We start from the raw sequence: 224,985 nt of genomic DNA, 5'->3' as shown, positions 1-224,985 counted from the left end.
CGGGCACCACCCGGGGCAGCGCCTCGGGGGTTTCCGTCAGAGGCGCCGCCGCGGGTTGCGGTTGCGGCGGCGGGTTGGGGAGCTGGGCGTCCTGGGCGCAGTACGGGTGGCTGGAGCAGCCGTTGTTGCGGTGCGGCGGATCGCCGTCGACCGAGCACCAGGTCCAGTGCCGGTGGCTCTCCGCGCGGATCCGGTCGCCGAGGGTCTGCGGCGTCGTGGCCGGACCGGTGGCGGCGGAGCCGTGGAGCTGGGCCGGGGCGCCGGCCTCGACGTCGGCCGGGACTTCGGCCACGCCGGACGGGGGACCCACCGGGGGGTCGGCCGGGACGGTCACCGGGAGGCCCGGCCGTTCGGCCGTGACCGCCTTGGCGTGCGCCGTGCAGGGCAGTGCCATCAGCAGCCCGACCAGCAGCAGGATCCACAGCGTGCCCACCGGGCGGACCACGAGTGCGGCCCTCCCCGGTCGGGGGTTGCTGGGGGCCGACACGGTCATGCGCACATTTAATCAGCCGAATGAGTGAAGCGAGCCCTTTCCCCGGCCCTCATTTTCGAGGGCCGAGGCTTCCTAATGCCCCGGAAACGCCCTGGTCGGGGCGGTTCGGTCGACTGCGGGAGAAACAGAAACGAAACGGGCAGCGAAACCGGTGATCGATATCAGCCGATGTGGGTTCGGTTGTCGTCGAAACCCGGACAGCGCCCCGGCCCTTCGGGACAATGACGTCGAGCCAGCGACCAGGAGCCGCCAGATGACCAAGCAGGGTGCACCCGCGCAGCAGCAGCACCGGCCGGACGACGGCTGGTGGGACACGGTCTACGCGGGCCCGGCCGGCACCCTGCCCGACACCCCGGACGCCGAGTCGGGGGAGGGCAGCGTCGACGACTGGTTCGAGACGGCGGCCGGCCTCATCGGGCAGCAGCGGAGCGCGCCCGCCGAGGAGACGGCGCCGGCCGAGGCGGCGCCGGAGGCCGGGGGAACGCCGGGAGCCGGGCCGGTGGCCCCGGCCGGCGAGGAGGTGCTGGAGCGGGACAGCATCGACGACTGGTTCGACACCGCCGCCGGTGTGATCGCCCCGCAGCCGCCGGCCGCCGAGGTGCCGGTGGCCGAGGTGCCGGCCGCCGACGTGCCGCTGGCCGAGGTGCCGGTGACCGCTGCTCCGGCGGCCGACGAGACGCGCCGCTTCCCCGCCCCGTTCTGGGCGGCGGACGCCCGGGTGCCCGAACCGCGCCCGAAGCCCGAGGCCGCGTCGGCTCCGGCGCCCGACCCCGTCCCTGCCTCGGAACCGGAGCCGGAACCGGAACCGGCCCCGGAGGCGCACGTGGAACCGGCCCCGGAGCCGGAGCCGGCCGTCGAACCGGAGCCGGCCGTCGCCGAGGACGTCGAGCCCGAGCCGCCCGCCGCCGAGCCGCCCGCGCCGCGCCCGGCCGCCCGGCCCGGGCGGGCCGAGGCCGCGCCCACCGTGCCGCACGTGGGCGAGCGCCCGCCCACCTACGGTCCCGAGCCGACCGCCGTCCCCGAGGCCGACCCCGGCGCCCTGGGCGGCGTCGTCGCCGACACCGTGCTGGAAGGCGCCCAGTACGGCGCCACCACCCTGCGGGCGGCCTCCGTCCGGGGTGACTCCGTCCGCCACCGGGGCGAGACCCGGCGGGACTCGCTGCTGGTGACCCGGTTCGGCGAGGGAGCGGACGGCCTGCTGCTCGCCGTGATCGGCGGCTTCGACGACGCGGGACCCACGGCCGAGGCGGTCGCCACCGCGGCCGCCGAGGCCTGCCGCCAGCTCGCCGGCGCGGTCGGCCGCAGCCGCGAGAGCCTGGCCGCCGACCTGCGCGACGGTGCCCGTGACCGGCTGCGCTACGGCCTCCAGCGGCTCGCGCTGAGCTCCGTCGCCCCGCTGCGGGCCCTGGCGCCGGAGAGCGCCGCGGACGCCGCGGACGCCGTGGAAGCCGTGGACACCCCGGACACCGCGGACGGCGAATCGTCCCCGGCCTCGCTGCACTGCCTGCTGGTCTCGCTCGATCCGACGGCCGGCTACCGGGCGGCGTTCGGGGTCGGCCCGGGCGGCCTGTACCTGCTGCGGTCCGGTCACTGGATCGACGCCTACGCGGCCCGGCTGCTGCACCAGCCCGACGGCCAGCCGCCGGCGTCGGAGACCCCGGCACCGGGCTCGCGCCCGTTCCGCTTCCGGATGGTCCCGGCGACCCCGGGCGACATCCTGCTGCTCTGCACCCCCGGCCTGGCCCGCCCGATCGCCGACGAACCGGCGGTCGCGCACTTCCTGGCCTCCCACTGGGCCCACCCGCACCCCCCGGGCACCGTCGACTTCCTCCGCCAGGTCCAGGTCCGCGCCAAGGGCTACGCCGACGACCGCACCGCCGCCGCGATCTGGACCGAGTAGCCCGTCGGTTGCCTACTCTTGTGGCCATGACCGCCCAGCCTCCGGAGACCTCTCCGCACACCGTTCCGCCAGGAGAAATCCGCGCCTCCCACGACGACCGCGAAGCAGTGGTGGAGCAGCTGCGCGATGCGGCAGCCGAGGGGCGTATCGACCTCGACGAGCTGGACGCGCGCCTGGAGGCGGCGCTGAAGTCGAAGACCCGCGGCGAGTTGGCGGTCCTGACCGCCGATCTGCCCAGCCCGGAGCCCCCGGAGAGCGAACCGCCGCTGGTGGTCAAGGGCGGCATGTCCGGAGCGTCCCGCGGCCCCGGGCGCTGGGAGGTTCCCGGGCACGTGATCGCCCACGGAGGGCTCGGGGGCGTGAAGCTCGACTTCACCCGGGTCGAGTGCCGCCGCACGGAGATCGTCGTGGAGGCGTACGGGGAGATGGCCGGCGTCACGATCGTCATCCCCGACGCGTGGGCCGCGGACACCGGCGGCGTGGATCCCGGCCTCGGCGGCCTGACGGACAAGACCACTCCCGGTCGGCTCCCGGGAACCCCGCTGATCCGGCTCACCGGGGCCGGCGGCATGGCGGGACTGGTCGTCCGCCATCCCAACCGCCGGGAACGGCGCAAGCTGCTCAGCGATCCGGGGCGGCCGTAGCCCCCCGGTCCTCGCCCGGGTCAGGCGGCCGGTACGGCGCCGAGCAGGGTGCCGCAGGCGGTGGTGGCGAGGTGGTGGGCGCGGGAACGGGCGGCGCCGGGCAGGCCGAGGGCGAGCGGGACGGCGAGGCCGTCGAGCAGGGCGCGGATCTGGATGGCGCGCTCGGTGGCGTCGCCCGGGGCGAACCGGGCGGCGGCGGTGCCCTCCTCGATCAGCGCGACCAGGTCGGCCTGCCAGGGCGCCTCGATCTCCAGCTGCCCCTGCCGCAGTTCCTCGCTGGCGGGGGAGCGCCCCCACACCTCGACCCAGAGGATCCAGCGCGGGTCCCCCGGGCCTTCCGGCAGGTACAGCCCGGTGTACTCCGCCAGCCGCTGCCGCACGTCGCGACCGCCGTCGGCGAGCATCGCCCGGCGGCGGGCGCCGAGCTGCTCCTCGCTCCACCGCAGGGTCTCCAGCAGCAGCTGGTCCTTGCTGCCGAAGTAGTAGAGCAGGTGCCCGGCGCTCATCTGGAGCTGCCGGCCGAGGCCGGCCATGGTGAGCTTGGCGAGCCCGTGCTCGGCGATGGCGGCGCGCGCGGTGGCGAAGACCTCCTCGCGGGGGCGGGCCGGTCGGCGCGGGCGGGCGTCGGCCATCGGTGCTGCTCCTCCGGGCTCAAGGGGGCCTTCACGATACCGGCCGTGGCCGGGCGGCCACGGAGTGGGACGTCGGCCGTTTCGACGCCCCACTCCTGCGGGTACGTACCGATCGGGGTACCGACCGGGGGATTTCCGACCCGAGGGGGTGGCCGATGGCCACGATGATCGCCCTGTTCGCCGGTGTCGCCGTCCTGGTGACCGGCCTGACGGTGTACCTGCACCGGCGCCGCAACGGCCCGACCGAGAACGTCGAAGGCCTGCTGACCGAGCAGGAGCGGCTGGCCCAGCTACGGGCCCTCCGCTCCTCCTACAGCTCGATCGCGATGCACAGCTCCCACGGACTCACCACCGACGACCTGGGGAGGTACCACCACTAGGGCGTGTCTGACAATTCGCGTCGGATCAGCGGGCGGCGTCAGGGTGCGTGCATCGCAAGGCGGAGGAGGGAGTCCATGCGGAGTATCGGCGACCGACGACAACGCGGCGAGGTGCGTGCCCTGGCGTCGCCCGCCCGGCGGGAATTGTCAGACACGCCCTGGGAACCGGGCCGGGATCAGGCCTTCGGCTGCTGCTGGGTGATGCAGTGGATGCCGCCGCCGTTGGCGAAGATCTCGCGGGCGTCGACCAGCTCGACCGTGCGGCCGGGGTAGGCCTCGGCCAGGACGGCGGCGGCCTCCTGGTCGCGCGGGTCGTCGAAGGCGCACAGCACCACGGCGCCGTTGGCGACGTAGTGGTTGATGTACGAGTAGTCGACCGGCTCGCCCTCCTCGTCCAGCAGGACGGTGGGGGCGGGCAGCTCGACGACCTCCAGCGGGCGGCCCTGGGCGTCGGTGGAGGCCCGCAGGATCGCCACCAGCTCCCGGCACACCTCGTGGTCGGGGTGCGCCGGGTCCGGCTGGACGTGGGCGACGACGACGCCGGGGCGGACGAAGGAGGCGACGATGTCGATGTGGCCGCGGGTGCCGAACTCGTCGTAGTCGCGGGTGAGCCCGCGCGGCAGCCAGATCGCCTTGGTGGTGCCGAGGAAGGCGTGCAGCTCGGCCTCGACCTGCTCCTTGGTCCAGTCGGCGTTGCGGCCCTCGCCGAGCTGGACGGTCTCGGTGACGAGCACCGTGCCCTCGCCGTCGACGTGGATGCCGCCGCCCTCGTTGATGAGCCTGGAGGCGAAGCGCTGGACCCCGGTCAGCTCGCCGATGTGCTCGGCGACGTGCTGGTCCTTGTCCCAGCGGGCCCAGGACTGCGCGCCCCAGCCGTTGAAGATCCAGTCGGTGGCGGCCACCCCGCCCTTGCCGTCGATCAGGAAGGTCGGGCCGATGTCGCGCATCCAGGCGTCGTTCAGCGGCCGCTCGACGATCTCGACCGCGTCGGCGACGTACTTGCGGGCCTCCGCCGTCTCACCGGTGTTCACGACCAGGGTGACCGGTTCGTACCGCACGATCGTGTTGGCGACGTTCGCCCAGGCCTCGCGCGCCGCGTGCAGGTGCTCGGGCGTGTCGAAGGTCGGGTTGTCGGTCGGGAAGGCCATCCAGGTGCGGTCGTGCGGGTGCCACTCGGCGGGCATCCGGTAGCCGAGCGAGGCGGGGGCGGGGGTGGTCATCGCGGCGTCCTTCGGTGGGGCGGGGGAGGGTCAGAGGAAGTAGAGGCGGCTGAGCGAGACGCTGTCGGCGGGCTCGGAGCGCAGCGGGGCGCCGTCGAGCGAGACCAGGCCGGTCTCGGTGACCTCGACGCGGCCGACCCGGGCGTTGCGCACCATGTCGCGCGGTCCGATGCCGCGGGTTCCCCGGACGCCGACGCGCCGGCGCCGGGTGGGCAGACCGTCGGCGGGGCGGTCGAGGTAGGCGCCGTCGGCGGCGGCCTGGGCGACGAAGGCGACCGAGATGTCGGCGGCGGTGGCGCCGTGCGCGCCGAACTGCGGGCCGAGCACGAGGGGCTCGCAGCGGTCGGTGGAGGCGTTGGGGTCGCCGACCACGCCGTAGGCGGGGAAGCCCGCCTTGAGGACCAGCTGCGGCTTGGCGCCGAAGTGGTCCGGGCGCCACAGCACGATGTCGGCGAGCTTGCCGATCTCGATCGAGCCGACCTCGTGGGCCAGGCCGTGGGCGATGGCGGGGTTGATGGTCAGCTTGGCGACGTAGCGCAGGACGCGCTCGTTGTCGTCACCGCTCTCGACGGTCCCGAAGCCGCCGTCGAGCGGGCCGAGCTCGGCCTTCATCTTGCCGGCCATGGCGAAGGTGCGGCGCACGGTCTCGCCGGCCCGGCCCATGCCCTGGGCGTCGGAGGAGGTGATGCCGATGACGCCCAGGTCGTGCAGCACGTCCTCGGCGCCCATCGTGCCGGCCCGGATCCGGTCGCGGGCCATCGCGGCGTCGCCGGGCAGGTCGGTCTTGAGGTCGTGCGCGGAGACGATCATGTCGAAGTGCTCGCCCAGCGCGTCCCTGCCGAACGGCAGGGTGGGGTTGGTGGAGGAGCCGATGACGTTCGGCACGCCCGCCATCTTGAGCACGTTGGGGACGTGGCCGCCGCCGCAGCCCTCGATGTGGAAGGCGTGGATGGTCCGGCCCTCCAGCACCTTGAGGGTGTCCTCGACGGACAGGCACTCGTTGAGGCCGTCGGTGTGCAGGGCGACCTGGACGTCGTACTCCTCGGCGACCCGCAGCGCGGTGTCCAGGGCGCGGGTGTGGGCGCCCATGTCCTCGTGCACCTTGAAGCCGGAGGCGCCGCCCTCGGCGAGGGCCTCGATCAGCGGGGCCTCGTCGGAGGAGGAGCCGCGGCCGAGGAAGCCGATGTTGACCGGCCAGGCGTCGAAGGCGTTGAAGGCGTGCCGCAGGGCCCACGGCGAGTTGACGCCGACGCCCCAGACCGGGCCGAACTCCTGGCCGATGATCGTGGTGACGCCGGAGGCGAGCGAGGCCTCCATGATCCGCGGCGACAGCAGGTGGACGTGGGTGTCGATGGCGCCGGCGGTGGCGATCATGCCCTCGCCGGAGACGATCGTCGTCCCGGTGCCGACGACCACGTCGACGCCGTCCATGGTGTCCGGGTTGCCGGCCCGGCCGATGGAGGCGATCCGGCCGGCGATCAGGCCGATCGAGGTCTTGCGGATGCCCTGGACGGCGTCGATCACCAGGACGTTGCTGATCACCACGTCGCAGGTGTCGCGGACGGCGGCGGGCTTGAGGTGCAGGCCGTCGCGGGCGGTCTTGCCGAAGCCGGCCAGGAACTCGTCGCCCGGGGTCTGCGAGTCGGACTCGACGCGGACGATCAGCCCGGAGTCGCCGAGCCGGATCCGGTCGCCGGCCCGGGGGCCGTGCACGGAGATGTAGTCGAGCGGGGTGATGGACGTCACGACTCGACCTCCGCGTCGTCGAAGTGGGTGAGGTAACCGGTGGCGCGGGCCTTGGCCAGCGCGGCCTCCTTGGCGCCGGGGGCGTCCAGCGGGCCGTCGACCAGGCCGGCGAAGCCGATCGCGACCCGCGCGCCGCCGATCGGCACCAGGCCGACCTCGACGGTGGCGCCCGGGTCGAAGCGCACCGAGGATCCGGCCGGGATCGCCAGGTGGGTGCCGTAGGCGGCGGCGCGGTCGAAGGCCAGGCGCGGGTTGGCCTCGAAGAAGTGGAAGTGCGAGGTGACCGAGATCGGCACCCCGGAGGTGTTGTGGACCGGCAGGACCACGGTCTCCTCGACCGGGTCGTAGCCGGCGCCGTCGCCGAGCAGCGCGCCGCCGGGGGCCTCGTCGCCGAGCGAGCCGGCGCCCCGGAACGGGTCGTTGACCACGGCGAGGCGGGTGCCGTCGTCGAAGACCGCCTCCACCTGGACCACGGTGACCACGTCGGGCACGCCGGGCAGCACGTCGTCGGCGGTGAGCACGGAGCGGCCGGCCTCGATGGCCTCGGCGAGGCGCCGGCCGTCCCGGGCGGCCTCGCAGACGGTGTCGGCGATCAGCGCGGTCGCCTCGGGGATGTTGAGGCGGACGCCTCGGGCGCGGCGGGCGCGGGCCAGCTCGGCTGCTGTGAAGATCAGCAGCCGGTCCCGCTCGGTGGGGGTCAGTCGCACGGTTCCTCGCTCGCGGTGGCCGGGTGAGGGGGGAGGACGTTAGAACGGCGTTCAAACATCTCCGGCCATTGAACCCGGAGCGGTCCGCCCTGTCCAGCCTTGCCGCTCCCGCGGCGATCGGCTCGGCGGAACGCCCGGGGCGGCGGCGCCGGAGACCGAAAACCGCCCGTACGCTTCGCAAACCTGTCCGGCGCGGGCAGTTGGATCACGTGAACCGCCCCGTGCCCCTTTCACCCCAGGTGATCGCCTGGGTGCCGTTCCAAATGCCGAAAGCTGGGCATGAGGATGATTGGTCAGTACCAAGTGGGCCGACCGGCCGGCGGGGGATACCGGACCGGTGACCCGGAACGAGGGCGGGGGCAGGGGTGATGGACGGTCAGTCGCGATTCCCGCGGCAGCGAACGAGTTCGGGGGGAGCCTTCCGGGTGACCGGAACCGGCCAGGGCGCCCCGGCGGGCACCACCGGCCCCGTGAACGCGCTGGGCGTGCCCGGCGTCACCCGGCCGGGCGCACCCGCACCCGGGTGTGCGCTCAACCGCCGGCTCCACCTGGCGCTGGAGGCCGCCGACCTGGTCGGCGTCGGCGCGGTCCGCCACCGGCTGCGCGCCGCGCTCGGTGTGTGGGGCGTGCCCGAGCTGGCCGACACCGCCGAGCTGCTCACCTCCGAACTGGTCACCAACGCGCTGCAGCACACCGGCCAGGGCGCGGTCTTCGATGCGGTGCTCACCGGTGACCAGAGGCTGCGCATCGAGGTCCAGGACGGCACGGCCCGACTGCCCGGCCGCCGCCGTGACCCGGACGCGGAGTACGCCACCTCCGGCCGCGGGCTGCTGCTGGTCGAGGCGCTCGCCGACTCCTGGGGCGTCCAGCTGCGCGGTGACGGCAAGGTCACCTGGTTCGAACTGGGCATCGTCGGCGCCTGAGCCGCCGTCCGCGGTTCGCCGTCCGCGGTTCACCGTTCGGCCTCCCTCGCCGCCGTTTGCCGTACGAGCACCGTTCGCTGTCGAACGATGCGCGGAAGTGAAGGCGTACGACAAGGTTTCCGGCCCGTTGCCATTGCCGCTCGGCCGAACATTGGCCAGGATGGTGGGAATGTGTGCCCACGTGCGAGAAGCGGCGGGGAAAGACCACCTCGACCGATGACCGCCCATGGGCGCGCGACCGTCGAGCACCACCCATCACCCGCCACGCGGCCCGTCCGGACGGTCGGCGCGGTCCGCCACGGCAGCGGCAGGAGCAGCATGCCCACAGAGCCCGAGTCACCGGGGCCGGCCCTTCCCGCCGGTCCGACCACGACCGGCTCCGGGCGGGCCAGACCCCCCGCGCAGGCGGCCCGGCGGCACCCGCTGCGCACCGCCCCCGGCCTGGCGGCCGGCCGGCTGGCGCCGATGCTCTCCGGTGGTCTGCCGCTCTCCCCGGGTGACTCCACGCCGGACTGGCTCGAACCCGCGATGGCGGCCAACGGCATCGGCTCGTTCGACTGGGACATCCGCCGCGACGTCCTGGAGGGCGACCAGCGCGCCTGCGCCATCGTCGGCCTCGACGTCGTCGAGAAGGGCCGCTTCGACCGCACCTCCGCCTCCTTCCTGGCCCTGCTCCACCCCGAGGACGCCCCCGTGGTGCGCCGCCGGGTCGAACGCGCCGTCGCCGAACTCGGCCAGTGCGGCGCCTACTACCGGACGGTCGGCCGGGGCGGTGCCACCCGGGCCGTCCGGTTCCGCGGCCGGGTCCTCGCCGACGCCTTCGGCCGCGCCTCCCGGATGGTCGGCTTCGTCTGGGACGCCACCGTCGAGCTGCACAAACGCGACCGCGCCGACCGGCTCGCCCTGCTGCGCGAGGAGCGTTCCCGCTTCATCAAGGAGGCCGCCCGCGCGCTCTCCGAGGCGGTCACGGTGCGGGACGTCGCCCGGGTCTTCACCGAGCTTCCGCTGCCCGGCCTGCCGCCGGACGGCCTGGTGCTCGCCTCCTTCGAGGCCGGCCGGGTGCAGATGCTCGGCGCCTCCGGCTACCCCACCGAGGAGCTGGCCGGCTACGACCGCTCGGTGCTGCCGCCGAGCCACCCCGCCGCCGAGGCGCTGCGGGGCCGCGCCCCGGTGTTCTGCGCCAGCCGCGAGGAGTACCGCGAGCGCTACCCGGACGTCTGGGAGCAGGTCCGCCGCACCACCCGCAGCTCCTGGGCCTTCCTGCCGCTGGTCGCCAGCGGCCGGGCGATCGGCCTCTGCGTGGTCAGCTTCGACGACGACCGCCGGCTGGACGCCGACGAGCGCACCCTGCTCTCCACCCTCGGCGGCCTGGTCGCGCAGTCCCTGGCCCGGGCCCGGCTGCACGACGCCGAGCACGAACTGGCGGCCGGCCTCCAGCGCGTCATGCTGCCGCGCACCGTGCCGTCCGTGCCGGGCGTCACCACCGCCGTCCGCTACCTGGCGGCCGGTTCCGGCCTGCAGATCGGCGGCGACTGGTACGACGTGGTGCCGCTGCCCGGCGGCCACGTCGGCCTGGTGATCGGCGACGTCCAGGGCCACGACGTGCACGCGGCCGGCATCATGGGCCAGCTGCGGATCGCCCTGCGCGCCTACGCCGCCGAGGGCCACCCGCCCGCCGCGGTGATGGCCCGGGCCTCGCGCTTCCTCGCCGACCTCGACACCGACCACTTCGCCACCTGCACCTACGCCGAGGTCAACGTCGACTACGGCGTGGTCTACGCCGTCCGGGCCGGCCACCTCGACCCGGTGGTGCGGCGCGGCGACGGCACCGCCACCACCGTCCCGGTGGCCGGCGGGCTGCCGCTCGGCATCGCCCCGGACGAGGAGTACCGGGTCACCCGGTTCAGCCTCGACCCGGGCGAGACCGTGCTGCTCTGCACCGACGGCCTGGTCGAGGCGCGCGGCATGGACCTCGACGAGGGCATCGCCCGGCTCACCGCGGTGCTCGCCGAGCCGCTCGCGAGCCCCGTCGCGAGCGGCCGCGACCCGCTGGACGAGCTCGCCGACCGGATCGCCTCGCAGGCCGCCGACTCCAGCGAGCGCGAGGACGACATAGCGCTGCTCCTGCTGCGCTGGGACGGCCCCGAGGGCGGCCTGGCCGCGCAGCAGCTGCGCCGCCGGATCGGTCAGGCCGACCTCGCCCGGATCTCCGAGGTCCGCGCCGAGCTGCGGGACGCGCTGCGCCGCTGGGGGGTGGCCGAGCTGATCGACACCGCCGAACTGCTCTCCTCCGAGCTGGTCACCAACGCCATCCGGCACACCGACCGGGACGCCATGTTCACCGCCCGCCTCTACCGGGAGCCGGTCGCGGACGGCGGCCGGGCGCGGCTGCGGGTCGAGGTGGAGGACGAGTCGGACCTCTGGCCGACCCGTCGCACCCCGGGGGAGCAGGCGTCGTCCGGGCGCGGGCTGATGCTGGTCGAGGCGCTGGCCGACGGCTGGGGCGTGGAGCCCCGGGGAACGGGCAAGCGGATGTGGTTCGAGCTCAGCGTGACGCCCGCGGACTGAGGTTCGGCGGACCGGCGTTCGGGGGACGGGCGTTCAGGAGCGCCGGGGCGTCAGCCGAACTGCTGCTCCAGGTCGTTCAGCTTCTGCTCCAGGAAGTCCAGCCGGGGCAGGGCCGCGGTGTTCTCCTCGGTCGTGAGGTCGACGGTGCGCCGCTCGGGCCTGGCCGGCAGGCCGGGCTGGGCGGCCGTGCCCTCGGCGCCGGGCCCGTCGGCGCCGGCCGTCCTGGCGGACTCCGAGCCGGACTCCAGTTGCCGGGGCGCCGCCGGGGGAGCCACACCGCCGCGCTGGCGCCAGACGCTGTTGGTGCGGTTGATCGCCCGGATCTCGGCCCGCTCGCGGCGCCCCGCCAGCCGGCGGCGCTCCTTCTCCCGGATCCGCTCGCGCTTGTCGTTGCGGACGTCCTCGACCGCCTCGTCCAGGCTGCGGACGTTCTCCAGCAGCATCAGCGACCAGGCGGCGTAGGTCTCGCGCGGGGCGCGCAGCCAGCGGACGATCCGGATCTGCGGCAGCGGGCGGGGGACCAGCCCCTGCTCGCGCAGCGCGGCGCGGCGGGTCTGCTTGAGCGCCCGGTCGAACAGCACGGCGGCCGAGAGTGACATCCCCGCGAAGAACTGCGGCGCGCCGGCGTGGCCGAAGCCGCGCGGGGCGTGCACCCAGTTGAACCAGGCCGAGGCGCCGGCGAACAGCCAGACCAGCAGCCGGGAGCCGAGCGCCGCGTCGCCGTGGCTGGCCTCGCGCACCGCGAGCACGGAGCAGAACATCGCGGCCCCGTCCAGGCCGAACGGCACCAGGTACTCCCAGCCGCCGGACAGGTTGAGGTTCTGCACCCCGAAGCCGACCAGGCCGTGGAAGGAGAGCGCGGCGGCCACGGCCGCGCAGCAGAACAGCAGGGTGTAGGAGGCCCCGCCGTACAGGGACTCCTTGCGGCGGCGGCGCTCCTCGGCCCGCTCCCAGGAGTCCGCGCCGCTCCCGCCGCCCGTGCCGCCCCGGTTCCGGGCCAGGGCCACCAGGAGCGCGGTGAGCAGCAGCACCGCGACGCCGGTGACGGCCCAACCCAGCGGTATGTCGGACAATTTCATCGCCTGGACCAGCCTCGCTTTCCTGCGCCGCAATTCCTGCGTCGTGATGGCGGGGACCATCATGGCGGATGCGTGGTCGAAGAGCGGCCGATTTCCTGTCAATGCACCGGTGTGAGGGATTTCTGGCGGGGGATAAGTCGTTTCGTCATATTTATATGGAAAAAGGGGAGTCGGGAATTCCGGACCCGTCAAAGGTCTCGGTCCGGCCCGCGTCGGCCTGCGTAAGACTCCGTCAAACCCGCACGGCCCGGGGGCAGCCCGCGCACATCGCCTCGATCCGCGCCGTGTAGACGAGGCAGCAACTGGCCCGGCACCGCTCGGACTGTTCGACGCGTGCCGGGGAGCCGGGCGCCGGAGCGGTGAATCCGGCGCCCGGCGTGAAGGGCGCGCACTCCGGCGCGCCGGGGCCGTCCGCGCCGAACAGTGCGCTGAGCTCCGTCCGTACACGCTCCTCCTCGCCGAGCCGCCGGCCGACGTACCAGAGGCCCTCCACCACCGCGTCCGTGGCCATCGCCCAGAGCGTGCGCGGCCCGCGCCGCACCTCCGGACGGAAGGCCGTCAGCACCGGGGTCAGGAAGTCCGCCAGCGCCGCCCGGAGTTCGGCGGCCAGTGCGGTCTCGTCGGCCACCGTCCGCGCCGCCAGGACCACCGCCGGATCGTGCGGCAGACAGACGAAGGCGTCCTGGCCCGCCGTCAGCTCGCCGCTGCGGCGGCGGATCGAGACGTCGCCGGGCGCGAGCAGCGGCACCCGGCGCTCCAGGAACCACGGCAGGGTGAACAGCAGCGAGACCTGCCAGACGAACCGGTGCAGCCCGATGCCGGCCGCCACGTCCGGCCGCAGCGCCCGGCCGTAGCGGGCCAGGCCCTGCCGGGCGTCGTACGCGACCAACTCCCGCAGCGCGTCCGGGTCCGCCACCAGCTGCGCCCCCGCGATCCACCCCCGCCCGGAACGCGGCGGCGCACAGCGCACCCGAAGCTCGGGAACCACCTCACCGAGCCGCCGGTAGGCGCCCACCGCGGGCGGCAGGGGGGCCTCGGCGCCGGCCGGGTCGGGCCGGTGGGCAGGTGCGGAGGCTGCGGGCGCGACGGGGGCGGGGGCGGTGCCCGCCGGTTCCGGGGCGGTGCGCGGGGGCGCGGTGGTGAGGGAGGGGGCGGGGCCGTGGCGGCGGGCGGTGGGGTCGGCCCGTTCGGCGGTGGGCCGGGCGCTGCTCGCGGTCATGGTCGTGCCCCTCGGGTCGACCGGGCCGACCGGACCGTCCGGTCCGTGCCCGGCCGGGGCGTGCCGTGACACCGCTGCGCCGTACGTCCGGGCCCGGCCGGTCGGGGCCCGACGGAGCCCGGGAACGGCAAGGCTGACCCGGCCGGGTCACTGCTCGACCCGGCCAGGTTAGCCTCACCTTAGCTGATCGGCCCCTGGCTCTGCCTCTCGACGCGTCCGTCCGAGGGGGCGCCCGGCGCGCGCCCCGTACCGAGCTGGCGCGCGAGCCAGACCGGTACGCCTCCGAGGGCCTGCACCAGCCGGGCCGCCTCCGCCCGCAGCCGCGCGGCCTCGGCCGGCCCGGACACCTCGGCCAGCGCGGCCAGCGCCGGGGCCACCCCCACCGTGAAGCCCAGTTGCTCGCGCAGCCGCAGCGAGGCGTCGAACCCCTCCCGCGCCCGCTCGCGGTCCCCCGCCGCGAGCGCCAGCGCGGCCAGGTGCCGCCAGGTCGACGAGCGCAGCAGCTCGTCGCCCCGCTCGCCCGCGCCGTCGTGCGCCCGCCGGTAGGCGATCCAGGCCGCGGTCGGGTCGCGCAGCAGGTTCTCCGCGACCAGCCCCCGGCGGAAGTCCAGCAGTGGCCGGCCCGGTGCGTCCGGCGGCAGCAGGGCCGAGGTGCGGCCGAGCGCCGCCTGTGCCTCGTCCAGCCGGTCGCGGGCGCCGAGCACGCTGGCCACGTACGCCAGAAAACCCCGGGCGCAGGCCGCCGCCGCGCGCTGCTCGGTGGTCGCCGCGACGGCCTCGGCCAGTCGCAGCGCCTGCTCGGCCTGACCCCAGTGGGCGGCGGTGAACAGGCACTGCTCGATCAGCAGTTCGGCCCTGACGAGTGCTGCCGACGGGTCGCGCTCGGCGGTCGGCCGCAACAGCTCGGCGGCCTCCCGCCAGCACGCCCGGGACCGTAACCGCCATACGGTGTCCCCCGGCTCCGGAGGCGCCGCCGGCCCCCGTGCGTCCCGGCCACTAGGGCCCCATCCGTGCTCCGACAACGCCACCTCCTTGTGTGCGCCATCCAGCAGGAAGCGGGCCCCTCCCCACTCGTGGCATGACGCGCCACAGGCCCGCGCTGTGGCGGCAATTCAACACGGGGGCGAGCTTGTGCACCAGATCACGAGCGGAGGTTGTTGCGCTCGGCCGGGTTTTCGTCTAAACGATCAGCGGGCGGGCGGCCGGGGCCGAACGGGCCTCAGGACGTCCAGCCGGTCTCCATCAGAGCCTCCGCGGCGCCGTTCGCGGGCTGCGGCACACCCGCCAGGTCCAGGCTGAACAGGGCGACCAGCAGCTGCTCCCCGCGCACCGTGGCCTGGTGCGAATAGCCCGCAAGGGTGAACATCGCGGCGGCCATCTCCTCCGCGTGCAGGGTCTGCAGCCAGAGGCACTCGACCGACTTCACGTCCGCCGGCTCGGTCCAGGTGTCCACCTGGGCGACCATCCGGCTGCCCAGCAGGGTGACCCCGTCCCGCTCCTGGGCCTCCGTCAGCTCCAGGTCGTCGAAGCCCAGCCACTCCAGGTAGCGGGCCGCGGTGAACACCGCGTCCTGCGAGGTCCGCACCGGGTGCGGGCGGAACGGCGCGCGCCGCCGCCACGGCGCCGCCGGGGTGCCCGCGCCCGCGGCGGGCGGTGCCGCGGCGGGGGCGTCCGGCGAGTGCGCGGGCCGCGTCGGGTGCGGGTGGGAGGCCCGCGGGCCGGCGGCGGCGCCCAGCGGACCGGCGGTGGAGCCGCCCAGCCGGGTCGTCCGGTCCACCGGGAGGCGCACGGTGGCCCCGCAGTTGCAGGTGAACTCGGGCTGCGGCCACTGGTCGGAGCGCCCGCAGTGCGGACAGCGCATGCTCAGCCAGGAGTCCTCCCAGGACCGGAAGCGCACCTGCACCGGCACCCCGCCGCGCAGCAGCGGCACCTTGAGCGAGGCACCGCACGGGCAGGGCAGTGACGGCGGTTCGTAGAGGTGCTCCCGCCGGCAGGCGGGGCAGCGGATCGCCCGGGCGCCACCCGCCGCCCCCGGGCCGCGGCCGGCCGGGTCGTGTCCGGTGAAGTCGTCGGGCAGTCCGGGCATGGCGGGCACCGTCCGTTCGAGTCGGGGGTGGGTGACGTGTCCCATGCTCCCCGAAACCCGCCGGACACGGCGCGGAATGCGGCAATCCTCAGGGACGAATCAGGGGTGTGCGCTCGATCGGTCGGCGGCGAGGAGGAGAGGACTCCCCCTCGCGTGGGAGCCGGGGCCGTTCCCGGGGCGCACCGGGGTGAACGCGTGCGGCCCGGTCCGCCCCGTGAGTCACCCCGCGCCCCAGCGGGCGAGGTCGGCCGGGGTGTCCAGGTCGTCCGGGGCGGCGACGTCGGCGCACTCGACGAGGACGAGGTCGTCCGGATGCGCCGCCAGCAGGGCGCGCGCCCCCGCGTCGCCGTGTGCGGCGGCGAGCGCCGCGGCGAAGTGCCGGGCGCCGATCAGCACCGGATGCCCGCGCCGCCCGTGGTACGCCGCGGCGGCCAGCTCCGCCCCGGCCCGGTGCGCGGCCAGCAGCCGGGCCACCGCGGCCGGGCTCACCCCCGGGGTGTCCACCAGCATCACCAGCGCCGCCGAGGAGCGGGCCGGCAGCGCGGCCAGGCCGGTGCGCAGCGAGGAGCCCATGCCGCTCTCCCAGTCCGGATTGGCCACCAGACGGCAGCCCGGCAGGTGCGCCGTCGACCGCACCCGTGCCCGGTCCGCGCCCAGCACCACCGTCACCTCCCGGCAGCCGCCCGCCCGGGCCACCGCCGCCGCGTGTTCCACCAGCGGCCGGCCCCGGTAGCGGAGCAGCGCCTTCGGCCGCCCGCCCAGCCGCCGTCCACCTCCGGCGGCCAGCACCACGGCGGCCACCGCATCGCCCTGTTCCATGCGCTCAGCGTGCCCGCCCGGGGCCGCCGCCGAACAGCCCGGCGGTCGGCGGTCGGCCGCTCGCTCAGCCGCGCGCGCGGGCCGTCGGCCGGGCGAAGTGCGCGCGGTAGGCGCGCGGGGTCATGCCGACCCGCTGGAGGAGGTGGCGGCGCAGCGAGTCGGGGGTGACGAAGCCGGTGCGGGCGGCGACCCGCTCGACCGGCAGCTCGGTGGACTCCAGCAGTTCCCGGGCCTGTTCGAGGCGCTGGGTGAGCAGCCACTGCAGCGGGGTGGTCCCGGTCTCGGCCTGGAAGCGGCGGTTGAGGGTGCGCACGCTCACCCCGGCGTGCGCGGCCAGTCCGGCCAGGGTGAGCGGCTCGGCGAGCCGGGCGAGGGCCCAGGCGCGGGTGGCGGCGAGCGAGCTGCCGTCCGGGGCGGCCACCGGCGTCGGCAGGACCTGGCCCTGGCCGCCGTCGCGGACCGCCGAGACCGCCGCCAGCCGGGCCACCGCGTTGGCGACCGCCGCGCCGTGGTCGGTGCGCACCATGTGCAGGCACAGGTCGATGCCGGCGGTGAGCCCGGCCGAGGTGAGTACCGGGCCGTCGTCGACGAACAGCGCCTGTGGCAGTACCCGGACGTTGGGGAAGCGGTGCTCCAGCGCGCCCGCCTGCACCCAGTAGGTGGTGGCGCTGTGCCCGTCGAGCAGTCCGGCCTGGGCGAGCACGAAGGCGCCGGTGCAGATCGAGGCCATCCGCGCGCCCCGGCCGGCCGCGGTGCGCAGGGCCGCGAGGATCCGCTCGTCGGCGTCGGCCCGGGACGCCGACCCGGTGACGAGGACGGTGTCGGCGGTGGTGATCGTGTCCAGGCCGTGCGGGACGACGACCTGGAGGCTGCCGGTGCTCGCCACCGGGCCCGGCTCGACGGTGCAGATCCGCACCTGGTAGGCCGGGCGGCCGTCCACCTCGGCGGAGCCGAAGACGATGTCGGGGATGGTGAGGTCGAAGGCGGTGACCGGCGGCACGGCGACGACCGCGATCCGGTGGACGCCCGAGGGGGCGGGCGTGGGCGCGGACGAGGGCATGGCCAGAACCTCCGGAACCTTGGCAGCCGGAGCCCTGCCGTGCGGCGGGGCCCTGGCCGAGAGTTGATCACGGCGCCGCGCAGTCCGGCGCCACCACCCCTCAGGCAACCAAGGAGCCTCCCATGTCCTTCCACGTCGTCACCGGCGCCGGCCCGACCGGTACCGCCACCGCCCTGCGCCTGGCCGGGGAGGGCGAGCGGGTCCGCCTGGTCACCCGGCGCGGCAACGGTCCCGAGCACCCGGGCATCGAGCGGGTCGCCGCCGACGCCACCGACGCCGACGCCCTCACCGCGCTCGTCGAGGGCGCGCACGCGCTGATCAACTGCGCGGCCCCGCAGTACCACCGCTGGCTGACCGAGTTCCCGCCGCTCGCCGCCGCCCTGCTGACCACCGCCGTGCGGACCGGCGCGGGCTACGTCATGCTCGGCAACGTCTACGGCTACGGCCCGGTGGCCGGCCCGCTCACCGAGGACCTGCCGGCCGCCCCGACCAGCCGCAAGGGCACGCTGCGGGCGGCCCTGTGGGCGGACGCGCTGGCCGCCCACGAGGCGGGCCGCGCGCGCGTCACCGAGGTGCGGGCCAGCGACTTCGTCGGACGCGGCGCCACGTCGCTGTTCGCCATCACCGTGGTGCCCGCCGTGGTGGCGGGCGAGCCGGTGGGCTACCCCGCCGACCTGGACGCGGCGCACAGCTGGAGCTACGTCGGCGACGTGGCCGCCACGCTGGTCGCCGCAGCGCGCAACGAGACGTCCTGGGGCCGGGCCTGGCACGTGCCCAGCACCAGCGAGGCGTCCCCCCGCGAGCTGGCCGGGCGGCTGGCGGAGGCGGCCGGGGCGCCGGAGCCGGCGCTCACCGAGGTCTCCCGGGCGGCGCCGGCCCGCTCCGGCAACGAGATCCTCGCCGAGGTGGAGGAGATGGGCTACCTGTACGACCGGCCGCTGCTGCTCGACTCGACGGCGACGCGGGAGACGCTGGGGGTGGCGGCGACCCCGCTGGAGACGGTGGTGGAGGAGAGCGTCCGCGCGCTGCGGCCCTGAGCGCGGATGCGGCGGGGCGGCCGGGCGGTGGGGCGGCGGGCTTCCCGGTGTGAGCTTCGCCATGATCGAAATGCTCCCTGTTGTGGTGGCTTGACCGCCCGCTGGGCGGCTGGTCTGCTGGTACGCCGTCAGCAGCCCGCCCACTTGGGGAGTCCCCGTGCCCGCCCGTCGCACCACCCTGTCCGCCGCCGCCACCGTCCTCCTGATATCCGCCGTGGTGCTGAGCAGCTGCTCGGACGACAAGAAGCCGGGCGGCGGCGCGTCCACCGGGGCGGCGGGTGCCGCGAGCCGGGGCACCAGCCCGCTGGAGAACCCCGACGGCACCAAGCCCGGTCTGGCGCCGCTGACTTCGGCCGAGGACCAGAAGGCGGGCCGCGAGCTGATAGCCAAGGTCGCCACCGCCGCCGCCGGCCCCAAGGACGGCTACGACCGCAATGAGTTCGGACCGGCCTGGACCGACAACGTGGACGGCATACCGGGCGGTCACAACAACTGCGACACCCGCAACGACCTGCTGGCCCGGGACGGTTCGGCGGTCGAGCGCAAGGACGGCTCGAAGTGCACGGTCACCTCGATGACCATCTACGACCCGTACACCGGCAAGACGGTCGACTGGAACAAGCAGCAGGCCTCGAAGATCCAGATCGACCATGTGATGCCGCTGTCCTACGACTGGCAGATGGGCGCCAGCAAGTGGGAGAAGCTGAAGCGGGTGCAGATCGCCAACGACCCGCTCAACCTCATCCCGGCCGACGGCTCGCAGAACGCCTCCAAGGGCGACTCCGGCCCGGCCGCCTGGCTGCCCGCCAACCCGGAGATCCGTTGCTCGTACGCGGTGCGCTTCGCGCAGGTGTCGCTGAAGTACCAGCTGCCGGTGACGGAGGCCGACAAGAAGGCGATGCTGCAGCAGTGCGGCGGCTGACGAGCGGCTGACGAGCGGCAGGGAAACAGCCGAGGAAACGTTTCCTCGGACGGTTCGTCGCTCTTTGTCCCGAAGCGCGCGGGACGGGCGGGGCGCCGGCGGGTGGGGCACCGTCAACCATGTGATCGTCAGGTGGTATTCGTGTGCGGTGCATTCGATGATCACACGGTTCTCGCGACGCGCCCTGCCCGCCGTCGCCGCGGCCGCCCTGCTGGCCGCCTGTACCAGCTCGGGCGGTTCCACCGACGCGGCCTCCGGCACGCCGTCCGCCGCCGCGACCACCACGCCGTCGCCCACGGACCCGGCGACCGCCACCCCGACGCCCACCCCCACCGCCACGCCCACGCCGACCGTCAAGCCCACCGGCCAGGCGGACCCGGCCCTCCAGGCCTTCTACGGTCAGCAGCTCACCTGGGCGGCCTGCAAGGACGACCCGAAGACCACGAAGATCGACGAGTCGGCGGTGCAGTGCGCCACCCTCAAGGTCCCGCTGGACTACGCCGACCCGGCCGGCGGGGGCCTCGACGTCGGCGTCGCCCGGATCGGCAGCGCCAAGCCCGGCGAGCGGACCGGCTCCCTGCTGGTCAACCCGGGCGGGCCCGGCGTGAGCGGCGTCACCATGGTCCAGCGCGGCCAGAAGGACTACGACGGCCCGCTGCGCGACCACTACGACATCGTCGGCTTCGACCCGCGAGGGGTCGGCCTCAGCTCGCCGGTCAACTGCCTGGACGACAAGGCCCGTGACACCTGGCTCACCACCGACGACCTCGGCCCCGAGCACGGCAAGGTGCTCGCGGACGCCTGCCAGGCCAAGTACGGCAAGCTGCTGGAGCACATCGGCACCCGCGACACCGTCCGCGACATGGACGTGCTGCGGGCCGCGCTCGGCGACCAGAAGCTCAGCTACTTCGGGCTGTCCTACGGCACCTACATCGGCAGCGTCTACGCCGAGGAGTTCCCGGACCGCGTCGGTCGGCTCGTCCTGGACGGCGCGGTCGACCCGGCCAAGTCGCTGGTCGAGAACAACATCGAGCAGTACGGGGGCTTCGAGCGCTCGCTGCGCGCCTTCGCCGCCGACTGCGCCAAGCAGAAGCAGTGTCCGCTCGGCAAGGACCCGGACAAGGCGCCCGAGAAGCTCGCCGACTTCCTCGACGGGCTCAAGCAGAAGCCGCTCACCACCAAGGACGGGCGCGTCCTCACCTCCGCCGCGGCGTGGACCGGCGTGATCGAGGGCCTCTACGGCGACGAGCGCGGCTGGGAGGAGCTGCGGAACGTGCTGGCGCAGGCCATGGTCAACGGCAAGGGCGACTACCTGTTCATGTACGCGGACAGCTACAACAAGCGCGACAAGGACGGCCACTACCCCGCTTCGGGCGACGCCTACACCGCCGTCTACTGCGCCGACGGCGCGACCGGCGTCCCGACCGGTGACGCGCTGCAGGCCGCGTACGCCGAGATGGCGTCCAAGGCCCCGCTGATCAGCCGACGCGAGCCGGGAGCCGCGCTGTTCGACCCCGACTGCCGCAGCTGGCCGTTCCGCTCGCCCGAGAAGGCGCACCCGATCACCTCGAAGGCCGCGACGCCGATCCTGGTGGTCGGCTCGACCGGTGACGCGGCCACCCCGTACGCCAACGCCGAGAAGCTCGCCGCCGAGCTCGGCAACGCCGTGCTGCTCACCCGCGAGGGCGAGGGGCACACCGGCTACGGGCACAGCGAGTGCATCCGCACGGCCGTGAACGCCTTCCTCGTCGACGGCACGGTGCCGGCGGCCGGGACGCGCTGCGCGACCGACACCGCGAAGTGATTCCTCGGCACAGCACAACGGCGGGGCACGGCACGGTCGTTCACCGTGCCGCGCCCCGCCGTCAGGGTCAGGACACGGGGGACCGGGTCAGGTCGTAGAAGGTCGAGCCGCCGACGGTGCGGGCGGTGTAGTGGCTCGCCACCCACTCCTCGATCTGCGAGGTCTGCGACCTGGCCGACTCGCGGTCCCGGCCGCCGCCGGCGGCACCGTTCGTGCCGGGGGCCTCGGTGAGGGCGCCGCGCGGGTCGCCGCCGGCGACGAACCAGTGCACCTTGCCCTCCTGCACGTACTTCTGGAAGGCCTCCAGGCTCAGCGAGGGGTCGCTGCTGTTGAAGCCGCCGAGGGCCATCACCGGGACACCGGAGGCGAGTTGGTAGCTGGCGGCGTTCTGCGAGCCGCTGGTGGCGGCGGCCCAGCGGTAGCCGTCGGCGCCCTCCTTGAGCAGGTCGGCCGCCTCCGTGCTCACCTTGGTGCCGTTCAGCAGCCCGCCCATGCCGCCCATGCCGCCCGGGACGCCGCCGCGGGTGCGGTTGCCGTCCTGGCCGCCGTTCTGCTGCGGGAAGCCCGGGATGCCGCCCTGGCCGCCGCCGGGGACACCACCCTGCTGCTGCGGGGCGCCGGGGAAGCCGGGGAAGCCGCCCGTGCCGCCCGTGCCGCCCGCGACGCGTCGGCCGCCGCCCGGTCCGAAGCCGCCCTCCACGGCCGGCCCGGCCAGCACGATCGAGCCCTGGTGCGGGGTGTTGACCGTCTCCACCGCGTACGCCGCCGGTCCGCCCAGCGCCGCCGCCGCGCCCAGCAGGCCCGCCACCGCGGTCAGCCGCCCGGCGAGCCGCGAGGACCCGGCCGCGGCCCCATCCGCCCGGCGCGCGAGCCGCGACGCCAGCGGCCCGGCGACCAGCAGCGCCACGGCCGCGAGCAGCCCGCCGGCCAGGACCGTCGGCCGCAGCCACGGCACGAAGTCCTTGCTGCGCCCGAGCAGCACGTACGCCCACACCGCCGTCACCGCGAGCGTGCCGGCCAGCACCGCCGCGTACGGCAGTCGGTGCCGGGCCCGCCACAGCCCGTCGACGCCGATGCCGACCAGCGCCGCGACCGCCGGGGCCAGCGCCACCGTGTAGTACTGGTGGAAGATCCCGGACATGAAGCTGAAGGTCAGCGCGGTGCAGAGGAGCCAGCCGCCCCACACCAGGAACGCGGTGCGCGCGGTGTCCGTCCGGGCGCGGCGGCGGGTCGCCCACAGACCGAACACCAGCAGGATCAGCGCGGCGGGCAGCAGCCAGGCGATCTGCCCGCCGATGTCGCCGTCGAACAGCCGGGTGATGCCGGTCGTGCCCCAGCCGCCCCCGCCGCGCATCCCGCCGGGCGGACCCCCGGCCGTCGCGCCGCCGGGCCCGGCGCCGAAGGCCGCCTCGAACCCGCCCGCCATCCGGTTGCGGCCGCCGCCGACGCTGCCGGTCTCGTTGCCGTTGAGCCGGCCGAAGCCGTTGTAGCCGAAGGTGAGCGAGAGGAAGCTGTTGTCCTGCGAGCCGCCGATGTAAGGCCGCGCCGAGGCCGGGACCAGCTCGACCACCGCGACCCACCAGCCGCCGGCGAGCACCATCGCCAGCCCGCCGGCCAGCAGCTGGCGCACCCGGCGCCACAGCCCGGTCGGCGCCACCACCAGGTAGACCAGCGCGAACGCGGGCAGGACCAGGAACGCCTGCAGGGTCTTGGTGAGGAAGGCGAGCCCGAGCATCACCCCGGTGAACACCAGCCACCGGGTGCCGGCCGCCTCGACGGCCCGCAGCAGCCCGTACGCGGCCAGCGTGAGCAGCAGCACCAGCAGCGCGTCCGGGTTGTTGAAGCGGAACATCAGCGCCGCCACCGGCGTCAGCGCGAACGCCACGCCGGTCAGCAGCCCGGCGAGCGGCGAGAAGCGCCGGCGCACCGCCGCGTACAGCACGGCCACCGTGGCCACCGCCATCAGCGCCTGCGGGGCCAGCACCGACCAGGACGAGAGCCCGAAGACCCGGGCCGCGAGCGCCATCGGCCAGAGCGCGAGCGGCGGCTTGTCGACGGTGATGAAGTTCCCGGCGTCCGAGGAGCCGTAGAAGAAGGCCTTCCAGCTCTGGCTGCCCGCCTGGGCGGCGGCCGAGTAGAAGGAGTTGGCCCAGCCGGAGGCGGACAGGCCCCAGAGGTAGAGGACGGCGGTGGCCGCCAGCAGCGCCAGCAGCGCGGGCCGCACCCAGCGCGGGTCGTCGGCCCGCCCTCGCCAGGTCCGGCCCGGCAGGGTCCGCAGCCGCTCCGCCCAGGAGGCCGGCCCCTTGGGACCGGTGGGCGGCGGCGGGAGCTCCGGGAACAGCGGCGGCCCGGCGGGCCGCCCGGGCGCCGACCCCTCCGGCGCGGGGGCGGGCGGCAGCACCGGGGGCGGGTGGTCCCCGGCCTCCGGCCAGGGCTCGCCGGCCGGTGGGGTGAGGCTGGTCGTGGTCATGGGCGCTACGTTCGGGCGCCCGGCTGAGAGAACCGTGAGACACGGGTATGAGCGGCCTGTGATCCTCGCGGCGGCGTGCGTTGTTCACACGGCCGGCGCAACCGTCATGCCGCCTGCGGCATCGTCAGGTGCTTGCCGAGCCACTCCAGGGCGGGCGGGATCTCCCGGGTCCAGGTGTGGAAGTTGTGGCCGCCGGTGTCGAGGGTGATGGTGGAGAGCTTGGTCGGCGCCTTGAAGGAGTTGACCATGGCCTGGGTGCCCTCGTAGTTGTTCTCGTCGTAGCTGGTGGCGAGCAGCAGCGAGACCGGCTCGGCGGGCTTGTTCTTCAGCCGCCAGACCAGGTCGTTCTCCTGCTTCAGCTGGGCGTTGCCCGCGAACAGATCGCCGGTGGTCTCGTCGATCGGCGCGGTGTAGTAGCCGGAGAGCGAGATCGCGGAGCGGTAGGCGTCCGGCTTGCGCAGCGCGAACTTGAGGGCGCAGTAGCCGCCGGTCGAGTTGCCGATCACCGCGCGGTTGGCCGGGTCGGTGCCGATCCGGTAGTTGGCGGACAGCGCCGTCGGCAGGTCGCTGGTGAAGAAGGTCTCCACCTGGGGCCCGCCGGGGATGTCCATGCACTCGGTGTCGCGGTTGCCGGACAGCGTCGGACGCATCAGCACCAGGACGGTCGGCGGCAGCTTGTTCTGCTCGATCGCGGTCAGCGTGGACGCCGGGTACTGCATCAGCGTGATCAGCTTCTCCGCCGAGCCCGGGTAGCCGGCCAGCACCAGCGCCATCGGGAACTTGCGCTGCGCGTACTCCGGCTGGAAGTACTGCGGCGGAAGATAGACGAAGGCGTCGCTGTTCAGCCCGCTCGCCCTGCCCCGGACCGACACCTCCTGGATCAGCCCGGAGCGGTCGCGGGCCGAGCCCTGCGCCGAGTACATGTTCTTCTCGCCGGTGACGGCCAGCGCGGCGGCCGCGTTCGGCTGGTGGTCGACCACCTCGCCGGGCTTGCCGTTGGTGCCGAGCAGGTCGCTCCAGGAGCTGTAGAAGCCGAAGTAGCCGTTGGCGATCAGCCCCATGGCGACGAGCACCGCGAGCTGGGTGGCGAGGAACGCGCCGAGCCGGCCGCTCCAGGCCTTCCAGCCGCCGCCGCCGAATCTCGGCCAGAGCCACATCGTGGCGGCGAACACGCCGATCGCGATGACGGAGGCGATGATCTGGAGGGGGAGACCCGTGAGGCTGAGCACGGACCGATCGTAGTTGACGTCGGAGACCGCTCCGTGCGCTCCGTCGTACGCCCCCGCTACGCTTCGGTGCGCTGTAAATGCGCCCTGTTGACCGCGTCTTGTCGGATCGCAATCATGTCCGCGGGGACAGCAGACAGCACGGAGTGTGCATGGATCAGTACCGAGATTTCAATCGGGGGAGCGGCATGAAGTCCTTCACCAAGGCCGGCGTCGCGGTGGGCACCGCCCTGCTGCTGGCGGCCTGTTCGAGCGGTGGCTCGGGCGGCGGATCCGCCAGCGGTTCGGGCAGCGAACCGGCGTCGTCCGGCCCGTCCGACGGCTTCAACACCGCCCTGCCGGCCCCGACCCGCACCGCGACACCCACCCCGACTCCGACCCCGACGCCGTACGGGCCCGTCCTGGCCGGCTACATCGACCCGGTCGGCGTCGCGCTCGGCAAGATCAACCCGTCGGCCAACCTGAACAACTTCATGATCGGCCTGCAGGAGGCGGCCGGCGCGGCCAACTCCGCGAGCAGCGGACTCGGCCTGAGCGACACCCCGGCCACCGTCGGCACCACCAAGCGCCAGCTGGTGAACGCGCTGTCGCAGCTCGCCACCGACCTGACCAAGATCCGTACCGGCGTCAAGTCCAAGACCTACTGCACCACCGGCTCCGCCTACGCCCAGGTCGGCCTCTCCGAGGGGCTGAAGGCGATACCGGCCGCCCTCGCCGAGATGACGGCCGCCGGGTACACCACCAACTTCACCGTTCCGCAGACGCCGCAGCCGCAGACCCGCTCGCTGGACAACGGCACCTTCGTCACCAAGGGCCGGCTGCGGGGCGGCGGCGAGTTCCACGTCGACAACACCGCCGGCACCGTCGACTCCGTGGTGTCGCTCTACAAGGGCGGCAAGACGGTCCACTCGCTGTACGTCGGCAAGGGCAAGGAAGCGGCGATCGAGGGCGTCGAGGACGGCGACTACGACGTCTTCTTCTCCGAGGGCGTCGACTGGGACTCCTCGCTGAAGATGTTCACCCAGAGCTGCAGCTACACGAAGTTCGACGACTCGCTGTCCTACACCAGCGGCCGGAACTACGTCTCCTGGACGATCACGCTGACCGCCAAGGTCGGCGGCAACGCCAAGACCAGCGACGTGGACGAGGAGAGCTTCCCGCAGCAGTAGGCGCCACCGCGTTCAGTGGACGGGGGCACCGCCGGCCGGACGGTCCGGCGGTGCCCCCGAATCCGTTGGACGGCGCCCCGCCCCACCCGCGAAGCTGACCGGGTGACCAGCGCGCCCTTCGTCCCCGGCCTCGAACTCTCCCGCCTCCTCCACGAGGAGGCCGTCCGCCCGATCCTCGCCGCCGCCCACCCCGGCCTGCGGTACGCCGCCGCCCGGCTCGGCGCAGGCTCGGAAGTCCTCGGCCTCGACACCCCGCGCTCCACCGACCACGACTGGGGCCCGCGCCTCGACCTCTTCCTCCCCACCGAGGACGCCGCCCGCCTGCGCCCCGACCTCACCCGCCTGTTCGCCGAGCGGCTCCCCAGAACGCTGCGCGGCCGGCCCACCCGCTACCGCACGGGTGACGACCCGAACGGCCCCGTCGACCACCGCGTCGTCGTCCACGACCTCACCGCCTGGCTCACCGACCGCCTCGGCCCGCCGGGCGACCTCGGCGTCGCGGACTGGCTCGCCTTCCCGCAGCAGCGGCTCGCCGAGGTCACCGGCGGTGCCGTCTTCCACGACGGCACCGGCGAACTCAGCGCCGTACGAAGCGCCCTGGCCTGGTACCCGGACCAGGTCTGGCGCTACCTGCTCGCCTGCCAGTGGCAGCGGATCGCCCAGGAGGAGGCGTTCACCGGCCGCTGCGCCGAGGTCGGCGACGAGCTCGGCTCCGCCGTGACCGCCGGCCGACTGGTCCGCGACCTGATGCGGCTCTGCCTGCTCCTGGAACGCCGCTACGCCCCCTACGGCAAGTGGCTGGGCTCGGCGTTCGCCCGCCTCGCGGTCGCGCCCCGGCTGACCCCGTCGCTGCGCGGCGCCCTGGCCGCCGACACGTACCCCGAACGCGAGCGCCACCTCTGCGCCGCCTACGAGACGGCCGCCGCCCTGCACAACGCCACCGGCCTCACCCCGCCCGTCGACCCGGCGACCCGGCCGTACCACTCCCGCCCCTACCGCGTCCTGCGCGCCGACCGCTTCGTCCGCGCCCTCACCGCCACCCTGACGGACCCGGCCCTGCAAGCCCGGCCGCTCATCGGCGGGGCCGACCAGTGGGTCGACAACACGGACGCGCTGACCCGCCCGTCGATGCTGCGGCGGGCGGTGGAGGCCGTCGGTTAGGCTCTCCGATCGGCCAAATCGCCTCCGGGGGACGGACTTCGGCGACGGACCGGACTGTCGGGCGCCTCTTGCGGGGCAACTGTCGGTGCCGCGTGCCAGACTCCCGGCATGGCTCCTGAACCGCTCGCCACCCTCACCTTCGCCGCCTGGCGCCGCCTCGACCGCACCGCCGCCAGTCGTCTCGCCACCCAGATCGCGGGCAGCGTCGGCGGCCGGCTCGACCGGGTCGAGGAGGTCGAGCACCTGGGCGCGCCGCTGCACCGGGTGCTGGTCGAGCGCGGTGGGCGGATGTTCGCGCTGATACCGGGTGGGCGGGTCACCGTGGGCTTCGACACGGCGAGTTGGCGGCCGTCCCCCGAACTCCTGGCCTGCTACCGGGAGGAGAGCGTCAGCCAGGGCTTCGGTGACGGGGACCTGCACGCCCACCTCGCCCGGGTCCTCAGTCCGCGCCGGACCGTCACCGTGCCGACGCTGCTGATGGCCGTGGAGGGCGAACCGCTGGAGGAGGAGCCCGCCGACCTGCCGGCCGTCCTCGCCCACGAGGGCCTGCGCCTGCCCACCCCCGACGAGTGGGAGCACGGCTGCGGGGCCGGAGCGCACACCCTGTTCCGCTGGGGCGACGAGTGCCCGCTCGACCGCATCCCGTACGGCCCCGAGCCCGGCCCGCACACCGGCCCCAACGCCTTCGGCCTGCGCATCGCCCACGACACCTACCACTCGGAGATCACCAGCGACCCCGGCACCATCTACGGCGGCGACGGCGGCGAGTCCGTCTGCGGCGGCTACGGCACCGTCCTCGCCTGGCTGCCGCTCGCCACCGCCAACCGGCACCCGGACCTCGCCGCCATGGTCTTCGACGAGGACGGCGACTACTGCACCGAAGACCTCTCCGCCCGCCCCGTCCTCGCCCTTCGCTGACGCCTCGGCCGTTGCTCCTCCTGGCCGTTACTCCTCCTCGGCCCACTCCGGGATGCTCCACCGCAGCACCGTCCCGCCGTCCGCACCACGGTCCAGGGTGACGGGGTACACCCGCCCCCGGTCCCGCTCACCGTGGTGCCGGACGGCGTGGTCGCCCTGGCACCACCCGAAGCCGAGCACCGGGCAGCCGCCGACCTCGATCTCGCCGACGGCCGGCGCACTCGAAGCGGTGGTACGCCTCCTCCTGGTCCCGCCCCCAGTAGCTGACATCGGCGAGCCCGTCGGCCGGCTCCTCCTCCAACCCGAGCGGCTCCGGCAGCCGTACCGGTGATCCGGCGCCTCCGGGCGGATTTCTCCGCCTGACTTCTGCTCACACCGTTGACCAATTGATGTGGTCATGGCACTTTCGTGCGGCGCGGGCGTCCGCAACCGGTCGTACGCCCCGCATCCCCCACAAGGAGAGCCATGTTCAAGAGACTTGCCGCCGCGTCCGCCGCGAGCGTCGTCATCGCGGGGGTCCTGACCTCCGTGGCGGTCGCGCCCGCGCAGGCGGTGCAGGCCGGTGACCTGACGTCCACCATCGCGCTGAGCAACTGCTCGGCCTCGCTGGTGCGTTACCCCTCCTCGGTCGACGCCGACCGGGCCCTCATGCTCACCAACGGGCACTGCCTGCCGACCATGCCGTCCGCCGGCCAGGTCATCCAGAACCAGTCCGCCAGCCGCAGCGGCACCCTGCTCAACGCTTCCGGCGGTTCCCTCGGCACCGTGACGGCCGACAAGATCCTCTACGCCACGATGACCGGCACGGACGTCGCGCTGTACCAACTCACCGACACCTTCGGGTCGATCACCTCCAAGTTCGGTGCGACGGCGCTGACCATCAGCGACACCCACCCGGTCGACGGCTCGGCGATGTTCATACCCTCCTCGTACTGGAAGCAGACCTGGAACTGCTCCGTCAACGGCTTCGTCGGCACACTGCGCGAGGACGCCTGGACCTGGCACGACTCCCTCCGTTACAGCTCCGGCTGCAACACCACGCACGGCACCTCGGGTTCGCCGATCGTCGACGCCGCGACGAAGAAGGTCGTCGGCATCAACAACACCGGCAACGACGACGGCCAGATGTGCACGCTCAACAACCCCTGCGAGGTGGCGGCCGACGGAACCACCGCGGCCTACCAGGGGCAGAGCTACGGCCAGGAGACCTACTGGTTCACCACCTGCCTGGGCAACGGCCGCGTCATCGACCTCAACGTCAGCGGCTGCCTGCTGACGAAGCCCGCGGGCAGCGGCTCCGTCTCGGTCGTGAACCCGGGCAACCAGTCGACGGCGGTGGGCGGTTCGGCGAACCTCCAGATCCAGGCGAGCGGCGGTTCGACGCCGTACACCTACACCGCCACCGGGCTGCCGGTCGGCCTGTCGATCAACGCCTCCACCGGCGTGATCAGCGGCACCGCGACCACGGCCGGCACCTACAACGTCACCGTGACGGCGAAGGACTCGGCCGCCAGGACGGGCAGCGCGAGCTTCACCTGGACCGTCACCGGCGGTGGCGGCGGCACCTGCACCCCGGCGCAGCTGCTCGGCAACGCGGGCTTCGAGACGGGCACGGCCGCGCCGTGGACGACCTCCAGCGGCGTGGTCGACAACTCGTCCTCGCAGGCGCCGCACGGCGGTTCGTGGAAGGCGTGGCTGAACGGCTACGGCTCGACGCACACCGACACGCTGTCCCAGACGGTGACCATCCCGGCGGGCTGCTCGGCGACGCTGAGCTTCTACCTGCACATCGACACCGGTGAGTCCGGCACGACGGCGTACGACAAGCTGGCCGTCCAGGTGAACGGCACCACGCTGAAGACCTACTCGAACGCCGACGCCGCCAGCGGCTACCAGCTGCGGACCTTCGACCTGTCGGCCTACGCGGGCCAGACGGTGACCCTCAAGTTCACCGGCACCGAGGACGTCTCGCTGCAGACCAGCTTCGTGATCGACGACACCTCGATCACCACAAGCTGACCTGTCGGTTGACCCCTCCCGCCTGCCGCCCGGCCCCGCGCCGGGTGGCAGGCGTGTCGTGTGGGCGCTTGCCCGGCGTAGGAAGTCGGACAGGCCGACTTCCTACGCCGCGCAAGCTGCCCGACGCCTCCGGCGGAACCTGGGTAGGCTGCTCTCACGCCGGCCAGGAAGCGTCCCGAAAGCCCGACATGCCCGTTTCCCGACAAGTTGCAGAATCCCGCCCCATCCCCGCATAGACCCGCAGCTTACGAACTCCGCTCCCCGCGCACGCGGGGATGGTCCCAAGGAGCGGAGGGTGCCCCTTTCTGAGGGGCTCCGCTCCCCGCGCACGCGGGGATGGTCCCTGGCGCAGCTGCTGGTAGGTAGTCGGCCGTGGTTGGCGGTCGATCGGGATGGGTGCCGGTGTGACGTGGCGGTTCCTGCTGTGAGCGCGTTCCGCTGTGCCTGGGTTGCCTGAAGCCAGGATGGTCGGCTTTGGAGGACTGGGGAACCAGGGATGGCCGGATCCCGCTGATCTGCGGCGTCCGGCCACCGCAGGCGCCATCCGTTGCGGCGGGCCGCCGGACTACTGCGGAGGGGGAAGTTCGCCGAGGAGGATGCGCCCGTCCACCGTTCCGAGCACGAGTTGCCCGGGCGCGGTCGCGGCGAGGGAGAGGGCCACCGTCGGGACACCGCCCACCGAGAGCTGGGCGCGCCGGCGGACGGTGCCGTCGGCCGCGTCGAGGGCGACGATCTCGCCCGAGAGGAGGGCGGCGAACACGGTGTCGCCGTCGGAGTCGAGCGCCGTGACCGGGTGGTCCACGGGGAACACCCACCGCGGCGCGCCGTCCGGGAAGCGGCGGCAGGCGACGAAGGCGGGGTCGGCCTTCGGCCCGCGGTCGACGTGGATCTCGCCGGCGTGGACCAGGGCGCCGCCCGTTCCGTCGCTCCCCGCGAGGCGGACGGCCGGGCCGCCGGTGAGACGACGGGAGCGCTTGCCGTCCCAGTCGAGCGGGAACAGCCGGCGGGTCTCGGGCCTGCGGCCCTCGCGCTTCGCGGGGTCGACGGCGACGACCCACTGGTCCTTCCAGTACTCCTTCTTCCCGCCCTGGAGGAACAGCAGTTCGGGGCTGCGCCGTACCCCGAAGTACATGTTGAGGGAGTCGTAGCAGCCGAGCGCCGGCCCGGCGGACCGCGTGCCGTCGGGGGCGAGCAGGGTCATCCGGGTGTTCTGCCGTTCGAGGCGGGTGTCACGGAGGGCGAGCCGGCCGTCGAGACCGGCGGCGAGGGCGGCGGGGAAACCGGCGTCGACGGTGTCGAGGGTGCTGCCGTCGGCGAGCGAAACCCGTTCGACGAGGCCGGGGACCTCCTCCCACCCGACGCCGTGTGCCCAGCGGCTCGGGCGGGCCACATTGACCCAGGCGGACGTCCGGTCGGGGGAGATGTGCAGTTCACGCGCGCCGTCCGGGTCCGGCACCGACCACTGCGACTCACCGGACGGCGACCAGCTCTCCAGCTTCGTCCCCTCCAGCGCGGCCAGCACTCGCCCGTCGTCCAGCGCCTCCACTGCCCACACCTGGCGCCGCGGCGACCACGTCGCGCCGTGCGCGTCGGCGAGCGCGGCGAGCGTCTCGCGGGCGGCCTGCTTGGCACCCTCGGGGCGACGCGACGCCCTGACGCGTGGGCCGGTGAGGTCCTTGTAGGAGATGCTGCGGGGGGCGACCCGGCGCCAGTCGTCGCGTTCGAGGACGGGGGCGAAGCCGTGGGTCTCGGGGGCGTCGTCCGCGTCGTCGTCGGGCGGGGCCACGACCAGCTCCAGCGCGCGGCCGTCCTCGCGCCAGCGCACTCGGCGGACTTCCCAGTGGCCTTCCAGCACGGAGGTGGTGGTGCCGTCCTCCAGGTCGACGATCAGGAGTTCGCCCTCGTACAGGTAGCCGCCGTCGTACGCGCCGGTGCCGACGGCGAGCAGGGGGAGGTGGGGGTGGAGGGCGAGGTCGAGCACGGGCCACCGGGTTCGGACGAGCTGCCGGCAGCGGAGGTCGTCGAGCCCGTAGACACCGACGCGGTAGCCGTACCAGGAGTTGAGCGCACGGCCGCCCCACTGCAGGTCGCCGACGCTTCCGCCGACGGCGATCAGCCCGCGCGCGTCGTCGCGGGCGAGGGCACTGGGCTTCCCGGCCTCGGCGAACGGCCCACCGCCGAGGATCCGGTGGATGTGCAGGGGCTCGTGCATGGGGGCGCTCCTCCGGGCAGATCGTCGGAAGATCCTCGCACGTCATCGGCTGGGAGCAGTCGCAGTATGCCGAACGGGGGCACCATGGCCGGTGCCCGCGTAGGTGATCCAGGCCATCCGGTCCAGACTGCCGACCAGATACCGGATCCGCCCGCCGCCTCGACCGGCGGCGGCGCCGCGCGGTCGCCGCGCTTCGGGCTCACTCGGGTACTCCGGGCCGGGGTGCGGGCCCGAGGTCGCCGTCGGGCTCGCGGGTCAGGAGGGCGTACAGGGCCGGGTCCGCGTGCACTTCGGCCGTGTGCCGCCACTGAGTGAGGAGCAGGGCGATCGGGGCGAGGTTGTCGAGGGCGACCGGGCCACGGGCGACGTCCACCAGTTCGCCGATGAGCTCGGCCACGTCCTCGTCGGGCAGGAACGTCACCCACGGCAGCGCTTCGGGCAGTGCGGCACGGAGAGCGGCGACGTTCCCGGTCGTACCAGTCCGCCGAGCAGACGGGACGTGAAGTCGATGACGGTGGTGTCCTGTTCCAACTGGTCGACACGCATCAGCGCGAGATCGCCGGCGCCACGGCGGCGGAGTCTCAGCGCACGCACGGCGTCGAGTCGGCCGGTGGTGGCAGCGGGCCGGTGGAGCAGCTCGCTGAAGGGGATCTCCTCGTAGGCCGCAGTCATGACATCCACAGCAGCTTGGATGTCGGTTCGCTGCGGGCGATCAGGCCGCCTCAGCGGGGGATGCGGTGGTGCCACTCCTTGGTGAAGACGACGTTGCCGGCCTCCTCGGCGCGGAGCTGGGTGCGGGCGAGGAGGTGGGTGGGGTCGCAGCGGAGTTCGGTGCGGGTGTGGACGGTGACGTCCCAGCCGAGGGCGGGGCGTTCCAGGCGCACGGTGCGGTCGGTGCGGGCCAGGGCGCTGAGCGGGGTGGCGGTGAGGACGCGGTAGGCGGTGACGGTCTGTTCGGCGCGGACCAGGCCGTCGGGGTGGGTGCGGGTGCCGTCGGTGGCCGGGGAGAGTTCGGTGCGCCATTCGCGGCGGCCGATGTCGTGGACGGTGACGCGCTCGGGGCGGGCCGTGAGCGGTTCGGTGAGGTGGAGCGGGGGCGGCAGGGGGAGGGTGGGGGAGCGGAAGGTGAGGTCGTCGGCGTGCCGGGCGGGGTGGTGGACGGGGACGGTGAGGGTGGAGCGGGAGGGGTCGAGCGCGAAGCCGGCCGGTTCGGGGCCGGGCCAGATCCACGGCCAGTAGGTGGAGGAGAGGGCGAGCCGCAGCCGGTGTCCGGTCGGAACGGTGGCGCCGGTCGGGGCGAGCTCCACGACGGCGGCGTCGGCGGCCACGGAGTCGTCGTGGCCGTCGGCCGGGCCGGCGAGGGCGCGGACGCCGCGGGTGAGCAGGGTCGAGGTGCCGTCGGGGGCGACGGCGCACAGACGGGCGGCGATCAGCGCGGGGCCGGCGGCCGGACGGAGGTGCAGGGCCAGCGACGGGGCGCCGAGCAGGTCCAGTGGCTCGGGCAGCGGGCGGGAGTCGAAGCAGACCGAGCGGCCGTCCTCCTCGCGCTGGTCGGGCGGCTGGTCGGCGGGGCGGCCGAGCGGGACGTGGGCGCCGGCGTCGAGGCCGGTGTGCTGCGGCGAGTGGACGTGCACCCAGCGGTCCTCGGAGGCGGTGCCGGCGGTGCGCAGCGGGCCGTCCAGGCCGTAGTGGACCTCGCGGAGCCCGGGCGGGGGCCAGGGGTCGTCGCCGGACCAGTGGCCGGCGCGCCAGCTGCGCAGGGTGGGGGCGGCGAGGGCGCCGGCGTCGATGTCGCGCAGCCAGTGGTCGTACCAGCGCAGTGCCTCGGGGAGGAGTTCGTCGGGCAGGCCGTGCGGCCAGGGGCCGAGGACGGCGCGCACCGCGGGGCCGGCGCCGGCCCCGCCGCCGGCAGCGGCGAGGGCGAGGACGGTGGCGGCGGACGGGTCGGACCAGCCGGCGACGGCCAGGGTGGGGACGGCGGCGGCCGGTACGTCGGGGGACGGGGCGGCGAGCCAGTCGGCCAGCGGTGGTTCGAGGGCGTCGAGCCGGGCCAGCCACATCGCCCGCCAGTCGTCGCCGACGTACTGCGGGTCCGGTGGGCGGGCCGCGTCGGCGAGCCGGTCGGTGGCGCGGGCGTGGCCGTCGGCGGCGAGGACGGCGCCGCCGAGGCGGTGCGCGCCGTCGGGGCAGACGACGACCGCGGCGTGCACGGCGCCGGGGGCGAGCGCGGCCAGACGCAGGGCGGTGTCCCCGGCGGCGCCGGTGCCGAGCAGGCCGACCCGGCCGCTGCACCAGGGCCGGGCGGCGAGCCAGCGGACGACCTCGGCGCCGTCGGCGGCCGAACCGTCCGCGGCGGCCCGGCCGTCCGTGGTGGCCGGATCGTCGGCGACCGGGGCGACGCCGCCGGAGTTGCCGTGGCCCCGGGCGTCGACCCGGACGGCGGCGTGGCCGTGGCCGGCGATCCAGGGGAGGCGGCGGGCGTCGTCGGTGGCGGTCCAGTCGGTGAGACGGCCGGTGGAGTACTCCAGTACGACGGGGACGGGCTCGTCGGTCACCGGGCGCCAGAGGCGGGCGAACAGTTCGGTGCCGTCGGGGAGGGGGACTCGCAGGTCCTCGCGGGTGGTGCGGTAGGGGTACGAGGGCATGGCCGCTCCATCGGGTCCCGGTCGGTGCGCACGGCCGTGGCTCACGGCAGGCCGGTGCGGATCATTCCGACAGTAGGGGAGGAAGCGGGCGCGCGCCCGGCGAGCGGACGGCCGGGCGCGCGGGAGGCGGCAGGGGCCGTCAGGCCTTGCTCAGCCAGGCGGTGGCGTTGAGGGCGAGGGCGGCGTTGGTGCCGGCCGGGTCGTTCCAGCCGTTGAACAGGTTGTTGCCCGGCTGGCCGGTGCCGTCGTCGGCGGGCGAGCTGTCGCCCCAGGCGGCGACCCGGCCGGAACCGTAGCCGCTGGTGAGGAAGAAGGCGCCGGTGTTCGCGGAGTAGCCGGTGCGGTAGACGATGCCCTTGACCTTGGGGTTGTCGGCCGGCTTGAGGGTGAAGGTGGTGCCGGAGCGCAGGATCGAGCCGGTGACGGTGCCGAACGGGCCGTGCAGCACCGGGTCGGCGGCGTCGTTGACGGCGCGCGGGTTGTCGGTGGAGATGTTGGCGATGTCCACCGAGAAGCCGAACGGGTCGTTGTTGTTCACGCCGTTGTTCGTCAGCAGGTCGTTGATGATCGCCGGGGAGTCCCAGCCGTCGTTGTTGCGGTCGCTCTGGTTGTGGTCGGAGATCAGGAAGAGCCCGCCGCCGTTCTGCACGAAGCGGATGATCGCGGACTTCTCCGGGGCCGACAGCCGGATGTTCGGCTCGGGCAGCACGAAGGTGTCGAAGTTGGCGAGGTCGAGCGCGGCGCCGGTGCCGTAGCTGATGGTGGAGCCGGCCGGGAGGGTCTTGAGGCTGTACTGGCCGGTCTTCTGCAGGGCGACGCCCCAGGCGGAGAGCGCGCCGGTCCAGCTCTTCTCGGTGGTGGGGTTGGCGTTCTGGACGAGCGGGTCGGGCTGGGCGGTGGAGATGATCCAGTCGGCGTTGCCGGCGGTCTCGCCCTTGCTGTTGTCGAACAGGACGCGGTGGGGGAGCGCGGTGGTCGCGGCGGAGGCCGGGGCGGGGGCGCCGAGGGTGGCCAGGCCGGTGGCGAGCAGGGCGGACGCGGCCAGCGCGGCGGCGGGTCGAAGGTTCATCATGTGCCGTCCCTCCAGAGGGGGTTGGGGTTCGGGGCAGTTGAGTATCCGCGCGTAGAACGGCGCTCGCGGGGCACTCCGGGTTACCGCCACTTGTACGGTGCATGACGATCTCGGCGCGGCGGTCCCGCTCCCTGGCCGGCGGTCCCGCTCCCGGGCCGGCGGTGCCGCGAGCCCGTTCGACCGCTATCCGGTGACCAGGTTGTAATTGCGAATGACTTGCAACTATTTGCGACAAGAAGGAAAGATGGCCCAGCTCCGAGGGCCGGACAGGACCCCGGAGCTCCGACGGCCTCATGAAAGGACCCCCGATGACCGGCCCCCGCTGGCGCGATCGGCTCACCCGTGAGGAGTGGATCCGCCTCGCAGGAATGGGCGGCTTCATCCTCGCCCTGCACGTGATCGGCTGGTTCACCCTGCTCGCGCTCGTCGCGCCCGAGCACTACGACGTCGGCGGCCAGGTCTTCGGCGCCGGCATGGGCCTCACCGCGTACACCCTCGGCATGCGGCACGCCTTCGACGCCGACCACATCGCCGCCATCGACAACACCACCCGCAAGCTGATGGGCCAGGGCAAGCGGCCGCTGTCGGTCGGCTTCTGGTTCTCGCTCGGCCACTCGTCGATCGTCTTCGGCCTCTGCGCGCTGCTGGCCTTCGGCATCCGCTCGCTCGCCGGGCAGATCGAGACGGACGACTCCACCCTGCACGAGACCACCGGCCTGATCGGCGTCGCCGTCTCCGGCACCTTCCTGCTCGCCCTCGGTCTGATCAACCTGGGCGCGTTCAACGGCATCCTCAAGGTCTTCCGGCGGATGCGCGAGGGCGAGTTCGACGAGGCCGAACTGGAGGCGCAGCTGGAGAAGCGCGGCTTCATGAACCGCATCCTCGGCCGGGTGACCAAGGCCGTGACCAAGCCCTGGCACATGTACCCGGTCGGTCTGCTGTTCGGCCTGGGCTTCGACACCGCCACCGAGGTGTCGCTGCTGGTGCTGGCCGGCGGCGCGGCGGCGTTCCAGCTGCCGTGGTACGCGCTGCTGGTGCTGCCGATCCTGTTCGCCGCCGGCATGAGCCTGCTGGACACCATCGACGGCTCGTTCATGAACTTCGCCTACGAGTGGGCGTTCTCCAAGCCGGTCCGCAAGATCTACTACAACCTGACCGTCACCGGCCTGTCCGTCCTGGTCGCCCTGGTCATCGGCTCGATCGAGCTGATCGGGCTGCTCGGCGAGAAGCTCGACATCACCAGCGGGCCGGTCGCCTGGATCGGCGAGCTGAACCTCGACCTCGTCGGTTACGCCATCGTCGGCCTCTTCGTGCTCACCTGGGCGGCGGCGATCGCCTACTGGAAGTTCGGCAACGTCGAGGAGAAGTGGTCGGCCGGGCTCACCGCCGCGGCCGCCGAGAAGGGCGAGTAGCACCACCCGGCGACCTCGGAGCCGAACGCGGGAGGCCCGCCCGACCTGGTGGTCGGGCGGGCCTCCTAGCTCAGCCGGGTGTCCGGGTCAGCAGCTGGTCGTCCAGGACCGCACGCCCGGGAAGGGCAGCGAGTTCCAGCCGGCCGCGCCGATCGCGATCGCCAGGCACCGGTGGTTGTAGTACGCCTTCGAGGCCATGTGCTGCACGTAGCCGGAGTAGGCGCCCGCCGCGAGGGCGAAGCCCGTGCCGACCGGTCCGAGCAGGCCCACGCCGACCCAGATCGGGCCGTAGACGTAGTGGGCGTTGCGGCCGATCTTCCCGGTGTACGCGCGGTTGAAGTAGAAGGTGAGCTGCGCCAGGTACTTCAGGCCGCGCCAGCCGATGTGCGCCTCCAGGTGCGCCCAGAGGCGGCCCCAGGAGTAGTAGCGGGTCTTCGACCAGCTCCAGCGCCCGTCCAGGTCGAAGGAGTTCACCGGGTCGGTCGGGTAGGTGTAGGCGTTGGCGTTGCCGCCCGGGACCGGGTCGGCCTGCAGGAACCGGCCGAGGCTCGGGTCGTACAGCCGGGAGCCCATCAGGACGACGCCGCTGGCGGTGGAGGAGTCGCGCTGCTCGCCGCCGACCCAGCCGTAGCCGGTCACCGGGTCGCCGAGGCTGACGCCGTACTCGTCGAAGGCCCGCACGCTCAGCGCCTGGGCCGGGTCCAGCGGCAGCTGGACGGACACGTCGCCGTGCAGGTTGGTGAGCTGCAGGACGGTGCCGTCGGTGGCACCGGTGATGGCGCCGAGCGTGCCGCCGAGGTCGGTCACGCTGCGGGCGACCGCGCCGTTGCCGGCCTTGGACCAGCTGGGGCTGTCGCAGGCGCAGCCGTAGTGGTTCACGCTGGTGGCCGTGGTGCTCCAGGTGCCGTCGCCGGCCTGGGTCTCGGTGCTGCGGGAGGCCAGCCGGCCGGCCGCGTCCAGCGCCCAGGTGTTGCGCTGGGTGCCCGAGGTCTCGGTGCGGACCAGGTCGTTGGCGTAGTAGCCGAACTGGGCGCCCCCGGGGTGCGTGGTGGTGCGGCCGAAGGCGTCGTACCCGGCGCCCTTCAGCCGGTCGGCCGCGTCGTACTGCGAGCCCACCGTGCTGCTGGTGGAGTCGACGGTGGCCGGGTCGCAGTCCTCCTTGGTGGTGGTCAGCGCGGTCCGGTTGCTGTTCCTGTCGAAGGTGTAGGCGCGGGTGGTGCAGCCGTCCAGGGACTTGTCGGCGGCCTTGGTGAGGCGGCCGGAGGCGTCGTAGCCGAAGACCGACTCGGTGCTGGCGCCGGCGGTCAGCGCGTGCCCGGCCTGCTGGCCGTGGACGGTGAAGTCGGCGTAGTCGGCCAGGACGACGGTGCCGTCGGCGGCGGTGTAGACCTTGCCGGTGAGGGTGCCCTGGGTGTCGTAGCTGTTGGTGAGGACGTAGCCGCCGGGCAGGGTCTGCCGGGTGAGCTTGCCCTCGGAGTCGTACTCGGCGGTCATGGTGCCCGCCACCGAGTCGGTGAGCGACTGCGGCCGGCCGTAGCCGTCGTAGCCCGTGGTGGTGGTGGACGGGGCCGAGTCGGCGCGCTTGACCGGGCGGTCGGCGACGTCGTACTCGGTGGTGGTGACGCTGCCGGCGCCGTCGTCGTAGCCGATGACGCGGCCGAGCCGGTCGAACGTCGTCCGCACGGTGGCGGTGCCGTTGGCGATGCCGACGACCCGGCCGGTGGCGGCGTCGTAGGCGGTGGTGGTGTCCGGCACCGCGGTGCCGGTGCCGCCGGTCACCGCGACCTTGGTGGTGCGGCCGGCCGCGTCGGTGGTCGTGGTGGTGGTGCGGGTGACGCCGTTGGCGGTCTCCCGGACCACGGCCGGGCGGCCGTAGCGGTCGTACTCGGTGGTGCTGGTCGGGATCTCCGCCGGGTTGGCGCCGGCGTCGCCCGCCGCGGCGGCCGGGCCGGTGGAGCAGGGCAGGTCGGCCCACTCCGGGCGGCCGGCGCAGGCACCGGTGCCGGTGGCGGACCAGTAGGTGGTGACGGTGGTGCCGACGTCGGTGCCGTTCGACTTGGGCAGCGAGGTCTTGACGGCCCGGCCCTGGGCGTCGTACGCGACGGTCTTGGTGAGCTTCAGGCCCGCCGGGTCCTCGGTGGTCTGGGTGGCCAGGCCCTTGGCCCAGTCGTAGGCGGTGGCGGTGGTCCGGACGTCGGCGTCGGCGGCGTAGCCGTCGACGCGCGCGCCGATGGTGGCGGTGGTGGGCTCGTTGCTGACCGCGGCGTCGGCCGGACGGCCCTCGTCGTAGGCGGTCGCGGTGTGGGTGCGGGCCGGGACCTCGTCGCCGGCCGGGCGGGCCGGGCTGGCGCCGGAGGCGGCCAGGTCGTGCTCCAGGGTGACCAGGTGCAGCGGGCCGAACTCGTCGGTCTGCCGCTCGCCGTCCGCCGAGTAGACGGTCAGGGTGGACAGCGCCTGGGCGCGGTCGGCGGTGGTGGCCTTGTCGAGGCCGAGCGCGCGCAGCTTCGCCAGGCCCTCGGCGGAGGTGGACAGGGCGAGCGCCCGGTTCTCCGCGGTCAGCTTGCGCACCGCGTTGCCGTAGGCGTCGTACTCGGTGGTGGTGACGCCGCCCGCGGAGGCGGTGTTGACCTCGCGGCCGGAGGCGTTGGTGTACGTGATGCCCGCCTTGGCGAAGTCGCCCGAGCCGAGCAGCCGCCCGTTGTGGCTGGCCGGCGGCGCGTCGGCGGGGAAGATCGCGGTGGCGTCGGTGGGCGCATTGGTCTGGCCCCAGGCGGCGACGTCCGCGGTGCCCAGCTTGTACGGGGCGTTGGCGCCGCTCAGCGGCACGTCGTAGACCAGGTTGGTGGCGGCGGTGCCGTTCACCACGTCGGCGCTGCCCTGCTGGAGGGACGGCCGGGAGGCCGCCAGCAGCATGCCCTCACCGGCGGTGGCGGCGTTGCCGGCCTTGCCGTAGGTGAAGGTCCAGGCGAACTCGCCGGGCGGCGTCAGGGTGATCACCCGGCCGGCCGCGTCGTAGCTGTACGCGGTCTTCAGCGCGGGGCTGATCCGCGGGTCCCACTCCTCGCGCAGGCGGGTCATGTCGTCGTAGCGGTACTCGGCGACGGCGACCGGGGTGGCCGCGGTGGCACCGGGCAGGTTGGACCAGAGCCGGACCTGCTTCACCTGGCCGGCCACGTCGCCGAGCGCGGCGGTGGTGGCGGTGGTGGCGTCGGCGTAGACGTACTCCAGGACCCGGCAGCCGTTGGCGGCGGGGTTGGCGGCGCAGGTGGAGTTGGCGACGGCCGTGGTCGGCGCGACGACGAACTTCGGGCGGGCCAGGGTCTTCCCGCCGGTCACGACCTTCTCCGAGACCACGGTGGTGGTGGAGTTGTCGGTGGCCGTCGAGGAGGTGGTGACCTGCCAGGTGGTGGCGGCCGGGTCGACCTTGGCGAAGGTCGTGGTGGCGCCGTTGGTGCTCTTCAGGGTGAAGGTGCCGGTGAGCGCGCCGGTCAGGGTGAGGGTCTCCGCACCGGGCTCGGGCTTCCAGCCGCCGCCCGTGGTGGCGGTGAAGCCGGTCTCGTGGCCGGTGGCGTCGACGATGGACACCGAGGTGGGCGAGGTCTGCCGGACGTACGCCCAGTCCGAGGAGGTGAGCTCGGCCATGGTGCCGGCGCTCCACTGCGGGCCGAAGATGGCCGCCTGGCCCTCCTGCGCGGCGCCGTTCTCGGGGTGCCGGGAGGAGAAGGTGCGGCCGGTGCTCAGGCCGAAGGCGGAGGCGTCGGTCGCGCTGAGGGTGTAGTCACCGGTGAGGGTGTTGACCCGGCCCGGGCCGACCTCGGCGTCCGGCGCGTTGCCGCCGTTGCGGTCGACGGTGATGGTGTTGGGCTCCGAGGCGTCGGTGCCGGTGCCGACGGTGAAGACCGCGCGGACGTCGACCGGGCCGTCGGTGGCCAGCGTGTCGGTGATGTTCCAGGTCAGCGGCGCGGGCTTGCCGCCGGTGACCGCGAACGGCCAGGCGGCGACGGCGCCGCCGGCGGCGGTGGTGACGTTGGCGACCGGGATGTCGGTCCAGGCGGCCGTCTCACCGCGGCGGTACTGGTAGCGCACGCCGGTCGAGGTGGTCTGGCCCTCGGCGGCCAGCGTGGTGCGGCGGGCCGGGCGCTCGCCGGCGCCGGGCGAGGTGAGGGCCGCGCCCTTGCCCGCGTTGAACACGTAGGAGGTGTCCGCGGAGACGTTGCCGGCCGCGTCGCGGGTGTGCGCGGTGACGGTGTGCCGGCCGCCCTTGAAGCTGAGCGCCGCGGTCACCGGCGTGCCGGTGGTCGCGACGGTCACCCAGGTGCCGCCGTCCAGCCGGTACTGGATGTCCTTCACGTCGCTGCTCGGCGGGGTGAAGGTGAAGGTGCCGGTGAAGTTGCCGGAGGCGTCCGGGGTACCGGCCCACTGGCCGGCCGGGAAGTCGCCGGAGGAGACGGCGGTGGCCGCCGGGGCGGTGGTGTCGACCGTGAAGGTGCGGAAGCCGGACCAGGGGCTGTAGGCGGTGCCGTCCCAGGAGCGGGAGCGCCACTTGTAGGCGCCGGCCGGCAGCGCGGTGCCCGGGGTCCAGGTGAAGGTGGAGCCGGAGGCCGCCATGGCGGTGCGGCCGGACTGCAGCGCGGCGGTGCCGGCGGACGTCCAGACCTCGAAGTCCAGGGCGATGTTGCCGCCGTCGGGGTCGGTCGCCTTGGCCGACAGGGTCGGCGTGGAGTCGCCGGTCACCGCGGCGTTCGCCGGGGAGACCAGGGTGGAGACGGCCGGCGCGGTGTTGTAGGTCACCGACAGGTAGGGCGTGTTGGAGGCCGCGTTGCCGGAGTTGAACTTCTTCCAGCCGTACGGGTCGGTCTCGTCGGTGGCCCGGATGCCCAGTGTGTTGTTGGCGTTGCCGTTGCCGGCCCAGGCCTGCACCAGCGAGGTGATGTCGGTGTTGGTCCAGCCGGCGGCGCAGGAGCTGGAGTAGCCCTTGGTCGCCGTGGTGGTGGCCCACTTGCGGTTCCAGCCGGGCTGGGCCGTCCAGCGGGTGGCGGTGGTCGCCGTGCCGGTGTCCCAGACCTCCCAGCTCTTGGCGGTGCAGGACCAGGAGTGGAACTCCCACAGGTTGAGCTTGGCGGCGGTGACCTGCTTGCCGCTGATGGCGGCCATCGGGAACTGCAGGAAGGAGCGCGCCACCTGGCTGGAGCCGTTGTTGCCCAGCTTCAGCTCGGTCTGGGAGGAGACGTCGGTGCCGTAGCCCTCCTGGACGAACGTGTCGAAGCCGACGCCGATGTTGACCGCCGGGTCGACGGTGACCGGGTAGCGGGTCTCCGGGTCGTTGAGGAAGGCCGCGTCCGGGGTGAGCGTGAGGTCGACGGCGTTGCCGTTCTGGGTGACCTTCAGGGTGACCGGGGCGGTGCGGGTGTGGTCGCCGCTGCGCTCGTCGACCTGTGCGTCCCACATCACCGGGGCGGGCAGGTGGCCCTTCTCCTCGCCGGTCTTCGGGTCGAGGAAGGAGACCGAGTTGTCCGCGTTGTGGCGGGCCTGCAGGCCGGCCGCGTCCAGGGTCATCGTGACGGTGCCGTTGGCGCCGACCGCCGTGCGGTCCTTGAGTTCCAGGAACTGCTCGAAGCCGGTCCGGGTGGACTCGATGACGAGGTCGGTGGCGGTGAGCGCGTTCTCGTAGCGGGCCCTGGTGCCGTCCACCTTGGGGGCGGGCAGGGTACCGCGCCAGGACAGCGACATGGCGGTGCCGTTGCCGTTGTCCAAGGAGACCAGCGGGACGGCCGGAGCCTGCCGGTCGCCGGCGGGGGCACCGGCGGCCTTGAACTTGGAGGCGGCGGCGGCCGGGGTGGCGCCGGCCAGCTTGAGGCCGAGCGGGTGGCCCTTGGCCTTGACGGAGCCGTCGGGCTGCTGGGCCAGGTCCACGTCGATCGGCTGGAGCCTGCCGGAGCCGTCCTTGTACCTGACCGGGCCGGTGGCCATGTCGAGGGTGGTGGTGCCGTCCGGGTTGATCCAGGTGGTGGTGGACTCGGTGCGCTCGCCGACCACCTCGATCCGGCGGTTCTCCAGCCGGGCCTTGAGGTGGGCGGAGGCGATGTCCGCGGCCTCGGCGGCGCCGAGCGCCCGGGCGGTGTCGGGCGCGGCGGGCCTGTCCGCGCCGAGGGCGAAGGACTGGCCGCTCGTCAGGGCGACGACGGCGGCCTCGGCGGCCAGGACCACGGCGAGTGCGACCGCGGTGTTGCGCAGGACGCCGTTGCGGCGGCGTGACGCGGGGGCGGCTGGCACGCCGTCCCCGGCGCGGGGCCGGGGTGGGGTGCCGGTCGGGTGTGACATGGGGCTCCTCGACGGTCTTGGTTGAGCGGGGGTTCGTTCTCGACGGCGACATGCGCCCGTCCACGCGGGCAGGGCGTGGCAGGGCGAGGCAGGGCAGGGCGGACCCGGAGACCGGGCCGCACGGAGACCTGTGATTGGGCATGCGCATGTCAGTAACGGCCTGGTCAAGCCGTAGGCATGAATCGGCCAAATTTGCGGGTGAAGGGAACCGTTCGAAAACCGGACGGAAGGTTAGGAAGCGGCCGGCGGAAGGCCCCGCGGCCTACGGCGGAGCCGCCACCGCGTAGCGGCGCGCGGGGCCGTCCGCCAGCGCCCGGCCGAGCAGGGCGTGCGCCCGCACCTCGGCCGCCTCCCGGTGGGGCGCGCGGACGTACAGCACCAGGCCGACGCCTCCCGGGACGGCGCGGGCGCGCACGTGCTCCAGGCCGTCACCCGGAACCGCGCGTGCCCACAGGGCGGCCTGGACGTCGTCGGCTCCGGCCCCGCCCGTCGGCGCGGCGGAGACGTCCAGGAGGGTCAGATGGACGGCGAACACGGAACGGTCAGTCCCAGCCGATGCCCGGGCCGCTGACCGGGCTGTCCCAGCCGATGGTCCCGGCGCCCGCGGTGTCCCAGCCGATTCCCGGCCCGTCCCAGCCGATGCCGGGGCCGTCCCAGCCGATCCCCGGCCCGTCGGCGGGGGTCGTGGCGGCGAGGGTGACGGCGGACGGAGCGGTCCGCGGGGCGGAGAAGGCGGGGGCGGCGGCGGTGGCGAGGGACAGCGCGAGAACGGTGACGGCGAGCAGTCGGACGGTCTTCGGCACGGCGGTTCCTGTCTGTGCACGGTGGTTCAGGGCGTGTTCGAGAAGGGCGGTGCGTTGCGCGCAGACCGCATCCTCCCGCTGCCCGCCCCCCGTGGGGAGGGAGTGCGGCGGGCAGCATCCGGCCAGGCAGCATGCTGCAACCCCGGGCCGGCCGCCGGGGGTGGCGTCGCCCGCCCGGTTCCCTCCGCAGAACAGACCGGATGGTCCGATTCGGCTCGGCTGACCGGATCGGGCCTTGTGGGGGTGGGACGGCCGACGGAAGGATCGGGGTTCGGCAGACCGGACGGGTATTCATTCGCTTGAGGCGATGCTGTGACGATCAGGGGTCGTTGACGTGCTGGAACTGCTGGGCCTGGACGCCACCGCGGAAGCCGTGTACCGCGAGATGCTCGCGGATCCGGAGGGCGGAGTGGCCGAACTCTGCGAACGCCTCGAACTCCCCGAACCCGAGGTCCGGGCGACCCTCGACCGCCTCGCCGACCTCACCCTGCTGCGGGCCTCCCGGGAGCGCCCGGGCGCCCTGTGGCCGGTCAGCCCGGAGCGCGGGCTGGAGCTACTGCTGCGCCGTCAGGAAGAGGAACTGGCACGCCGACAGCAGGAGTTGGCGGTCTCCAAGGCGGCCGTGGCGCGCGCCGTCGCGGAGTACGCCGCGCTCCGCTCGGCCACCCTGGTGGACGGCGGCGAGCGGCTGGTCGGCCTCGACGCGATCCAGGCCAAGCTGGAGGTGCTGACCGCCCGGCTGACCACCGAGTGCCTGGGCGTGATGCCCGGTGGTGCGCAGTCCGCGGCCAGCCTGGCCGCCTCCCGCCCGCTCGACGAGGACGCCCTGCGGCGCGGCGTCAGCCTGCGCACCATCTACCAGGACAGCGTCCGCAACGACCCGGAGACCTTCGCCTACACGCAGTGGATGACGGGCCTGGGCGGCCGGGTGCGCACCGCCCCGGTGCTGCCGCCGCGGATGCTGGTCTTCGACGGGACCACCGCCGTGGTGCCGATCGACCCGGAGAACACCCGGGCCGGCGCGCTGTGCACCGAGGAGCCGGGCATCGTCGCCTCGCTGGTCGCGCTGTTCGAGCAGACCTGGGAGACGGCCGTCCCGCTCGGCGGGGACCCCCGCCCCGAGGACGCCGCCACCGGTCTGAGCCCCGGCGAGCGCGAACTGCTGCGGCTGCTGTCCACCGGCCTGACCGACGACGCGGCGGCCAAGCGGCTCGGCGTCTCGGTGCGCACGGTACGCCGGCAGATGGCGGCGCTGATGGAGCGTCTGGAGGCGGCGAGCCGCTTCGAGGCGGGCCTGAAGGCGGCTCAGCGGGGCTGGCTGTAGCCGGTCGCGGCGGTGGTCGCGGTGATGGTCGCGGCGGTGGCGACGATCGTCGGACGTAACGGAGAAGTTCACTTCCGGGCTCTTGTCCGGCCATTTTCTACGCGCGTATCTTTGGGCGCTGCGGGGGTGGATCCCGGCCCTCGCACGGCTTTCTACGCGGGTAGCGGGGCGGGGTGCGCGGTGCGCCCGGCCCGACCGACCCTCACCCACAGCTAGGAGTCCCGTTCCGGTGACCACCCCCACTGCTCCCCGTCCGCGTTCCCGCCGCGCCCTGCTGCGCGCGGCGATCCTCCCGGCCGGTCTCGCCGCCTCCCTGGTGCTGGCCCCGCTGCCGGCCGCCGTGGCCGCGCCCTCCGCCGACGTGCTGATCGCCGAGGTCTACGGCGGTGGCGGCAACTCGGGCGCCACCCTGAAGAACGACTTCGTCGAGCTGGCCAACAAGGGCGGCGCCGCCTTCGGCCTGGACGGCTGGAGCATCCAGTACATATCCGCGACGCCGGGTGCCGGCTCCCAGTGGGGCGTCACCCCGCTGACCGGGTCGATCGCCCCCGGCGGGCGCTACCTGGTCGCCGAGTCGGCCGGCGCGGCGGGCACCGTCGAGCTGCCCACCCCGGACGCGGCCGGCTCGCTGGCGCTCTCCGCCACCAGCGGCACCGTCGCGCTGGTCCGCGGCACCGACCCGCTGACCTGCAAGACCGCCGCCGACTGCGCCGCCGACCCGCGGGTGCGCGACCTCGTCGGCTTCGGCACCGCCGTGGTCCACGAGGGCTCGGCCTCGGTGCCCGGCGCCTCCAACACCGCCTCGGTGGCCCGCAAGGCCGGGCTGCCCGACACCGACGACAACGCGGCCGACCTCGCGGCCGGCGCCCCGACGCCGACCAACAGCCGGGGCGAGGTCGCCGAGGGCTCCACCCCGACCGGCCCGACCGAGCCGGGTACCGTGCGGATCCACGACATCCAGGGGAAGACCCGGGTGTCCGAGCGCACCGGCAGGACGGTCGCGGGCGTGCCCGGCGTCGTCACCGGCGTGCGCGCGTACGGCTCCAAGGGCTTCTGGATCCAGGACCCGAACCCGGACGCCGACCCGGCCACCAGCGAGGGCGTCTTCGTCTACACCGGCTCCGCCGACCCGACCGTCAAGGTCGGCGACTCGGTGCTGGTCACCGGCAAGGTGACGGAGTACTACCCGAACTTCAACGGCGGCTCGCAGTCGCTCACCCAGCTGAGCAACCCGGCCGTCACCGTGCTCTCCTCCGGCAACCCGCTGCCGGCCCCGGTGGTCGTCGACACCCGCAACATCCCGGGCACCTATAGCCCGCCGGCCGGCGCCGACGGCACCGTCAACGGCGTCGCCCTGGACCCGGAGAAGTACGCCCTCGACTTCTACGAGTCGCTGGAGGGCATGCTCGTCGAGGTCCGCGACGTGCGGGTGGTCCAGGCCACCGACAAGTACAACGAGCTGTGGGTCGCCGCCGACAAGCAGGACCAGAAGAGCAAGCGCGGCGGCCTGCTCTACGAGTCCTACGCCGAGCCGAACGTCGGCCGCCTGATGGTCCAGCAGCAGGCCCCGGTCTCCCGGCAGCCCTTCCCGGTCGCCAACGTGGGCGACGTGCTGACCGGTACCACCAGCGGCCCGCTGGACTACAACCAGTTCGGCGGCTACACCCTGGTCGCCGGCACCCTCGGCGCGCTCCAGGACAACCACCTGCAGCGCGAGGTCACCGCCCAGGCCGGCGAGCGCGAACTCACCGTCGCCACCTACAACGTGGAGAACCTGGCCGCCACCAACCCGGACGCCAAGTTCGCCGAGCTGGCCGCAGGCATCGTCACCCACCTGCGCTCGCCCGACATCGTCGCCCTGGAGGAGATCCAGGACAACAACGGCGCCAAGAACGACGGCACGGTGGACGCGAGCCAGACCGTGGCCAAGTTCATCGCCGCGATCAAGGCGGCCGGCGGCCCGGCGTACGACTGGCGCTCGGTCGACCCGCAGGACGGCAAGGACGGCGGCGAGCCCGGCGGCAACATCCGCCAGGTCTTCCTGTTCAACCCGCAGCGGGTGTCCTTCACCGACATCCCCGGCGGCACCGCGACCACCGCCGTGGACGTCGCCGGCACCGGCGCCGCCGCCTCGCTGACCGCCTCGCCCGGCCGGATCGCCCCCGCCGACGAGGCGTGGACCAGCAGTCGCAAGCCGCTGGTCGGGCAGTTCTCCTTCCGCGGCAAGAAGGTCTTCGTCATCGCCAACCACTTCAACAGCAAGGGTGGCGACCAGGGCATCGACAGCCGCTTCCAGGCCCCGACCCGCTCCTCCGAGGTCCAGCGGATCAAGCAGGCCACCGTGGAGCAGGCCTTCGTGGCCAAGCTGCTGGCCGCCGACAAGGAGGCCAAGGTGGTCTCGGTCGGCGACTTCAACGACTACCAGTTCTCGCCCGCGCTGGCCGCGCTCACCAAGGACGGCGTGCTGCGCGACCTGGTGAACGAACTGCCGGAGAAGGAGCAGTACTCGTACGTCTACCAGGGCAACTCGCAGGTGCTGGACCACATCCTGGTCAGCCCGGAGGTCGGGTACGCCAAGTACGACGTGGTGCACATCAACGCCGAGTTCGCCCAGCAGGCGAGCGACCACGACCCGCAGGTGGTCCGCATCAAGCCGTGAGGCGGCCGAGCGCACGACCGAGGGGGCGGTGACCGGGTCCGGTCACCGCCCCCTCGGGCGGTTCCCGCTCAGCGCAGGGCGGCCAGGACGGCGTCCGCCATGACCCGCTCGCCGGTCGCGTTCGGGTGGAAGGGGACGGCCGGGGAACCGGGCAGCGCGCCCTCGATCCAGGGGGCGTCCGAGCAGACGTCGTGCCCGCGGGTCGGGGCGGCGGTGTCCACGTAGCCGGCGCCGACCGCCGCGGCGGTGGACCGCAGCATCCCGTTGAGCCGGTCGAGCACGCCGTGCAGGTACGGGACGTCGCCCGGGGCGAGCGGCTGGCGCAGCACGCAGGAGGCACCGTCGGCGGGCAGCACCGAGGGGTAGCCGACCAGCAGGATCCGGGCGTCGGGGGCCTTGGCGCGCAGTTTGCGCACGGTGTCCGCGAGCCGGGGCCCGGTGGCGTCGATCCGGTCGGCGAGGTCGTCGTTGCCGTACTGCCAGGACCAGCTGGACCAGTCCCAGTAGCCGTGGTGGTAGACGTCGGTGCACGGGGTGCCGAGCGGGTTGACCACCGCGCCGGCGATGCAGGTGGCGATCACGTCGCCGATCCCGATGTCGCTGTCGCCGAGGTCGTTGCCGCCGATCCCGAGGGTGATCAGGTCGGTGTCCGCGGTCACCGCGTCGATCTGCGGGTCGTTGACCCGCAGGAAGGCGTCGTACTGGGCCTGGGTGATCGACTTGACCTTGGCGGCGGCGCAGGTGACGTCGCGGTAGGCGGTGGCGTTCAGGGCGGCGGCGACCAGGTGGCCGTAGTTGCGGTCGGAGCGCAGGCAGAGGCCGGCCGACTGGTTCGGGACGCCGGCGCCGGACGCGTAGGAGTCGCCGAGCGCCACATAGCGGTGCGGGGCGGGGGTGGCGGCCTGGGCGCCGGTGGCGGTCATCGCCAGGGCGGCGCCGAGTGCGGTGGACGCGAGCAGCAGGGAATTCCGGGCACGGCGGAGCACGGTTCCTCCTGGGGGAGAGAAACGGGTGGGGGACGTACCAGCCGGGCCACAGCTACTACCGACAGGTAAGTTACTGGCAGGTTTCGTCGCCGTCCATGCCGCGCGCAGACATTTCCGGAAACCCGCCGAAGGTTTCGCCGCTCGGTTTCGGAGGGCGCCCCGGCGGGAATTTCGAATTTCGCTCCACGGTGTGTCGAAGTCATTTCCGAAACGGGGCGGAGCGGAATGCGCGCGACCGCCCGCCGCCGATCTGGAGGAGCCGCCGGATGGCCATGGACGCCGACGTCGTCGTCATCGGAGCCGGACTCGCGGGCCTCGCCGCGACCGCCGAGCTCGTCGACGCCGGGCGGCGGGTGATCCTGCTCGACCAGGAACCCGCGGCCTCGCTCGGCGGCCAGGCGTACTGGTCCCCCGGCGCGCTGTTCCTGGTCGGCTCGCCCGAGCAGCGCCGACTGCGGATCCGCGACTCGCGTGACCTCGCCCGGCAGGACTGGCTCGGCTCCGCCGGCTTCGACCGGCCCGAGGACCGCTGGCCGCGCCGCTGGGCCGAGGCCTACGTCGACTTCGCCACGGGGGAGAAGCGGGCCTGGCTGCGCGCGCTGGGCGTGCGGTTCCTCCCGGTCGTCGGCTGGGCCGAGCGCGGCGGACCGCTCGCCGACGGCCCCGGCAACTCGGTGCCGCGCCTCCACACCGTCCGGGGCGCCGGCCCGGCACTGCTGGAGCCCTTCGTCCGCAAGGTCCGCGCCGCCGCCGCCCGCGGGCTGGTCGACCTGCGCTTCCGGCACCGGGTCACCGGCCTGGCCGCGAGCGCGGGCGCCCTCGACACGGTGACCGGCGAAGTGCTGGTCCCGGGCGCGGCGGCACGTGGCGAGGCCGGGTCCCGCGAGGTGGCCGGCCGCTTCGAGCTGCGCGCGCAGGCCGTGATCGTCGCCTCCGGAGGCATCGGCGGCAACCACGACCTGGTCCGCCGGGCCTGGCCGGCCCGGCTCGGCCCCCCGCCCGGGCGAATGCTGCGCGGGGTGCCCGCGCACGTCGACGGGCTGATGCTGGGCGTCGCCGCCGGTGCCGGGGCCGCGCTGGTCAACGGCGACCGGATGTGGCACTGCGCCGAGGGCATCGCCGACCGGGACCCGGTCCGGGCCGGCCACGGCATCCGCATCCTGCCCGGCCCGTCCTCCCTCCGGCTCGACGCCCTGGGCCGCCGGCTGCCCGCCCCGCTGTTCCCCGGCTTCGACACCCTCGGCACCCTGGAGCACCTCGGGGCCACCGGGTACGAGCACAGCTGGTTCGTCCTCAACCGGAGGATCATCGGGAAGGAGTTCACCCTCTCCGGCTCGGGACGGAACCCCGATCCCACCGGCGGCTCACTGCCCGCCGTGCTCCGGCGGGCCCTGCCCGGAGTCCCCGGCCCGGTGCGCACCCAGCTCGCCCACGGGCCCGACTTCGTCGTCGCGGGCAACCTGCGCGACCTCGCCCGCGCGATGAACGCCAGGGTGCGGGCCCCGCTGATCGACACCGCCGAACTGCGCCACGTCGTCGAGGCCCGGGACCGTCAGCCGGCCGACCCCTTCGCCGAGGACCTCCAGGTGGCCGCCCTGCGCGGCGCCCGCCGCTACCTCGGCGACCGGCTGCTGCACACCGCCGCCCCGCACCGCATCCTCGACACGGACGCCGCCCCGCTGATCGCCGTCCGGCTCTCGGTGCTCACCGGCACGTCGCTCGGCGGCCTGCACACCGACCTCTCGGCCCGCGTCCTGCGCCCCGACGGCTCCGTCCTCGACGGCCTCTACGCCGCCGGCGAGGCCTCCGGTTTCGGCGGCGGCGGCCTCCACGGCTACCGCTCCCTGGAGGGCACCTTCCTCGGCGGCTGCCTCTTCTCCGGCCGCATCGCGGGCCGCGCGGCGGCGAGGGCCACGGCGTGACCGCCGGGGCGGCGGGCCGGCGTCGGTGGAGGGTGAAAGCCGGCCAGAAGAAGACGGTCGCGGCTTGCGTCCCGGCGAGGTACGAACCGCCGCCCAGGACCGTGCCGATCGTGAGCGCGACGAGGTCCACGGCCCGCAGCCCGGCCGCCGGGGCGCTCCCGCGGTCACCGTCGCGTCGCTCAACTGCCGTTCTTCGGCGCGGAGTTCGCCATTCCGTTGTCGACGATGCCGAGGCGCAGGTGGTCGACGTGGTAGACCGCCTGGTCGAGGAGGGCGGCGACGTGGTCGTCGTGCAGCGAGTAGACGACCGAGCGGCCGCGGCGCTCGCCGACCACCAGGCCGAGGTTGCGCAGCAGGCGCAGCTGGTGGGAGCAGGCGGACTGCTCCATGCCGACGGCGTCGGCGAGTTCGGTGGCGGCCCGCGGCCCTTCGCGGAGCTCGGCCAGGATCAGCAGGCGGGAGGGGGTGGCGAGGGCCTGGAGGGCGCTCGCGACCTTCGCGGCGTTGGAGGCGTCCAGGCGCATCCGCGGCACGGTGTTCTCGGCGGCTGCGTGTCCCATGGGTGAATCCTACGGGGCGCGGATGCGGGGGGAGGCGGGCCCGGGGGGTCAGAACCCGGCGATCGCGGGGGCGGCCATCGCCCTGCCGGGCACCCGGGACCTGGCGGGTACGCTGCCCCTGCCGCTCGGCGCCGCCGGGCACGAGGGCTCCACCGTGATCGTCGGCCACCACGGCCTGCGGCTGCCGCGCGAACGGGCGTCGCGGCGGGCCCTGCGGAACGAGGAGGACCGAGGACGATGAGCCGACGCGAGCGTGAGCGCGAACGGGCCGGGGGGAAGGCCGCGGGGAAGGCGGGCGGCCGAGGCCCGGCGTCCCCGGTGACCGTCACCGTCTGCCGGGGCTGCTGCTGCGGCACCCAGGAGAAGCACCCCGGCGTCGACCACGCCGGCCAGTACGAGCGGCTGCGCACCGCGGTCGGCGACGCGGGCCGGGTCCGGGCCGTCAAGTGCCTGGACACCTGTGCGCACTCCAACGTCGTCGTGGTCGGCCCCTCCAGCGAGGGCCGCGCGGCGGGCGGCCGGCCGGTCTGGCTCGGCTGGGTGCTCGCCGACGACATGATCGAGGAGATCGCCGCGTGGGTGCAGGCCGGCGGCCCCGGCCTCGCCGACCCGCCGGGGATGCTCGACCTCCAGCAGATCGCCGTCTCCCGCCGCGTGAGCGCGGGCCTGCCGGGCTGAGCAGGGCCCGCCCGGGAAGCGGCGGTCAGCGCCTACCATGACCTGGGCCCCCTCCGTCGGGCCCAGGTTCCGACCCGGGAGGAAGACGATGACCACGGTCTGCCGCATCTGCGCGGGCACCGGCCGCACCGCCGGCCTCAGCTGTCGCACCTGCCAGGGCACCGGCACCACCGAGGTCGGCGGCGGAGGGGGCAACTGCTTCCTCTGCGACGGCACCGGCGTCTACGTCCGCTACCGGGTCGACGCCACCGGTGCCAAGCACGCCTACCGCGACGAGATCTGCCGCACCTGCGACGGCACCGGCAACCGGGCGGCGTCCCCCTGGGACGAGGCGTCCTGAGCACGTCCCGCTGACGCCCCGTCGAGCGGTCGGCCCCGCGGCCCGTCCGCGGTCCCGGCCGACGGGAGGCGGCAGGTGACGGTTGCTCTGTGCGGGTGCGCGCGTTTCATCATTCAGCGTACGTGGACGCGTCAACGGCGACCCCGCGCACAGGGCCTGTCGGACGCTACGACCATGGCTTCCCTCAACCGACTGTTAGCGCGCGTCCGCCGGAAGGCCGTCGCCCTGGCACTGCCGTGCACCATCGCCTCGGCCCTCGTCCCCGTCCTCGCGCTCGGCCCCGGAGCCGTGTCCGCCGAGGCCGCGACGCTGCCCGGTGGCCTGGGGCCCTGCGTACCCGGCAGTTGCCCCGAGCCCTTCCCCCCGATCAACAACGGCCCGTTCGCCGGGCGGGACAACGGGATCAACATCTTCGTCGGCTCCGACTTCCTGGTCCGAGGCCGCGCCGCCGAGGCCGAGGGCCGTGTCGTCGTCCTCAACGACTTCGACCAGGCCAAGGACCCCGGGGCCAGCTCCATCTACAACATCGGCATCGTCGGTGTGGGGTCCCGGGTCCCCCCGCCGGACGGCGCCGACTTCCTCACCACCGGTGACGACATCACCATCGCCGCCGGCCAGAGCCTGGTGGCCGAGGGCGGCGTGGTCCGGCACGCGGGCACGGTCACCGGCACCGTGGTCGGCACCCTCGTCCAGGACCCCGACGCCATCCAGCCCTACGCCGGCCTGCGCGACCAGCTCACCGCCGCCTCCGACTGCTACGCCCGGGTCAACGGTGTGCCCCGCACCGCGACCGGCACCGCGGTGAACGCGGGATTCGAGACGCTGTTCACCGGTGACGGCGTGTCGGCGCTCCAGGTCTTCAACGTCGACTTCGACCTCACCGGCCGGGGCGGCGCCCAGCAGGGCATCACCTTCGCCAACATTCCGGCGGGCGCCACCATCCTCGTCAACCTCACCGGTGCCGCCCGGACCATCAACACGTTCAGCGGCGGCATCACCGACGACGACCCGCTGAACGCCTACCGCGAGCGCCTGCTGTGGAACTTCCCCGACGCCACCACGGTCACCCTGGCCGGCACCGGCCAGTTCCAGGGCAGCGTCCTGGTCGGCGAGCAGGCTTCGCAGACCACGGTCACCCTGCCCGGGGTCAACGGCCGCTTCTACACCACCGGCGGGCTCATCCACACCAGCTCGCCCACCGGAGGCGGCGGCCAGGAGTTCCACGCCTACCCCTTCAACGGCGACCTGCCCGACTGCGCCGCCGCGGTGACGGGCGAGGTGCGGGTGCTGAAGACGGACTCGGTGACGGGCGCGCCGCTCGCGGGTGGTGTGTTCGAGCTCTGGGCGGAGACCAACGGGATTCCCGGTCTCCAGACCACCGGTGCGAACCCGGACACGCAGGTGGGTAGGCCGTGCACCACCGGTGCGGACGGTCTGTGCAGCCGGACGGTGCCGGTCGGTTCGTACTACTGGCGGGAGACCGCGGCTCCGCCGGGCTATGTGCTTCCGGCCGATCCGGTGTTCGGCCCGCTGGAGCTGACGGCGGCGAATGCCGCTCAGGGTGTGCAGGTGACGGCTCCCGACGCGCCGCAGGCGCCGGTGACCGGTGAGGTCCGTGTCCTGAAGACGGACTCGGTGACGGGTCTGCCGTTGGCGGGTGGTGTGTTCGAGCTGTGGGAGGAGACGAACGGGATTCCGGGTCTCCAGACCACTGGCGTGAACCCGGACACGCAGGTGGGTACGTCCTGCACCACCGGTGCGGACGGTCTGTGCCGTCGGACGGTTCCGGTCGGTACGTACTACTGGCAGGAGATCGCCGCGCCTCCCGGGTATGTGCTTCCGGCGGATCCGGTGTTCGGTCCGCTGGTGCTGACGGACGCGAATGCTGCTCAGGGCGTCCAGGTGACGGCCCCGGATGTGGCGCAGGCGCCGGTGACCGGTGAGGTCCGTGTCCTGAAGACGGACTCGGTGACGGGCGCGCCGTTGGCGGGTGGTGTGTTCGAGCTGTGGGAGGAGACGAACGGGATTCCCGGTCTCCAGACCAGTGGCGTGAACCCGGACACGCAGGTGGGTACGTCCTGCACCACCGGTGCGGACGGTCTGTGCAGCCGGACGGTGCCGCTCGGTTCCTACTACTGGCGTGAGATCGCCGCGCCGCCGGGTTACGAGTTGCCGGCGGATCCGGTGTTCGGTCCGTTGGAGCTGACGGAGGCGAATGCTCCGGCCGGTGTGCAGGTGACGGCTCCGGACGCGCCGCAGGCTCCGGTGACGGGCGAGGTACGGGTGCTGAAGACGGACTCGGTGACGGGTCTGCCGTTGGCGGGTGGTGTGTTCGAGCTGTGGGAGGAGACCAACGGGATTCCCGGTCTCCAGACCACTGGCGCGAACCCCGACACGCAGGTGGGTACCACCTGCACCACCGGTGCGGACGGTCTGTGCCGCCGCTCGGTGCCGCTCGGCACCTACTACTGGCAGGAGATCGCCGCACCTCCCGGCTACGTGCTCCCGGCGGATCCGGTGTTCGGTCCGCTGGTGCTGACGGACGCGAACGCTGCTCAGGGCGTCCAGGTGACGGCCCCGGATGTGGCGCAGGCGCCGGTGACCGGTGAGGTCCGTGTCCTGAAGACGGATTCCGTGACGGGTGCGCCGCTCGCGGGTGGTGTGTTCGAGCTGTGGGAGGAGACGAACGGGATTCCCGGTCTCCAGACCACTGGCGTGAACCCGGACACGCAGGTGGGTACGTCCTGCACCACCGGTGCGGACGGTCTGTGCCGTCAGACGGTGCCGCTCGGGTCCTACTACTGGCGGGAGATCGCGGCCCCGCCCGGCTACGACCTGCCGGCCGACCCGGTCTTCGGCCCGCTGGAGCTGACGGCGGCGAATGCCGCTGCGGGCGTTCAGATCACCGCCCCCGACGCGCCGCAGGCGCCGGTGACCGGTGAGGTCCGTGTCCTGAAGACCGACTCCGTGACCGGTGCGCCGCTCGCGGGTGGTGTGTTCGAGTTGTGGGAGGAGACGAACGGGATTCCCGGTCTCCAGACCACCGGCGCGAACCCGGACACCCAGGTGGGTACCACCTGCACCACCGGTGCGGACGGTCTCTGCCGCCGCACGGTGCCGCTCGGCACCTACTACTGGCAGGAGACGGCCGCACCGCCCGGGTACGTGCTCCCGGCCAACCCGGTGTTCGGTCCGCTGGTGCTGACGGCGGCGAATGCCGCTGCGGGTGTGCAGGTGACGGCTCCCGATGTGGCGCAAGCGCCGGTGACCGGTGAGGTCCGGGTTCTGAAGACGGACTCGGTGACGGGTGCGCCGCTCGCGGGTGGTGTGTTCGAGCTGTGGGAGGAGACGAACGGGATTCCCGGTCTCCAGACCACCGGCGCGAACCCCGACACGCTGGCGGGCACCCCCTGTACCACTGGCACGGACGGTCTGTGCCGCCGGACGGTGGATCTCGGTACCTACTACTGGCTGGAGATCGCCGCGCCGCCCGGGTATGTGCTTCCGGCTCAGCCGGTGTTCGGTCCGCTGGTGCTGACGGCGGCGAATGCCGCTGCGGGTGTGCAGGTGACGGCTCCCGATGTGGCGCAGGCGCCGGTGACCGGTGAGGTCCGTGTCCTGAAGACCGACTCCGTGACCGGAAACCCGCTCGCCGGTGGTGTCTTCGAGCTGTGGGAGGAGACGAACGGGATTCCCGGTCTCCAGACCACCGGCGCGAACGCGGACACCCAGGTGGGTAGCACCTGCACCACCGGTGCGGACGGGATCTGCCGTCGCACGGTGCCGCTCGGCACGTACTACTGGCGGGAGATCGCCGCACCCCCTGGGTACGTGCTGCCGGCTCAGCCGGTGTTCGGCCCGCTGGTGCTGACCTCGGCGAACGCCGCGTCCGGCGTTCAGGTCACCGCGCCCGACGTTCCGCAGTCGGTGGTCACGGGTGAGGTGCGGGTGCTGAAGAAGGACGCCGAGACCGGTGCGCCGCTCGCCGGCGGTGTGTTCGAGCTGTGGGAGGAGACCAACGGCGTTCCCGGTCTCCAGACCACTGGCCCGAACCCGGACACCCAGGTGGGTAGCACCTGCACCACCGGTGCGGACGGTCTCTGCCGCCGCACGGTGGACCTCGGCCTCTACTACTGGCGGGAGATCGCCGCACCTCCCGGGTACGACCTGCCGGCCGACCCGGTGTTCGGCCCGCTGATGCTGACCGCGGCCAACGCCATGGCGGGCGTCCAGGTCACGGCCGCCGACTGCCCGTCGCCGAAGCCGCCGGGCAAGGGCTCGATCCACCTGACCAAGAAGGACAAGTGGTCGGGCGAGCCGCTGGCCGGCGCGGTGTTCGAGCTGTGGCGGGAGAGCAACGGCGTCCCCGGGCTGCAGACCGGGGGTGCCAACCCGGACACCCAGGTGAGCGGCTGCACCACCGACGCCGACGGAACCTGCGAGTTCGACCACCTGCCGGTCGGGCAGTACTACCTGCGGGAGACCGAGGCGCCCGACGGCTACCAGCTGCCGCGCGACCCGGTCACCGGCCCGATCGAGGTGAACTGCGACGACTGCGTACCCATCTGCCTGACCAACGAGAAGGAGAAGGACGAGGACTGCTGGTGACCGGCTGATCCGACGGACCGCCCGGAGCAGGCTCCCTGCTCCGGGCGGTCCTGTGCTGTCGTGACGACGGCCCGGGGCCCGCTCAGCCGAGCACGTGTCGCAGGCCGCCCAGCAGGTGCCCGCGGAAGGCCCGGTCCGCGTAGGCCTCGGGCGCGTGGCCGAGCGCGGTGTAGAAGGTCGGCACCCCGTCGTGCTCCCCGGACCAGGCGAGCGGGTGACGGTCGGCCAGGCCCATCGCCGCGCCCGTGTAGTCGGCCTCGTCCACGGTGAGCAGGACGCGGACGCCGCGATCGCGCGGGTCGGAGCGGAAGTCGTACCACTCGTCGGTCCACTCCCAGCGGGCGGGCAGGTGGGCGGTGGCCGGGTGGTCGGCGTCGGCGACCCGGACCGGCGCGGTCTGGATCGCCGGGTGGCGGTCGAACCGGGCGCCGACCAGTCCCTCGAACCACGGCCACTCGTACGCGGTGCTGGACGCCGCGTGCACGCCCAGCCAGCCGTGACCGGCGGTCAGGTGGGCGCGCAGGGCGTCCTGCCCGGCCTCGTCGAGCACCGGGCCGCCGGTGGAGAGGAAGACCACGGCGGCGTAGCGGCGCAGCGCGGCGGGCCGGAAGACGGCCGGGTCCTCGGTGGCGTCGACGGTGAAGCCGTGCCGCTCGCCCAGCTCGCCCAGCGCGCGGGTGCCGTCGACGACCGAGGCGTGCGGGAAGCGGAGGTTTCGACGGTAGATCAGGATCCGGGCCATGGTGGACGATCCTGCCAGCCCCGTCCGGAGTGCCCGTGTCCGGGCCCGGGAGACGCGTTTCGCCTGCGTACGGCTTTGCCGAGGCATGGTCGAACATTGGTGTTCGACTGACCGGCGCGCCCGGGCGCGTTCACCGCGTGTCCGTGTCGGGTCAACGCGTGCCTGGAAGAGTCCGGTCCATGGAAACTCCGAACATGGGCGTGCCGGTCAAGCTCGCCGAACGCATGAGCATGGCCGAGCAGCACGAGTACCTGCGGGCCCGCTTCTCCCGCCGCCGGATGCTGCGCGTCGGCGCCGTCTCGGTGGGCGCGCTGGCGGTGGGCGGTGCGCTGGGCAGCGGCACCGCCTCGGCCGCCCCGACGACGCCTCAGCTGCTGGCCGGCGGCGCCACCGCGACCGTCGACGGTTCGCTGGTCGCCCCGATCGGACGTCACCTCGCCTTCGGTCCCGAGCCGGACACCCAGTTCCGGGTCTCCTGGCAGGTGCCGGCCCCGGTGAAGCGGCCGTTCCTGCGCTACGGCAAGAACCCGTGGGACCTCAGCCACAAGATCGAGGCGGAGGTGCGCACCCTGCACACCCCGGCGCTCACCCCCACCGGCCAGCCGGTGGACCAGTACTACCTGCACGTGGCGCTGGAGGACCTGCACCCCGACACCACCTACTACTACGGTGTCGGCCACCAGGGCTTCGACCCGGCCTCGCAGCAGGCCGTCTCCACGCTCGGCACCTTCCGCACCGCGCCCTCGCGCGAGCACCGCTGGGGCAAGGTGTACGAGCCGTTCACCTTCACCGCCTTCGGCGACCAGGGCGTCAGCGACCACGCCAAGGGCAACGACCACATCATCCTGGCCCAGGACCCGGCGTTCCACCTGCACGCCGGCGACATCTGCTACGCCGACCCGGCGGGCTCCGGCCAGGACTCCGACAAGTCGGTGTTCAACGCCACCACCTGGGACGCCTTCCTGGTGCAGACCGAGACGGTCGCCTCGAAGGTGCCGTGGATGGTCGCCTACGGCAACCACGACATGGAGGCCTGGTACTCGCCGAACGGCTACGGCGGCGAGAACGCCCGCTTCTACCTGCCGGACAACGGCCCGGACAAGCGCAGCGTCCCCGGCGTCTACTCCTTCCGCTACAAGAACGTCGGCGTCATCTCGCTGGACGCCAACGACGTCTCCTACGAGATCCCGGCCAACCTGGGCGTCTCGGCGGGCAAGCAGACCCGCTGGCTGGAGCGCACCCTGAAGGACCTGCGCAACGACGAGACGATCGACTTCGTCGTGGTCTTCTTCCACCACTGCGCCTTCTCCACCACCCACCAGCACGCCTCCGAGGGCGGGGTGCGCGAGGCCTGGGTGCCGCTGTTCGAGAAGTACCGGGTGGACCTGGTGATCAACGGTCACAACCACGTGTACGAGCGCACCGACGCGATCCTCGGCAACAAGGTCTCCAGGGCGGTGCCGAGCGGCGCCTCCGTCGAGCCGGCCAAGGACGGCGTGGTGTACGTGACGGCGGGCGCGGCCGGCCGCAGCCTCTACCGGTTCGACGCCCCGGACACCTACGAGGGCCACGAGAACCGCCTCGACTCGGTGGACACCTACTACTTCGCCAAGGGCGGCGGCAAGGTCACCGAGAAGGTCGAGTGGTCGCGGGTCCGCTACACCGGCTACTCCTTCATCAAGGTCGACGTGAAGCCCGCCCACCTGGGCCAGAAGTCCGAGATGACCGTCACCGCCCTGGCGGAGGACGGCACCCGGGTGGACCACTACACCATCCTCCGCGAGGTCGGCGAGGGCTGGGACGGCAACCGCGACGACGACGGCCAGGGCGGCGGCTGGGGCTGGTAACCGCCTCCCGCACGCCATCGGCCCCCGCAGGTACCGCCTGCGGGGGCCGATCGCTGGATCCGGATCACGGTTCGCGGATGTCCTGTTCCCTGAGCTCGGTGATCACCCGGGCGGCGGTGGCGAAGTCGCTGTCCACGTGCAGCACCGGGTCGCCGTGGTGCACGGCGACGGAGCAGAGCAGCAGGTCCTCCCCGCCGGCCTTCCGGGCCCGGTGGATTCGCTCGGTCGGGTCGAACTCGCCGCGGGCGGCGCGGGCGGAGAGCCTCTCCAGTGCCTCCAGCCGCTTGAGCCGCTTGACGTGGTCGGCGAGGGCTCCGTTGACGGTGTCCTTCTTCGTGCTGGTCCCCATCAAGCGCATGGCCTCGGCAAGGACCGCATCGTCGACATCGACGTTGGTCATGCTCGTCTCTGTCCCTTCGTCGGTGGTGTGGCAAACCGATCCACATCATCCGCATGACCCCCGCAGAGCAGGATCTGCGGGGGCCTGCGAGGGGGCGGGTCAGACCTGGCGGTAGGTGGTGAGGAAGCGGCCGATGCGGTTGATGGCGGTCTCCAGGTCGTCGGCGCGGGGGAGGGTGACGAAGCGGAAGTGGTCGGGGCGGGGCCAGTTGAAGCCGGTGCCCTGGACCACGTGGATCTTCTCGCGGAGCAGGAGGTCCAGGACGAAGCGCTCGTCGTCGACGATGCGGTGGACGGCCGGGTCGAGCTTGGCGAAGGCGTAGAGGGCGCCGCGGGGCTTGACGCAGCTGACGCCGGGGATCTCGTTGAGGGCGCGGAAGGCGACGTCGCGCTGTTCGGCGAGGCGGCCGCCGGGCAGGACCAGGTCGTTGATCGACTGGTGGCCGCCGAGCGCGGCCTGGACGGCGTACTGGGAGGGCACGTTGGGGCACAGCCGCATGCCGGAGAGCATGGTGAGGCCCTCCAGGTAGTCGCTCGCGTGCTGCTTGGGGCCGGAGACGACCAGCCAGCCGCTGCGGAAGCCGGCCACCCGGTAGGACTTGGAGAGGCCGTTGAAGGTGAGCGTGAGCACGTCGTCGGCGAGGGCGGCCAGGCAGTGGTGCTCGACGTCGTCGTAGAGGATCTTGTCGTAGATCTCGTCGGCCAGCACCATCAGCTGGTGGCGGCGGGCGAGGTCGAGGATGCCCTCCAGCAGTTCCTTCGGGTAGACGGCGCCGGTGGGGTTGTTGGGGTTGATGACCACGATCGCCTTGGTGCGGGCGGTGATCTTCGAGGCGATGTCGTCGAGGTCGGGGAACCAGTCCGCCCCCTCGTCGCAGAGGTAGTGCACCGCCTTGCCGCCGGCCAGCCGGACCACCGCCGTCCACAGCGGGTAGTCGGGCATCGGGACGAGCACCTCGTCGCCGTCGTCCACCAGCGCGGTGACGGCCATCTGGATCAGCTCGGAGACGCCGTTGCCGAGGTAGACGTCGTTGACGGTCACGCCGTCGACGCCGCGCTGCTGGTAGTACTGCACGACCGCGCGGCGGGCCGGCAGGATGCCGCGCGAGTCGCTGTAGCCGTGCGCCCGGGGGAGGTTGCGGATGATGTCCTGAAGGATCTCCTCGGGCGCCTCGAAGCCGAACGTGGCCGGGTTGCCGGTGTTCAGCCGGAGCACGCTGTGCCCGGCCTCCTCCAGCGCGTTGGCCTGGTCGACCACCGGGCCGCGGATCTCGTAGCACACGTCATTCAGCTTGCTGGACTGCCGAAACTCCATCTGTGGCCTCCCGACCGTCACCCCGCGTCGATCCTGGTTGCTTTGTTCTACCAAGTAGGCACTTGGAAAGTCCAACCTCTTGGCTATGCTGATCCACATGTCACGCCGAAGCTACGACCAGTACTGCGCCGTCGCCCGCGCCCTGGACGCGGTGGGGGAGCGCTGGAGCCTCCTGATCGTCCGTGAACTCCTGGCCGGTCCGCGCCGCTACACCGACCTGCACGCCGACCTGCCCGGCGTCTCCACCGACATCCTCGCCGCGCGGCTCAAGCAGCTGGAGGGCGAGGGCGTCATCGAGCGGCGACGCCTCGAACGGCCGGCCAACGCCACCGTCTACGAGCTGACGGAACGCGGCGCCGCGCTGCGGCCGGTCGTGGCGGCGCTCGGCGTCTGGGGGCTCGACGCGCTGGGGGAGCAGCGGCCGACCGATGCCGTGCGAACGCACTGGATCACCGGCGGGGTGGAGCAGCCGGCGGAGGAGCCGGCAGGGGAGCCGGCGGGGGTCTGACCGGCGCCGACGAAGGATCCCGCCGGATCCCGCCCGATCCCGGCGTGGGCCGCGCGCGTACGATCGTCGGGCCATGGAGAACACCCAGAACACGCCCACCGCCTTCCGCAGTTACGTCGCCGTCGGGGACTCCTTCACCGAGGGCATGTGCGACGACCTGCTGCCCGACGGCCACTTCCGGGGCTGGGCCGACCGCGTCGCCGCCCGGCTCGCCGCCGACCACCCGGCCGGCGGCTTCCGGTACGCCAACCTCGCCGTCCGCGGCAAGCTCATCGGCCAGATCCACGACGAGCAGCTCGACCGGGCCGCCGCCATGGGCGCCGAGCTGGTCACCCTGGCCGGCGGGCTCAACGACGTGCTGCGCCCGCGCTGCGACGTCGCCCGGGTCGAAGAACTCCTCGGAGCCTCCGCCGCCCGGCTGCGCGCCACCGGCGCCACCGTGGTCATGTTCACCAGCACCGACCCGACCCGGCGGATGGCCGGCTCCGCCCGGCTGCTCCCGGCGATCCTGCGGATGAAGGCCTTCGTGCAGGAGCTCGCCCAGGATCCGGGCATCGCCGTGGTCGACCTGTTCTCCGCACCCTGCTTCGACGACCGCCGGCTCTGGGCGGAGGACCGGCTGCACCTCTCGTCCGAGGGCCACCGCCGGGTCGCCGAGGCCGTCCTGGAAGCGCTCGGGCGCCCCGCCGGCTTCGACTGGCGCGCCCCGCTGCCGGTCGCCGCCCCGCCGACCCGCGGCGAGAAGCTGGCCGCCGACGCCCGCTGGGCCCGCACCCACCTCGGGCCGTGGATCGGCCGCCGTCTGACCGGCCGCTCCTCCGGCGACGGCCGCCCGCCCAAGCGCGCGGAGCTGCTGCCCTACGAGGGCTGAGCGGCGTACGGGCCGCCGGGCGGCGGCGGGCGTTGCGGCGACCGCCGTCAGCCGCGGAAGAGGTTGTGGCCCACGTCCGACGGCACCGCGTCCTGGTACGGGGTGGCGTCCGGGCCGGGCACCTGCTCGCCCGGGACGGGCTCGGTGCCCTCCCGGTGCAGCAGGTACACGCCGTCCTCCGACCAGACCGTCCGGTACCCGTGCGCCAGCAGCAGCTCGATCCTGGCCGCCTGCTCGTGGTCGGTCCGGAACGGGAAGGACCGCTTGTCCGCCCGGATCAGCACGTACTCGCGTCCGCGCGGCTTCTCGTCGACCAGCACCACGTCCGCGCGGGCGGTCAGCCGCGGCGCCGCCTGGTTGTCGGCCTCGACGGAGGCGCCATCCGGGACCAGCGCCGCGCCGCGCAGCAGCGCCGCCTCGCTCGCCTTCGGCTGCCAGTAGGCCGGCACGAACAGGTTCGCCACCCCGAGCGGCAGCGCGGCCGCGACGGTCAGCGCGGCGGCGGCCACGCCGAGCCGTCGGGTCAGCGCCCGGTCGTGGCAGCGGCCCAGCACCTCCACCGCGGCGACCAGCAGGATCGGCCAGAGGAACGCGTCGTAGTGCCGGGCGATCGACCAGTGGTTGGGATTGCTGGAGAGCACCCGCTCGGCGAGCAGCGGGACGGCCAGGAGCACGGTCGCGGAGCGCAGCGGGAGGAGGAACAGCGTGCCGAAGATCCACAGCAGCAGCAGCGGCTTCAGCGGGGCGTCGAAGAGCGCCGAGACGAGGCGGGTCGGGTCGGCCAGCACATGGGCGACCGCCGAGCCGCCGTCCTCCCCGAGCGCCTGGTAGTTCCAGTAGTAGCCGGGCACCCCGCCCATCGCCGGGATCAGCTCGGCGATCGCCACCGCCGAGGCGAGCGGGCCGCCGAGCAGCAGGCCCAGCCCCCAGCGGACGGCCGGCCGGCGCCGCTCGGCGTCCGGTTCCCGGCGCGCCCGCAGCAGCAGTACCAGGCCGTAGGCGCCGACGGCCAGGCCCATGTCCTCCTTGGTGCAGCAGAGCAGCAGGCCGGCCAGTGCGGACGCCCAGTACTGCCGGGCCATCCCGCGCTCCAGCATCAGCAGCGTCAGCGGCACGGCGAACGCCACCTCGTGGAACCCGCCGCGCGAGGCCACCAGCAGGGGCCAGCCCAGTCCGTGGGCGAGGGCGGCCAGGTCGGCGGCGCGGCGGGCGGTGCGGGGGTCGGCGTCGGCGAAGCAGCGGTCGGTGATCCGGCGGATCAGCGGCACGCCGGCGGCGAAGCAGAGTGCCTGGCCGAGGAGCAGCGAGCGCGGATCGTCCCAGAGCCAGTAGAGCGGCGCCATCAGCGCGATCACCGGCGAGAAGTGGTCGCCGAGGAGCGAGAAGCCGGGCGGGAACTCGTGGTGGAAGCTCTTCAGCGTGGACACCGGCAGACCGAAGTGCGCGTAGCCGCGCACGCCCTGGTCGAAGATCCCGAGGTCGAAGCCGCCGAGCTGGAGGGTGGTCCACTGCTGGAGGCCGATCGCCAGGCAGACCGCGAAGCAGAGCAGGGTGAACGCGACGGTGCGGGCGCGGGGCGGGAGGCGGAGGGCGGGGGGCTCGGCGCCCGGGGTGTCCTCGCTGTCCTCGGTGTCCGGGTACGGCGCCACGTCGTGCCGGGACATGCCTTGGTTCCTCCGTCGGTGCTGTGGTGCCGCGGTGCTGCTCGTGCTCGGCCGACCACACTAACCGACGGCCGTACGGGGACTGTCGGTACGCTCTACAGCTGCACCACCGCACCGCACCGTCGTCCCGGAGGAACAACAGCACCGTGAGCGTCCCGAGCCTCAACCTCGTCTCCGACTGCGGGAGCTGCTTCGGACTGTGCTGCGTCGCGCTGCCGTTCGCCGCCGGCACCGACTTCGCCGTGAACAAGGCCGCCGGCACCGCCTGCCGCAATCTGCGGACCGACTTCACCTGCGGCATCCACGAGCGGCTGCGGGACAGCGGCTTCGCCGGCTGCACGGTGTACGACTGCTTCGGGGCCGGCCAGCAGGTCTCCCAGGTCGTCTTCGGCGGGCGCAGCTGGCGCGAGGCGCCGGAGAGCGCGGGGACCATGTTCGAGGTGTTCCCGGTGGTGCGGCAGTTGCACGAGCTGCTCCGGTACCTCACCGAGGCGCTCACCTTCGAACCGGCCCGGCCGGTGCACGACGAGCTGCGCCGGGCGCTGGAGCAGACCGAGCGGCTGGTCGGCGGCACGCCGGAGGAGATCCTCGCGGTCGACGTGCCCGCGCACCGGCAGGCGGTGGCCGAGCTGCTGCTCAGGGCCAGCGAGCTGGTCCGGGCCGGCGTCCCGCGCCGGCGCGAGCACCGGGGCGCGGACCTGTTCGGCGCCCGGCTGCGCGGCGCGGACCTGCGCGGGGCCAATCTGCGGGGCGCGCTGCTGGTCGCGGCGGACCTGGCGGGGGCGGACCTGCGGCTCGCGGACCTGGTCGGCGCGGACCTGCGGGACGCCGACCTGGCGGGCGCCGATCTCACCGAGGCGCTGTTCCTCACCCAGGCGCAGCTCAACGCCGCCCGCGGCGACGCCGCCACCCGTCTCCCGGCCACGCTGAAGCGCCCCGCCCACTGGCCCGACACGGCCGACGCCCCGGCGGCCACCGACGGCGGCAACCCGCGCGCGGCCCGGCCGCCCCGCGGGCCCCGCGGCTCCCAGGGCGGCGCCCGCTCGGGCCGGCCCCGGCGCCGCTGAGCCGCCCGCCCGGCCGGGGAGGGCACTCAGCCGGCCAGGAGGTGCGGCGTGCTGGGCGGGCGCCGGCGGAGCAGGGCGACGGCCGCACCGGCGAGCAGCAGCAGGGCGACGGCGGCGAGCGCGGGCGCGGAGCCGGCCGGGTGCAGCGGCCAGGCCCAGGGCCGGGGCCGGCCGTCCGGGTACCAGCCCGCCGCCGAGCAGAGCAGCGGGGCGGCGGCCAGCGCGGCGGCGGCCGGACGGTGGCCGACCAGGGGGTGGAAGAGCAGCGCGAGGCCGAGGTAGCCGGCGATGTTGCGGGCCAGGACCAGGGCGAGCGCCCCCTGCCCGGTCGCGTACGCGAGGCCGCCGCAGGCCGTCCCGGTGGCCGCGAGGGCGAGCGCGAGCCCGACGTCCAGCCCGCGCAGGAACCGCGCGGCGACCGTCTCGGTCCGCAGGTCGCCCCGGCCCAGCCCGTACAGCAGGAACACCGCCGGGAGCAGGGTGACGACGTGCGCGAGCAGGAAGTGCCCGGCCTGCCCGCGCAGGGCGGGTACCGGCAGCTCGCCGTCCCCGAACGGCAGGCCGACGGCGAAGGTCGCGGCGAGCACGGCCGCGAGCACCGGGACGGCGCGCGCCTTGCACCACCAGATCACCGCCCACCCCCGCCCGCGGAGGCCGTCCCGGTGGACGGGATCGGCGGGGGCGGGGCGTCGCAGCCGGCCAGCGCCGCCGAGGTGGCGCGGTACCAGGCGAGCTGGGCCCCGTCGGGCAGTCGGAGCAACTGGGCGGCGCGGGCGGCGTCGGCCTCGGTGAACCGGCCGCCGACGCCGGCCGCCGGCGGGGTGCCGCCGTCCGGGCCCGCCCGGGCGGTGAGCCAGGCGGTGGCCGTGCCGACGGCGACCGCGGCCGGGTAGGGCTCGCCGCGGCGGGCGCAGTCCGGGGCACGCGGGAGCAGAGAGCCGACCACGGCGGGGAGGACGTCCTGCGCCCGGGCGTCGGTCGGGACGCCTAGTCCCGCCTCGCCCGGCCCGGGCCGGGCGGTCATGGTGAAGGACTCCGGGACGGTGACGCCCCGCCCGGCCAGGGTGTCGGCGACCCGCCGGACCTCGGCGCGGACCACGGCCGAGCGGGCACCGCCGAGCTCCGGCCAGAGGCAGACGCGGGGCCGGCCGCCGTCGCAGACCAGGGCGCCGGCGGGCCGGGCGCGTACCGGTTCGGGGCCGAGGTCGCGGACGGTCCAGCCGCCGACCGCGATGCCGCCCGCCGTGACCACCAGTGCGACGGCCACGGCGAGCGGGGTGCCGCGTCGGCGGATCAGCAGGACGGCGGCCGCGCAGACCGCGCCGGAGAAGGCCAGCGAGCCGGCCACCGCCCGGCCGTCCAGCACCTGGTCCACGGCGCAGCAGTCGGAGAGCCCGCCGCCGACCAGGTGCCGCAGCCAGTAGCTGTCGAACGCGGCGGGATAGGAGGTCAGCACGAAGCTGCTGACCAGCGCCAGCGGCACGGCGACCACCGGCGCCAGCACCCGGCCGACGAGCGAGCCGACCAGGGTGGCGGCGAGCAGCAGTCCGGCCCAGACGGCGAACAGACCGGGCTGCGGGAGGCCGTGCACGGTGCCGCCGGCCAGCGCGGCGGTGCCGAGGGCGGCGGCCATGCCGAGCGCGCCCATCACCGCGACCGGTAGCAGCAGCGGGGTGGTGACGGCCGTCGCGGAGCGGACCGGCGAGCGGCCGAACGCACCGCCCCGCTGCAGCCGTCCGCCCTCCCACGCGCCGCCGGCCGCGCACGCCGCGCAGGCGAACGGCAGCGCGAGGCCGGCGTGTCCGGCGGCGGCGAGCCCGTAGGCCGGGGTGACCCAGGCGGTCAGCTCGTCGCCGAGCGCGACCAGGACGAAGCCGAGCAGGAACGGCAGCATCCGGGTGGCGGCCGAGATCCGCAGAACGGTGCGCAGCAGCATCGGTCATGTCTCCCGTTCGATCAGCCGCGCGTACGCGGCCTCGGCGCTCGGTGTGCCGGACCCGCCGGCGGCCCCCTCGGGCCCGCCGGGGACCGCGCTGCCGACCGCCGCCAGGGCGTGGAACTCCTCGGTGGCGCCCTGGAACCGGACCCGCCCGCGGTCCAGCACCACCACGTGCCGGTAGGTGCCGGCGAGGTCCTCGGTCCGGTGGGTGGAGACGAGGATGCCGACCTCGCCCGTCAACTCCTCGACCAGGGAGCGGAACACCGCGCGCTGGGTGGGGTCGAGCCCGGCGGTGGGCTCGTCCATCAGGATCAGCTCGCTGTGGTGGGCGAGGCAGCCGGCGATGCCCATCCGGCGCAGCTGGCCGCCGGAGAGCTGGTGGCCGGGCCGGTCGGCGAGCCCGGAGAGGCCGACCCGGGCGAGCGCACCGGCCGAGGCCCGCCAGGCGGCGGTGCGCGACATGCCCTTCAACCAGCCGCAGTAGGCGACCTGTTCGCGCACGCTGAGCCCGGGGACGGGGGTGATCTGCTGCGGCAGCCACGCCACGGCGCGCCGGTAGGCCGCCCGGTCGCCCGCGCCGGCCGCGGGGTTGACGCCGCGCCAGGTGACCAGCCCCCGGTGCGGGCTCAACTGCGAGGCGGCGAGCGCCATGAGGGTGGACTTGCCGGCGCCGTTGGGGCCGAGCAGGACGGTGGCCGGGGTGTCGATCCGCAGATCGAGACCGGTGAACAGGAGCGCCTTGCGGCTGTACTGGAAGTCGATGCGGTGGAATTCAAGGGCCATGGCGGGGTCGACGCATTTCGCTCGGAACGGGTGCGGGGGCGCCGGCGGACGGGCGTGTCCGCCGGAACCACGGCCGGGGCGAGGGTCAAGGGGGGCGGGTCGGAGGACGAGGGGGCGGGATCAGTACCGGGTGGTGACGGTGTCCACCCAGAGCTTGCCGCCGTTGCGCACGCCTTCGAGCACGAAGTAGTAGTTGCCGGCGCTCTGGTCGCCCCAGCTGGAGGTGTCGCAGTGGTTGGTGCGGTGGCCGTAGGCCTTGTCGGGGCCGAAGACGTCCTTGTAGAGCTGGAGGCCGGAGTCCTTGAAGTCGTCGGTGGCGGTCGCGCAGCCCTGGAAGGTGACGGAGGTGACGACGTCGTCCCGGTCGGCGTCCTCCCAGCGGCGGGACTCCGAGCCGGGCCCCCAGTTGCTGATGTAGGACGTCCAGGAGCCTTCGGCGAGCGCGGGGGCGGCGCCCGAGAACCCGAGCAGTGCGGTGGCGACCAGGACGCCTCGGACGAGCGCGCGGTCGGTGCGGCGGGGCCGGCCGGCGGGGCGGGGCCGGTCGGCGCGGTTCTTTGCGTGCATATTCCGTCCGATCATTTCGGTGACTCCGCCGGGCGGGCGGGGTCATGCAGGCAAAAGGAAACGAGCGGAGGTCCGACCCGAACGGTCGCGGTCACCCGATCGGCCGAGCCGCCGCGGAAATGACCTTAGCGTGCACGAACAGGCGCCCAGCACTATTTTTTTCGGCCATTCGGCCTGGTGAGGCCGGGGATCCAGGGCTTGGCAAGAGGCTGATCGACATTCACCGAAAGTTCTATCCTCTTGATTCTTTCAGTCGAATATCGATCAGCCATGCCCGTTTCTGATTCACCGGTCGATCGATTTCTTTTTCATGCGATTGTCGTTCCGGTCGGGTGCTGGCCGGTTCCCGTCGCCGCCGTGCTACGCGGTGAGCAGCCGGTCCCGCAGCCGGCCGATCAGCTCCTCGTCGACGCCCAGTCGGCCGGTGGCATAGGCGTGGACCGATCCGTGCGCGGCGGTCAGGTCCGCGAGCGCGAGCCGGATCACCTCCTCCGGCGCGCGCCCGAAGGCGGGCCAGCGCAGGGTGCGCCCCGGGTTGGCGGCGCGCCAGTCCTCCACCAGCCGGGCGGTGACGAGCTCGGTGAGCGCGAAGTCGGCGGCCACGTCGTCCTCGCCGACGCCGAGCAGGCTGAGCACCAGGGCGGCGATCAGTCCGGTGCGGTCCTTTCCGGCGGCGCAGTGGAAGACCACCGGCCGCTCGGCCCCGGCGATCAGCTCCAGGGCGCCGCGGATCTCCGTGACGCCGTCCTCGGCCACCTCGGCGAACCGGTCCGCCAGGTACCGCCACGGGTCGAGCCCCGGGTCGATCTCGGCCTGGTCGTACGGCCGGTGCTCGATCGACAGATTGTGGTACGCGACGCCCTCCAGCTCCGGTATCCGCCCTCGGCGGGCGATCTCCCAGGGGTAGCGCAGATCGATCACGGTGCCGATGTCCAGTGCCCGGAACCGCTCCTGGTCGGCGGCGGAGGTGAGTCTGGCGAGCGAGGATGAGCGGTAGAGCAGTCCCCGGCGGACCGTCCGTCCGTCGGCGGCCGGGTAGCCGCCCAGGTCGCGGAAGTTGTACGGGCCCTCGAAGTCCAGATGGCGTGTCATGTCCGCACCCTACTGGGCCCGCCGGGTGTGGTGTCGGCCGGGCTCAGCGGTGCTCGGGCGCCGCGATCAGCGCGTCGAGCAGGCCCGGGAAGGACTCCTCGAACTCCTCGCGCCGCAGCGCGTTCAGCCGCGAAGTGCCCACGTAGTACTGGCGGATCAGCCCGGCCTCGCGCAGCACGTGGAAGTGGTGGGTCGCCGTCGACTTGCTGACCGACAGCTCGATCACCCCGCAGGCCAGGTCCTCGTCGGCCGCGTCCAGCGCGCGGACGATCCTGCGCCGCACCGGGTCGACCAGCGCCTCCAGCACCTGCTGCAGCGGGACGGTCCGCGGGTCGGGGTGAGGGGCAACGCGCCTTCCCTGCTGTGCCGTTCGTGTCATGGGGATCCGGCCTCCTGTTTCTGTCGCCCACCCATCGTACGACGGTCATCGAAGTTTGACAGCGTTCGTACTTTGGGCTTGGGTGAGAGCGCCGCGACGCGGAGATCATCGACAGGGCAAGGGAGTTGAACCATGGTCAGGACCGTGCTGTTCCGCGAGCCGGGTGGGCCCGAGGTGTTGCGGGTGGAGGAGGTGCCGGTCGCCGAGCCGGGCCCCGGGGAGCTGCTGATCCGGGTCGAGGCGATCGGCCTCAACCGGGCCGAGGTGCTGTACCGCAGTGGCCACTACATCGAGGACGTCCGGGAGTTCCCCGGCCGCCTGGGCACCGAGGCCGCGGGCGTCGTCGAGGCCGTCGGTCCGGGTGTGACCGGCTTCGTGCCCGGCGACGCGATCAGCGTGGTGCCGGCCTTCTCGATGAACGACTACGCCGTCTACGCGGAACGGGCCGTCGTCCCCGCGAACGCCGTGCTGCACCGACCCGAGGGGCTGGACGCGATCGGCGGGGCGGCGGTCTGGATGCCGTACGTCACCGCCTACGGCGCCCTGGTGGAGGTCGGCGGCATGCGGGCCGGCGACGCCGTGGTGATCACCGCCGCCTCCAGCAGCGTGGGTCTGGCGGCCGTCCAGATCGCCCGTCGGATCGGCGCCGTCCCGATCGCCACCACCCGCACCCGGGCCAAGCGGGAGGCCCTGCTGAAGGCGGGCGCCGCCGAGGTCGTCGTCACCGAGGAGGAGGACCTCGCGTCGCGCGTCCGGGAACTCACCGCCGGCCGGGGTGCCGACTTCGCCTTCGACGCCGTCGCCGGCCCCGGCGTCGTCGACCTCGCCCGCGCCCTCGCCCCCGGTGGCACCATCGTCGTCTACGGCGCACTCAGTGGTGAGGACACCCCCTTCCCGCCCATGCCCGTGATGCGCGGCAAGGCCATGCGCAGCTACACCCTGTACGAGATCACCACCGACCCCGGAGCCCTGCGCCGGGCCGAGGCCTTCGTCTCCTCCGGCCTGGCGACCGGCGCCTTCCAGCCCGTGATCGACCGGGTCTTCCCCTTCGAGGAGATCGTCGACGCCCACCGCTACCTGGAGGCGGGCAGCCAGATCGGCAAGATCGTGGTGGCGGTCGGGCACTGATCGCCACGTCCGCTCCGGGGGCCTCGGCCCCCGGAGCGGACGCCGCCGCCGGGCCGCACCGGGCGGGCAGTGCAAAGAGCGCAAATCACCGGCAAGGAGGCCGTCAAGATCCCGGCCCCCGTGATGTGGGACGCGGCGCTCGACGAGGCCTCGGGCGAGCACCTCAACCGGGCCCCGGTGACGATGCAGGTGCGCGGTGAGGGGGCGGACACCGAGCTGGTGTTCACCCCGGACGCGGCCTTCCTGGCCGACGCCGGGACCCAGTACCCGGTGACCATCGACCCGGTCGTGGACATCGGCAGCACCTTCGACACCTATGTCCAGAACAACGAGAACTTCGACGCCTCCGGCTCGGACGAGCTCAAGCTGGGCAGCTACAACGGCAGCGTCAAGGCGCGCTCGTACGTGACGATCCCGGGCGGCCAGTTCAACGGCAAGCAGATCCTGGACGCCAAGCTGCACCTGTACAACTTCCACTCCTCCTCCTGCACCCCGAAGCAGTGGGAGGTCTGGAACGCGGGCGGCGCGGCCTGGTGGACCCGGTGGGGCAACGAGCCCCAGTGGGGCCAGATGTGGACCCGGACGTACGAGACCTACGACCTCGACGGCGGCGACACCCACCAGTGCGCGGCCCCGGACGGGTCCGGCTGGACCAACACCGACGTCACGGAGATGATCCGGTACTTCGCGCAGTACGGCTCCAACGACTACGGCTTCATGCTGAAGGCGACGGACGAGAACAGCAGCCTCTCCTGGAAGAAGTTCGGTTCCGCCCAGAGCTCGGCCCCGCCGTACATCTCGATCACCTACAACTCGGTCCCGCGGACCCCCGCGTCGGTCGAGATCCAGCCGTCCCAGCCGGGCACCCCGAAGTACGTCGCGGACGCCAACCCGCGCTTCCTGGCGCAGGCGGCGGACGACGACGGTGACAACGTCAAGGTCTACTTCGACCTGTGGCGCGGCGGCACCTTCATCGGCAGCATCCCCAAGGAAACGCCGAGCGGTTCCTGGGCCTCCGTCAGGGCGTCCGACTTCGGGATCGCCAAGCTCGACGAGGGCGTGCAGTACTCGATCTCCTCGATGCTGGACGACGGCAAGTCCCGCTCGAACTGGGTGACCACCCCGTTCGTGGTGGACACCGTGGCGCCCGGCACGCCGTTCGTCACCTCCGCCGACTACCCGGCGGACTCGCTGTGGCACGGTGCGGCCAACCAGGCCGGTTCGTTCACCTTCACCCCGGCCGCCGGTACCGACGACCTCACCGCCTACGTCTACACCCTGGACGGCGGCACCGCGGTCACCGTCGACGCCACCGCGGCGCTGACCACGTCGATCACCCCGACCACCGAGGGCCGGCGCGTGCTCAGCGTGCAGGCCAAGGACCGCGCGGGCAACCTCTCCCCGCCCGCCGAGTACGTGTTCCACGTCGGCCAGGCCGGCATCAGCTCGCCGGTGAACGGCACCCAGGCGGCCAAGCGCGTCAAGCTGGCCGTCGACGCGCAGGCGCAGTTCAAGCGGGTGGTCTACGAGTACCGCCGCGGCCCGGGCGCCACCGAGTACACGGTTCCGCGCGTCAACCTGACCAAGGCGGACAACACCCCGGTCACCGAGGACAAGCCGCTGCTGTCGGACCTCGGCCCGCACGCCAACTGGAACGTCCTGGACACCCTCGGCAACGTCGGCGGTGTCCTGCAGGTGCGCGCCAAGCTGTTCCCGCAGGACGGCTCCGGCAACGGCTACACCACCGTCTGGAACACCCTGACCGTGGACCGCAACGCGGACGGCGCCGCGAGCGCCGACGCGGGCCCGGGCTCGGTCAACCTGCTCACCGGTGACTACACCACCAGCACCACCGACGCCGACGCCTTCGGCATGTCGGTGTCCCGCACCTCCTCCTCGCGGGGCACGGACCGCGGCTGGCAGCCGCAGGGCGAGCGCCTGACCACCAACCAGCGCCAGATCGGCACCGACACCAACGGGTTCTCGGCCGGCCTGGCCACGCTGTCGCGTTCCACCGCGCGCGGCCACGACAGCTCGACCGACTCGCTGCTGATCACGCCGACCGGCCAGATCGACTCCTACGCGGGTGTCGGTCCGGACAACACCATGGCGCTCGGCATGAAGCCGGGCCGGACCTACCGCCTCACCGGCTGGATCTACGTGCCGGGCTCGACCGGTCTGAACCCGGACTTCGGCGACCGCGGCCTGCGGCTCGTGGGCTTCGTGAAGACCGGGGCCGGCTACGCCAAGACCACCTCGGCCAAGGCGGGCTTCACCGACGGCTGGCAGCAGCTCAGCGTGGACCTGGCCGTTCCGGCGGACGCCACCGAGGCGTTCTTCCGGCTCTACGACGGCTTCACGGCCGCCGACAAGCAGGTCTTCTTCGACGACCTGTCGATGAAGGAGATCGTGGCGCCGTTCGGTCCGCAGTGGGCCGGCGGCCCGGCGGCGGGCGGTGGCTCGGACTTCCGCTCGCTATCGTTCCCGCAGTCCGACCTGGTCGAGATCAAGGGCAACGACGACTCCTCGCTCACCTTCGCCAAGGGCTCCGACGGCACCCTGTTCCCGGAGCCGGGCGCCGAGTCGCTGACCCTGAAGGCCGTGCCGGCCACCTCCGGTGCGATCGTGCTCAGCACCAACGGCCTCTGCCTGGAGGTGCCGAACGGCGACGCCGGCAACGGAGCGGTGCTGCAGACCGCGCCGTGCACCGGTGCCACCAACCAGCAGTGGACCCGTGACGACCAGCAGCGCATCCAGATCCTGGGCCGGTGCCTGGACAACCCCTGGGGCGCGGTCGACGACAACACCCGGCTGGTGCTCTGGGACTGCAACGGCGGCGCCAACCAGAAGTGGGACGTGCGCACCGACGGCCAGCTGCTGAACCAGCAGTCCGGCAAGTGCCTGGACGCCTACAACGGCGCCACCATCTGGGTCTGCTGGGCCGGTGCGAACCAGGTCTGGGACGTCCGGACCAACGCCACCACGTACGAGCTGACCGAGCAGGACGGGACCAGGACGGTCTTCGCCCAGCAGGCCGGTTCGAACAGCTACCAGGTGGTCAGCGAGATCGGTCCGGGCGCCGCCTCGGCGACCCGCTACCTGTACGACACCACCGACGGCCGTTCGCTGGTCAAGCGCGTGATCCCGCCGGTCGAGGCCGGGGTGGACGACACCAACAGGTGCTCGGTGGACCCACTGCCGCGCGGCTGCGAGGTCATGGAGTACGAGTACGCCAAGGTCACCACGGCGACCGCGACTTCTCCCGGTGACTACCTGGACCGCGTCAAGGCCGTCAAGGTCTGGTCGTGGAACCCGGCGACCTCCAAGCAGGAGGCCGTCGAGGTCGCGCACTACGCGTACGACGACAAGGGCCGCCTGGCCGAGACCTGGGACCCGCGCCTGACCCAGACGTTGAAGACCACCTACGGCTACGACGACGCGGGCCGGGTCACCCGGACCACGGCGGCCGGGCACCTGCCGTGGTCCTTCGACTTCGGCAAGGCCGCGGCCGACCAGGACCCGGGGCGCCTGCTGAAGGTCCGCCGTCCGGCCCTGGCGCAGGGCAGCAAGGACCAGGTGAGCGGCGAGACCGCGATCACCGTGGTCTACGACGTGCCGCTGACCCGCGGCGCGGGCGGTCCGTACGACCTGGCCGGCGCGGACGTGGCCAAGTGGGCGCAGCTCGACGCCCCCACCGACGCCACCGCCGTGTACGACCCGGAGGACGACCCGGGCACCAACACCGCCACGGCGGTCAAGCCGGGACCCGACGGCTACAAGCCGGCCGCCGTGCACTACCTGAACGCCAACGGCCAGGAGGTCAACACCGCCTCCCCGTCGGTGACTCCGGGCGGTGACATCGACACCAAGGAGTACGACCGCTACGGCCACGTCGTACGTGCCCTGGAGGCGACCAACCGCGCGATCGCGCTCGGGACCCACCCGGACGCGGCCCGGTACGCGACCGAGCTGAACCTGCCCACCGACTCCGCCGCCCGGGCCCGGCTGCTGGACTCGCGCACCGTCTACACCGCCGACGGCCAGGACGTCGTCGAGACGCTCGGCCCGGTCTACCGCGCCTCGCTGAGCGAGCAGGTCAACGGCCAGACCACGCCGGCCACCGTCACGGCGGAGGCCGAGAAGCTGCCGCAGCTCGGCGCCAACGTGCCGGTCAAGGTCGACACCGACTGCTGCGGCCTCACCTGGTCGGGCGGTGCGCACCTGAGCGTGCGGGCCACCGCGGCCGGCGGCTTCGACGTGGTGCGGGTCAGCGTGCCGGAGGAGGGCGAGTACCTGCTCTCCGGTCAGCTGACCAAGTACAGCGACCACGGCATCGTGCAGTTCGCGATCGATGGGCAGAACCTCGGCCAGCCGATCGACACCTACTCCGCGAACCCGGCGGTGGTGCCGTACGCGACCGGCCAGCCGATCCGGCTGGCGCGTGGTGACCACGAGCTGAAGATCACCATCACCGGCACCAACCCGGCCAGCACCGGCGAGCGCCACCACGCCGGCCTGGACACCGTCACGCTGACCAAGACCACCCTGAACCCGACCCTCCCGGTCGGGACCTCGGTGGTGGCCCGTGACCACAACACCAACACCTACGACGAGGGCAAGCCCGACGGCCGGGCCTACCACCTGGCCACCACCGTGACCGACGGCGCCCGGATCGACGGTTACGCCGACGACGTCGAGCTGCGGGTGACCAAGAACGGTTACGGCACCCCGATCGGCGGCACCTCGGGCTGGACGGTGAAGAAGCCGACCACGGTGACCACCGACGCCCTGGGCGCCAAGCTCACCACCAGCACCCGCTTCGATCCCCAGGGCCACCCCGAGGAGATCCGGGTCCCCGGTTCCGAGGCGGCCGACGCCACCACCACCAGGTACACCTACTACACGGCGGGCGCCAACGCGGCGAACCCGGTCTGCGCCAACCGTCCGGAGTGGGCGGGCCAGCTGTGCGTCACCGCGCCGGGGGCGGACGTCACCGGTGCGGACACGGCGCGGATGACGACCACCCTGCCGGTCAAGCAGACCACCCGGTACTCGCGCACCGGCAAGCCCGAGGAGATCGTCGAGACCAACGCCGGCAAGACCCGCAGGACCACCACCGTCTACGACGCCGTCGACCGCACCGTCTCCACCGAGATCACCGGTGACGAGGGCCAGGCCGTGCCGAAGGCCGTCACCGCCTACGACCCGGCCACCGGCGACGTGCTGTCGACCACGGCGGGCGGCAAGTCCGTCACCATGGTCCAGGACGTCCTCGGCCGGACGATCTCGTACACCGACGCCGACGGCGCGACCACCACGACCGAGTACGACAGGTTCAGCAAGCCGGTCAAGGTCACCGACCCCACCGGCGTCACCACGTTCACCTACGACCGGACCAAGGAACCGCGCGGTCTGCTCACCTCGGTGAACGACAGCAAGGCCGGTGAGTTCACGGCGAAGTACAGCCCGGACGGCCAGCTCGTCGAGCAGACCTACCCCGGCGGCATCGTCCGCAAGGACACCCTGAACGCCTCCGGCAAGGCCGTCGCCCGCAGCTACACCCGCGCCTCCGACGGCAAGGTCGTCTGGTCCCAGAGCAACGACCTGTCCACCCAGGCCCAGGTGGCGAGGACCACCAGCACCAGCGGTACCAAGACCTACGGGTACGACCGCCTCGGCCGTCTGGGCAAGGCCGAGCAGTCCACGGCCGCCGCCGGCTGCACCACCCGCACCTACACCTACGACGTCCACTACAACCGCACCGCCAAGACCACCTCCGGCCCGGCCGGTGACGGCACCTGCACCACCGCCGGCGCCACCACGGTGAACTCGGCGTACGACAGCGCGGACCGGATCACCACCGCGGGATACACCTACGACGCGTTCGGCCGCACGCTCACCACGCCGAGCGGCACGGCCCTCGGCTACCGGGTCAACGACATGGTCGCCTCCCAGGAGACCGCGACCACGAAGCAGACCTGGACCCTCGACCCCGCCGGCCGCCTCAACGGCAGCACCACCGCCGCCAAGCAGGCCGACGGCAGCTGGTCCACCACCGCCACCCGCGTCCAGCACTTCGGCACCGGCGCCGACAGCCCCCGCTGGATCACTGAGAACGCGGCCGGCGCCTGGACCCGCAACGTCCCCGGCACCGACGGCGACCTGTCAGCGACCGTCACCGACCAGGGCACCGTCAAGCTCCAGCTGACCAACCTGTTCGGCTCGGTGGTGCTGGTCACCGACACCGCCCTGACGAGCCCGGTGCTGCTCGACTCCGACGAGTACGGCAACCCGACCGCGGGAACCGCGGCCGCCCGCTACGGCTGGCTCGGCGGCAAGCAGCGCTCCGCCGAGGCCCAGGACGGCATCGTCCTCATGGGCGTGCGCCTCTACAACCCCGCCACCGGCCGCTTCCTCTCCGTGGACCCCGTCCCCGGCGGCAGCGCCAACGCCTACGAGTACTGCATGGCCGACCCGATCGGCTGCACGGACCTCGACGGGCGCAAGGGCATCAAGGACTGGTGGAAGAAGAAGGGGTCGATGTACGTCGGCAAGGCCCTGGGCGCCGTCTCGGCCACCACCGGCGTCATGGGCATCTGGGTGCCGCAGATGAAGGCGGTCTCTGCGGTGACCGGTGGCCTGGCCACCGTCTCGTACGCCTCCGGCGGCCACTGGACGGAGGCCAAGCGGCAGGCGCGGAACACCGTGCTCAACGCGGCCGTCGGCGGCTTCGGGCGCTTCAACACGGCGACGAAGTTCGCCGGCATGGCAGGCCGGTACAACAACCTGACCAAGGGCTGGACCGCGGGCATCTCCGGTCTGGCGAAGGCGAGCGGGGCCAGTTACGCGGCCAGCAGCTTCGCGGGGAGGTTCCACAAGTACGTGCCGTGGGCTTTCATCGGAGGGAACCAGCTGGCGACCAAGTACGAGTACATCTACTACAACAAGGTGCAGGAGACGATCAACAGCGTCACCGAGCGGTTCCGGAAGTTCCGGGACCTCTTCGCGTGATGCCGGCTTCCCCGGGAAGCCACTGAAGCAGGCGCTGCCCGGCAACCGGTCACGGCCGGCTGCCGGGCAGCGCCCTATCGGCAGAGAGGAGCACGGCATGGCAGCGATGTACGGTCCGCTCCGGTACGAACCGGGCGGCGCGCACCTGGGACGCGGCGAGCGTGCCGCCGGGGTGCCGGTCTTCGACCAGGAGGGGCTGCGTCCCGAGGGCATGGAAGGCTTCCGCTGGGACGAGATCGAGCAGATCGACGTGGAGATCCGGGACATCGGCCTCAAGTCCCTGGTGCAGAACGTCGCGATGTTCCTCCTCACCGTCGGCTCGGTGACGCAGCGGGCACCGGGCACCGAGGACTCGTACGTCTGGCTGAAGCCGGTCGGCGGACCGCCGACCACCTGGCCGTTCGACGTGCCGATGCGCTCCGAGGCCCGCTGGAGCCCGGGGGCCGTGCGGCGGTTCGTCCGCCGTCTCGACAAGACCGGCAGGCGGTCCCATCTGGGCTCGCCGGAACTGGCGGCCAGTCTGGAAGCGCTCCACCGGGTGCCACAGTTCCCGCCCTGGACGCGGGACCGGGCGGTCAACCGCCTCGTCGACGCGCTGCCCGCCCCCGATCGGACCCGGGATCGGCCATGATGGAAGCGTTGTGACGGGGCGTGGGGACGGTTCGTCCCGGTCCGCCCCGTGCACGCCGACCGCACGGAGGCCTCCATGGAGCACCGCCCCGAACGCCCTTCGTTCCGCGCTCTCGACCGCAACCTCGCCACCTCCGCCGACCGGGCGGACTATCTGGTCGAACTCTCCAACGTCGTGCGGCGGACCGACCTCGGCGGCTCCGCGGCGCGGTCGCTGCACCGGCTGGGGTTGGTGGTCGACGCGCTGGTGCGGCTGACCGGGGACCGGGACGTCGCCGTCTACTGCGTGGCCGACCGCAGTCTGCTGGGCGGGCGGCGGGAGTTCGAGGACGCGGCGGACGGCCGGACCCTGGCGCGCTGGGTCGCCGAGGGGCTGGTGGAGGAGGTGCCGGACGCCGACGAACGGGTACTGGAGATCGCCGGCATGACCGGGATCCAGGTGGTCACCGCCGACCACTACGACGACCACCGGATCGAGCACCCGTGGATCCAGGGCAACACCTGGCAGTTCCTGCGGCCGGAGGCGGCGGGCCGGGGCGCGGTGCGGCTGGTGCCGCTGGACATGGGGTACCGGACGGGCGCGGAGATCTCCAAGAAGATGGAGCTGTCCGCGCTGAAGAAGCAGGGGCTGCTGACGCCCGCCCGCAAGCCGCTGGTCGAGGTGGTCGGGCGGGCGTGGCGTTGCCCGGAGGCCCGCTGCACCCTGTACAGCCTGCACCGCGGAGGGCGGGTGATGCTGCCCAGGATGCGCCGGGGCGTGCCCACCTGCGAGCTGCACGGGACGCCGCTGCTCGACGACGGGGCCCGGCCCGGTGCCGCCCAGGTCAAGGTGGTGCTGGACGGGGAGTGCGTGGCCCGGTACACGCTGGACGAGGGGTCGCGGACTGTGGTCGGCCGGGCGCCGGTGGCGGCGGAGGACGGCATCGCGCTGCTCGGCCTGCTGCCGGCCGAGCGGGCGGCCCTGGTCAGCCGGCGGCACCTGGTGGTCTCGGTGCGCGGCGGCGCGGTGACCGTACGGGACGCCAGCACGAACGGCAGCCGGCTGCGCGCGGCCGGGCGGCGCGGCCACCTGGGCCCGTGGGAGCGGCTCCCGCCGGGCGCCGACCGGTCGTTCCGCCCGGGCGACGAGGTCGAGTTGACGCCCGGGCTGGTGCTGACCCGCAGTGGCCGCCGCTTCCCGGCCGAGCTGGCCGGGACCTGGCAGTCGGAGTCGGCCCGCACCCCGCTGCCGCCGGGGGCCGCCGAGCCGACGCGCTTCATCTGACCGGGACCGGGGCCGGAACCGGGGCCGGGGACGGGGGCGCACGCCGGGGTCACACGCTGCGGTCCGCCAGGATCTCCCGGACGATGTGCCGGGCGTTGGCGGCCAGCGGCGGGTTGGTGGTGCGGTAGTAGGGCAGTTGGACGAGCGCCAGGGACAGCGCCCAGGCGCGGCCGCGCTCCCAGGTGGCGTCGTCGACGGCCAGGGAGCTGCGGAAGGCCGGGCGGGCGGTGGGCGGCAGCAGGCTCCAGGCGGGCAGCAGGTCGACGGTCGGGTCGCCGACGCCCAGCAGGCCGAAGTCCAGGACGGCGCTCAGCCGTTGGCCGGTGACCAGCAGGTTGCCGGGGGTGAGGTCGCCGTGCACCCAGACCGCCGGACCGGTGTGCCCGGGCAGCCGCAGCGCCTTGTCCCACAGGGCGGTCGCCGTCTCGGTGTCGATCACCCCGCGCAGCCGTCCGATGGCGGCCCGGGTGGCGGCGTCACGGCCGGCCAGCGGTCCGCCGCGCAGCGCGGCCGGGGCACCCGGGTCCGGCTCGACGGCGCGCAGCGCGCGGAGGAAGTCGGCGAGGTCGTAGGCGAGTTGGACGGGGTTGGGGATGGAACCCGGGACCGGGGTGGCGCCGTCCAGCCAGCGCAGCACCGACCAGTTCCAGGGGTAGCCGACGGTCGGCCGGCCCTGGCCGACCGGGGCCGGGACGGGCGTCGGCAGGTGCCGGGCGAGGCGGGGGAGCCAGTGCTGCTCGCGCCCGAGGTTCCCCGCGGCCCAGGCCGCCCGGGGGAGGCGGACGGCGAGTTCGGGGCCGAGCCGGAACATCGCGTTGTCCGTGGCCGTGAAGCCCGCCGGCGCCAGCGGCAGGCCCTTCCAGTGCGGGAACTGGGCGGCGAGCAGCCGCCTCACCAGGCCGGTGTCGATGGCGGGTTCGTCGTCGTGGAGACGGTCGTGCAGAGGATCGTGCAGAGGGTCGTACGGGTGGTCGTCGTCGTGCAGGTGGTCGGGCGTCCGAGCGGCTGCGCACATGCCCGGCACTGTACGCCGGGAGGGGCCCCGCGCTCAGGCGGATTTCGAACACCAGGGTGAGAACATGAGGATTTCGCGGGGGCGTTGGGTTTCACGGGGGGCGCTCGGGCTCGCGGCCGCGCTGGCCGGAGCCGCCGCCCGAGGTCGCCTGGGACGGCCCGGGCCGGATCAGGCTGGTGAAGGAGAAGGAGACCGTGCTGATCGGGCTCGGTCCGGACGGTTCGCCGGAGCGCACCGTCGACGACGGCTGCCGACCGCGGCCGGAGCCCCCGGCGCGCCACGCCCGGGGTGCCGGGGGCGGGGCGGGGTGTCGGGGGTTGCTGCGAGAATGCCCGGGTACGGACAGCAACTCTGAAGAAGGTGACCGGCTTCGTGACCACGCCAGTCGAACAGGCGGCCCAGCAGGCCCAGCAGGCGATCGAGCGGAAGATCGCCGAGGAACTGGGCGTCCGCGAGGGGCAGGTGAAGTCGGCGGTCGAGCTGCTGGACGGCGGCGCGACGGTGCCGTTCGTGGCCCGCTACCGCAAGGAGGTCACCGGCTCGCTGGACGACGCGCAGCTGCGCACCCTGGAGGAGCGGCTGCGCTACCTGCGCGAGCTGGAGGAGCGGCGCAGCGCCGTACTGGAGTCGATCGAGGCGCAGGGCAAGCTGGACGACGCGCTGCGCGCGCAGGTCCTGGCCGCCGACTCCAAGGCGCGGCTGGAGGACATCTACCTGCCGTTCAAGCCGAAGCGGCGCACCAAGGCGCAGATCGCCCGCGAGGCCGGTCTCGAACCGCTGGCCGACACCCTGCTCGCCGACCCGTCGCAGGACCCGGGGGCGCTGGCGGCCGGCTACCTGAACGCGTCGGTGGCCGACGCGCCGGCCGCGCTGGAGGGCGCCCGGGCGATCCTGGTCGAGCGGTTCGGCGAGGACGCCGACCTGGTCGGCTCGCTGCGCGAGCGGATGTGGACCCGCGGCCGGATGGTCGCCACCGTCCGCGAGGGCAAGGAGCAGGAGGGCGCGAAGTTCGCCGACTACTTCGACTTCGCCGAGCCGTACACCAAGCTCCCCTCACACCGGATCCTGGCGATGCTGCGCGGCGAGAAGGAGGAGGTGCTGGACCTCGACCTGTCCCCGTACGACGGGGAGGAGGCCGGCGACCTGCCCGGCGCGAGCGACTACGAGCAGCGGATCGCCGCCCGCTTCGGCATCGCCGACCACGGCCGCCCGGCCGACAAGTGGCTCGGTGACACCGTCCGCTGGGCCTGGCGCACCCGGATCCTGGTCCGGCTCGGCATCGACCTGCGCGGCCGGCTGCGGGCGGAGGCCGAGGACGAGGCGGTCCGGGTCTTCGCCGCCAACCTGCGGGACCTGCTGCTCGCCGCCCCGGCCGGCACCCGCGCCACGATGGGCCTGGACCCGGGCTTCCGCACCGGCGTGAAGGTCGCCGTGGTGGACGCCACCGGCAAGGTGGTCGCGTACGAGACGATCTACCCGCACCAGCCGGCCAACAAGTGGGACGCCGCGCTGGCGGCGCTGGCCGCGCTGGCGAAGAAGCACGACGTCGACCTGGTGGCGATCGGCAACGGCACCGCCTCCCGGGAGACCGACAAGCTCGCCGAGGACCTCATCAAGCGCCACCCGGAGCTGAAGCTCACCAAGGCGATGGTCAGCGAGGCCGGGGCCTCGGTCTACTCGGCGTCCGCCTTCGCCTCGCAGGAGCTGCCGGACCTCGACGTGTCGATCCGCGGCGCGGTCTCGATCGCCCGCCGGCTCCAGGACCCGCTGGCCGAGCTGGTCAAGATCGACCCCAAGTCGATCGGCGTCGGCCAGTACCAGCACGACCTGAGCGAGGTGAAGCTCTCCCGCTCGCTGGACGCGGTGGTCGAGGACTGCGTCAACGCGGTCGGCGTGGACGTCAACACCGCCTCCGCCCCGCTGCTGACCCGGGTCTCCGGCATCACCGGCACCCTCGCGGACAACATCGTCGCCCACCGTGACGCCAACGGCCCGTTCCGCACCCGCAAGGCGCTCAAGGACGTGTCCCGGCTCGGTCCGAAGGCCTTTGAGCAGTGCGCCGGCTTCCTGCGGATCCCGGGCGGCGACGACCCGCTGGACGCCTCCAGCGTGCACCCGGAGGCGTACCCGGTGGTGCGCCGCATCCTCGCCGCGACCGGCGGGGAGCTGCGGGAGCTGATCGGCAACAGCGGGCAGCTGCGCGCCCTGCGGCCGGGCGACTTCGCCGACGACACCTTCGGCGTACCGACCGTCACCGACATCCTCGGCGAGCTGGACAAGCCGGGCCGTGACCCGCGCCCGGCGTTCCGCACCGCGACCTTCAAGGAGGGCGTCGACAAGATCGGCGACCTGGAGGTCGGCATGGTGCTCGAGGGCGTGGTCACGAACGTGGCCGCGTTCGGCGCCTTCGTCGACGTGGGCGTCCACCAGGACGGTCTGGTGCACGTGTCGGCGCTGTCGAAGAACTTCGTCAAGGACCCGCGCGAGGTGGTGAAGCCGGGCGACATCGTGACCGTCCGGGTGACCTCGGTGGACGTGCCGCGCAAGCGGATCGGGCTCACCCTGCGGCTGGACGACGAGGTGGGGCGCGGCGGCGAGGGCGGCGGGCGCGGTGGCGACCGGCAGGCCCGTCCGCCGCGCCAGGAGCGGCGCGGCGGCCAGGGCGGCCAGAGCGGCGGCCAGAGCGGCCAGGGCGGCCAGGGCGGCGGGCGCGGGCAGGACCGCCGCGACCGCGGTGACCGCGGCGGCTCCGGCGGCTCGGCGCCGCTGGGCAACAGCGCCATGGCGGACGCGCTGCGCCGGGCCGGGCTGGCCAGCGGTGGCGCGGCGGACGACCGCCGCGGCGACCGTCGCTCCGGGCGGCGCTGAGCATCGGGTGGTGGCCGGTGGCCGGTGGACACCCGTCCACCGGCCACCACCGCTCCTGCTCCACCGCTGCCGCCGCGCCGGCCGGCGTCAGACCAGCAGCTTGTCCTTGGCCTTCTGGTACTCCTCCTCGGAGATCGCCCCGCTGGCCTTGAGGTCGGCCAGTCTGGCCAGGTCGTCGACGTGGCTCCGGGCGGGCGCCCCCTCCGCGGGCTCCGTCCCCGGCGCCGGGCCCGCCGCGTCGCGGATGTACGCCTTGAACGCGGCGTCCGCTCTCTGTGCCTGTTCGAGGTCGCGTTGGCCCATGCTCTTGCCGCGCACGATGACGTAGACCAGCACGCCGATCAGCGGGAGCAGGATCACCAGGAGCATCCAGCCGGCCTTGGCCCAGCCGCCCATGTCGTGGCTGCGGAAGATGTCCGTGATGATCTTGAACAGCAGGAAGAACCAGAGGATCCAGAGGAACAGCTCCAGCATCGTCCAGAAGATGTTGAGCAGCGGGTAGTTGTCCATGACGGCTCCCGTCGGTGCGGGCCCGAGAGGGACCCGAGTCCCTTCGAGTCATATCACCGGACATCGGACATCGCGGCCCGCTGCTGCGCCATTCCGGTGGTCTTCCGGCGGTCCCCCGGTGTTCTCCCGAGGTGGCGGGAACAATCGCGGATCAGCGCGGACGCGACCGCAGCTCGACCGCCAGCTCGATCAGCTCGCCCCACCACGCCTCGCGGCCGCTCAGCAGCAGCCGCTGCGCCTCGGCCGGGTCCGTCGCGCGGACCTCGACGACCTGCTCGCCGTCGTCCGGGTTGGTCGGGACGGAGTCCACCGCGACCTCGGCCCAGCCCCAGAGCCAGGCCTTCTCGGGGTGCGGCTGCCACGGCCGGTAGGGCACCGGGTCGTCGGTCACGCAGCGGTGCGCGCCCAGCCAGACCGGCTCGCCCAGCAGCCGGGCGCCGGCCTCCTCGCGCAGCTCGCGGACCAGGCAGGAGGCCACCGACTCGCCGCTCTCGCGGGTACCGCCGGGCAGGAACCAGTGGTTGCGCTCGTCGCGGCAGAGCACCACCCGGCCACCGTCGGTGAACCCCACCAGGTGGATGTTGGTGACCAGCTCGTCCGGCGGCAGGACGGTGGAGAACTGGGCGTCGTAGCGGCCCCAGTCCCAGTACTGCGGGGCGTGCAGGGTGGGGAAGAGCGCGGCCAGCTCCGCGGCCCGGCCGGCCTCGGCCCGGTGGACGGCGGCCTGCTCGGCGTCGTTCCGGCCGGCCTCGTTCCGCTCGGCCTCGGCGGGGCCGGCCGGTCTTGGGATCGACGGGGCTCCGGCGCCGTTCGGTGACCCGGTGGCCCCCTCGGCGGTGGTGCTGTCGGTGGTGCCGGTGGTACCCGTGGCATCCGTGGTATCGGTCATTCGGTGATCGTAGTCCCGGCCGGACGCGGCAGGGGGGCGGTCTGGTGAGCGATCGTCAACTCCGAAGTGTCGATCGCGCGCGGAATGCGCGCGGCCACCGTCTCCAGTGGCCTTCCGACCCAACTGCCCAGCGAGATCTCGGCGGTGATGCCCGGGCCGAAGCCCGCGATGAGTCCCTGGGTGCCGTCCTCGACCCCGCCCTCGTCGAACATCCGGGCCAGCGCGTCGAAGACCACGGCGCTGGCGATGTTGCCGCGCTCGGTGAGCGTGGCCCGGGAGAAGCGGAACGCGGCCGGCTCCAGGTTGAGGAAGCGGCAGAGGTCGTCCAGGATCCGCGGGCCGCCCGCGTGCACGATGTAGAAGCCGAGGCCGGAGACGTTCCAGGCGTGCTCGACGGCCAGCGCGCGCAGGGCGGGGGCGAGCATCTCCATGGTGCCGGGGACGCGCTTGTCGAGCTGGAAGTGGAATCCGGTGTCCTTGACCCCGTAGGAGATCCAGTTCTCGGTGTCCGGCACCAGGTGCGAGCCGTTGCGCTCCAGGTGGACGCCGGTGCCGCCGCGGCCGCGCAGCACGACGGCGGCGATCGCGTCGCCGAACAGGCCGTTGGAGAGCAGCGAGCCGACCCCGATGTCGGTGGGCTGGTAGCAGAGCGAGCAGAACTCGCAGGCCACGATGAGCACGTTGGCGCCGGGGTAGGCGCGGCAGAAGTCGTGCGCCCGGTTGACGGCGGCGCCGCCGGCCGCGCAGCCGAGCTGGGCGATCGGCAGCTGCCGGGTGTCGGAGCGGAACCCCATGGCGTTGATCAGCCACGCGGTCAGCGAGGGCATCATGAAGCCGGTGCAGGACACGTAGAGGATGAGGTCGACGTCGCGGGCGGTGAGTTCGGCGTGGTCGAGGGCGCGCTGGACCACCTCGGGCACGCGGCGCTTGGCCTCCCGCTCGTAGATGGCGTTGCGGGCGGTGAAGCCCGGGTGCTGCAGGGTCTCCTCGATGGGCTGGACCAGGTGCCTGGTCCGTACCCCGGTGTTCTCGATCAGCCGCAGTGCGAGGCCGAGTTGCGGGTGGTCGGCGTGCAGGGTGCGGGCCAGGTCGAGGGTCTGGTCGAGCGTGATGACGTGCTCGGGCACGGCGATGGCGGGTCGGCAGAGTGTGGCCATGGGGGAGGTCTCCGAACGGGCAAGTGGCCGATGGACGCGGCCGGGTACGGCGGGGAGGTCACCGCGGCGCGGTCACCGGCGGTGGTCACCAGGCGATCGGCAGGGTCCGCGGGTAGCGCCAGATCGAGCCGGTCTGCCAGTCCAGCTCGGCGGGCGGTACGGCGAGCCGCAGCCCGGGGAACCGGTTCAGCAGGGTGCCGATGGCCACCTGGAGCTCCATCCGGGCCAGGTGGGAGCCGAGGCAGTGGTGGGTGCCGTAGCCGAAGGTCATATGGGTGGGCGCGCCGCGGTCGAGGTCCAGCTCGTCGGGCCGCTCGTACATCGCGGGGTCGCGGTTGGCGGCCAGGTAGGAGACGTGCACCGGCTCGCCGGCCTTGATCAGCACGCCGCCGAGCTCGACGTCCTCGGTGGCGACCCGGGCGATGCCCACGCCCTGGCGGAACGGGATGAAGCGCAGCAGCTCCTCCAGGGCGCGCGGCAGCAGGTCGGGCTGCGCGCGCAGCTTGGCCAGCTGCTCGGGGTGCGTGAGCAGGGTGTAGGTGATGTTGGAGAGCTCGTAGGTGCTGGTGTCGTGGCCGGTGACCAGCAGGACCATGGCCATGACGGCGAGTTCGTCGTCGTCCAGCAGCTCGTCGCCGTCGCGGGCGGTGGCGAGCGCGCTGATGAGGTCCTCGCCGGGCGAGCGGCGTCGGGCGGCGGTGAGCTCGGAGAAGTAGGCGCGCAGGGCGGTCTTGGCGTTGACCTGGCCGGCACCGCTGCCGGGGCCCATGGACATCATCGCGACGGCGTGGCCGCGGAGTTCGGCGCGGTCCTCGGCGGGGATGTCGAGCAGCTCGCAGATGGTGGTGAGCGGCAGCCGGGCGGAGAGGTGGTGGACGAGGTCGGCGGGGGCGCCGTGCTCCTCCATCTCGTCGAAGTAGCCGTCGACGACGCGCTGGATGTGCGGGCGCATCCGCTCCACCTGGCGGTTGGTGAAGCCCTGGGCGACCAGGCGGCGGAGCCGGTTGTGGGCCGGCGGGTCCATCAGGTTGATCGACTCGACCTGCGCGATCGGCGCGGGCGTCATCCGGGGCAGGTCGCGGCCGATGCCCGCGGCGCGGCTGAACCGGCGGTCGGTGGTGACCACCCGGACGTCCTCGTAGCGGGTGGCGAGCCAGGCCTCGCCCTCGCCGTGCGGCAGACGGATCCTGGCGATCGGCTCCTCGGTCAGCAGGCGCTTGAGCAGGGGGTCGAACTCCAGGCCGTCGGTGTGGTTGAAGGGGCAGTCCCACACGGGGGCGGAGGTAGTCACGGGCTGGTCCCAGGGGCCGGGTTCTGCCGCCCGGACGGAGGTCGTTCGGGCGCGGACGTGCTGATGTTGCCCCATCAGGCCGCAAAAGTGGGGACAGGGGCGATAGTTCCCTCGATCGAGTGAGATGGATGATTGTCAGGTGAAATGGGGGAGTTGGGGCGATGGCGCCCGGTCGGCCCCGGCCCGGCGGGGCGGACCGGCGGGCGCGCGGGGCGGGCGCGCCGCCGGGCGGCTCAGCGTGCGGGGCGCGGGCCCACGCCGTGCAGCAGGGTGTCCACGATCCGGGCCGCCAGCGCGTCGGGATCGGCGTCGGCCGGCGCCGCGCCCGGGTCGCCGTGCAGGGCCTCGCCGATGAGTGCGTAGAAGACCCGGCGCACCCACTCCAGGTCGGCGTCCGCGGCGATGGCCCCCTGTTCCCGGATCCGGCCGAGCAGTTCGCGGCAGCGGCGGGCGATCTCGTCGTGCGTCCGCACGGCCTGCTCGCTGTGGGTGACCGCCGGGCCGAGGGCGAAGCCCCAGGCGGCCTTCACCCGCAGCACGTTGGCCGTCGCCCGGTGCAGCGCGACCAGCGGCGGGGCGGTCTCCGGGCGGCCGTCCTCGATGGCCTCGGCGAGCTTGGCGGCGGCCTCGGCGGTGAGCGCGTCGACCAGCGCCTGCCGGTTGGCGAACCGGCGGTGGACGGTGGTCCGGGTGACGCCGGCGGCCTCCGCGATCTGCTCCATGGAGGCGCCCGGGGTCTCGGCGAGGACGCGTTCCGCCGCCGCGAGGATCGCGCGGATGCTGCGCTCGGCGTCGGCGCGCAGTGGGCGCCCGGGCGTGTTGCTCATCGTGTGCCTCCAGCTCTGACGTACCCGGGGAACGGTACAGCGGGGGAACGGGTCGCCCTTTATCTGAAACAGCAGTGTCGCATCTCTACGGTTATCCGATACTCTCGTGTCACACATCATGAGACAAGGAGCACTACCGTGCGTACGGCCACCACTGCTCTGATCACCGGCGCCTCCTCCGGCCTCGGCGCCGAGTTCGCCGCCCAGCTCGCCGCGCGCGGCCACGACCTCGTCCTGGTCGCCCGCTCCGCCGACCGCCTGCACGACCTCGCCGAGCGCCTCGGCAAGGCCCACGGCGTCACCGCCCACGTCCTCGTCCAGGACCTCTCCGAGCCCGGCGCCGCCCACCGGATCGGCGCCGAACTCGCCGAGCGCGGCCTGACGGTGGACCTGCTGGTCAACAACGCCGGCTTCGGCACCTGCGGTTCGTTCGACACGATCGACCCGCGGCACGACCACGACCAGCTGATGGTCAACGTCGTCGCGCTCGTCGGCCTCACCCATGAACTGCTGCCCGGCATGCTCGCGCGCGGCCGCGGCACGGTGCTCAACGTGGCGTCCACGGCGGGCTTCCAGCCGACCCCGTACTTCGCCGTCTACGGCTCGTCGAAGAGCTTCGTGCTCAACTTCAGCCTCGCGCTGCGCCAGGAGTACCGACGGCGCGGCATCCGCGTCCTGGCCCTGTGCCCCGGTCCGGTGGAGACCGGGTTCTTCGACGTCATCGGCACCCGGAAGGCCGCCGTGACGGGGACGTTCACCACGGCGGAGCCGGTCGTCCGGGCCGCGCTGAGGGCGCTGGACGCCGACCGCTCCTACGTCGTCCCCGGCCTCGCCAACCGGATCGGCGCCCACCTCGCCCCGCGCCGCCCGCGCGCCTTCGTCGCCGTGGTGGCCGAGCGCCTCTCGCGCGGGGTGCGGGACGCCATGGCGGGTGGGCGGACCGGCGAGCGGGTCGCCTGACGGTCCCGGGCGCGGGTCAGCTCCAGTCGGCGACGCGGATCGCGCCCATCACCTCGCCGGCGGCGTTGTAGAGGACGAGCATCCGGCCCGGCTCGTTCGGCCCGACCCACGTCAGATAGGCGCGGATGATGGTGCGGGTCCGGGCGTCGACGTTGTCGGGGAAGTCGGTGGCGAGGTAGGTGTTGACGTGGTCGTCCTGCTTCACGGCCCGGTCGAGCCGGGTGACGTGGCCCAGGACGGCCGCCCGCTGCTCCTCGGTGCCGTGCTGTTCGACCCACCGGGTGAAGGCGGCGGAGCTGTCCTCCGCCCCGGGCGCGGAGGGCATGGCGGAAGGCGCGTAGGCATCGCGCGGCCCGCCGGGCTCGGGCGGCTTCGGCAGGCTCCCCGTCGGCCGGAACGCAACGGCGACCAGCATGGTGGCGGCGACGCCCACCACAACCGCGATCGGACGGAACTTCACCGGGTGACCCCCTCGGTCGGAACTCCAACCGACTCTAACAGGGCGTCAGTTCGAGGATCGATCGAAGGCGAACACCGCCCCGGGAAGAACCGCGCGGGCGTCGGCGGCGTCCGTGCGGGCGTGATCAAAACCGTGTTGAACGGGCTGCCGATGTTCTGGCCCGGGCTGCTCGCCTCCCTGGTGCCGGCGGCGTTGCTGAACCGTCCGGTCGGGCGGCTGCTGCGCACGCACTGGGCGGTGGGGTTCCTCCTGCTGCTCGCCCTCGGCGGGGTGGCCACGCTGACCCTGTTCCCCGAGCACCCGGGCCCGTTCTGGCAGGACCTCTCGTGGTCGGGCGTCGTCCGCCACTGCTCGTTCGACGGCCTCCACCTGCGGCCGCCGGGGGAGTGGTTCACCTCCCGGCGGGCCGACCTCGACCTCCTGATGTTCGCCCCGATCGGCCTGGCCGCCGCCCTGGCCGGCTCCCGCCGCCGGGCCGCCGCCGTGCTCCTCGGCGGCGCTGTCCTCCCCTTCGCCCTGGAGGGCGCCCAGTTCGCCGTGCCCGCCCTCGGCCGCGCCTGCGATGCCCAGAACGTTCTCGACTCCCTGCTCGGCCTCGCCCTCGGCACCCTCCTCGGCCTCCTCGCCCGCCCGGCCCTCCGCCACGCGTGAGGAGGCCCGGGACGGCGGCGAAAATCGCTTGACCTGGACGTCCGGGGGAGTTGCACTGTGGCGGGCGCCACGTGCGGTGGTGCCGTGACCAGGGGAGGCCGCTGTACCCATGGAGATCCGTTCCACCACTGAGCAGGACCGTGACGTCTTCGTCGAAACCCTTCTCGTCCCGTTCGGGCTGGCCCCGGACACACCGGCCGAGGACGGCGGCGGGGTCTGGTGGGCGGCTCTGGAGTTGGACCGGGGCGTGCTGGCGGTGGCGGACGACGGGAAGCCGGTCGGCACGGCCGGCGCGTACTCCCTCGAACTCACCCTGCCCGGTGAGGCCGTCGTCCCGGTCGCCGGGGTGACCGCCGTCGGCGTGCTGCCCACCCATCGGCGCCAGGGCGTGCTCACCGGGATGATGCGGTACCAGCTCGCGGAGCTTCGGGAGCGGGGGGAGTTCCTGTCCGTACTGCTGGCCTCCGAAGCCGTGATCTACCGCCGGTTCGGTTACGGCCCCGCGACGTACACCCGGCGGCTGACGGTGCCGCGCCACCGCTCGGACCTCGCCGCCCCGCGGGCGGGCGGTGCGGACACCGGCACGGTCGAGGTGCTGCGGCGGGCCGAGTGCGTCGACCTCATGGAGGAGGTCTACGACCGGTACCGGCGCACGCAGCCCGGCGCGGTGTCGCGGCCGCACCGCTGGTGGGCCCGGCGGGCGGGGCAGCCGCCCATCGCCCCGGCGCCGCGCTACGTCGCCGTCCACCGCGACGCCGACGGCGTGCCGGACGGGTACGCGAGCTACTCGCGGGGCGACTACGACCATGTGACCAAGACGCTCACCCTGACCGTGGACGAGACCATAGCCGTCGACGACGCCGCCTTCACGGCCCTGGCCCGGTACGTGCTCCAGCATGACCTGATGACCAGGATCGTGTTCAAGCACCTCCCGACCGAGCACCCGTTGCGCTGGCAGCTCGCCGACTTCCGCGCGGGCGAGGCGGCCGACGAGACGGACTGGCTCTGGGTGCGCCTGCTGGACGTCCCGCGCGCCCTGGCCGCACGCGGCTGGTTCGCCGACGGCGAGCTCGTGCTCGACGTGACGGACGCGTTCCTCGGCGAGCACAACCGCTACCTGCTGACCGTCCGCGACGGCAAGGCGGAGTGCGTCCCGACCGACCGCGAGCCGGACCTCTCGCTCGACGTGAGCGACCTCGGATCCATCTACCTCGGCGGCACCACCCCCAGCACCCTGGTCCGCGCCGGCCACATCCGCGCCCACCACCCGCAAGCCGCCACCCGCGCCGACACCCTCTTCCGCTCCGACCGCGCCCCGCACTGCCTGCACTGGTTCTGACGGCCGAACGCCGACGGCCCGCCGCCCCGCACCCGGAGCGGCGGGCCGTTCGGTGCTGCAGGGCTCATGCGTGGGCGGCTTCGCCACCTGATGAGCGTGACTCGGCGTGCAGACATCAGCCTCGGCGCACTCCCGCACCGGAACGGGCGGTTGTGTGCGCCGGCTGAGGACTTCCACATGGCTCGGGGGCGTCGGTGGCCGGTCGTGGGCCGGCCGGGCCCGACTTGCGGCGTGTTGTACGAAATCGTACAGTTCGAAATCGTGAAATCCGAATCCGTGCCATCCGACTGGTCCGCCCTGCTGGCGCTCCAGCGGGCCACCCATGCCACCCTCCAGGTGCTCGCCGCAGAACTGGTCGACCTGGACCTGACCGCCTCCGAGATCAATGCGCTGGCCAACCTTGCCGACGGCCAAGGACGAACCGTCTCCGAACTGGGCGCGGCCGTCGGCACCCGCCCCACCACGCTGACCAGCGTGCTGGACCGGCTGGAGCGGCGCGGTCACATCACCCGAGGCACCCGCCCGGGAGACCGCCGGGCGGTGCTCATCGCACTCACCTCCTCCGGGCGGGTGGCCGCCACCACGATCCGGCAGGCCATCGCCGACTTGGAACGCCGCGCGCTCGGCGACCTGCCCGACGACGCTGTTGTCGCCCTGCGCACCGCCCTGCAAGCCCTGACGGAGGTGTCCTCATGACCCTGCGCGAGCCCCGATCGCAGGTCGCCGATGCGCCCGCCTTCGAAGCGTTGATGGCGGAGGTGATGGCGACCGCCGGTCGGTTCGGCCACCGCGAGCACGTCCACCTGACGTGGCTGGCCGTGCGGGAGTACGGCGTGCCCGCCGCGGTCGGTGTGGTCAGCGACGGGATCCGGCGCACCGCCCGCAACGCGGGTGCGCCCCAGAAGTACCACGCGACCATCAGTCGTGCCTGGGTGGAACTGGTCGGGCACCATGCGACGGGATCCGGCGAAGGTGACTTCACCGCGTTCGCCGACCGCCATCCCGCGCTGCTCGACAAGCGACTGCTGACCCGCTTCTACCGCCCGGCGACGCTGGCCGGCGCGCAGGCGAAGAGCGGCTGGGTCGAGCCCGACCTCGCCCCGTTCCCCTGGCAGGACGGCGCCGACCGGCGGGACTCTCCGGAGGAATAGGCGCCGAACCGCAGGAGTCGCCGAAACCCGGCTCGGGAACGGGTGCTCATCGCTTCGCGGTCTCCGCCCGCACCCACTCCAGGTAGGCCGCGCTGCCTGTGACCACCGGGACGGCGACGACCTCGGGGGTGGCGTAGTCGTGCCGCTCGTTGATGAACCCGGTCAGGGGGTCGGCGAGTTCGGCGCGGGTCTTGAAGTCGATCCGCCACTCGGCCGCGTCCTGGACCTCGCCCTCCCACCAGTAGACGGACCGGATCCGGTACACCTGCGCGCAGGCCGCGAGCCGGGCCCGCACCACGTCGGCGGCCAGGGTGCGGGCCTTCGCCTCGTCCTCGTGGGTCGTGGTCATCACAAGAAGGTCGCTGTTGTTCGTCGTCATGCCGAAAGCCTAGGCGCGGCGGTAACCTACTCACTTACCCAGCGGGGGACACATCCAAGCCGTCCTGAAGTCGCCGTTTCTGACACGCACCTGACGACCTGTCGGTCGGGTGCGTTCGAGGGAGTACCTATGTCCCGGAGCCGCAAGCTCCACCGCCTCAGCAGCCCCGACACCGCCGAGCGCCGTGCGCAGCGCATGCTGTTCCGGCACCTGCGTGACGACACCAACGCCAACCGCGGCCGGATGGCGCGGCGGGTGCGCGAACTCCAGCTCCTGCTGGAGATGGACCCGATCGAGTTCGAGGGGCTGATAGCCCGGCTGATGGAGTCCATGGGCATGAAGGTCGAGCTCACGGCCCGGTCGAAGGACGGCGGGGTGGACGTCCGGGGCATCGACACCGATCCGTTCCGGGGCGGGAACGTGATCGTGCAGGTCAAGCGGTACCGGGACACGGTGACGCCGTCGGCCGTCCGGGACCTCTACGGCACGCTGCAGCACGACGGGGCCGCGACGAAGGCCGTGCTGGTGACGACCAGCAAGTTCGGGCCCAGCTCGCACCAGTTCGTGTCCGGCAAGCCGATCACGCTGATCAACGGCGCCGAGCTGGTCGGTCTGCTGAAGCACCACGGGTTCCACGAGATCTTCGCACCGGCCTACGAGGAGGCCGCGGGTGCCGGGGGCGAGCAGCAGCCGGCGATCGAGGTGGCCGCCGAGCCGTCCCGGCTGCTGCTGCACTGGACCGGGGAGGAGGAGTACGACATCGCCGCCCTGGTCTGCCAGGGCAACCGGGCGCTCTCCGACGACCACCTGGTCTTCTACAACAACGCCTCCACGCCGGACGGTTCCGTCCGTCTGGTCACCGGCTACGACGACGCCAACGCCTGCCTGATGGTCGACTTCGAAGCGCTCCCCGCAGAGGCCGACCGGCTGGTCATCATCGCCGCCGCCGACACCGAGAACCACCCCGACGCCACCATGGCCGGGTTCGGCGGGCCGGCGCTGATCCTCGAAGCGGGCGCCGACCAGGACGCGGCGATCGTGCACCTGGCGGACGGGGCGGAGTCCAACATCGCGATGCGGCTGGGCCGCTTCGACCGCGACGACGCCGGGGACTGGGACTTCACGCCCGCCCTGGCCGGGTATCCGGGTGGCCTTCGGCAGGCGGTCGTCGCCTACGGCCTGGAGGTCGCGGACGAGGAGCCGGTGGCGTAGTTCGGCGGCCCGCACAGGAAGTCGGCGGGTCCGACTTCCTGTGCGGCGGGCGGCCGGAACGATCGCGTGCGGCACGCTCGTTGGGGCGGGCATGGTGGTGGTGACGGTGGCCCTGGTGGTGGCGGCGCTGGTGACCGCGCTGTTCGCGGTGGCGGCGGTCCGGAGCGGACGCCGGAGGAGGTCGCGCTCCGGGCGGGTGGCGGGCGGCCTCGGTATGACGGCGGTCGAGGAACTGCACGCGTTCTTCAACGCCAACAAGCGCGTTCAGATCGAGCAGCGCCAGGCTCAGCTGGTCCTGCGTGACGACGAGCACGCCGGCGCCCCGCCCGGGGCGGGGGTCGACCTGGCCGCGGGCGTCGCGGTGGTCCGCGGCCGAGGGGAAACGGTTCGACCACGGACCAGATGATGTGTCAGGATGCGCCCCGTCTCTTTGTTCGACCGGGGGGTTCTCCTGACCATGCGTCGTTCCACTGTCCTCGCTGTCGCCGCCGCGGCGGTCTCCCTCGTCGCCCTGGTGGGTTGCAACGACGACGCGGCGCCGACCGCGTCCGCGTCGTCGTCCGCCCCGCCGTCCGCGTCGGTGACCGGCGCGCCCGAGGCCGCGCCGACCGCTCCGCCGACCCCCGCCGCCGTCGAGACGCCGACGTCGGTGCCCACCGTCCCCGCAGCGCCCACCGCCACCGCCGTCGCCACGACGGCGGGCGGGGTGATCGACCCGGAGAAGGCGCTCGCGCTGGCGGAGAGGACGCCGTACGCGGCCACCCAGAACTTCACGACCGAGGGCGGCCCGCTCAGCGCCGTCACCAAGGGCCGGGTCAACCTCAACGGGCCCGTCCGCTCCGGCCGGCTCAGCGAATCCATGAGCGCGAGCGGCAGCGACCTCGTCAGCGGCGCCGCCGACAGCGGCCCGACCACCGTCGTGACCGACGACGGCACCACCTACATCAAGAGCGGCAGCAGCTGGCGGAAGTCCCCGCTCGGCGACCGGATCGCCGACTACCACGGCTACGCCAAGGCGCTGCTGGACCTCGGCCGGTCCGCTCGCCAGGGGATGGAGGACTGCGAGGGCACCCCGTGCTTCCACCTCTCCGGCACCGTCGACCTGGAGCGGATGAAGGCGGTGGAGCCCGAGAGCTACAAGATCCTCAAGGGCAAGGGCGTCACGAGCTTCCACCTCGACCAGTGGATCGACGCCCAGGGCCGCACCGTCCGCTTCGACCGGAAGACCGAGCTGAAGGGCATCCCGATGCGCATCCACGGGACCTTCCGCGACTTCGGCCCGGTGGAGCGGATCACCGCCCCGGCGTAGCGCCTGGACGGCGGCGGGGTCACCAGGCGGCCTCGCGGTAGTCCTTGAGGAAGACGCCGGAGACGGGGGAACCGGCCTCGCCGCGGACGATCGGGTCGTAGACGCGCGCGGCGCCGTCGACGACGTCGAGCGGGGGACGGAAGCCGGCGGCGGCGAGGCGGGCCTTCTTGGGGGCCGGGTTCTCGTCGGTGATCCAGCCGGTGTCGACGGCGCACATGTGCACGCCCCGGGTGGCGAGTTCCTCGGCGCTGGTGCGGGTGAGCATGTTCAGCGCGGCCTTGGCCATGTTGGTGTGAGGGTGGCCGGCGGTCTTGTTGCGGACGGCGAACCGGCCCTCGACCGCCGTGACGTTGACGATGTAGCGGCGCGGGTGCGGGGAGGCGAGCAGCAGCGGAAGCAGCCGGTCGCAGAGCAGGGCCGGGGCGAGCGCGTTGACCAGCTGGACCTCCAGCACCTCCGCCGGGTCGAGCGAACCGAGCCGCGTGGACCAGGAGTTGGCGACCGCGAGGTCGGGCAGCAGGCCCGCCTCGTCGGCCCCGCCGGGGGCCGGCGCAGGGGCCGGGACGGTGTCGACAGCGGCGAGCTCGGTGGTCGGCCAGGCGGGGGCGAGGGCCGGCATCGGCCGGAAGCCGGGAGCGTGCGCGACGGTGGCGGCGTCGACGGCGGGCAGCGCGGACCGCTCGCCGGCGGCCAGCAGCGCGTAGGACTCGGGAGGGCGGCGCAGGGTCTGCGCGGCGTTGTTGACCAGGATGTCCAACGGGCGCCCGTCGGCGAACAGTTGCTCGGCGAGGCCGAGGACCTGGCGCGGGTCGCGCAGGTCGATGCCGACCACGGTGAGCCGCTCCCACCAGTCGGCACTGCCTTCGGCGGCCCGGAACCGGCGCACGGTGTCGTGCGGGAACCGGCTGGTGACGACGAGGTCGGCGCCGTCGCGCAGCATCATCAGGGCCAGCTGGAAGCCGATCTTCACCCGGCCGCCGGTCAGCAGTACGCGGCGCCCGCGCAGGTCGGTGGAGAGGGCGCGGCGGGCGGCGCTGTTCGCGGCGCAGGGGCGGCAGAGCATGTGGTAGAAGGCGTCCACCTCGCGGTACGGCTGCTTGCAGACGTAGCAACGGCGGCGGCCGCGGAGTTCGCCGACCGGGACGGTCCGGGCGGTCGGGGCGGCGAGCGGGGCGTCCTCGCGGCGGTCTAGGGCGCCGGTGGCGGTGGCGGCGAGCAGTTCGGCGTCGGCGACGCGGATCTCGGCGCGTCGGCCCTGGCGGCGGCGCTTGCGGCTCTCGCGGACGAAGGACTCCAGCTGCCGTTCGGCGTGCAGCCGGGTGCGGTGGCCCTCGGGCAGGGCGCGCAGCCGGCCCAGGGTGCGGCTGAACGCGGCCAGTTCCTCGGCGGTGGGCTCCTCGATCACCGTGTCCGTCATGTCCGCCCCCTTGCGTGCCGTGCCGCGCAGTGCCGTGCCGCGCAGTGCCGTTCGGTACGGCCGGCCCCGACCGGATTCGAACCGGCGTACTCCACCATGCGGTAGTGGCGCGCCTGCCTCTGCGCTACGGGACCGGCCCTGTCCGGGGGGACGGATTCGAACCGACGTGTCCGCCTTGGCAAGGCGGTGCGCCTGCCTCTGCGCCACCCCTGGGCATTGACCGGGACTGTAGTCGCCCGGCGGGGAACGCGCGCGCGAATTACGGCGGCGCCGGCGACCCCCGGGAAGGGGGCCGCCGGCGCCGTCCGGTGCCCGGGCTCAGCGAGCGTCAGGGCTTGTCGGGGCTCGGCGAGTGCCGGGGCTCAGCCGGTGTACTGGGCGAAGATCTTCGCGAACTCGTACGGCTGCTGCGGGATGTTGGTGCACTTGAAGAGGCCGCCGCCGGTGCAGGCGTTGGCGTCCCGGGTGGCGTCCCAGAAGGCCAGCACGCCGAGGTGGTGCTGCCGGGCGAAGGCGACCAGCTGCTGGGCGTCGGCCTGGTTGTAGATCTGGTGGTCGTCGTTCTCGCCGAGCATCGGGGTGACCCCGACCATGGCCCACAGCTGGGCGTCGCCCTTGGCCGGGTACAGCGCCTTGAGCTGGCCGTACAGGGACTGCGCGGCCTGGACGGCGGCGTCGCCGTAGTCGGTGCCGGTGCGGTAGTAGTCCATCGCCATGACGTTGACGACGTCGACGTCCAGGCCCGCGTCCCGGGCGGAGCGGACGATGGCGACGCCCTCGCTGGTCAGGCCCTCGGGCAGGACCGGCAGGGTGAAGGAGACCTTGAGGCCGGGGTGGGCCTTCTGCAGCTTGGCGAGGGCGGCGGAGCGGCGGTCGTTGGCGACGGTGTCGGCGATCGCGGCGCCCTCGATGTCGAAGTCGACGTAGCGCAGGTTGTAGGCGTTCACCACGGCGTCGTACTCGGCGAACAGGGAGTCGACGCTGGTGCAGGCGGCGGCGAGCTCGGTGCCGCTGGCGCCGCCGAAGGAGAGCTTGACGTCGCCGCCGGCCGCGCGCAGCGCGTCGATCTGGTCCTTGGCCCAGCCGGTGCGCGGGTCGTAGGCGTTGAACCAGCTGGCCTTGCAGCCCACGGCGGTGACGAAGCCCATGGTGAAGCCCTTGAGGTTGCCGGACTTGGCCATCGCGGGCATCGACGGGGTGGGCCAGGCGCCCATGTCGATGTACGGGGCGACCGGGAGGGCGACGTTCGGCGCGGGGGTGGTCGGCCCGCCGGTCGGCGGCGTGGTGGTGGGCGGTGTGGTGCTCGGGGGCGTGGTGGTGGGCGGCGGGGTGCTCGGGGTGCCGCCGGGGCCGGTGAGCGTGACGTCGTCGGCGAGGTAGGCGCCCTGCCCGTACCAGCCGTGCAGGTAGACGTTGACGCTGGTGGTGGCCGCGCCGGTGGTGAAGGTGGCGGTCAGCTGCTGCCAGCCGGAGCCGCCGGGCGTCCAGACGGCCGGGTCGGTGACGCCGCTGCCGGTCGCGCCGAGGTACACGTACTGGCCCTGGACCCAGGCGCTCAGCGTGTACGTGGTGTTGGGCTGCACCGTGACGCTCTGGCCGCACTGCGCGGTGTCCGCACCGGAGACCTCGCCGCGCAGTGCGTACGAGCCGCTGTGCGCGCCGGAGCCGACCACGCCGCCGGTCGCGGCGGTACAGCTCCAGGCGCCCAGCGAGCCGCTCTCGAACCCGGGGTTGCCGAGCAGGTTGCCGTCGGCGGCGCCGGCGTTCCCGGCCATCGTGGCGAGGCCGCCGCCGGCCAGGACGACGGCGGTGGCGAGGCCGAGAACCTTGGTGCGGAGGACCGGGCGGCGGTGCCGGGCAGCGGTGTCGCGGGGCGCGCGTGGCATGGGGGTGCCTCTCGGTGGACGGGGGCCGCCGCCCGGCCCGCGCGGGGGGAGGAGACGCGGGGCGGGCGGCGGTGGAGGGGTGGTCCGGTGGGGGAGTTGCGCGGTGCTGAGCATCAACCTGGACTAGACCACCTGGGCACGTCAAGAACCTCCGGTGCAGCAAAGGCACCTCGTAGCAAGCCTTACGCGGACCTTAAGGTTCCACCATGACCAAGGACTTGGACGGCAGGGACGTGCGGATCGTCTTCTTCGGCGACTCGTTCGTCCAGGGGGTCGGGGACCCGGAGTACCGCGGTTGGGCGGGCCGGGCGGTGGCGGACTGCCTGGCCGGGCTCGGGGTGGGACCGGAGGCGGTGACGGCGTTCAACCTGGGCGTGCGGCGCAGCACTTCGGCGGACGTTCTGGCCCGCTGCTGGGGTGAGACGGCGGTCCGGGCGCTGCCCGGCGCGGACAACCGGCTGGTGCTGTCGGTGGGCAGCAACGACGCGGTGGAGGAGGACGGGCGGCCCAGGGTCGCGCCGGAGGCGTGCCTGGCCAACGTGGCGGCGCTGCTGGACGGGGCGCGCGAGCGCGGCCTCGCGCCGCTGGTGGTGGGCCCGCCGCCGGTGGTCGGCGCGGGCGCGCCGCACCTGGAGCGGGTGTCGGTGCTGGCCGACGGGATCGCCGGGATCTGCGCCGGGCGCGGGGTGCCGTTCGTCGGCGTGACCCGGGAGCTGGCGGCGGACCGGGTCTGGACGGCGGAGGCGCTGGCCGGGGACGGCGCGCACCCGGGGGCGGGCGGGTACCGGCGGCTCGCGGACCTGGTGCTGCGGGGAGGGTTCCGGGACTGGCTGGCGCAGCGTCACCCGGTGGCGGGAACGGGCTTGACCTAGAGCGCACTCGAAGGGAGAGGCTGTTCCCCGTTGAGTTGATCCGACCGCGGTCGGCGCCACGCCGGGCCGGCATCAGTGAGGAGTACCGTCATGCGCAACGCCACGCTCGGCAGCGAGGGTCCCGAGGTCGGGGTCGTCGGCCTCGGCTGCATGGGGATGACCTGGGCCTACGACGTGCACAACCGCGACGACGACAAGTCGGTGCAGGTGATCCGGCAGGCGCTGGACCTCGGCGTCACGCTGATCGACACCTCCGACATCTACGGGCCCTACACCAACGAGGAGGTGGTCGGCGCCGCGCTGGCCGGGCCGTACCGGGAGCGCGCGGTGCTGGCCACCAAGGTGGGCCTGGTGCCGGGCAACGCCGAGGAGCGGGTGCTGCGCAACGGGCGGCCCGAGCACATCCGCCGGGCGATCGACGACAGCCTGCGCCGGCTCGGCACCGACCACGTCGACCTGTACCAGCTGCACCGGATCGACCCGGAGGTGCCGGTCGAGGAGTCCTGGGGCGCGCTCGCCGAGGCGGTGGCGGCCGGCAAGGCGCGGCGGATCGGCCTCTCCGAGGTGGACGTCGAGGAGATCAGGCGCGCGCAGGCCGTGCACCCGGTGGCCTCGGTGCAGAACGAGCTGTCGCTCTGGACCCGGGACTCGCTCGCCGAGGTGCTGCCGTACACCGAGGAGCAGGGGATCGCGTTCCTGCCGTTCTCCCCGCTCGGCCGGGGCTTCCTGACCGGCGGCATCGCCTCCTTCGACGAGCTGCCGGCGGACGACTTCCGCCGGCAGCTGCCGCGCTTCCAGCAGGAGGCGCTGAAGGCCAACCTGGCGCTGGTGGAGCGGGTGCGGGCGGTCGCGGCGCGGCACGGTGCGACGCCCGCGCAGGTGGCGCTCGCCTGGCTGCTGGCGCAGGGGCGGTACGTGCTGCCGATCCCGGGGACCAAGACGCCGAAGTACCTGGAGGAGAACGCGGCGGCGGCCGATCTGGTGCTCTCGCCGGCCGACCTCGCCGAGCTGGACGCGCTGCCGGCGGCGGCCGGCGAGCGGTACTGACCGTCCGGGCCCCGCGGACGGTCCGGATCCTGCGGGCCCGCGGACCCCGCGGACCCCGAGGACCGTCACCAGACGGTGCACGGGCCGGGCGGGCGGCGCTCCCGGATCCAGACCTGCTTGCGTCCGGTCTCGCCCGGCGCCCGGACCGGCGCGTCGACCACCCGGTCGAGCCGGAAGCCGAGCCGGCGGGCCACCGCGCCGCTGGCGGTGTTGGCCGGATCGCAGTGGAGCTCGACCCGGCGGATCCCGGGCAGGGCGAGTGCCGCCGCGGTGACCGACCGGGCGGCGGCGGTGGCGATGCCGCGGCGGCCGTGCTCCGCGCTCACCCAGTAGCCGATCTCCAGCGCGTCCGGGCCGATCCTGCGGTGCAGGCCGAACGAGCCGATCACCCGGCCCGGTTCGGCGTCCAGGGCGGCCAGGTAGATGAAGTCGGTGCCGGCGTCCCAGGCGGCGACGCCGGCCACGGTGAGTGCGACGGTCCGGGCGGGGGTGGGAGCCTCGGCGGCCCACTCCATCCAGGGGCGCAGGTGCTCCAGGTTGGCCCGGACGGCGGCGTTGAGCGCGGTGGCCTGGGCCGGGGAGCGCCGCCGCAGGGTGATCCCCTCGGCCGGCCGCAGCAGTTCGGGCGGCCGGCCGGGGGCGGGTGTGCCGGGGGTGCGCCGGCCGGCCGACGGCGCACCGGGCGCGGAGGCGTCCCCGCGCGGCGGCGGCATGACGTGGTCCATGGCGGCGATTATGTCGACGCCCTGGACCCGTCACCACCGGCCGCCGCCGCGCGCCGGCCCCGCCGGGGGCGCGTCAGAGCCGGATCAGCACCTCGTCGAGCTCCTTGCGCCGCAGGTCCGGCACGCGCGCCCCCTCGGCGGGGTAGCCCACCGGAATGACGTACGCGGCCCGCTCCTCCTGCGGCCGTTCGCACACCTCGTTGAGGAACTTCATCGGGCTCGGCGTGTGGGTGAGCGTCGCCAGCCCCGCCTGGTGCAGTGAGGCGAGCAGCAGGCCGACCGCGATCCCCACCGACTCCTTGGTGTAGTACGGACGCGGCGAGTTGGGGCCCTTGTGCACCTCGAAGACGACGATCACGGCCGGCGCGTCCTCCAGGAACGGCTTGTGCCAGTCGGTGCCGATCGGCGCCAGCGCGGCCAGCCACTCCTCGGAGGCCCGGTGCGCGTAGAACTCGCGCTCCTCGGCCTCGGCGGCCTCCCGCAGCAGGCGCTTGCGCTCCGGATCGGTGATCACCACGAACCGCCAGGGCTGCACGTGCGCGCCGCTCGGCGCGGTGTTGGCGGTGCGGACGGCCCACTCGACGACGCCCTCCGGGATCGGGCGGGTCGAATAGTCGCGGACGGTCCGGCGCTGGTCCATCACGTCGTGGAACGCCTTGCTGCGGGCCTCGGCCTCGTGGGCGGGCACGGTCATGGGGGTGAGCGGGACGGTCGGGTAGGACGCGTCGGCCACCGCGCTGTCGAGCGCTGTGCTGTCAACCATGGGCGACAGCACAGCACATGACGGCGGGTCGGGGAAGAGGTCTGGACCTCCCCTCCCGGCCCGCCGCCGTCTCCTCGACTACAGTTCGCGGACCCGGCCGCCGCCGACCTCGATCCGCCGGTTCACCGCGACGGTGTCCAGCATCCGCCGGTCGTGGGTGACCAGCAGCAGCGTGCCGGTGTACGAGCCGAGCGCCGACTCCAGCTGCTCGATCGCGGGCAGGTCCAGGTGGTTGGTGGGCTCGTCCAGCACCAGCAGGTTCACCCCGCGCGCCTGGAGCAGCGCCAGCGCCGCCCTGGTGCGCTCGCCGGGGGAGAGGGTGTCCGCCGGGCGCAGCACGTGCACCGCCTTCAGGCCGAACTTGGCCAGCAGGGTGCGCACCTCCTCCGGCGCGAGCTCCGGGACGGCGGCGGCGAACGCCTCCAGCAGCGGCTCCCCGCCGAGGAACAGCCCGCGGGCCTGGTCCACCTCGCCGACCACCACGCCGGAGCCCAGCGCGGCGCTGCCCCCGTCGAGTTCGAGCCGGCCCAGCAGGGCGGCCAGCAGGGTGGACTTGCCCGCGCCGTTGGCGCCGGTGATGGCCACCCGGTCCGCCCAGTCGATCTGCAGGTCGACCGGGCCGAGCGTGAAGTCGCCGCGCCGGGCGGTGGCCCCGCGCAGGGTGGCGACCACCGAGCCGGAGCGCGGCGCGGTGGCGATCTCCATCCGCAGCTCCCACTCCTTGCGCGGCTCGTCGACCACGTCGAGGCGCTCGATCATCCGCTGCGTCTGGCGGGCCTTGGCGGCCTGCTTCTCGGTGGACTCGGTGCGCATCGCGCGCCCGATCTTGTCGTTGTCGCTGGACTTGCGGCGCGCGTTGCGCACGCCGTTCTCCATCCAGCCGCGCTGCATCCGGGCCCGGGCCTCCAGGCCCGCCTTGGTGTCGGCGTACTCCTCGTACTCCTCGCGGGCGTGCCGGCGGGCGGTGGCGCGCTCCTCCAGGTACGCCTCGTAGCCGCCGCCGTAGAGGTTGACCTGCCCCTGGTGCAGGTCCAGCTCCAGCACCTTGGTGACGGTGCGGGCCAGGAACTCGCGGTCGTGGCTGATCACCACGGTGCCCGCGCGCAGGCCCTTGACGAAGGCCTCCAGCCGCTCCAGGCCGTCCAGGTCGAGGTCGTTGGTGGGCTCGTCGAGCAGGAAGACGTCGTAGCGGGAGAGCAGCAGCGAGGCCAGGCCGGCCCGGGCCGCCTGGCCGCCGGACAGGGCCGTCATCGGCAGGTCCAGGGAGACCTTGAGGCCGAGCGAGTCGGCGACCTCCTCGGCCCGTTCCTCCAGGTCGGCGCCGCCGAGGTCCAGCCAGCGGTCCAGGTTCACCGCGTAGGCGTCGTCGGCGCCGGGCACGCCGTCCACCAGGCCCTGGGTGGCCTCGTCCAGCGCGGCCTGCGCGGCGGCCACCCCGGTGCGGCGGGCCAGGAAGTCGCGGACCGACTCCTCCGGGCGGCGCTCCGGCTCCTGCGGGAGGTGGCCGACGTTGGCGGTGGCCGGGCTGAGCCGCACCGAACCGCCCTCCGGGGCGTCCAGGCCGGCCAGCAGCCGCAGCAGGGTGGACTTGCCGGCTCCGTTGACACCGACCAGGCCGATCACGTCACCGGGGGCGACGACCAGGTCCAGGCCGGAGAAGAGGGTGCGCTCGCCGTGGCCGGCGGCGAGGTCCTTGACGACGAGTGTGGCGCTCATGATGCCCCGATTCTAGGCGGGCGGGCACGGACGCCGCCGGGGGCGCCGGCACACGGGGGTGCCGCCGCCCCCGGCGGGGAGGTCGGAGCGGGTCAGGCCGTGACCGGGGTCACTTGCTCTTCTTGGAGAAGTAGTCCAGCGCGTGCTGGGCGACGTCGTCCAGGTACGGGCCGGCCTCCCAGGTGTTGTCGAAGCCGCCGATGGAGGTGTCCGACACCAGGACCTGCTTGCCGTCCTTGGTGGTGAACCAGCCGCCGCCGCTGTCGCCGCCGGTGCCGTTGCAGCCGGTCATCAGCATGGTCGGGCGGGCCGGGTCCATCGAGCGGCGGGCCGGCTTGCCGGCCTCGCAGTGCTCCAGCTCCATGCCGTCGAAGGGCTTGCCGGCCGGGTAGCCGTAGGTGCTCACCGTGGCGATCTGCTCGCGCGGGGCATTGAACCAGACCGGCACCGAGCCGCCGACGACCTCCTCCAGCGACTTGGCGCTGCCGTCCGGGTTGGCCACCCTGAGGATGCCGAAGTCGTACTGGCTCCACGGGCCGCCGTTCTCCGGGTCGGCCTCGGCCGTCCACTGCGGGGCGACCATGCCCGCGACGGCGCCCCACTCGCCGTACGGCTCGGCCTCGGCGAGCGAGCCCTGCTTGCCGCCGCTGACCGCGCCGGTGCTGTTGAAGGCCGGGGCGAAGGTGATGTTGGTGTGGTACTTGCCGCCCTTGCCGCCGTGCAGGCAGTGGCTGGCCGTCCAGACCAGGTTGCTCTTCCCCGGGTTGGCCGGGTCGGAGACGACGGTGCCGGAGCAGACGTAGTCCTGGTTGCCGTCCTGGAAGAACAGCTTGCCGTTGACGTGGGCCGGCTTGGCGTACGGGTGGGCGACGGGCTTCATCTCGACCGGCTTGGGCTGCGGGTCGTTCTGGCCGCCGCCGGTGCCGCCCGGCTGGGTGGGTGCGGCGCTGGTCGGCTGGGCCGTCGGGGCGGCCGACGTCGGCTGCGCGGTCGGCTGGGCGGTGGGCTGGTTGCCCGGGCCGGGCTTGGCCGGCTTGGCCTTGAGGATCTTCTGGAGGTCCCAGAAGCCCTTGACCGCCGGGGTGATGACGTTCTGTTGGGCCCACTTGTCCCAGTCGTCGAAGCTCCACTTCTTGAGCTCGTCGGCGGTCGGCAGCTTGATCGGCGGCAGGCCGCCCGGCTTGCCGGTGGAGCCCGCGGTGGCCGCGGTGGTCGCGGCGGCGGTCTGCGCGCCGGACGGGTCGGCGACCGGGTCGCTGTTGTCCGGGCCGCACGCGGTCGCGACGACCATGGTCAGCGCGACGACGGAAGCGCCCAGCGCGGCACGCGTCGCCCGGGATATCGGTGACATCTGTTCTGTTCCCCCTGTGAATGCACGCCACGGCCGCGAGTGTCGAGCGGGTGGCAGGGGAGGAGTCTGCCATGCGCTGCGGACGGCCTCCGTCCCCGGACCGTTCCGGGGCGCGGCCGTCACCGGATCGGCACGTGATCGGCACCGAAAAAACCGGTTGCACGCCTCGGGGGCCCTCCGTAGCGTGATGCCTGCCAGTCGCCAGAACAGGAGAAGGCCATTGATCTACTGAGGTCCCGAGACACCGCCCCCGCCGCATCGCAGCCGTGTCGCTGCACGCGGTCCGTGAGTGTGCGTGTGCCCGACCTCAGTGGTGAGCCGGCCCGGCGTCCCCCGTCCTTCTGACGATCCCCGGCCCTCCCTCCCGGTCCCCACCCGCACCCGCGGTGTCTCCCCGTGTTGCTCCACGACCACGTCGGCGACCTCCGGGAGGCTTTCCATGGCACAACCCACCACCTCACTGCTCTGCACCGACCTCACCTTCGAGTGGCCGGACGGCAGGCCCGTCCTCGACCGCTTCCACCTCGCCGTCGGCCCCGGCCGCACCGGGCTGATCGGGCTCAACGGCGCCGGCAAGTCCACCCTGCTGCGCCTGTTGGCGGGCGAACTCACCCCCACCTCGGGCGCGGTCAGGGCGGCCGGCGAGATCGGCTACCTGCCGCAGGGCCTCACCCTGGACACCGGCCTGCGGGTCGACGAGGCGCTCGGCGTCCGGGCCGCCCGCGAGGCCCTGCACGCCATCGAGACCGGCTCCACCGACCAGCGCCACTTCGACGCGGTCGGCGACGACTGGGACGTCGAGGAGCGCGCCCGCGCCCTGCTCGACCGGCTCGGCCTGCACCGGCTCGACCTCGACCGCACCACCGGCGAACTCTCCGGCGGCGAGGCCGTCCTGCTGCGGCTGGCCACCCTGCTGCTGCGCCGCCCCGACGTGCTGCTGCTCGACGAGCCGACCAACAACCTGGACCGCTCCGCCCGGCAGCGGCTCCACGAGACGGTGGCCGGCTGGGGCGGCGTGATGGTGATCGTCAGCCACGACCGCGAACTGCTCCAGCACGTCGACCAGATCGCCGAACTGAGGGACGGTCAGGTCACCTGGTACGGCGGCAACTTCGCCGAGTACGAGCGCACCGTCGTCGCCCAGCAGGAGACCGCCGAGCGGCTGCTGCGCAACGCCGAGGCCGACGTCCACCGCCAGAAGCGGGACCTCGCCGAGGCCCGGATGCGACTGGAACGCAGCGCCGGCTACGGCAGGAAGCGCTCGGTCACCCGCAACGATCCGCACATCTTCGCCGGCAAGCTCAAACGCCAGGGCCAGGAGACCGCCGGCCGGATCCAGGGCATGCACACCGAGCGCCTGGAGGAGGCCAAGCGCAAGCTGACCGTCGCCGAGGAGGCCGTCCGGGACGACGCGGAGATCCGGATCGACCTGCCCCGCACCGCGGTGCCGGCCGGGCGCACCGTGCTCACCCTGGACAAGGTCCGGCTGCCGCACGGCATCACCGCCGACCTCGACCTGCGCGGGCCCGAGCGGATCGCGCTGGTCGGCCGCAACGGCGCGGGCAAGTCCACCCTGCTGCGCACCATCGCCGGTGAACTCGCCCCGCTGGAGGGCGAGGTCGTCACCCCGGTGCCGGTGCGCCACCTCCCGCAGCGGCTCGACCTGCTCGACGACGGGCTGACCGTCGTGGGCAACGTCAAGCTGTTCGCGCCGGGCGCGGGGGACAACGCGGTCCGGGCCCGGCTGGCCCGGTTCCTGTTCCGCGGCGGGCGGGCCGACCAGCCGGCCGGCACGCTCTCCGGAGGCGAGCGGTTCCGGGCCACCCTGGCCGCGCTGCTGCTGGCCGACCCGCCGCCGCAGCTGCTGCTGCTCGACGAGCCGACCAACAACCTCGACCTGGCCAGCGTCCGCCAGCTCACCCAGGCGCTCGCCGCCTATCAGGGGGCGCTGATCGTGGCCAGCCACGACGTGCCGTTCCTGCGCGGCCTGGGTGTCACCCGCTGGCTGGAGCTGGACGGCGCGCTGCGGGCGGTGGAGCCCATGTAGCGCCGGCCGATGCGGCACCGCCGAGCAGCACCGGCGCTCCTGCGCCGGCCGGTCGGCCCGGGCCGGTCAGCCCGGGCCGGACCCGGCGGTGAGCAGCCGCCGCGCCTCGGTCAGGGCGGAGTCCTTCAGCCCGGCCAGTTCGGCCGGGGTGAAGACCGGGGTGCGGACGTCCGGCGGGATGCCCGGCCCGTCGAAGGTGGTGCCGGCGGGAGTGAGGAACTCCTCGTTCGGAAGGAGGAGCAGGAGGTCCGAGGAGAGCCGGCGGGGCAGCTGGTCCGAGAAGACGCCCTGGGTGTTCTCGCCGATCCGGGTGACGTGCGGGCTGCGGCCCATCATCGCCTGGGTGAAGGTCTCGCCCGCGCTCACGGTCGAGCCCGAGGTGAGCAGCGCCACCGGCCCGGTGAAGCGGCTCGCCCCGGCGGCGGGGCGGACGGTCACCGGTTGGGGCCGGGTGAAGGCGGTCGGGTCGGCCGGGTCGTTGCGGGCCACCTTGCGGTAGGCCTGGTACGGCCGGTCGGTGAACCGGGAGGCGAGCCGCACGGCCAGCGCGTCCGAACCACCGCCGTTCACCCGGATGTCGATCACCACCCCGCGCAGCGGCCTGGCGCGCGGCCGGTCGAGCAGGGCGTCGACGGCCCGGTCGAGCTCGGCCTCCTGCTCCCGCTGGCCGCCCTGGTCGACGTAGTCGCCGAACGCGCTCACCCGCAGGTAGCCGATGCCGTCCGGGAGTTCGCCGACCCCGAGGATGCCGCCCCCGAACGGCTGCTCGGGGGCGGCCAGTTGGGCGCCGATCGGCGGCAGCACGGTGCCCAGAAGCTCCGGGGTCGGTGCCACGGTGCCGTCCCGCATCGCCCGGAAGAAGGTGGTGTACCTGCCGTCGGGGCTCGCCCGGAGCAGCGCGACGTGCGAGTCCCGGAGCGGCGCGACCATGGTGATGATCGTGTCCACCAGGTTCTCCGCGGTGACCGTCGGCCGGTACGTCGCCCGCGCGGCGTGCCAGTCGACACCCTTGGCGGCGAAGAAGGGGTAGTTCTCCTCGAAGCCGTCCCAGAACCTGTCGAACACCGCGAGGGGATCGTCGGAGACCGGCCGCGTGCACTGCGCCGGCAGCCCGTCGGGCAGCCGTTCCAGCGCGCGGGTGCCGGTGGCCCCGTCCCTCGTGTACACGGCCCGGTGGCGTCCGTGCGGGGTGATGGTCAGCTGGCCGAAGGGTGACCCGGGGGTGCCGTAGCGGACGGCGCCGCCGGGCAGCGGCGCGCCGAACCGGTCGGCGGAGGTCACCCCGGGCGTGCAACTGTTCCTGGTGACGTCGTAGGAGGTGAGTCGCGTGCCGGAGACGGTGAGCAGGGTGCCGTACCCGTCCATCCGCCAGACCCCGTCGAGCCGGGGGCCGGCGCCGCCCCCGGAGGCCAGGGCGGGCACGGCCGTGCCCGCCGTCACCACGAGGGCGACGGCGAGCACGGCCGCGGCACGGGCCGGCCGGTCAGCGCTGCGCACCGAGGATCCCGCGGGCCGCGGTCAGGGCGGAGTCCCGGCCCTGGCTCAGCTCCTCCGGGGTGAAGACCGGGGTGCGGACGTCCGGCGGGATGCCCGGGCCGTCGAAGGTGCTGCCGTCGCGGGTGAGGAACTTCTCGTTCGGCAGGCCGATGAGCAGGTCGTCGGAGATCAGTTTGATCATGACGTCGGAGAAGACGCCCTGGGTGTTCTCGCCGATCCGCACCGGCGCCGGGCGCCGTTCGGCCATCGCCTGGGTGAAGGTCTCGCCCGCGCTCACCGTCGAGCCGGCCGTGAGCAGGGCGATCGGCCCGGTGTAGCGGGTGGCCCCGGCGATGGGCCGGACGGTGAGCGGGTCCGGCCGGGTGTAGGCGGTCGGGTCGGCCGGGTCGTTGCGCGCCACCTTGCGGTAGGCGAGGAACGGCCGGTCGGTGAGCCGGGAGGCGATCCGCAGCCCCAGCGCGTCCGAACCGCCGCCGTTCAGCCGCAGGTCGATCACCAGGCCGTTCAGCCGGTCGGGGTGGGCCAGCAGGGCGTCCAGTGCCCGGTCCAGCTCGGCCTCCTTGGTCTGGTAGGGGGCGTCGGCGACGTACCCGTCGAAGGCGCTCACCCGCAGGTAGCCGATGCCCCCCGGGAGTTCGCCGACACCCAGCCGGCCGCGGCCGAAGGTCTGCTCGGGGGCGACGAGCTGAGCGGCGACCGCCCGCCCCGCCTGCTCCCGGGTCTCGTCGTCGGGATCCTGAGTGCCCGGGCGCTGCCCGCCGAAGACCAGGCCGAACCCGCCGTCGGTGCGCTTGCGTCCCAGCGCGGTGTGCGCGTCGCCGAGCGGTTCCAGGAGGCCGGTGAGGATCCCCTGGAGCGTGTCGGTGTCGGTCTGCGGGGTGATCCCCGCCCGTGCCTGCGCGCCCCGGGCCTGCCAGTCGATGCCCTTGGCGGCGAAGAAGGGGTAGTTCTCCTCGAAGTCCGCCCAGAACCGGTCGAAGACCGCGAGCGCGTCCTGCGGCGCCGGCCGCGTGCACCGAGCCGGCAGTCCGCCGGGCAGCCGGGACAGGTTCCTGGTCCCGACGGAGGAGTCCTCCCGGTACACCGCCCGGTTGCGCCCCTGGGGAGTGAGCGTCAGCTCCGCGTACGTCTTGCCCGCCCGGCCGTAGCGGACGGCGCCGTCGTGCCCGGGCGCGCCCACCTGCGTGCCGCCCAGGAAGCCCGGGGTGCAGCTGATCCGGGTCACGTCGTAGGTGGTGAAGGTAGCCCCGTGGATCTCGACGATCGTGCCGTACCCGTCCGTCTGCCAGACGCCCTCCAGCCGGTTGACGCCCGGCCGTCCCGCCGCGCCGTCCCCGTCCGGCGCGCCGCCGACCGCCCCGGCCGCGCCCGCCGTCCCCGCCGTGAGTGCGAGCGCGACCGCCGCGACGCCCGCCGCCCGGGCGATCGATGTCCTGTGTCCGATACCCATGCCGTGTCCTGTGCCTCCAGCTCCGGGCCTCCCCCGCGGAACCCCTCCGCCGCCCATGAGTTGACGGTACGGAGCGGTCCGGCCACCGGACGTCAGCCTGTGGAGCGGTCCGTACCCCGACCAGGGAGGTACACCGGCGGCGCCCGGATCCGACCGGCGGCGTACGCCCGCCCGGGGTGGTCTCGGGCATGCCGTCTCGGTGTCCAACTCCCTTGTGCTCCAGTACCATCGGCGCCATGCCAGCACTCAACATCGAGTACACGGAGCACGAACTCGCCGCCATTCGCGAGGCGGCCGCCGCCGACGGCAAGAGCGTCAAGGCCTATGTGCACGACCTGAGTGTGCGGGAGCAGCAGCGCCGGGTGTTCGTCTCCCACGCGGTGGCGTTCTGGAACGCGCACCGCGAGGAGTTCGACCGGGAGTTCCCGGAGGACGCGCCGGCCGCCTGAACGGGGCGGACGCGGGGGCGGGGGCGATGAGGGTGCCGCGATGATGCTGCTGCGGGTCGATCTGCGCTGGCTGCTCGACGTCCAGGAGCTGGCCTCGCCGGAGGACCTCAGCGTGCGGGACTACTCGGCGCTGCAGGCGGCCGTCGCCCGGCACCGGGTGAACACCGCGCAGCTGGGCCACGACGCCGATCCGGCCTGGTGCGCGGCTACTCTGATGCACACGATCGTGCTGCTGCGGCCGCTCCCGGTGCGCAACAACCTGTACGCCTGCATGACGACGGCGGCGTACATGCACGCGGCCGGGGAGGGCATCGACCCGCCGTACGGGGCGCTGGTGGAGCTGGCCCGGGACATCGCCGAGGGGCGGGCGGACGTGTTCGCGGCGGCCGACCGGATCCGCGTCTGGCGGATCTGAGCACCGGGCGCCGGGAAGCCCCTGAGCGCGGGGGTGCCGGAGGCCCGGGGGCGGTGCTCAGCCCGGCAGTACGAAGCCCGACTCGTACGCCGCGATCACCGCCTGGGTGCGGTCCCGCGCGCCCAGCTTGGCCAGCACGCCGCCCACGTGGGTCTTGACCGTCTCCTGGCTGACCACGAGTTCCGCGGCGATCTCCCCGTTGTTGAGCCCGACCGCCATCAGCCGCAGCACCTCCGCCTCCCGCCCGGTCAGCCGTCCGATCGGGCCCCGGTCGGACGCCTGGCGGCCGGCCCGGGCGGCGCCCGGCCCGCCACCCGGGGCCGCGTACCGCAGGGCCAGTTCGCGTACGGCCGCCGGGAACAGCAGCGAGTCGCCGCGCGCGATCAGCCGCACCGCCTGCACCATCTCCTCGGCCCGCGCCCGCTTCAGCAGGAACCCGGCGGCCCCCGCCCGCAGCGCGTCGTACACGTGGTCGTCGTGCTCGAAGGTGGTGACCACCAGGATCCGGGGCGGGTCGGCCATCCCGCCGACCAGCTGCTCGGTGGCCCGGATGCCGTCGATCCCCGGCATCCGGACGTCCATCAGCACCACGTCCGGCCGCAGTTCGCGCACCAGCGGCACCACCTCGGCGCCGTCGGCCGCCTCTCCGACGACGGTGAGGTCCGGTTCGGCGTCGATCACCACCCGCAGACCCGTGCGCACCAGCCGCTCGTCGTCGGCGATCACCACCCGGACCGGACGGCCGGCCATGGCCCCCGAGGCCTCCGCCACGTTCCCGTTGTCGTTCACCGCGCCCCCGTCGTTCACCGCGCTCCTGTCGTTCACCGTGCCCCCGTCGTTCACCGCGTTCCTCCCACCGGCAGCCAGACGGCCAGCCGCCACGTCGTCCCGTCGTCCGCCGGCCCGGCCTCGCAGCCCCCGCGCAGCGCCGCCGCGCGTTCGCCGATCCCGCGCAGCCCGCGCCCGCCGCCGGGCCGGCTGGGCCGCGACCGGCCGAGCGGGTTGGTCAGTTCGATCTCCAGCCGCCCGCCGGCCGGCGCGACCCGCAGCCGCGCGGGCGCGGAGCCGTCCGGGCCGGCGTGCCGCAGGACGTTGGTCAGGCCCTCCTGGACGATCCGGTAGGCCTCGCGGGAGAACGCGGCCGGCAGCCGGTCCAGCCCGGGGGCCAGCTCGGCGTCCACCGCCAGCCCGGTGCGGGCCAGCTGCCGCAGCAGGTCGTCCAACCCGGCGAGGGTCGGCCCGGCGGGCCCGGCCGCGTCGCCGTCCTCCTCGCGCAGCAGCCCCAGCACCGCGTCCAGTTCGGCGACGGCGCCGCGCGCGGTCTCCTCGATGGCGGCCAGCGCCTCCGCCGCGAACTCCGGGTCGGAGCGCAGCACCCGGGCGGCGGCCGAGGCCTGGATGCCCACGGCGCTCAGCGCGTGGCCGACCGAGTCGTGCAGCTCACGGGCCAGCCGGTTGCGCTGGGCGAGTACGGCGGCCCGCCGTTCGGCGGTGGCCAGCCGCTCGTCCGGGGTCGGGCCGAGCAGTACCGGCGCCCACCGTGCCAGCAGCCCGCCCAGGCCGGCGCTGGTGCCGACGATCAGCGCCAGCAGCGCGGCGCCGAGCAGCGGACCGGGCAGCCAGCCGGGCACACCCCGGTCCTCCCAGAACCGCACCGCCTCCTCGAAGCCGGTCGGCCGCAGGATCAGCACCACCGCGAACGGCGTACCGGCCAGCGTCATCCCGCTGACCACGCCGCCGAACAGCAGGTGCAGGACGAACCACGCGGCCGTCCGCCGCCGGGCCGCCCAGGACCGGGCCGGGCCGGTGACCACCTCCGCCGCCCGCCGGGGCGTGCACAGCGCCAGGGCCGCCGCGCCCTCCAGCGCCCGGACGGTCGGGACCAGGGCGGTGACGGCGGCCATCGGGAGCGAGACGGCGAGCGCGGCGAAGTAGAGCAGCACCTGCAGCAGCGAGCCCTTGCGCGGGTCCAGCGCGCCCAGCGCGACCGTCGCCAGCATCCAGTACGGCATCAGCAGCGCGCCGCCGAGCACCAGGTGCACCCAGCGCAGCCGGGCCCGCCGCCCGAACAGCGCACCCGCGGCCCGCCGCAGCGCGCCACCGCTCCCGTCCGGCTCCCGACCCGCCCCCGTGATCATTTCCCAGACTCTACGTCAGCGCCGCCGGGGGCCTCGGGGGTTCCGGCGGCCGGGCCGGTCGCCGCGGCCCAGGCGGTGTCCCGGACGGCGCCCGCCGCGGCCCGCTCGACCAGCGCGACCGCGCCCACGGCCAGCACCAGCAGCCCGGTCACCACCTGCACCGACTCCACCAGCGGCAGCAGCCCCGGCACCGCCGCGCGCGGGTCGGCGGGGGCCGTGACGGACGTCCCGAACGCCACCAACTGCCAGGAGCCCCAGGCGAACACCGAGCCGGCCGCGGTCCACAGCACCGCCAGCGGGCCGCGCAGCCGCCACTCCGGCCGGCGCCGGAACACCAGCACCAGCAGCGCCGCCACCGCGGTCACCGCCATCACGGCCGTCACGGCGTCCATGATCGCCACGCTCCGGCCGCGCTGCTCCTGCCAGGTCACCGGCAGCCCGGCGGCCCCGCCGAACGCCCAGTACAGCCGGGCCGCCGCGACCCCGGCGGCGAGCAGCGCGGCGACGCAGGCGAAGGCCCGCTGGGTGGTCAGCGTGGGGGAGTGCGGCAGGTCGCCGATCCGGTCGCGGCGCAGCAGCCCGGCCCAGCGCTCCCGGGCGTACAGCAGGAACCCGGTGATCAGCGCCAGCCCCTGGACGGCGAAGCCGCCGTACACCACGGTGAACACCCAGCCGCTCGGCCCTTCGTCGCTTCCGGGCCGCGCGGCCTCCGGTCCGAGCACCAGCGAGGACAGCAGGAAGAGCGGCAGGGCGACCAGGATGGTGCCGAGCAGTCCGGTCGCGACCCACATCGGGAAGGCCAGCAGCCCGGCCGGCGCGCGCCGCCCCCACGGCCGGACGAACGCGAACGCCAGGACGACGGCGATGGCGTCCATGCCGAAGGTGAGCAGGTTGAGGAGCCACAGGTCGTCCATGGCCTCGGCGTCCCCGGCCCCGACCGGGTGGCCGGTCAACCAGAGCAGCTTGAGGGTGAGGTAGGGGACGGTCGCCGCGACAGCCGTCCAGGCCGCGACGGTCCGCACCCGGCCGACAGGTGCGGGTACCGGTGGGACGGCGGTCGGGGCGGCCGGGGCCGTGGGCAGGAGCGGAAGCGTCGAGGTCATGCGCCCACACTCCCGCGCACCCGCCCGCCCGCACGTCCTCCGCCAACCGGATCCGCCTCCCCCGCCGGGGGGAACCGGAGGGGGAGGCGGCGGTCCTCGGGGAGGAGGGGCGGCTAGGGGATGATCGGCTCGCAGCCGATCGCCGTGCCGGCGGCGGAGAGGAACCGCGTCCAGACGGCCTCGGTGTCGGGAAGCAGGCGTTGGCTCCTGAGGGCCGGGGCGGGGCGCTCCTCGTAGTGGAAGTACGTCCTCCGGCCCTGGCAGAGGGCCACCACGTCCTCGTTCGAGCTGCCGGCCCACGTGCTCCGGCCGAACGCCGTGGAGTGCTCCCCCTCCGGCGGGAGGTCCACCGCCCGGGGATCGGTGACGACGGCAAACGATGCCACGGGCCTCCCGGTCGGCTTGTCGGTCACGTCGCAGGACCAGACGGGGGAGAAGGCCGTGGTGGCCTGCTGGCGGTACCAGTCCTCGTGGTCCGCGTCGGGTGCCCTGGTGACCGCCATGCCGGGCAGGCCGCAGAGGTTGTTCCAGTCGACCGGCTGCTCCGCGCCCGCCGGGGACAGCGTGCTCGGCGCGGGCGGGGTGCTGCCGCAGTTGCGGTCCTTCGCGGCGAGGCCGGCGAGCTCGACGGCGAGGCGGGCGACACCTTCCGCGTGGTCGCCGTCCTTCCCGTCGTGGCCGGTGCCGACCGAGGCCCGCAAGCCGGTGGGGCAGCCCTCCGGAAGCAGCGCCCACGCGCCACCCGGAGTCACCGCACCCACCGCACCGTGCTCGGCGAAGAGCCGCGCCCCGGGGCGGGATTCGGCACCGACGCTCCGGACCACGGAGATCCCGAAGCTGACGCTCTGCTCGGTGTCCCCGAACAGGCCGAAGCTCACTTTGGCGCTGCAGTACTGGTTCCGGTCCACCGCGGTGGGCGAGTAGTCAGCGGACTTCTCCTCGCTGATCCGCCCCGGCCCCAGTGCGGCGTGCACGGCGTCGGCGCTTGCCGCGCCCCCGCACACGCTGTCCGGCCCGAGGACGTTGGTGTACCTGAACAGCAGCACCCCGGACACCCCGGCCGTGATCGCCAGCAGCACCCCGGCCGCCCGCAGCCGCAGCGCCCGGGTGGTGAACCCGCGCCTGCTCAGTGCCGCGTCGACCCGGTCGCTCACGGGCTGGTGTTCCTTCGTCGGTTCGTTCATCAGTCCCGTCCGAGTGCCTGGCGGTAGGCGTTGTCGACGCCGGTCTGGTAGCTCTTGTCGACCTCGTTCAGCAGTGCCGTGGTGACGCCGCCGGTGGCGTTGAGCTCGTGCAGCGGGATTCCCGCGGCCTGGGCGCGCCCCCGGACCATCGCCTTGAGCTGCTCGTCGCCGGCTCGGAAGGTGTCGGAGATCTGTGCGGCGGCCTCCCGACCCGTATCGGCGACGATCTGGTTGGCGTGGACGGAGGTACCGACGTCGACCAGTCGTTGAACCAGATCGCCCACGACGGGGATGGGCGTCAGCGGTGCGCCGATCACGTGGTACTGCATCTTGGCGGTCCAGTTGGTGCGGAAGTTCTGGTCGTCCCGATGGTCGGCGATGACGTCGGTGCGCACGCCGCTGAGCGCGCCCATGACCTCGCCCGCCTCGTGGGCGAAGCCCTCGATCCGGTGGTTCGGATGGCCCGTTCGGTCCGGTTGGAACGCCTCGTCCGGGTACTCCTTCAGCCGACGGGCGATCTCCTCGGTCTCGGCGAGGGTGATGGGCTGGAACGCGGCGGGGTCCTCGGCGACGCCGCGGATGACCCGCAGCATCTGGTCCCGCCTGACGGTGAGCCCGCTGGTCTCCGAGGTCCCGCCGGTCTCCTTGCCCAGGATCTCGTAGGTGTCGGCGGCGTAGTCGGCGATCATCGCGCCGAACGGCCGGCGCAGTGCGACGGGCAGATCGTTCTCGGCGCCGGCGTGGTCGCCGCCGAAGTGGGTGATGGTGTCGGACATGATCCGGGCCATCGCCTCGTCGTGCGGGCGGACCGGCGGCTGGTCGCCGTGCGGGTCGCGGCCGGTGGTGGCGGCCTGGAGGGCGTCGCCGAAGGCGCCGCGCGAGGTGTCCCGGGCGAGGGCGTCGTCCTGATTGTGCTCGTAGCCCTGGTTGGGCCACGCCCGGTCCTTGAGCAGGTAATCGAGGTTCTTACCGGTGCCCGGGTCGAGGAACTCCTTGGCCGCTTCCGGGTGGTGGCTCATCGCCTTCATCAGCCCGCGCATCGGGTCGCCCTGCCGGCCGGTGACGGCGGAGTAGTCGGGACCCCAGAGCTCCTCGCCCTTGAGCCTGCTGCCGCGCTCGTAGTCGACCAGGTCGTTGCCGACCTTCGTCAGGAACGGCTTGTCGAAGTCGCCCTCGGCGCCCATCAGCTCGGTGAGCGCCCGGTAGTTCTCGTTGTACCCGGCCGCCGAGCCGCCGGGCCTGCGGGCGGCCTTGAGCAGCTCGTCCTCCCAGGCCCTGCCCATGCCGCCGTCCCTGGTGGCGGTGGCGAGCACCTGGCCGAGACGGCCGTAGAGGTCCTGGTACTGCGGAGCGTTGTGGTCGCTCCGGGCGAGGTCGCCGTAGACCTTGGCGTAGTCGAGCAGCGCCTCGGGGCCGCCGTGGCCGCCGGCGTTGAGGCTGTTGAGCAGGCTGGTGGAGAACTCCCGGGAGCCGGCGCCGGTGGCCATCAGGTCCTGCAGCCGCTTCAGTTCGTCGTCGGAGAGGCTGCCGCCCTTGGCCAGCAGGTCGGCGGCGCGCCTGCCGTCGGCCGCGTCGCCGCCGCCGTAGGGCTTGGCGTTGAAGGCGGTGGTGCTGGTGCCGACGTCGGTCTGCAGGGCGACGGCGGCACGCTGGTCGGCGGTGGTGGCCTGCTGGACGGCCTTGGTGAGCCGGGCGGACATCGCCTCGGCCTTGGCCTTCATCTCGGCGTCGTACTTCTTGATCGCCGCTCCGGCGTCCGGGTCGTTGTGCGAGCCGGGCATCGGCGGCCAGCGGACCTCCCCGTCGGCGCTGACGGTCATGGTCTGCGTCTCGGCGTCGTGGATCACGGCGTCGAGGGCCTTGCGGGCGGCGGTGAAGTCGGCGGCGGCGTCGCGGATGATCGCGGCGAGCGCCTTGGCCACCGCGGCGGCCTGGGTGACGTCGGTGTCGACGCCCTTGAGGGTGGCGCCCGCCTGGACGGCGGCGGGCCCCTCCCAGCCGGCCCGCTGCGGGGTGCCGGTGAGGTCGCGGGCAACGCGTGAGTCGAGGCCGTCCAGGGCCGTCGCCATCGCGGTCCAGGCGTCGGCGGCCTCGGTCACGCCGGCGAAGTCGGCCTCGTGGAGTTCCTTGAAGGACACCATGGGGGTTGCTCCTCTCCGCTCAGCGGCCGGGCCGGCCGAACCGGCCGGCGGTGGAGGTCTCGTTGGACTGGTAGGCGCGTTGGGTGGCATCGAGCCTGTCGGCGGTGCCGGTCAGCTTGTCGTGCAGGGTCTTGCACTGCTGGAGCCAGCGTTCGGTGGAGCCGGTGAGCGTGCCGCCGAAGGCGAAGCCGCGGATCCGACCGGCGGCGGTGGAGGCGTGCTCGGCGAGGTTGTTGCCGCCCTTGCCGTTGGCCTTGTCGAGGTCGGCGGCGATCTGGCGGGCGATGCCGGCCGAGGCGTTGAGCTCGTAGGGGCGGTCGAGCCGGGTGGTGGTGCCGCCCGGGTTCACGCCGGGGGAGGGGGACGGTACCGGGCCCGGCGCGGCGGCGGGGGTGCCCGCGGCGGGGGCCGGGGTCGGTCCCGGGGAGGGGGTCGCCCGGGGTGCGGGACTGGCGAACGGCGACGTACTGGGCGCGACCGGCCCGGTGGTGAACCCTGGGTAGACCATGTGCGGCTGCTCTTCCTTCCTCCGGATACGACGGAAGGTCAGCAGCCCCCCGCCGGGCACGACGGTACCCGGAGGGTCTGTCGGTGTACCGACGCACCCTCCGTGGTCGAGCCGGCGCGGACGCGTCACCAGGGGTGCGTCGGGGACGAGGGTCTTGTTACTGAACGGTCGCTTCCCTATCATCGCGAGTGTGACAGCTTTACTGTCAGACTTCGTGGACCCCCGGAGGGGAAGTGGCGTCCGAACGTGACAGCGTCGGGGCCGGGCGCGGCGGCCCGCTGGCCGGGGTCCGGGTGGTCGAACTCGCCGGGATCGGCCCCGGGCCGTTCGCCGCGATGCTGCTGGGCGACCTCGGAGCCGACGTCGTCCGGGTCGACCGGCCCGAACCCTCGCCGCTCGGCATCGAGCCGGCGTACGACGTCGCGGGCCGCAACAAGCGCTCGGTGGTGGTCGACCTCAAGGCCCCCGGCGGCCCCGGCCTGGTGCTCGACCTGGCCGCCCGCGCCGACCTGCTGATCGAGGGCTACCGGCCCGGCGTCGCGGAGCGCCTCGGCGTCGGGCCCGAGGCCTGCCTCGCCCGCAACCCCGCGCTGGTGTACGGCCGGATGACCGGCTGGGGCCAGGACGGACCGCTGGCCGCCCGGGCCGGGCACGACATCGGGTACACGGCGGTGTCGGGCGCGCTCGGCCTGGTCGCGCCCGCCGCGCCCGCCACCGCCCCCGAGGAGCCGCCCGCCCTCCCCGCCAACCTGCTCGGCGACTACGCCGGCGGCTCGCTCTACCTGGTCGTCGGCCTGCTCGCCGCCCTGCACCACGCCCGCGCCACCGGCGCCGGCCAGGTCGTCGACGCCGCCGTCGTCGACGGCGCCGCCCACCTCACCGCCGTCCTCCAGGGCCTGCTGGCCGGCGGGCGCTGGCAGGAGCGGCGCGGCGTCAACCTGCTCGACGGCGGCGCGCCGTTCTACGCCGTCTACCCGGCCGCCGACGGCGGCCACCTCGCGGTCGGCGCCCTGGAGCCGCAGTTCTACGCCGAGTTCGCCCGGCTGCTGGAGCTGGGCCCGGACGCGCCCGGCCAGTGGGACACCGCCCGCTGGCCCGAACTGCGCGCCCGGATCGCCGCACGCTTCGCCACCCGGCCGCGCGCCGCGTGGGAGGCCGTCTTCGCCGGGTCCGACGCCTGTGTGGAACCGGTGCTGACGATGCGTCAGGCGCACGCCCACCCGCACCTGGCGGCCCGGGGGACGTACGTCGAGGTGGACGGCGTGACCCAACCCGCCCCCGCCCCGCGGTTCTCCGCCACCCCCGGCACGCTGCGCCGCCCGCCCGGCCGGCCGGGCGCCGACACCGCCGAGGTCGCCGCCGACTGGGGCGTGCCCGGCCTCGCCTCGCCGCCGACCGCCTGACCCCCCTCACCCCGCCAAGGAGATTGCCGTGCAACGCGACCTCTTCACCGACGAGCACGAGGACTTCCGGGCCACCGTCCGGGCCTACCTCGCCAAGGAGGTGCTGCCGCACTACGACCGCTGGGAGAAGGCCGGCATCGTCGACCGCGAGGCCTGGCGGGCCGCCGGCCGGCAGGGCCTGCTCGGCCTCGCCGTCCCCGAGGAGTACGGCGGCGGTGGCACCGCCGACTTCCGCTACGCCGCCGTGCTGGCCGAGGAGTTCACCCGGGCCGGCGCCTCCGGTCTGGCGCTCGGCCTGCACAACGACATCATCGGCCCCTACCTCACCTCGCTCGCCACCGAGGAGCAGAAGCGCCGCTGGCTGCCCGGCTTCTGCGCCGGCGAGCTGATCACTGCCATCGCGATGACCGAGCCCGGCGCCGGCTCCGACCTCCAGGGCATCCGCACCCGGGCGGTCGACCGGGGTGACCACTTCCTGCTCAACGGCGCCAAGACCTTCATCTCCAACGGCATCCTCGCCGACCTGGTGATCGTGGTCGCCCGCACCACCCCCGAGGGCGGCGCGCACGGCCTCGGCCTGCTGGTCGTCGAGCGCGGCATGCCCGGCTTCGAGCGCGGTCGCAACCTCGACAAGATCGGCCAGAAGGCCCAGGACACCGCCGAGTTGTTCTTCCAGGACGTCCGCGTCCCCAAGCGGAACCTGCTCGGCGATCCGGACCAGGGCTTCCTGTACCTGATGCGCAACCTCGCCCAGGAGCGGCTCACCATCGCCGCCGCCGCGATCGCCGGTGCCGAGCACCTGGTCGAGATCACCACCGCCTACGTCAAGCAGCGCGAGGCGTTCGGCCGGCCGCTGGCCAAGCTGCAGCACGTGCGCTTCGAGATCGCCGAACTGGCCACCGAGTGCGCCGTCACCCGCGCCTTCGTCGACCGCTGCATCACCGAGCACAACCGCTGCGCGCTCACCCCGGCGGACGCCTCGATGGCCAAGTGGTGGGCCACCGAGCTGCAGAAGCGCACCGCCGACCGCTGCCTCCAACTCCACGGTGGTTACGGTTACATGGCCGAGTACCCGGTGGCCCGGGCGTTCACCGACGGCCGCATCCAGACCATCTACGGCGGCACCACCGAGATCATGAAGGAGATCGTGGGCCGCTCCCTGCTCGACTGATCCCCGCTGGTCTCCCGCTGCTCTCCGGCGTCAAACCCCCTGCCCCGAAAGGCTCCCCACCGTGACCACCGAAGCGTACGTCTACGACGCGATCCGCACCCCGCGCGGCCGGGGCAAGGCCACCGGCTCCCTGCACGGCACCAAGCCGATCGACCTGGTCGTCGGCCTGATCCACGAGATCCGCCGCCGCTTCCCCGGCCTGGACCCGGCGGCGATCGACGACATCGTGCTCGGCGTGGTCAGCCCGGTCGGCGACCAGGGCTCCGACATCGCCCGGATCGCCGCCATCGCCGCCGGCCTGCCCGACACGGTCGCCGGCGTCCAGGAGAACCGCTTCTGCGCCTCCGGCCTGGAGGCCGTCAACCTGGCCGCCGCCAAGGTCCGCTCCGGCTGGGAGGACCTCGTCCTGGCCGGCGGCGTCGAGTCGATGTCCCGGGTGAAGATGGCCTCCGACGGCGGCGCCTGGTTCGCCGACCCGATGACGGCCTACGAGACCAACTTCGTGCCCCAGGGCATCGGCGCCGACCTCATCGCCACCATCGAGGGCTTCTCGCGCACCGACGTCGACGCCTTCGCCGCCGAGTCCCAGGCCCGCGCCGCCAAGGCCCAGGCCGACGGCCTGTTCGACCGCTCGGTCGTCCCGGTCCGCGACCGCAGCGGCCTGGTCGTACTGGACCGCGACGAGTTCATCCGCCCCGGCACCACCGTCGAGACGCTGGCCGGGCTCAAGCCCTCCTTCGCCGCGATCGGCGAGGCCGGCGGCTTCGACGCCGTCGCCCTGCAGAAGTACCACTGGGTGGAGGCCATCGACCACGTCCACCACGCCGGGAACTCCTCCGGCATCGTCGACGGCGCCGCGCTGGTCGCCATCGGCAACCGGGAGACCGGCGAGCGCTACGGGCTGCGGCCGCGCGCCCGGATCGTCTCCGCCGCCGTCTCCGGCTCCGAGCCGACCATCATGCTCACCGGCCCCGCGCCCGCCACCCGCAAGGCGCTCGCCAAGGCCGGGCTGACCGCCGCCGACATCGACCTGGTCGAGATCAACGAGGCCTTCGCCGCCGTCGCCCTGCGCTTCATCCGCGAGATGGGCTTCTCCCCGGAGCAGGTGAACGTCAACGGCGGCGCGATCGCCCTCGGCCACCCGCTGGGCGCCACCGGCGCGATGCTGATCGGCACCCTCGTCGACGAGCTGGAGCGGCGCGAGCTGCGCTACGGCCTGGCCACCCTCTGCGTGGGCGGCGGCATGGGCATCGCCACCGTCGTCGAGCGCGTCTGACCCCGTCCTCCGCCCTCCTCCTCACCCTCCTCCGGAGATCCGAACCCATGAGCGACACCACCACCATCCGCTGGGAGCAGGACCAGGACGGCGTGGTCACCCTCGTCCTCGACGACCCCACCCAGTCCGTCAACACCATGAACGAGGCGTTCACCGCCGACTTCGAGGCCGTCGTCGCCCGGCTGGCCGGCCTCGCCGCCGACGGCGGGCTGCGCGGCGTGGTCGTCACCTCGGCCAAGAAGACCTTCTTCGCCGGCGGCGACCTGCGGATGCTCTCCGCCGCCGGCCCCGAGGACGCCGCCGCCGTCTTCGAGAAGTCGATGCGGATCAAGCGGGCCCTGCGCACCCTGGAGACGCTCGGCAGGCCGGTCGTCGCCGCCGTCAACGGCAGCGCGCTCGGCGGCGGCCTGGAGCTCGCCCTCGCCTGCCACCACCGGATCGCCCTGAACACCCCCGCGAGCCGGATCGGCCTGCCCGAGGTCACCCTGGGCCTGCTCCCCGGCGGCGGCGGGATCGTCCGCACCGTGCGGCTGTTCGGCATCACCGACGCCCTGCTGAAGTTCCTGCTGCAGGGCCGCCAGTACCGCCCGGCGCAGGCCCTCGAACACGGTCTGGTGCACGAACTCGTCGACACCCCCGAGGAGTTGACCGCCCGGGCGCGGGCCTGGATCGAGGCGAACCCGGCCCCCGTCCAGCCCTGGGACGTCAAGGGTCACAGGATCCCCGGCGGCACCCCCAGCACTCCGGCCTTCGCCGCCAACCTGCCCGCCTTCCCCGCCAACCTGCGCAAGCAGCTGGCCGGCGCCCCCTACCCGGCGCCGCGCAACGTGCTCGCCGCCGCCGTCGAGAGCGCCCAGGTGGACGTCGACACCGCGATGGTGGTCGAGGCCCGCTACTTCACCGAGCTGGCCTGCGGGCAGACCAGCAAGAACATGATCCAGGCGCTCTTCTTCGACCTCCAGGCGGTCAACTCCGGTGCCGGACGGCCCGCTTCGGTGGAGAAGCGGACGGTCCGCAAGGTCGCGGTGCTCGGCGCCGGCATGATGGGCGCCGGCATCGCCCACGTCTGCGCCGAGGCCGGCATCGAGGTGCTGCTCAAGGACGTCACCGTCGAGGCCGCCGCGCGCGGAAAGGCCTACTCCGAGGGCCTGTTGGCGAAGGCCGTGGCGCGCGGGCGCCGGACCGGGGCGCAGCGCGACGAACTGCTCGCCCGGATCACTCCCACCGCCGAGGCCGCCGACCTGGCCGGCTGCGACGCGGTGATCGAGGCGGTCTTCGAGAACCCCGAGCTGAAGCACAAGGTGTTCCAGGAGATCGAGGGTGTCGTCGCGCCGGACGCGCTGCTCTGCTCCAACACCTCCACCCTGCCGATCGGTCTGCTCGCCGAGGGGGTGGAGCGCACCGCCGACTTCATCGGCCTGCACTTCTTCTCACCGGTCGACAAGATGCGGCTGGTGGAGATCATCCGCGGCCCGCAGACCGGGGACGAGGCGCTGGCCCGTGCCTTCGACCTGGTCCGCCAGATCGGCCGGACCCCGATCGTGGTCAACGACTCGCGCGGCTTCTACACCTCGCGGGTGATCGGCCGGTTCATCAACGAGGGCGTCGCCATGATCGGCGAGGGCGTCGATCCCTCCAGCGTCGAGCAGGCCGCCGCGCAGGCCGGCTACCCGGCCAAGGTGCTCTCGCTGCTCGACGAGCTGACCCTGACCCTGCCGCGCAGGATCCGTGACGAGCACCGGCGCGCCGTCGAGGCCGCCGGCGGCGAGTGGACCGCCCACCCGGCGGACGCGGTGGTGGACCGGATGGTCGACGAGTTCGGCCGCCCCGGCCGCAGCGGCGGCGCCGGCTTCTACGAGTACGACGAGAACGGGGTGCGCGGCCGTCTGTGGCCGGGCCTGCGCGAGCACTTCACGCGCGCGGACGCCGCCGTGCCGTTCGAGGACCTCAAGGAGCGGATGCTGTTCAGCGAGGCCCTGGACTCGGTGCGCTGCCTGGAGGAGGGGGTGCTCACCTCGGTCGCGGACGCCAACGTCGGCTCCATCCTCGGCATCGGCTTCCCGGCCTGGACCGGCGGTGTCCTCCAGTACATCAACGGCTACCCGGGCGGTCCGGCCGGTTTCGCGGCCCGTGCCCGCGAACTCGCCGCCGCGTACGGCGAGCGGTTCGCGCCGCCCGCCCTGCTGGAGCGGATCGCCGCCGAGGGCGGCACCCTCACGGACTGATCACCGCTCGGGCGGGGCGGTCCGCCGCTCCTCGGCGGACGCCTCGCCCAGCTCCTCGCCCAATTCCTCCCGCAAGGAGCGCTGGAACGCCGCGACCAGCGCCTGCGCCACCATCGGCTGGATGTGGTCGGTCAGCGCCTTCATCCGCTCCACGTCGTCCGGCGCCGGCTCGCTCTCCCGGTACGGCTTCCACACCGTCTCCCGGAACAGCCGCTGCAGCTCCCGCGCCGTCGCCCGGCTGTGCTCCACCACCACCGCGCGTGCCGCCACCAGCGTCTCCAGCGGGATCGGCACGTCCAGGATCCGCACGCCCAGCGGCAGCAGCCCCGGGTCCACCCGGAACACCTCCGGGTCCGCCGTCCGCTCCAGCACCCCCATCGCGGCCAGTCGGTCCACCTGCTCCTCCGACAGCCGCCGCCCGGCCCGCCGCTCCACCTCCTCGCGGCCCGCCTCCTCCGGCGCCTCCGGCGTCCACGACGCCACCAGCGCCCGGTGGATCGCCAGGTCCAGCGGCGTGGTCTCGCGCGGCAGCCGCGCCAGGTACCGCCCGATGGCGGCCAGCGTCAGCCCCTGCCGCTGCAACTCCTCGATCAGCCCCAGCCGGTCCAGGTGCTCCGCCCCGTACCATCCCACCCGCCGGGCCCCCAGCACCGGCGGCGGCAGCAGCCCCTTCGTCCCGTAGAACCGCACCGTCCGCACCGTCACCCCCGCCCGCGCCGCCAACTCGTCCACCGTCAGCCGCACCTCCACCCCCGCCTCCCACCTCGTAACACCAGCACTGTGACACCAGGAGTGTGACACCGCTGTCCCACCGGGGTCCACGCGCGGAACGCGGGCGGGCCCGCGCTCCGGCGGGGAGCGCGGGCCCGTGGGCGGTGGGGTGCGTCAGGCGGCGAGGTCGGGGTGGTGGCGGCGGGTGACCTCGGGGTGGGCGCGGGTGTAGCCCTTCCACTCGTTGAAGCCGAAGTCGGCGTAGAGCGGGTTGGCCGGGTCCTGGGTGGCGCCGGGGGCGTGGTGGGCGAGCGGGAAGTCCAGCGGTTCGACGTGGGCGTCGAGGCGGGGGTTGTAGAAGAACGGGACGGAGAAGCGCTCGCGGGCGCCGGGCGGGCTGACCACGCGGTGGCTGGTGGCCTTGAGGTAGCCGTCGGTGGCGACCTCCAGCAGTTCGCCGAGGTTGACGACGAAGGCGCCCTCCAGCGGCGGGACGTCCAGGAAGGAGCCGTCCGGGCGCTGCACCTGGAGGCCGCCGACGGTGTCCTGGAGGAGCAGGGTGATGAAGCCGTAGTCCTTGTGCGCGCCGACGCCCTGGGCGGCGCCGTCGGGTGCGGTGCCCGGGTAGCGGACCAGCTTGAGCCGCAGGTGCGGGTGCCCGGCGAAGGCGGGGTCGTAGAAGTCGGGACGGGCGCCGATCGCGGAGAGGAGTTCGTGCAGCAGCGTGCGGGCGACCGCGCCGAGCCGGTCGATCCAGGCCAGCGCCGCGGTGCGCAGCTCGGGGAGCGCGGCGGGCCACTGGTTGGGTCCCTCCAGCCACCAGTACGGGGGCTCGCCGGCGGCGGGCATGTGCGGGGGCAGTTCGGCGCCGATGTCGAGCTGGTCGCGCCAGTCCCGGCTGCCGCCGGTGCGCTCGTCGCCGGTGCGGGTGTAGCCGCGGTAGTGCGGGGAGTGGAGGTTGGCGACGGCGAGGCGCTCGGCCTCGGGGAGGGCGAAGAAGGCCCGCATGGCGTCGGTGAGGGCGGCCGTCTCGGCCGGGGTGATCCCGTGGCCGACGAGCTGGAAGAAGCCGACGCCGGTGGCCGCGGTCCGCAGCTCGTCGTGCAGACGGGTGCGGTCCGCCGGGCCGCCGTCGGCGAGCGAGAGGTCGATCACCGGAAGCGCGTCGACGGGGGCTTCGAGGGTGGGCTGGTGCTGCTGGGTCATGGGTGACATCCGCTGGGTCTCGTCCCGGCCGACTCCGGTGGTGACCGGGAACGCCGGGGACGCGCCTGGTGCGGCGGCTGTGCCCGGGGCCGGGAGGGGGACGCGGCCGCTGCGGGCCGCGCTGAGGGGAGGGGTACGAGGTTCAGCCGGAGCGTCGACAGGACATGCTGGTCACGCGGAGCAGGTCCACGTGGCGGCGGCGAACGAGAAGAGGCACCCCACCAGCCTAGATCACCCGGCCATCCGCGCCATGTCCGCGATCGGCCAGGCAGCCATCCGGTGCCCCTCGCGTCTCCCACCGGGGCCGGTTCCGCCGGCCCTGGTCACGACGTTGGAGGCTGCCGCTGCGGCAGCTTCAAGTCCGGACCGCCGCAGGCCTTGACCTGAAGCGGACTTGAGATTCGATCATGGTCGGCATGAACACCGATGCGAACACCACGATCACCGCGGGCACGGCCCGCACCGGGAACGCCCTCCTGGACGCCGGCTCCGCCGAAGCCGAGATCGCCGCCATCCAGCAGGTGGTCGCCACCGTCCAGCACGCGCAGGCCAATGAGCTGGTCGAGGAGTTCGTCGGCCTCTTCCGTGCCGACGCGATCTGGACCACCGGCCACGGCAAGCTGCTGCGCGGCCGGGAGGAGATCGCCGAGTTCACCCGCACGGTGCTGCCCGGGGCCGTCGTGGGCAGCGGCAGCACGGCCGTGTACGAGGTGGTCCACGTGTTCTTCCTCCGCCCCGACGTCGCCGCCGTCAAGGTGCGCCAGCGCTACCTCGACGGCGGCGGCGGGCAGGTCGGGGAGGAGGGCAGCCCGCTCTACGTCATGGCGAAGGAGGACGGCCGATGGCTCCTCACGGCCTGCCAGAACACCGTTGTCCGGGGATCCTGACCGCTCTTCAACGGCCCTTCAGGTAGGCGGCGGCGGTCGCGCGGAGGTGGTCGTGCAGGCCGTCGTAGGCGCGGGTGCGGCCGAGGAGGGACTTGGGGAGCTTGGCGGCCATCGTGTAGTTGGTGTCGCACACGTTGGCGGCCGGGGCCAGGCCGGCCTGGCTGACCAGCTGGTAGGCGTCCAGCAGGTCCAGGCCGAGCAGCTCGGCGCTCCAGGTGACGAGGTCGTGCTGGCTGATCCGGAAGGCGTCCTCCAGGGGCCGGGCCGAGCCGGTGGAGATCAGGTGGTGGTCGCTCTCCAGGCGGGGCCAGGCCGGGCCGCCGCCCTTGATCAGGTCGACCACCACCGTGGTGCGCATCGCCGCCTCGACGGCCGTTCCGCAGACCTCGCCCTCGCCCTGGCGGGCGTGGCCGTCGCCGATGGCGAGCAGTCCGCCGGGCACGTTGACGCCGAAGTAGGCGGTGGTGCCGGCCCGCATCTCGGGGGTGTCGAGGTTGCCGCCGTGCGCGCCCGGGGTGATCGACATCAGGGTCTCCCCGCCGGCGGGGGCGACGCCGACGGTGCCGTGCATCGGGTCCAGCGGGAGGTCGGCGGTGAAGTCGCTGTTGCGGGCCCGGAACCGGCAGACGCCGGCCGCGGTGTCCAGCTCGTACACCCAGACCCGCTCCTCCAGCGGCGCGTGCAGCATCGCGGTGGTGTGGGTGGTGGTGAGCGCGCCGAAGTGCGGGAAGGTGCTGGAGACGCCCCAGTCGCGGGCCGGGGTGATCTCCACGAAGTGCACGGCCAGGGTGTCGCCGGGCTCGGCCCCGGCCACCGCGATCGGTCCGGTCACCGGGTTGAGGTAGGGGAACTCGCAGACCGCGCTCGGCAGGTCGGCGAAGCCGCGGACCCGGCCGCCGAAGCAGTCCTCGGTGGTCAGCTCGACCACCGTGCCGGGCTGGACGGTCACCAGCGGGGTGCGTCCGCCGAAGGTGTAGGCGTAGTCCTCGGGCTTGGGCGAGAGGGTGACGACGTCGGGCAGGTTCACGGGGTCTCCTTGCCGGGGGAGGAATCGGGGGTGGCGTCGGAGGCCACCGCGGCGAGGTTCGGGCGGCGGCCGGACAGCAGCAGCCCGGTCAGGACGAGTCCGCCGATCGCCAGCCAGACGAAGCCGAGGCGCTGGGCGGCGATGTCCGCGTTCACGACCACGTACGCCAGGATCGCGAAGCCGAGGGCGGGGGCGATGAGGTGGCGCCACCAGTCGCGGCTGCGGCGGCGGAACACGTAGTGCACCACCACGGACACGTGCAGGACGAGGAAGGTGGTCAGCGCGCCGAAGTTGACCAGCGTGGAGAGCAGCGTGATGCCGTCCTCGCGCGAGGCGGTGTAGAGGCCGAGGACGAGCGAGACGCCCGCGGTCAGCAGGGTCGCGTTCACCGGGACGCGGTGGCGCGGGTGGACCTTGGCGAGGAAGGCGGGCAGCTGGCGGTCGCGGGCCATCGCGAACAGCAGTCGGGAGGTGGCCGCCTGGGCGACCAGGGAGTTGGCGAAGCCCCAGGCCACGGCGGTCGCGGCGGCGGTGACGGTGGCGAGCCAGCCGCCCGCGGCGACGCGTGCCGCGTCGTAGAAGGCGGTGCCGTCCGGGTCGCCGTCGGCGATCAGCGCGGCCGGGTCCGGGACGAGCAGCGAGGCGATCCAGGTCTGCACGATGAACAGCGAGCCGGCCAGCAGCAGTGCGGCGATCATCGACCTGCCGACGGCCTTGGCGGAGTCCCGGTTCTCCTCGGAGAGGGTGGAGATGCCGTCGAAGCCGAGGAAGCTCAGCACCGCCACCGACACCGCGCCGAAGACCAGGCTCCAGGAGAACGTCTGGGAGTTGTAGACCGGGGTGAAATCGAAGCCGCGGCCCTTGCCGGAGGCCAGCGCGGCCAGGCCGAAGCCGATGAACACCACCAGTACGATCAGCTCACCGATCAGCATCGCCTTGTTGACCTTCGACGTCATCTCGACGCCCAGGTAGTTGACGGCGGTGTTCAGCAGCACGAAGCCGACCAGCCACAGCCAGACCGGCACCGCCGGCACCAGCGAGTTCATCGCCACGCCGGCGATCAGGTAGAGCAGGCCGGGGACGAGCACGTAGTCCAGCAGGATCATCCAGCCGGACAGGAAGCCGACCGGAGCCGCGATGCCGCGCCCGGCGTAGGTGTACACCGAGCCGGCCATCGGGAACGCCCGGGACATCTGGGCGTAGGACAGGGCGGTGAACATCATCGCCACCATGCCGAGCACGTAGGCGAGGGCGACCATGCCGCCGGAGCCTTGGAAGACGCTGCCGAAGATGCCGAAGGGGGCGATCGGGACCATGAAGACCAGGCCGTAGACCAGCAGGTCGGTGAAGCGCAGGGAGCGGCGCAGCTCCTGTTTGTAGCCGTAGCTCTCGATGCCGGTGCTGGTGCCGGTCCCGGTGCCGGTGGGTGAGGCGGGTGCTTCGGACATGTGGGGGCTCTCTTCCGTGACGACCCGTGGCGGGGCGACCCGAGGTGGTGGGGAGACACTAGAGCCAGTTATTTCCAAATGGAAGGGATTTGCGCATCCAGTCCACATGGCGGGCAGCGCACCCGGCGGGCATCGCACCTGGTGGGAGGCGCTACGGCAGGACCGTGAACCCGAGTCCGTCGGCCCGCGCCAGGTGCACCCCGTCGCGGGCCGGGCCCAGCGGCGCCCGCGCCCACGCCCGCCGCACCGCCGCGCCGTCCCCCCGCAGCAGCCGCGCCGCCGACCGCCCCAGCCCGCCGTCCGCGACCAGCTCCCCGCGCGCGGCCAGCGCCGCCAGCAGGTGCAGCCCGTCGTACAACCCGACCGCGTAGGCGTCCAGCACCGGCGCGTACGGCCCGAACACCGCCCGGTGCTGCTCCGCCAGCCGCATCCGCCGCTCCTCCGTGAGCGAGACGAACGACGGCATCGCGGCGTACAGCGTGCCGGTGCCGTCCCCGCCGTACGCGAGCAGGCTGTTCTCCTCCAGCGCGACGGACAGCCGCACCAGCCGGCGGTCCAGCCCGGTGCGGCGCAGCGCCCGGTTGAACCGGACCAGGTCGGCGCCGATCAGGCTCAGCAGCAGCGCGTCCGCCCGCTCCGCGCGCAGCGCGTCCAGCAGCGGCTCCAGCGTCCGGTCCGCCGTCCCGAACGGCAGGTGCCGCTCCAGCACCACCCGCGCCCCGGCCCGGGCCACCGCCTCCCCGGCCGCCCGGTGCATGGCGTACGGCCAGATGTAGTCGTTGCCGACCAGCGCCCAGCGGCGCAGCCGGTGCCGCTCGGTGAGCCGCTCCACCACCCCGTCCAGCTGGCGCGCCGGGTCCGCCCCGGTGCAGAACACGCCCGGCAGCCGGGCCCCGCCCTCGTGCGGCGGCGTGTACACGTACGCGGTCCGCCCGGTGGTGACCGCCTCCAGGGCCCGGTGCACATCGCTGGAGTGGCAGCCGGCCACCGCGTCCACCGCCCCGGCGTCCAGCAGCAGTTCCACCTCCCGGGACACCGCCGCCGGCGTGCCGCCGCCGTCCACCAGCACCAGCTCCAGCGGCAGCCCGCGCACCCCGCCGCCGGCGTTCACCTCGTGCGCGGCGAGCAGCGCCCCGTCCAGGGCCGAGGGCCCGGTCAGGCCGAGCGTGCCGGACTGCGGCACGACCAGGCCCACCCGCAGCGCCGGCGCCTCCCGGGGGAGGTACCGCGCGTCGAGCGGCTCCAGCAGCTTCACGTCGGCGGTCATCGCTTGCGAGTATCGTCATGCCAGCCGATCCGGCCAAACGGGACCGAACGAGGACCGAACGGCCGGAACCGGCGACCGGGACCAGCGACGGGGAAAAGAGACACGGCCATGACACCACCAGCCACCACCCCCGAGGCCGTCTCCGTCGACCAGCCGCTGCTGATCGAGCTGCTCACCGTCGCCCAGCGCCGCCTCGCCCGCGACCTCGCCGCCCGCCTGGAGGCCGAGGGCTGCACCCTCGACCAGTGGCGCGTCATGCGCGCCCTCGCCGAGGGCACCGGCCGCTCGATGGGCGAACTCGCCCAGGCCCTGCTCATCCCGCAGGCCAGCCTCAGCCGCATCGTCGACGCCCTCACCGAGGCCGGCTGGGTCTACCGCCGCCAGGACGAGCGGGACCGCCGCCGCGTCACCGCCCACCTGTCCCGCGTCGGCCACGCCCGCCTCACCCGGCTCGACGCCCTCGCCGCCGCCCATGACGCCGCCGTCCGCACGGCCTGCGGCAGTCACGACCCGGGCCCGCTGCTGCGCCACCTCACCGGGGCCTAGGCACGCCCCCGGGCCGGGACGTGGGCCGGACCGCGTTCCCCCGTCAGGGTTCAGCCGTCGGCCTCGTCGCCCGTCGCCGCCGCGGCGTGCGGGAACGGGCAGCCGCCGGAGGCGGACCCGGTGTCGGCCTTCTCCTCGAAGGTCCCCAGGTCGCCGATCCGGTAGCCGTACGGATATCCGGGGTAGCCGCGCACCTGCCGGCCGTCCCGCGCCAGGTGCGGCCTGCGGCGCGGCGGCAGCAGCCGTACGAAGCGCCCGCGCAGCCGCATCCCCGCCCGGACGGCGCGCCGCAGCGCGGCCGGCGGGGCCGGGTAGCCGAACGCCTCGCGCAGCGGGTCGTCGAGCAGGCAGACCGAGGAGATCCGCATCGACGGCCGCAGCGGCGCCGGGTACCAGGAGGCCATCAGGCCGAGCGTGGCGTCGGAGACCGCCCGGCTGCCCGGGTCGAAGGCGAAGTGCTCGCGCTCGTAGTCGTCGAGCAGCCGCTCGAACTCCTCGTACGTCTCCGGTATGCCGCTCAGACCCATGTGCCGGCCCAGTTCGCGGTAGTAGTTGACCGAGGCCCGGATCTCGTGCGGGGACAGACGGCGCCAGCCGTAGTCGTCCATCCAGCGCTTGGGCGTCACCACGAAGGTGGCGAGCACGTACCGGAAGTCGTCGTTCGTGATGTCGTACCGGCGGTGCATCCGGTTCATCCGGCGGATCGCCTCGCGCCCCTGGGAGGAGTCGAAGCCGTGCTCGATCACCGCCTCCAGGATCAGCACGGTGTCGTCGTAGCGCTTCTGGGTGCGGCCGGTGAACTCGCCGGTCCGGGCGAGCAGCCCGCCGATGCTGGGGACGGCGTAGGTGCGGTAGAGCGCGAAGCTGAGCGACTGGGTGTAGTCCCAGGGGAACTCGTACCAGCTGCTGATCCGGTAGATCTCGGTGAACTCGGTCTCCGGGTCCATGCGCTGAATCTTCTTCAGCCAGTCGTATCGCTGCACGGATCCCGACCCTAGGGGCCGCCCGGGACCCGGTCAACGGCGGCGCCTCCCGGGGCCCGGCGGAGGAGCCGCTAACGTTCCTCCCGGAATTTCCGCCGGGGACGTCGAGATCGCGTGGCCTGCTCCGACCTCCCCGCGAGAGCCCGCGGACGACGAAGGAGCGCGACGATGAAGTACATGCTGCTGATGCAGTTCGGCGAGAAGGACGTCGACTTCCCGAAGGTCGAGGAGTGGCGGCCCGAGGACGTCCGGATCCATGTGCGGTACATGCGGGACCTGAACGCCGAGCTCGCCGACACCGGCGAACTCGTCGACGCCCAGGGCCTGGCGGCGCCGGAGACCGCCCGGATCGTCCGCGGGCACGGCGACGGCGCGCCGGTGGTCAGCGACGGCCCGTTCCCGGAGACCAAGGAGTGGGTGGCCGGCTGGTGGATCGTGGACTGCGCCGGCGAGCCGCGCGCCGTCGAGATCGCGGCCAAGGTCTCCGCCGCCCCCGGCCCGGAGGGCAGGCCGCTCGCCATGCCGGTCGAGGTGCGCCGGATCATGTCCGAGCCGCCGGTCGAGGTCTGACGCCCACCGGGGTCCGGGCGTCGGACCTGCCCGGATCCCGGCGGCCCGCCGCGGGCCGTCCGCCGACAGCGATCAGCGGACTGCGCCCGTCCGGCGCGGGGCAGGTTCTCGGCCATGACCGCAACCTCCCCGTCCGCCGCCCGCCCGGACTTCTCCGGCGAGGTGGCCGCCCACTACGCCGAGTACCGCCGAGGCTATCCGCCGGCCGTCCTCGACGTCCTCGACCGCACCTTCGGCCTGGACGCCCACCCCGGCATCGGCGACCTCGCCCTCGACCTCGGCTGCGGCACCGGACAGCTCGCCCTCCCGCTCGCCGCCCACGTGCGGACCGTCATCGGCCTGGACCCGGAGCCGGACATGCTCTTCCGGGCCCGGGCCGCCGCCGAACGGTCGGGCGTGCGCAACGCCCTGTGGCTGCTCGGCACCGACGCGGACGTCCCCGGGCTCGCGGCCCTGGCGCCCGGCGAGCGCCCGCTCGGCCTCACCGTGATCGGCAACGCCCTGCACTGGATGAACCCCGGCGAGCTGTTCCGCGCGCTGCGCCCGCTCACCCGTCCGGGCGGCGGCGTCGCCGTGATCGCCAACGGCGCGCCGCTCTGGGCCCAGGACACCGACTGGTCGCGCGCCCTGCGGGCCGGACTGGAGGAGCACTTCGGCCGTCCGGTCAACGCCTCCTGCGGCACCGACGCCGCCGAGCGCGAGCAGTACGCCGCCGCGCTGGCGGACGCCGGTTTCACCGACGTGCGGGAGACGGTGGTCGAGTACGAGGACGTCCTGACCCCCGACCAGCTCCTGGGCACCCTCTACTCCGCGATCCCCGCCCCGGAGCTCCCCTCCGCCGCCGAGCGGCCGGCCTTCGCCGCCCGCCTGCTCGCCGCCCTCCCCGCCCCGCGCACCGCCGCCGGCTACCCGGAGCACATCCGGGTCTCCCTGCTCACCGGCCTGGCGTAGGACTGCCGGCCGGGCGTGTACCCCCGTCCCACGCCCGGCCGGGCTCAGCCGAGTTCGTAGGAGAAGGTGTACGGGACGGGGGACTCGCCGGGGTGGTAGAGGTAGCCGCCGGTGCCGCGCAGACCGGTGAGCTCGCCGGTGGCACTGCCGGGGACCACCTCGAAGGTGCAGCGGACGGTGCCGTCCTCCTCGAAGGTGCCGCGCTCCTCCACGGTGAAGCCGCCGGTGCGGCCGTCCAGCCGGCCGGTGAGCTGCTGCAGGCCGGTGAAGGTGCCGGTCTTCTCGGTGGCGTAGAGGAAGACGTACTCGCAGACGGTCGCCGCCGCCTCGATGCCGCCGGTGAAGGCGTTGACGACGGAGGCCCGGGCCAGCCGGGGCAGGGTCTCCGCCGGGCCGATCGCGGTCTCCGTCCAGTCGGCGTAGCCGAAGCTGCCGGTGACGGTGGTGGACGGGGTGGTTGTGCTCATGGTCGTCCTCAGGGTGGTGCCCGGGCCGGCGTACGGCGGGTGTGCCGTGCGCTCGGTGATCACTCTGGCGCCCGTACCTGACACCTTCTGTCAGGTACGGGCGCCAGAATGGCTCCATGCGCGCCGACCGGCTCCTCGCCCTGCTGCTCCTGCTCCAGAACCGCGGCCGGATGACCGCCGGCGAACTCGCCGCCGAGCTGGAGGTGTCGGTCCGCACCGTCTACCGGGACGTCGAGGCGCTGGCCGCGTCCGGCGTCCCGGTGACCGCGGACCGGGGGCCCGACGGCGGCTACCGGCTGATGGACGGCTACCGCACCCGGCTCACCGGCCTCACCGACGCGGAGGCCGACGCGCTGTTCCTCACCGGCGCCCCCGGACCGGCCCGCGACCTCGGCCTCGGCGCCGTGCTGACCACCGCCCAGCTCAAGCTCCAGGCGGCGCTGCCCGCCGAACTCGCCGACCGCACCCGCCGCGTCCAGGACCGCTTCCACCTCGACGCGCCGGCCTGGTTCCGCGACGCCGACCCGGTCGACCACCTGGCCCCGGTCGCGCGGGCGGTCTGGGAGCAGCGGGTGCTGCGCGTCCACTACCGGCGCTGGCGCGGCGAGGTGCACCGGGAGCTGCACCCGCTGGGCCTCGTCCTCAAGGGCGGCATCTGGTACCTGGTCGCGGCTGCGGTCGGTGCCGCGACAGCGGCCGCAGCCGGTTCGGCCGGTGTCGGTTCGGCCGGAGCCGCTTCCCCCGAGTCGGCCGCCCGCACCTACCGGGTCTCCCGGCTCCTCGCGGTCGAGGTCGCCGACGAGACCTTCGAGCGCCCCGCCGGCTTCGACCTGGCCGCCCACTGGACGGAGACCGCCCGCCGGCTGACCGCCGCCCTCCACCAGCAGACCGCCCGGCTGCGGCTCTCCCCGGAGGCCCGCAGGCTGCTCCCGATGCAGTTCGGCGCCGCCGGCGCCCGGGCCCTGGCCACCGCCGGGCCGCCCGACACCGACGGCTGGGCGGAGGTCGACCTCGCCGTCGAGAGCACGGCGGTGGCCGTCGGCGACCTCCTGCGGCTGGGCCCCGGAGCCGTGGTGCTCGGCCCGCCCGATCTGCGCGAGGCCGTCGCGGCCGCCGCCACCGCCCTGGCCCGTCGCTACGCCTGAGCGTTCTGCCGTGCCGGGGCCGCCTCCTGGGCGGCGCGTTCGACCCGGGCCCGGTGCCCGGCCCACCAGGCCTCGTCACCGGGGGCGGTGTTCGCCCCGTCCCGCCGCTGGCCGGTCGCGCCGTCGACGAGTTCGCGGACGATGTCGGCGTGCCCGGCGTGCCGCTGGGTCTCGGCGGTCATGTGGACGAGGCCGTGGTGCAGCGTCACCTGGGCGCGATTGCCCCACGGCACCCGGCCGACCGCGTCCAGCGGCAGCGCGGCGATCGTCGCGTCGGCGTGCGCGCAGGCCGCGCGGTACCCGTCGACGATCTGCTCCCGGCTCTCCTCCGGGGTCGCCCAGAAGTCGGAGTTCGGCTCGGCGTCCCCCGTGATCCACGGCCGGGGCGCGTCGAACGGCCGCCCGAAGGCCTCGCCGAAGTACATCGCCTCCGCCGCGGTGGTGTGCTTGACCAGCCCCAGCAGATTGGTGCCGGTCGGCGTCAGTGGCCGCCGGATGTCGTACTCGGAGAGCCCTTCGAGCTTCCACAGCAGGGCGTCCCGGGCGCCCTGCAGATAGATGAGCAGGTCCTTCTTGAACGCTTCGAGCGTCTTCGGCGTCTCTTCGGTCATGCCGGTCAGTCTGGCGTCGGCGCTCCCGTCCTTCACCACCTTTTCCGGCCAGGGCCAGGGCCAGGGCCGGGTCGGGGCCGGGTCGGTGCCGAGGCCGGGGCCGGGGCTCGGACCGGGGCTCAGGCCGCGGAGTCCGTCGGCAGCAGACCGCGCTCGCCGAAGACCTTCTTGGCGACGAAGGTGGCGTTCAGGGCCTTGGGGAAGCCGCAGTACCCGGCGGAGTGCAGCAGGGCCTCGGTGATCTCGGTGGGTGTGAGGCCGACGTTGAGGGCGGCGTTGAGGTGGACCTCCAGCTGCGGCTCGCAGCCGCCGAGCGCGGTGAGCATGCCCAGGGTCACCAACTGCCGGTCGCGCGGCGGCAGTCCGGGCCGGCTGTAGATCTCGCCGAAGCCCCAGGCCACGACCTGGTGGGCGAGTTCGGGGTGGATGTCGGCGAGCGAGTCGATCACCCGCTGCCCGGCCTCGCCGTCGACGGAGGTGAGGACGGCCAGACCCCGCTCGAACCGCTCCTGTCGCGTGGTGGCGGCGTCGTCGTTCCTGCTGGTGCTCATGGGAGGTTCTCCGATCGCTGGTCGTGCGTCGTCCCGTCGAGGCTATGAGTTGGAGTTCACTCGAAGTCAAACCCTCCCACCCCGGTCGCGACGATGCCGCTCCACCGGAGCTGAGCAGCGGGAATGCCGGTGGTTATCATGCGGACGGGGGAGTTGTACGGACATGGGGGAGTCGATCGATGGACCGGGAGGCGCGGCCGGGAGGGCTGCGGTTCGAGGTACTGGGGCCCGTGCGGGGCCTGCGGGACGGGGTGGAGCTGGCGCTCGGTTCGCCGCAGCAGCAGGGACTGCTGCTCGCCCTGCTGTTCCGGGCGGGCCGGCAGGTGTCCGGCGCCCAGCTGATCGACGACCTGTGGGGCGAGGATCCGCCGGCCAGCGCCCACGGCGTCATCCGCACCTATGTGCACCGGCTGCGCCGGGTCCTCGGGCCCGACGCGCTGACCTCGCTCGGCGGCGGGTACCTGCTGGTCGCCGACCCCGAGGGCCTGGACACCGAGCGGTGCGAGGCGCGGCTGGCCCGGGCGCGGACGCTGCGCGCCGAGGGGCGGCACGCCGAGGCGGCGGCCGTCCTGCGGGCGGCGCTGGAGCTGTGGCGGGGCGAGCCGATGTCCGGGGTGCCCGGCCCCTACGTGCGGCGCCAGCGCCGGGAGTGGGAGGAGCGCCGGCTCGCGGTCCTGGAGTCGTGTCTGGAGGCGGAGGGCGAGGGCGGCCGGTCGGCGGAGTCGGTCGCCGAGCTGACGGCCCTGTCCGAGGAGCACCCGCTGCGCGAGCGCCTCGTCGAGCTGCTGATGCTCGCGCTGTACCGCTCCGGACGGCAGGCGGACGCGCTGGAGGTGTACCGGGCGGCGGACCGTCGGCTGCGCACCGAACTGGGCGTCGCCCCCGGCCCGGGGCTGCGGGAGCTGCACGGGCGGATCCTCGCGGCGGACGGGACCCTGGCGGCGCCCGCGGCTCCGGCCGCTCCCGCGTCCTCGGTGTCCTCCGTGTCCTCGGCGACTTCGGCGTCCGCGGCGCCCCCGGTGGCGGCGGGACCACCGGCCGCCTTTCTCAGGCCCGACCAACTCCCGGCAGCCGTGGCCGACTTCACCGGCCGGACAGCGGAGGTCGAGGCGGTGCGGGCCGCCCTGCGGGAGCCGGGCCGGGTGCCCGTGGCGGCGGTCGCGGGCATGGGCGGGGTCGGCAAGACCGCGCTCGCCCTGCACGTCGCGCACGGCCTCGCCGACGAGTTCCCGGACGGCCGGCTCTACCTCGACCTGCACGGCGCGGACGGTCGTCCGACCCGCCCCGAGGAGGCGCTGGCGGTCTTCCTGCGCTCCTTCGGCGTTCCCGGTGAGTCGATCCCGGCGGACCCGGCCGAACGGGCGGCCCGCTACCGGTCGTTGCTCGCCGGGCGGCGGGTCCTCGTCCTGCTCGACAACGCGCGCGACGCCGAGCAGGTCCGGCCGCTGATCCCGGGCGGCGCGGGCTGCGCCGTCCTGGTCACCAGCCGGACCCGGATCGGAGCGCTGCCCAACGCCCGCTTCACCGAACTGCCGGTGCTGCCCGCGGAGGAGGCGGTCACCCTGCTGACCCGGGTGGTCGGCGCCGGGCGGGTGGCGGCCGAGGCGCCGGCTGCCCGTGAACTCATCAGGCTCTGCGGGCAGTTGCCGCTCGCGGTGCGGATCCTCGCGGCGCGGCTGGCCTGCCGGCCCGGCTGGAGCGTCGCCCGACTGGTGGAGCAACTGGGCGGCGAGCGCTACCGGTTGGACGCGCTGCGCAGCGGCGACCTCGCCGTCGATTCCTCGTTCCGCTTCGGCTTCGACCTGCTGGACGCCGAACAGGCACGCGCCTTCCGGCTGTTGGCCATCCCCGAGGTGCCGGACCTGTCGGCGGCGGAGGTGGCGGCGGTCCTGGACCGGCCGGAGCCGGCCGCCGAGGCGCTGGCCGAGTCCCTGGTGGACTGCTCGATGCTGGAGGTCGCGGCGAGTCCCGACCGCTACCGCTACCACGATCTGCTGCGGGCCTTCGCCCAGCGGGTCGACCGGTTCTGCCCGGGCGGCCCGCGCGATCAGACGGAGGTCGACGGCGAGCGGGCGGCCGCGCTGGCCCGGCTGGTGGGCCACCACCACGCGGGGGTGGCGGCGGCACCCGGCTCCCCGGCGGCGCGGTCCGCGCCCCGGACCGTCGGGGACTACGTGGCCGTCGGGGCGCTGGTGCGCCAGTGCGCGGAGCTCCCGGACCGTTCCCCGGGGGTGGCGCCCGGCCTCGACCGGCTCGCCGAACTCCTGTTGGGCGTCTGTCTGTCGGCGGACTCCGGGCGCGCCACCCGGCCGCTCGGGCACGCCGCCAACGCCCTGCTGCGGGCCGCCCTGGAAGAGGGCGACCGAACCGCCGAGGCGCGGGCGCGCCTGGTGCTCGGCCGGCTGCTGGCCGAGGTCGGCTCCGCGTCGTCGGCCCTCGCCGAGCTGCTCCGGGCCCGTGACCTGTGCACCGCGCACGCACTGCCGCAACCGCTGCTCGCGCTCACGCACGGTTCGCTCGCCGCCTGCTTCGTCCAACTCGGCCGCCCGGACGAGGCGGTGGCCGGATTCTCGGCCGCCGTCGCGGTCTGGCAGCGGATCGGCGACCGGCGCGCCCTGGCCGCCGAACTGCTGGAACTGGCGGGCGCCTTCGCCCGGCAGGGCCGCTTCGGCGCGGCGGGCCGGGTGGTCGACCAGTCGCTGCTCATCGGCCACGACCTGGCCGACCACGAGCTGGAGGCCCGCGCCCGCGACTCGCTGGGCTCGATCGCCCACGACCTCGGCCGCCACGACCAGGCGGTCGCCCACCGGCGGGCCGCCCTCGCCCTGACCGACCCTGACGACCACCGGCGCACCGGCCGCATCCTGTTGCGGCTCGCCGAGTCGCTGCGCGCGGCCGGGCGGGGCCCGGAGGCGGCCGAGGCGGCGGAACGCGCGGTCGACGCGCTGACCCTGGACGGCGACCACCGGGGCCGCGGCCTGGCCCTGGCCGCACTCGGCGACGCCCTGGCGGACCACCCCCCGGGCGACCCGGAACGCGCCCGCGCCTGCTGGGCCGAGGCACACGGCATCCTGGCCCCGATCGGCTCACCGGAGGCCGAGCGCCTGGCCCCCCTGCTCGGCGCCGGCCACCCGGCGGGGCCGGCTCGTCAGCGCTGGCCGTCCTGGCTCCCGGCCTGAGCCTGCGGGTGGAGCGGCCGGGCACTGGGGTCCCGGGTCGGTTCGGCGGAGGCGGAGCGTCCGCCGCCTCTGCTCGACGCCGGCCGTCCCGGCCCCGGCCTGTGCGGACGGCCGGAGCCGGCCGTCCGCACAGGGGCCGGTCAGGCGGCGGAGACCGTCCACACCTGGTCGGCCGTGCCCGCGCAGGTGCGGACCGTGGCGGGCGCGCCCGGGCCGACGGCGGACAGGCAGCGCCGCGGGTCCCGGGCGACGGTCACCACGTAGCCCCCCGGTACCGGGAAGAACGACCAGACCTGGGTCGGGGCGGTGGCGGGGGGCACCGGCCGGTACGCCAGCTGCGTCTGGGCGCGGGCCTCCTCCAGGTTCAGGACCTTGGAGTACTCGGTGGCGCCGTTGGAGAGGGCGTACCCGCCCTCCGTGTACGGGGTCAGCTGCCAGACGCCGCCGGGGCCGCCGTCGTCCGAGGACAGGACCACCGGGTTGCCCGGCCGGTTGAGCGAGGCCTGGTCGTACAGCACGGCCCCGCCGTTGGACAGCCGGGCGAGCGGCGGCATCGGTGGGCCCGGCTGGGTCGGGGGCTTGATGGGCGGATCCGTCGGGATGGTGCCGGGCGGCGGCGGCGGGGGCGGCGAGGCGGTGTACGGCGGAGGGGAGGCGGTGTAGGTCGGCTTGGGCGCGTAGGTGTAGTCCGGGGCCGGGGGCACCGTTCGGGAGGGGGCGGCGGTGTAGGCCGGGACGCCCGGCGGCGGGGCGGCCGTGTAGACGGGGTCGCCCGGCGTCGACGGCTGCCCGGGTGCCGGTGAGGGTCCGGGCGGGACGGCCGGGCCGCCCGGGGCCGGGGAACCGGCGGGGGTGTCCGCGCCCCCGGGGGCGGGCGCCGCGGCGGGAGGGTTCGCGGGGAAGCCCGATGCCGCGCCGTCCCGGCCGGTCGGACCGCCCGGGGCACCTCCGCCGCCCACCGTCCCGCCGCCCGGTATCTCCCCGCCGCCGACGGTCCCGCCGCCGGGGAGTGGCGCGCCCGGGACCACCGGCCCGGTCGGCGAGGGGGCCCCGGACGGGGTCGGCGCGTCGGGGGAGGGGGACGGTGCGCCCGCCTCGGGGAGCAGACCGACGGGGGCCGTCAGCGGTACGCCCGCCACCGCCACGTCGGCCGTCCGGGACCGGACCGGCTCACCGGGCCGGTGCAGCACGAGGGCCGCGGTGGCGGTGGCGACGCAGCAGAGCGCGGTCGCGCCCGCCACGAGCAGGGTCCGGCGCCGGCTGCCGAACAGCGCCGCCCGCCACCTGCCCGCGCGCCGCGGCGACGGAGCGGCGGCCCCGCCCCCGCCCCCTGTCACGACCACCGGCCGTGCCGCCGATCCGGTGGACCGGAGCGCCGCCAGCGCACCGGTCGAGCGGACCACCGCCGCCCAGGACGGCCCGCCCGCCGGGCCTTCGGCCGACTCGCCGGCGAGGGCCGCCACGACGGCCGCGCCCATGGCGGCGGCGTCCGGCCAGCGCAGGGCCGGGTCCTTCGCCAGGGCCCGTTCGACCAGGGCCCGGACCGGGGCGGGGACGTCGTCCGGCAGCGGCGGCACGGGGTCGGTCAGGTGCTTGAGGATCAGCTCCAGGGCGGTCTCGCCCTCGAACGGCAGCCGTCCGGACAGGCATTCGTAGAGCACGACCCCGAGCGCGTACAGGTCCGCCGAGGCGGTGACCGTGCCGGTGGAGGCCTGTTCGGGCGCCTGGTAGGCGGCGGTGCCGAGCACCATCCCGGGCACGGTGAGCCGGGGGTCGCAGCCGGGGCGGGCGATGCCGAAGTCGGTGACGACGACCTGGCCGTCGCCGCGGATCATCAGGTTGGCCGGCTTGACGTCCCGGTGGACGATCCCGGCCTCGTGGGCGGCCTGGAGGGCGGCCAGCACCTCCATGGCCAGGCCGAGGGACTCCGGGACGGTCAGCGGGCCCCGCCGTTCCAGGACGGCGCTCAGCGGATCGCCCTCGATCAGTTCCATGACCAGGTAGGCGACCGGGTGGGCGGCGGGGGTCTGCGGCGCGCCCCAGGAGGGGACGTCGTCGGTGGTGCGGCCGGGCCCGAAGTCGTACACGCCGACGATGCCGGGGTGCTGCACCCTGGCCATCACCCGGGCCTCGTCGTGGAACCGCTCGGCGAAGCCGGGCTCGTCCAGCAGCGCGGGTTTCAGGACCTTGACGGCGACGCGGCGGTCGAGCACCTGGTCCCGGGCGAGCCAGACATCGCCCATCGAGCCGCCGCCGAGCCACTCGTCCAGACGGTAGCGGTCACCGAGCGTGGTGCCACGCATGATTCTCCTCGACCTCGTTTCCTCGTCGCGACCGCCGCCGGGGCCGGACGGGCCCTCGGTCGCACCGGCAGACCCTGCCAGCCGGCAATAAACGACGGCTTGGCGTGGGCACTGAAACCCCCGCCCTTGGCGCCAACACTCCGTTCAACGGACTATCGACACCCTGTGTCGCAGCGGGACGGTGACGCGACATCAGGTCGTGGCGGTCTCCGCCCGGACGGGGGTGGGCCGCCGGTGTCGCCGCGGTCCGGCGCGCATGCGGACGCGCCTCTCCGGTCGAACACGGAGAGTGACAGCACGGAAGCGGACGATTCGGACTTGAATCTTTACGAACGGATGTTCGATCCTGGGGGTGTGCCCGTTTTCGAATCTGTTTTCGAATCTACCGTCGAGCGGAAGCCCGCGCTCCGACCGGTGGCGTCGACCGCTGCCCCCGCGCGGGGGCTGCTGCCGGTGGTGCCCGCGCTGAGCGGGCTGCTGCCGGAGGGCGGGCTGCGGCGGGGCGCGGCGGTGTCGGTGGCGGGCGGGGACGCCGGGCTGCTGCTGGCGCTGGCCGCCGGGGTGCGGGAGACCGAGGGCGGCTGGGCCGCGGCGGTCGGGCTGCCGGACCTCGGGCTGGCCGCGGCCGCCGGGTACGGGCTCGACCTGCGGCGGCTGCTGGTGGCCGACGACCCCGGACCGCACTGGGCCGAGGTGGTCTCCGTCCTGGCCGGCGCCGTCGAACTGATCATGCTGCGCCCGGACGGCCCGGTCCCGCCGAACCTGGCCGCCCGGCTGGCCGCCGTGCTGCGGCGCAGCGGCTGCGTGCTGCTGGTGGCCGGGCCGTGGCCGGGGGCCGGGCTGCGGCTGGGCGTGCGCTCCGGGCGCTGGTTCGGGCTGGGGGACGGGCACGGGCAGCTCACCGGACGGCAGGTGGAGGTGGTGGCCGAGGGGCGCGGATCGGCGGGGCGCGGGCGGACGGCCCGGCTCTGGCTGCCGGACGCGCACGGCGCGGTGCGGACCGTGGAGGAGACGGTCGGCACCGGGACGGTGGACGTGGACGCGGTGGGGGAGGACGCGGTGTCGGGGGCCGGGGCGGGCCTCGACCGCATGGCGGTGGTGTGAGATGACCGGCGGCGAGGTTACCGGGTTCACCGGGGCGGGTGGCGCGGTCACCCCCCGGGTGCTGGTGGTGTGGTGTCCGGACTGGCCGGTGGTGGCCGTCGAACGCCCGGCGGAGGGGCGGGAGGGCGAGGAGCGGGACGTCCCGGTGGCGGTGGTCGAGGGCGGCCGGGTGCTGGCCTGCTCGACGGCGGCCCGGGCGGCCGGGGTGCGGCAGGGGCAGCGGCTCAAGCTGGCCCAGCGGCTCTGCCCGGCGCTGGAGCTGCGCGACCGCGACCCGGAGGCGGAGGTCCGGCGGTTCGAACCGGTGGTCGCGGCGGTGGAGGCGTTCACCCCCCGGGTGGAGGTGCTGCGTCCGGGGCTGTGCGCGATCCCGGTGAAGGGGCCGGCCCGCTACTTCGGCGGGGAGGAGGCCCTGGCGGCGAAGGTCCAGGGGGCGGTCACGGCCGCCCTGGCGGTGTCGGCCGAGGCCGAGGCCGCTCAGGCGCACCCGGCGGACGCGGCGGACGCGGAGCGGCCCCGGAGCCATGGCGGCGACGGGAACGCCGAGAGTGGCACCGGGAGCACCGGAACCGGGACCGGGAGCGGCGCGGGCCTGGCCGAGGTCGTCCCGCTGCACCCCGCCGATGCCGAACGGCCCGCCGCCCGGCGCCGCACCGCCGGGGTGGACGAGCTGTTCGCCGCCGCGCCCGCCGCCCGGGACGGCGCCCGGGGCGGCTTCGCCCGCCCGCCCGCCTACCCGCCGGCCCCCGGCCCCGGGGCCGCGTCCCCGGCCGCCGCGCCGCCGCCGCTGGGCCAGGTCGGCGTGGCCGACGGCCTGTTCGCCGCCGTGCTCGCCGCCCGCGCCGGGGTGCTGGTCCCCGCCGGGCGGACGGCGGAGTTCCTCGCGCCCTACCCGGTGGCCGCGCTCGGCGACGCCGAGCTGGCCGAACTGCTGGACCGGCTGGGCCTGCCCACGGTCGGGGCGTTCGCCGCGCTGCCCGCCGAGTCGGTGGCCGACCGCTTCGGCCCGGCCGGCGCGGTGGCGCACCGGCTGGCCCGGGGTCTCCAGCCGCGCCCGCTGGTGCCGCGCACCGAGGGGCCGGACCTCTCCGTCGAGCAGCGCTTCGACCCGCCCGAGCCGCTCGCCGAGCCGCTGGTGTTCGTCGCCCGCACCCTGGCCGAGTGGCTGCACCAGCGGCTCGCCGGGGCGGGGCTGACCTGTCAGCGGGTCGCCGTGGAGGTGGAGTGCGCCGACGGCCGGACGGTCGCGCGGCTCTGGCGGCACGAGGGCCGGCTCTCGGCGACGGCGCTCGCCGAACGCGTCCGCTGGCAGCTCCAGGCCTGGCAGGGCACCGGCACCTTCGACCGGAGCGGCGGAGCCGGGGGACCGCACGACCCCGAGCCGGGCGGGTTCACCGCGCTGCGCCTGGTCCCCGACGACCTCACCCCCGACCAGGGCCGTCAACTCGCCCTCTGGGGGCAGGCGGTGGCGGACGACCGGGTGGAGCGCGCGGTGGCCCGGGTGCAGGCGGTGCTCGGGCACGCCGGGCTGCGCCGGATCGAGCCGGCCGGCGGCCGGGGGCCGGAGGACCAGGTGGTCCGGGTGCCGTGGGGCGAGCCGTACGACCCGGCGGCGCCCGCCGACGCGCCCTGGCCGGGGCGGGTCGGCGGGTTGCGGGACGTCTGGCCGGCCGTGGTGCACCGCGTCCCGGTGCCTGCGGCGGTGCTGGACGCGGACGGGCGGCCGGTGACGGTGGACGGCCGGGCGGGGGTGTCGGCCCGGCCGTCCACCGTGGCGGTGCGCGGGCGGGAACTGGCGGTGGACGGCTGGACCGGTCCCTGGCCGGCGGTCGAGTACTGGTGGGACCAGGCGCGCGCCCGCCGCCGGGCCCGGTTCCAGGTGACGGTGGCGGACGGGCGGGCGCTGCTGCTCACGGTGGAGGGGGGTGCCTGGTTCGTGGAGGCCGGATACGACTGACGGCCGGCAGGACCGAGGGGGGTAGGAGACCAGCGAGAGACCGAAGGCACCACCCCGATGGGATTCACCAGTCATCCCTCCCTCCCCTGGAGCGAACTGCACCGGCGCCTGTCCAGCAGCGGCAGTGGCGACGTCGTCCCGCTGCGCCCGGGCCCCGGCGACGGACCGGACGGACCGGACGGACCGGACGGGCCCGCCGGGCGCCCCGCAGGGCAGCGGCCCGCCGGACCGCCCTGGGCGGAGCTGCACGTCCACTCCGCCTTCAGCTTCCTCGACGGCGCCAGCGACCCCGAGGCGCTGGTCGCCGAGGCGGCCCGGCTGGGCGTCGAGGCCCTGGCGCTCACCGACCACGACGGCCTCTACGGCGCGGTCCGGTTCGCCGAGGCGGCCCGCGGCACGGGCGTGTCCACCGTCTTCGGAGCCGAACTGACACTCCGTCATGAGCGGGGAGGCGTCGAGCACCTGCTGGTACTGGCCCGCGACCCGGAGGGCTACCGCCGCCTCTCCGCCGTCATCGGCGCGGCCCAGCTCGCGGGCGGCGCCAAGGGGAATCCGGTCTACGACTTCGAGGCCCTCGCCGGCGCGCACGACGGCCACTGGGCGGTGCTCACCGGCTGCCGCCTCGGCCGGGTGCCCGCCGCCCTGGCCGCCGCCGCGGGTGTCCCCGGCACCGGCCCAGCCGCCGACCCCGAGCACCAACTCCGCACCCTCAGCGAGGCGTTCGGCCGCGAGAACGTCCACGTGGAGCTGATCGACCAGTGGCTCCCCGGCGACGACCTGCGCAACGACGCCCTCGCCGCGCTCGCCGCCCGGCTGCGTCTGACCACCGTCGCCTCCACCAACACCCACCACGCGAGCCCCGCCGAGGGCCGCCTCGCCCAGAGCCTGGCCGCCCTGCACGACCGCCGCACCCTCGCCGAGGCGGTGGGCTGGACCCACGCCGCCGGCACCGCCCACCTGCGCTCCGGCCGCGAGATGGCGGCCCGGCTGGCCCGCTTCCCGGGCGTCCGCGAGGCCACCGTGGACCTCGCCCGGGCCTGCGCCTTCGACTTCGCCGCCCTGGACCCGGAGCTGCCGGGCTACCCCGTCCCGCCCGGCCACACCGAGATCAGCCATCTGCGCGAACTGGTCGCCGAGGGCGGCCCGGCCCGGTTCGGGCCCGGCAACGGCCCGGCCCGCCGCCAGCTCGCCCGCGAGCTGGACGTCATCGAGGAACTCGACCTGGCCGGCTACTTCCTGATCGTCCACGACATCGTCGACTTCTGCCGCCGGGAGTCCATCTGGTGCCAGGGCCGCGGCTCGGCGGCCAACTCCGCGGTCTGCTTCGCGCTCGGGATCACCGCCGTCGACCCGGTGCACTACAAGCTGCTCTTCGAGCGCTTCCTCTCCACCGCCCGCGACGGGCCGCCGGACATCGACCTGGACATCGAGAACCGCCGCCGCGAGGAGGTCATCCAGTACGTCTACCGCCGGTACGGGCGCGAGCACGCCGCCCAGGTCGCCAATGTGATCACCTACCGGCCCCGGCTGGCCCTGCGCGACGCCGCCCGGGTGCTCGGCTATCCGCAGGGACAGGTGGACGCGTTCAGCCGGCAGGCCGACTTCCGCTCGCCGCCCGGCGCGGACGCCGTCGTCCCCGCCGACGTGCTCGCGCTCGCCGGACAGCTCCACGGCCTGCCGCGCCACCTGGGCATCCACTCGGGCGGCATGGTGCTCACCCGGGAGCCGATCGCCGGGATCTGCCCGACCGAGTGGGCCCGGATGCCGGGGCGCTCCGTGCTGCAGTGGGACAAGGAGTCGGTGGCCGGCGCCGGGCTGGTCAAGATCGACCTGCTCGGCCTCGGCATGCTCGCCGCGCTGCACGACACCTGCGACCTGGTCGCCCGGCACCACGGCGAGCGCTACGACCTGGCGACCATCCCGGACGACGACGCGGGCGTGTACGCGATGCTGCGGCGGGCCGACACCGTCGGCGTCTTCCAGGTCGAGTCGCGCGCCCAGATGGCCACCCTGCCACGGCTCAAGCCGGACCACTTCTACGACCTGGTCGTCGAGGTCGCGCTGATCCGGCCCGGCCCGATCCAGGGCGGCTCCGTCCACCCGTACCTGCGGCGCCGCGCCGGGGTGGAGCCGGCCGGCTGCCCGCACCCGCTGATGGAGAACGCCCTCGGCAAGACCCTCGGGGTGCCGCTGTTCCAGGAGCAGATGATGCAACTCGCCATCGACTGCGCGGGGTTCACCCCGGCCGAGGCGGACCGGCTGCGCCAGGCGATGGGCGCCAAGCGCTCGCACGAGCGGGTCGCCCGGCTGCGCGAGCGGCTGCTCGGCGGCATGGCCGAGCGCGGCATCCCGGAGGAGGTGGCGCAGGACGTCTACACCAAGATCGAGGCCTTCTCCAACTACGGCTTCCCGGAGAGCCACGCGATCAGCTTCGCCTACCTGGTGTACGCCAGCGCCTGGCTCAAGTACCACTACCCGGCGGCCTTCACCTGCGCCCTGCTGGCCAACCAGCCGATGGGCTTCTACTCGCCGCTCAGCCTGATCTCGGACGCCCGGCGGCACGGTGTGCGGGTGCGCGGGGTGGACGTCAACGCCAGCGGCGCCGGGCCCACCCTGGAGCCGTACCGGGGGCCGACGCCCAGGCCGCCGCTGACCGCGGGGAAGCCGCAGCCCGCGATCCGGCTCGGCCTGGACACCGTGCGCGGCATCGGCGCCGCGCAGGCCGAGGCCGTCGCGGCCGGGCAGCCGTACGCGGACCTGGAGGACTTCGCCCGCCGCACCGAACTGCCCGCGGCCGGTCTGGAGGCGCTGGCCGCGGCGGGCGCGTTCGGCTGCTTCGGGCTCGGCCGGCGGCAGGCGCTCTGGGCGGCGGGCGCGTTCGCGGGCGTCTCGGCGGACCTCATCCCGGGCACCACGCCCGGTACCGAGGCGCCGGAGCTGCCCGCGATGACCCCGGTCGAGGAGACCATCGCCGACCTCTGGGCCACCGGGACGTCCGCGACCAGCCACCCGCTCCAGCACCTGCGCGCCCACCTGGAGCGCGGCGGCGCGCTCTCGGCCGCCGAACTCCCGGACGTGCCGCCGGGGACGGCGGTGGTGGTCGGCGGCCTGGTCACCCACCGGCAGCGGCCGCCGACGGCGGGCGGGGTGCTCTTCCTCAGCCTGGAGGACGAGACCGGGCTGATCAACGTGATCTGCGGCCGGCCGGTCTGGGAGTCCCAGCGCCGCACCGCCCTGGACCGGGCCGGGCTGCTGGTGCACGGGCACGTCGAACGGGACCGGGGTGCCACCAATCTGGTCGCCACCCGGCTCACCCCGCTGCGGATCGGGCTGTGACGGGACGGCGGGCGCCCTGGCGCGGGATCGCGGGCTGCTGCTCCTGCGCGACGGCGGGAAGTGGCCGGCGCGGCGCAGTCGTGGGGGGTGCCTGCGCCGCGCCGGAGTCCGTGCCGGGCCGGTCGTTCAGCTCGACGATCCGCAGATCGCCCGGATCGCGTGGTTCATCCGCGTCATGTCCGAAGTCCATCATGCGCCGACGAATCCTGTATATCGCTGAAACGTGTGGTTTGCCGGACAACCTGGACTATTTGACGAATAGTCGGCTGAATCGGTCGAGTCACCGGATCGTCCTGGGCGCCTGTCGCGCCCGCCGTATGGATTCGCGCCATCGAGGGGTCAATTCCGGTGCGCCTGAAGGGATTTCGGTCCGGTCGGGAATACCGGCCGGAGTGCGTGGAAGCATCTGCCATGTGAAGCGTGACATGGCACAACCTTCCAGCACCTCCTGTCCTCGAAGGAGAGAACTCCGATGAAGCGTTTCGTTGCGATCCTCGCGGTCGGTGCCGCGCTGTCCGGGCTCGGCGTCGCGGGCGCCACCCAGGCCACCGCCCTTCCCTCGGGCACGACCACGATCTCGTCGACGACCACCTGCGGCTACGGCATCGGGACCCAGGTCTGCCTGACGCTCAACGGCCGCGTCGCGTCCGCCACCGGCTGGGTGGGATCGGCCGGCGGCCCCCCGCAGATGGCCTCGTTCGTACTGGATCTCGGCACCACCGCCGGCCACAGCCTGGACCGCGAGAGCCTCGGCGCCGTCGTGGGGTCCAAGGGGATCACGGTCGGTCCGATCGTGAGCACCGTCCCGTGCGGCGAGGGCATCATCGCGAGCTTCATCACCACCAGGATGGGTCAGCCGGTGGCGAGCGCCACGGTCACGGTGCCGGCCGTCTGCTGAGCCGCCCGGTCGGTCCGCCCGGCCGGGTCGACGCTCATGCCGCCACCGTGCGGACGAAGCCGCGCCCCGGCCTCCGGCCGCGGTCCGGCTCGCGGCCGACCCGGTGACCGGCGTACCGGCCGCGGAGGTTGGCGACAGGGAGCCATCCTCCGCGGCCGGTACGCCTCGCGCGACGGCCCCGCCGGGCTAGCGGGACGACCTCGCCTCCCGGCCCGCCCCCGGCGGGCCCGCGAAGGCCTGGGCGATCGGCAGCCACGCCGTCGCCACCTCGCCGACGGCGGTCAGTCCGAGGTCGTCCCGGTGCCGGCGCCGGGTGACGAGCAGGCAGAAGTCCAGGGCCGGGCCGGTCACCCGGTCCGCCGCGTCGGCCGGCCCCCACGTCCACGACCCGCCGTCCGGGGCGGTCAGCTCCACCCGTACCGGGGCCTGCGGAGCGGGCTGCCCGTGCACCGTGAACGCGAACCCCAGGGTCCGCACCCCCAGGTGCGCGACGTGCCGCAGCCGCGCCGTCGGCTCCCGGACGGCGCCGAGCGCGTCCGCCACGTCCTGCCCGTGCGCCCAGGTCTCCATCAGCCGCGCGGTGGCCATCGACGCGGCCTTCATCGGCGGGCCCAGCCAGGGCAGCCGGGCGCCGGGCGGCACCGCCGCCAGCGCGTCCGCGAGCCGCTCCCGGCCGGCCCGCCAGCGGGCCAGCAGCGCGCCCGGCTCCTCGGCCGCGCCGCGCGCCGCGCCGTCCTCCACCGGGTCGGTGCCGGCCGCCACCAGGCCGCCGAACACCCGGCGGGACTCCGTGACGAAGGCCTCCGGATCGCGGGCGGCCAGCTCCGACCAGTCGTCCGTCCAGGCCAGGTGGGCGATCTGGTGCGCCACCGTCCACCCCGGCGCGGGCGTGTCCAGGGCCCAGCCGTCCGGCTCCAGCCCGGCGACGAGCCCGTCCAGCGCCTCGCTCTCGGCCCGCAGGTCGGCCGGCAGCCCGGCCGGCACGGACGAGCCCCCGGGAACCTTGGGATCCACCATGGATCTCCCCTTCGTCATGCTCGGAAACCTGGGAAACATCGGAAACCCCGGCGGTCCGCAGTGGTCCGCGTGGTGACCCGCCGGTAACCTCGCGCCCGCACCCTACGCCGCCGCGTGCGCCTCCACCCGGAACTCCGCACAACTCCCCGGGACACGCACACCGAACCCGCTCGCGACCCCTCCCCAGCGCCGCGACCTCGTGTGACAATCGCGCGATGACGACCGCCCCGACCGCGCCGAAGCGCGGTGCCGAGGCCCCGGACGACCTCGCCGACCGGGCCGCCGAGCTGGTCAGGGACGCCGTGCTCGGCGACCTCGCCCGCCGGGTGGTCGCCGACTGCGGCGCCGACGTCGGCCTGGTCGGCGTGCCCGAGCCGGGCGTGGCGGCGGCCGGGGGCGAGGGCATGGTGCTGCGGCACTGGGCCGGCACCCGGGCCGAGCTGCTGCACGACCTCCCGGTGCCGGCCGGCACCGGTCTCGGCGGCCGGGCGCTGGCCGAACGGGCGCCGAGCTGGGCGCCCGACTACCGCGCCGACACCACCATCTCGCACCACTACGACGCCGCGGTCATCGCCGAGGACCTCTACGCGATGCTCACCGTGCCGCTGCTGCACGGCGGCGCGGTGCACGGCGTGGTGTACGCCTCGCTGCGCGCGGTGGTCCCGTTCGGGGACGTCCGGATCGCCGCCGTGGCCAGGCTCGCCGAGGCCGCCACCCGGGCCCTGGCCGGGGCCGACGCCTGGCGCGGGACGGGGGAGCCCGCGGTGGGCCCCACCGGTGCGCGAAGACCTCCGTGCACCCCGCCCGCCCCGCTCACCCGGCGCGAGCACGAAGTGCTCCGCTGGGCGGCGACCGGCCGGACCAACCCGGAGATCGCCGCCCAGCTCGGCCTCACCTGCAACACGGTGACCGGCTACCTGAAGAGCGCGATGCACAAGCTCGGCGTCCGCAACCGCACCGAACTCGCCGTCACGGCCCGGGAGTCCGGCCTGCTCGACTGAACCCCCGTACCAGGCGTTTCAGTTGACCTTCCGCTCCCGCCCCGACCAGTAGGGCTCGCGGAGCCGGAACTTCTGCAGCTTCCCGGTGGTGGTGCGCGGCAGTGCGTCCCGGAACTCCACCGAGGTGGGCGACTTGTAGCCGGCCAGCCGCTGCTTGCAGTGCGCGATGAGGTCCGCCTCGGTGAGCTCCGCACCCGGCTTCAGCACCACCAGCGCCTTGACCGTCTCGCCCCACTTGGCGTCCGGCACGCCGATCACCGCGACCTCGGCCACCGCCGGGTGGTCGTACAGGCAGTCCTCCACCTCGATCGAGGAGACGTTCTCCCCGCCGCTGATGATGACGTCCTTCTTGCGGTCCGAGATGGTCAGGTAGCCGTCCTCCAGGACGCCGCCGTCGCCGGTGTGGAACCAGCCGTCCCGCAGCGCCTCCGCGGTGGCCTCCGGCTGCTGCCAGTAGCCGTCCAGCACGACGTTGGAGCGGATCAGCACCTCGCCCTGCTCGTCCACCCGCACCTGGTTGCCGATCGCCGGGGCGCCCGCCTGCACCAGCTTCTCCGCCCGCCGCTCGGCGGGCAGTTCGTCCCACTCGGCGCGGGTGCGGTTGACCGTCACCACCGGCGAGGTCTCGGTCAGGCCGTAGATCTGCATGAACTCCCAGCCGAGCTCGGACTCCATGCGCTGCACCACCGAGGTCGGCGGCGGCGCGCCGGCCACCACCATCCGCACCCGGTCCCGGCCGGGCACCGGGCCGTCCCACTCGGCCGCCGCGTCCAGCACCATCTGCACCACCGCGGGCGCGCCGCACAGGAAGGTCACCCCGTGCCGCTCGACCCGGCGCAGGATCTCGGCGCCGTCCACCTTCCGCAGCACCACGTGCTGCGCGCCCAGCCCGGTGAGCGAGAACGGCAGGCCCCAGCCGTTGGCGTGGAACATCGGCAGGGTGTGCAGGTAGACGTCCCGGTCGCTCGCCCCGAAGTGCAGGGCCATCAGCGTCGCGTTCAGCCAGACGTTGCGGTGGGTGAGCTGAACGCCCTTGGGGCGGGCGGTGGTTCCGCTGGTGTAGTTGATGGTCGCGGTGGCGTTCTCGTCGATCGCGTAACGGCGCGGCGCGTTCCCGAAGTCGTACAGCAGCGCGTCGCTGTCCGTGCCGATCACGAACTTGTGCTCGGCGACCACCCCGGCCAGCGGCTTGGCCAGCTCCGGGTCGACCAGCAGCACCGAGGCGCCGCTCTGCTCGACGATGTACGACACCTCCTCCGCCTTGAGGCGGAAGTTCACCGGCACCAGCACCCGGCCGTGCCCGCTCACGCCGAACAGCGAGGTCAGCAGTCGCGCCGAGTTGTGCGACACGATCGCCACCCGCTTGCCGGGGCCGACGCCGAGCCGGTCGAGACCGGCCGCCTGCGCCCGCGCCAGTCGGGCGATCCGACGGTACGTCAGATCCGTCCAGGGTTCGGCGGGTTGCACCGGCTCGTCGACGATGCCGACCCGGTCGCCGTAGACCAGCTCGGCCCGGTCGAGGAAGTCCATCACGGAGAGTGGAATCTGCATGGGGCCCACTGTCCTCCGCCCGCCTCGCCCTGCACACCCCCGATCGGGGGTGTCACCCGTCCGGGTCCCGCAGCCGGGTCTCACGCCCGGGACGCGGTGGCCTCCGCGGCGGTGATCGCCGCCGCCAGCCGGTCCCGGGCCTCGGTCTGGGCGGCGATCCGGCGCTCCAGCACCGCCAGCCGCTCCCGGGCGATCCGTAGCGCGCCGGCCGACGGCGGCCCCAGCGTGTCGCGGTCCAGGCACCCCAGGAACGGCCGGACGTCCTCCAGGGTGAACCCGGCCTCCAGCAGCGCGCGGATGTTGCGCACCCGCACCACCGCCGCCTCGTCGTACACCCGGTACCCGTTGGGCGCGCGCCCGGAGCCGATCAGCCCGGCCTGCTCGTAGTGCCGCAGCGCCCGGGCGGTCGTCCCCGTCGCCCGCGCCAGCTCGCCGATCCGCACCCGCGCCGCCCCCCGATCCGTCCCGGCCGGCCGCCTGCTGTGCTCAGCTCACCACGGCGCCCCCGTCCACCGGCAAGACTACTCCGGTCACGAAGGAGGCCTGCGGCGAAGCCAGTTGGGCGACGGCCCAGGCCACCTCGGCCGCCTCGCCGATCCGGCCGAGCGGGGTGTGCGCCAGCTGCCACGCCCGCAGCGCCGCCCGCCGTTCGGGGCCGATCCCGGCATGCGCGGCGATCGGCGTCCCGATCGCGCCCGGGGCCACCGCCACCACCCGGATGCCGAGCGGTGCCAGCTCCACCGCCCAGCTGCGGGTCAGCGAGTCCACCGCGGCCTTGCTCGCCGCGTAGGCCGAGTTCGTCGGCCAGCCGCGCTGTCCGACGGCGGTGCTGACGTTGACGATCACGCCCCGGCTCGCGGTGAGCGCGGGCAGCGCGGCCTGGGCGAGCAGGACGGGAGCCGTCAGATTGGTCGCCAGCAGCGCGCCGACGCCCTCCCGGGTGTAGCCGCCGAGCGTCGCGTGCGGGGCGATCCCCGCGTTGTTGACCAGGACGTCCAGCCGCCCGAACCGCTCCAGCGCCTCCCGGACGATCAGCTCCGGCCCGTCCGGCGCGGTGACGTCCGCGACCACCGGCACGATCCGCTCCGGCGCCCGCTCCGCCGTCCCCGCCAGCGGCTCCGCCCGGCGTCCGACGGCCAGCACCCGCACCCCCGCCCCCTGGTCGGCGAAGGCCTGCGCCGTGGCCCGCCCGATCCCGGTCCCCGCCCCGGTGACCACCACCACCCGGAGCCCCTGCCCCACCGACTCGTTCATCCGCTTCGTGTCGCTCATGCCCGCCACCCTCCGACCCTGCCGCCAGCGTCAAGGTCAAGCGCCGCCCCGGATCGGAGGAGCCGCCTCCGGTTGGCCCGTCGGCGTTCCGCTGCTAGGAAGGGTGGGAGAAGAACCGTCCACGGGGGAGAGACGCACCGATGACCGACCACCGCTCCGACAGCCTGTACGACGCGATCGGGGGCCTGGACGCCCTGCGGAGGCTGAGCAGCACCTTCTACGAGGGCGTGCTCGCCGATCCGCTGCTCGCGCCGGTCTTCGCCCGGTTCACACCCACCCACATCGAGCACGTCGCCGTCTGGCTGGCCGAGGTGTTCGGCGGCCCGGACCGCTTCACCACCGACCTCGGCGGCCACCGGGAACTGCTCCGCGCCCACCTCGGCCTCGCCATCACCGAGGAGCAGCGGCTGCGCTGGATGGAGCTGATGGCCGAGGCGGTGAACGCGGAGCTGCCCGAGGACGAGCTGCTGCGCCGCCGCGTCCTGGAGTACTTCGACTGGGGCACCAGGATCGCCGAGGACGTCTCCGCCTCCCCGGCCGGCACCGACCTCGGCGAACCGGGACCCACCCCGCGCTGGGGCTGGGAGGGCCTGCGGTGACGAACGCGCTCGCCGCCGCCGCGCCGCGCGCCGAGGGACTGCTGCTGCGCCCCTTCCTGCCGGAGGACGCGCCCGCCCTGCTCGACATCCACCGCGACCCGACGCTGCGCCGCTACATCCGCAACCAGGTGACCGACCTCGACGAGGCCGCCGGCTGGCTGGAGACCCAGGACCGCGGCCGCGCCGAGGGCAGCCGCTACTCCTTCGCCGTCCTGGAGCGGGGCGTGCTGATCGGCAACGTCGTGCTCAAGCGCGGCGCGCCGGGCAGCGCCGGATCCGAGGTGGGCTACTGGACGGCCGCCGCCGCGCGCGGCCGGGGCGTGGCCCCGCGCGCGCTGGCGGCGCTCACGGGCTGGGCGTGGGAGACCTTCGCCGCCGACGGGCTGGTCCGGCTGGACCTCTTCCACGAGGGGGACAACGCCGCGTCCTGCCGGGTCGCCGAGAAGGCCGGCTACCCGTTCGAGGCCCTCGTACCGGCCGCCCCGCCGCAGTACCCGCTCGACGGCCACTGGCACAGCAGGCCCGCCGGATAAGGACTGGACCGCCGTCGTGATCCGAGCCAGAGTGGCCCCCATGGCTTCTTTGGTGAGACATGTGACGATCGATTGCGCCGACCCCTACGCCCTGGCCCGGTTCTGGGCGGAGGTCCTGGACGGCACCCTGGGTGCGGACGACAACCCCGGTGACCCGGAGGCCGTGGTCGAGTCGGCGGGCGCCTCGTTGCTCTTCATCCGGGTGCCCGACGGCAAGTCCGTCAAGAACCGCGTCCACCTGGACGTCCAGCCGCAGGACCGCACCCGGGACGAGGAGGTGGAGCGCCTCCTCGCCCTGGGTGCGACGCTGTTCGAGGACCACCGCACCCCGGACGGCAAGGGCTGGGCGACCCTCACCGACCTCGAGGGAAACGAGTTCTGCGTCGAGCGCAGTGCCGCCGAGCGGATCGCCACCGAGGCCGCGACCGGCTGACCCCGCGTTCTACTCGACGGCCGCCCGCCAGCTCCACGAGGTCCGGCGCGGGCGGCCGTCGAGCTCCCCGCGGCCGGTGCACCAAAGCAGCACGTCCACCGGATCCCCGGCGGGCGCGTCGGGGAAGAGCCGGGCCAGTACGGCCGTGGCGAGCCGCTGCGGGGGCCGCCACTCCAGGCCGAGCCCGAGGGCGATGTCATGGGTGTGCAGCAGGGTCTCGGTGACGCCCATCGCGGCGAAGCCGGCCGGGTCGCACGGCCCGTGGTGGTACGCCCGCAGGGTGGGCGGGGCCGCGTCCAGGGCGGTGGCCAGCAGCTGCGCGCAGGCCGTGACCACGGTGAGCACCTCGGCCGGCCCGGCCTCCGGGCGCACCGTCAGGTCCATCGGCAGATAGCGGTCGGCGGGCCGGGCGGCGAGCTGGCCGGCGTAGGCGAGCAGGTCGTGCGCGATGTGGGCGGCGGTCTCCCAGCAGCTCCACTCCAGCAGTCCGGCGGGCGCCTCCCAGTGGGCGCCGCCGGCCTCGGCGGCGGGCCCCAGGACGGCCGTCAGCTCGCCGAGCGCCGCCCGGACGTCATCACCGTTCAACGGACGATCAGTCATCGGCCCACCGTCTCACCCGTTCCCGCGTGTCCGCCAGGGGCCCGCCCGCCCCGGGTGCTACTGCTGGCTCCGGATCCCCACCCGGCCGCCTTCCCGCCGCCCCCCGGAGAACAGGTAGGTACCCCCATGGCCAGCATCGCCGTGTTCGGCGCCAACGGCACCATCGGCAGCGCCGTCGTCGCGGAGGCCGCCGCGCGCGGCCACCGGGTGACGGCGGTCGTCCGCACCCCGTCCCGCTTCGACACCGCGCGCTACCCGGCGGAGGTGTCCGTCGAGCGCGGCGACGTGCTGGACCCGGCGGACGTGACCCGGGTCGCGGCCGGACGGGACGCCCTGGTGAGCGCGGTCGGCGGCGGCGACGGCCCGGGCCACCGGGCGTTGATCGAACCGGCCGCCCGGGCGCTGGTCGAGGGGCTGCGCCGGCTCGGCGGCGAGGCGCCCAGGCTGATCTCGGTCGGCGGCGCGGGCAGCCTGGAGACCGCGCCCGGCACCCGGGTCTGGGACGCCCCGGGCCTGCCGGAGGCGGTGCTGGAGATCATGCACGCGCACGGCGACGCGCTGGAGTACTTCCGGACGGTTTCGGACGTGCGCTGGACGGTGCTCAGTCCGGCCGCCCGGATCGGCCCGGGGGAGCGCACCGGCCGCTACCGCACCGCGCTGGAGCAACTGCTCACCGACGCGGCGGGGGAGAGCCGGATCTCGGTGCCGGACTACGCGGTGGCGCTGGTCGACGAGATCGAGCAGCCCGAGCACATCGGCGAGCGCTTCACCTGCGGCGCGCTCTGACCGGCGCGCTCCGGCCGGCATTCGCCGGCCGGCGCGGTCGACCGTCGGGCAGGCCGTCGGGCGGGCCGGGCCGTCAGCCGAGCTGGATCGAGCGCTTCGCCAGGCCCATCCAGAACCCGTCGATCACCGTGCGCTGGCCCGCCAGTTCGTCCTCCGCCGCGCCGAGCGTGACGAACAGCGGGGCGAAGTGCTCGGTGCGCGGGTGGGCGAGCCGCCCGGCCGGGGCCTTCTGCTCGAAGTCGAGCAGCGCGTCGAGGTCCTGGGCCTCCAGCGCGCGCCGGCCCCAGTCGTCGAACTCGGCCATCACCGAGGTGACCCGGCCGTCGCGGCTGAGCGCCCGCAGGTTGTGGGTGAAGAAGCCGCTGCCGACGATCAGCACGCCCTCGTCGCGCAGCGGGGCGAGCCGGCGGCCGATCTCCAGCAGCCGCTGCGGGTCCAGGGTCGGCATGGAGACCTGGAGGACCGGGATGTCCGCCTCCGGGAACATCTCCACCAGCGGGACGTACGCGCCGTGGTCGAGGCCCCGGTCCGGGATGTCCTGGACGGGTGTCCCGGGGGCGCGCAGCAGCTTGCGCACGCGCTCGGCGAGCTCCGGTGCGCCGGGGGCGGCGTACTGGACGCGGTAGTAGTGCTCGGGGAAGCCCCAGAAGTCGTAGACCAGCGGCACGGTGGTGACGGCGCCGAGCGCGAGCGGGGCCTCCTCCCAGTGCGCGGAGACCATCAGGATCGCCTTGGGCCGGGGCAGGCCGGCGGACCAGGCGGCCAGCTCACCGGGCCAGACCGGGTCGTCGGCGAGCGGCGGCGCGCCGTGCGACAGGTAGAGGGCGGGCATGCGCTCGGGGGCGGCGGTGCTCATGGCGACTGTTCTCCTCTGACGCTCGGGGTGTGGTGCTCAGCGACTGGATACGGGTCGGTAGTTCAAATTTGAACCTGACAAGGTAGACCGTACACCTTCGTTCGAATTTGAACAATAGGAGTACGATCACCCCATGCCCTCCACCTCGTCCGCACCTTCGGCGCCCCCCTCCGCCGCCTCCCCGTACGAGCCCCGGTGGCTCGACGAGGAGGAGATGGCCGCCTGGCGGAGCTTCGTCACCGCGAGCAACCTGCTCAACCGTCGCCTGGAACGCCAGCTCAAGGAGGAATCGGGCCTCTCCCACACCCAGTACGAGATCCTCGTCCACCTCTCCGCCGCCCCGGCCGGCTCGTTGCGCATGACCGAGCTGGCGGACATCCTGGTCACCTCCAAGAGCGGGCTGACCTACCAGGTCACCCAGCTGGAGAAGATGGGTCTGGTCGGCCGCCGCTCCTGTCCCAGCGACGTGCGCGGCGTCTTCGCCGAGCTCACCGAGCAGGGGAGCGAGATGCTGCGCGAGGCCGCCCCCGGCCATGTCGCCCTGGTCCGCGAACTGCTCATCGACGTGCTCACCCGGGAGCAGCTGGCCGTGCTCGCCGACGGCCTCGGCCAGGTCAGCGCCCGGCTGCGGCTCGACGACGCCCTCTGACCCCCGAACCCCCGGAAACCCTCAGCCCTCGAACCCTCCACCCTCGTCCGCTCGGGCTGCTGCCGCCTCGGCCGCCTCCGCCGCCTTGGCGAGCAGCAGCTCCCGCTCCCGGACGTTGCGGGTGAGCCCCGCCGCCCGCTCGAACTCCGCCCGCGCCTCGGCGCCCCGCCCCAGCCGCGCCAACAGGTCGCCCCGGACGCTGGGCAGCAGGTGGTACGCGTGCAGCGCCGGCTCGGCCGCCAGCGCGTCCACCACCTCCAGCGCCACCGCCGGTCCCTCGGCCATCGACAGCGCCACCGCCCGGTTCAGCTCCACCACCGGGGACGGCGTCAGCGCCATCAGCCGGCCGTAGAGCGCGGCGATGGTCGCCCAGTCGGTGTCCTCGTAGCGCGCGGCCCGGGCGTGGCAGGCGGCGATCGCGGCCTGCACGGAGTACGGCCCGCCGCCCGCCCGCCCCAGGGCGGTGAGCCCGCGCCGGATCAGCAGCCGGTCCCAGCGGGCGCGGTTCTGGTCGGCGAGCAGCACGGGCTCACCGCCCGGCCCGGTGCGGGTGGCCGTGCGGGAGGCCTGGAACTCCAGCAGCGCCGCCAGCCCGTGCGCCTCCGGCTCCGCGGGCATCAGCGCGGCCAGCAGCCGGGCCAGCCGCAGCGCGTCCTCGCAGAGCGCGGGCCGCAGCAGGTCGTCCCCGGCGGTCGCCGAGTAGCCCTCGTTGAAGACCAGGTAGACGACCTCCAGCACGGAGGAGAGCCGGGCCGCCCGCTCGTCCCCGTACGGGACCTCGAACGGTATCCCGGCCCGCGCCAGCGTCCGCTTGGCGCGCACGATCCGCTGGGCCACGGTCGGCTCGGTGGTGAGGAAGGCCCGGGCGATCTCCGCCGTGGTCAGCCCGCCGAGCAGCCGCAGGGTGAGCGCGATCCGGGCCGGCGCCGACAGCACCGGGTGGCAGACGGTGAAGATCAGCCGCAGCAGGTCGTCGTCGATGTCGTCCGGCCCGGACGGCTCGGGCGGCGGGACGTCCTCCAGCGCCCGCCCGACCTCGGCGAGCTTGCGCGCGTAGGTCTCCCGGCGGCGGACCAGGTCGATCGCGCGGTGCTTGGCGGTGGCCATGAGCCAGGCGCCCGGACGGTCCGGGACGCCCGACTCGGGCCACTGCTCCAGGGCGGCGACCAGCGCGTCCTGCGCCAGCTCCTCGGCGATGCCGACGTCGCGCACGATCCGGGTGACCCCCGCGATGATCCGCGCGGACTCGATCCTGAAGACGGTCTCGACCGTCCTGGCCGTCTCCACCGCCCCCGCCGTCCGCGCCGGCTCAGCCGTTCCCGCGTTGCGCTCCGTCACGATCACCCATCAGAGCAGCCGCCGCCCACCGCGGCAAACCACCGCCCCGTCGGTCACGCCTCCGGGGACGCGGTGCCCTCGTCGATCTGGCGCAGCTCGGCGCCGACGTGCCAGTGCGCCGGGTGCGTCTCCAGGAAGCGCCGGGTCCACTCGACGGCCTCGGCCTTGTCCTTGCACTGGAGCAGCGCGTAGCCGCCCACGACCTCCTTGGTCTCGGTGAACGGGCCGTCGGTGCAGCTCACCTTCCCGCCGTCCCAGAGCAGCCGGGTGCCCTCCTTGGTGGGCAGCAGCCCGGCGGTGTCCAGCATCACCCCGGCCTTGGTGATCTCCTCGAACAGGGCGCCCATCCGCTGCTCGAAGCCGGGGTCGGAGCGGAATTCGGAGGCCTGCTGCTCGTCGATGCGGATCAGTGACAGGAAACGCGGCATGGTGGCTCACTCCTCGTCGGTGTGCGGGCGGGGCCTCTCCCCGCCTCTCACCCCTGCGTCGAACGGGCTCGGGGCCTTTCGACAGCCGGCCGGAAAATTCTCGCGGGGGATCTCCGGGCCGGCCACCGCGGCCCGTTGCTCCGTGGCCGTCCGCGCTCCGCCGCGCTCCGAGTCGCCCCGCTCCGAGCCGACGATCGCTCCGCCGAATCCCGCCCCGCGTCCGCGCCGTGACGGGGAGGATGGGGGCATGACCATCGATCATGCTTTCGCGCAGCGGTTCGCCGAGGAGTGGGTGGCGGTGTGGAACGCCCGCGACCTGGAGGGCGTCCTCGCGCACTACGCCGACGACGTCGTCTTCGTCTCGCCCCGGGTCGTCAGCTTCCTCGGGGACCCGTCGGGGGAGGTGCGCGGCAAGGACGCGCTGCGGGCGTACTGGAGCAAGGCCCTGGCGCTGCTGCCCGACCTGCACTTCACCCTGGACTCGGTGCGGGTCTCGGTCGACACGATCGTGCTCGACTACCGCAACGAGCGCGGCGTGGCCGTCGCGGAGGCGCTGACCTTCCGCGACGGCCTGGTCTGCCGCGGCTTCGGCGCCTACGGGCCGGAGAGCTGACCCCGGGCGGTCCCAGGTCGACCGGGCTGCCCGGGCCGTCCGGGCCGCCCGCCCGGAACGGGGAGGGGCGCGTGGGAAGCGCCCCTCCCCGCGGCCGCTACAGCCCCTGCCCCGCCCCGGAGTTCTTCGCCGGCCGCAGCTCGGCCGCCAGCGGCTCCGCCTTGGCCCGCTTCACCGCCAGCGCGCGGGCCAGGTCGAAGGCCGCCACCGGATCCTCCTGCTCGCTCCACGGCCGCGCGCCGCACCACGGCCCGACCGCCCGGAACTGCTCCAGCGCGACCCCGTAGACGTCCGCCTCGCCGGCGAAGTGCGCCAGCAGGTGCCGTAGCTGCGGCAGCCGCTCGTCGTCCGGCCGGACCTGCCGGAACTGGGCGGCGAGGTTCTCGATCCGCCACTTGGTCTTGTCCGCCGTGATCGTGCCGGCGATGCTGCGCCGCTCCTCCAGCTCCGCGAGGGCGTGCAGGTAGATCCCGCCCAGCGGGCTCCCCGGCGGGGCCGCGTCCATGGCGCGCTCCGCGAAGGCCAGCATCTGCTTGTCGGAGCCGAACCACTTCTCGCACCAGTACTGCATGGCCTGCCAGTGGCCGTCGTAGTGGTACCAGGCGCGCTTCATCAGCTCGTCCCAGGCCTCCTGGAACTGCTCCGGGGTGAACTGCGCCCCGCGCGCCGCCGTCACGACCACCACCCACGGACCCGGGTTCGCCGGGTCCAGCAGGGCCGCCCGGCGGGCCGCCTCGATCGCGGCCGGCAGCAGCTCGCGGAAGGCGTTGATCGCGTCGTCGCCGACCTCGCCGCGGTAGCCGGAGCCGCGCACCTCCCAGGCGCGGTGCACCATCAGCTTCGCCTCCAGGGTGGCGGCGTCGCAGTTGCCGGGCTCGGCGGAGCGCCAGGCGCCCAGCCAGCCGTCCCCGTCGCCGGCGATCGCGGCCAGCAGCCCCAGCCGCTCCCACCGCTCGTCCCAGTTGTCGCCCGCCTCGGCGACGTAGCCGGCCGCCGGGCGCCAGTCCCCGGCCCAGGCCGCGTCGGCGATCGCCTGCGAGCGCTTCCGCCGCTCCAGCGGGGCGGGCGGTCCGGACCGGGTCGGGTCCAGCCGCTCGCGCGGGGCCATGCCGTACGCCGCCGGGTCGAAGCCGTCCCGGGCCCACTTCAGATGGCGCTTGCGGCGGACGATCCGGTAGACGACGTAGCCCACCAGGAAGATGACGAGGATCAGCACACGTATCACGACGGCGAATCATCCCCGGTGGGAGGTGGTGCGTGCAAAGTCGAAAACGGTTCGCCGAATGCGGCGTTTCATGGAAGCATCCGCGCGTATGGGGACGATTCTGCACGGCACGCACGTCACGCTCCGCCCGGCGGTCGCCGGGGACATCCCGGCCCTGGTCGCGATCCGCCGCACCCCCGAGGTCTACGCCCGCTGGCGCGGCGGTGAGGACCTCACCGACGCCGTCACCACCGATCTCGCCGAGTCCGGCACCGAGACCTTCGCCATCGAGGCCGAGGGCCGGCTCGTCGGCGCCGTCCAGTGGTACGCCAACGACGACGACGAGTACCGCCACGCCGGTCTGGACATCTACCTCGACCCGGCCTGCCACGGCCGCGGCTACGGAACCGACGCCGTGCGCACCCTGGCCCGCCACCTGGTCGGCCACCACCGCTTCCACCGGCTGGTCATCGACCCGGCGGTCGACAACCTGCCGGCGATCCGCTGCTACGAGAAGGTCGGCTTCCGCCCGGTGGGCGTGATGCGCCGGTACGAGCGTGACGCCGACGGCGGCTGGCACGACAACCTCCTGATGGACCTGCTCGCCGAGGAACTCGTCTGAGCGGCGGCGGCCGGCGCGCTCGGCAGGGGTCGCTCGGCGGGGCGCGCTCGGCCGCCGCCGGTCAGTGGTCCGCGCGCAGCGGCTCGCCGGTGCGATGGAGGTGGGCGAAGATCTCGCGGTAGGAGCGGAGCAGCCCGGTCTCGTGGTACGGGATGCCCTTCTCCGCGCAGAACCGGCGGGTGATCCGGGCGGCACGCGGGAGCGCCGGGGTCGGCATGCTGGGGAAGAGGTGGTGCTCCACCTGGTAGTTGAGGCCGCCCATCAGCGTGTCGAGGACGGGGTTGCCGCGGACGTTGCGCGAGGTCAGCACCTGGCGGCGGAGGAAGTCCAGCCGCATCTGCGGCGTCACCATCAGCATGCCCTTGTGGTTCGGCGCGAAGACGCAGCCCAGGTAGACGCCGAGCAGGGCCTGGTGGACGGCGAGGAAGGCGACCGCCTTGCCGGCCGGCAGGGCGGTGAAGACGGCCCCGAAGTAGGCCGCGAAGTGCAGGACGAGCAGGGCGCCCTCCAGCCCGGGGCGCTTCAGGTACGGGCTGCGCAGCGCCCGGAAGCTGTTGCAGCTGAGGTTGAGGCCCTCCAGCAGGAGCAGCGGGACGAACAGGAAGGCCAGCCGCCTGCCGATGAACCGGGCGACCCCGCGTGCCTGCCGGGCCTGGTCCTGCGACCACACCACGATGTCGGGCGCGACGTCCGGGTCCCGGCCCTCGTGGTTGGGGTTGGCGTGGTGGCGGGTGTGCTTGTTCATCCACCAGCCGTAGCTCATGCCCATCAGCAGGTTGGCGACGATCCGCCCGCCGAACTCGCTTCCGCGACGTCCGCCCATGACCTGACGGTGCGCGAGGTCATGGGCCAGCAGGCCGAGTTGGCCGAAGACGACGGCCATCGCGGCGGCCACGGCGAGCTGCTGCCAGGTGTCGCCCAGTGCGAACAGGGCGTACCAGCCGCCCGTGAACGCGGCCAGCGTGACGCCGAAGCGGACCGCGTAGTAGCCGGGGCGGCGGTCGAGCAGCCCCTCCTCGGCTATCCGGCGGGTGAGCTGGGCGAAATCGCTGCCGTCCGGGGCGCGGCGCGGGGGTGCGGCCGGCACCGGGGGCAGAAGGGTCGTGGGCTCTGGGCTCATGGCAGGAAGTCTGGTGGCCGGGTCGCCGTTCCGGAACCGGAGAAACCCCCTTCCCGAGGGGGGAGTTAACCCCCCTGTCCGGGGTGGGCCACCCCCCTGGCGCGGCCCGCCCGGGGTTGACGTCCGCGCCGGGGTTCCACCACCCTTCCACTAATCAAATAGTGAAAGGGTGGTTTGTTCATGTGGGTGCTCCGCAGGGTGCTCCGCCGCCTCCGGCGGCCCTGGGTCCTGTCCTGGGGGCTGGCCGCGCTGTTCGCGGCGCTCTACTCCTGCGTCGCCGTCAACCGGCACCGGCGCGTCCTGACCCAGGCCTACGACCTGGGGATCTTCGAACAGGCGGTGCGCGCCTACGCGGACGGCCGGGCGCCGATCGTGCTGCTCAAGGGCCCCGGCTACCACCTGCTCGGGGACCACTTCCACCCGGTGCTGGTCACCCTCGCCCCGCTCTACCGGGTGTTCCCCGGCGCCGTGACGCTGCTGCTCGCCCAGGCGGTGCTGATGGCACTGGCCGTGGTGCCGCTGAGCCGGTGGGCCCACGAGGTCGGCGGCCCGCGCCTCGCGGGCACCGTCGGCTGCCTGATCGGGCTGTCCTGGGGGATCGTCGAGGCAGTCGCCGACGACTTCCACGAGATCGCGTTCGCCGTGCCGCTGCTGGCCTGCGCGGCCACCGCGCTCGGGCGGGGACGGTCGGCCGCGGCGGTGCTCTGGGCACTGCCGCTGGTGCTGGTGAAGGAGGACCTCGGGCTGACGGTGGCCGCCGTCGGGGTGCTGGTCTTCCGGCGGGCCGCGCGGGGCAGCGGGATCCGGGCGCTGGGCTTCGGGACGGCGCTCTTCGGGCTGGCGGCGACGGCGCTGACCATGCTGGTGGTGCTGCCGTCGTTCAATCCCGGCGGCGACTTCGCCTACTGGGGGCAGCTGGGTGCCGGGAAGGCCGTCGGAGCGCCGTGGGAGCTGGCGGGCCGGCTGTTCTGGCCGCCGCTGAAGTGGCTGCTGCTCGGGCTGGCCGCCGCGACCGCCGGGTTCCTCGGGCTGCGGTCGCCGCTGGCGCTGCTCTGCGTGCCGACCGTGGGGTGGCGGCTGATCGCCGACAACCCGCACTACTGGGGCGTGGGTTACCACTACAGCGCGGTGTTGATGCCGCTGCTGATCGCTGCCCTCGTGGATGCCCTGGACCGGACCGGCGCCTTCGCCCGCCGGCCCGACGCCCCCGGTCCCGCCCCCTTGGACGCTGCGTCCGCTCCCGCCGCGCCGGACGCCGCCGCCGTTCGCCCGGCCCGGCGGGCGCTGGTGGTCGCCGGGCTGGTCGCCGCCGTGACGCTCCCGGTCTACCCGCTGCACGAGCTCGCCGCCCCCGGGGCCTGGGCCACCTCGCCCCGCCTCGCGGCGACCAAGGCGCTGCTCGCCCGGATACCCGACGGCGCCACCGTCGCCGCGTCCAACCGCCTCGCCGCGCAACTGGCCGGGCGCACCACGGTCGGCCTGGTCTGCCGCGAGCCGGTGCCGTCGCCGGCCGACGACCTGTCGGACGGCCCGCAGTGGGTGGCCGTCGACCTGGCCGACCCGAGCGTGCACGCCCCCTGCGCGATCGAGGACACCCGCTGGATGCTCGGCCGGTACGAATCGTTCGGCTACCGGCCGGTCGTGGCCGACGGCGATCTGCGGCTGCTGCGCCGCCCGTAGCCGGCCAGGGCGGCTCGGAAGGTCCGGGGACCCCCGCTTCGACTTGACCACGACCTTGCGGCTTGGCACGATTCCACTAATAAACTAGTGAAAGGGTGATGCGGGTGTGATCGAATACCGCATCGAGCGGCGTAGCGGCGTCTCCACCTACCAGCAGATCGTGCAGCAGACCAAGCAGGCGCTGCGGCTCGGTGTGCTCCAGCCCGGGGACAAGCTGCCGACCGCGCGGGAGGTGGTCGAGCAGACCGCGATCAACCCGAACACCGTACTGAAGGCCTACCGCGAGCTGGAGCGCGAGGGGCTGGTCGAGCCCCGGCCGGGGCTCGGCACCTTCGTCCGCCGGTCGCTCGCCCGGCCCGGGGCGGCCGCCGACGGGCCGCTGCGGGCCGGGCTGGTGGGGTGGGTCGACGAGGCCCGCGCGGCCGGACTCGACCGCGAGGACATCGCCGCGCTGATGGCCGCCGTACTGGAGCAGCGCTTCGAGACGGGCGTCCCGGCGGCGCCGCACGGGTCGACCGGGCCGGAGGGTCCGGCCGCAACGGACTAGGGAGGGCGGGGGGACCGCATGGCGGACACGACATCCGTACCGGGGGCCGCGATACCGGCCGAGGACCGGCCGGCCGTCGAGGCGGTGGGGCTGGGCAAGCGGTACCGGCGCGACCTGTGGGCGCTGCACGACTGCACCTTCACCGTCCCGGCCGGCCGGATCTGCGGCGTGGTCGGGGCGAACGGGGCGGGCAAGAGCACCCTGCTGACCCTGGCGGCCCGGCTGATCGAGCCGACCGAGGGTGAACTGCGGGTGTTCGGCGAGGCGTTGAGCACCCCGGAGTCGCGAGCCCGGGTCGCCTACGTCACCCAGGAGAAGCCGCTCTACCCCTCCTTCACGGTGGCGGAGACCCTGCGCATCGGGCGCGAACTCAATCCCGGGTGGGACGAGGAGACCGCTCAACGGGTCATCGACATGGGGGAGCTGCCGGGCCGCGCGCGCATCGGTGCGCTCTCCGGCGGCCAGCGCACCCGGGTCGCGCTCGCGCTCGCCCTCGGCAAGCGCGCCGAACTGCTGCTGCTCGACGAGCCGATGTCCGACCTTGATCCGCTCGCCCGCCACGAGCTGATGGGCGTGCTGATGGCCGAGGCCGCCGAACGCGGCACCACCATCCTCGTCTCCTCGCACATCCTGCCCGAACTCGACGGTGTCATCGACCACTTGCTGCTGGTCCAGGCGGGCCGGATCCGGCTGGCCGGCGACCTGGAGGAGATCCTGGACGGCCACCAGTTGCTCACCGGCGTCGCCGACGGGGCCGAACTGCCCGCCGGGACCGCGGTGGAACGGCGGGTCCGGGGCCGCCAGGTCACCGCGCTGCTGCACACCGGTGAACCGGTCGACGGGCCGTGGGAGTCGACCAGGCCGAGCCTGGAGGAACTGCTGCTGGCCTACCTCCGCACCCCGCTCCCCACCGCCGTCACCGCCCCCGATCGCGAGGCCGTCGCATGAGCACCAGCGCCCTGACCGGCCCGTCCGCCGAAGTCCGCCCCGCGCACGGTCCCGGCCGCGGTCCCTCCCGGGGCACCTCCCGCGGACCGAGCGGCGTGCTCTGGCTGGCCTGGCGACAGAGCAGGGTGGCGGTGCGGACGATGGTCATCCCGGCGCTCCTCGCCGCGCTCGTCCTGATCACGATGCACGTCCTGATCCAGGACCGGGTCGAGACCATGCGCCGGATCGGCTGCCTCGAAACGGGGGTGTGGGACCTCACGTGTCAGGTGCAGGGCGGGCGGATCGGGATGCTGAGCTGGATGTTCGTGAACATCGTGCAGCCCGCCGTCACCGCCGTCCCGGTCCTGCTCGGCATGTTCCTCGGCGGGCCCCTGCTCGCCCAGGAGTACGAGAGCGGCACCCTGCGGCTGGTGCTGGCGCAGTCCGCCGCCCCGTACCGCTGGCTGGCGGCCCGGCTCGCCGTCCCGGGCGCCGTCGTGCTGCTGCTGTCCGCCGTGCTGTCGGCGCTCACCAGCTGGGTGTGGCGGTCGGACATCGTGAGCGGGGCGTGGAGCTTCGACCCGCCGTTCCAGGGGTTCACCTATCCCGTGCTCGGCACGGTCCCCGTCGCCTGGGCGCTGTTCGGCACGGCGCTCGGGGTGCTGGTCGGCCAACTGGTGCGGCGCACCGTGGTCGCCGTGCTGGTGAGCGGTGCGGCGGTGGTGCTCGCCCACGCGGTGGTGCTCGCGGTACGGCCGTTCTTCTGGCCTCTGGTCGAGGAGGAGCAGGGGTACAACAACCGGCTGGGCGGCTTCGCCCAGCCGGCCAACGCCTGGCTGGTGGAGCACGGGGTGGTGCTCGCGGACGGCACCAGGCTGACGAACGCCGAATGCGCGATCTCGTCCGATGTCTGTGCGGCCGCGCCGACCTCCTGGGGGCGCTACCACCCGGTGTCGCACTTCGTCCCGATACAGCTCGTCGAGACCGTTCTGCTGCTGGTCCTCACCGCCCTCGTGGTGACCTCCGTGTTCCGCCGGCTCACCCGGGCCGGGGTCTGACCGGACCGGCGGCCGCGCGCCGTCCGATTCCGGTCTACTGCCCACGCGCCCGGCCGACCAGACTGGGACGGCGTCACGACCGGACGTGTCGTCCGCCGTGACGGAAGCCCCCGAAGGCGCGGAAGGAGCACGGCGCAGCATGACCGAAGCGACGACTGACCCCACGGACAGCACGCAGGACGGCGGGCCGGACGGAACATCGGACAGTACGGCGGACGGAGCGCCGGACACCCCGCGGATCGCCGTCATCGGCGCCGGGCCCGCCGGCCTCACCCTCGCCCGGATCCTGCGGGTCCACGGCATCGCCGCCACCGTGTACGAGCGCGAGCCCGCCCGGGACGTCCGGGGCCAGGGCGGCACCCTCGACCTGCACGGCGACACCGGCCAACGGGCCCTGCGGGAGGCGCGGTTGACCGAGGAGTTCCGGGCGAAGGCCCGGCCGGAGGGCGAGGACTTCCGGGTCGTCGACAAGCACGGCACCGCGCACCCCGCCTTCGGGAGCCGCCCCGCCCCGGGCGCGGACGTCGCGGACACCGCGGCTCTCACGGGCGGCGGCCGGCCCGGGCGCCCCGAGATCGACCGCGGCGACCTGCGCGACCTCCTCCTCGACTCGCTCGACCCGGCCGCCGTCCGCTGGGGCCACCGCCTCGAACGCGCCGAGCCGCTCGGCGCGGGCCGGCACCGGCTGCACTTCGCCGACGGCGCGGTGCAGACCTGCGACCTGCTCGTCGGCGCGGAGGGCGCCCACTCGCGGGTCCGCCCGCTGCTCACCTCCGCCGAACCCCACTACACCGGCGTCAGCCTGGTCGAACTCGGCATCCCCGACGCCGACCGCACCGCCCCGGGGACGGCCGCCGCGGTCGGCCACGGCAGCCTGTTCGCCTTCCACGACAACAAGGGCCTGGTCCTCCAGCGCAACAGCGACGGCCGGATCCGGATCTACGCGTTCTTCCGGTGTCCCGAGGACTGGCTGACGGCGGCCGGCCTCGCCGCGCACGACCCGGACCGCACCCGGGCCGCCGTCGCCCGCCACTTCGCCGACTGGGCGCCGGAGTTCCGTGCCGCGCTGGACGCCTGCGACGACACCCTGCGCACCCAGCGGCTGGAGAAGCTGCCGGTCGGCCTGACCTGGCCGCGCCGCCCGGGCGTCACCCTGGTCGGGGACGCGGCGCACCTGATGTCGCCGTTCGCGGGCCAGGGCGTCAACCTCGCGATGTGGGACGCGGCCGAACTCGCCCTCGCGTTGGCCCCGGTGTTCGGGCGGCTCGCCGCGGAGGGCGCCGATGCCGTGGACGCGGCCGACGCCCTCGACGCGGCCGTCGCCGGCTACGAGAAGGCGATGTTCGAGCGGGGCGCGTTCTGGGCCGGGATCTCCGCGTTCCACCACGACCGGGTGCTCGCTCCCGACGGCCACGAGAACCTGCACCTCATGGCGGGCCCGCCGCAGGGCGGCCGAGCGGACGGCGGCCGACCGGACCGCGGGTGACCGTCCGAACCGCCGCCGGGCGCTGCCGGTGGCGGTTCAGGTCCCGGTGCAGCCGCAGGAGCGGCGGACCACCATCCGGGCCGGGAACATTCGGGCCCCGGGGGCCGGCGGCGTCGCGCCGTCCGCGCCCGCACTCAGCACCAGGTCGACGGCGGCGCGTGCCATCTCCGCCTGGGCGGTGGCCACGCTGGTCAGTGGCGGTCCGGCGATCACCGCCTCGGCGATGTCGTCGAAGCCCGCCACCGCGAGGTCCTCCGGCACCCGGATGCCCAGGTCGTCGGCGGCCCGCAGCAGGCCGATCGCCTGGTCGTCGGTCGCGCAGAACACGGCGGCCGGCCGGTCGGCGCGCGCCAGCAGCGCGAGCGCCTCCCGGTGAGCCCGCACGCGGTCGAACGGTGCCGCTGTCAGCCGGCCCTCGGCGGACAGCCCGGCCTCGGCGAGCGCGGCGGCCCAGCCCGCGGTGCGGAAGGTCACCGGGTCGGTCGGGCTGAGAGCGAAGGTGCCGCCGAAGCAGTGCACTTCGGCGTGCCCGTGGCCGAGCAGGTGGCGGACGACGTCCCGGGCGCCGCCCTCGTCGTCCGCGACCACCGCGATCCCGCGTTCGGTCTCGGCGCGGTGGTGCAGCAGCACGACCGGCGTCCCCTCGGTGGCGTCCACGCCGGTGACACCGGGGGCGGAGGGGTCCTGGGTCACCAGGATCAGGCCGTCCACCTGCATGCCGAGGAACGCGCGGATGTAGTGGGCCTCGCGCTCGTCCGCGTAGTCGGAGTTGCCGATCAGCAGCAGCCGCCCGCGCTCGGCGGCCGCGCGCTCCACGGTGTGCGCGAGTTCGGCGAAGAAGGGCTGGCGGGCGTCCGGCACGACCATGCCGATGAGGTCGGTGCGCCGCCTGGCCATCGCCTGCGCGACCCGGTTCGGCCGGTACCCCAGCTCCTCGACGACGGCGAGCACCCGGGCCCGCGTCGCGGCCGCCACCGGGCGCGGCCCGTCGTTGATCACATAACTCACGACCGCAGTCGACGTTCCCGCCGCCCTCGCCACGTCGTCCCGCGTCACCCTTGCCATGACCGCGAGCCTACACACCGCCACCGACCGTCCTCACGGCCATTTCACCGGATGGACGGGTGGCGCGGCGCCGGTGCGGTGGCGGTGCGGCGCCGGTGCGATGGCCGCACAGTGGCCGCACGGTGGGGTGTCGCGGCGGAAGGGAAGGGTGCTTCCGGCCTTCCGGCCTTCCGGTCGCGTTGAGGCTCCGTCAGTACGCGTGGTCGGCCGTCACGTCCGCGGACAACCGCAGGGCGCGCTCGGCCGGTTCGCCGCGCAGGGCGAGCAGGGTCTGGGTGAGGGCGTCCACCACCGTCAGGTGGGCGATCCGGCTGGCGGTGGTCTCCAGGCCGAAGACGAGGTCCTGGCCGCCGGCGACCAGGGTGTGGGTGGCGGCGTCGGCGAGCGGGGAGCGGGCGTAGCTGGTGAGGGCGACCACGGTGGCGCCGTTGTCCCGGGCGAGGCGGACCGCGTCGACCACGGTGCGGGTGGCGCCGGTGTGGCTGACGGCCAGGCAGGCGGCGGTGGGTGGCAGTTGGGCGGCGGCCAGTTGAGCGGTGATCGGGTCGGCGGGGGAGTCGGTGCGCAGGCCCAGCGCGCTCAGCCGGTACGCGGCGTCCACGACCACCGCGCCGGACAGGCCCGCGCCGAGGACCAGCACGTGGTCGGCGGTGTTCAGCGCCTCGGCCGCGGCCCGCAGCCGGTCGGGGGTGAGCGTGGTGGCGATCCCGTCGAGCGCCTCGCGGGCGGCGCGCACGGTTTCTGTGAGCGCCCGGGCGGCCGGGTCCCGGGTGTCGGCGGGGTCGGGCCCGGGGGCCGGGGCCTGCCGGACGGCGGCGATCTTCAGCTCCTGGTAGCCCCGGAAGCCGAGCCGCTGGCAGGCGCGGACCACCGAGGAGGGCGCCGTCCCGGCCAGTTCGGCGACGTCGCTCACGCTGAGGCCGACCAGGTCGGCGCCCCGGGCCAGGACCACCTGGGCGACCCGCGCCTCGCTGCCGCGCAGGTCGCCGAGCCGGGCGCGGATGTGCGCGGCCAGCTGGGACTCCAGCGGGGAAAAATCGGAATGCTCTTCCATGAGTGGAGTGTATCGTGGAATCCGATTCCGAGGGTGGCGATCCGCCGGTCCCTCGGCCGCCCATCGGAGGGGAGTCCCGTCATGCCCGCCGCCGTCCCCGTGGCCGTCCTGACCGCCGCCGTGCTGCACGCGGTCTGGAACGGGCTGGCGCACCGGATCCAGGACAAGCTGGTCGGCTTCGCGCTGATCAACCTCGCGTACACCGCCTGCGCGCTGGTCCTGGTGGTGCTCAATCCGCTCCCGGCGGCCGCGGCCTGGCCGTACCTGATCACCTCGGTGGTGCTCCAGGTGGTCTCCCAGCTGCTCCTGCTGCGCGCCTACCAGCTGGGGGACTTCGGGCAGACGTACCCGATCGCCCGCGGCTCGGCGCCCCTGCTGGTGGCGGTGCTGTCGGTCACCCTCCTCGGCGACCGGCTCGGCACCGGGGAACTGCTCGGCGTGGCCGTGATCTCCTGCGGACTGGCCGGACTGGCCTTCGCCCACGGGATACCGGGCCGGGCCCAGCTGCCCGCGCTCATGGCGGCGGCCGGCACCGGGGTGATGATCGCCGCGTACACCGTGGCGGACGGCGGCGGCGTGCGGCACGCGGGCACGGTCGGCGGTTACGTCGCCTGGCTGTTCCTGCTCCAGGGGCCGGTGCTGGCACTGATCGCCTGGGCGCGCCGGGGCCGGGGCCTGCTGGTCGGGGCCGGTCCGGCGGTCCCGTTGGGGCTGGTCGGCGGGGTGCTGTCGCTGACCGCCTACGGGCTGGTGGTCTGGGCGCAGTCCCGGGGGAACCTCGCGACGATCGCCGCGCTGCGCGAGACCAGCATCGTGATCGCCGCGCTGATCGCCACCGTGGTCTTCCGCGAACGCCTCGGGCGGCTGCGGATGGCGGCGAGCGCGACCGTCCTGGCCGGGATAGCCGTCCTGGAGCTGGCCCACCCCTGAGGGCCGGCTCCAGGACGGCGGCGGCCGACGCCGCGTGGCTCGGGCCGGGCTGCGGGCCCCGGGCCTCGGGCCGCAGGACTCAGGGGACGATGACCGTCAGCGAGCTGCGGGTCACCGTGAAACCCATCTCCTCGTAGAGCCGCCGGGCCCGGTTGCCCTCGGTCACCGCCAGCCCGATCTCGGTCCGGCCCTCGGCGACGAGGTCCGCGAGGACGCGCCGCAGCAGGTCGCGGCCGAGGCCGGGGTAGCCGAGCGCCGGATCGCGGAACACATGGGCGATCCAGGGCAGCCCGTCCCAGTCGGTCAGGACGGCTCCGGCCACCACCCGGTCGGCCTCGTCCACGACCAGGGCGCTGACGGGCAGCAGCGACCCTATGATCTCGCCGGCGAGCAGTTCGGCGAGCCGCTGCACCGCGGGCTGGTCGCTGTCCGCCTCCGCCGGGCGGTGGTCGGGGTGGCCGGGGCCGAAGGCGGCCAGTGAGGCCGCGACCAGCGCCTCGGCCGGGCGGTCGCACGGCACGCTCCGGAACCCGTCCCGCAGCGGCGTCCGGGCCCAGGCCTCCCAGCCCTCGGCGGGCGGGGTGCCGGTGAGCCCGCGGTGCATGGTGTGGCCGTGGCGCAGTACCGAGGCGCCCTGCCGCACCAGCTCCTGACCGAGCTCGACCGGTCCGGAGACCACCCAGCCCGCCATCTCCGCCCGCACGTACCCGACCTGGGCGGCCAGGTCGCCGCGCGGGTCGACCACCTCCAGCTGGTCGGCCCAGGGGCGCCCCTCCCGCTCCCCGAGCCCGTACCGCACCAGGACGACGCCGTCCGCCCCGTAGCCGTACTGCCAGTCGGTTTCCGTCTCCGCCACGCCGCTCGTCCGATCCTCGCCCGTCGGCACGCCCCTCGGTGTGCCTTTTACCTGTCATGCTCGGTGAACGATCCGTCCCGATCAACCGGTTTGGCCGAACAGGACCGAGCAGGACCGAGCAGGACCATGTAGGACGCCGGCTGACCTAGTCGCCGCCTACCGTCACCGCATGATCAACGACGAGGAAGCCGTCCTCCCCTTCCGGCTCGCCGTTCCGCAGGGCGAACTGGACGAGCTGCGCCTGCGGATCGCCCGCACCCGCTGGCCGGACGAACTGCCGGGGGCCGGCTGGTCCTACGGGGTCGCCGCACCGTACCTGCGCGAGCTGGCTGGGTACTGGGCGGACGGCTACGACTGGCGGGCGCACGAGGCGGCACTCAACGCCTTCCCCCAGTTCACCACCACGATCGACGGGCAGAACGTGCACTTCCTGCACGTCCGCTCGCCCGAGCCGGACGCCGTCCCGCTGATCCTCACCCACGGCTGGCCCAGCACCGTCCACGACTTCGCCCCCATCCTCGGCCCGCTCACCGACCCCCGGGCGCACGGCGGCGATCCGGCCGACGCCTTCCACGTCGTCGCGCCCTCGCTGCCCGGCTTCGCCCACTCCGGGCCGACCACCGCACCGGGCTGGGGCACCCGTCGGACCGCCGCCGCCTGGGCCGAACTGATGCGTCGGCTCGGCTACCGCCGGTACGGCGCGCAGGGCGGCGACTTCGGCGCCATCGTCTCGCCCGAACTCGGCCGGGTGGCGCCCGAGGAGGTGATCGGTGTCCACCTCAACGCGCCGCCGAGCGCCTCGGCCCCGCTCTCCGCCGCCGAGTCCGCCCTGCTCTCCGCCGACGAGCGGGCCAAGGCCGAGGCCAACGCCCGGTGGTGGCAGGCGCACTCCGGCTACGCGACGCAGATGTCCACCCGCCCGCAGACGGTGGCCTACGCGCTCAACGACTCGCCGGTCGGCCAACTCGCCTGGAACCTCGAATTCTTCGTCGACCACGACCCGGAGGCGACCGGCCAGACCCTGCCCTCGTGGGACGCCGTGCTGACCGACGTCACCGCCTTCTGGCTGACCGGTACCGCCGGTTCGGCCGCCCGCCTCTACCGCGAGATCGCGGCCGACGGCTGGGGCCGCCCGGCGCCCTCGGGCGTGCCCACCGGGGTGGCGCTGTTCCACGGCGACCGGGCGATCCGCACCCTGGCCGAGCTGTCCAACCGGGTGACCCGCTGGACCGTCCACGACACCGGCGGCCACTTCGCCTCGCTCCAGGCACCGGAGGCCCTGGTGGCGGACGTCCGGGCGTTCTTCCGCACCCTGCGCTGAGCCGCCCCGGGGTGTCGGTGGCGGCGCCTACCGTTCCGGTATGAGCGTCCCCGAGGTCATCCCGATCGTCCACGAGCCCGGCTACCGCACCGACACCATCGGCCGCTTCCGGGGCGGCCAGTTCTTCGCCTCCGTCACCTACGCCGTCCCGGAGGGGGCGGTGAACCGCGAGGGCGTCGGCTGCTTCGCCGTACTGCACCGGTTCGACGACGCCGGGCGCCACCTGGACTCCCGGATCGAGGCGGTGCCCGGCGAGGTCCCCGGTGTCGCCAACGCCGCCGCCGAGCTGCTGGGGGAGTGGCTGGCGGCCCTGCCGGAGCGGGAGTTCGGGGACATCGCGGTCGCGCCCTTCGCGCTGCACGTCGACGGCTGCCTCTTCGGCCTGGTCGTCGAACGGCACGGCGAGGACGCGACGGAGGACGACTGGGCCGAGCTCTACCCCGACAACCTCGGCTTCCACGCCCCGTGGGACGGCGAGTACGACACCTGATCCCGACGGCCCGGTCCGCCCCCCGCCCCCGACGGCGCGTCAGTCCGCGATCACGGCTGCCCGGACGCAGAGCACGTCCGGCAGGTGGGAGACCAGCAACGCCCAGTGCTCGCCCTCGTCGTGGCTCGCGTAGACGTCACCGGTCCGGTTGCCGAAGTAGATGCCGGCCGGCTCGACGTCGTCGGTGCGCAGCGCGTCGCGCAGCACGATGCCGTAGTGGTCCTCGCCCGGCAGACCCTCGGCGAGCGCCTGCCAGCTCTCCCCGGCGTCGTTGGTGCGGAAGACCCGGCAGCGGCGCCCGGGCGGGATCCGGTCGTCGGCGCCGCCGAGCGGGAACACGTACGCGGTGTCGGCGCGGCGCGGGTGGGCGGCGATCGCGAAGCCGAAGTCGGCGGGCAGCCCGTCGGCGATCGAGCGCCAGCTCGCGCCGCCGTCGTCGCTGCGGTAGACGCCGCCGTGGTTCTGCAGGTAGAGCCGGTCCGGGTTGACGGCGTCCCGGGCGATCTTGTGCACGCACTGGCCGAACTCGGGGTACTGGCTCTCCTCCGGCAGGAACTCGGCCCGCAGGCCGGAGTTGGACGGCTGCCAGCTGCCGCCGCCGTCCTTGCTGCGGTAGACGCCGCCGCTGGAGACGGCGATCAGCAGCCGCTGCGGGTCGCGCGGGTCGGTGAGGATCGTGTGCAGGCCCTGGCCGCCGTACCCGGCGCCCCACTCGCTGCGCTGCGGGTGCTCCCAGAGGGCTTCCACCAGCGCGAAGTTCTCGCCGCCGTCCTCGGAGCGGAACAGCGCGGCGGGCTCGGTGCCCGCGTAGACCACACCGGGGGCCTCGGGTCCGGCCGGCTGGAGCTGCCAGACCCGGGTGAGCGCGGCGCCGGTGTGCTCGGGGAAGCGGATCGCGGGCGTGGACGGCTCGAACCAGCTCGCGCCGAGGTCGTCCGAGCGCCAGACCGACGGCCCCCAGTGGCTGCTGTCGGCGCCCACCAGCAGCCGGACACCGCCGTCCTGCCGGGGCCCGCCGTCCGCGCGGTCCCGGCGGTCGATCGCGACGGAGTAGATCGCGTTCATCCGGAAGTGCGGCCCGCTGAACTCCCAGTCCAACCGGTCGCGGCTGCGTCCGAGGAAGAGGCCCTTCTCGGTTCCGACGGCCAACAGCACTTCGCTCATTGCCACACACCACCTGCTCGGCGAAACGGCCCCGCCCGGACACCCTCCCCGAGCCAGTGTCCCGCCGTCGGACGTCCGCCACATCTCGCCGCGCCGGGTCGCGCCGGGCCGCCGGGCCGGTGCGGGCGAGCAGGGCGAGCAGGGCGAGCAGGGCGGGGCCGGGGGCGGCCCCGCCCTGGCGGCGGTCAGCCCCGGCAGCCCTCCAGCAGCCGCAGCCAGACCTCGCTGATCGTCGGATAGGCGGGCACCGCGTGCCAGAGCCGGTCGATCGGCACCTCGCCGACCACCGCGACGGTCGCCGAGTGCAGCAGCTCGGAGACGCCCGGCCCGACGAACGACACGCCGACCAGCACCTCCCGGTCCAGGTCGAACACCGCCCGGGCCCGGCCCCGGTAGTCGTCGCCGTAGAGCGAAGCACCGGCGACCGCGCCGAGATCGTGGTCGATGGCCTTGACCCGAAGTCCGGCCCGCTCGGCGGCGTCCAGGGTCAGGCCGACGGCCGCGACCTCCGGGTGCGTGAAGACCACCTGGGGCGCACCCGCGCTGTCGGCGGACGCGGCGTGCGTGCCCCAGCGAGCGGTGTCCAGCGAACGCCCCTGGGCGCGCGCGACGATCGCCGCGCCGGTGATCCGCGCCTGGTACTTGCCCTGGTGGGTGAGCAGCGCCCGGTGGTTGACGTCCCCGGCCGCGTACAGCCAGCCACCGTCGACCCCGAGCACGGTGCAGCTGTCGTCCACGTCGAGCCAGCCGCCGGGGTGCAGGCCGACCTGCTCCAGGCCGATGTCCGCGGTGCGCGGGGCGCGCCCGGTGGCGTACAGCACCTCGTCCACGGTCAGCCGCTCGCCGTCGCCCAGCACCAGGGTGACCTCGGAGGGCCCGCCGTCCGCCGCCGGTCGCTCCAGCGCGGCGACCTCCGTCCCGAACCGGAGGTCCACCCCGGCCGCCCGCAGGCCCTCCGCCACCAGCTCGCCGGCGAACGGTTCCATCCGGGGCAGCAGTCCGCTCCCGCGGACCAGCAGCACCACCTCCGAGCCGAGCGCCCGCCAGGCGGTGGCCAGCTCCACGCCGACCACGCCGCCGCCGACCACCGCCAGCCGCCCGGGGACGGTCGGCGAGCCGGTCGCCTCCCGGTTGGTCCACGGGCGCGCGTCGGCCAGCCCGGGGACGCCCTGCGGCAGCACCGGCCGGCTGCCGGTGCAGACCGCCACCGCGTGCCGGGCCACCAGGACCCGTTCGCTGCCGTCCTCCGCCTCGACCGTCACCTGCCGCTCGCCGGCCAGCCGGCCGTGGCCGCGGACCAGGTCGATGCCGGTGTCGCGGAGCCACCGCACCTGGCCGTCGTCCTGCCAGTGCGAGGTGAACGCGTCACGCCGGGCGAGCACCGCGGCCGGGTCCAGGGCACCCTTGCCGACCGCCTCCCGGGAGCCGGCCACCGCGCGGGCGTCGGCCAGCGCGGCCACCGGGCGCAGGAGTGCCTTGCTCGGCATGCAGGCCCAGTAGGAGCACTCGCCGCCGACCAGTTCGCTCTCCACGATCACGGTGCGCAGCCCGGCGGCGGCCGTCCGGTCGGCGACGTTCTCGCCGGTCGGACCCGCGCCGATCACAATGACGTCGTACTCCTCGGGGGCGGTGGACTGGGGGGCGGTCATCCGTGTTCCTCCGTGCTCTCGCGGGTGTGCCGTGGTGCCGTGCCCATCCTGCGCCGCCCCGCCCGCGGTGCGCGGCCGAACACGCGGGCGAGGCGGCGGCCGGCATCACCGTACCGTCGCCCCGTCCGTCGTCCGCCGGGCGCCCGCCCGTTGCCCCGGCCGTGGCCCGCGCTACTCGGCCTGCGCCAACTCCGCCAGCACCGCCGCCGTTTCGGCCGGCCGGGAGAACATCGGCCAGTGCCCGGTCGGCAGCTCGCGCAGCTCCCACTCCGCCCCGCCGAGCGCCGCGAAGTACGGGTGCCCGGCGGCGATCATCTCCCGGACCTGCGCCAGCGGGATCGAGCAGGAGACCAGGGCCTTCGGCAGCTTGTCGGCACCGCCGGTCAGCCGCAACGGCTCGCGGAGCGTACGGCCCGGCTGGTCGGTCGCCAGCGCGCGGAACCGGGCGAGACCGGCCTCGTCCACCCCGGCCACGTCGGCGCCGCCCGAGGCCAGCACCTCCCAGGAGGGCAGCGGCACCCGCCAGCCGTCGACCAGCGAGGCCTCCAGCGCGGCGCGGTAGGCCGGGTCCCAGAGGTCGGCGATCGCGACGCCGCCGGCCATCGGGCCGGAGTCGACCCACACCACCCGGCGGATCCGCTCCGGCACCCGGTCGGCCGCGCCGCTCACGGCGAGGGTGCCGCCGCTGTGCGCGACCAGGACCACGTCCCGGAGGTCCTCGCGGACCAACAGGTCGACCAGGTCGTCGACGTGGGCCGACACACCGGTCTCGGGCGAGGCCTCGTCGGCCCGTTCGGCGAGCCCGGGCAGGGTCACCGCGTGCACGGTGTGGCCGGCGGCGCGCAGCGGTTCGGCCACCGCGTCCCACGCCCAGCCGCCGAGCCAGAAACCGGGAACGAGTACGAAGGTGCTCATGGGGGGAGGGTCCTCTCCTGGAGTTTCGTGTCCTGGGTACCGGGCCGCGCGGTCGGGGACGGGGCGAACCGGGAACGGAGCGACCGGGAGCCACGCCCGGCTGCCCGTCGTCGACTCCGAGCCTAGAATCGCATCAGGACAGAACTCGACCGGATTAATCGGCTCGTCGACCGATCCATCGATTCGGTCGACCCTCTTCCGGGCGAACCCCAGCCGCCCCGAGGAGCACAGGACCCGTGGAACACCCGGTCAGCCGTGTCCTCGCCCTGCTCGAACTGCTCCAGGCCCGACCCGGCCTGACCGGCGCCGAACTCGCCGCGCGGCTGGAGGTCGACGTCCGCACCGTGCGCCGGTACGCGGCCCGGCTCGCCGAACTCGGCATCCCCGTCCGGGCCGAGCGGGGCCGCTACGGCGGCTACCGGCTGATGCCGGGGTACCGGCTGCCGCCGCTGATGCTCACCGGGGACGAGGCCGCCTCCGTCGTCCTCGGTCTGCTGGCCGGCCGGCGGTCCGGGCTGTCGGTGGGGGAGCAGGCCGGCGAGTCGGCGCTCGCCAAGATCCAGCGGGTGCTGCCGCCGCAGCTGCGCGAGCGGGTCGAGGCCGTCGAGCAGACCCTCGGCCTGACCGCCGCGCCCACCGCCGGCCCCAGCCCGGCCGCCGCCGCGCTCTTCGCGCTCGCCGAGGCGGCCCGCCGCCGGCGCCGCGTCCGGCTCGACTACCGGGACCGCGCGGGCGCGCCCAGCGAGCGCGAGTTCGACCCGTACGGGCTGGTCTTCCACTCGGGCCGCTGGTACACCACGGGTCTGGACCACCGCAGCGGCGAGCAGCGGACCTTCCGGCTGGACCGGATCCGCTCGGTCGACCCGCGGGAGACCGGCTTCGAACCGCCGGCCGGTGTCGACCCGGTGCAGCGGGTGCTGGAGTCGCTCGCCTCGGTGCCGTGGACGCACGAGGTCGAGGTGGTCCTCACGACCACCCTCGCCGAGGCCCGGCACCGCATCCCGCCCACCGCCGGCACGCTCACCGGGACCGAGGACGGACGCGTCCTGTTCCACGCGCGGGCCGAGCGGCTCGACGGCATGGCGGTGATGCTGGCCGGCCTCGGCTGGCCCTTCACCGTGCGCCGCCCCGACGCCCTGCGGGACGAACTGCGTGCGCTCGCGGCCCGTCTCACCGCCTGGAGCGAGGACTGACCGCCGTGCCCGAACGCACGGCGGCGAGCCCCGCGGGTGGAGGAACCACCCCGGGGCTCGCCGTGACGGACGGGCCGGTCGAGCGGCCGGGCGTCACGCCTTCCGGGGGCCGCCGTCCTGCTCCGCCGCGACCTTCCGCTTGACCTCGGCCATGTCCAGCCCGCGGGCCTGGCCGATCAGGTCCTCGAACACCGGCTCGGGCAGCGCGCCCGCCTGGGAGAAGACGAGCACGCCCTCACGGATGATCGCCAGCGTGGGGATCGACTGGATGCCGAAGGCCGCCGCCAGCTCCTGCTGCGCCTCGGTGTCCACCTTGGCGAAGACCAGGTCGGGGTGGCGCTCGGCGGCCTTCTCGTAGACCGGCGCGAACTGGCGGCACGGGCCGCACCAGCCCGCCCAGAAGTCGATGAAGACGAAATCCTTGCCGTCCGGTCCGGGGACGATCTCGTCGAAGTTCTCCTTGGTCAGCTCGACCGTGCTGCTCATGTCGCGGTTCCTGCCCTTCCGGTGGTGGCGGTCAAGGCCATGTGCCCCCCACAACGGCTGCTGCCCGCGCGCTATTCCGGGGACCCGACCGGGTCGCCCGTTGAGCGGACGGCGGCTCCCGTCCGTACCGGAGGGTGTCCGGCACCGACGTGCACCCCCATCGACCGGGGAGCGGTCACCATGCGCACCACCCACCGCACCGACGGCTCGACCGATGATCACACCAGCGGACCGGGTCGGCGACTCGGCCGCCGTCAGGGACGGCTCGCCGTGCTCGCCGCGGGCGGGCTGGCCGCGGCCGCCCTGGTGGCGGGCTGCGGCTCGTCCGGCTCCAGCAGCAGCTCGGCGCCCGCCAACCCGCCCGCCGCGTCCAGCGCCCCGGCCTCGCCGGGCACGACCGCGACCACCCTGAAGACCACCAACGACCCACACCTCGGCACCATCGTCACCGACAGCGCCGGCTTCACGCTCTACCGCTTCGACCACGACAGCGCCAACCCGCCCACCGCCACCTGCAACGGCGGCTGCGCGGCGCTGTGGCCGCCCGTCCCGGCCACCGGCACCACGGCCTCGGTCAGCGGCATCGACGCCAAGCTGGTCGGCACCGTCACCCGCGCCGACGGCAGCAAGCAGGTCACCCTGGCCGGCCGGCCGCTCTACCGCTACGCGCCCGACCAGAAGCCCGGTGACACCAAGGGGCAGGGCGTCGACGGCGTCTGGTTCGCGGCGACCCCCACCGGCGACCGGGCCGGCATGAGCGGCAGCGGCGGCTCCGGCTACTGAACCGGCCGTCCGTGACGACGCCCGATGATGTCCGATGACGCCCGTTGGCGCCCGTCGGCGCTCGACGACGGCGCTCGACCCGGAGGCACGCGTGCGCGAGGATGTGATGGTGACCGAGGAGCCTCCCGGTGACGGCCGCCCGGCCGTCCGGGGCGCGCCGGCACCGGACGAGGAGCTGATGCGCGCGCTCTACCAGGAGCACGCCGGGCCGCTGTTCGGCTTCGTCCTCCACCTCGTCGCCGGCGACCGCCGGCGCGCCGAGGACGTCGTGCAGGAGACGCTGCTGCGCGCCTGGCGGAACCTCCACCGGCTGGACCCGGCGGCCGGATCGCTGCGGCCCTGGCTCGCCACCGTCGCCCGCCGGATCGTCATCGACGAGCACCGCGCCGAGCTCGCCCGCCCGCGCGAAGTCGACGCCGGCCCCCTGGAGTTGCTGCCGGCCGAGGACGAACTCGACCGGGCGCTGCGGATGATGACGGTCGCCGACGCACTCGGCGACCTCTCGGCCGCGCACCGTGCGGTCATCGTCGAGACCTACTTCAAGGGCCGCACCGCCAACGAGGCGGCCGTCGAACTCGGCATCCCCGCGGGCACCGTGCGCTCGCGGGTCTTCTACGCGCTGCGCGCGCTCAGGCTCGCGCTGGAGGAACGGGGAGTGACATCGTGACACCGTCCGAACCCGATCCCGCGCGGACCGTGCACCTCGACGTCGGCGCCTACGTCCTCGGCGTCCTGGACCCGGCCGAACGTGCCGCCTTCGCCGCCCACCTGGCCGCCGGCTGCCCGCAGTGCGCCGGGCAACTGGCCGAACTGGGCCCGGTCGAGGCGCTGCTCGGCGACTACGCGGCCGCCGCCGACCCGGTCGACCCCGCGCCGCAGCCCGGCCCGGCGCTGCTCGACCGGCTGATGGAGGAGGTCCGGACGCGTCGGCGGCGCCGGCGCGTCCGGAGGCTGGTGCTGGTCGCCGCGGCGGCGGCGCTGACGATCGCCGGCCCCGCGGTGACCGCCGCCGTGATCACCGCCGACTCCGCGCCCGGCGTGGTCGCCACCGCGGCCGCCCACCGGTTCACCGCGACGAACCCGGCGACCGGCGTCCAGGCCGTGGTCGGTGTGGACCCCGCGCCTTGGGGCAGCCGGGTCACGCTCGAACTGTCCGGCGTCCAGGGCCCGTTGACCTGTGACCTGGTCGCGGTCTCCGCCACCGGCGGCCACCAGACGGTGACCACCTGGAACGTCCCCGCCACCGGCTACGCCCCCGCCGCCCCGCTCCACACCACCGGCGGCACCGCCTACCCGCCCACCACCATCGCCCACTTCGAGGTCCGCACCCTCGACACCGGCACCCTCCTCCTCACCGTCCCTGCCCGACCCACCCCGCCGGCGGCTCCTTGAACGCGTTCAACGGTCCCCCGGGCGCCGCCCCGGCCGTCTGCTCTGGTGTTCACCGGGGGGACGGCGCACCCTGGAGGAGTAACCGGACGAGAAGCGACCGCCGGAGGTGATCCGCCATGCAGACTCTTGTCGGTTGGCACATCGAGATGGAATTCCGCGAGGAGGGGCCGCGGACGGCCGCCGCCGCCCTGCTGCGTCTGGGGGACGGGACCGAGCTGCGCGCCCACGGCTACACCAGCCGCCACCCCTCCGACCCGGAACAGCTGAGGGTGGGCGAGGAGATCGCGGCCGCACGGGCGCTCAACGACCTCGCCTCGCAGCTGCTCACCAAGGCCCACGGCGAGATCCAGGAGGTCAGCCCGGTCCCGACCCACCCGCTGTCGTGAACCAGCCGGACGCCGCCGCCGGCCCGGGCGCCCCCCGGTCGCGCATCCCGCTGATCTGTCCGCGCTGCGGCCGGGAGCAGCGGGTGGTGCCGGGCGGTCCCGGCCGCGCGGTCAAGGTGGTGCACGCCGGGACCGGCCGGGAGGCCTGCGAGCCGGGGGACCTGGCCCGGGCGCCGGACGACGACGCGGGCGGCGACGCCGCCTGAGCCGGCCGCGGTGCGGGACGGCGAGGCCCCCGGCCCGGTGAGTCGGGGCTGCCCGGGGCAGCTCAGGGCGGCTCAGTTCGGGCAGTACGTGGTCGGTACCGGCCACTCCGGCCCGATCAGCCGCTGCTCCAGCTCGTTGAGCGTGATCCGGATGCCGATCGTCCCGGCCAGTCCGAGCCGCATCCGGCTGCGGGCCAGCGCCAGGAACGCCGTCAGCCCGTACTTGTTGATCAGCGAGGCGCGGTAGCGGGCGGTGTCGTCCGCGTCGCAGACGGCGGCCCGGGCCGGGAGCTGACGCCCGGTCGGCCGCCCGTGTGCGTCGCACGGGCCGACCAGGACCTTGGGGTGGCGGCGGATCCGCTCGGCCTCGCCGGAGTGGGCGGGCGTCCAGATGCCGAGCGCCGTGCCGTCGGCCACGACCCAGCTCTGCGAGCGGACCTGGCGGCCGTCCTCGCCGAAGGTGGTGAGCAGGAGGTATCTGCTGTCGGCCAGCTGGTCGGTACGGTCGTGCACGGTGTCCTCCCTCTCCGTTGCGGCGGGTGGTCGCGGGCGGCGCGCGGCCTCAGTGGCCGCGCCCGCCGCCGTTCTCGTGGTGCTCGGTGACGGCGTGCTGTACGGCGGACGGGTGCTGTGCGGCAGTCGGGTGGTGCGCGGTGGCCCGGTGGAACTCCTCGGCGGTCGCCTTGGCGATCCCGGCGCCCTCTCCGTGGAACCCACGGGACAGCCTCGCACGGGCGCGGTCAAGGACCCCGGCCGGGTGGGCCACTCCATTGTCGTCCACGGCGGCGGGCAGTTCGAGGGCTCGCGGCTGCTCGTGCGCGGTGAGCCGGTGCAGTTCGGCCGGCGCGAGCGGGGCGTGCACCTCCACGAACTCGCCGTGCGGCAGCCGCTTGATGACGCCGGTCTCACGGCCGTGCAGCACCTTCTCCTTGTCCCGCCGCTGCAGGCCCAGGCACCAGCGCTTGGTGATCACGAAGACGGCCACCGGCACGACGAAGAATCCCACCCGGACGGCGTAGGTGATGGTGTTGAGCGACAGGTGCAGATGGGTGGCGATGAGGTCGTTGCCGCCGCCGGCCAGCGTCACCAGGTAGAGCGAGATCCAGGCCGCGCCGAGTGCCGTGCGGACGGGGGCGTTGCGCGGGCGGTCCAGCAGGTGGCGTTCGCGCCGGTCGTTCGTCGCCCAGGCCTCCACGAAGGGGTGGACGGCGATCGCGCCGAGGACGAGCGGGAAGAGCGTGAACGGGACCAGCACGCCGAGGTTCAGGGTGTGGCCCCACAGACCGACCTCCCAGCCGGGCATCACCCGGACGAGCCCTTCGGCGAAGCCCATGTACCAGTCGGGCTGGGCGTCGGTGGACACCTGGTCGGGGCGGTACGGGCCGTACGCCCAGATCGGGTTGATCGTGGCGAGCGCCGAGACGGTGGCGATCAGGCCGAACACCAGGAAGAAGAAGCCACCGGCCTTGGCCATGTAGACCGGCATCAGCGGCATGCCGACGACGTTCTTCTCCGTCCGGCCGGGTCCCGCCCACTGGGTGTGCTTGTGGTGGAAGACCAGGATCAGGTGCGCCACCAGCAGGCCGAGCATGATGCCCGGGATCAGCAGCACGTGGATCGTGAAGAACCGCGGCACGATGTCGGTGCCCGGGAACTCGCCCCCGAACAGGAACATCTGGATGTAGGTGCCGACCAGCGGGACGGCGAGGATCGCGCCCTCGACGAAGCGGATGCCGGTGCCCGACAGCAGGTCGTCCGGCAGCGAGTAGCCGAAGAAGCCGTCCAGCATGCCGAGGAAGAGCAGCAGGAAGCCGAACAGCCAGTTGATCTCGCGGGGCTTGCGGAACGCGCCGGTGAAGAAGACCCGCATCATGTGGACGAACATCGCCGCGATGAAGACGAGCGCCGCCCAGTGGTGGATCTGGCGGATCAGCAGGCCGCCGCGCACCTCGAAGCTGATGTCGACGGTCGAGGCGTAGGCCTCGGACATCGGCACGCCCTTGAGCGGCACGTACGAGCCGTCGTAGACGATCTCGCCCATGCTCGGCTTGAAGAACAGCGTCAGCCAGACGCCGGTCAGGATGATGATGAGGAAGGTGTAGAGGCAGATCTCGCCCAGCATGAAGGACCAGTGGTCCGGGAAGATCTTCCGCAGGTTGGCCCTGGCCAGGGTGTAGATCCCCAGCCGGCCGTCGGTCCAGTCGGCGGCGCGTTGCCCGCGTCCGCCGCCGGTTCCCTGATTCCGGGTCATGTCCACGCACCTCGGTCGGAGTGAAGCGGGGAGTCGTCCCCGCTTCGAAGCCCGACCAGAATAAGCGGGGATCATTCCCCATTTCCATCGGGGGTGCTCACCGGGGTCCTCGCCGCGTTCCCGCCGCGTTCCCGCCGCGGTCCTCACCGGTCCCGGAAACGGCGAACGGCCCGCCCGGTGTCGTGAAGACATCGGACGGGCCGTGGCGCACCGTCGCGCACTCCGCAGGGGTCAGTGCACCAGCACCGGGACCTCGTCGGCGGCCGACGCGTCGGCCGCCGCGCCCTCGCCGGAGCCGGGGCGACCGGCGTTGACCAGGGTGAACGCGGCCACGGACGCCAGCACCAGGATGCCGAAGGACCACCAGATCGCGGTGGAGAAGCCGTGCACCATGCCCTGGAACTGCACCGCCTGCGCGGCGGCCGGGGTGGTGGCGGAAGCCGCGTGGGCCGCCAGCCAGGTGGTGGTGGCGCTGGCCGCGATGGTGTTCAGCAGCGCGGTGCCGATGGCGCCGCCGACCTGCTGCGAGGTGTTGACCATGGCGGACGCCACACCCGCGTCGCGCGGCTGGACGCCGTGCGTCGCCAGGCTCATGGCCGGCATGAACGCGGTGCCCATGCCCAGGCCCATCAGGACCAGGCCGGGCAGGATCAGCGCCGGGTAGGAGCTGTCCAGGTCGATCTGGGTCAGGATGAGCATGCCGAGCGAGGCGACCAGGAAGCCGGGCGCCATCAGGAACCGCGCCGGGACGCGGGTCATCAGCCGGGCGCCGATCTGGGTCGAGCCGGTGATCATGCCCGCCACCATGGGCAGGAAGGCCACGCCGGTCAGGACCGGGCTGTAGTCGAGCACGATCTGCAGGTAGTAGGTCAGGAACAGGAAGAGACCGAACATGCCGATCACAGCCATGCCCAGCGCAAGGTAGACGCCACCGCGGTTGCGGTCCAGCACGACGCGCAGCGGCAGCAGCGGCGCCTTGACCTTCTGCTCGACCACGACGAACGCGGCCAGCAGCACGGCGGCGGCGACGAACAGGCCGATGGTCACGCCCGAGCTCCAGCCGTCCGACTCGGCCCGGGTGAACGCGTAGACCAGCGAGACCAGACCGGTGGTGACCAGCAGCACGCCCGGGATGTCGAGGCGGTTGCGGTTGCGGCCGACGGCCGGCTCGCGGATCACCATGACCGCGCCGACGGCGGCGATCACGGCGAACGGGATGTTGACGAAGAAGGTCCAGCGCCAGTTCATGTACTCGGTCAGCAGGCCGCCGAGGATCAGACCGATCGCACCGCCACCGCCGGCGATCGCACCGTAGATGCCGAACGCCTTGGCGCGCTCCTTGGCCTCGGTGAACATCACGGCCAGCAGCGAGAGCGCGGCGGGGGCCAGCAGCGCACCGAAGACGCCCTGCAGGGCGCGCGCGCCGAGCAGCATCGCGGTGTTGGCGGCGGCGCCGCCCAGCGCGGAGGCCAGCGCGAAGCCGGTCAGGCCGACCACGAAGGCCCGCTTGCGCCCCCACAGGTCGGCCACCCGGCCGCCGAAGAGCAGCAGACCGCCGAAGGCGAGCGCGTACGCGGTGATCACCCACTGGCGGTTGCCGTCGGTGATGCCGAGGTCCTTCTGCGCGGACGGCAGCGCGATGTTCACGATGGTGGCGTCGAGGACGACCATCAGCTGCGCGAGGCCGATGAATATCAGGGCCTTCCAGCGCCTCGGATCGGGCTGGAGGGCGGGTTGGGCGTCGGTTTGCGGCATGGAGGTACTCACTTCGGTGCGAGAGGTGCGGAAGGTGCTGGGCGTGCGGAAGGTGCGCGGGGCGCGGGTGCGGGCGGAACGTGCGGGCGTGCCGGAGGCGCGGCCCGGTCACGGGCAGCAGCGGTGGGCACGCCGCGGCGGCCGAGCCGTGTCCCCGCGGTGAAGGGTGTTTCGGACGTCAGGTCACGCCGGTCGGCCGGCGCGGTGGCGGTGGGTCAGTGGTCGTCGTGGAAGTCCTCGAAGATCGCTGCCCGGCCGGGCAGGACGGAAGGGGCGGGCGCCCGCATGCCGTCCAGGAACAGTTGCAGGTGCCGGTGGACGAACTCGTCCAGGAGGTGGCACGAGGTGCCCGGCAGCGGACGCGTGAGCTGGCTGAGGGCGATGAAGAGGTCGCCGTGGCCGACGTCCGCCCGGGCCTCGCCCGCCGCCTGTGCCCGCTCCAGCAGACCGCCGGCGACGGACAGCAGACGCTCGCGCGCCTCCGCCAGCTCGGGGTCGTGCGGGTCGACGTGGTTGGTGAGCATCGGGCAGAGCGCGCCGACCTTCTCGTCGACGGTCTCGTGGGCGAACCGCTCCAGGGCGTCGAACGGGCCGGCGGCCTCGGCGGCCGCCCGTTCGGCGATCGCCACGATGCGGTTCTTGACGAGCAGCGCCACCTCGCGGATCAGCGCCGTCCTGGTGGGGAAGTTCCGGTAGAGCGTAGCGTTTCCGACGCCCGCCCGCTTCGCGATTTCGTCCAGCGGCGCGTCCGCGCCGTGCTCGACGAACGCGTCCCGGGCCGCCAGGACGATCCGTTCACGGTTGCGGCTGGCGTCCGCGCGCAGTCTGGGCGCGCGGGCCGGCCCCGCGGTGCGGGTCGAACGGGGGGCGACGGTGGTCACGGGTGCACTCCTCCCGGGATGCGATTGTGGGGAGTCACTCCCCGCTTAGTCCTACGGAAGGCTAAACGGGGAATTCGTCCCCGGAAATTTCGCACCTCGATGTGACCTGCCTCACATTCGGTCGAAGCTCGCGCCGAAGCTCGCGCCGTGCCCCGCCGTGCCCGCCGCGGCCACCGGCCGGTGCAGCGGGATCTCGAAGTGGACGGTGGCCACCCCCGGGCCGTGCTCACCGGTCGGGCGGGCGTCGTAGACCTCCTCCGCGAGGCTGCGCCAGAACGGCTCGGCGCCGGGGATCGCGGTGTTGGTGTGCAGGTAGAGCCGCCGGTAGCCGCCCTCCTCGGCGGCGAACGCGCAGGCGCGGCGCACGAGCTCCCGGGCCAGGCCGTGCCGCCGGTGCTCGGCCCGGACGTAGACCCGGACCAGCTGCGCGGTGGTTCCGGACGGGAAGTGCCGGACGAGCTCGCGCGGGTGCGGCGGATGGGTCGGTCCGGTGGAGTGCAGCGCGGTGGTGGCCACCACCTCCTCGCCCAGCACGGCGACCAGGAGGGCGTGCCGGGGGTGGTCCAGGTAGTGCCCCTGGAGATCGACGACGTCGGCGTGCCAGTCGGGCACGTAGCCGTAGCCGAACTCGCGGTAGAAGGTGTCCAGGATCAGCCGGCGCGCTCCGGGCACGTCCTTCGGGAGCGCATGGCGGACGACGTAAGGAAACTGACGATCCATCAGGCAACTCCGGCAGGGCTGTGGCGTGGCGGTCGAGGGCAAGAGTACATGAAAACCACTTTCATCTGACGCTTCGACGGAAACGCGGCCCCGGCGCGTTGAAAATGAAAACGAATGCCGTTACGGTCCTGCCTGTCGAGTCCGTCGAAAGGTCGAAAGGGAGATCCGTGGCACATCTGCTGGTGATCGAGAGCTGGGTCGGCTCCATGAGCAGGCTGTTGCCGCGGGCGCTGGGGGAGGGCGGCCACCGCTTCACCTTCCTCACCCGCGACCTGCACCACTACCTGCGGGCCGGCGCTCCGGCCGACGGCCCGCACCCGTTGCTCGCCGCCGAGAACGTGCTCACCGCCGACACCAACGACCCCGACGCGCTGCTGCCGTACGCGCGGCGGCTGCACGCGCTGCTCGGCTTCGACGGCGTGCTCTCCTCCTGCGACTACTACCTTCCGCAGGTCGCCCTGGTGGCCCGCCGGCTCGGCCTGCCCGGACCGGCGCCCGACGCCGTCACCGCCGCCTGCCGCAAGGACCTCACCCGCCGCCGGCTGGCCGAGGCCGGCGTCCCCGGGCCCGCGTACGCGCTCTGCGCCGACCCCGGACGGGCCCGCGCCGCCGCCCGGGCGATCGGGTACCCGCTCGTCGTCAAGCCGGTCGACCTGTGCGCCGGCATGTTCGTCCGCGCGGTCCGCGACGAGACGGAACTCCTCGCGGCGATCCGGGCGTTGGACGCCTTCCCGGTCAACGCCCGCGGCCAGCGGCGGGAGCCGGCGGTGCTGCTGGAGGAACTGCTCACCGGGCCGGAGGTCAGCGTCGAGACGGTGTCCACGGACGGGGTCGCGCACGTCGTCGGGATCACCGACAAGAGCATCGGCGGTGCGCCCGCCTTCGTCGAGACCGGGCACATGTTCCCGGCCGCGCTCGACCCGGCCGAGGCCGCGGCGGCTGCCGACACCGCCGTCGCCGCGCTCGGCGCGCTCGGTCTCGACCAGGTCGTCGCGCACACTGAGATCAAGCTCACCGCCGCCGGACCCCGGGTGATCGAGGTCAATTCGCGTCCGGCCGGGAACCGGATCACCGAGCTGGTCCGGCGGGTCACCGGGGTCGACCTGGCGGCCGCCGCCGTCGACGTCGCGCTCGGCCGCCGGCCCGACCTGGCCGTCCGCCCGACCGGGGTCGCCAGCGCCGCCATCGCCTTCCTGGTGCCCGACGGCGGGCAGGCCGGCCTGCTGGACGGCTTCGACGGCGAGGACACGGTGCGCCGCGACCCGGCGGTGGTCGAGCTCGCGCTCGCCGGGTCCGGCCGCGAGGTGCGGCCCGCGACCAGCAACAACGAGTACCTCGGGCACGTCATGACCGCCGACACCGGCGGGGCCGGGGCGCGCCGCACGGCCGAGCGGCTACTCACCGGGCTCGCCCCCCGTCTCGCGCCCGCGTCCGGGGCCGAGGCCGAGGCTGAGTCCGAGTCCGGTCCCGGTCCCGAGTCCGGTCCCGGTCCCGAGTCCGGTCCCGGTCCCGAGGCCGGGCCCGCGTCCGGGCCCGCCGACCGCCGGGACGAAGCCGCGGCGGTGTCCGCATGAGCACCCTGGCCGCCACCGCCCCGCCCATCTGGGCCGCCGACCCCGCCCCGGCCGGCACCCTCCCCACGAGCCACGGGATCACCACCCTCCCCGTGCTCGACCTGATCACCGGGCGGGCCCGTACGGGGGCGTACGGGCCCGACCCGGCCGCGCTGCGGATCGCGCTCGCCTTCAGCACGGTGCAGGCCGTGCGGCACGGCGGCCGGGCCCGCGGGTACCGCAACGAGGTGCTCAGCCTCCGGCTCGGCGCCGCCGTCGGCTCCTGCGCCGTCGAGCCCGGCGAACTGCCCGCCGACACGGTCACCGACTGCGTCGGCGCCAGCGTCGCCGACCTGCTCGACCACCCGTGCGGCGCCGTCCGGGTCGCCGCGCTCGACGCCTACCTCGGCCACTGCCTCCCGCACGCACCGGCCTACGGTGCCCGGCGGTACGGCCTGCCCTCGGGCTCCTCGCTCACCAAGTCGCGGGTCCGCGCCTCCGCCGTGGTGGGGCTGCTCCCGCTCGCCGCCGTCCGCCGGGTCCTGGTCGTCGGCGTCGTCAACTCCCTGCTGGAGCAGCTCCGGTCGCACGAGGTCGGCTACCTGCCGTGCGACCTCAAGGGCGGGCACACCGAGTGGGACGAGCCGGTGCACACCGACGCCCTCGCCCACCTCGGCGACTGCGACGCGATCCTCGCCTCCGGCATGACCCTCGGCAACGGCACCCTCGACCCGCTGCTCGCCCACGCCCGCGCCACCGGCAAGCCCCTGGTGCTGTTCGCGCAGACCGGCAGCTCCATCCTGCCCCGCCTGCTCGGCGACGGGGTCACCGGCGTCAGCGCCGAGCCCTACCCCTTCTTCTGGCTCGACGGCGGCCCCAGCATCCTCCACCTGTACGGGGGTGCGGCCCGGTGACCGCCCTGCTCGACCCCGGTGCGGCGCCGGCCCGTCCGGTCCTGGGCAACCCGGCCCTGCTGCCGCTGCTCGGCGGCACCCCGCTGGCCCGGATCACCACCCCGCTGCCGCGGTCGCACCCCGGCTTCTGGGCCAAGCTGGAGGGGCTGAGCGCCGGCGGCATGAAGGCCCGCTCGGCCGTCGCGATGCTCCGCGGCGCCCACGCGCGCGGTGAACTGCGGCCCGGCGCCACGGTGGTGGAGTCCACCTCGGGCACCATGGGCGTCGGCCTGGCCTTCGCCGGACAGGCCCTCGGCCACCCCGTCGTGCTGGTCGGCGACAGCGAACTCGAACCGTCCATGCGGCAGTTGCTGCGCTCCTACGGTGCCCGGCTGGAGCTGGTCGAGCGGCCGGCCCGGCACGGCGGCTGGCAGGCGGCCCGGCTCGCCCGGCTGCGGGACGTGCTCGACCGGCTGCCCGACGCCTACTGGCCCGACCAGTACAACAACCCCGACAACGCGGCCGGTTACCGATCGATGGCCCGGGAGATCACCGCCGAACTCGACCACCTGGACGTGCTGGTCTGCAGCGTCGGCACCGGCGGCCACAGCGCCGGGCTCGCCGAGGCGCTGCGCCGCCGCTGGCCCCGGCTGCGGATCATCGGGGTCGACTCGGTCGGCTCCACCATCTTCGGCCAGCCCGCCCGGCCCCGGCTGATGCGCGGCCTCGGCAGCTCCATCCACCCGCGCAACGTCGCCCACCAGGCCTTCGACGAGGTGCACTGGGTCGGCCCGGCCGAGGCGGTCGACGCCTGCCGGCGCCTCGCCCGGGGTGCCTTCGTCAGCGGCGGCTGGTCCACCGGCGCGGTCGCCCTGGTCGCCGCCTGGGCCGCCCGGGCCGATCCGGGCGCGGCCGTCGCCACCGTCTTCCCCGACGGCCCGCACCGCTACCTCGGCACCGTGTACGACGACGCGTTCTGCCGGCGGCACGGCCTGGACGCCGGGCGGGCCGTGTCGCGCCCGGTCGAGATCCCGTACCCGGCGGCCGTCGAGGTCACCGGCTGGGCGCGCTGCCGGACCGGCCGGCCCGCGTCCGGGGAACCGGTCGCCGGCCCGGTGGTCGCTGCCGCCGCCACCACCGCCGCCGGCACTGCCGTCGGGACCGCCGTCGGGACCGTCCCCGTTCGCACCGAGAAGGACCGATGAGACTCGACGTCCGCACCGTCCGGCTCCGCCTGGCCGAGCCGCTGCGCATCTCCCGCTCGGTGACCACACAACGGGACGCCGTCCAGCTCTCCCTCGGGCACGACGGGGCGACCGGACACGGCGAGGCGGTCAGCAGCGTCTACCTGGACCTGCCCGCCGACCGGATCCGGCGCGAACTCGAAGCGCTGCGCCCGGCGTTGGAGAACGGCCCGGACCCGGAGCAGGCGCTCGCCGACCTCCGCGACGGCGCGGCCCCCTACCCGACGCTGCCGGCCGGGGTGCTGGCCGCCGTCGAGGCCGCACTGCTCGACCTGGTCGGCCAACGGGCCGGCGAGCCCGTCCACCGGCTGCTCGGCCGTGCCGACCCGGTCGCCGCCGCCACCGCCCGCACCATCGGCATCGACCCGCCCGCCCACGCCGCCGTCCGGGCCGCCCGGCTCGCCGACGCCGGGTTCACCGTGCTCAAGGTCAAGGCCGGCGCCCCGGACCCCGGCCTCGACCTGGCCCGCGTCCGGGCCGTCCGCGAGGCCGCCCCGGACGTCCGGCTGCTGCTCGACCCCAACGGCGCCTGGACCCCCGCGCAGGCCCTGCGGCTGCTGCCCTCCTTCGCCGCCCTCGGCGTCGAGGCCGTCGAGCAGCCGATCCCGCCGGGCCGCCCCGACGCGCTGGCCGCCGTCGCCGAGCGCTCACCCGTCCCGGTGATCGCCGACGAGGACGCCGTCGGCTACGAGGACGCCTGCCGGCTCGCCGGGCGGGTGCAGGGCGTCAACCTCAAGCTCGCCAAGTGCGGCGGCGTCCACCAGGTGCTGCGCATCGCCGAGGCCCTGCGCGGCAGCGGCACCGAGCTGATGCTCGGCTGCCTGGCGGCCAGTTCGCTCGGCATCGCGCCCGCCGTCCACCTCGCCGACCGGGCCCGCTGGCTCGACCTCGACGGCCACCTGCTGCTCGCCCACGACCCCTGGCAGGGCATCGGCGGCGCCGACGGCACCGTCCGCACCCCGGACCGCGCCGGTCTCGGTGTGCTGCCCGAGCCCGCCGCCGCACCGCTCCCCGGACCGGACGCCCGTCCCCTCCCCAGCGAGGCCCGATGAACCACCGCCCCGGGGCCGCCGCCCCCGCCGCGGCCCCGGCCACCGCCCACCGCAACCTGCTCACCGACCGTCCGGAACTCTACGAACTCCGCTTCCCCGACCCCGGGTTCACCGCCGCCCGGTGGGCCGGGGCGATGCTTCGCGAACACGGCGCCGGGCCCCAGGTCCTCGACCTGGGCTGCGGCACCGGCCGCGACGCGGGCTGGCTGCACCGGGCGGCCGGGCTCACCGTCACCGGCCTGGACAGCTCCCCGGCGATGATCGCCCACGCCCGGTCCCGCCACCCCGGACCGGCCTACCACGTCGGCGACATGCGCGACTTCACGCTGCCCGACCGCTTCGACGCCGTGCTCTGCCTGGACAGCGCGCTGCTCTACTGCCACACCAACGCCGACCTCGACGCCCTGTTCGGCCGGCTCCGCCACCACCTGCGCCCCGGCGGCTTGCTGGTCGCCGAGATGCGCAACGGGGCCTTCTTCCTCGGCCGCACCGAACTCCTCGACGCCCCACGCTTCGACAGCGTCACCCACGAAGGCGTCACGTACGTCTCCCGCACCGTGCTGTCGATCGACCACGCCGCCCAACTGCTGCGGCGCACCCGCAGTTGGGCCGGCGACGACGGCGCCCCGCCGATCGAGCAGCACTCCGCCTGGCGGCTGCTCTTCCCCCAGGAGCTGCGCCACCTGCTCGCCGTCCACGGCTTCACGGTGCTCGCCCTCCACGACCGGCCCGGCCCGCGCACCGAACCGCCCTGGACGGACGGCGACCGGCCCGCCGACAGCGCAGACGGTGACCGCCTCCACCTGGTCGCCCGGCTGGACCCGACCGGTCGACGGGGAAGCTGACCGGGCGGGTCCGTCCCCCTCGCGGGTGAACGGGTCGGGGACTCCACATCGGCCCACCCGTGCGGGTGACGGACTGTCGGACCCCTCGGCTAGCGTCAGCGCCATGAACTCCGTGACCGCAGCCGTCCCCGCCCCCGAGGCGATCACCGCGCTCCTCGACGTGCTGGGCGCCGAGGCGTCGGCGCGCGGTGTCGACGAGCGGGCGGTCCGCCGGGCGTTCGAGGCCGAGCGCCCGGGGCCGCTGCCCGACCACTGGTGGCTGGCCGTCCCGGGCGAGGCGTACGAGGAGGCGTTCGCCGCGCTGGGGCTGCACGACCGGATCCCCGTCACCGTCCGCTACGGGCTGGCCGCCCAGGAGGAGGACGAGAAGTCCGCGCCCGAGCGGGTGCACCGGGTGTTCGTCACGCCCGAGTACGCGGGGTGGCGGCTGATCTACGCGGAGTCCCCGCTGCGGGAGACGACGTGGTGGCCGCACGAGGTGGTCGAGCGCCTCAGCGCCGCCTGCGGCCGGGCCCAGGTGTTCTTCCAGGACCCGTTCGCCGACTCCGTGATCTGGGCCGCCGCCGAGCACGGCAGCCTGGTGCGCGGCTACTGGCGCTACGGCGAGCCGGAGTGGACGGGGGAGCCGCTGCCCTGGGAGCCGCTGCCCCTCCCCGACGGACCGGACGGCGAGTCCGACGAGGAGGAGAGCGACGCGTTCGACGAGGACGGCGTCGAGCCCAACGCCTCGCTGGTCGATTCGATCGGCCGGGCCGCCGCCGGCCTCTCCGTGAACCCCGCGGCGATCACCGCCGACACCCCGGTCCGAGGCCACGGCTGGCTGGCCCTGACCGTCCCGGGCGCCGGCCACGGAGGCTTCGGGGGTGCGCCCGTGCTCTGACCCACGGAGCGGGGCCGCACCCGCGCACACCTCTCATCTCCACCGTCCCGCGCGCTGATCCGCCGCGAACCGCCCGGCACACCCTAGGCTGAACTCGCCCGGGCGGCCGGACGGCCGTGGGAGTCGGGAGGGGCCCGGCGGCCGGGGTCTCGGAGGTGGTCGCGATGGTCAGCGGTGGGACAACGGCCGAGGTGCGCTGCGTGGCGGCCGTCCCGTGCTGGGTGAGCCTGATGGCACGCGACCTCGATGCCGCCAAGGCCTTCTACGGGCCTTTGCTGGGCTGGGAGTTCGAGCCCGGGCCGGACCGCTTCGGCCCGTACGTGCACGCCGTGGCCGGCGGGGAGGCGGTAGCCGGGCTGGGGGTGGCGAGCGGCGGCTGGGGCATGCCCGTCGCCTGGACCAGCTACTTCGGCACCGAGAGCGCCGACGCCGCCGCCGACGCGGTCCGCGAGCGCGGGGCGACGCTCGCCGTCGGCCCGCTCTCCTTCGACGCGGGCCGGGTGGCCTTCGCCGCGGACCCGGCGGGCGCGGTGTTCGGCATCTGGGAGGGCACGCTGGGCCGGGCCCGGCGGCTGAACCTCCTCGGCGCGCCGGTCTGGATCGAGCTGCGCACCCCGGACCCGTTCGCCGCCGCGCTCTTCTACGGCGAGGTGTTCCGCTGGGACGGCCGGGACCCGGAGCGGTTCGAGGTCCGCTGGGAGCACGACCGGGTGGTGCTGCGCGCCGAGGGGCACAGCGTCGCCGCACTCGCGAGGGAGCAGGCGAGCGGCCCGGCGGGGATGCCGCCGCACTGGGAGGTGTCGTTCTCGGTGCCGGACACCGACGCGGCGCTGGCCAGGGCGGCGGAGCTCGGCGGCAGCGCGATCGGCCCGGCGTTCGACTCGCCCTACGGGCGGGTGGCCCGGCTCCAGGATCCGGAGGGCGGCCGGTTCGCGGTGGTCAGCGCCAAGCCCTGAGCCACGAGCTCACGGTCCGGCCTCGGCGATCTCCGCCCGGTCGGCCCGCAGCCGTTCGGCGAGTGCGTTCCGGGTGGCGGCCGGGAGGGCCTTGCGGGCCGCGGTGAACAGCTGCTTCTCCTCGGTCGCCAGGTGGCGGCGCAGCAGCTCGGCCAGTCCGCGCAGCAGGGTGTCGAGGGCGGGGTCGCCGGGCGGCAGCGCCTGCAGGTCGGCGAGGTACTGGCCGATCGCGAGGTGGTCGTGGATGCACCGGAAGACCAGTGCACCGCCGTCCGGCACATCGTGCTGGACGACCGGGAACAGGTGCTCCTCCTCCGCCGCGCAGTGGCTGAACAGCAGGTCGGTGAGCCGCCCGATCAGCTGATCCAGCTCTGCCGCGCGGCCCGCTCCGTCGGCGGCCCCGTCGCCCGTGGCCGCGCCGGGCCGGACCCCGGCCCCGCCGTCCGTGCCGTCGGCGCCGGGGTTCGGCCCGGCGGCCTCGATCCGGGCGAGCAGTTCCTCCACCGCGCGGTGCTCCGCGGTGAACTCGCCGAGGATGTCCGGCCTGCGGCTCATGGCGTGCCCGCCTCTCCGGTCTGCTGCGGTTCCGCCCCCGACACCTCCAGTATCCGGCGGCGTGCCCGTTGTCCGGGCGGCGCGGCGGAAGGGGAGCCGTCGGCGAGGTCCACTCGCCGGGGAAAGGCGCAGGTCAGGGGCGGTCCCGGCGTCCGGTGAGCGCGAGCATCCGGGTCTGCGGCCCGGCGTCGTCCGGGACCGGCAGCGGCGGGTCGAACATCCCGCTGCCCGAGAGGTCGCCGTAGCCGGCGTACTCGGCGAGCGCGAAGTCCACCAGTTCCTCCGGCAGCCGGGTGAGCCGGCCGGTGCCCTCGGCGAGGTCCCAGGTGTGCACGACGGCGTCGGCGGTGAGCTGGTCCAGGTAGTACTGGCCGGAGACGTCGCCGAAGGACAGGTGCACGGTGAGGTCGGTGGCGCCGGGGACGGCGAAGGCGTCACGTGCGGCGTCCGCGGCGGCGGTCCAGGCGGCGACGGGGTCGTCACCGAGGACGTCGCCGTCGAAACGGGCGCCGACCTCGCCGATGGTGGCGCCCATCAGCAGCTCGGGCACCCAGAGCTGCTCGCCGGTGAGGTGGTTGACCAGGTCGCGGACGGTCCAGTCGGCGCACGGGGTGGGTGCGTCCCACTGGGCGGGGGTGATCAGCCGGACCCGTTCGGTGAAGGCTGCGAGGGCCTCGGCGTGCGGGGTGCCCTTGTCCTGTGCGCGCCGGTGTTCGTTGCGATGTGCCATGTCCAGAGGGTGCCCCGCCTGGTGCCTTCGTACGCCGGTCTACACCACTGCTGACTTGATCACGCCAAGATTTCATGCCGCGCCAGTTGTTCAAATTCAAACTTGCAGGTACGGTCTCATCACCCCACTGGTTCGAATTTGAACAAATCCGGACCGAAATCGACGAACCCCCCTTTTTTTTCCTGGAGACGCGCATGCCGAGCAGCAGCCCGAGCACGACCGCCCCCACCAACCCCACCGCTGCGGCCGGGAGAACTCCCGGATCCGCGATCACCTCCCCGCACGCCTACGACGCAGGCCTCCTGCTGCTGCGCGTGGCCCTCGGCCTGACCATGGCCGCGCACGGCAGCCAGAAGCTGTTCGGCTGGTTCGGCGGCGGCGGGATCGACGGCACCGGCGCCTTCTTCGACATGAAGGGCTACCCGGCGCCCAAGGCCATGGCCGTCGTGGCCGGCCTCTCCGAGGCCGGCGGCGGACTGGCGCTCGCCGTCGGTCTGCTGGCCCCGCTGGCGGCCGCCGCGATCCTGGGCACCATGCTCAACGCCCTCGCCGTCACGTGGAGCGGCAAGTTCTTCGCGATGGACGGCGGCAGCGAGTACGAACTGATCCTGCTCGCCGCCGCGGCGGCGCTCGCACTGACCGGCCCCGGCCGGTACGCCGTGGACCGCTACCTGCCGGTGGTGCGTTCGCACCGGCTGTCGTACGGCGCGGCGGCCGTCGTGATCGGCCTGGTCACCGCGGGTGCGGTGCTCCTCGTCCGCAACTGACGCGCCGCAGCTGACGCGCCGAAACTGCGCGCTGCACCTGCACGCTGCAACTCACGCACCACAACTGACGTACCGTGACCGACGCGCCGCAAACGCGCGTGTTGAGGCGGCGTCAGTCGCCGTCCGCGAGGGCCGCCGGTCGACCGACCGGCGGCCTTTGCCATTGTGTGGTCGCCCTCTGCCGTTCTGCGGTCGTTCGGTGAAGTTCCTGTGGGGAAGCGACAGTTGTCGGTTCTGGGCCTTCCTAGGCCATGTGATGCGTGCAATTGTACATGTCACACCCCCACCGATGCTCGAGGGAGCCGCCCCAACGGTGCCCTTGCAACGGTCCTCACCACCCCCACCGGCCGCGCCCCCACGCGGCCGACGAAGGCCCGGAGGCCCCCACGTGAGAGCCGCACGCCCTTTGTACCAACACCCGTATTTCGCGAGGATGTTGACGCTCGTCCTCGCGATGTTCGTGGCGGTCGGACTGTTCGCCCCGCGCGCTCAGGCCGCCCCCGCCCCGGTCTCGGTGAAGCCCGGCGCGGGCTCGCCCGCCACCTCGGCCGGACCCGCCGGCCTGGCCCCGCAGCCCGCGATCGGCGGTGCGCCGGACGTCCACGGCACGGAGAACCCGGCGCCGGCCCGTGACCGCGCCCCCTTCTCCACCGCGGACCCCTCGCGCACCGCGACCCTGTCGAAGCCGGAGCAGAAGGCCCAGCAGAAGGCCGAGCTGGCCAAGTCGTTCGGCGAGAGCGCCCCCATGGCTCTCGGCGAGCAGCCCTGCAACATCCCGGACTTCAGCCGGACCGGCGCCGCCCTGGTGCAGGCCGTCAAGTCGGCCGACCTCGGCTGCGTCAACGACCTGTTCCTGCTGACCGGCGGGGACGCGAGCGCGACGTTCCGCGAGTCCCAGATGGTCACGGTGGCGGACGCCCTGCGCGACAACGCCGCCAACTACCCGGGCGACAACTCCACCTCCACCGCCCAGCTGGTGCTGTTCCTGCGGGCCGGCTACTACGTGCAGTGGTACCACGCCTCCGACGTGGGCACCTACGGCACCGCCCTGCAGACCTCGATCCGCGGCGCGCTGGACTCCTTCTTCAACAGCGCGCACTCCCGTGACGTCTCCGCCGCCAACGCGGGCACGCTCGGGGAGGCGATCACCCTGATCGACAGCGCGCAGGAGAACGTCCGCTACCTGCCGTTGGTCAAGCGCCTGTTGGGCGACTACGACGCCGCCACCCACAACCCGGCGAACATGGGCAACGCGCTCAACAGCGTGTTCACCGTGCTGTGGCGCGGCCACCAGACGAAGGGCTTCGTCGAGGCGGTGCAGGCCGACCCGAGCGTGCTCGACGCGCTCTACGCCTTCGCCACCGCCAACAGTGCCCTGCTCGGCGGCGACTACACCTTCCTGGTCTACAATGCGACCCGCGAGCTGGGCCGCTTCGTGCAGTACACCGCGCTGCAGCCCAAGGTCCGCCCGCTGATGAAGGGCCTGGCCGACCAGTCCTCGCCGAGCGGCCGCACCTCCTACGAGTGGGCCGCCGTCGCCGAGATGGCCGATGCCTACGACGCCGGCAACTGCTCCTCCTACGGCACCTGCGACGCCCCGGCCCGGCTCAAGTCGGCCGTCCTGACGGTCGACTTCACCTGCAGCCCGAGCATCCGGATCCTCGCCCAGGCGCTGGACTCCGCCCAGCTCGCCACCACCTGCTCCAGCCTCACCGGACAGGACGCCTACTTCCACTCCGTGGCCAAGGACAACGGCCCGGTCGCGGACGACAAGAACACCACCATCGAGGTCGTGGTCTTCCACTCGCGCTTCGACTACGCGGTGTTCGCGGCCGGCATCTACAAGATCGACACCAACAACGGCGGCATGTACCTGGAGGGCAAGCCCAACGAGGCCGGCAACCAGCCGCGCTTCCTGGCCTACGAGGCCGACTGGGCCCGCCCGGACTTCCAGATCTGGAACCTCAACCACGAGTACACCCACTACCTCGACGGCCGGTTCGACATGTACGGCGACTTCGACGCCGGTCTGACCACCCCGACCGTCTGGTGGGTCGAGGGCTTCGCCGAGTACGTCTCGTACTCGTACCGCAAGGAGACCAACGACGGCGCGATCGCCGCCGCCGGCCGTCACACCTACCGGCTCTCCGACCTCTTCGACACCGTGTACGGCGACCAGGACCGCGTCTACCGGTGGGGCTACCTGGCCGTCCGCTACATGCTGGAGCAGCACCGCTCCGACATGGACGCGGTGCTCGCCAAGTACCGCACCGGCGACTGGGAGGGCGCCCGCACCATCCTCAAGACCACCATCGGCACCCGCTACGACGCAGACTTCGACAGCTGGCTGACCGCCTGCGCGGGCGGCGCCTGCGGCGGCAGCACCAACCCGCCCGGCAACCAGCCGCCGACCGCCGCCTTCACCACCGCGGTCTCCGGCCAGTCGGTGACCTTCACCGACCGCTCGACCGACCAGGACGGCACCATCGCCTCCCGCGCCTGGGACTTCGGTGACGGCACCACCGACACCGCGGCCAACCCGGCCAAGACGTACGCCAAGGCCGGTACCTTCACCGTCACGCTCACGGTGACCGACGACAAGGGCGCCACCGCGAGCACCCGCCAGGACGTCACCGTCGGCTCCGGTGGCTCCGGCGGGGACTGCACCAGCGCCGACACCCGCCAGCTGGACCGGAACTGCGGGCGCGGCAACGTGGCGGCGACCACCGGCAACTACGCGCACTTCTACCTGTTCCTGCCGGCCGGGGTGACGCAGCTCAAGCTCACCAGCACGGGCGGCACCGGCAACGCCGACCTCTACTACAACGGCGGCGGCTGGGCGTACACCGACGCCTACACGGCCAAGTCCACCAACGCCGACAACAGCGAGACCCTGACCATCACCAACCCGCCGGCCGGCTACGTCTTCCTGAGCCTCTACGCCCAGGAAGGGTTCTCCGGCGCGACCATCAAGGCCGAGTACTGACCGAGGAGTACCGGCCGAGCACCGAGGAGTCGACCGACCAGCACTGAACGAGGGCCCCGGCGGTTCGCCGCCGGGGCCCTCCCGCGTCGCCACGGCTACGCCACGATCCGCACCAGCGCGAGCGTGATGTTGTCCGGCCCGCCGGCCTCGATCGCGGCCTTCCAGAGCTCGAACGCCGCCCGCCCGTCGGCCCGTTCGGCCTCCTCCGGCGGGCGGGCCAGCAGGGCCGAGAGCTCCTCGTCCGGCACCGGGTCGGTCAGCCCGTCGCTGCACACCAGGTACCGGTCGCCGACGGCCAGCGGCGCGCTGCGGACGTGCGGCTCGACGAAGGTCAGGCCGAGTGAGCCGCCGAGGGTCTGGGTGACCACCGAGGTGGTGCGCCGTCCGGGCGGCAGCGGCGGGCTGTCGTCCACACTGACCCGGCGCAGCGCGCCCCCGCCGTCGTCCTCGCTCCCGCCCTCGCCGACGCGGTAGACGCGGCTGTCGCCGACGTTGAAGACCACGGCCTGATCCGCCAGCAGTACCAGGCCCGCCACCGTGGTGCCCATCGCGGCCAGCCCGGGATCCCCGCCGGCGGCGGCGTACACGTCCTGGTTGCAGCCCTGGAGGGCGTCGCGGACGCTCTCCTCGCCGTCGAGCGCCGGTCCGCTCGCGGCCAGCCGCCGGGCGACGAGGGCGCTGGCGATCTCGCCGCCGGGGTGTCCGCCGAGCCCGTCGGCGACCGCGACCACGCAGGGCGGGCCGAGCGGGAAGAGCAGGGTCTGCGGGTTGGTGGTGACGGTCGCGCAGAGCGTCCACGGCCCGACGGTGAGGCTGTCCTCGTTCTGCTCGCGCACCAGCCCCTCGTGGCTCAGCGCGCTCACCGCGATGTACGCCGCCATCGGTTCGCCGCCCTTCGTCTGCTCCGGCCGACCGCTTCCGGCTCCTCCCATTGTCCCGCGCCGCCGCCGCGCCGGCCGGGGGAGCGGGGGTGGGGGAGCGGGGGCCGCACGGTATTGCACCGAGCGATCCAAAACGGCTACGGTGCTGCCATGGCGAGACCACGCACCTTCGACGAGGACCGGGCGCTGGACGCGGCGATGCGGGCGTTCTGGGCGAACGGCTACGAGGCCACCTCCACCCAGGACCTCTGCGAGGCGACCGGTCTCGGGCGGAGCAGCATCTACAACACGTTCAGCAGCAAGCGCGACCTCTTCAAGAGGTCGCTGGACCGCTACAACGAGCTGATGACCGTCCCGCAGGTCGCGTTGCTCGAGGACGTGGCGCTGCCCCCGCTGGAGCGGATCCGGCTGCTGCTCGCCCGGGTCGTCGACGGGGAGTTCGAGTACCGCCCGGACGGGCGCAGCGTCGGCTGCCTGACCGTGAACACCGTCGTCGAGCCGGCCGGGCGCGATCCGGAGGCGGCCGCGGTGCTGGCCCGGGACCAGGAGGTGCGGCTCGCCGCACTGGGAGCCGCGATCGGCGCCGGGCAGCGTGCCGGTGAGATCGCCGGGCGCCGTGAGGCGGGCGAGCTGGCCCGGTTCGTGAACGCGGTGATCGCCGGGATGCGGGTCGCCGCCAAGGGCGGGGCCGACCGGGCCGCCGTCGAGGCCGTCGCCGCCACCGCGATGGACGCGCTCACGCCCTGACCCGCGAGCCGGCCGCCGCGCCGCCCGCCCGTTCCCTCGTCCACCCTGCTGCCCTGCGTTCGCCTGCCCAAATTTTGAACCGATCAATCCAAAACTATCGGGGGAGCACTCCCATGCCACCTGCCGTGTACGTCCTCGCCCTCGGCATCTTCGCGATGGTGACCAGTGAGTTCGCCGTCGCCGGGCTGATGCCGCAGCTGGCGGAGGGCCTCGACGCGACGGTCCCGCAGATCGGCTACCTGATCACCGCCTTCTCCGCCGCGATGTCCCTCGGCGGCCCCTTCCTCACCGTCTCGCTCCTGCGGATGCGCCAGAAGCGGGCGTTGATGCTGCTGTTCGCGATCTTCCTGGTCGGCAACCTGCTCGCCGCGACCGCCTCCGGCTATTCGGTGATGCTGGTCGCCCGGGTGGTCAGCGGGATCGCCGCGCAGGCCTTCTTCGGCATCTCGATCTCGCTCTGCGCCCAGCTGGCCCGCCCCGAGTTGCGCGGCCGGTCGATCGCGGTGCTGATGAACGGCCTGATGCTCGGCACCCTGCTCGGCCTGCCGCTGGCCACCGTCGTCGGGGAGCACCTCGGCTGGCGGGCGGCGTTCTGGGCGGTGGCCGTGCTCACCGTGGCGGTCGCGCTGGCCACCCTCGCCGGGGTGCCGGATGCCGACCATGCCGAGGGCGGTGGCTCGCTCCGCGCGGAGTTCGGCGTTCTGCGCAACGGGAGGCTCTGGCTGGCGTTCGTCACCAGCACCCTGATCATCGGCGCCACCTTCTCGCTGTTCAGCTACGTCAACCCGGTCCTGACCGAGATCACCGGCTTCTCGGCCGGTTCCGTCCCGCTGCTGCTCGTCGCCTACGGTGCGGCGACCGTGGTCGGCAACACCGTGGTCGGCCGGCTCGCCGACCGGTACGCGCTGCCGGTGCTCGGCGTCGGCCTGGCGCTGAACACCGTCTTCCTGGCCGGTCTCGCGCTCTTCGCCCAGCTCCGGGTGCCGGCGGTCGGCCTGCTGCTCGGCGTCGGCCTGGTCGGCGTCACCATGAACCCGGCGATGGCCTCGCGGGTCCAGCGGATCGGCAACGCCCGTCCGCTGGTGAACACCCTCCACAACTCCTTCATCACGCTGGGCGTCATCCTCAGTTCCCTGCTCGGCGGGCTCGCCATCGAGGTCCGGGGCCTGCGCGCCGCCCTCTGGCTGGGGGTGGCGCTGGCCGTCGCGGGCCTGCTGACCCTGCTCCCGGACGCGCTGCGCGCCCGCCGGGCGGTTCGCGCGGCTCCCGTGGCCGCGGGGCGCGGTGCGGCCTCGGAACAGGGGCCGGGCGCGGAGGGGAATAACACCCGGGTGGCGGATGCTAAAGTGGTTGAAACTTTGACGATCGGATCCTGAACCAGGTTTCACCTGCGGGATTCAACCTGGAGTGTGGTGAGCAACATGCAGTTCGGAATCTTCACCGTCGGCGATGTCACCCCCGACCCGACGACCGGCCGCACCCCGACCGAGCACGAGCGGATCAAGGCCACGGTGGCCATCGCCCGCAAGGCGGAGGAGGTCGGCCTGGACGTCTTCGCGACCGGCGAGCACCACAACCCGCCGTTCGTGCCGTCCTCGCCGACCACCCTGCTCGGCTACATCGCCGCGCAGACCGAGCGCATCATCCTCTCCACCTCGACCACGCTGATCACCACCAACGACCCGGTGAAGATCGCCGAGGACTACGCGGTGCTGCAGCACCTCGCCGAGGGCCGGGTGGACCTCATGATGGGCCGCGGCAACACCGGCCCGGTCTACCCGTGGTTCGGCAAGGACATCCGCCAGGGCATCCCGCTCGCGATCGAGAACTACGCGCTGCTGCACCAGCTGTGGCGCGAGGACGTGGTCGACTGGTCGGGCCGCTTCCGCACCCCGCTGCAGTCCTTCACCGCCACCCCGCGCCCGCTCGACGGCGTCCCGCCGTTCGTCTGGCACGGCTCGATCCGCAGCCCGGAGATCGCCGAGCAGGCCGCGTACTACGGTGACGGCTTCTTCGCGAACAACATCTTCTGGCCCAAGGAGCACTTCAAGAAGCTGATCAACCTCTACCGCGAGCGCTACGCCCACTACGGGCACGGCACCCCCGAGCAGGCCATCGTCGGCCTCGGCGGCCAGGTGTTCATGCGCAAGAACTCGCAGGACGCGGTGCGCGAGTTCCGCCCGTACTTCGACAACGCGCCGGTGTACGGACACGGGCCGTCGCTGGAGGAGTTCACCGCGGAGACCCCGCTCACCGTCGGCAGCCCGCAGGAGGTCATCGAGAAGACCCTGACCTTCCGCGAGACCTTCGGCGACTACCAGCGCCAGCTGTTCCTGATGGACCACGCCGGCCTGCCGCTGAAGACCGTGCTGGAGCAGCTGGACCTGCTCGGCGAGGAGGTCGTGCCGGTGCTGCGCGAGGAGTTCGCCAAGGGCCGCCCGGCCGAGGTCCCGGACGCCCCGACCCACGCCTCGCTGGTCGCGGCCGACCGCGTCCGCCGGGAGCAGGAGCAGAACACCGAGGAGAACACGGAGGCGACCAAGTGACCGCGTACCGACTGGTGGTGATCAGCGCCGGGCTGAGCAAGCCGTCCTCGACCCGACTGCTCGCGGACCGGCTGGCCGAGTCGACGGTGCGCCGGCTCGCCCTCGACGGGCGGGAGGCGGACGTCACGGTGATCGAACTGCGTGACCTCGCCACCGAGATCGCGAACAACTTCGTCACCGGCTTCCCCGGCCCCGCGCTGCGCGAGGCGATCGAGGCGGTCACCCGGGCCGACGGGCTGATCGCCGTGTCGCCGATCTTCGCCGCGTCCTACAGCGGGCTGTTCAAGTCGTTCTTCGACGTGCTCGACCCCGACGCGCTCACCGGCAAGCCGGTGCTGATCGCCGCCACCGGCGGTACGCCCCGGCACTCGCTGGCACTGGAGCACGCCGTCCGGCCGCTGTTCGGCTACCTGCGCTCGGTGGTCGTCCCGACCTCGGTCTACGCGGCCACCGACGACTGGGGCGGCACGGGCGACCGGCTCACCGACGGGCTCCCGGGCCGGATCGACCGGGCCGCCGGCGAACTCGCCGGGCTGCTCGCCGGCCGTGCCCCCAGCGGGCCGGCGGCGGACGGCGGGGAGCGGGCGGAGACCGTGATGCCGTTCGCCGAGCAGCTGGCGGCCCTGCGGGTCTGACGGCGGCGGGGGGGTACACGGCGGGGGGTGCATGACGAGGGGCGGGCCCAGGAGACCGGGCCCGCCCCTCGTCGTGCTCTCCGCCGTGCGCCTCGCCGTGCGTTCAGCCCACCCGGGCGTCGTACGACGCGCGGGCCGCCGCGATCTCCTGCTGGTGCGCCTCGGTCCAGGCGATCAGCGAGCGGACGGTCTCGTGCAGCGTCCGCCCCAGCGGCGTCAGCGCGTAGTCCACCCGGGGCGGCACCACCGGGTGCACCGTGCGCTCGACCAGGCCGTCCCGTTCCAGCTGCCGCAGCGTGACGGTCAGCATCCGCTGGCTGACCCCGTCGATCTCGCGCCGCAGCTCGGTGAAGCGCAGCGAGCCACGGTCCAGCAGCGCGATCACCAGCAGCGACCACTTGTCGGCGATCCGGTCGAGGATCTGCCGCACCTCGCAGTCCTCCCGGGTGTCCCACTGGAACACGTCGTAGTCGCCCCCGGTATCCGCACAGTGCGTCGGTGACTTCAAAGTGCCTTCTTCCATGGCTCCTGATGCTGCCTCAGGATGGCCGGTGGTTACAAGAGGGAACCGACCGGCCGAAGGGGAACCGCCCCGTCCGGTGTCCCCGCCCCCCCGCGCACTCCCAGGAGACCTCCGTGTCCGCGTCCTCAGCCGTGCCCGAAACCGGCACACCCGCCCGCACCCCCGCCGCCCCGCCCTCGCCGTCCTCACCTGCGCCCTCGCCGGAGTCCGCCCGCCTCACCGGCCGGGAGACCGCCGTCCTCCTCGTCCTGTGCGGTGCGATCTTCCTGGAGGGCATCGACGTCGCCATGCTCAATGTGGCGCTCCCCTCGATCCGTGCCGACCTCGGCATGGACACCGGCTCGCTCAGCTGGGTGCTGAGCGCCTACGTGCTCGGCTACGGCGGCTTCATGCTGCTCGGTGGCCGCACCGCCGACCTGCTCGGACGGCGCCGGATGTTCCTGTTCTGGCTCACCGTCTTCGTCCTCTTCTCCGGCCTCGGCGGCCTCGCCGGCGCCTCCTGGGTGCTCATCCTGGCCCGCTTCGCCACCGGCCTCGCGGCCGCCTTCATGACCCCCGCCGGGCTGGCGGTCATCACCACCGCCTTCGCCGAGGGCCCCCGCCGCAACCGCGCCCTGCTGCTCTACGCGGGCACCGCCGCCGCCGGCTTCTCGCTCGGCCTGGTGGCCGGCGGCCTGCTCACCGCGATCAGCTGGCGCTGGGTCTTCTTCGCCCCGGTCCTGCTCGCCGGCGCCCTGCTGCTCACCGCCGTGCCGCTGCTCCCGCGCGACCAGGCGCCCGCCCGCCGCCCCGGCGAGCGCTTCGACCTGGCCGGCGCGGCCACCGTCACCGGGGCCATGCTGCTGCTGGTCCACACGGTGGTGCGGATCGGCGAACCGGACGCCGCCACCGCCCTGACCCTCGCCGAACTGGCCGGAGGCCTGGCCCTGCTGGCCGTCTTCGCCGCCGTCGAACGGCGCTCCGCCGCCCCGCTGGTCCGCCTCGGCCTGCTGCGCTCCGGCCCGCTGCTGCGCGCCAACCTCGGCGCGCTGCTGTTCGCCGGCTCCTTCTTCGGCTTCCAGTTCACCGTCACCCTCTACCTGCAGGACCTGCGCGGCTGGACCCCGCTGCAGACCGGCCTGGCGCTGCTCGCCGTCGGGGTGGACGCGGTGCTCGCGCCGACCCTCACGCCCCGGCTGGTGGAGCGGTTCGGCCTCGTCCGGGTGATCCTCGGCGGCTTCTGCCTGGCGACGGTGTCCTACGCGCTGTTCCTGCCGGTCGGCCCGGACTGGAGCTATCCGATGATGTTCCCGACCATGATCCTCACCGGTCTGGCCTTCGCCCTCGCGTACGGGCCGCTGACCATCGCCGCCACCGCCGGCGTCGCCGAGGAGGAGCAGGGGCTGGCGGGCGGGCTGCTCAACACGGCCTTCCAGTTCGGCGCGGCGCTCGGCCTCTCCGCGGTCACCGCCGTGCACGTGGCCGCCACCGGTGCCGGGCGCTCCGGATTGGACGGCTTCCGGGCGGCCCTGGTGGTCCCGGTCGCGGCGGTCGCCCTCGGCGCCGTCGTCACCGCCCTCGGTGTGCGCCGCGACCGCACCCCGGCCTGATCGTCCCGGCCACCGCGTGCCTTCCCCACGCGGCTTCCCGTCCTTCCCGGCCCGTCAAGCCCCTCACCGGAGCCTTCCGGTGAGGGGCCGTCCCCGTTCCCCTCCTCGGCCTGCCGACCGCGCCGAAATGTCAGCTCTGGGGTGTAATCGTACGGATGATCAGACCCCGGAGACCGGAGTCCGCCGATGCCGCAGCCCGTCCTCACCCCGCTCACCACCGCCGCGATCTTCCTCGTCCTCACCATCGACCCCGGCGGCGAACCCGCCGTCCGGTCCCTGCTGCCCGACCTCGCGGGCCTGCGCCGCGCGGTCGGCTTCCGCGCCCCCGACGCCGGTCTCAGCTGTGTCACCGGCATCGGCTCGGACGCCTGGGACCGGCTCTTCGACGGCCCGCGCCCGGCCGAGCTGCACCCCTTCCGGGAGGTCGCCGGCGCCCGCCACCGTGCCCCGGCCACCCCCGGTGACCTGCTGTTCCACCTCCGCGCCGACCGGATGGACCTCTGCTTCGAACTCGCCGGCCGGCTCACCGGGCGCCTCGCCGGGGCCGCCACCGTCGTCGACTCCGTCCACGGGTTCCGCTACTTCGACGACCGCGACCTGCTGGGCTTCGTCGACGGCACCGAGAACCCGGAGGGCGGGGCGGCGGAGGCCGCCGTCCTGATCGGCGACGAGGATCCGGAGTTCGCGGGCGGCAGCTATGTGATCGTCCAGAAGTACCTGCACGACCTGGACGCCTGGAACCGCCTCCCGGTCGAGGCGCAGGAGCGCGCGGTCGGCCGCACCAAGCTCAGCGACATCGAGCTCGCCGACGACGTCAAACCCGCCGACTCGCACGTCGCGCTGACCACCGTCACCGGTCCGGACGGCGAGCAGCGGCAGATCATGCGCTTCAACATGGCGTTCGGCTCGTTCGGCGGGGGAGGGGAGTTCGGGACGTACTTCATCGGCTACTCGCGCACGCCGGCGGTGACCGAGGAGATGCTGGAGAACATGTTCGTCGGCCGCCCGCCGGGCGCCCACGACCGCCTGCTCGACTTCTCCGTGGCGGCCACCGGAACCCTGTTCCACGTCCCGACCGCCGACTTCCTGGACGACCCGCCGCCCGCGCCGGCCGCCGTCTCCGTGGCCTCCGCCGCCACCGCCCGCGTTCCCGCCTCCGTCGCCGCCCCCTCCTCCGACGGCTCCCTCGCCATCGGCAGCCTGAAAGGCATCCCCGCGCCATGAACAACCTGCACCGCGAACTCGCCCCCGTCTCCGCCGCGGCCTGGGCGGAGATCGAGGAGGAGGCCCGGCAGACCTTCAAGCTCCACCTGGCGGGCCGCCGCGTCGTCGACCTGAGCGGCCCCGACGGCCCCACCCTCGCCGCGGTCGGCACCGGCCACCTCACCGCGATCGAGCCGCCCAACCCGGGCGTCCAGGCCCACGCCCGCGAGGTGCGGCCGCTCGTCGAACTCCGGGTGCCCTTCTCGGTCGACCGCTCCGCCGTGGACGACGTCGAACGCGGCTCCCGGGACAGCGACTGGGGCCCGGTCAAGGCGGCCGCCCGCACCCTCGCCCTCACCGAGGACCGCGCCGTCTTCGACGGCTACCCCGCCGCCGCCATCGAGGGCATCCGCACGGCCGCCACCAACCCCGCCGTCCCGCTCCCCGCCGACGTCCGCGAATACCCGGAGGCCGTGAGCCGCGCCCTCACCACCCTCCGCCTGGCCGGAGTGGGCGGCCCCTACGCCCTCCTCCTCGGCGCCGACGCCTACACCGCCGTCAACGAGACCTCGGACCACGGCTACCCCGTCGCCAGCCACATCGCCCGCCTCCTCGACGGCGAACTCATCTGGGCCCCCGCCCTCGAAGGCGCCCTCCTCCTCTCCACCCGAGGCGGCGACTTCGAACTCCACCTCGGCCAGGACGTCAGCGTCGGCTACCTCTCCCACGACGACCGCAACATCGACCTGTACCTGACGGAAACCCTCACCTCCCGCGTCCTCACCCCCGAAGCCGCAGTCCCCCTCACCAAGGCCTGACCGCCTTCACGCAGCAGAATGCCCGTGCCTTCCGACCGGTCGGAAGGCACGGGCACTCAGCTGTTCGGGCATTGGGCAGGGACGCAGTCGTGCCGCTTCCGTCAGGCCGGCGAGTCCGGGCTCAGGATTTCCTCGCCAGCATGGTCGAGCGGTGCGAGGAGCGGCACGCCTGCCATACCGAGCTTGGCGGCAGTGCTGTGGATGGCCTCCCGAAGGTACGGGCGGATGATGGGAGAAGCCACACGCTTGGCGAAGGCACTGACGAGTTCCGGTGAAAGATCGACCTTCTCGGAGATCTGGAAGAACGCGGCAACGTCCGCGATCAGCAGCCCTTCCTCCGCATGGACCTCGGCGCGTGCCCGCGCGGCGATGGCCTCACCGTCGAAGAGTTGCATCAGGCGGACCTGTGCGACCCCTTCGCCGGGGAGGTCGTCGTCGTTGGGCTGCTCAAAGCCGTCGAACCGGCGCCCGCTGACCTCGAAGTACTGGATGTGGTTCAGATGCGCCACGGTGAGGAGCTCATCGACGGAAGTGATCTCCCTGGCGGCGTCGCCTGTCATGCGGCCTTCCGTCGGCCGGACGAGTTCGGGACGCGCTCTTCGGTCTCCGCGACCTGTGTCCAACTGCTCGACGGCCGGGCGACCTCGTGGTCGGTGTGCGCCTTGACGTAGATCTTCAAGCCAACGGCCCGCGCGTATCTCATGATCGTCGACAGGCGTGGGTCTCCGCCCAGCCGTTCGAACTCCGACACCGCCGACTGCGTCGTCTCCATCTCGGCAGCGACTGCCTTCTGCGTGAGCTTCGCGGACTTCCGGTGCGCCACGAGCGTCTGGATGAGCTGCATCAGGGCTTCCGCGTCCTCATGAGCGCGCTGGACATCCGGGTCGTCCGGGTCGATGCCGAGTAGTGATGCCAGGTGCTCATCCATGGTGCTCTCTCCCCTTGAAGATGCTCCGAGTATCGCCTAACCCAGATATTCCATCAACGGCCGGGCCCTACTCCGGTCACGGCCGGCGGCGCCCATTCCACTCGGCCAGGCGCTTGCGGGCGGACTTGATGTCGTCCTGGTCCGTGGCGATGCCCTGCGTGGACTTCTTGTTGATGAACCTGACCGCGAGCAGGACGGGCCCTTGGTTGTCGACTTCGGAGTAGAAGAGGCGGAAGATTCGCCGCTCGCCCTCGAAGCGCAGCTCCAGAAGGCCATCACCAAGGTGCTTGACATCGGGAGGGCGAAGCGTGCCCGTGGCGGCGCGCTCCATGATCGCCTGGAGTTTCGCGGTCTCGAAGCGCTTCAGCTTGCACTTGTTGACCTCCCGACGTACGACGTCGGCCCCCATGGGCGATCGGTAGAGCTCCCAGCGTCTGGGCACAGGCGACCCCCATCAGTCGGCAGATCCTCCCCCGGAGGAGGGTAGCCGATATCGCCTGGACCGATACAGGGATTCTTCCCCTCCAAGGCACGTCCAACGCGCCCCGACCAACCGCAGTTCGGGGTGACCGCCGCGGTGTCCTTGCTGTGGCACGCACCCCACATGGCCCCACACTTGCGGTCACCACCGCGGACACGCCGCGCTCGCGGGCAAGCCACCCGCCTTGGCCGTGCCCCCAACCTCGCGGGTCACCTCGGCGGTGCTTGCCGGTGAACCGGTCGCCATGGAACCCGGTGACTCCGGGGGCGTGATCTCGTGGCTGGAGAGTGGCTCCGGGTGGTGAGGGTGTCGCCACTTGGCGGCGGAGCCTCGCGACGCGCGGGAGGGCGTGACCGGGCTTCCGGTCACGCCCTCCCGCCGCCGGCGCTTTCCTCAGCACCAAATGGGCATCTCGGCTATCCCCGCGGCCAGGACGTGGATGGATCCGGCTATCAGGGCGTAAATGTTGAACATGGCGCCTTTCCTGGGATCGATCTCTGCGAGGACGAGCTTGATCAGGTCCTCCGTGCGACGCCAGTTCTATCAGATGGGCTGGCTGCTTGGCCGCCAGCACCCCGGCTCTCAGTGTGAATCATTGGTGGATGTTCTAAAGAGGCTGTCAATGTCGTTTTGTGGCGCATTGGCAATGCCTGTCGATCAAGTTTGATCAATGGTTGCGAAGTGGAAGGAGAAAATAAGTGGAATCTATCCCTCCGGGTTTTCGGTCGCATCAATGTCGGCCATGGCTTTCCTGGCCAGCGCGGCCTGATCGGCCGCGCCGAGACGTTCGGAGAGGCTGATCGAAGATGACAGGTGCCCGACAGCTTCGGCCTGGGCGCCGAGGGTGGCCTCGGCGCGGGCGAGACCGTAGAGGGCTGCCGCCTCCTCGTGGGCCGTTCCCGCCGAGCGGGCCAGCTCAAGGGCGATGGCGTGCTGATCGCGGGCATCGGCGGGGCGGCCCGCCGAGTGCAGTGCGTGCCCCAGCCCGTTGAGCGCGGCGGCCTCATGTTTGATGGCACTCAGCGAGCGGAAGACGGTCAACGCCTGTCGGTGAAGGGTCAATGATCGGTCGAGCTCCTCCGGAATGCTCAAAGTGGCCGCCAGATTGATTTTCACCACAGCGAGATCGAACGTGGAGATGGTGCCCGTGGGGAATGCGATGACCTGCTCGAATCGGGAACGTGCGGCCTTCAGGCTTCCGGCTGCCAGATGGAGATCGCCGATGTTGTTGAGAATTCTCATCTCGAAGGTTCTGTCCTGGAAATGCCGGGCCAGCGGAAGTGCCCCTTCATAGGCGGAGAGTGCCATTTCGTGGTGTCCGAGGGAGCGCTGGACTATTCCGATGTTGACGAGGCAGCGTGCGGTGTTCCAGCGGTCGCCATGCGCTCTTCGAATGTGCAGGGCCTCTTCTTGCAGGGCGAGCGACCGGGCCATGGCGCCCCGATGCCAGAGCACTCGGCCCAGGATGCTCAGGGCCTCCGCCGTGGCGTCGGGGTCCTGTTCGGTGCGGGCGAGGGTGAGGCCGCGGTCGAGGGCCTCGAAGGCGGCGGGGTAGCGGGAGGCGTTGGCGAGGGTGGCGCCGAGGTCGATCAGGGCGCGGGCCTCGCAGTGGTCGTTCGCCACCGAACGCCAGTACGCGGCGGCGGCCCGGTGCAGGTCGTGGGCCTCGCTCCAGTAGGCCTGGGCGTCCAGGCGGCCGGCCAGGACGTGGGCCAGCCAGGCGGCGGCCTCGGGGTGGCCGGTGGCGCGGGCGTGGGAGGCGAGGGTGGCCAGGGCGGCCTGTTCGGTGTCCAGCCAGTTCCGCGCGGACTCGTGCGAGTCCAGGTCAAGGTCGTACAACAACGTTTCCATTCCCGGTAATTGACTGAATGCCGGGAGAGGGAGACGTGAACGGCGCGGATACAGGAGCCGGTCCGCCTGGTCGGCCGCGTGCAGCATGAATCCGAGCAGCCGCCGCAGTGCGGCGTCGGCTTCCTCTTCGGCGCCTTCGTCGCGCATCAGGGCGAGCGCGTATTCCCTTAGGAGGTCGTGGAGTTGATACCTTTCGGGTGAATTCTCCTGCACCAGGTGGCAGTGCAGCAGCGCCTCCAGCAGGTGGTCCGTCTCGTCGACCGGGCGGCCGAGCAGGGCCGCCGCCGCGTGCAGGCCGATGTCCGGTCCGGGGTGGGCGCCGAGCAGCCGGAAGGCCTCCTGCTGCTCGGCCGACAGCGACCGGTAGGACATCTCGAAGGCACGGGCGACGCTCTCCGTGTCGTGCCGGATCTCGGCGAGCCGGCCGGTCTTGCGGGAGAGCCGCAGCGCGAGGTGGCCCAGGGTCCAGGACGGCCGGGCCTTGAACCGGCTGGCGGCGATCTCGATGGCGAGCGGCAGCAGCCCGCAGCGGTCGACGATCTCGACGATCCGGCTCCGGTCGTCGGCGCGTTCCCGCCCGACCACCGAGGTGAACAGCGCGACCGCGTCGTCCACCGAGAGGATGTCCAGGAAGACCGGTCTGGAGCCCGGGAGCTCGGCGAGCCGCCGACGGCTGGTGACGAGGATCAGCGCGGCCGGCACCGGCGGCAGCAGCGGTCGCAGCTGGGCCGCGGCGGCGGCGTCGTCGAGGACGACGACCGCGCGCCGGGTGGCGAGCACCTCGGCGCAGAGCGCGAACAGTTCCTCGTTGTCGAGCGGGATGGTGGTGGCCGGCACCCCGAGCCGGCGCAGCAGCGCGGTGGCCACCGCCTGGGGCGAGAGCGGGCTCTGGTTGACGGCGTGGGCGCCGAGGTTGAGGTGGACGTACCCCTCCGGGAAGCGGCCGCGCATCAGGTGGGCGGCGTGCAGGGCGAGGGTGGTCTTGCCGACCCCGGCCATGCCGAGGATCGCCGAGACGGTCACCACGCCGCCGTGCTCGGCCGCCTCCTCGGAGCCCCCGAGCAGCCGCCGCAGGTCGTCCCGGCGGCCGATCAGGCGGCGCCCGGAGGATGCGGGCGGCGGCGTCGCACCGGCGCGCGGGGCGGGGGAAGGGCGCACGGTGGCGGGCGTGCGGCCGGCCGGCGCGGTGAGCGGGTCCCCGGCCAGCATCCGCTCGTGCAGCCGGGTCAGGGTCTCGCCGGGCCCGGTGCCGAGGTCGGCGCGCAGTCGGCGGACGACGATCGGGTAGACGGCGAGTGCCTCCGCCGGACGGCCGGCGCCGTGCAGGGCGACCAGCAGGTGGGCCGCGACCCGTTCGTCGGTGGGGCGCTCCTCGCGCAGGGCGGTGAGTTCGGGGACGGTCTCGCCGAAGCGGCCGAGCCGCAGGTCGATCTCGATCCGCAGCAGGGTGGTGGCGAGGCGCTGGTCGGCCATCGTGGCGCGGGTGGACTGGGCCCAGCTGCCGGGCAGGCCCGCGAGCGGTTCGCCGCGCCAGATTTCCTCCGCCCGGCCCAGGACGGTCCGGGCCTGGACGTCCTCGCCGTTCTCGGCGAGTTGGCGGGCATGGCGGGAAAGGTCGACAAAGCGCCAATAGTCGATCAATTGACGATCGGCATGAAGCGTATATGTGTGCGATCCGCTCTTGATGTCCGGGGAGTCGCGGGACGGGCCGTGACCCTCCTCGGCGACGGCCATTCGCAACTGCTTTCGCATGCGGGAGACCGCGCTGTAGATGCTGGCCACCGCACTGGGCGGGGGCTCCTCGTCCCACAGCCGGTTGGCCAGCGTCTCGTGGCTGAGCGGACGGCCGACGTCCAGTGCCAGGGCGGCCAGCAGCCGTCGCCGCTGGTCCGAGGGTATTGCCGACAACTCGCCGTTCACCGAAAGTTCAACCGAACCCAGAAGGTGGAACTCCATTGCGACGCCCCCCGCCGGTTGGCTACCAGCTTGCCGTGCAGGGAGCATCCCACGATTCCGGGGGCGACATCCATACCGCACCCTTCTGTGCGGCAAGGCGTTATTGACACATAACTCAGTCCGGAAGAGCCTCATGTGATATGGGAGCGCGGCCGTTTGCCCGATCGCACCGGCCGCTCCCGTCACTTCTGTCCATCGTTCTACGGGTAGGGGGAACCAGTGGAGCCGGATCGCTTCGGAGCACCGGGAGTTCGGCGACGGCGGCCCGGCGGGAGCGGCCGATGAGAGGGGGGGACGGCACTCACGGACCGCACCAACCGGGGCCCGGGACAGGCAACTCGGTCTCCGACACCCGGGTCGGCGGCTCGGTCGTCCAGGCCGGGGAGATCCATCACCTCACCGTCTACGGCCAGGCCGCCGCGCCCCCCGCCCCGCCCGCACTGCCCGTCCCGCGCCAACTTCCCCCGACGCCGAGACGGTTGGTGGGAAGGGATGACGATCTCGCCGCCCTGGACCGGGAGTTGGAGGAAGCTCCGGACGGCGCGGCCGACGTCACCGTGGTGGTCACCGGCCCGGCAGGGGTGGGCAAGACCGCCCTCGCCGCCCAGTGGCTGCGCCGCCTCGCCGGCCGCTTCCCGGACGGCCAGCTCTACGCCGACCTGCGCGGTCACGCCCCGGGCGGCCCCGCCGACCCCGCCGAGGCGCTCGGCGGCTTCCTGCGCGCCTTCGGCATCGCGCCCGTGCCGCGCAGCTTCGCGGAGGGCGCCGCGCTCTGGCGCTCGCTCGCCGCCGAACGCCGGATCGCCGTCCTGCTCGACAACGCCTCCACCGCCGCCCAGGTCCGCCCGCTGCTGCCGGGCTCGGAGCACGCCGTGGTCGTGGTCACCAGCCGCCGCCGGCTCACCGGGCTCGGCATAGACGGCGCCGTGTTCCGGCCGGTCGACGTGCTGTCCGACGACGCCTCGGTGCAACTGCTCGCCCAACGGGTCGGCGCCGAGCGGGTGGAGCGCGAACTGGACGCCGCCACCGAGGTGGTGGAGCGCTGCGGCCGGCTGCCGCTCGCCGTCTGCCTGGCCGCCGCCCGGATCGCCGCCCGCCCCGTCCAGCCGCTCGCCGCCACCGCCGAGGCGCTCCACCAGGAGTCCGAGGGCCTCGCCGCGCTCGACGTCGAAGGGGAAGCCGTGCGACACGCGCTGGACGCGTCCTTCGAGGTGCTCGGGGCGGACACGGTCCGGCTCTACCGGCTGCTCGGCCTGCTGCCGTTCCCGGTCTTCACCCTCGACGTGGTCTGCGCGGTCGGCGCCCTGGAAGCGGCCGAGGCCGACCGGCTGCTCGGCGGCCTCATCGACGTCCACCTGCTGGAGGAGATGGAGGACGGCTTCCGCTTCCACGACCTGGTGAAGCTGCACGCCCGGGCCCGCGCCGACGAGGTGCGCGAGCGGTCGGAGGGGCGGGCCGCCGTCGACCGCGTCCTCGACTGGTACCTCGCCACCACCACCGCCGCCGAGGCGCTGCTGAGCCCCAGCCACCGCACCCTGCGCCGCGACTACGCGGCCCAACAGGTCTCCAATGCGCGGGAGTTCGAGGACGAGCCGGCGGCCGTCCACTGGCTGGACGCGGAGACCGGCCGACTCGCCGACGCCGTCCGCTGGGCCGCCGCCACCGGCCGGGCCGCCACCGCCTGGCAACTGGTCGACGCCATGTGGCCGCTGTTCCTGCGGCTGCGCCCGGCCCGGCTCTGGATCGACGCCCATCGGATCGGCCGCACCGCCGCCCGCGAGGCCGGTGACCACGAGGGCCTGCTGCGGATGCTCACCTCCGGTGGCACCGGCCTGCGCAACGCGGGCCAGGGGGAGGAGGCCGCCGCGTGGTTCACCGAGGCCCTCCAGCTGGCTCGCGTGACCGGTCGGCCGCTCCCCGAGGCCGACGCCCTCTACGGCCTGAGCCAGACCCACCGCCCGGCGGGACGGCTCGCCGAGGCGGCCGAGTGCCTGCGCCTGACGGCCGACCTGAGGGAAGCCGGGGGCGACCCGCGCGGCACCGCGCTCGCCCGGCTGGCGCTCGGCGACGTCCTGCTCGCGGACGGCCGACCCGCCGAGGCCGTTCCCGTCATCACCGACGCCCACCGCGACCTGGTCGCCGTCCCCGCCGCGTACGAGGCGGCCCGGGCGCTCGCCTTCCTCGGCCAGGCCCACGCGGCCCTCGGCGCCCACGACCAGGCCGACCGGTGCTACGCGGAGGCGCTCGCCGAGTTCCGCAGCGGACGCGCCGGCCACTGGGAGGCCCGCGTCCTCGAACTCACCGGAGACCTCGCCCGCGCACGCGGCGACCTGACCGGAGCGGCCGCCCGCTACAGCGAGTCCCTCGCCCGCTACGAGGCCCTCTCCGCCCCGGACGCCACCCGCCTCACCGCCGCCCTCGCCGCCCTCGGCACCCCGCCGGGGGAGCCGTAGGGCGCGGCCGAGGGGAGGCGCCGCGCCACGGCTGTCGGGTGACGTCCGCCCGCTCGGCCGGTGTCGCCGCCAGCACCCGGTGGGGTGCCGGGCCCTTGGACGGTGGCGGCCGGATGTCGGGTCCGGTCGGTGTGGGGCTGCGGTTCTGTACGGGCTGTCGGGTGGCAGCCGTGACGCCGGCGAAGGGCCGCTCCCCCCGGACCGCACGCTCGGGCCATGGGCGGCCGATGCCGCCGTCCCACCCCAGGGGGCGGGACGGCGGCACCGCTTCAGCCGGCCAGGGGGCAGCCCGGGCAGGCGGGGCGGGAGGTGTAGGCGGAGGCGGTCAGGGTGGTGATCTCGGCGAGGGTGCGGCCGGCGGCGAGCCAGGTGTGCGCGAGCGAGCCGACGGCCAGCCGCTGTGCGGCCGAGGGCGGCCCGCTGCTCCCCGGTCGGGGCCGGAGCACCAGTCGTCCGCCCGTCCGGGCGAGGACGAGCAGTGTGCCGTCCTCGCCGTCTGCGGTGGCGACCGCGCAGCCGGGGTGGGCCCGCAGGACGGCGGCGAGCCGTTCGCGGGCCGGTCCGGGGGCGGCGGCACCGAGGTGGAGCACGTCGGCGTGGTGGCGCCAGCGGGCGGCGTCGGGGTCGGCGAGGTCGAGCGCCAGGTGCTCGTCGACGAACGCGCGGGTCAGCGGCCCGCCGGACCGGCCGGCCGGCAGCCGGCTGGCGAGCTGCCCGTGGCAGACCCCGGCGGGGGAGTGGATGCGGGCCTCGAAGTGCGTGCCGGGAACCCCGGCCGACGGCGCGGGGCCGTCGGCCGGGGCGAGCCGCACGGTGTGCAGCGCGGTCACCCGTCCTCCCGTCCGGCGCGTCCGGTCCACCCGGCCCGTCCGGTCCACCCGGCGGGCCCGCCCCCGTCGCCCGCCGGCCACAGCGGGGCGGGCAGCGGCAGCGCGGGCGGCTCCGGCAGGTGGGCGGGTTCGCCCAGACCGAGGACGCGGTAGAGCAGCCGCCGCATCCGTCGGTCGAAGCGGCCCGGCTGCGAGCTGATCCGCGCCGCGATCGCCGCGTACTCCTCCCGCCGGTACTGCTCGGCGGCGTAGTCGAGTTGGGCGGTGAGCGGGTGGGACGGGCTGAGCGCCGGGGCGGTGCGGGCCAGCAGCGCGCCGGGCGAGCGCGGGTTGACGTCCCGGTGCGGGTACTCGGCGAGCAGGATCGGCGCGCCGGTCATGGTGCCGTAGAGGGTGACCGAGCCGTGGTCGCCGATGACGAAGTCGGCGGCGACCAGCAGCGGGCGCCAGTCCTCCTCGGGCGCGAGCACCGTGACCGCCCCGCGGGCGGTGGCCGTCGCCCACGACCGGACCGCCCACGGGCCGTGCGCGGCGGCCACGTTGGGGTGGACCAGCAGCGCGGTGCGGTAGCCGTGCCGGGGCAGTTCGGCGGCCAGCCGCGGCAGGACGGCGTCGAGCCGGGTGAACAGCGAGCCGCTGCCCCAGGTGGAGCAGACCAGCACCAGCCGTTCGCCGGGCCGCAGTCCGAGCGCGGCGCGGTAGCGCGCGCGGTCGGGGAGCGCGGCGGCGATCCGGTCGTAGCAGCCGTCGCCGACCACCTCGGTGATCGGCAGCGCCTCGGGGCAGCCGCGGCCGAGTTCGGCGCGCTCGTCCTCGTGGGCGAGCGCGTAGGCGGCGGGCACCAGCCGCCCGTGCCAGGTGACGTACTCGGGTCCCAGTCCGGCCACCGTGCGTCCGGCCCCGGCCCCCGCCGGGGACAGCTTGATGTGCCCGGCCCCGTGCGGCAGCCGGACCAGCGGTCCGCGCAGCCGCTCCAGGCCCTGCGAACCGGCGGCGAGCACCAGGTCGAACTCCCGCCGGACGGCCTCCGCCCAGGGCAGCACCGTGCCCCCGAGCCGCCGGAGGTGGGCCGCCGCGCCCCCGTTGAACGCGTGCGGCGCCACCGTGAACTGGACGTGCACCCGCAGGTCCGCGGCGAGCAGTGGATAGATGTCGTGCAGCCGCTGGCCGTAGACCATCGAGTGGACGACGACCAGCACCTCCTTGCAGTCGGTGAGCGTGGCCCACGGACGTCCCGGGCGCGCCGCGCCCCCGTCGGTCCCGTCGCTCCCGTTGATCGCACCGGCCCCGTCGGACCGTTCCCCGTGGTTGACTTCGTCGACTTCCCCGTGCACCAAGGTCATGTCGTTCCCCCTCCTTGATCCCGGATCGGGGCCCCGGGTCTCGGCGGCCCCGCCGGGTGTGTGCCCGGGCGGTCTGGCGGATTCCATGACGGTTCCATGACGGGTCCTGGCCGGTCTTGCACAAACCTTGCGGCGCCCTTGTCCCCGCTCCCGGAGCCCCGGAAGGCCGCGAAGGGTACTGAGTTCCTTTACGAGGGGTACTGAGTGCCGTATTCTCTCGGGAGAGCCTCGCAGGCTGTCGCGGAGAGTCGACGGGCCAGATCCGGCCAAGGGCCGTTCTGGCACTCAGTACCCTCGCCGCGGCCGAGGCCGTGGACCAGTGCATCCGACCAGTGCACCCGTACCAGGAGAACCGCTCATGAGCTTGAGGATCGTTGTCTGTGTGAAGTACGTGCCGGACGCGACGGGTGACCGTCGTTTCTCGGACGATCACACCACCGACCGGGAGGGCGTGGACGGCCTTCTGTCGGAGCTGGACGAGTACGGCGTGGAGCAGGCGCTGCGGATCGCGGAGGCCCATGAGGGTTCCGAGGTGACGGTGCTGACGGTGGGGCCGGACGACGCGAAGGACGCGCTGCGCAAGGCGTTGTCGATGGGTGCGGACAAGGCCGTGCACGTGAACGACGACGACATCCACGGTTCGGATGTGATCGGGACGTCGGCGGTGCTGGCGAAGGCGCTGGAGAGGACCGGGTTCGACCTGGTGATCGGCGGTATGGCGTCGACGGACGGTTCGATGGGTGTGCTGCCGGCGCTGCTGGCGGAGCGGCTGGGGGTGCCGCAGGTGACGCTGCTGTCGGAGGTGTCGGTCGAGGGCGGTGTGGTGAAGGGCCGTCGGGACGGTGACGCGGCGACGGAGCTGGTGGAGGCGGCGCTGCCGGCGGTGGTGTCGGTGACGGACCAGTCGGGTGAGGCCCGGTACCCGTCGTTCAAGGGGATCATGGCGGCGAAGAAGAAGCCGGTGCAGTCCCTGGACCTGGACGACCTGGGCGTCGAGGCGGACGAGGTCGGTCTGGCGGGTGCGTGGACGGCGGTGGAGTCGGTGGCGGCGCGTCCGGCGCGTACCGCGGGCACGGTCGTCAAGGACGAGGGCGAGGGCGGCAAGGCGCTCGCCGGCTTCCTCGCCGACCAGAAGTTCATCTAGTCATCCCGCTGGTCACCCCGGGCCACCCGCGCCCATCCCTGCTGCCCCACCGAATCACGGAGACATCGAGCAATGGCTGAGATCCTCGTCCTGGTCGACCACGCCGACGGCGTGGTCCGCAAGCCGGCCCTGGAGCTGCTGACCCTGGCCCGCCGCATCGGCGAGCCCTCCGCCGTCGTCCTCGGCGCCGGCGACAAGGCCGCCGAGCTGGCCGCCAAGGCCGCCGAGTACGGCGCCGCCAAGGTGTACGTCGCCGACGGCGCCGAGTTCACCGACCAGCTGGTCGTCCCGAAGGTGGACGCCCTGGCCCAGATCGCCGGGACGGTCGAGCCGGCCGCGGTGCTGGTCACCTCCTCCGGCGAGGGCAAGGAGGTCGCCGCCCGCGTCGCCCTGCGCCTGGGCTCCGGCATCATCACCGACGCCGTCGACCTGCGGGCTGGCGACCAGGGCCCGGTGGCCACCCAGTCCGTCTTCGCCGCCTCCTACACCGTCGACTCCCGGGTCAGCAACGGTGTGCCGGTCATCGCGGTCAAGCCGAACGCCGTCGCCCCGGAGGCCGCCCCGGCCGCCGGCACGGTGGAGAACGTCACCGTCGCCTTCACCGGCAACGCCGCCAAGGTCGTCTCGCGCACCCCGCGCGTGTCCACCGGCCGCCCCGAGCTGACCGAGGCCGCGATCGTGGTCTCCGGCGGCCGCGGCGTCGGCGCCGCCGAGGGCTTCGGCGTCGTCGAGGAGCTGGCCGACGCCCTCGGTGCGGCGGTCGGCGCCTCGCGCGCCGCCGTCGACGCCGGCTGGTACCCGCACAGCAGCCAGGTCGGCCAGACCGGCAAGCAGGTCTCCCCGCAGCTGTACGTGGCCAACGGCATCTCCGGCGCCATCCAGCACCGGGCCGGCATGCAGACCTCGAAGACCATCGTGGCCGTCAACAAGGACCCCGAGGCCCCGATCTTCGAGCTCGCCGACTACGGCGTGGTCGGTGACCTGTTCGCGGTGCTGCCGCAGCTCACCGCCGAGGTGAAGGCCCGCAAGGCCTGACCCGTCCGGTCACCCTCCGGTCACCGCGCACGCGAGGGAGTGGCACCGAGTACCCCGGGTACTCGGTGCCACTCCCTTTTCTCCCTTTTCCAAGGCCGCCCTGCCGCGCCGCCCCGCTACTCCGCGAAGGCCGCCAGGTGCTGGGTGAACCCGCCCTGCGTCGGCGGCAGCGGCCGGGGCTCGGCGGGCAGCACCCGGCCCGGCTCGTCCGGCGACAGCACCGTCAGCTCCGGCTGCTCGGACCCGGCCGGCGCGGTGATCCGCACCCGGGTGCCCACCGGCACCGTGGACCGCAGGCCGTTGACGATGCACCAGACGTCGAACCCCTCGGCCATCCGGATCAGCGACTTCTGCCGGGCCAGCGGCGTGCGGGCCTGCTCGACGGCGCAGCGCCGCACCACCCCGGTGCCCTCGCTGAGCTCCAGCCGCAGGTCGGTGGAGCCGCAGGTCGGGCAGAGCAGCCGCTGGAAGGTCGGGTTGTGGCACCAGGCGCAGCGCTGGAAGTACAGCGAGGCGCTCTCGGTGTGGGCGTCGATGGCTGCGTGGACCACGGTGTCATCTCCCTGCGCTCGTCGGTTCCGCCACAAAAAGGATAGGGAACTCAGTACCACCCTGTGAAGGCACTGAGTTCCCTTTTTGTTGTGCGCGTGCATAATGAAGGGTACTGAGTGCCGTCTTGAACGTCGTGAAACAGGAGTGGCCGACCATGAGCCAGGACTTCGATCTCTTCCGGATCTCCGAGGAGCACGGGATGCTGCGTGAGGCGGTGCGTTCGCTGGCCGAGGCGAAGATCGCTCCGTTCGCGGCGGAGGTGGACGAGCAGGGGCGGTTCCCGCAGGAGGCGT

General features: G+C 74.0%; 196 protein-coding genes, 2 tRNA genes and 3 pseudogenes (1 of these 201 only partly in view). 100 read left to right on the top strand and 101 right to left on the bottom strand.

What is annotated here, in order from left to right; translation table 11 throughout:
- Window positions 1-493 carry the 5' portion of a hypothetical protein gene (locus tag ACFVUH_RS03930; RefSeq protein ID WP_387911022.1) on the bottom strand. 65 nt of this gene lie to the left of the window's left edge, so the window shows 493 of its 558 coding nt (coding positions 1-493); the start codon lies at window positions 491-493; the stop codon falls past the left edge of the window.
- Between the two features lie 253 nt (window positions 494-746).
- On the opposite strand from ACFVUH_RS03930, the gene ACFVUH_RS03925 reads away from it, so the two are divergent.
- On the top strand, window positions 747-2,393 hold the full coding sequence (locus tag ACFVUH_RS03925; protein ID WP_387911021.1) for a protein phosphatase 2C domain-containing protein: 1,647 nt from the start codon (window positions 747-749) through the stop codon (window positions 2,391-2,393).
- A 26-nt stretch (window positions 2,394-2,419) separates the two neighbouring features.
- Entirely contained in the window at window positions 2,420-3,037 is a 618-nt protein-coding gene (locus ACFVUH_RS03920; protein ID WP_387911019.1) for a DUF1707 domain-containing protein, read from the top strand.
- 20 nt (window positions 3,038-3,057) lie between these two features.
- Here the strand turns inward: ACFVUH_RS03920 and ACFVUH_RS03915 are convergent, their stop codons facing one another.
- Window positions 3,058-3,669 carry a TetR family transcriptional regulator C-terminal domain-containing protein gene (locus ACFVUH_RS03915; RefSeq protein ID WP_387911017.1) on the bottom strand — a complete coding sequence of 204 codons (612 nt, stop codon included), beginning with the start codon at window positions 3,667-3,669 and terminating at the stop codon, window positions 3,058-3,060.
- Between the two features lie 155 nt (window positions 3,670-3,824).
- Between ACFVUH_RS03915 and ACFVUH_RS03910 the strand changes: the two genes are divergently transcribed.
- Window positions 3,825-4,049: a hypothetical protein gene (locus ACFVUH_RS03910; RefSeq protein ID WP_355364593.1), complete on the top strand. Its 225-nt coding sequence runs from the start codon at window positions 3,825-3,827 to the stop codon at window positions 4,047-4,049.
- Window positions 4,050-4,225: 176 nt separating this feature from the next.
- Here ACFVUH_RS03910 and ACFVUH_RS03905 read toward each other — a convergent pair whose 3' ends face one another.
- The 3 genes from ACFVUH_RS03905 to ACFVUH_RS03895 are packed head-to-tail and all read right to left on the bottom strand — an operon-like array spanning window position 4,226 to window position 7,722.
- Entirely contained in the window at window positions 4,226-5,269 is a 1,044-nt protein-coding gene (locus ACFVUH_RS03905) for an agmatine deiminase family protein (protein WP_355364590.1), read from the bottom strand.
- A 30-nt stretch (window positions 5,270-5,299) separates the two neighbouring features.
- A complete protein-coding gene (locus ACFVUH_RS03900) occupies window positions 5,300-7,015 on the bottom strand; it encodes an urease subunit alpha (protein ID WP_387911015.1) in 1,716 nt (571 codons plus the stop codon).
- Complete coding sequence (locus ACFVUH_RS03895) at window positions 7,012-7,722, bottom strand: urease subunit gamma (RefSeq protein ID WP_355364587.1); 711 nt, start codon at window positions 7,720-7,722, stop codon at window positions 7,012-7,014. The genes ACFVUH_RS03900 and ACFVUH_RS03895 overlap by 4 nt, the downstream gene beginning before the upstream one ends.
- A 425-nt stretch (window positions 7,723-8,147) precedes the next feature.
- Here ACFVUH_RS03895 and ACFVUH_RS03890 point away from each other — a divergent pair, with 425 nt between their 5' ends.
- Entirely contained in the window at window positions 8,148-8,645 is a 498-nt protein-coding gene (locus tag ACFVUH_RS03890; RefSeq protein ID WP_387911013.1) for an ATP-binding protein, read from the top strand.
- 318 nt (window positions 8,646-8,963) lie between these two features.
- The gene (locus tag ACFVUH_RS03885; RefSeq protein ID WP_387911012.1) at window positions 8,964-11,213 is read left to right on the top strand and encodes a SpoIIE family protein phosphatase; all 2,250 of its coding nucleotides are present in this window, start codon (window positions 8,964-8,966) and stop codon (window positions 11,211-11,213) included.
- A 50-nt stretch (window positions 11,214-11,263) separates the two neighbouring features.
- On the opposite strand, the gene ACFVUH_RS03880 is transcribed toward ACFVUH_RS03885, so the two are convergent.
- Complete coding sequence (locus tag ACFVUH_RS03880; protein ID WP_387911010.1) at window positions 11,264-12,292, bottom strand: DUF2637 domain-containing protein; 1,029 nt, start codon at window positions 12,290-12,292, stop codon at window positions 11,264-11,266.
- Here ACFVUH_RS03880 and ACFVUH_RS03875 point away from each other — a divergent pair.
- On the top strand, window positions 12,231-12,407 hold the full coding sequence (locus ACFVUH_RS03875; RefSeq protein WP_387911344.1) for a hypothetical protein: 177 nt from the start codon (window positions 12,231-12,233) through the stop codon (window positions 12,405-12,407). The genes ACFVUH_RS03880 and ACFVUH_RS03875 overlap by 62 nt on opposite strands.
- A 117-nt stretch (window positions 12,408-12,524) precedes the next feature.
- Here ACFVUH_RS03875 and ACFVUH_RS03870 read toward each other — a convergent pair whose 3' ends face one another.
- The 5 genes from ACFVUH_RS03870 to ACFVUH_RS03850 all read right to left on the bottom strand — a co-directional run bounded on the left by ACFVUH_RS03870 (window position 12,525) and on the right by ACFVUH_RS03850 (window position 17,476).
- Window positions 12,525-13,511, bottom strand: a complete 987-nt coding sequence (locus ACFVUH_RS03870; protein ID WP_387911008.1) for a (2Fe-2S)-binding protein — start codon at window positions 13,509-13,511, stop codon at window positions 12,525-12,527.
- Between the two features lie 179 nt (window positions 13,512-13,690).
- Complete coding sequence (locus tag ACFVUH_RS03865) at window positions 13,691-14,560, bottom strand: hypothetical protein (protein ID WP_387911326.1); 870 nt, start codon at window positions 14,558-14,560, stop codon at window positions 13,691-13,693.
- A 170-nt stretch (window positions 14,561-14,730) separates the two neighbouring features.
- Window positions 14,731-15,597, bottom strand: coding sequence for a hypothetical protein (locus ACFVUH_RS03860; protein WP_355364569.1), 867 nt, complete (start codon window positions 15,595-15,597; stop codon window positions 14,731-14,733).
- A gap of 219 nt (window positions 15,598-15,816) precedes the next feature.
- On the bottom strand, window positions 15,817-16,416 hold the full coding sequence (locus ACFVUH_RS03855; protein WP_355364566.1) for a nucleotidyltransferase family protein: 600 nt from the start codon (window positions 16,414-16,416) through the stop codon (window positions 15,817-15,819).
- 64 nt (window positions 16,417-16,480) lie between these two features.
- Window positions 16,481-17,476, bottom strand: a complete 996-nt coding sequence (locus ACFVUH_RS03850; protein ID WP_387911006.1) for a GlxA family transcriptional regulator — start codon at window positions 17,474-17,476, stop codon at window positions 16,481-16,483.
- Between the two features lie 122 nt (window positions 17,477-17,598).
- Between ACFVUH_RS03850 and ACFVUH_RS03845 the strand changes: the two genes are divergently transcribed.
- From ACFVUH_RS03845 to ACFVUH_RS03835, 3 genes are all read left to right on the top strand, one after another.
- Window positions 17,599-18,513, top strand: a complete 915-nt coding sequence (locus ACFVUH_RS03845; RefSeq protein ID WP_387911004.1) for an NAD-dependent epimerase/dehydratase family protein — start codon at window positions 17,599-17,601, stop codon at window positions 18,511-18,513.
- A 157-nt stretch (window positions 18,514-18,670) separates the two neighbouring features.
- Window positions 18,671-19,435, top strand: coding sequence for an HNH endonuclease family protein (locus ACFVUH_RS03840; RefSeq protein ID WP_355364557.1), 765 nt, complete (start codon window positions 18,671-18,673; stop codon window positions 19,433-19,435).
- A 157-nt stretch (window positions 19,436-19,592) separates the two neighbouring features.
- Complete coding sequence (locus tag ACFVUH_RS03835) at window positions 19,593-21,239, top strand: alpha/beta hydrolase (protein ID WP_387911002.1); 1,647 nt, start codon at window positions 19,593-19,595, stop codon at window positions 21,237-21,239.
- 67 nt (window positions 21,240-21,306) lie between these two features.
- Here the strand turns inward: ACFVUH_RS03835 and ACFVUH_RS03830 are convergent, their stop codons facing one another.
- The gene (locus ACFVUH_RS03830) at window positions 21,307-23,709 is read right to left on the bottom strand and encodes an ArnT family glycosyltransferase (protein ID WP_387911001.1); all 2,403 of its coding nucleotides are present in this window, start codon (window positions 23,707-23,709) and stop codon (window positions 21,307-21,309) included.
- A 104-nt stretch (window positions 23,710-23,813) separates the two neighbouring features.
- Window positions 23,814-24,938: an alpha/beta hydrolase-fold protein gene (locus tag ACFVUH_RS03825; protein ID WP_355364548.1), complete on the bottom strand. Its 1,125-nt coding sequence runs from the start codon at window positions 24,936-24,938 to the stop codon at window positions 23,814-23,816.
- 185 nt (window positions 24,939-25,123) lie between these two features.
- On the opposite strand from ACFVUH_RS03825, the gene ACFVUH_RS03820 reads away from it, so the two are divergent.
- From ACFVUH_RS03820 to ACFVUH_RS03810, 3 genes are all read left to right on the top strand, one after another.
- Entirely contained in the window at window positions 25,124-26,104 is a 981-nt protein-coding gene (locus ACFVUH_RS03820) for a hypothetical protein (protein WP_387910998.1), read from the top strand.
- A gap of 102 nt (window positions 26,105-26,206) precedes the next feature.
- Window positions 26,207-27,265 carry a DUF4037 domain-containing protein gene (locus ACFVUH_RS03815; protein ID WP_387910996.1) on the top strand — a complete coding sequence of 353 codons (1,059 nt, stop codon included), beginning with the start codon at window positions 26,207-26,209 and terminating at the stop codon, window positions 27,263-27,265.
- Window positions 27,266-27,373: 108 nt separating this feature from the next.
- Window positions 27,374-28,183: a hypothetical protein gene (locus ACFVUH_RS03810; protein WP_355364542.1), complete on the top strand. Its 810-nt coding sequence runs from the start codon at window positions 27,374-27,376 to the stop codon at window positions 28,181-28,183.
- A 27-nt stretch (window positions 28,184-28,210) separates the two neighbouring features.
- Here ACFVUH_RS03810 and ACFVUH_RS03805 read toward each other — a convergent pair whose 3' ends face one another.
- Window positions 28,211-28,453, bottom strand: coding sequence for a hypothetical protein (locus ACFVUH_RS03805; RefSeq protein ID WP_387910994.1), 243 nt, complete (start codon window positions 28,451-28,453; stop codon window positions 28,211-28,213).
- A 195-nt stretch (window positions 28,454-28,648) separates the two neighbouring features.
- Here ACFVUH_RS03805 and ACFVUH_RS03800 point away from each other — a divergent pair.
- Window positions 28,649-29,269: pseudogene (locus ACFVUH_RS03800) on the top strand (serine protease); the annotation flags it as partial.
- A 210-nt stretch (window positions 29,270-29,479) separates the two neighbouring features.
- Window positions 29,480-30,202: pseudogene (locus ACFVUH_RS03795) on the top strand (putative Ig domain-containing protein); the annotation flags it as partial.
- Window positions 30,203-30,767: 565 nt separating this feature from the next.
- Here the strand turns inward: ACFVUH_RS03795 and ACFVUH_RS03790 are convergent.
- The 5 genes from ACFVUH_RS03790 to ACFVUH_RS03770 all read right to left on the bottom strand — a co-directional run bounded on the left by ACFVUH_RS03790 (window position 30,768) and on the right by ACFVUH_RS03770 (window position 36,131).
- On the bottom strand, window positions 30,768-32,414 hold the full coding sequence (locus ACFVUH_RS03790; protein WP_387910993.1) for a hypothetical protein: 1,647 nt from the start codon (window positions 32,412-32,414) through the stop codon (window positions 30,768-30,770).
- Between the two features lie 199 nt (window positions 32,415-32,613).
- On the bottom strand, window positions 32,614-32,835 hold the full coding sequence (locus ACFVUH_RS03785; RefSeq protein WP_387910992.1) for a hypothetical protein: 222 nt from the start codon (window positions 32,833-32,835) through the stop codon (window positions 32,614-32,616).
- Window positions 32,832-33,086 carry a hypothetical protein gene (locus ACFVUH_RS03780; protein WP_387910991.1) on the bottom strand — a complete coding sequence of 85 codons (255 nt, stop codon included), beginning with the start codon at window positions 33,084-33,086 and terminating at the stop codon, window positions 32,832-32,834. The genes ACFVUH_RS03785 and ACFVUH_RS03780 overlap by 4 nt, the downstream gene beginning before the upstream one ends.
- A 50-nt stretch (window positions 33,087-33,136) precedes the next feature.
- Window positions 33,137-35,059 (bottom strand): CocE/NonD family hydrolase, encoded by a 1,923-nt coding sequence (locus ACFVUH_RS03775; protein ID WP_387910989.1) that lies wholly within the window; start codon window positions 35,057-35,059, stop codon window positions 33,137-33,139.
- Between the two features lie 139 nt (window positions 35,060-35,198).
- Entirely contained in the window at window positions 35,199-36,131 is a 933-nt protein-coding gene (locus tag ACFVUH_RS03770; RefSeq protein ID WP_355364527.1) for a hydrolase, read from the bottom strand.
- Window positions 36,132-36,439: 308 nt separating this feature from the next.
- Between ACFVUH_RS03770 and ACFVUH_RS03765 the strand changes: the two genes are divergently transcribed.
- Window positions 36,440-37,543 (top strand): HoxN/HupN/NixA family nickel/cobalt transporter, encoded by a 1,104-nt coding sequence (locus ACFVUH_RS03765; RefSeq protein WP_355364524.1) that lies wholly within the window; start codon window positions 36,440-36,442, stop codon window positions 37,541-37,543.
- 87 nt (window positions 37,544-37,630) lie between these two features.
- Here the strand turns inward: ACFVUH_RS03765 and ACFVUH_RS03760 are convergent, their stop codons facing one another.
- From ACFVUH_RS03760 to ACFVUH_RS03750, 3 genes are all read right to left on the bottom strand, one after another.
- Window positions 37,631-43,864 carry a DNRLRE domain-containing protein gene (locus ACFVUH_RS03760; protein WP_387910988.1) on the bottom strand — a complete coding sequence of 2,078 codons (6,234 nt, stop codon included), beginning with the start codon at window positions 43,862-43,864 and terminating at the stop codon, window positions 37,631-37,633.
- A 262-nt stretch (window positions 43,865-44,126) separates the two neighbouring features.
- Window positions 44,127-44,399, bottom strand: coding sequence for a hypothetical protein (locus ACFVUH_RS03755; protein WP_355364518.1), 273 nt, complete (start codon window positions 44,397-44,399; stop codon window positions 44,127-44,129).
- A gap of 7 nt (window positions 44,400-44,406) precedes the next feature.
- Window positions 44,407-44,667: a hypothetical protein gene (locus ACFVUH_RS03750; protein ID WP_387910986.1), complete on the bottom strand. Its 261-nt coding sequence runs from the start codon at window positions 44,665-44,667 to the stop codon at window positions 44,407-44,409.
- 334 nt (window positions 44,668-45,001) lie between these two features.
- Here ACFVUH_RS03750 and ACFVUH_RS03745 point away from each other — a divergent pair, with 334 nt between their 5' ends.
- Both ACFVUH_RS03745 and ACFVUH_RS03740 read left to right on the top strand, forming a co-directional pair.
- A complete protein-coding gene (locus ACFVUH_RS03745; protein WP_387910984.1) occupies window positions 45,002-45,991 on the top strand; it encodes a LuxR C-terminal-related transcriptional regulator in 990 nt (329 codons plus the stop codon).
- 229 nt (window positions 45,992-46,220) lie between these two features.
- Window positions 46,221-48,650, top strand: a complete 2,430-nt coding sequence (locus ACFVUH_RS03740; protein WP_387910982.1) for a lamin tail domain-containing protein — start codon at window positions 46,221-46,223, stop codon at window positions 48,648-48,650.
- Window positions 48,651-48,718: 68 nt separating this feature from the next.
- On the opposite strand, the gene ACFVUH_RS03735 is transcribed toward ACFVUH_RS03740, so the two are convergent.
- Complete coding sequence (locus ACFVUH_RS03735; protein ID WP_355364506.1) at window positions 48,719-49,636, bottom strand: SGNH/GDSL hydrolase family protein; 918 nt, start codon at window positions 49,634-49,636, stop codon at window positions 48,719-48,721.
- Window positions 49,637-49,902: 266 nt separating this feature from the next.
- Between ACFVUH_RS03735 and ACFVUH_RS03730 the strand changes: the two genes are divergently transcribed.
- Window positions 49,903-51,558 (top strand): FAD-binding dehydrogenase, encoded by a 1,656-nt coding sequence (locus tag ACFVUH_RS03730; protein ID WP_387910980.1) that lies wholly within the window; start codon window positions 49,903-49,905, stop codon window positions 51,556-51,558.
- 179 nt (window positions 51,559-51,737) lie between these two features.
- On the opposite strand, the gene ACFVUH_RS03725 is transcribed toward ACFVUH_RS03730, so the two are convergent.
- Window positions 51,738-52,118 (bottom strand): ArsR/SmtB family transcription factor, encoded by a 381-nt coding sequence (locus ACFVUH_RS03725; RefSeq protein ID WP_387910978.1) that lies wholly within the window; start codon window positions 52,116-52,118, stop codon window positions 51,738-51,740.
- Between ACFVUH_RS03725 and ACFVUH_RS03720 the strand changes: the two genes are divergently transcribed.
- The 4 genes from ACFVUH_RS03720 (at window position 52,117) to ACFVUH_RS03705 (ending at window position 57,744) form a co-directional block, all read left to right on the top strand.
- On the top strand, window positions 52,117-52,359 hold the full coding sequence (locus tag ACFVUH_RS03720; protein ID WP_387910976.1) for a hypothetical protein: 243 nt from the start codon (window positions 52,117-52,119) through the stop codon (window positions 52,357-52,359). The genes ACFVUH_RS03725 and ACFVUH_RS03720 overlap by 2 nt on opposite strands.
- The gene (locus ACFVUH_RS03715; protein ID WP_355364497.1) at window positions 52,356-52,796 is read left to right on the top strand and encodes a (2Fe-2S) ferredoxin domain-containing protein; all 441 of its coding nucleotides are present in this window, start codon (window positions 52,356-52,358) and stop codon (window positions 52,794-52,796) included. Before ACFVUH_RS03720 ends, ACFVUH_RS03715 begins: the two co-directional genes overlap by 4 nt.
- Before the next feature lie 88 nt (window positions 52,797-52,884).
- Complete coding sequence (locus ACFVUH_RS03710) at window positions 52,885-53,136, top strand: hypothetical protein (RefSeq protein WP_030302164.1); 252 nt, start codon at window positions 52,885-52,887, stop codon at window positions 53,134-53,136.
- Window positions 53,137-53,310: 174 nt separating this feature from the next.
- Window positions 53,311-57,744: a SpaA isopeptide-forming pilin-related protein gene (locus tag ACFVUH_RS03705; protein WP_387910974.1), complete on the top strand. Its 4,434-nt coding sequence runs from the start codon at window positions 53,311-53,313 to the stop codon at window positions 57,742-57,744.
- 82 nt (window positions 57,745-57,826) lie between these two features.
- Here the strand turns inward: ACFVUH_RS03705 and ACFVUH_RS03700 are convergent, their stop codons facing one another.
- Complete coding sequence (locus ACFVUH_RS03700) at window positions 57,827-58,486, bottom strand: ThuA domain-containing protein (RefSeq protein WP_355364491.1); 660 nt, start codon at window positions 58,484-58,486, stop codon at window positions 57,827-57,829.
- Between the two features lie 179 nt (window positions 58,487-58,665).
- On the opposite strand from ACFVUH_RS03700, the gene ACFVUH_RS03695 reads away from it, so the two are divergent.
- The gene (locus ACFVUH_RS03695; RefSeq protein ID WP_355364488.1) at window positions 58,666-60,333 is read left to right on the top strand and encodes a metallophosphoesterase family protein; all 1,668 of its coding nucleotides are present in this window, start codon (window positions 58,666-58,668) and stop codon (window positions 60,331-60,333) included.
- A gap of 64 nt (window positions 60,334-60,397) precedes the next feature.
- On the opposite strand, the gene ACFVUH_RS03690 is transcribed toward ACFVUH_RS03695, so the two are convergent.
- Together ACFVUH_RS03690 and ACFVUH_RS03685 are read right to left on the bottom strand one after the other, a co-directional pair.
- Complete coding sequence (locus ACFVUH_RS03690; RefSeq protein WP_387910973.1) at window positions 60,398-60,733, bottom strand: type II toxin-antitoxin system VapB family antitoxin; 336 nt, start codon at window positions 60,731-60,733, stop codon at window positions 60,398-60,400.
- Window positions 60,734-60,832: 99 nt separating this feature from the next.
- Window positions 60,833-62,047, bottom strand: coding sequence for a pyridoxal phosphate-dependent aminotransferase (locus ACFVUH_RS03685; RefSeq protein WP_387910972.1), 1,215 nt, complete (start codon window positions 62,045-62,047; stop codon window positions 60,833-60,835).
- 97 nt (window positions 62,048-62,144) lie between these two features.
- On the opposite strand from ACFVUH_RS03685, the pseudogene ACFVUH_RS03680 reads away from it, so the two are divergent.
- Window positions 62,145-62,495: pseudogene (locus ACFVUH_RS03680) on the top strand (winged helix-turn-helix transcriptional regulator); the annotation flags it as partial.
- Window positions 62,496-62,628: 133 nt separating this feature from the next.
- The gene (locus ACFVUH_RS03675; RefSeq protein WP_355364482.1) at window positions 62,629-63,426 is read left to right on the top strand and encodes an SGNH/GDSL hydrolase family protein; all 798 of its coding nucleotides are present in this window, start codon (window positions 62,629-62,631) and stop codon (window positions 63,424-63,426) included.
- Between the two features lie 47 nt (window positions 63,427-63,473).
- On the opposite strand, the gene ACFVUH_RS03670 is transcribed toward ACFVUH_RS03675, so the two are convergent.
- The gene (locus tag ACFVUH_RS03670) at window positions 63,474-65,090 is read right to left on the bottom strand and encodes a DUF2079 domain-containing protein (protein WP_387910970.1); all 1,617 of its coding nucleotides are present in this window, start codon (window positions 65,088-65,090) and stop codon (window positions 63,474-63,476) included.
- Window positions 65,091-65,236: 146 nt separating this feature from the next.
- On the opposite strand from ACFVUH_RS03670, the gene ACFVUH_RS03665 reads away from it, so the two are divergent.
- A complete protein-coding gene (locus tag ACFVUH_RS03665; protein ID WP_387910969.1) occupies window positions 65,237-66,157 on the top strand; it encodes a pentapeptide repeat-containing protein in 921 nt (306 codons plus the stop codon).
- A 26-nt stretch (window positions 66,158-66,183) separates the two neighbouring features.
- Here ACFVUH_RS03665 and ACFVUH_RS03660 read toward each other — a convergent pair whose 3' ends face one another.
- From ACFVUH_RS03660 to ACFVUH_RS03635, 6 genes are all read right to left on the bottom strand, one after another.
- Complete coding sequence (locus ACFVUH_RS03660; RefSeq protein WP_387910967.1) at window positions 66,184-66,789, bottom strand: hypothetical protein; 606 nt, start codon at window positions 66,787-66,789, stop codon at window positions 66,184-66,186.
- A complete protein-coding gene (locus tag ACFVUH_RS03655) occupies window positions 66,786-68,093 on the bottom strand; it encodes a hypothetical protein (protein WP_387910965.1) in 1,308 nt (435 codons plus the stop codon). The genes ACFVUH_RS03660 and ACFVUH_RS03655 overlap by 4 nt, the downstream gene beginning before the upstream one ends.
- 3 nt (window positions 68,094-68,096) lie before the next feature.
- Complete coding sequence (locus ACFVUH_RS03650) at window positions 68,097-68,879, bottom strand: ATP-binding cassette domain-containing protein (protein WP_387910963.1); 783 nt, start codon at window positions 68,877-68,879, stop codon at window positions 68,097-68,099.
- 120 nt (window positions 68,880-68,999) lie between these two features.
- Entirely contained in the window at window positions 69,000-69,446 is a 447-nt protein-coding gene (locus ACFVUH_RS03645) for a hypothetical protein (protein WP_387910961.1), read from the bottom strand.
- Window positions 69,447-69,806: 360 nt separating this feature from the next.
- Entirely contained in the window at window positions 69,807-70,538 is a 732-nt protein-coding gene (locus ACFVUH_RS03640) for a tyrosine-protein phosphatase (protein WP_387910959.1), read from the bottom strand.
- Window positions 70,539-70,581: 43 nt separating this feature from the next.
- Window positions 70,582-70,917, bottom strand: coding sequence for a helix-turn-helix transcriptional regulator (locus tag ACFVUH_RS03635; protein ID WP_355364458.1), 336 nt, complete (start codon window positions 70,915-70,917; stop codon window positions 70,582-70,584).
- A 132-nt stretch (window positions 70,918-71,049) separates the two neighbouring features.
- Between ACFVUH_RS03635 and ACFVUH_RS03630 the strand changes: the two genes are divergently transcribed.
- From ACFVUH_RS03630 to ACFVUH_RS03615, 4 genes are all read left to right on the top strand, one after another.
- Entirely contained in the window at window positions 71,050-72,045 is a 996-nt protein-coding gene (locus tag ACFVUH_RS03630) for a zinc-dependent alcohol dehydrogenase family protein (protein ID WP_355364455.1), read from the top strand.
- Between the two features lie 69 nt (window positions 72,046-72,114).
- Complete coding sequence (locus tag ACFVUH_RS03625) at window positions 72,115-79,056, top strand: ricin-type beta-trefoil lectin domain protein (RefSeq protein WP_387910957.1); 6,942 nt, start codon at window positions 72,115-72,117, stop codon at window positions 79,054-79,056.
- Between the two features lie 97 nt (window positions 79,057-79,153).
- On the top strand, window positions 79,154-79,687 hold the full coding sequence (locus tag ACFVUH_RS03620) for a hypothetical protein (protein WP_355364449.1): 534 nt from the start codon (window positions 79,154-79,156) through the stop codon (window positions 79,685-79,687).
- 75 nt (window positions 79,688-79,762) lie between these two features.
- Complete coding sequence (locus ACFVUH_RS03615) at window positions 79,763-80,950, top strand: FHA domain-containing protein (protein WP_387910955.1); 1,188 nt, start codon at window positions 79,763-79,765, stop codon at window positions 80,948-80,950.
- Between the two features lie 49 nt (window positions 80,951-80,999).
- On the opposite strand, the gene ACFVUH_RS03610 is transcribed toward ACFVUH_RS03615, so the two are convergent.
- Window positions 81,000-81,965, bottom strand: a complete 966-nt coding sequence (locus tag ACFVUH_RS03610; RefSeq protein ID WP_355364443.1) for an aminoglycoside phosphotransferase family protein — start codon at window positions 81,963-81,965, stop codon at window positions 81,000-81,002.
- Between the two features lie 372 nt (window positions 81,966-82,337).
- Between ACFVUH_RS03610 and ACFVUH_RS03605 the strand changes: the two genes are divergently transcribed.
- A complete protein-coding gene (locus ACFVUH_RS03605) occupies window positions 82,338-84,833 on the top strand; it encodes a Tex family protein (RefSeq protein ID WP_387910952.1) in 2,496 nt (831 codons plus the stop codon).
- Between the two features lie 87 nt (window positions 84,834-84,920).
- Here the strand turns inward: ACFVUH_RS03605 and ACFVUH_RS03600 are convergent, their stop codons facing one another.
- The 5 genes from ACFVUH_RS03600 to ACFVUH_RS03580 all read right to left on the bottom strand — a co-directional run bounded on the left by ACFVUH_RS03600 (window position 84,921) and on the right by ACFVUH_RS03580 (window position 89,507).
- Window positions 84,921-85,343, bottom strand: a complete 423-nt coding sequence (locus ACFVUH_RS03600; RefSeq protein ID WP_355368835.1) for an SHOCT domain-containing protein — start codon at window positions 85,341-85,343, stop codon at window positions 84,921-84,923.
- A gap of 151 nt (window positions 85,344-85,494) precedes the next feature.
- On the bottom strand, window positions 85,495-86,232 hold the full coding sequence (locus ACFVUH_RS03595) for an NUDIX hydrolase (RefSeq protein ID WP_387910950.1): 738 nt from the start codon (window positions 86,230-86,232) through the stop codon (window positions 85,495-85,497).
- On the bottom strand, window positions 86,229-87,389 hold the full coding sequence (locus ACFVUH_RS03590; RefSeq protein ID WP_355368831.1) for a type III polyketide synthase: 1,161 nt from the start codon (window positions 87,387-87,389) through the stop codon (window positions 86,229-86,231). Before ACFVUH_RS03590 ends, ACFVUH_RS03595 begins: the two co-directional genes overlap by 4 nt.
- An 85-nt stretch (window positions 87,390-87,474) precedes the next feature.
- Window positions 87,475-88,680 carry a cytochrome P450 gene (locus ACFVUH_RS03585; RefSeq protein ID WP_387910949.1) on the bottom strand — a complete coding sequence of 402 codons (1,206 nt, stop codon included), beginning with the start codon at window positions 88,678-88,680 and terminating at the stop codon, window positions 87,475-87,477.
- Between the two features lie 233 nt (window positions 88,681-88,913).
- Window positions 88,914-89,507: a helix-turn-helix domain-containing protein gene (locus ACFVUH_RS03580; protein WP_355368827.1), complete on the bottom strand. Its 594-nt coding sequence runs from the start codon at window positions 89,505-89,507 to the stop codon at window positions 88,914-88,916.
- A 138-nt stretch (window positions 89,508-89,645) separates the two neighbouring features.
- On the opposite strand from ACFVUH_RS03580, the gene ACFVUH_RS03575 reads away from it, so the two are divergent.
- Window positions 89,646-90,467, top strand: a complete 822-nt coding sequence (locus ACFVUH_RS03575) for an SDR family NAD(P)-dependent oxidoreductase (RefSeq protein WP_387910947.1) — start codon at window positions 89,646-89,648, stop codon at window positions 90,465-90,467.
- A gap of 16 nt (window positions 90,468-90,483) precedes the next feature.
- Here the strand turns inward: ACFVUH_RS03575 and ACFVUH_RS03570 are convergent, their stop codons facing one another.
- A complete protein-coding gene (locus ACFVUH_RS03570; protein ID WP_387910945.1) occupies window positions 90,484-90,927 on the bottom strand; it encodes a hypothetical protein in 444 nt (147 codons plus the stop codon).
- A 120-nt stretch (window positions 90,928-91,047) separates the two neighbouring features.
- Here ACFVUH_RS03570 and ACFVUH_RS03565 point away from each other — a divergent pair, with 120 nt between their 5' ends.
- The 4 genes from ACFVUH_RS03565 to ACFVUH_RS03550 all read left to right on the top strand — a co-directional run bounded on the left by ACFVUH_RS03565 (window position 91,048) and on the right by ACFVUH_RS03550 (window position 94,068).
- The gene (locus ACFVUH_RS03565) at window positions 91,048-91,578 is read left to right on the top strand and encodes a hypothetical protein (RefSeq protein ID WP_387910943.1); all 531 of its coding nucleotides are present in this window, start codon (window positions 91,048-91,050) and stop codon (window positions 91,576-91,578) included.
- A gap of 109 nt (window positions 91,579-91,687) precedes the next feature.
- Window positions 91,688-92,917, top strand: coding sequence for a GNAT family N-acetyltransferase (locus ACFVUH_RS03560; protein ID WP_387910941.1), 1,230 nt, complete (start codon window positions 91,688-91,690; stop codon window positions 92,915-92,917).
- A 261-nt stretch (window positions 92,918-93,178) separates the two neighbouring features.
- The gene (locus ACFVUH_RS03555; protein ID WP_387910940.1) at window positions 93,179-93,613 is read left to right on the top strand and encodes a MarR family winged helix-turn-helix transcriptional regulator; all 435 of its coding nucleotides are present in this window, start codon (window positions 93,179-93,181) and stop codon (window positions 93,611-93,613) included.
- Window positions 93,610-94,068 (top strand): hypothetical protein, encoded by a 459-nt coding sequence (locus ACFVUH_RS03550; protein ID WP_387910939.1) that lies wholly within the window; start codon window positions 93,610-93,612, stop codon window positions 94,066-94,068. The genes ACFVUH_RS03555 and ACFVUH_RS03550 overlap by 4 nt, the downstream gene beginning before the upstream one ends.
- 46 nt (window positions 94,069-94,114) lie before the next feature.
- Here ACFVUH_RS03550 and cutA read toward each other — a convergent pair whose 3' ends face one another.
- Window positions 94,115-94,447 carry a divalent-cation tolerance protein CutA gene (gene cutA / locus ACFVUH_RS03545; protein ID WP_387910937.1) on the bottom strand — a complete coding sequence of 111 codons (333 nt, stop codon included), beginning with the start codon at window positions 94,445-94,447 and terminating at the stop codon, window positions 94,115-94,117.
- Window positions 94,448-94,576: 129 nt separating this feature from the next.
- On the opposite strand from cutA, the gene ACFVUH_RS03540 reads away from it, so the two are divergent.
- The 3 genes from ACFVUH_RS03540 (at window position 94,577) to ACFVUH_RS03530 (ending at window position 96,968) form a co-directional block, all read left to right on the top strand.
- Window positions 94,577-95,659: a restriction endonuclease gene (locus ACFVUH_RS03540; RefSeq protein WP_387910935.1), complete on the top strand. Its 1,083-nt coding sequence runs from the start codon at window positions 94,577-94,579 to the stop codon at window positions 95,657-95,659.
- A 91-nt stretch (window positions 95,660-95,750) separates the two neighbouring features.
- On the top strand, window positions 95,751-96,065 hold the full coding sequence (locus ACFVUH_RS03535) for a DUF6191 domain-containing protein (RefSeq protein ID WP_387910933.1): 315 nt from the start codon (window positions 95,751-95,753) through the stop codon (window positions 96,063-96,065).
- A 51-nt stretch (window positions 96,066-96,116) separates the two neighbouring features.
- The gene (locus ACFVUH_RS03530) at window positions 96,117-96,968 is read left to right on the top strand and encodes a hypothetical protein (RefSeq protein WP_387910931.1); all 852 of its coding nucleotides are present in this window, start codon (window positions 96,117-96,119) and stop codon (window positions 96,966-96,968) included.
- A 19-nt stretch (window positions 96,969-96,987) separates the two neighbouring features.
- On the opposite strand, the gene ACFVUH_RS03525 is transcribed toward ACFVUH_RS03530, so the two are convergent.
- The 4 genes from ACFVUH_RS03525 to ACFVUH_RS03510 all read right to left on the bottom strand — a co-directional run bounded on the left by ACFVUH_RS03525 (window position 96,988) and on the right by ACFVUH_RS03510 (window position 100,271).
- Window positions 96,988-98,385: an SDR family oxidoreductase gene (locus ACFVUH_RS03525; RefSeq protein ID WP_387910929.1), complete on the bottom strand. Its 1,398-nt coding sequence runs from the start codon at window positions 98,383-98,385 to the stop codon at window positions 96,988-96,990.
- A 61-nt stretch (window positions 98,386-98,446) separates the two neighbouring features.
- Window positions 98,447-98,519, bottom strand: a tRNA-Ala gene (locus tag ACFVUH_RS03520).
- A gap of 7 nt (window positions 98,520-98,526) precedes the next feature.
- Window positions 98,527-98,598: transfer RNA gene (locus ACFVUH_RS03515), tRNA-Gly, on the bottom strand.
- 149 nt (window positions 98,599-98,747) lie between these two features.
- The gene (locus tag ACFVUH_RS03510) at window positions 98,748-100,271 is read right to left on the bottom strand and encodes a carbohydrate binding domain-containing protein (RefSeq protein WP_387910927.1); all 1,524 of its coding nucleotides are present in this window, start codon (window positions 100,269-100,271) and stop codon (window positions 98,748-98,750) included.
- 206 nt (window positions 100,272-100,477) lie between these two features.
- Here ACFVUH_RS03510 and ACFVUH_RS03505 point away from each other — a divergent pair, with 206 nt between their 5' ends.
- Window positions 100,478-101,143, top strand: a complete 666-nt coding sequence (locus ACFVUH_RS03505; protein WP_387910925.1) for a GDSL-type esterase/lipase family protein — start codon at window positions 100,478-100,480, stop codon at window positions 101,141-101,143.
- A 90-nt stretch (window positions 101,144-101,233) separates the two neighbouring features.
- Window positions 101,234-102,190 carry an aldo/keto reductase gene (locus ACFVUH_RS03500; protein WP_355368803.1) on the top strand — a complete coding sequence of 319 codons (957 nt, stop codon included), beginning with the start codon at window positions 101,234-101,236 and terminating at the stop codon, window positions 102,188-102,190.
- Between the two features lie 65 nt (window positions 102,191-102,255).
- Here the strand turns inward: ACFVUH_RS03500 and ACFVUH_RS03495 are convergent, their stop codons facing one another.
- From ACFVUH_RS03495 to ACFVUH_RS03480, 4 genes are all read right to left on the bottom strand, one after another.
- The gene (locus ACFVUH_RS03495; RefSeq protein ID WP_387910923.1) at window positions 102,256-102,915 is read right to left on the bottom strand and encodes a GNAT family N-acetyltransferase; all 660 of its coding nucleotides are present in this window, start codon (window positions 102,913-102,915) and stop codon (window positions 102,256-102,258) included.
- Between the two features lie 73 nt (window positions 102,916-102,988).
- On the bottom strand, window positions 102,989-103,678 hold the full coding sequence (locus tag ACFVUH_RS03490; RefSeq protein ID WP_387910921.1) for a nitroreductase family protein: 690 nt from the start codon (window positions 103,676-103,678) through the stop codon (window positions 102,989-102,991).
- 78 nt (window positions 103,679-103,756) lie between these two features.
- Window positions 103,757-105,394 (bottom strand): ABC-F family ATP-binding cassette domain-containing protein, encoded by a 1,638-nt coding sequence (locus ACFVUH_RS03485; protein WP_355368797.1) that lies wholly within the window; start codon window positions 105,392-105,394, stop codon window positions 103,757-103,759.
- A gap of 109 nt (window positions 105,395-105,503) precedes the next feature.
- Complete coding sequence (locus ACFVUH_RS03480; protein ID WP_387910919.1) at window positions 105,504-106,745, bottom strand: hypothetical protein; 1,242 nt, start codon at window positions 106,743-106,745, stop codon at window positions 105,504-105,506.
- 439 nt (window positions 106,746-107,184) lie between these two features.
- Between ACFVUH_RS03480 and ACFVUH_RS03475 the strand changes: the two genes are divergently transcribed.
- Window positions 107,185-108,792: an ABC-F family ATP-binding cassette domain-containing protein gene (locus tag ACFVUH_RS03475; protein ID WP_387910917.1), complete on the top strand. Its 1,608-nt coding sequence runs from the start codon at window positions 107,185-107,187 to the stop codon at window positions 108,790-108,792.
- A gap of 66 nt (window positions 108,793-108,858) precedes the next feature.
- Here the strand turns inward: ACFVUH_RS03475 and ACFVUH_RS03470 are convergent, their stop codons facing one another.
- On the bottom strand, window positions 108,859-110,289 hold the full coding sequence (locus tag ACFVUH_RS03470; RefSeq protein WP_387910915.1) for a S41 family peptidase: 1,431 nt from the start codon (window positions 110,287-110,289) through the stop codon (window positions 108,859-108,861).
- A complete protein-coding gene (locus tag ACFVUH_RS03465; protein ID WP_387910913.1) occupies window positions 110,276-111,739 on the bottom strand; it encodes a S41 family peptidase in 1,464 nt (487 codons plus the stop codon). The genes ACFVUH_RS03470 and ACFVUH_RS03465 overlap by 14 nt, the downstream gene beginning before the upstream one ends.
- Before the next feature lie 236 nt (window positions 111,740-111,975).
- Here ACFVUH_RS03465 and ACFVUH_RS03460 point away from each other — a divergent pair, with 236 nt between their 5' ends.
- Window positions 111,976-112,188, top strand: coding sequence for a hypothetical protein (locus ACFVUH_RS03460; RefSeq protein ID WP_344322900.1), 213 nt, complete (start codon window positions 111,976-111,978; stop codon window positions 112,186-112,188).
- Window positions 112,189-112,231: 43 nt separating this feature from the next.
- Complete coding sequence (locus ACFVUH_RS03455; RefSeq protein ID WP_387911324.1) at window positions 112,232-112,603, top strand: toxin Doc; 372 nt, start codon at window positions 112,232-112,234, stop codon at window positions 112,601-112,603.
- A 57-nt stretch (window positions 112,604-112,660) separates the two neighbouring features.
- Here ACFVUH_RS03455 and ACFVUH_RS03450 read toward each other — a convergent pair whose 3' ends face one another.
- The 6 genes from ACFVUH_RS03450 to ACFVUH_RS03425 form a co-directional block, all read right to left on the bottom strand.
- Entirely contained in the window at window positions 112,661-113,353 is a 693-nt protein-coding gene (locus ACFVUH_RS03450; protein ID WP_387911322.1) for a response regulator, read from the bottom strand.
- A gap of 89 nt (window positions 113,354-113,442) precedes the next feature.
- On the bottom strand, window positions 113,443-114,741 hold the full coding sequence (locus ACFVUH_RS03445) for a sensor histidine kinase (protein ID WP_387910912.1): 1,299 nt from the start codon (window positions 114,739-114,741) through the stop codon (window positions 113,443-113,445).
- Complete coding sequence (locus ACFVUH_RS03440; protein WP_387910910.1) at window positions 114,738-115,844, bottom strand: hypothetical protein; 1,107 nt, start codon at window positions 115,842-115,844, stop codon at window positions 114,738-114,740. Before ACFVUH_RS03440 ends, ACFVUH_RS03445 begins: the two co-directional genes overlap by 4 nt.
- A 113-nt stretch (window positions 115,845-115,957) precedes the next feature.
- Window positions 115,958-116,998, bottom strand: a complete 1,041-nt coding sequence (locus ACFVUH_RS03435; protein WP_387910909.1) for a hypothetical protein — start codon at window positions 116,996-116,998, stop codon at window positions 115,958-115,960.
- Window positions 116,999-117,027: 29 nt separating this feature from the next.
- Complete coding sequence (locus tag ACFVUH_RS03430; RefSeq protein ID WP_387910907.1) at window positions 117,028-119,169, bottom strand: DUF6571 family protein; 2,142 nt, start codon at window positions 119,167-119,169, stop codon at window positions 117,028-117,030.
- Window positions 119,170-119,188: 19 nt separating this feature from the next.
- Window positions 119,189-119,677 carry a hypothetical protein gene (locus ACFVUH_RS03425; RefSeq protein WP_387910905.1) on the bottom strand — a complete coding sequence of 163 codons (489 nt, stop codon included), beginning with the start codon at window positions 119,675-119,677 and terminating at the stop codon, window positions 119,189-119,191.
- 233 nt (window positions 119,678-119,910) lie between these two features.
- Here ACFVUH_RS03425 and ACFVUH_RS03420 point away from each other — a divergent pair, with 233 nt between their 5' ends.
- The 4 genes from ACFVUH_RS03420 to ACFVUH_RS03405 all read left to right on the top strand — a co-directional run bounded on the left by ACFVUH_RS03420 (window position 119,911) and on the right by ACFVUH_RS03405 (window position 125,752).
- Window positions 119,911-121,080 (top strand): CaiB/BaiF CoA transferase family protein, encoded by a 1,170-nt coding sequence (locus tag ACFVUH_RS03420; protein ID WP_387910904.1) that lies wholly within the window; start codon window positions 119,911-119,913, stop codon window positions 121,078-121,080.
- A 28-nt stretch (window positions 121,081-121,108) separates the two neighbouring features.
- The gene (locus tag ACFVUH_RS03415) at window positions 121,109-122,251 is read left to right on the top strand and encodes an acyl-CoA dehydrogenase family protein (RefSeq protein ID WP_387910902.1); all 1,143 of its coding nucleotides are present in this window, start codon (window positions 121,109-121,111) and stop codon (window positions 122,249-122,251) included.
- A gap of 61 nt (window positions 122,252-122,312) precedes the next feature.
- Window positions 122,313-123,527: an acetyl-CoA C-acetyltransferase gene (locus ACFVUH_RS03410; protein ID WP_355368776.1), complete on the top strand. Its 1,215-nt coding sequence runs from the start codon at window positions 122,313-122,315 to the stop codon at window positions 123,525-123,527.
- Window positions 123,528-123,574: 47 nt separating this feature from the next.
- Window positions 123,575-125,752, top strand: a complete 2,178-nt coding sequence (locus ACFVUH_RS03405) for a 3-hydroxyacyl-CoA dehydrogenase NAD-binding domain-containing protein (protein ID WP_387910900.1) — start codon at window positions 123,575-123,577, stop codon at window positions 125,750-125,752.
- Here the strand turns inward: ACFVUH_RS03405 and ACFVUH_RS03400 are convergent, their stop codons facing one another.
- Window positions 125,753-126,502, bottom strand: a complete 750-nt coding sequence (locus tag ACFVUH_RS03400; RefSeq protein ID WP_387910898.1) for a MerR family transcriptional regulator — start codon at window positions 126,500-126,502, stop codon at window positions 125,753-125,755.
- Between the two features lie 135 nt (window positions 126,503-126,637).
- Window positions 126,638-127,669 (bottom strand): isopenicillin N synthase family dioxygenase, encoded by a 1,032-nt coding sequence (locus ACFVUH_RS03395; RefSeq protein WP_387910897.1) that lies wholly within the window; start codon window positions 127,667-127,669, stop codon window positions 126,638-126,640.
- Between the two features lie 407 nt (window positions 127,670-128,076).
- Here ACFVUH_RS03395 and ACFVUH_RS03390 point away from each other — a divergent pair, with 407 nt between their 5' ends.
- Window positions 128,077-128,556, top strand: coding sequence for an SgcJ/EcaC family oxidoreductase (locus tag ACFVUH_RS03390; RefSeq protein WP_387910895.1), 480 nt, complete (start codon window positions 128,077-128,079; stop codon window positions 128,554-128,556).
- Between the two features lie 7 nt (window positions 128,557-128,563).
- On the opposite strand, the gene ACFVUH_RS03385 is transcribed toward ACFVUH_RS03390, so the two are convergent.
- The 3 genes from ACFVUH_RS03385 to ACFVUH_RS03375 form a co-directional block, all read right to left on the bottom strand.
- Window positions 128,564-129,583, bottom strand: coding sequence for an acetamidase/formamidase family protein (locus tag ACFVUH_RS03385; protein ID WP_387910893.1), 1,020 nt, complete (start codon window positions 129,581-129,583; stop codon window positions 128,564-128,566).
- Window positions 129,580-131,031, bottom strand: coding sequence for an APC family permease (locus tag ACFVUH_RS03380; RefSeq protein WP_387910892.1), 1,452 nt, complete (start codon window positions 131,029-131,031; stop codon window positions 129,580-129,582). Before ACFVUH_RS03380 ends, ACFVUH_RS03385 begins: the two co-directional genes overlap by 4 nt.
- 151 nt (window positions 131,032-131,182) lie before the next feature.
- Window positions 131,183-132,298, bottom strand: coding sequence for an ABC transporter substrate-binding protein (locus ACFVUH_RS03375; RefSeq protein WP_355368762.1), 1,116 nt, complete (start codon window positions 132,296-132,298; stop codon window positions 131,183-131,185).
- A 108-nt stretch (window positions 132,299-132,406) separates the two neighbouring features.
- Here ACFVUH_RS03375 and ACFVUH_RS03370 point away from each other — a divergent pair, with 108 nt between their 5' ends.
- Window positions 132,407-132,844, top strand: coding sequence for a MarR family winged helix-turn-helix transcriptional regulator (locus ACFVUH_RS03370; protein ID WP_387910891.1), 438 nt, complete (start codon window positions 132,407-132,409; stop codon window positions 132,842-132,844).
- 50 nt (window positions 132,845-132,894) lie between these two features.
- Here the strand turns inward: ACFVUH_RS03370 and ACFVUH_RS03365 are convergent, their stop codons facing one another.
- Window positions 132,895-133,827, bottom strand: coding sequence for an oxygenase MpaB family protein (locus tag ACFVUH_RS03365; protein WP_387910889.1), 933 nt, complete (start codon window positions 133,825-133,827; stop codon window positions 132,895-132,897).
- 168 nt (window positions 133,828-133,995) lie between these two features.
- Here ACFVUH_RS03365 and ACFVUH_RS03360 point away from each other — a divergent pair, with 168 nt between their 5' ends.
- Both ACFVUH_RS03360 and ACFVUH_RS03355 read left to right on the top strand, forming a co-directional pair.
- Complete coding sequence (locus ACFVUH_RS03360) at window positions 133,996-134,397, top strand: YciI family protein (RefSeq protein WP_355368757.1); 402 nt, start codon at window positions 133,996-133,998, stop codon at window positions 134,395-134,397.
- A gap of 114 nt (window positions 134,398-134,511) precedes the next feature.
- The gene (locus ACFVUH_RS03355) at window positions 134,512-135,348 is read left to right on the top strand and encodes a class I SAM-dependent methyltransferase (protein WP_387910887.1); all 837 of its coding nucleotides are present in this window, start codon (window positions 134,512-134,514) and stop codon (window positions 135,346-135,348) included.
- 44 nt (window positions 135,349-135,392) lie between these two features.
- Here ACFVUH_RS03355 and ACFVUH_RS03350 read toward each other — a convergent pair whose 3' ends face one another.
- A complete protein-coding gene (locus tag ACFVUH_RS03350; RefSeq protein WP_355368753.1) occupies window positions 135,393-135,815 on the bottom strand; it encodes a DUF3224 domain-containing protein in 423 nt (140 codons plus the stop codon).
- Window positions 135,816-135,931: 116 nt separating this feature from the next.
- Between ACFVUH_RS03350 and ACFVUH_RS03345 the strand changes: the two genes are divergently transcribed.
- Complete coding sequence (locus tag ACFVUH_RS03345) at window positions 135,932-136,960, top strand: helix-turn-helix transcriptional regulator (RefSeq protein ID WP_387910885.1); 1,029 nt, start codon at window positions 135,932-135,934, stop codon at window positions 136,958-136,960.
- On the opposite strand, the gene ACFVUH_RS03340 is transcribed toward ACFVUH_RS03345, so the two are convergent.
- Both ACFVUH_RS03340 and ACFVUH_RS03335 read right to left on the bottom strand, forming a co-directional pair.
- The gene (locus ACFVUH_RS03340; protein ID WP_387910884.1) at window positions 136,951-137,571 is read right to left on the bottom strand and encodes a DinB family protein; all 621 of its coding nucleotides are present in this window, start codon (window positions 137,569-137,571) and stop codon (window positions 136,951-136,953) included. The genes ACFVUH_RS03345 and ACFVUH_RS03340 overlap by 10 nt on opposite strands.
- 119 nt (window positions 137,572-137,690) lie before the next feature.
- Window positions 137,691-138,122, bottom strand: coding sequence for a carboxymuconolactone decarboxylase family protein (locus ACFVUH_RS03335; RefSeq protein WP_387910883.1), 432 nt, complete (start codon window positions 138,120-138,122; stop codon window positions 137,691-137,693).
- A gap of 179 nt (window positions 138,123-138,301) precedes the next feature.
- Here ACFVUH_RS03335 and ACFVUH_RS03330 point away from each other — a divergent pair, with 179 nt between their 5' ends.
- A complete protein-coding gene (locus ACFVUH_RS03330) occupies window positions 138,302-141,301 on the top strand; it encodes a BTAD domain-containing putative transcriptional regulator (RefSeq protein WP_387910881.1) in 3,000 nt (999 codons plus the stop codon).
- Between the two features lie 140 nt (window positions 141,302-141,441).
- On the opposite strand, the gene ACFVUH_RS03325 is transcribed toward ACFVUH_RS03330, so the two are convergent.
- Window positions 141,442-143,604, bottom strand: a complete 2,163-nt coding sequence (locus ACFVUH_RS03325) for a serine/threonine protein kinase (protein WP_387910879.1) — start codon at window positions 143,602-143,604, stop codon at window positions 141,442-141,444.
- A gap of 414 nt (window positions 143,605-144,018) precedes the next feature.
- Between ACFVUH_RS03325 and ACFVUH_RS03320 the strand changes: the two genes are divergently transcribed.
- The 4 genes from ACFVUH_RS03320 to ACFVUH_RS03305 all read left to right on the top strand — a co-directional run bounded on the left by ACFVUH_RS03320 (window position 144,019) and on the right by ACFVUH_RS03305 (window position 150,899).
- Window positions 144,019-144,708 (top strand): hypothetical protein, encoded by a 690-nt coding sequence (locus ACFVUH_RS03320; RefSeq protein WP_387910878.1) that lies wholly within the window; start codon window positions 144,019-144,021, stop codon window positions 144,706-144,708.
- Window position 144,709: 1 nt separating this feature from the next.
- Window positions 144,710-146,665 (top strand): hypothetical protein, encoded by a 1,956-nt coding sequence (locus tag ACFVUH_RS03315; protein ID WP_387910876.1) that lies wholly within the window; start codon window positions 144,710-144,712, stop codon window positions 146,663-146,665.
- Window positions 146,666-146,722: 57 nt separating this feature from the next.
- Complete coding sequence (locus ACFVUH_RS03310) at window positions 146,723-150,001, top strand: error-prone DNA polymerase (protein ID WP_387910875.1); 3,279 nt, start codon at window positions 146,723-146,725, stop codon at window positions 149,999-150,001.
- A gap of 472 nt (window positions 150,002-150,473) precedes the next feature.
- On the top strand, window positions 150,474-150,899 hold the full coding sequence (locus ACFVUH_RS03305) for a hypothetical protein (RefSeq protein WP_387910873.1): 426 nt from the start codon (window positions 150,474-150,476) through the stop codon (window positions 150,897-150,899).
- A 186-nt stretch (window positions 150,900-151,085) separates the two neighbouring features.
- On the opposite strand, the gene ACFVUH_RS03300 is transcribed toward ACFVUH_RS03305, so the two are convergent.
- On the bottom strand, window positions 151,086-151,916 hold the full coding sequence (locus ACFVUH_RS03300) for a TIGR03084 family metal-binding protein (protein ID WP_387910871.1): 831 nt from the start codon (window positions 151,914-151,916) through the stop codon (window positions 151,086-151,088).
- Window positions 151,917-152,131: 215 nt separating this feature from the next.
- On the opposite strand from ACFVUH_RS03300, the gene ACFVUH_RS03295 reads away from it, so the two are divergent.
- Window positions 152,132-152,917, top strand: coding sequence for a LuxR C-terminal-related transcriptional regulator (locus tag ACFVUH_RS03295; protein WP_387910870.1), 786 nt, complete (start codon window positions 152,132-152,134; stop codon window positions 152,915-152,917).
- 18 nt (window positions 152,918-152,935) lie between these two features.
- Here the strand turns inward: ACFVUH_RS03295 and ACFVUH_RS03290 are convergent, their stop codons facing one another.
- The 3 genes from ACFVUH_RS03290 to ACFVUH_RS03280 form a co-directional block, all read right to left on the bottom strand.
- Window positions 152,936-154,468 carry an AMP-binding protein gene (locus ACFVUH_RS03290; protein ID WP_387910868.1) on the bottom strand — a complete coding sequence of 511 codons (1,533 nt, stop codon included), beginning with the start codon at window positions 154,466-154,468 and terminating at the stop codon, window positions 152,936-152,938.
- A gap of 80 nt (window positions 154,469-154,548) precedes the next feature.
- Window positions 154,549-154,911 carry a MerR family transcriptional regulator gene (locus ACFVUH_RS03285; RefSeq protein ID WP_355368727.1) on the bottom strand — a complete coding sequence of 121 codons (363 nt, stop codon included), beginning with the start codon at window positions 154,909-154,911 and terminating at the stop codon, window positions 154,549-154,551.
- 43 nt (window positions 154,912-154,954) lie between these two features.
- The gene (locus ACFVUH_RS03280) at window positions 154,955-155,740 is read right to left on the bottom strand and encodes an SDR family NAD(P)-dependent oxidoreductase (RefSeq protein ID WP_387910866.1); all 786 of its coding nucleotides are present in this window, start codon (window positions 155,738-155,740) and stop codon (window positions 154,955-154,957) included.
- A 140-nt stretch (window positions 155,741-155,880) separates the two neighbouring features.
- Between ACFVUH_RS03280 and ACFVUH_RS03275 the strand changes: the two genes are divergently transcribed.
- From ACFVUH_RS03275 to ACFVUH_RS03265, 3 genes are all read left to right on the top strand, one after another.
- On the top strand, window positions 155,881-156,339 hold the full coding sequence (locus ACFVUH_RS03275) for a group II truncated hemoglobin (protein ID WP_355368723.1): 459 nt from the start codon (window positions 155,881-155,883) through the stop codon (window positions 156,337-156,339).
- Window positions 156,336-156,872, top strand: coding sequence for a GNAT family N-acetyltransferase (locus ACFVUH_RS03270; RefSeq protein ID WP_387910865.1), 537 nt, complete (start codon window positions 156,336-156,338; stop codon window positions 156,870-156,872). The genes ACFVUH_RS03275 and ACFVUH_RS03270 overlap by 4 nt, the downstream gene beginning before the upstream one ends.
- Window positions 156,873-156,933: 61 nt before the next feature.
- Window positions 156,934-157,305, top strand: a complete 372-nt coding sequence (locus ACFVUH_RS03265; protein ID WP_387910864.1) for a VOC family protein — start codon at window positions 156,934-156,936, stop codon at window positions 157,303-157,305.
- Window positions 157,306-157,314: 9 nt separating this feature from the next.
- Here the strand turns inward: ACFVUH_RS03265 and ACFVUH_RS03260 are convergent, their stop codons facing one another.
- Window positions 157,315-157,905, bottom strand: a complete 591-nt coding sequence (locus ACFVUH_RS03260; RefSeq protein WP_387910862.1) for a maleylpyruvate isomerase N-terminal domain-containing protein — start codon at window positions 157,903-157,905, stop codon at window positions 157,315-157,317.
- A 126-nt stretch (window positions 157,906-158,031) separates the two neighbouring features.
- Here ACFVUH_RS03260 and ACFVUH_RS03255 point away from each other — a divergent pair, with 126 nt between their 5' ends.
- Entirely contained in the window at window positions 158,032-158,691 is a 660-nt protein-coding gene (locus tag ACFVUH_RS03255; RefSeq protein ID WP_387910860.1) for an NAD(P)-dependent oxidoreductase, read from the top strand.
- A 73-nt stretch (window positions 158,692-158,764) separates the two neighbouring features.
- Here the strand turns inward: ACFVUH_RS03255 and ACFVUH_RS03250 are convergent, their stop codons facing one another.
- The gene (locus ACFVUH_RS03250; RefSeq protein WP_355368713.1) at window positions 158,765-159,547 is read right to left on the bottom strand and encodes a class III extradiol ring-cleavage dioxygenase; all 783 of its coding nucleotides are present in this window, start codon (window positions 159,545-159,547) and stop codon (window positions 158,765-158,767) included.
- A gap of 133 nt (window positions 159,548-159,680) precedes the next feature.
- Between ACFVUH_RS03250 and ACFVUH_RS03245 the strand changes: the two genes are divergently transcribed.
- Window positions 159,681-160,196: a MarR family transcriptional regulator gene (locus tag ACFVUH_RS03245; RefSeq protein ID WP_355368711.1), complete on the top strand. Its 516-nt coding sequence runs from the start codon at window positions 159,681-159,683 to the stop codon at window positions 160,194-160,196.
- Between the two features lie 21 nt (window positions 160,197-160,217).
- Here the strand turns inward: ACFVUH_RS03245 and ACFVUH_RS03240 are convergent, their stop codons facing one another.
- Window positions 160,218-161,483: a DUF6596 domain-containing protein gene (locus ACFVUH_RS03240; protein WP_355368839.1), complete on the bottom strand. Its 1,266-nt coding sequence runs from the start codon at window positions 161,481-161,483 to the stop codon at window positions 160,218-160,220.
- Window positions 161,484-161,587: 104 nt separating this feature from the next.
- Complete coding sequence (locus tag ACFVUH_RS03235; RefSeq protein ID WP_387910858.1) at window positions 161,588-161,962, bottom strand: YciI family protein; 375 nt, start codon at window positions 161,960-161,962, stop codon at window positions 161,588-161,590.
- Between the two features lie 247 nt (window positions 161,963-162,209).
- Between ACFVUH_RS03235 and ACFVUH_RS03230 the strand changes: the two genes are divergently transcribed.
- The gene (locus ACFVUH_RS03230; protein WP_355368707.1) at window positions 162,210-162,575 is read left to right on the top strand and encodes a nuclear transport factor 2 family protein; all 366 of its coding nucleotides are present in this window, start codon (window positions 162,210-162,212) and stop codon (window positions 162,573-162,575) included.
- Between the two features lie 97 nt (window positions 162,576-162,672).
- Here ACFVUH_RS03230 and ACFVUH_RS03225 read toward each other — a convergent pair whose 3' ends face one another.
- Window positions 162,673-163,800 carry a hypothetical protein gene (locus ACFVUH_RS03225; RefSeq protein ID WP_387910856.1) on the bottom strand — a complete coding sequence of 376 codons (1,128 nt, stop codon included), beginning with the start codon at window positions 163,798-163,800 and terminating at the stop codon, window positions 162,673-162,675.
- 88 nt (window positions 163,801-163,888) lie between these two features.
- Between ACFVUH_RS03225 and ACFVUH_RS03220 the strand changes: the two genes are divergently transcribed.
- Window positions 163,889-164,401: a GNAT family N-acetyltransferase gene (locus ACFVUH_RS03220; RefSeq protein WP_387910854.1), complete on the top strand. Its 513-nt coding sequence runs from the start codon at window positions 163,889-163,891 to the stop codon at window positions 164,399-164,401.
- Window positions 164,402-164,462: 61 nt separating this feature from the next.
- Here ACFVUH_RS03220 and ACFVUH_RS03215 read toward each other — a convergent pair whose 3' ends face one another.
- Window positions 164,463-165,521 (bottom strand): fatty acid desaturase family protein, encoded by a 1,059-nt coding sequence (locus tag ACFVUH_RS03215; RefSeq protein ID WP_387910852.1) that lies wholly within the window; start codon window positions 165,519-165,521, stop codon window positions 164,463-164,465.
- A 180-nt stretch (window positions 165,522-165,701) separates the two neighbouring features.
- Here ACFVUH_RS03215 and ACFVUH_RS03210 point away from each other — a divergent pair, with 180 nt between their 5' ends.
- From ACFVUH_RS03210 to ACFVUH_RS03190, 5 genes are all read left to right on the top strand, one after another.
- The gene (locus tag ACFVUH_RS03210; RefSeq protein WP_387910850.1) at window positions 165,702-167,201 is read left to right on the top strand and encodes a DUF2079 domain-containing protein; all 1,500 of its coding nucleotides are present in this window, start codon (window positions 165,702-165,704) and stop codon (window positions 167,199-167,201) included.
- Window positions 167,202-167,307: 106 nt separating this feature from the next.
- Window positions 167,308-167,748 (top strand): GntR family transcriptional regulator, encoded by a 441-nt coding sequence (locus ACFVUH_RS03205; RefSeq protein WP_387910848.1) that lies wholly within the window; start codon window positions 167,308-167,310, stop codon window positions 167,746-167,748.
- 18 nt (window positions 167,749-167,766) lie between these two features.
- The gene (locus ACFVUH_RS03200) at window positions 167,767-168,696 is read left to right on the top strand and encodes an ABC transporter ATP-binding protein (protein WP_387910846.1); all 930 of its coding nucleotides are present in this window, start codon (window positions 167,767-167,769) and stop codon (window positions 168,694-168,696) included.
- Window positions 168,693-169,733: a hypothetical protein gene (locus tag ACFVUH_RS03195; protein ID WP_387910844.1), complete on the top strand. Its 1,041-nt coding sequence runs from the start codon at window positions 168,693-168,695 to the stop codon at window positions 169,731-169,733. The genes ACFVUH_RS03200 and ACFVUH_RS03195 overlap by 4 nt, the downstream gene beginning before the upstream one ends.
- A 139-nt stretch (window positions 169,734-169,872) precedes the next feature.
- Complete coding sequence (locus ACFVUH_RS03190; protein WP_387910843.1) at window positions 169,873-171,219, top strand: FAD-dependent oxidoreductase; 1,347 nt, start codon at window positions 169,873-169,875, stop codon at window positions 171,217-171,219.
- Window positions 171,220-171,255: 36 nt separating this feature from the next.
- On the opposite strand, the gene ACFVUH_RS03185 is transcribed toward ACFVUH_RS03190, so the two are convergent.
- Window positions 171,256-172,284, bottom strand: a complete 1,029-nt coding sequence (locus tag ACFVUH_RS03185) for a LacI family DNA-binding transcriptional regulator (RefSeq protein WP_387910841.1) — start codon at window positions 172,282-172,284, stop codon at window positions 171,256-171,258.
- A gap of 190 nt (window positions 172,285-172,474) precedes the next feature.
- Window positions 172,475-173,338 carry a MurR/RpiR family transcriptional regulator gene (locus ACFVUH_RS03180; protein WP_387910839.1) on the bottom strand — a complete coding sequence of 288 codons (864 nt, stop codon included), beginning with the start codon at window positions 173,336-173,338 and terminating at the stop codon, window positions 172,475-172,477.
- Window positions 173,339-173,419: 81 nt separating this feature from the next.
- Here ACFVUH_RS03180 and ACFVUH_RS03175 point away from each other — a divergent pair, with 81 nt between their 5' ends.
- On the top strand, window positions 173,420-174,268 hold the full coding sequence (locus ACFVUH_RS03175) for an EamA family transporter (RefSeq protein WP_387910837.1): 849 nt from the start codon (window positions 173,420-173,422) through the stop codon (window positions 174,266-174,268).
- A 79-nt stretch (window positions 174,269-174,347) separates the two neighbouring features.
- Here ACFVUH_RS03175 and ACFVUH_RS03170 read toward each other — a convergent pair whose 3' ends face one another.
- Complete coding sequence (locus ACFVUH_RS03170) at window positions 174,348-175,124, bottom strand: GNAT family N-acetyltransferase (RefSeq protein WP_355368683.1); 777 nt, start codon at window positions 175,122-175,124, stop codon at window positions 174,348-174,350.
- A gap of 169 nt (window positions 175,125-175,293) precedes the next feature.
- Here ACFVUH_RS03170 and ACFVUH_RS03165 point away from each other — a divergent pair, with 169 nt between their 5' ends.
- Window positions 175,294-176,445 carry an epoxide hydrolase family protein gene (locus ACFVUH_RS03165; protein ID WP_387910835.1) on the top strand — a complete coding sequence of 384 codons (1,152 nt, stop codon included), beginning with the start codon at window positions 175,294-175,296 and terminating at the stop codon, window positions 176,443-176,445.
- A gap of 40 nt (window positions 176,446-176,485) precedes the next feature.
- On the top strand, window positions 176,486-176,935 hold the full coding sequence (locus tag ACFVUH_RS03160) for a hypothetical protein (RefSeq protein ID WP_387910833.1): 450 nt from the start codon (window positions 176,486-176,488) through the stop codon (window positions 176,933-176,935).
- 39 nt (window positions 176,936-176,974) lie between these two features.
- Here the strand turns inward: ACFVUH_RS03160 and ACFVUH_RS03155 are convergent, their stop codons facing one another.
- The 3 genes from ACFVUH_RS03155 to ACFVUH_RS03145 all read right to left on the bottom strand — a co-directional run bounded on the left by ACFVUH_RS03155 (window position 176,975) and on the right by ACFVUH_RS03145 (window position 180,663).
- The gene (locus tag ACFVUH_RS03155) at window positions 176,975-178,099 is read right to left on the bottom strand and encodes an exo-alpha-sialidase (RefSeq protein ID WP_355368677.1); all 1,125 of its coding nucleotides are present in this window, start codon (window positions 178,097-178,099) and stop codon (window positions 176,975-176,977) included.
- A gap of 185 nt (window positions 178,100-178,284) precedes the next feature.
- Window positions 178,285-179,748, bottom strand: a complete 1,464-nt coding sequence (locus ACFVUH_RS03150) for an NAD(P)/FAD-dependent oxidoreductase (protein ID WP_355368675.1) — start codon at window positions 179,746-179,748, stop codon at window positions 178,285-178,287.
- Window positions 179,749-179,919: 171 nt separating this feature from the next.
- A complete protein-coding gene (locus tag ACFVUH_RS03145; RefSeq protein ID WP_355368673.1) occupies window positions 179,920-180,663 on the bottom strand; it encodes an alpha/beta hydrolase in 744 nt (247 codons plus the stop codon).
- A 236-nt stretch (window positions 180,664-180,899) separates the two neighbouring features.
- On the opposite strand from ACFVUH_RS03145, the gene ACFVUH_RS03140 reads away from it, so the two are divergent.
- Complete coding sequence (locus ACFVUH_RS03140) at window positions 180,900-181,856, top strand: helix-turn-helix transcriptional regulator (RefSeq protein WP_387910830.1); 957 nt, start codon at window positions 180,900-180,902, stop codon at window positions 181,854-181,856.
- A 93-nt stretch (window positions 181,857-181,949) separates the two neighbouring features.
- On the opposite strand, the gene ACFVUH_RS03135 is transcribed toward ACFVUH_RS03140, so the two are convergent.
- Window positions 181,950-182,342 (bottom strand): thioredoxin family protein, encoded by a 393-nt coding sequence (locus tag ACFVUH_RS03135; protein ID WP_387910828.1) that lies wholly within the window; start codon window positions 182,340-182,342, stop codon window positions 181,950-181,952.
- Between the two features lie 180 nt (window positions 182,343-182,522).
- Here ACFVUH_RS03135 and ACFVUH_RS03130 point away from each other — a divergent pair, with 180 nt between their 5' ends.
- The 5 genes from ACFVUH_RS03130 (at window position 182,523) to ACFVUH_RS03110 (ending at window position 185,109) form a co-directional block, all read left to right on the top strand.
- Complete coding sequence (locus tag ACFVUH_RS03130; protein ID WP_387910826.1) at window positions 182,523-183,125, top strand: hypothetical protein; 603 nt, start codon at window positions 182,523-182,525, stop codon at window positions 183,123-183,125.
- 106 nt (window positions 183,126-183,231) lie between these two features.
- Complete coding sequence (locus tag ACFVUH_RS03125) at window positions 183,232-183,792, top strand: sigma-70 family RNA polymerase sigma factor (protein ID WP_387911321.1); 561 nt, start codon at window positions 183,232-183,234, stop codon at window positions 183,790-183,792.
- Window positions 183,789-184,517, top strand: a complete 729-nt coding sequence (locus tag ACFVUH_RS03120; protein ID WP_387910824.1) for a hypothetical protein — start codon at window positions 183,789-183,791, stop codon at window positions 184,515-184,517. Before ACFVUH_RS03125 ends, ACFVUH_RS03120 begins: the two co-directional genes overlap by 4 nt.
- A gap of 116 nt (window positions 184,518-184,633) precedes the next feature.
- Window positions 184,634-184,903, top strand: a complete 270-nt coding sequence (locus ACFVUH_RS03115) for a DUF1876 domain-containing protein (protein ID WP_350545708.1) — start codon at window positions 184,634-184,636, stop codon at window positions 184,901-184,903.
- A complete protein-coding gene (locus ACFVUH_RS03110; protein WP_355368662.1) occupies window positions 184,900-185,109 on the top strand; it encodes a hypothetical protein in 210 nt (69 codons plus the stop codon). The genes ACFVUH_RS03115 and ACFVUH_RS03110 overlap by 4 nt, the downstream gene beginning before the upstream one ends.
- A gap of 72 nt (window positions 185,110-185,181) precedes the next feature.
- On the opposite strand, the gene ACFVUH_RS03105 is transcribed toward ACFVUH_RS03110, so the two are convergent.
- The 5 genes from ACFVUH_RS03105 to ACFVUH_RS03085 all read right to left on the bottom strand — a co-directional run bounded on the left by ACFVUH_RS03105 (window position 185,182) and on the right by ACFVUH_RS03085 (window position 190,716).
- Window positions 185,182-185,622: a PPOX class F420-dependent oxidoreductase gene (locus ACFVUH_RS03105; RefSeq protein ID WP_355368660.1), complete on the bottom strand. Its 441-nt coding sequence runs from the start codon at window positions 185,620-185,622 to the stop codon at window positions 185,182-185,184.
- A gap of 49 nt (window positions 185,623-185,671) precedes the next feature.
- Window positions 185,672-187,360 carry a ubiquinol-cytochrome c reductase cytochrome b subunit gene (locus ACFVUH_RS03100; protein WP_355368658.1) on the bottom strand — a complete coding sequence of 563 codons (1,689 nt, stop codon included), beginning with the start codon at window positions 187,358-187,360 and terminating at the stop codon, window positions 185,672-185,674.
- A gap of 231 nt (window positions 187,361-187,591) precedes the next feature.
- Window positions 187,592-189,115 (bottom strand): MFS transporter, encoded by a 1,524-nt coding sequence (locus ACFVUH_RS03095; protein WP_355368656.1) that lies wholly within the window; start codon window positions 189,113-189,115, stop codon window positions 187,592-187,594.
- A 215-nt stretch (window positions 189,116-189,330) separates the two neighbouring features.
- Window positions 189,331-189,996: a TetR/AcrR family transcriptional regulator gene (locus ACFVUH_RS03090; RefSeq protein ID WP_355368654.1), complete on the bottom strand. Its 666-nt coding sequence runs from the start codon at window positions 189,994-189,996 to the stop codon at window positions 189,331-189,333.
- A gap of 111 nt (window positions 189,997-190,107) precedes the next feature.
- Complete coding sequence (locus ACFVUH_RS03085) at window positions 190,108-190,716, bottom strand: GNAT family N-acetyltransferase (protein WP_387910821.1); 609 nt, start codon at window positions 190,714-190,716, stop codon at window positions 190,108-190,110.
- 167 nt (window positions 190,717-190,883) lie between these two features.
- Between ACFVUH_RS03085 and ACFVUH_RS03080 the strand changes: the two genes are divergently transcribed.
- The 7 genes from ACFVUH_RS03080 to ACFVUH_RS03050 all read left to right on the top strand — a co-directional run bounded on the left by ACFVUH_RS03080 (window position 190,884) and on the right by ACFVUH_RS03050 (window position 198,139).
- Window positions 190,884-192,290, top strand: coding sequence for an ATP-grasp domain-containing protein (locus ACFVUH_RS03080; protein WP_387910819.1), 1,407 nt, complete (start codon window positions 190,884-190,886; stop codon window positions 192,288-192,290).
- Entirely contained in the window at window positions 192,287-193,183 is an 897-nt protein-coding gene (locus ACFVUH_RS03075; RefSeq protein WP_387910817.1) for a Rossmann-like domain-containing protein, read from the top strand. Before ACFVUH_RS03080 ends, ACFVUH_RS03075 begins: the two co-directional genes overlap by 4 nt.
- Window positions 193,180-194,367, top strand: coding sequence for a pyridoxal-phosphate dependent enzyme (locus tag ACFVUH_RS03070; protein WP_387910815.1), 1,188 nt, complete (start codon window positions 193,180-193,182; stop codon window positions 194,365-194,367). The genes ACFVUH_RS03075 and ACFVUH_RS03070 overlap by 4 nt, the downstream gene beginning before the upstream one ends.
- A complete protein-coding gene (locus ACFVUH_RS03065; protein ID WP_387910813.1) occupies window positions 194,364-195,458 on the top strand; it encodes a dipeptide epimerase in 1,095 nt (364 codons plus the stop codon). The genes ACFVUH_RS03070 and ACFVUH_RS03065 overlap by 4 nt, the downstream gene beginning before the upstream one ends.
- Window positions 195,455-196,303 carry a class I SAM-dependent methyltransferase gene (locus tag ACFVUH_RS03060; RefSeq protein WP_387910812.1) on the top strand — a complete coding sequence of 283 codons (849 nt, stop codon included), beginning with the start codon at window positions 195,455-195,457 and terminating at the stop codon, window positions 196,301-196,303. Before ACFVUH_RS03065 ends, ACFVUH_RS03060 begins: the two co-directional genes overlap by 4 nt.
- Before the next feature lie 103 nt (window positions 196,304-196,406).
- On the top strand, window positions 196,407-197,183 hold the full coding sequence (locus ACFVUH_RS03055; RefSeq protein WP_387910810.1) for a hypothetical protein: 777 nt from the start codon (window positions 196,407-196,409) through the stop codon (window positions 197,181-197,183).
- A 230-nt stretch (window positions 197,184-197,413) separates the two neighbouring features.
- Window positions 197,414-198,139, top strand: a complete 726-nt coding sequence (locus ACFVUH_RS03050; protein ID WP_387910808.1) for a VOC family protein — start codon at window positions 197,414-197,416, stop codon at window positions 198,137-198,139.
- Between the two features lie 9 nt (window positions 198,140-198,148).
- Here the strand turns inward: ACFVUH_RS03050 and ACFVUH_RS03045 are convergent, their stop codons facing one another.
- Together ACFVUH_RS03045 and ACFVUH_RS03040 are read right to left on the bottom strand one after the other, a co-directional pair.
- On the bottom strand, window positions 198,149-198,694 hold the full coding sequence (locus ACFVUH_RS03045; protein WP_387910806.1) for a hemerythrin domain-containing protein: 546 nt from the start codon (window positions 198,692-198,694) through the stop codon (window positions 198,149-198,151).
- Between the two features lie 133 nt (window positions 198,695-198,827).
- Window positions 198,828-199,424 (bottom strand): TIGR03086 family metal-binding protein, encoded by a 597-nt coding sequence (locus tag ACFVUH_RS03040; RefSeq protein WP_355368634.1) that lies wholly within the window; start codon window positions 199,422-199,424, stop codon window positions 198,828-198,830.
- 194 nt (window positions 199,425-199,618) lie between these two features.
- Here ACFVUH_RS03040 and ACFVUH_RS03035 point away from each other — a divergent pair, with 194 nt between their 5' ends.
- Both ACFVUH_RS03035 and ACFVUH_RS03030 read left to right on the top strand, forming a co-directional pair.
- A complete protein-coding gene (locus tag ACFVUH_RS03035; protein ID WP_355368632.1) occupies window positions 199,619-200,191 on the top strand; it encodes a DoxX family membrane protein in 573 nt (190 codons plus the stop codon).
- Between the two features lie 433 nt (window positions 200,192-200,624).
- Entirely contained in the window at window positions 200,625-203,177 is a 2,553-nt protein-coding gene (locus ACFVUH_RS03030; protein WP_387910804.1) for a collagenase, read from the top strand.
- Between the two features lie 95 nt (window positions 203,178-203,272).
- Here ACFVUH_RS03030 and ACFVUH_RS03025 read toward each other — a convergent pair whose 3' ends face one another.
- Entirely contained in the window at window positions 203,273-204,058 is a 786-nt protein-coding gene (locus ACFVUH_RS03025) for a protein phosphatase 2C domain-containing protein (RefSeq protein ID WP_355368628.1), read from the bottom strand.
- Window positions 204,059-204,208: 150 nt separating this feature from the next.
- Between ACFVUH_RS03025 and ACFVUH_RS03020 the strand changes: the two genes are divergently transcribed.
- From ACFVUH_RS03020 to ACFVUH_RS03005, 4 genes are all read left to right on the top strand, one after another.
- A complete protein-coding gene (locus ACFVUH_RS03020; protein ID WP_355368626.1) occupies window positions 204,209-204,805 on the top strand; it encodes a helix-turn-helix domain-containing protein in 597 nt (198 codons plus the stop codon).
- Window positions 204,806-204,918: 113 nt separating this feature from the next.
- On the top strand, window positions 204,919-206,181 hold the full coding sequence (locus ACFVUH_RS03015; RefSeq protein ID WP_387910801.1) for an MFS transporter: 1,263 nt from the start codon (window positions 204,919-204,921) through the stop codon (window positions 206,179-206,181).
- Between the two features lie 45 nt (window positions 206,182-206,226).
- Window positions 206,227-207,351, top strand: a complete 1,125-nt coding sequence (locus tag ACFVUH_RS03010; protein ID WP_387910799.1) for an LLM class flavin-dependent oxidoreductase — start codon at window positions 206,227-206,229, stop codon at window positions 207,349-207,351.
- Complete coding sequence (locus ACFVUH_RS03005) at window positions 207,348-207,986, top strand: FMN reductase (RefSeq protein ID WP_387910797.1); 639 nt, start codon at window positions 207,348-207,350, stop codon at window positions 207,984-207,986. The genes ACFVUH_RS03010 and ACFVUH_RS03005 overlap by 4 nt, the downstream gene beginning before the upstream one ends.
- Window positions 207,987-208,089: 103 nt before the next feature.
- On the opposite strand, the gene ACFVUH_RS03000 is transcribed toward ACFVUH_RS03005, so the two are convergent.
- Window positions 208,090-208,509 carry a winged helix-turn-helix transcriptional regulator gene (locus ACFVUH_RS03000; RefSeq protein ID WP_387910796.1) on the bottom strand — a complete coding sequence of 140 codons (420 nt, stop codon included), beginning with the start codon at window positions 208,507-208,509 and terminating at the stop codon, window positions 208,090-208,092.
- A 113-nt stretch (window positions 208,510-208,622) separates the two neighbouring features.
- Here ACFVUH_RS03000 and ACFVUH_RS02995 point away from each other — a divergent pair, with 113 nt between their 5' ends.
- The 3 genes from ACFVUH_RS02995 to ACFVUH_RS02985 all read left to right on the top strand — a co-directional run bounded on the left by ACFVUH_RS02995 (window position 208,623) and on the right by ACFVUH_RS02985 (window position 212,119).
- Window positions 208,623-210,098 carry an MFS transporter gene (locus ACFVUH_RS02995; protein WP_387910794.1) on the top strand — a complete coding sequence of 492 codons (1,476 nt, stop codon included), beginning with the start codon at window positions 208,623-208,625 and terminating at the stop codon, window positions 210,096-210,098.
- Window positions 210,099-210,284: 186 nt separating this feature from the next.
- Window positions 210,285-211,322 (top strand): Dyp-type peroxidase, encoded by a 1,038-nt coding sequence (locus tag ACFVUH_RS02990; protein ID WP_387910792.1) that lies wholly within the window; start codon window positions 210,285-210,287, stop codon window positions 211,320-211,322.
- Entirely contained in the window at window positions 211,319-212,119 is an 801-nt protein-coding gene (locus ACFVUH_RS02985) for a family 1 encapsulin nanocompartment shell protein (RefSeq protein WP_387910790.1), read from the top strand. The genes ACFVUH_RS02990 and ACFVUH_RS02985 overlap by 4 nt, the downstream gene beginning before the upstream one ends.
- 101 nt (window positions 212,120-212,220) lie before the next feature.
- Here ACFVUH_RS02985 and ACFVUH_RS02980 read toward each other — a convergent pair whose 3' ends face one another.
- The 4 genes from ACFVUH_RS02980 to ACFVUH_RS02965 all read right to left on the bottom strand — a co-directional run bounded on the left by ACFVUH_RS02980 (window position 212,221) and on the right by ACFVUH_RS02965 (window position 217,287).
- On the bottom strand, window positions 212,221-212,679 hold the full coding sequence (locus ACFVUH_RS02980; protein WP_387910788.1) for a hypothetical protein: 459 nt from the start codon (window positions 212,677-212,679) through the stop codon (window positions 212,221-212,223).
- Window positions 212,676-213,047, bottom strand: a complete 372-nt coding sequence (locus ACFVUH_RS02975; RefSeq protein WP_355376139.1) for a helix-turn-helix transcriptional regulator — start codon at window positions 213,045-213,047, stop codon at window positions 212,676-212,678. Before ACFVUH_RS02975 ends, ACFVUH_RS02980 begins: the two co-directional genes overlap by 4 nt.
- Before the next feature lie 76 nt (window positions 213,048-213,123).
- Window positions 213,124-213,456, bottom strand: a complete 333-nt coding sequence (locus ACFVUH_RS02970) for a type II toxin-antitoxin system RelE/ParE family toxin (RefSeq protein ID WP_355376142.1) — start codon at window positions 213,454-213,456, stop codon at window positions 213,124-213,126.
- Window positions 213,457-214,233: 777 nt separating this feature from the next.
- Window positions 214,234-217,287: a BTAD domain-containing putative transcriptional regulator gene (locus ACFVUH_RS02965; protein WP_387910785.1), complete on the bottom strand. Its 3,054-nt coding sequence runs from the start codon at window positions 217,285-217,287 to the stop codon at window positions 214,234-214,236.
- A gap of 329 nt (window positions 217,288-217,616) precedes the next feature.
- On the opposite strand from ACFVUH_RS02965, the gene ACFVUH_RS02960 reads away from it, so the two are divergent.
- Window positions 217,617-219,788 (top strand): ATP-binding protein, encoded by a 2,172-nt coding sequence (locus ACFVUH_RS02960; protein WP_387910783.1) that lies wholly within the window; start codon window positions 217,617-217,619, stop codon window positions 219,786-219,788.
- Between the two features lie 269 nt (window positions 219,789-220,057).
- Here ACFVUH_RS02960 and ACFVUH_RS02955 read toward each other — a convergent pair whose 3' ends face one another.
- Both ACFVUH_RS02955 and ACFVUH_RS02950 read right to left on the bottom strand, forming a co-directional pair.
- Window positions 220,058-220,618, bottom strand: a complete 561-nt coding sequence (locus tag ACFVUH_RS02955) for a hypothetical protein (protein WP_387910781.1) — start codon at window positions 220,616-220,618, stop codon at window positions 220,058-220,060.
- On the bottom strand, window positions 220,615-221,961 hold the full coding sequence (locus tag ACFVUH_RS02950; RefSeq protein WP_387910780.1) for a hypothetical protein: 1,347 nt from the start codon (window positions 221,959-221,961) through the stop codon (window positions 220,615-220,617). Before ACFVUH_RS02950 ends, ACFVUH_RS02955 begins: the two co-directional genes overlap by 4 nt.
- A 358-nt stretch (window positions 221,962-222,319) precedes the next feature.
- Here ACFVUH_RS02950 and ACFVUH_RS02945 point away from each other — a divergent pair, with 358 nt between their 5' ends.
- Window positions 222,320-223,105 carry an electron transfer flavoprotein subunit beta/FixA family protein gene (locus tag ACFVUH_RS02945; protein ID WP_387910779.1) on the top strand — a complete coding sequence of 262 codons (786 nt, stop codon included), beginning with the start codon at window positions 222,320-222,322 and terminating at the stop codon, window positions 223,103-223,105.
- Between the two features lie 72 nt (window positions 223,106-223,177).
- Window positions 223,178-224,140 carry an electron transfer flavoprotein subunit alpha/FixB family protein gene (locus ACFVUH_RS02940; protein WP_387910778.1) on the top strand — a complete coding sequence of 321 codons (963 nt, stop codon included), beginning with the start codon at window positions 223,178-223,180 and terminating at the stop codon, window positions 224,138-224,140.
- 116 nt (window positions 224,141-224,256) lie between these two features.
- On the opposite strand, the gene ACFVUH_RS02935 is transcribed toward ACFVUH_RS02940, so the two are convergent.
- Window positions 224,257-224,691 carry a hypothetical protein gene (locus ACFVUH_RS02935; RefSeq protein ID WP_387910777.1) on the bottom strand — a complete coding sequence of 145 codons (435 nt, stop codon included), beginning with the start codon at window positions 224,689-224,691 and terminating at the stop codon, window positions 224,257-224,259.
- Window positions 224,692-224,846: 155 nt separating this feature from the next.
- Here ACFVUH_RS02935 and ACFVUH_RS02930 point away from each other — a divergent pair.
- Window positions 224,847-224,985, top strand: a 139-nt coding sequence (locus tag ACFVUH_RS02930; protein WP_387911320.1) for an acyl-CoA dehydrogenase family protein, incomplete at its 3' end; no start/stop codon positions are given.

It is taken from the genome of Kitasatospora sp. NPDC058032, assembly GCF_042885845.1.
Lineage (GTDB): Bacteria > Actinomycetota > Actinomycetes > Streptomycetales > Streptomycetaceae > Kitasatospora.
Note: the sequence above shows the minus strand (reverse complement) of the source record. Positions and strands in the feature narration are given on the sequence as shown.

Bases quoted from the DNA above. Each gene is read 5' to 3' on its own strand.
- ACFVUH_RS03925 (WP_387911021.1), top strand. From the start codon at position 747: ATGACCAAGCAGGGTGCACCCGCGCAGCAGCAGCACCGGCCGGACGAC.
- ACFVUH_RS03920 (WP_387911019.1), top strand. From the start codon at position 2,420: ATGACCGCCCAGCCTCCGGAGACCTCTCCGCACACCGTTCCGCCAGGA.
- ACFVUH_RS03915 (WP_387911017.1), bottom strand. From the start codon at position 3,669: ATGGCCGACGCCCGCCCGCGCCGACCGGCCCGCCCCCGCGAGGAGGTC.
- ACFVUH_RS03910 (WP_355364593.1), top strand. From the start codon at position 3,825: ATGGCCACGATGATCGCCCTGTTCGCCGGTGTCGCCGTCCTGGTGACC.
- ACFVUH_RS03905 (WP_355364590.1), bottom strand. From the start codon at position 5,269: ATGACCACCCCCGCCCCCGCCTCGCTCGGCTACCGGATGCCCGCCGAG.
- ACFVUH_RS03885 (WP_387911012.1), top strand. From the start codon at position 8,964: ATGCCCACAGAGCCCGAGTCACCGGGGCCGGCCCTTCCCGCCGGTCCG.
- ACFVUH_RS03880 (WP_387911010.1), bottom strand. From the start codon at position 12,292: ATGAAATTGTCCGACATACCGCTGGGTTGGGCCGTCACCGGCGTCGCG.
- ACFVUH_RS03870 (WP_387911008.1), bottom strand. From the start codon at position 13,511: ATGACCGCGAGCAGCGCCCGGCCCACCGCCGAACGGGCCGACCCCACC.
- ACFVUH_RS03860 (WP_355364569.1), bottom strand. From the start codon at position 15,597: ATGCCCGGACTGCCCGACGACTTCACCGGACACGACCCGGCCGGCCGC.
- ACFVUH_RS03855 (WP_355364566.1), bottom strand. From the start codon at position 16,416: ATGGAACAGGGCGATGCGGTGGCCGCCGTGGTGCTGGCCGCCGGAGGT.
- ACFVUH_RS03850 (WP_387911006.1), bottom strand. From the start codon at position 17,476: ATGCCCTCGTCCGCGCCCACGCCCGCCCCCTCGGGCGTCCACCGGATC.
- ACFVUH_RS03845 (WP_387911004.1), top strand. From the start codon at position 17,599: ATGTCCTTCCACGTCGTCACCGGCGCCGGCCCGACCGGTACCGCCACC.
- ACFVUH_RS03835 (WP_387911002.1), top strand. From the start codon at position 19,593: ATGATCACACGGTTCTCGCGACGCGCCCTGCCCGCCGTCGCCGCGGCC.
- ACFVUH_RS03830 (WP_387911001.1), bottom strand. From the start codon at position 23,709: ATGACCACGACCAGCCTCACCCCACCGGCCGGCGAGCCCTGGCCGGAG.
- ACFVUH_RS03820 (WP_387910998.1), top strand. From the start codon at position 25,124: ATGAAGTCCTTCACCAAGGCCGGCGTCGCGGTGGGCACCGCCCTGCTG.
- ACFVUH_RS03810 (WP_355364542.1), top strand. From the start codon at position 27,374: ATGGCTCCTGAACCGCTCGCCACCCTCACCTTCGCCGCCTGGCGCCGC.
- ACFVUH_RS03805 (WP_387910994.1), bottom strand. From the start codon at position 28,453: ATGTCAGCTACTGGGGGCGGGACCAGGAGGAGGCGTACCACCGCTTCG.
- ACFVUH_RS03790 (WP_387910993.1), bottom strand. From the start codon at position 32,414: ATGCACGAGCCCCTGCACATCCACCGGATCCTCGGCGGTGGGCCGTTC.
- ACFVUH_RS03780 (WP_387910991.1), bottom strand. From the start codon at position 33,086: ATGACTGCGGCCTACGAGGAGATCCCCTTCAGCGAGCTGCTCCACCGG.
- ACFVUH_RS03775 (WP_387910989.1), bottom strand. From the start codon at position 35,059: ATGCCCTCGTACCCCTACCGCACCACCCGCGAGGACCTGCGAGTCCCC.
- ACFVUH_RS03770 (WP_355364527.1), bottom strand. From the start codon at position 36,131: ATGATGAACCTTCGACCCGCCGCCGCGCTGGCCGCGTCCGCCCTGCTC.
- ACFVUH_RS03765 (WP_355364524.1), top strand. From the start codon at position 36,440: ATGACCGGCCCCCGCTGGCGCGATCGGCTCACCCGTGAGGAGTGGATC.
- ACFVUH_RS03760 (WP_387910988.1), bottom strand. From the start codon at position 43,864: ATGTCACACCCGACCGGCACCCCACCCCGGCCCCGCGCCGGGGACGGC.
- ACFVUH_RS03730 (WP_387910980.1), top strand. From the start codon at position 49,903: ATGGCCATGGACGCCGACGTCGTCGTCATCGGAGCCGGACTCGCGGGC.
- ACFVUH_RS03720 (WP_387910976.1), top strand. From the start codon at position 52,117: ATGGGTGAATCCTACGGGGCGCGGATGCGGGGGGAGGCGGGCCCGGGG.
- ACFVUH_RS03725 (WP_387910978.1), bottom strand. From the start codon at position 52,118: ATGGGACACGCAGCCGCCGAGAACACCGTGCCGCGGATGCGCCTGGAC.
- ACFVUH_RS03715 (WP_355364497.1), top strand. From the start codon at position 52,356: ATGAGCCGACGCGAGCGTGAGCGCGAACGGGCCGGGGGGAAGGCCGCG.
- ACFVUH_RS03710 (WP_030302164.1), top strand. From the start codon at position 52,885: ATGACCACGGTCTGCCGCATCTGCGCGGGCACCGGCCGCACCGCCGGC.
- ACFVUH_RS03705 (WP_387910974.1), top strand. From the start codon at position 53,311: ATGGCTTCCCTCAACCGACTGTTAGCGCGCGTCCGCCGGAAGGCCGTC.
- ACFVUH_RS03700 (WP_355364491.1), bottom strand. From the start codon at position 58,486: ATGGCCCGGATCCTGATCTACCGTCGAAACCTCCGCTTCCCGCACGCC.
- ACFVUH_RS03695 (WP_355364488.1), top strand. From the start codon at position 58,666: ATGGAAACTCCGAACATGGGCGTGCCGGTCAAGCTCGCCGAACGCATG.
- ACFVUH_RS03690 (WP_387910973.1), bottom strand. From the start codon at position 60,733: ATGACCAACGTCGATGTCGACGATGCGGTCCTTGCCGAGGCCATGCGC.
- ACFVUH_RS03685 (WP_387910972.1), bottom strand. From the start codon at position 62,047: ATGGAGTTTCGGCAGTCCAGCAAGCTGAATGACGTGTGCTACGAGATC.
- ACFVUH_RS03675 (WP_355364482.1), top strand. From the start codon at position 62,629: ATGGAGAACACCCAGAACACGCCCACCGCCTTCCGCAGTTACGTCGCC.
- ACFVUH_RS03670 (WP_387910970.1), bottom strand. From the start codon at position 65,090: ATGTCCCGGCACGACGTGGCGCCGTACCCGGACACCGAGGACAGCGAG.
- ACFVUH_RS03655 (WP_387910965.1), bottom strand. From the start codon at position 68,093: ATGCTGCTGCGCACCGTTCTGCGGATCTCGGCCGCCACCCGGATGCTG.
- ACFVUH_RS03650 (WP_387910963.1), bottom strand. From the start codon at position 68,879: ATGGCCCTTGAATTCCACCGCATCGACTTCCAGTACAGCCGCAAGGCG.
- ACFVUH_RS03645 (WP_387910961.1), bottom strand. From the start codon at position 69,446: ATGCACGCAAAGAACCGCGCCGACCGGCCCCGCCCCGCCGGCCGGCCC.
- ACFVUH_RS03640 (WP_387910959.1), bottom strand. From the start codon at position 70,538: ATGACACGCCATCTGGACTTCGAGGGCCCGTACAACTTCCGCGACCTG.
- ACFVUH_RS03635 (WP_355364458.1), bottom strand. From the start codon at position 70,917: ATGACACGAACGGCACAGCAGGGAAGGCGCGTTGCCCCTCACCCCGAC.
- ACFVUH_RS03630 (WP_355364455.1), top strand. From the start codon at position 71,050: ATGGTCAGGACCGTGCTGTTCCGCGAGCCGGGTGGGCCCGAGGTGTTG.
- ACFVUH_RS03620 (WP_355364449.1), top strand. From the start codon at position 79,154: ATGGCAGCGATGTACGGTCCGCTCCGGTACGAACCGGGCGGCGCGCAC.
- ACFVUH_RS03615 (WP_387910955.1), top strand. From the start codon at position 79,763: ATGGAGCACCGCCCCGAACGCCCTTCGTTCCGCGCTCTCGACCGCAAC.
- ACFVUH_RS03610 (WP_355364443.1), bottom strand. From the start codon at position 81,965: ATGTGCGCAGCCGCTCGGACGCCCGACCACCTGCACGACGACGACCAC.
- ACFVUH_RS03600 (WP_355368835.1), bottom strand. From the start codon at position 85,343: ATGGACAACTACCCGCTGCTCAACATCTTCTGGACGATGCTGGAGCTG.
- ACFVUH_RS03595 (WP_387910950.1), bottom strand. From the start codon at position 86,232: ATGACCGATACCACGGATGCCACGGGTACCACCGGCACCACCGACAGC.
- ACFVUH_RS03590 (WP_355368831.1), bottom strand. From the start codon at position 87,389: ATGGCCACACTCTGCCGACCCGCCATCGCCGTGCCCGAGCACGTCATC.
- ACFVUH_RS03580 (WP_355368827.1), bottom strand. From the start codon at position 89,507: ATGAGCAACACGCCCGGGCGCCCACTGCGCGCCGACGCCGAGCGCAGC.
- ACFVUH_RS03560 (WP_387910941.1), top strand. From the start codon at position 91,688: ATGGAGATCCGTTCCACCACTGAGCAGGACCGTGACGTCTTCGTCGAA.
- ACFVUH_RS03550 (WP_387910939.1), top strand. From the start codon at position 93,610: ATGACCCTGCGCGAGCCCCGATCGCAGGTCGCCGATGCGCCCGCCTTC.
- cutA (WP_387910937.1), bottom strand. From the start codon at position 94,447: ATGACGACGAACAACAGCGACCTTCTTGTGATGACCACGACCCACGAG.
- ACFVUH_RS03540 (WP_387910935.1), top strand. From the start codon at position 94,577: ATGTCCCGGAGCCGCAAGCTCCACCGCCTCAGCAGCCCCGACACCGCC.
- ACFVUH_RS03535 (WP_387910933.1), top strand. From the start codon at position 95,751: ATGGTGGTGGTGACGGTGGCCCTGGTGGTGGCGGCGCTGGTGACCGCG.
- ACFVUH_RS03530 (WP_387910931.1), top strand. From the start codon at position 96,117: ATGCGTCGTTCCACTGTCCTCGCTGTCGCCGCCGCGGCGGTCTCCCTC.
- ACFVUH_RS03525 (WP_387910929.1), bottom strand. From the start codon at position 98,385: ATGACGGACACGGTGATCGAGGAGCCCACCGCCGAGGAACTGGCCGCG.
- ACFVUH_RS03510 (WP_387910927.1), bottom strand. From the start codon at position 100,271: ATGCCACGCGCGCCCCGCGACACCGCTGCCCGGCACCGCCGCCCGGTC.
- ACFVUH_RS03505 (WP_387910925.1), top strand. From the start codon at position 100,478: ATGACCAAGGACTTGGACGGCAGGGACGTGCGGATCGTCTTCTTCGGC.
- ACFVUH_RS03500 (WP_355368803.1), top strand. From the start codon at position 101,234: ATGCGCAACGCCACGCTCGGCAGCGAGGGTCCCGAGGTCGGGGTCGTC.
- ACFVUH_RS03495 (WP_387910923.1), bottom strand. From the start codon at position 102,915: ATGGACCACGTCATGCCGCCGCCGCGCGGGGACGCCTCCGCGCCCGGT.
- ACFVUH_RS03490 (WP_387910921.1), bottom strand. From the start codon at position 103,678: ATGGTTGACAGCACAGCGCTCGACAGCGCGGTGGCCGACGCGTCCTAC.
- ACFVUH_RS03485 (WP_355368797.1), bottom strand. From the start codon at position 105,394: ATGAGCGCCACACTCGTCGTCAAGGACCTCGCCGCCGGCCACGGCGAG.
- ACFVUH_RS03480 (WP_387910919.1), bottom strand. From the start codon at position 106,745: ATGTCACCGATATCCCGGGCGACGCGTGCCGCGCTGGGCGCTTCCGTC.
- ACFVUH_RS03475 (WP_387910917.1), top strand. From the start codon at position 107,185: ATGGCACAACCCACCACCTCACTGCTCTGCACCGACCTCACCTTCGAG.
- ACFVUH_RS03465 (WP_387910913.1), bottom strand. From the start codon at position 111,739: ATGGGTATCGGACACAGGACATCGATCGCCCGGGCGGCGGGCGTCGCG.
- ACFVUH_RS03460 (WP_344322900.1), top strand. From the start codon at position 111,976: ATGCCAGCACTCAACATCGAGTACACGGAGCACGAACTCGCCGCCATT.
- ACFVUH_RS03455 (WP_387911324.1), top strand. From the start codon at position 112,232: ATGCTGCTGCGGGTCGATCTGCGCTGGCTGCTCGACGTCCAGGAGCTG.
- ACFVUH_RS03450 (WP_387911322.1), bottom strand. From the start codon at position 113,353: ATGGCCGGCCGTCCGGTCCGGGTGGTGATCGCCGACGACGAGCGGCTG.
- ACFVUH_RS03445 (WP_387910912.1), bottom strand. From the start codon at position 114,741: ATGATCACGGGGGCGGGTCGGGAGCCGGACGGGAGCGGTGGCGCGCTG.
- ACFVUH_RS03440 (WP_387910910.1), bottom strand. From the start codon at position 115,844: ATGACCTCGACGCTTCCGCTCCTGCCCACGGCCCCGGCCGCCCCGACC.
- ACFVUH_RS03430 (WP_387910907.1), bottom strand. From the start codon at position 119,169: ATGGTGTCCTTCAAGGAACTCCACGAGGCCGACTTCGCCGGCGTGACC.
- ACFVUH_RS03425 (WP_387910905.1), bottom strand. From the start codon at position 119,677: ATGGTCTACCCAGGGTTCACCACCGGGCCGGTCGCGCCCAGTACGTCG.
- ACFVUH_RS03405 (WP_387910900.1), top strand. From the start codon at position 123,575: ATGAGCGACACCACCACCATCCGCTGGGAGCAGGACCAGGACGGCGTG.
- ACFVUH_RS03395 (WP_387910897.1), bottom strand. From the start codon at position 127,669: ATGACCCAGCAGCACCAGCCCACCCTCGAAGCCCCCGTCGACGCGCTT.
- ACFVUH_RS03390 (WP_387910895.1), top strand. From the start codon at position 128,077: ATGGTCGGCATGAACACCGATGCGAACACCACGATCACCGCGGGCACG.
- ACFVUH_RS03380 (WP_387910892.1), bottom strand. From the start codon at position 131,031: ATGTCCGAAGCACCCGCCTCACCCACCGGCACCGGGACCGGCACCAGC.
- ACFVUH_RS03375 (WP_355368762.1), bottom strand. From the start codon at position 132,298: ATGACCGCCGACGTGAAGCTGCTGGAGCCGCTCGACGCGCGGTACCTC.
- ACFVUH_RS03370 (WP_387910891.1), top strand. From the start codon at position 132,407: ATGACACCACCAGCCACCACCCCCGAGGCCGTCTCCGTCGACCAGCCG.
- ACFVUH_RS03360 (WP_355368757.1), top strand. From the start codon at position 133,996: ATGAAGTACATGCTGCTGATGCAGTTCGGCGAGAAGGACGTCGACTTC.
- ACFVUH_RS03355 (WP_387910887.1), top strand. From the start codon at position 134,512: ATGACCGCAACCTCCCCGTCCGCCGCCCGCCCGGACTTCTCCGGCGAG.
- ACFVUH_RS03350 (WP_355368753.1), bottom strand. From the start codon at position 135,815: ATGAGCACAACCACCCCGTCCACCACCGTCACCGGCAGCTTCGGCTAC.
- ACFVUH_RS03345 (WP_387910885.1), top strand. From the start codon at position 135,932: ATGCGCGCCGACCGGCTCCTCGCCCTGCTGCTCCTGCTCCAGAACCGC.
- ACFVUH_RS03340 (WP_387910884.1), bottom strand. From the start codon at position 137,571: ATGACCGAAGAGACGCCGAAGACGCTCGAAGCGTTCAAGAAGGACCTG.
- ACFVUH_RS03335 (WP_387910883.1), bottom strand. From the start codon at position 138,122: ATGAGCACCAGCAGGAACGACGACGCCGCCACCACGCGACAGGAGCGG.
- ACFVUH_RS03330 (WP_387910881.1), top strand. From the start codon at position 138,302: ATGGACCGGGAGGCGCGGCCGGGAGGGCTGCGGTTCGAGGTACTGGGG.
- ACFVUH_RS03325 (WP_387910879.1), bottom strand. From the start codon at position 143,604: ATGCGTGGCACCACGCTCGGTGACCGCTACCGTCTGGACGAGTGGCTC.
- ACFVUH_RS03315 (WP_387910876.1), top strand. From the start codon at position 144,710: ATGACCGGCGGCGAGGTTACCGGGTTCACCGGGGCGGGTGGCGCGGTC.
- ACFVUH_RS03310 (WP_387910875.1), top strand. From the start codon at position 146,723: ATGGGATTCACCAGTCATCCCTCCCTCCCCTGGAGCGAACTGCACCGG.
- ACFVUH_RS03305 (WP_387910873.1), top strand. From the start codon at position 150,474: ATGAAGCGTTTCGTTGCGATCCTCGCGGTCGGTGCCGCGCTGTCCGGG.
- ACFVUH_RS03300 (WP_387910871.1), bottom strand. From the start codon at position 151,916: ATGGTGGATCCCAAGGTTCCCGGGGGCTCGTCCGTGCCGGCCGGGCTG.
- ACFVUH_RS03295 (WP_387910870.1), top strand. From the start codon at position 152,132: ATGACGACCGCCCCGACCGCGCCGAAGCGCGGTGCCGAGGCCCCGGAC.
- ACFVUH_RS03290 (WP_387910868.1), bottom strand. From the start codon at position 154,468: ATGCAGATTCCACTCTCCGTGATGGACTTCCTCGACCGGGCCGAGCTG.
- ACFVUH_RS03280 (WP_387910866.1), bottom strand. From the start codon at position 155,740: ATGAGCGACACGAAGCGGATGAACGAGTCGGTGGGGCAGGGGCTCCGG.
- ACFVUH_RS03275 (WP_355368723.1), top strand. From the start codon at position 155,881: ATGACCGACCACCGCTCCGACAGCCTGTACGACGCGATCGGGGGCCTG.
- ACFVUH_RS03260 (WP_387910862.1), bottom strand. From the start codon at position 157,905: ATGACTGATCGTCCGTTGAACGGTGATGACGTCCGGGCGGCGCTCGGC.
- ACFVUH_RS03255 (WP_387910860.1), top strand. From the start codon at position 158,032: ATGGCCAGCATCGCCGTGTTCGGCGCCAACGGCACCATCGGCAGCGCC.
- ACFVUH_RS03250 (WP_355368713.1), bottom strand. From the start codon at position 159,547: ATGAGCACCGCCGCCCCCGAGCGCATGCCCGCCCTCTACCTGTCGCAC.
- ACFVUH_RS03245 (WP_355368711.1), top strand. From the start codon at position 159,681: ATGCCCTCCACCTCGTCCGCACCTTCGGCGCCCCCCTCCGCCGCCTCC.
- ACFVUH_RS03235 (WP_387910858.1), bottom strand. From the start codon at position 161,962: ATGCCGCGTTTCCTGTCACTGATCCGCATCGACGAGCAGCAGGCCTCC.
- ACFVUH_RS03230 (WP_355368707.1), top strand. From the start codon at position 162,210: ATGACCATCGATCATGCTTTCGCGCAGCGGTTCGCCGAGGAGTGGGTG.
- ACFVUH_RS03220 (WP_387910854.1), top strand. From the start codon at position 163,889: ATGGGGACGATTCTGCACGGCACGCACGTCACGCTCCGCCCGGCGGTC.
- ACFVUH_RS03215 (WP_387910852.1), bottom strand. From the start codon at position 165,521: ATGAGCCCAGAGCCCACGACCCTTCTGCCCCCGGTGCCGGCCGCACCC.
- ACFVUH_RS03210 (WP_387910850.1), top strand. From the start codon at position 165,702: ATGTGGGTGCTCCGCAGGGTGCTCCGCCGCCTCCGGCGGCCCTGGGTC.
- ACFVUH_RS03200 (WP_387910846.1), top strand. From the start codon at position 167,767: ATGGCGGACACGACATCCGTACCGGGGGCCGCGATACCGGCCGAGGAC.
- ACFVUH_RS03195 (WP_387910844.1), top strand. From the start codon at position 168,693: ATGAGCACCAGCGCCCTGACCGGCCCGTCCGCCGAAGTCCGCCCCGCG.
- ACFVUH_RS03190 (WP_387910843.1), top strand. From the start codon at position 169,873: ATGACCGAAGCGACGACTGACCCCACGGACAGCACGCAGGACGGCGGG.
- ACFVUH_RS03185 (WP_387910841.1), bottom strand. From the start codon at position 172,284: ATGGCAAGGGTGACGCGGGACGACGTGGCGAGGGCGGCGGGAACGTCG.
- ACFVUH_RS03180 (WP_387910839.1), bottom strand. From the start codon at position 173,338: ATGGAAGAGCATTCCGATTTTTCCCCGCTGGAGTCCCAGCTGGCCGCG.
- ACFVUH_RS03175 (WP_387910837.1), top strand. From the start codon at position 173,420: ATGCCCGCCGCCGTCCCCGTGGCCGTCCTGACCGCCGCCGTGCTGCAC.
- ACFVUH_RS03165 (WP_387910835.1), top strand. From the start codon at position 175,294: ATGATCAACGACGAGGAAGCCGTCCTCCCCTTCCGGCTCGCCGTTCCG.
- ACFVUH_RS03160 (WP_387910833.1), top strand. From the start codon at position 176,486: ATGAGCGTCCCCGAGGTCATCCCGATCGTCCACGAGCCCGGCTACCGC.
- ACFVUH_RS03155 (WP_355368677.1), bottom strand. From the start codon at position 178,099: ATGAGCGAAGTGCTGTTGGCCGTCGGAACCGAGAAGGGCCTCTTCCTC.
- ACFVUH_RS03150 (WP_355368675.1), bottom strand. From the start codon at position 179,748: ATGACCGCCCCCCAGTCCACCGCCCCCGAGGAGTACGACGTCATTGTG.
- ACFVUH_RS03145 (WP_355368673.1), bottom strand. From the start codon at position 180,663: ATGAGCACCTTCGTACTCGTTCCCGGTTTCTGGCTCGGCGGCTGGGCG.
- ACFVUH_RS03135 (WP_387910828.1), bottom strand. From the start codon at position 182,342: ATGAGCAGCACGGTCGAGCTGACCAAGGAGAACTTCGACGAGATCGTC.
- ACFVUH_RS03130 (WP_387910826.1), top strand. From the start codon at position 182,523: ATGCGCACCACCCACCGCACCGACGGCTCGACCGATGATCACACCAGC.
- ACFVUH_RS03125 (WP_387911321.1), top strand. From the start codon at position 183,232: ATGGTGACCGAGGAGCCTCCCGGTGACGGCCGCCCGGCCGTCCGGGGC.
- ACFVUH_RS03115 (WP_350545708.1), top strand. From the start codon at position 184,634: ATGCAGACTCTTGTCGGTTGGCACATCGAGATGGAATTCCGCGAGGAG.
- ACFVUH_RS03100 (WP_355368658.1), bottom strand. From the start codon at position 187,360: ATGACCCGGAATCAGGGAACCGGCGGCGGACGCGGGCAACGCGCCGCC.
- ACFVUH_RS03095 (WP_355368656.1), bottom strand. From the start codon at position 189,115: ATGCCGCAAACCGACGCCCAACCCGCCCTCCAGCCCGATCCGAGGCGC.
- ACFVUH_RS03085 (WP_387910821.1), bottom strand. From the start codon at position 190,716: ATGGATCGTCAGTTTCCTTACGTCGTCCGCCATGCGCTCCCGAAGGAC.
- ACFVUH_RS03075 (WP_387910817.1), top strand. From the start codon at position 192,287: ATGAGCACCCTGGCCGCCACCGCCCCGCCCATCTGGGCCGCCGACCCC.
- ACFVUH_RS03065 (WP_387910813.1), top strand. From the start codon at position 194,364: ATGAGACTCGACGTCCGCACCGTCCGGCTCCGCCTGGCCGAGCCGCTG.
- ACFVUH_RS03060 (WP_387910812.1), top strand. From the start codon at position 195,455: ATGAACCACCGCCCCGGGGCCGCCGCCCCCGCCGCGGCCCCGGCCACC.
- ACFVUH_RS03055 (WP_387910810.1), top strand. From the start codon at position 196,407: ATGAACTCCGTGACCGCAGCCGTCCCCGCCCCCGAGGCGATCACCGCG.
- ACFVUH_RS03050 (WP_387910808.1), top strand. From the start codon at position 197,414: ATGGCACGCGACCTCGATGCCGCCAAGGCCTTCTACGGGCCTTTGCTG.
- ACFVUH_RS03045 (WP_387910806.1), bottom strand. From the start codon at position 198,694: ATGAGCCGCAGGCCGGACATCCTCGGCGAGTTCACCGCGGAGCACCGC.
- ACFVUH_RS03040 (WP_355368634.1), bottom strand. From the start codon at position 199,424: ATGGCACATCGCAACGAACACCGGCGCGCACAGGACAAGGGCACCCCG.
- ACFVUH_RS03035 (WP_355368632.1), top strand. From the start codon at position 199,619: ATGCCGAGCAGCAGCCCGAGCACGACCGCCCCCACCAACCCCACCGCT.
- ACFVUH_RS03030 (WP_387910804.1), top strand. From the start codon at position 200,625: ATGTTGACGCTCGTCCTCGCGATGTTCGTGGCGGTCGGACTGTTCGCC.
- ACFVUH_RS03025 (WP_355368628.1), bottom strand. From the start codon at position 204,058: ATGGCGGCGTACATCGCGGTGAGCGCGCTGAGCCACGAGGGGCTGGTG.
- ACFVUH_RS03020 (WP_355368626.1), top strand. From the start codon at position 204,209: ATGGCGAGACCACGCACCTTCGACGAGGACCGGGCGCTGGACGCGGCG.
- ACFVUH_RS03015 (WP_387910801.1), top strand. From the start codon at position 204,919: ATGCCACCTGCCGTGTACGTCCTCGCCCTCGGCATCTTCGCGATGGTG.
- ACFVUH_RS03010 (WP_387910799.1), top strand. From the start codon at position 206,227: ATGCAGTTCGGAATCTTCACCGTCGGCGATGTCACCCCCGACCCGACG.
- ACFVUH_RS03000 (WP_387910796.1), bottom strand. From the start codon at position 208,509: ATGGAAGAAGGCACTTTGAAGTCACCGACGCACTGTGCGGATACCGGG.
- ACFVUH_RS02990 (WP_387910792.1), top strand. From the start codon at position 210,285: ATGCCGCAGCCCGTCCTCACCCCGCTCACCACCGCCGCGATCTTCCTC.
- ACFVUH_RS02985 (WP_387910790.1), top strand. From the start codon at position 211,319: ATGAACAACCTGCACCGCGAACTCGCCCCCGTCTCCGCCGCGGCCTGG.
- ACFVUH_RS02980 (WP_387910788.1), bottom strand. From the start codon at position 212,679: ATGACAGGCGACGCCGCCAGGGAGATCACTTCCGTCGATGAGCTCCTC.
- ACFVUH_RS02975 (WP_355376139.1), bottom strand. From the start codon at position 213,047: ATGGATGAGCACCTGGCATCACTACTCGGCATCGACCCGGACGACCCG.
- ACFVUH_RS02970 (WP_355376142.1), bottom strand. From the start codon at position 213,456: ATGGGGGCCGACGTCGTACGTCGGGAGGTCAACAAGTGCAAGCTGAAG.
- ACFVUH_RS02960 (WP_387910783.1), top strand. From the start codon at position 217,617: ATGAGAGGGGGGGACGGCACTCACGGACCGCACCAACCGGGGCCCGGG.
- ACFVUH_RS02950 (WP_387910780.1), bottom strand. From the start codon at position 221,961: ATGACCTTGGTGCACGGGGAAGTCGACGAAGTCAACCACGGGGAACGG.
- ACFVUH_RS02945 (WP_387910779.1), top strand. From the start codon at position 222,320: ATGAGCTTGAGGATCGTTGTCTGTGTGAAGTACGTGCCGGACGCGACG.
- ACFVUH_RS02940 (WP_387910778.1), top strand. From the start codon at position 223,178: ATGGCTGAGATCCTCGTCCTGGTCGACCACGCCGACGGCGTGGTCCGC.